This window comes from Kitasatospora aureofaciens (assembly GCF_001188955.3).
GTDB lineage: Bacteria > Actinomycetota > Actinomycetes > Streptomycetales > Streptomycetaceae > Kitasatospora > Kitasatospora aureofaciens.
In genome coordinates this window covers 57,672-288,357 of the sequence record NZ_JPRF03000087.1, presented here as the reverse complement: position 1 = coordinate 288,357, position 230,686 = coordinate 57,672, and the positions used below count along the sequence as shown (strand labels likewise).

Below are 230,686 nucleotides of genomic sequence, written 5' to 3'. Positions count from 1 at the left end.
AAGGCCTGGGCCAGCCAGGCGGCCTGCCGGTGGTACGGATAGCCGTGCAGCAGCACCAGCGGGACGCCGCTCGGCTCGGCGGCGCGGACGAAGTCGGCCAGCAGGGACGGGTCGGCGCGGTGCAGGGTGAGGTCGGGATCGCCGAAGCCGGTGTGGAGCTGGAGCGGCAGGCCCAGCTCGGCACAGACGTCCACGGCCGTCCACAGCAGGTGGTGCAGCAGCACAGGGTCGGCCAGCCGGGCGCGTCCGTCGCGCAGTCGGGCCCCGGCGGCGGCCACCACGGCCGGGCGCGCGGGCCGTTCGGCCGGTACGGCCAGGCCGTACCGGTAGGCGAGCACCGACTTGACCGCGACCGCGCCGGTGGCGGCCGCCGCCAGCGCCTCGCCGACGGCCCGCGGCCAGTCCTCGGCGCCGGACGCCACCGTCTCGGCCACCGACTCCAGCCGGACCACCTCCCGCACCACCGCTCCGGTGGCCCCGGCGAGTTCGGTCAGCGGCAGCAGCTCGCGGCCCGCGGCGGCGGTCAGCCCGGTGTCCACCAGGCAGGTGTCCAGCCGGGCGGCCGCGAGCAGCCGGCGGGTCGCCTCGGCGGCGCCCAACTCGCGCCGCCGGGCCAGGTACTCGGCCGCCGGAGCGTGCGCGGGCAGGCCGAGCACGGGCGGGCACCAGCGCCGCACGGCCAGGCCGAGCGCGCTGTCGAAGGGCGAACAGCCGGGCGCGGGCGGCCGGTCGGACTCGGTGAGCAGCCCGGCCAGGGCGTCGTCGGTGAGTTCGGCGGCCACCACGCTGTGGCAGTGGTGGTCGACCAGCACCCCGACCTCCGGAAGCCGGTTCTCCGGGACCTCCGGGACCTCCGGGACCTCCGACCGGGCCACCGGTCAGTACCTCCAGCGCGTCGCCGCGACCAACTCCTCGGGGCCGGCGTCCGCGTACTGCTCGGCCTCGGCCCGGCGCACCGCCAGCACGGCCTGGTGGAGCGGCTCGCCGAGCGCCCCGCGCAGCACCGCCGAGCGCTCGTACGCGGCGATCGCCTCGGCCGGGCCCTGCGGCAGTCGGGGCACCGTTCCGGGCTCGGCGGCGGCCGGATCACCGGTGAACTCGGGGGGCAGCACGTGGCGTTGCTCCAGCCCGGCGAGGCCGGCGGCGATCACCGCGCCGACCGCCAGGTACGGGTTGGCGCTCGCGTCAAAGCACTTGACCTCGGCGTTCGCGGTGGCGGCCCGCTCCCCGGTGGAGCCGGTGACCAGGCGCAGCGCGGCCTCACGGTTCTCCAGGCCCCAGCACTGGTACGCCCCGGCCCAGTGCGAGGGCACCAGCCGCAGGTACCCGGCGGGGCTGGAGCAGCCCAGCACCAGGAGTTCGGGCAGCGCCTGGAGCACCCCGGCGAGGAAGCCCTCGGCCTCGGCCGTCAGCCCGTGCGGACCGGAGCCGCCGTGGCCGAGGTTGCGGCCGTCCCGCCAGAGGCTGAGGTGCAGGTGCCCGCCGTTGCCGACCCCGTCGGGCTCGACCACGGGGGCGAAGGACGTCCGCAGGCCGTACTTGGCGGAGACGGCGCGGACGGTCTGCCGGACCAGGACGGAGGTGTCGGCGGCGCCGACCGGGCCCTCGGGGGCGACCGAGACCTCGAACTGGCCCGGGGCGTACTCGGGGTGGATCTGCAGCACGCCGAGCCCCTGTTCGCCGAGGGCGCGCACGACGTCCCGCAGGTAGTCGGAGAGGTCGGTGAGCCGGTGCATGCCGTAGGCGGGGCCGTGCGTCGGGTACTGCGGCGGCTCGTTCGGGGGGCCGGCCAGGGCGACCACCCACTCCACCTCGATGCCGGCCTTGAGGCTCAGCCCGCGGGCGGCGGCCGCGGCCTCCATCCGGCGGGCGAACAGCCGTTGGCAGCCGGGGTGCGGGACGCCGTCCTGGGTGTGGCGGTCCCCCGGGGCCCAGGCCCAACCGGGCTGGGCGGCCAGCGGGACGAGCCGGTCGAGGTCGGGGTAGAGCCTGAGGTCCCCGGTGGGGCCGCCGATGACCGGGCTGGTGGTGATGGCGTCGTCGGCGAGGAACACGTCGAAGCAGGGCGCGGTGCCGACGCCCCACTCGGCCGCGTGCACCAGGCCGCTGAGCGGCACGGCCTTGACCCGGGTGATGCCGGCGTTGTCCACCCAGGTGACGGCCACCGCCTCGACGGCGGCGGTGCGCAACCGGTCGACCGCCTCCTGGGCCCGTGCGGCGCGCTCGGCCCGCGGGGACAGCGCGACGGCGGCCGCGAGGGCGGCCTCGGACGCGCCGGGGCCGGACGGCTCGGCGGGGTCGGCGGCCTGGGAGGCGGTGACGGTGCCCATGCCACCATGCTGCCCCGCCGACGGGGTGCCGGTAACTCCCCTATCGAGTGGAACAAACGGACGCCCGTCCGCCCGTTCACTCGTTGGGGGAGCCACTGCTCGGCGCGGCGCGGGCCACCGACTCCCCTGCGGTGATCCGCCCCAGGGCGTTCGGTTTTCCGCCCCGCCCCCTTCCTACCGGCGAGTAGCTTCGCTACAGTGGCCGCACGCACCACCGCCGGGCTTCGGGAGCCGCACCGGCGGGAGGTCGCGGTCGCCGTGTCTGCGGCACCCGCGCGGTGCGTCTTCACCGGCCGGTGCCGCGAACCGCGGCGGGCCGGGTTTCCCTCCTCGTATCAGCGTCGCTTCCTTCACCTTCGAGCGCCTGAGTACCACGGCACACCCCGCAGTTCGGCCGGAGCGGACCGGCCGACGCCGGGTTGCCGGACCCGTCATCTCCCCAAGCCCCCGCGCGTGGACCCTCCTCCGGCGGCGGCCGCCCCCGTTTCGCCGACGGGCGCGGTGGCCCGCCCGTCGGAGCACGCGCGGGCCCTTCATGACTAGGAGTCAGGACATGGAGCGTCCCTTCCCCACCGTGGCCGTCGTCGGCCTCGGCACGATGGGTACCGGCGTCGCGGTCGCGGTCGCCAGGAGCGGCCGCCGGGTGATCGGCATCGAGGCCACCGAGGACTCGGCCGCCCGGGCACTGGCCCGGATCGAGGAGGCGACCGCGCACGCGGTCGACCGGGAGCGGATCACCGCCGCGGAGCGCACCGCGCTGCTGGCCCGGATCACGGTCGGGCACGCGCTGACGGCCGCCGCCGAGGCGGACCTGGTGATCGAGGAGGTCCCCGAGCAGCTGGAGCTGAAGCGGGAGGTCTTCGCCGAGCTGGACCGGATCTGCCCCGAGGGCACGGTGCTGGCCACCGGCACCACCGCCCTGTCGGTGACCCGGATCGCGGCCGCGACCGCCCGTCCGGAGCGGGTGCTCGGCCTGCACTTCTTCAACCCGGTGCACACCATGAAGCTGGTCGAGGTGGTGCGCACCGTGCTGACCTCCCCGCAGACGGCCGAGGACGCCGCCGCCTTCGCCCGGGACCTGGGCAAGGAGCCGGTGGCGGCCGGGGACCGGGCCGGGTTCGTGGTGAACGGCCTGCTGTTCGCGTACCTGAACCAGGCCGCCGCGATGTACGAGTCCAAGTACGCCTCCCGGGAGGACATCGACGCCGCGATGCGGCTCGGCTGCGGGCTGCCGATGGGCCCGCTGGCGCTGCTGGACCTGATCGGCGTCGACACCGCGCGCACCGTGCTGGAGGCGATGTACGAGCAGTCCCGCGACAAGCTGCACGCTCCCGCGCCGATCCTCGGCCAGCTGGTCTCGGCCGGGCTGCTGGGCCGCAAGTCCGGCCGCGGCTTCTACACCTACGAGGCGCCGGGCTCGTCCAGGGCCGTGGACGCGGCGACCGGACCGGCCCGCGCCAAGGTGCCCGGCCGCGCCGTGCACACGGTCGGGGTCTGCGGCTCCGGCACGATGGCCACCGGCATCGCCGAGGTGTTCGCCAAGGCCGGGCACCCGGTGCTGCTGGCCGCCCGCAGCCAGGAGAAGGCCGACCGGGCCAAGGCGCAGCTCGCGAGGTCGCTGGAGCGCTCGGTCACCAAGGGCCGGCTGAGCGGGGACCAGCGGGACGCCGCGCTGGCGCTGGTCACCCCGGTCGGCCAGTACTCCGAACTGGCCGAGGTGGACCTGGTGGTCGAGGCGGTCGCCGAGGACCTGGCGGTCAAGCGGGAGCTGTTCGCCATCCTGGACAAGATCGTCCGGCCGGGCGCGGTGCTCGCCACCACCACCTCCTCGCTGCCGGTGATCAGCTGCGCGACCGCCACCTCGCGGCCGCAGGACGTGATCGGCATGCACTTCTTCAACCCGGCCCCGGCGATGAAGCTGGTCGAGGTGGTCTCCACCGTGCTGACCGCCCCGGACGTCACCGCGACGGTGCTGGAGCTGACCGCGAAGGTGCGCAAGCACCCGGTGGAGTGCGGCGACCGGGCCGGTTTCATCGTCAACGCGCTGCTGTTCCCGTACCTAAACGACGCGGTTCGGATGCTCCAGGAGCACTACGCGACGGTGGACGACATCGACACCGCGATGAAGCTGGGCTGCGGCTACCCGATGGGCCCCTTCGAGCTGCTGGACGTGGTCGGCCTGGACGTCTCGCTGACCATCGAGCAGGTGCTGCACCAGGAGTTCCGCGAGCCGGGCCTGGCCGCCGCGCCGCTGCTGGAGCACCTGGTGGCGGCGGGCTGCCTGGGCCGCAAGACCGGCCGCGGCTTCCGCGACCACGCGCGCCGGTGACCACGGCACGGGCCGGGGGCGGGCAGCTGCCGTACGACCCGGCGGCGGGGCCGGGCGGCGCCCCGGGCAACGGCGGCGCCGCGTACGGCTCCGGGTCCGCCGCGCGCCCCGCCTGGACGCCGGGCGCGGTGTCCGCCCGCTGGCCCAGACCGGCCGTGACCGGTCCGGTCACGCCGGTGCGCCGGGGAAGGGCGGCGGGCGCGCAGCCCGGGCCGTGTAGCGTTCCGGGCATGGATCGGGTTCAGTCAGCCTCCCCGCAGCACTCCGCCGGACCGCGCGGCACCGACCGGACGGCCGGCCCGTCCGGGGGCGCCGCGCCGGAGGCGGGGCCGGGCAGCCGCCGGGCGGCGGCGCAGCGTCAGCAGATGCGCCAGGACCTGGCCGCGGCGGCGATGGAGCTGTTCGCCTCGCAGGGCTACGAGGAGACCACGGTCGACCAGATCGCCGCGGCCGCCGGGGTGGCCCGGCGCACCTTCTTCCGGTACTTCCGGTCGAAGGAGGAGGCGATCTTCCCCGACCACGACGACACCCTCGTCCGGGTGGCCGACCTGCTGGCCAGCGCCGAGCCCGAGGAGCACCCGCTGGACGTGGTCTGCCGCGGCATCAAGGAGGTGCTGCGGATGTACGCCTCCACCCCGGGCGTGTCGGTCGCGCGGTACCAGCTGATCCGTCAGGTCCCGGCGCTGCGCGAGCGGGAGATCGCCGTGGTGGCCCGGTACGAGCGGCTGTTCACCCGTTACCTGCTGGGCCGGTTCGACACCGGCGAGCCCATCCCGTCGGGCTGGCAGCGCGGCGGCGAGGACGACTCGATGCTGGCCGAGGTGTCGGCGGCGGCGGTCGTGGCGGCGCACAACCACGTGCTGCGGCGCTGGCTGCGGGCCGGCGGCCGGGGTGACGTGGAGGCGCAGCTGGAACACTCCTTCGAGGTGATCCGGCGGACCTTCTGGGCCGCCAGCACGCCGGGTGCCAGACGCCGGGGCCCGGTGGTGGCACCGGGTGCCAGTGGGATGCCTGGGGACGGGGTGGCGGAGAGCGCACTGAGTGCCAGCCCCGGAGGTGAGGTGCTCATCACAGTCGCCCGGACGGACGCTCCGCTGGACGTCGTGGTGGACAGCATCCGGGCCGCGCTGAGCGGCACCCGGGACGCCTGAGCCCAATTAAACAGCAGGTCAGCGGCAGAACGAGGGCCCGCGCTGGATCGCCGGCGCGGGCCCTCGGCACACCCGCACCACGCGCGTTCGGCGCCCTTCCGGAGCGTCGGAATTCCTGGCACCCGGTGTCTTTACGAGTGGCACAGGGTGCCACTACCTTGTTACTCACCAGTCGCGGCGCCGCGGCTCCCCACCTCGGCGCGCCGTCGGCCGGCGTTCCCACACCCCGGGAGCTGTGCCAGACCAAGCAGTGCCGGATCCGCCCGAACCACCCCGGGCGCCCGCCTGACCACCAACCACCCACCTCAGCGAAGCCGGTGTCCGCTCCCGGCTCCCCCAGACGCCCTGTGACCCTCACACAGGTACGCCTTCGGAGGCAGCCATGCAGGAAATCCTCGACGCGATCCTCAGCTCCGACGCCACGTCGGCGGACTTCGCGGCGCTCAAGCTCCCCGAGTCCTACCGGGCGGTCACGCTCCACAAGGACGAGGAGCAGATGTTCGCGGGTCTCGACAGCCGCGACAAGGACCCCCGCAAGTCCCTTCACCTCGACGAGGTGGCCCTGCCCGAGCTGGGCCCGGGCGAGGCCCTGGTCGCCGTCATGGCCAGCTCGGTGAACTACAACACCGTGTGGAGCTCGATCTTCGAGCCGGTCTCCACCTTCGGCTTCCTGGAGCGCTACGGCCGCCTCTCCCCGCTGACCAAGCGCCACGACCTGCCGTACCACGTCCTGGGCTCCGACCTCGCGGGCGTGGTGCTGCAGACCGGCGCCGGCGTCAACGCCTGGAAGCCCGGCGACGAGGTCGTCGCCCACTGCCTCTCGGTCGAGCTGGAGTCCCCCGACGGCCACAACGACACGATGATGGACCCGGAGCAGCGCATCTGGGGCTTCGAGACCAACTTCGGCGGCCTGGCCCAGATCGCCCTGGTCAAGACCAACCAGCTGCTGCCCAAGCCGAAGCACCTGACCTGGGAGGAGGCCGCCTCCCCCGGCCTGGTCAACTCCACCGCCTACCGCCAGCTGGTCTCGCAGAACGGCGCCGGCATGAAGCAGGGCGACAACGTCCTGATCTGGGGCGCCAGCGGCGGCCTGGGCTCCTACGCCACCCAGTACGCCCTGGCCGGCGGCGCCACCCCGATCTGCGTGGTCTCCAGCGAGGCCAAGGCCGACATCTGCCGCGCGATGGGCGCCGAGGCGATCATCGACCGCTCCGCCGAGGGCTACAAGTTCTGGAAGGACGAGAACAACCAGGACCCCCGCGAGTGGAAGCGCCTCGGCTCGAAGATCCGCGAGTTCACCGGCGGCGAGGACGTCGACATCGTCTTCGAACACCCCGGCCGCGAGACCTTCGGCGCCTCCGTCTACGTCACCCGCAAGGGCGGCACCATCGTCACCTGCGCCTCCACCTCCGGCTACATGCACCAGTACGACAACCGCTACCTGTGGATGTCCCTCAAGCGCATCGTCGGCTCCCACTTCGCCAACTACCGCGAGGCCTTCGAAGCCAACCGCCTCGTCGCCAAGGGCAAGATCCACCCGACCCTCTCCAAGGTCTACACCCTGGAGGAGACCGGCCAGGCCGCCCTCGACGTCCACCACAACAAGCACCAGGGCAAGGTCGGCGTCCTGTGCCTCGCCCCCGAGGAGGGCCTGGGCGTCCGCGACCACGAACTGCGCGAGAAGCACCTTCCGGCCATCAACCGCTTCAGGAACGTGTGATGACCGAGGCTCAGAAGCGCGACCGCCCCTGGCTGATGCGCACCTACGCCGGCCACTCCACCGCGAGCGACTCCAACGCGCTATACCGGCGGAACCTGGCGAAGGGCCAGACCGGTCTGTCCGTCGCCTTCGACCTGCCGACCCAGACCGGCTACGACTCCGACCACATCCTCGCCCGCGGCGAGGTGGGCCGGGTCGGCGTCCCGGTCGGGCACGTCGGCGACATGCGCACCCTGTTCGACGGCATCCCGCTCGAACGGACCAACACCTCCATGACGATCAACGCCACCGCGATGTGGCTGCTGGCGCTCTACCAGGTGGTCGCCGAGGAGCAGGGCGCCGACATCGCCAAGCTCACCGGCACCACCCAGAACGACATCGTCAAGGAGTACCTGTCGCGCGGGACGCACGTCTTCCCGCCCGGCCCGTCGGTGCGCCTGATCACCGACATGATCGCCTACACGGTCGGCCACATCCCCAAGTGGAACCCGATCAACATCTGCAGCTACCACCTCCAGGAGGCCGGGGCCACGCCCGTCCAGGAGATCGCCTACGCGATGTGCACCGCCATCTCGGTGCTCGACGCCGTCCGCGACTCCGGGCAGGTGCCCGCCGAACGGATGGGCGACGTGGTCGCCCGGATCTCCTTCTTCGTCAACGCCGGCGTGCGCTTCGTCGAGGAGATGTGCAAGATGCGCGCCTTCGCCCAGCTCTGGGAGAAGGTCACGCTGGAGCGGTACGGAGTCACCGACCCGAAGCAGCGCCGGTTCCGCTACGGCGTCCAGGTCAACTCGCTCGGCCTGACCGAGGCCCAGCCGGAGAACAACGTCCAGCGGATCGTCCTGGAGATGCTGGCCGTCACCCTCTCCAAGGACGCCCGCGCCCGTGCCGTCCAGCTGCCCGCCTGGAACGAGGCGCTCGGCCTGCCCCGCCCGTGGGACCAGCAGTGGTCGCTGCGGATCCAGCAGGTGCTGGCGTACGAGTCCGACCTGCTGGAGTACGGCGACCTCTTCAACGGCTCCGAGGTGGTCGAGGCCAAGACCGCCGCGCTGCTGGCGGGGGCCGAGGCGGAGATCGCCAAGGTGCTGGAGATGGGCGGGGTGATCCCGGCCGTCGAGTCCGGCTACCTCAAGTCCAACCTGGTCGCCTCGCACGCCGCCCGCCGGGCCCGGATCGAGTCCGGCGAGGACAAGATCGTCGGCGTCAACTGCTTCGACACCACCGAGCCCAGCCCGCTCACCGCCGACCTGGACACCGCGATCATGGTGGTCGACCCGGCCTCCGAGCAGTCCGTGCTCGCCGCCCTGGAGGCCTGGCGCGGCCAGCGCGACGAGGCCGCCGCCCAGCGGGCGCTGGCCGAGCTCAAGGCCGTCGCCGCCACCGAGGCCAACCTGGTGCCGGCCACCCTCGCCTGCGCCCGGGCCGGCGTCACCACCGGCGAGTGGTCCTTCGCCCTGCGCGAGGTGTTCGGCGAGTACCGCGCCCCCACCGGCGTGGGCGGCGCGCCCGTCGCGGTCGCCGCCGAGCCCGGCGGGGAGCTGGAGCAGGTCCGCGCCGCCGTCGCCGCCACCGCCGAGGAGCTGGGCGCCGGCAAGCTGCGCCTGCTGGTCGGCAAGCCCGGCCTGGACGGGCACTCGAACGGCGCCGAGCAGATCGCCGTCCGTGCTCGCGACGCCGGCTTCGAGGTGGTCTACCAGGGCATCCGGCTCACCCCGGAGCAGATCGTCTCGGCCGCCGTGGCGGAGGACGTGCACTGCGTGGGCCTGTCCATCCTCTCCGGCGCCCACTCCGAGCTGGTGCCGGACGTCCTGAAGCGGTTGCGCCGCGCCGGGGTGGAGGATGTCCCGGTGATCGTGGGTGGCATCATCCCGGCAGCGGACGGCGAGGCCCTCAAGGCCGCCGGCGTCGCCGCCGTGTTCACCCCGAAGGACTTCGGCATCACCACCATCATCGGCCGGATCGTGGACGAGATCCGGCTCGCCAACAAGCTCCAGCCGTGGACGCCCGCACCGACCGCGGCCACGAACTGACCAGCTGACCAGCTGACCACTGGGAAGGAACCGAACCACCCCCATGACGACCGTCAACCGCCTGCGCCCCCGCCGCTCCTGCCTCGCCGTACCGGGCAGCAACCCTCGCTTCCTGGAGAAGGCCCAGGGCCTCCCGGCCGACCAGGTCTTCCTCGACCTGGAGGACGCCTGCGCCCCGCTGGTCAAGGAGAGCGCCCGCCACAACATCGTCGACGCGCTGAACAACGGCGACTGGGGCAACAAGACCCGCGTCGTCCGCGTCAACGACTGGACCACCCACTGGACCTACCGTGACGTGATCACCGTGGTCGAGGGCGCCGGCCCCAACCTCGACTGCATCATGCTGCCGAAGGTCCAGGACGCCGGGCAGGTGAAGGCGCTCGACCTGCTGCTCACCCAGATCGAGAAGACCATGGGCTTCGAGGTCGGCAAGATCGGCATCGAGGCGCAGATCGAGAACGCCAAGGGCCTGATCAACGTCGACGCCATCGCCGAGGCCTCGCCCCGGCTGGAGACCATCATCTTCGGCCCCGCCGACTTCATGGCCTCGATCAACATGAAGTCCCTGGTGGTCGGCGAGCAGCCGCCCGGCTACGGCGCCGACGCCTACCACTACATCCTGATGCGCATCCTGATGGCCGCCCGCGCGAACGACCTCCAGGCGATCGACGGCCCCTACCTGCAGATCCGCAACCAGGAGGGCTACCGCGAGGTCGCCCGCCGCTCCGCCGCCCTCGGCTTCGACGGCAAGTGGGTGCTCCACCCGGACCAGGTCGCCGCCGCGAACGAGATCTACTCGCCCTCGCAGGAGGACTACGACCACGCCGAGCTGATCCTCGACGCCTACGACTACTGCACCTCCGAGGCGGGCGGCGCCAAGGGCTCCGCGATGCTCGGCGACGAGATGATCGACGAGGCCAGCCGCAAGATGGCCCTGGTCGTCGCCGGCAAGGGCCGGGCCGCCGGCATGCAGCGCACCACCAAGTTCGAACTGCCCGACACCGACAAGAAGGCGGAGGGCTGAGCCGTGCAGTTCGGACGCACCTACGAGGAGTTCGAGGTCGGCGCGGTCTACAAGCACTGGCCCGGCAAGACGGTCACCGAGTACGACGACCACCTCTTCTGCCTGCTCACCATGAACCACCACCCGCTCCACATGGACACCAACTATGCGGAGAAGACGACGGACTTCGGCAAGAACGTCGTGGTGGGCAACTACATCTACTCGCTGCTGCTCGGCATGTCCGTCCCGGACGTCTCCGGCAAGGCGATCGCCAACCTGGAGATCGAGTCGCTGCGCCACATCGCGCCGACCTTCCACGGCGACACCATCTACGGCGAGACCACCGTCCTCGACAAGTGGCCGTCCAAGTCCAAGGACGACCGCGGCATCGTCTACGTCGAGACCAAGGGGTACAAGCAGGACGGCACGGTCGTCTGCGTCTTCCGCCGCAAGGTGATGGTGCCGACCGAGACGTACATCAAGGCGCGCGGCGGCGAGCAGCCCGGGCGCCCCGAACCGCTCTCCTGATCCCCACCCCTATATAGAGACCCCGGACGGGGAGGCCGCCGTCATCGGCCGACCCCCACCCGGTCGGGGGCCCTGCTGCCGCAGCCACGCCGGCAGGGCCCCCGGAAATCCCCCCCCGCCCTCTTCAGACATTTCGGAGCCGCACGATGGGACGCCTCGCACAGACCGACGGCCTCACCGAGATCCAGCGGGACATCCTCGCCACCGTGCGGGATTTCGTCGACAAGGAGATCATTCCGGTCGCGACCGAGCTGGAGCACAAGGACGAGTACCCGACCGCCATCGTCGAGGGCATGAAGCAGCTCGGGCTGTTCGGCCTCACCATCCCCGAGGAGTACGGCGGCCTCGGCGAGTCCCTGCTCACCTACGCCCTGGTGGTCGAGGAGATCGCCCGCGGCTGGATGTCGGTCTCCGGCATCGTCAACACCCACTTCATCGTGGCGCACATGATCAACGCCCACGGCACCCAGGAGCAGAAGGACTACTTCCTGCCGAAGATGGCCGCCGGCGAGATCCGCGGCGCCTTCTCGATGTCCGAGCCCGGCCTCGGCTCCGACGTTTCGGCCATCTCCACCAAGGGCGTCAAGGACGGCGAGTTCTACGTCCTCAACGGCCAGAAGATGTGGCTCACCAACGGCGGCACCTCCACCCTGGTCGCGGTCCTGTGCCGGACCGACGAGGGCGGCAACACCCCGTACAAGAACATGACCACCTTCCTGATCGAGAAGACGGCCGGCTTCGGCCCGAACCCGACCGTCCCCGGACTCACCGTGCCCGGGAAGATCGAGAAGATGGGCTACAAGGGCGTCGACACCACCGAGCTGGTGCTGCAGGACGTGCGGATCCCCGCCGACCGCATCCTCGGCGGCATCCCGGGCCGCGGCTTCTACCAGATGATGGACGGCGTCGAGGTCGGCCGCGTCAACGTCGCCGCCCGCGGCTGCGGCGTCGCCCGGCGCGCCTTCGAGCTCGGCATCTCCTACGCCCAGCAGCGCTCCACCTTCGGCAAGAAGATCGCCGAGCACCAGGCGATCCAGTTCAAGCTCGCCGAGATGGCCACCAAGGTCGAGGCCGCCCACCAGATGATGGTCATGGCCGCCCGCAAGAAGGACAGCGGTGAGCGCAACGACCTCGAGGCGGGCATGGCCAAGTACCTGGCCTCGGAGTACTGCAAGGAGGTCGTCGAGGACGCCTTCCGGATCCACGGCGGCTACGGCTTCTCCAAGGAGTACGAGATCGAGCGCCTCTACCGCGAGGCCCCGATGCTGCTCATCGGTGAAGGAACTGCGGAGATCCAGAAGATGATCGTCGGGCGCCGGCTCCTGGAGGAGTACAAGATCGCCGAGTGACGGCCGGCCTCCCGCCCCGGGGCGGGACCGCCGAGTGAGTGCGGGACCGCCCCGATCGACGGGCGGCCCCCTCCGAACCGCCGGTCGACGGGCGTGCGGGCCCGTCCCGGCAGAGTGCCGTGCCCCGTCACGGGCCCGGCCTGGTCCGCCAGGGTCCGGCACGGCCTCCGGAAAGCGGCCGCAGGGCGTACAGCTGCAACGACGCGCCCTGCGGCCGCTTCCTTACACCTTCTTCCGGTCGCTGTCGGCCGTGTCCCCACCGGGTTCCGTGCGCCACCCTGCTGAGACAAGAGTCACCAGCCGTGTCCGGTGCCTTGGGAACCGGACCGGGGCGAGCTACGGTCGTAGAGGCGGGACGCGCACCCACGCTCCCGCCGGACACATGAACGAGCAGGCGGGTTGCCCACCCACCGTGTGCTCCCGATAGCATCCACCGGGACAGCAAGCCGTCCCTCTATTACCGATCCCGCGGTGGCCCCCGTCCAGCGGCCATGATCCCCCGCGACAAAGGTCTTCGATGCCCATCAGCCCGTCCCCTCACACCTCCGTCACGGACCGCGATGCCCTCGCATCCCCGACGGCCGGTCGGCGACCCCGCGTGACCATCGCGCGCGGAGCCACCCCCTGGTTCGTCCCCACCCTCGCCACGGCCGCCGTGACCACCGCCCTCACCCGGCGCAGCGGCAAGTGGGCCCTGGCGGCGGTGCCCGCCTGTGCGCTCAGCGCGGGCATGCTGTGGTTCTTCCGCGACCCCGAGCGTGAGATCGGCACGGGCAGAGTGATCTCCCCCGCCGACGGCGTGGTCCAGAGCATCGACGCCTGGCCGGACGGCCGTACCCGGGTGGCGATCTTCATGAGCCCGCTGAACGTCCACGTCAACCGCGCGCCCCTGCCGGGCACGGTGACGTCGGTCGAGCACGTCGCGGGCGGTTTCGTGCCGGCGTTCAACAAGGACAGCGACCAGAACGAGCGGGTCGTCTGGCACTTCGACACCGAGCTCGGCGACATCGAGATGGTGCAGATCGCGGGGGCCGTGGCCCGCCGCATCGTGCCGTACGTGGCCGCCGGAACCAAGGTCGAGCAGGGCGACCGGATCGGTCTGATCCGGTTCGGCTCCCGGGTCGACACCTACCTGCCGGCCGGCGTCGAGGTCGGCGTCGAGGTCGGCCAGAAGACCACAGCCGGGGTGACGCGCCTTGACCGTGACTGATCCTGAGACAATCGTCGGCCTGGACGACGAGGAGACGGCCCTGCGCCGCCGCCGCTGGGCGCGCGACCGCGAGCTGCGTGCCCCGCGCTCCCCTCAGCACCTGTCCACCGCCGACTTCCTGACCCTGGGGAACGCCGTCTGCGGCTTCCTGGCGATCTACTCGATCACCACCGGGGTCCTGATCCCGCACATCACCAACCCGGACGCCGCTCCGGACCGGCACAGCGCGGCCACCGCCGTCACGCTGCTGCTGATCGGCTCGATGTGCGACCTCTTCGACGGCCTGGTGGCGCGGAAGCTCCGCTCCTCCGCCCTCGGAGCCGAACTCGACAACCTGGCCGACCTGATCAGCTTCGGCATCGCGCCGGCCTACTTCGTCGCGGTCTGGGGCATGGTCTCGCAGGGCTCCAACCGGACGCTCTCCGCGCTGATCGCGCTGACCGTGCTGCTCGCGGTGGTCCTGCGGCTGGCCCGCTTCTCCGCCGTCAAGATGCGGCCCGGGGTGTTCCAGGGCATGCCCTGCCCGATGGGCGCGATGACGGTGATCGCCATCGTGCTGCTCGACCCGCCGTTCCTGCCCGGTCTGCTCGCCATCTTCGGCGCGGCGTACCTGATGGTCAGCCGGATCGAGTACCCGAAGCCGCAGGGGTTGCTGGCCACCGCGACGCTCTGCTGGGTCGTCGTGGCGATCGGCTGCCTGGCAGCCTGGGCGACCGGGCTGCCCGGCGGCGACACGCTGATGCACGTCGGCGCGTTCGCCCAGATCACGCTCGCCGCGATGGCGCCGCTGCTGGTCATCCGGCGCAAGGTCGGGCAGAAGGTCGGCGACGTCCGCGCCCGGCGGGCGGAGTCCCGGCTCGGCTGAGTCCGCCCCGCGATGTGGGAAGGGCCCGGAACCACCAGGTTCCGGGCCCTTCCCGCGTTCCGATGCGCCTCACGCGCCGCCGGTGTGGACGCTGAAGGCGGAGCGGCGGGCCGCCCGGGCCACGCCCGGGTCCGGGTGCACGCCGGAGACCGCCGTCAGCACCGAGGCCGCCCGGGGGTGACCGGACTGCCGGGCGCGGGCGAACAGCCGCACCGGGTCGCCCGCCGAGGCGCCCTCGACGTGTCCCACCAGCAGCTCCGTCTCGCCGTGGTCCAGCACCGCCGCCGCGGTGTCCACCCACAGCCAGGCCGCGTCCTCGGCGCCGAGCACGTCCGCCGGGGAGACCCCCTCGTCGGCGCGCTCGGCCAGCCACAGCAGCGCGTACGGGCGCAGCACCGGCTCGTCCACCGACGCCCGTACCGCCTGCTCGGCCGGACCGCCGGCCACCCGCAGCGCCTCGAAGGCCAGGCCGCGCACCAGCGCGTCGTCGCCCTGGGCTGCGTCCAGCAGCTCGGCCACCGCGCGGTCCGCCGGTCGGGCCGCCACCCAGGCGCGGAACTCCGCCCGGGCCGGCCCGGGCGAGTAGTCCGCGCAGGCGTTCAGCAGCTCGAAGGCGCTCTGCTCGATGTGGCCGGCCGCGGTCTGGGCGACGGTGCAGATCTCCTCCAGCTTCGCCCGCACCGCCCAGTGGCCCAGCGGGGACAGCTCAGCGGCATCGTTCCTGCGCACGACGGCGCCGACCGCCGCCAGGCCGTCCAGCATCCAGTCCAGGACGGCGGCCACGTCGGAGGGCGCGGCCGGGGTGTCGATCTGCGGCGCCCGGCAGGTGCCGCGGACGGCGGACACCGCGGAGGCGGCGTGCGGCACCGGCGACAGGCCCGGGTTGCCGAGGCCGGCGCCGACGCGGCGCTCGTCCAGGCCGCGGCGCAGCAGTTCCAGCAGCTCGCTCTCGGCCACCGGGCCGTCCACCAGGTGCAGGAAGGACAGCAGCTGGGGGGCCTGGTCCACGGCCTGGCCGGCCAGGACGGCGAACACCCCGCGCAGCGCGGCGGGCGGCACCGGGGCGAGCAGCGTCCAGGCGTCGAACAGTCCGGACCAGCCGCGCACCACGGCCTCGTCGTCGTGCTCCCACGCGTGCAGGCGCCAACCGGGGCCCGCGCCGCCGTCCCGGGCCTCCACCAGGCCCACCAGCAGCGCCTGGCCCCACGCCTTGGCGGCGGCGCCGACCGTCATGGCCAGCGCCCGGCCGGCGGCGCGGGCGTCCTCGGGGAGCAGCTCGCCGCGCTTGTCGACCTCTTCCAGTTCCCCGGCCCAGCGGGCGATCCGGACGGCGTCCACCAGCATCCGGCGGGCCAGCGGCGCCAGCTCGGCCGGCGCGGGGAAGCCCTCCGGGACGGGAACCCGACCTCGGCCGGGTGCCGGCGCGGGCCCTCGTCGCCGGGGTACACCGGCCCCGCCCGGCCTGCCACCGGAGGGCCGGTGGGCCGTACCGGGGAGACGGGTCACCGTCGCACCGGTACCGATCGTCGGCGGGAGCGGGGCATCACGGTCGCGCGGGTTCCGAGACGTCACGTCGAGCAGTCTTCCCCTTGCACCGGCCTTCTGTCACATCCGGTTGTCCGTACGACCGCTGGACCGGGTACCGCACCTCCGCAAGATCGGGCAACAGTGGCAAACCGCCTGGCCGGAAACGTATGGCGGGGCCATGCCAGGGAGGCGGCGGGGCGTCGCGCTGCCCGTTCGAACGGTCACGCTCCGTGCCGGATGCGGGTCGGTCGGGATCCGGGGAGCCGGACCCGGAGGGAAGCGGAGGGCCGGAATCCGGCCAGGTGGCATGTGCCCGCTGGGTGAGAGCGGAACGCCGGAAGTCGGCGGGGCCGACTTCCGGTGCGTGGTGGATGCCCCGGCTTCCACGGTTCGGGAGCAAATTTCTTCCTTTACCGCTTCGCCTTGTGCACCCGCCGGATTCAGAGCAGCGGGGTGAGCCAGCGCCGGAGGAGTTCCGTGTAGTGCTCGGGGGCCGAATTCCACAGGGCCGCGTGCTCGGCGCCCGGGAAGCGCTGGAGGTTCACCACGTCGTGCCGGGCGGCGGCCAGGCGCTCCACGGTGTCGAAGGGGGCTATCCGGTCGTCCGGGCTGTGCAGGACCAGGGTGGGCACCCGCAGGTCCGCGCCCTCGGCGAGGCGGGAGGAGTCCGCCAGGTCCACCCCCGTGCGGCCCTGCGCGGCCAGCGTGCCCAGCTCGGCGGAGACACCGGTGAAACCGGCCCGGGCGGCGTCCCGGCGCGCCGCGCTCGCGAGGTCGAGGACCGGCGAGTCGAGGATCAACCCGCTGATCGCGTGGGCCCAGGCGGAGCGGGCGGCGGTGTGCAGGACCATGGTGGCGCCCACCGACCAGCCGTGGAGGATCACCCGGCCCGCGCCGCTGTCGAGCGCCAGCCGCACCGCCGCCTCGACGTCCCGCCACTCGTCCTCGCCGAAGCGGCTGTAGCCGCCCGGCGGGGCCGGGGCGCCCTCGTCACCGCGGTAGGTGACGGCGAGGGCCGTCAGGCCGAGGCGGTGCAGGGTGGGCAGCACCGGGAGCGTCTGCTGGCGGTCGGCCTCGGGGCCGTGCACCAGGATCACCCAGGTGCCGCGCTTGCCGTCGAGCCGCCAGGCGGGCAGGGCCCCGAGTTCGCCGTCGGCGGCGGTCTCGGTGTAAGCCAGGCCGAACGCCTCGGTGGGGTCGCCCAGGTGCACGCGCGGGGTGAAGCGGACCTCGGTGCCCGGCGTCAGGGTGCCCCGGTCCGCCCGGACCAGCCGGCGGGTGACGCCCTGCGCGTCGCGGTACAGGATCTCCTCCACCACCGCGTGCCCGTTGCCGTCCCACTCGACCGCCCAGCGCCCGGGCCGCAGGCTCTCGGGGCGGCGGTTGAAGATGACCCGGTCGACACCGAGGCCGTGCACCACCACCGGCCCGGCCTCCGGCTCGACCGGCCCCGGCACCCCGGGGCGGACCATCCGCTCGGAGGCCCGGCGGCCGACCACCAGGACGACGGCCCCCGCCCCGACGGCGGCGGCGGCGGCCACGACGGCTGCGGTTCCCCAACGCATTTCGTTCCCCGCTCTGTTGCACGGACCGACCGGACGGTGTTCGAGCACCAGTCCACCGCGGCTCCGCCGCCCGGACCACCCGGACTGGTCCGTCCGGGGGACGCGCCGGGGCCCGCCTTCGAACCCGCGTCCGCAGGGCGGACGACGCGATTCCGAGGAGCGGCCCCGGGTCAGACCGGGATGGCGGGGTCCAGGGCGCTGAGGAGGTGCCAGAACCGGGGGACGAGGGGCGGCGTGGCGGTACGGGGCTGGGCGGTGGCGCCCCAGTGGGAGGGGACGTGGTGTTCCTGGTGGAGGACGGGGAGGACGGCGGCGAGGTCGGCCTCCGGGACGGGCACGAGGCGGGCGAGCGGGCGCAGGTGGGGCTGCCAGCGGCCGGCCACGCACTGGCGCAGCAGGCGGTCGAGGGCCTCGCCGCGCCCGGTCGCCTCGACGAGTTCGGTCAGCCGCAGGCCGAGCGCCTGGGCGAGGGCGTGGGTCTGGTCCCGGTCGCCGTCCCAGTGGCCGGTCAGTTCGGCCTGCCGGTAGGCGGGCAACGACACTCCGGTCCGCTCGGCGACCGCCTCCTGGCCGAGCTCCCGGGCGAGGCGGTGGTCGCGCAGGCTCACCGGGCGGCCGTCCATCAGCTGGGCGGCCGGGCACCACAGGGCCCTGGCCAGGGCGATGAACTCGGCCTCGCCGGGGCGCAGCTCGCCGTTCTCCCAGGCGAGCACGTGACCGGGCAGCAGCCGTACGCCGTGCGCGGCCATGCCCTCGGCGACCTGGTCGGGGCTCAGCCCGAGGCCGGCCCGGTGGGCGCGGGCGGCCTCGGGTGAGAACGGGACGGGGGAAGGGGCGGCAGTGGTGGGGGACTTTCTGCGGCGCATGGCACCGAACCGTAGGTGTGGCCCCCGGGCCGTCCCAGTCGCCGAACGCACGAAGCGGAGCTGACGGGCCCTTCCCCGCGCTGGGCGATCGCACAGGTCCGCTACCGGTCCCCCGGTGTGACCGACCCCTCCTTGACCTCGGTTGACTCCCGGTTCGGCCGCGTGATGGGATCCTGGGGCCAAACGGAGGCATGGAGAGGAAGCCGGTGCGAGTCCGGCGCGGTCCCGCCACTGTCACCGGGGAGCACGCTCGGAAGTGCCACGGCGGGCCGTCAGAAGCCGCTGGAAGGCCCGGGGGTGCGTCCGACCCGGAAGCCAGGAGACTCTCGCCCCCGGTACGTCGATCCAGGGCGCGGACCCTGAGTGAGGACACCCACGCGATGCAGGCTGCCCCGCCCCGTCGGATTACTGGCTTTTCGCCGCCGTGCGCCCGCTGACCCGGGCCGCCGCCTTCGCGCTGGGCGCCGTCGCGGGTTACGCCGCCGACGCCCGTTTCGCCGACCCGCGCCGCGGCCACCCGGTCGCCCTGTTCGGCAGCGCCGCGACCCGCCTGGAGCGGCGCGTGTGGCGCGACGACCGGGCCGCCGGAGCCGGGTACACGGCGCTGTGCGTGGGCGCGGTCGCGGCCGGCGCGCTGGCGCTGGACCGTACGGTCGGTCACCGTCCGCTGGGCCGGGCCGCGCTGGCGGCCGCCGCGACCTGGACGGTGCTCGGCGGCACCTCGCTGACCCGGGAGGCCCGCACCATCGGCCGCTCGCTGGCCGCGGGCGATCTGACGGCCGCCCGGGAGCGGCTGCCGCACCTGTGCGGGCGGGATCCGGGCGCGCTGGACGGGCAGCAGATCGCCCGGGCGGTGGTCGAGTCGGTCGCCGAGAACACCGCCGACGCCGTGGTGAACGCCCTGACCTGGGGCACCCTGGCAGGCACCCCGGGGCTGCTGGCTTTCCGCGCCGTGAACACCCTGGACGCCATGGTGGGCCACCGCTCGCCCCGCTACGGCCGCTTCGGCTGGGCCTCGGCCCGGCTGGACGACGTCGCGGGCTGGCCGGGCGCCCGGCTGACCGCGCTGCTGACGGTGGCTGCGGCGCCCGAGCCACGGACCGCCTGGCGGGTCTGGCGCCGGGACGGCTCCGCGCACCCGAGCCCGAACGCGGGCCAGGCCGAGTCGGCCTTCGCGGGCGCGGTGGGCGTACGGCTGGGCGGGACGCTCACGTACGGCAAGCGGGTGGAGCACCGGCCGGTGCTGGGCGGGGAGTTGCGGCCGGTGACGGTGGACGACATCGAGCGGGCCTGCACGCTGTCGCGGCGGGTGGGCGCGCTGGCGCTGGGTACGACGGTCGCGGGGCACGTCCTGCTGCGGGCGCTGTTCGGGAAGAGGAGGGCCCAGGCGTGAGTGAGCGCAGCGAGCTCATCATCGGAAGGTGCGCATTGTGCGAAGCGCCTGCCGAGCGAAGCGAGGTGGGTGCATGAGTGAGCGCAGCGAGCTCATCATCGGAAGGTGCGCATTGTGCGAAGCGCCTGCCGAGCGAAGCGAGGTGGGTGCATGAGTGAGCGCAGCGAGCTCATCATCGGAAGGTGCGCATTGTGCGAAGCGCCTGCCGAGCGAAGCGAGGTGGGTGCATGAGCACGAGCAAGGCGCTGCTGGTCGCCGGGACGACCTCGGACGCGGGCAAGAGCGTGGTGACGGCCGGGATCTGCCGTTGGCTGGCCCGGCAGGGCGTGCGGGTCGCGCCGTTCAAGGCGCAGAACATGTCACTGAACTCCTTCGTCACCGCCGACGGCGCCGAGATCGGCCGTGCCCAGGCGATGCAGGCGCAGGCCGCCCGGGTGGAGCCGGAGGCGGCGATGAACCCGGTGCTGCTGAAGCCCGGCGCGGACGGCCGCAGCCAGGTGGTGCTGCTCGGCCGGCCGGTCGCCGAGGTGGGCGCGCTGGACTACCGCGAGCGCAAGCCCGTCCTGCTGGAGCGCGCCCTGGAGTGCCTGGCGGACCTGCGCCGGCGCTACGACGTGGTGGTGTGCGAGGGCGCCGGTTCGCCCGCCGAGATCAACCTGCGCGACCGGGACATCGCCAACATGGGCCTGGCCACGGCCGCCGCGCTGCCCGTGGTGGTGGTCGGGGACATCGACCGCGGCGGGGTCTTCGCGGCGATGTACGGGACGCTGGCGCTGCTGTCCGCGGAGGACCAGCGGCACGTGGCGGGCTGGTTCGTCAACAAGTTCCGCGGCGACGCCCGACTGCTGGCGCCCGGCCTGGAGATGCTGCACGAGCTGACCGGCCGTCCGGTGCTGGGCACGCTGCCGATGCTGCCGGGGCTGTGGCTGGACGCCGAGGACTCGCTGGACCTGTCCACGGTGGTGGACCGGGCGGACGGGCCCGGTCCGCTCGGGGCCGACGTGCTGCGGGTGGCCGTGGTGCGCTTCCCCCGGCTGTCCAACTTCACCGACGTGGACGCGCTGGCGCAGGAGCCGGGCGTGCTGGTGCGCTGGGCGACCCGGCCGGAGGAGCTGGCCGACGCCGACCTGGTGGTGCTGCCCGGCACCCGGGCCACCGTGGCGGACCTCGCCTGGCTGCGTGAACGCGGCCTGGAACCGGCGCTGAAGGCGCGGGCCGCGGCCGGGCTGCCGATCCTCGGGGTCTGCGGCGGCTACCAGATGCTGGCGCGCTCGATCGAGGACGAGGTGGAGTCCAGGGCGGGGCTCGTCGACGGGCTCGGGCTGCTGCCGACCGACGTCCGCTTCGGCGCCGAGAAGGTGCTGGCGCGCCCGGTCGGCGAGGCGTACGGGCAGCGGGTCGAGGGCTACGAGATCCACCACGGGATCGTGGCGGTCGAGGGCGGGGAGACGTTCCTGGACGGCTGCCGGGTCGGCTCGGTCTGGGGCACGACCTGGCACGGCGCACTGGAGAACGACGGCTTCCGCCGCGAACTCCTGCGCGAGGTAGCGGAGTTGGCCGGACGGGCGTTTGTGCCGGCGCCGGACACCTCCTTCGCCGCGGCGCGCGAGGCCCGGCTGGACCGGCTGGGCGACCTGATCGAGGAGCACGCGGACACCGACGCGCTGTGGAAGCTGATCGAGGGCGGGGTGCCGGCGGCCGGAACGCTGCCGTTCCTCCCGCCCGGGGCACCTGGGAGTGACGCATGAGTGACGTCCGCTATCCGTTCACCGCGATCGTCGGCATGGCCGACCTGCGACTCGGGCTGCTGCTGAACGCGGTCTCGCCCGCCGTGGGCGGCGTGCTGGTGCGCGGCGAGAAGGGCACCGCGAAGTCGACCATGGTGCGCGCGCTGGCCGGGCTGCTGCCCTCCATCGCCGCGGTGGACGGCTGCCGCTTCGCCTGCGACCCGGCCGCGCCGGACCCGCAGTGCCCGGACGGGCCGCACACCTCCTTCGGGAGTCACGAACGCCCCTCCCAGCTGGTCGAGTTGCCGGTAGGCGTGGCCGAGGACCGGATCGTCGGCTCGCTCGACCTGGAGCGCGCACTCGCCGAGGGCGTCAAGGCGTACGAGCCCGGGCTGCTGGCCAAGGCGCACCGCGGCGTGCTCTACATCGACGAGGTGAACCTGCTCCAGGACCACGTGGTGGACCTGCTGCTGGACGCCGCCGCGATGGGCCGCTCGTACGTCGAGCGCGAGGGCGTGTCGGTGCGGCACGCGGCGCGGTTCCTGCTGGTCGGCACGATGAACCCGGAGGAGGGCGAGCTGCGGCCGCAGCTGCTCGACCGCTTCGGCCTGACCGTCGAGATCGCCGCCACCCGGGACCCGGCCGAACGCGCCGAGGTGGTCCGGCGCCGGCTCGCGTACGACGCCGACCCGGCCGGCTTCGCGGCGCGGTTCGCGGCGCAGGAGCGGGAGCTCGCCGAACACATCACCGCCGCCCGCGAGTTGCTCCCCAAGGTCGAACTGACCGATGTGGCCCTCCGTCAGATCACTGCCGTGTGCGCCGCGTTCGAGGTGGACGGGCTGCGCGCGGACATCGTGATGGCCCGCACCGCGGTCGCGCTGGCCGCCTGGGCCGGGCGGGTGGAAGTGCTGGAGGAGGACGTCCGCAAGGCCGCCCAGCTGGCCCTGCCGCACCGGCGCCGACGCAACCCCTTCGACGCTCCGGGGCTGGACGAGGAGCAGTTGGACAGGACGCTGGAGGAGCACTCCCAGCCGGAGGACCCGGAGCCCGAGGGCGACGGGCCCGGTCCGGACGGGGACGGTGACGGCGGTGACGGCGGCCCCGACAGCGGCGGCGGTCCGGAGGGCGGCGGCCCCGACGGCGGCGGCGCCCCCGAGCCGTTCGACGGCGGCACCCCCGAGACGTCCGCCCCGGAGAGCGGCGCCGCCGACCCCGAGCTGCCCGCACAGCAGCCCGTACCCGCCCAACACCCATCCCCCGCACGGGAGTCGGCGCCGGTCGCGGCCGGGGACCCGTACCGGACCCGGTTGTTCACCGTGCAGGGCACCGGCCACGGCGCCCAGGGCCGGCGCTCCCCCGCCGAGACCACCGGCGGGCACACCATCCGGGCCCGTCGGCCGCAGGGCACCCTGAGCCGGCTGCACCTGACCGCGACCCTCCAGGCCGCCGCGCCGCACCAGGTGGCGCGCGGGCGGGCCGGCCGGGCGCTGGTGCTGCACAAGGACGACTTCCGCGAACAGGTCCGCCAGGGACGGGAGTCCAACCTCGTCCTGTTCGTGGTGGACGCCTCCGGCTCGATGGCCGCCCGGCAGCGGATGACCGCCGTCAAGGGCGCGGTGCTGTCGCTGCTGATGGACGCCTACCAGCGCCGGGACAAGATCGGCATGATCACCTTCCGGGGCGCGGACGCCGAGCTGGCACTGCCGCCCACCTCCTCGGTGGAGGTCGGCGCGGCCCGGCTGGAGTCGCTGCCCACCGGCGGGCGCACCCCGCTGGCCGCCGGCCTGCTGCGCGCCCACGAGGTACTGCGGGTGGAGCGGCTGCGCGACCCGAACCGGCGCCCGCTGCTGGTCGTCGTGACCGACGGCCGGGCCACCGGCGGGCGGGACGCGCTCGCCCGCTCGCAGCGCGCGGCCGCGCTGTTCGCCGCCCAGGGCACGGCGAGCGTGGTGCTGGACTGCGAGTCCGGACCGGTCCGCCTGGGCCTGGCCCGTACCCTGGCCGGACTGCTCGGCGGCAGCGCCGTCAGCCTGGACGAGCTGCGCGCGGAGGGCGTGGCCTCGCTCGTCCGCGAGAACCACGCGAACCGCACGAACCGTGCGACCACCACTTCGATCGCTTCGCTGCGAAAGGCGGCCTGACCGACATGCCCAAGGGTGTCCCCGAGAGCGTTCCCGACGACGGCCTGACCACCCGCCAGCGCCGTACCCAGCCGATCACCGCCGTGCACACCGGCCCCGGGAAGGGCAAGTCCACGGCCGCCTTCGGCATGGCGCTGCGGGCCTGGAACCAGGGCTGGTCGGTCGGGGTCTTCCAGTTCGTGAAGTCCGCCAAGTGGAAGGTCGGCGAGGAGAACGCGCTGCGCGTGCTGGGCGCCTCCGGCGAGGGCGGCAGCGTCGACTGGCACAAGATGGGCTCCGGCTGGTCCTGGATCCAGCGCTCCGCCGAGCAGGAGATGACCAGCGAGGAGGCGGCCAAGGAGGGCTGGGAGCAGGTCAAGCGGGACCTCGCGGCCGAGACCTACCGCTTCTACGTGCTGGACGAGTTCACCTACCCGATGCACTGGGGGTGGATCGACCCGGAGGAGGTCGTCTCGGTGCTCAAGGACCGCCCGGGCAGCCAGCACGTCGTCATCACCGGCCGCTACGCGCCCGAGGCACTGACCGGATTCGCCGACCTGGTCACCGAGATGACCAAGGTCAAGCACCCCATGGACGCCGGCCGCAAGGGCCAGCGCGGCATCGAGTGGTGACCACTTGAGCACCGTCCCCCGCCTCGTCGTCGCCGCGCCCTCCTCCGGCGCCGGCAAGACCACCGTCGCCACCGGCCTGATCGCGGCGCTCGCCGCGCGCGGGCTGGCGGTGTCCCCGCACAAGGTCGGCCCGGACTACATCGACCCGGGCTACCACGCGCTCGCCGCCGGGCGCCCGGGCCGCAACCTGGACGCCTTCATGTGCGGGCCGGAGCGGATCGCCCGGCTGTTCCTGCACGGCGCCGCGGGGGCGGACGTCGCCGTGGTCGAGGGGGTCATGGGCCTGTTCGACGGGGCCTCCGGGCGTGGGGAGCTGGCCTCCACCGCGCACGTCGCCAAGCTGCTGCGGGCACCCGTGGTGCTGGTCGTGGACGGCTCCTCGCAGTCCCGCTCGGTGGCCGCGCTGGTGCACGGCTTCGCGTCCTGGGACCCGCAGGTGCGGCTGGCCGGGGTGATCCTCAACCGGGTCGCCTCCGACCGGCACGAGCAACTGCTGCGCGAGGCCCTGGAGGAGGGCTCCGGGGTGCCCGTGCTGGGCGCGCTGCGCCGCTCGGCGGCGGTGGCCACGCCGTCCCGCCACCTCGGGCTGATCCCGGCGGTGGAGCGCTCGGCGGAGGCGCTCAAGGCCGTCGCGGACATGGGCTCCCTCGTCGCTGCCTCGGTCGACCTGGACGCCGTACTGGAACTCGCCCGGACCGCACCGGAGTTGGCCGACGACCCGTGGGACCCGTCGGCGGAGGTCGCGCCGGTCGGCGGACGGCCGCGGATCGCGGTGGCGGGCGGCGCCGCGTTCTCCTTCTCGTACGCCGAGAACGCCGAACTGCTCGGCGCGGCGGGTGCGGAGGTCGTGCCCTTCGACCCGCTGCACGCCTCGGCACTGCCGGAGGGCACCGCCGGACTGGTCGTCGGCGGCGGCTTCCCGGAGCTGTACGTACGGGAGTTGAGCGGGAACGCCGCGCTGCGCTCGGCCATCTCCGCGTTCGCCGCCGCGGGCGGGCCGATCGCCGCCGAGTGCGCCGGACTGCTCTACCTGGGACGGGAGTTGGACGGCCTGCCGATGTGCGGAGTGCTGGACACCACCGCCCGGATGACCGAACGGCTCACCCTCGGCTACCGGGAGGCCGTCGCCCTGCACGACTCCCCGCTCGGCCCGGCGGGCACCCGGGTGCGCGGGCACGAGTTCCACCGGACGGTCTGCGAACCGGGCGCGGGCGACCACCCCGCCTGGGGCTGGCGCCTGCCGACCGGGCCCCGCACGGAGGGCTTCGCGGGGGGCAACGTGCACGCCTCGTACCTGCACCTGCACTGGGCGGGGACGCCCGAGCTGGCCTCGTCGTTCGCGGCGGCCGCAGCGGCCTTCGATGCCGGGACGGGGCCGGGGACCCGCACGTAAGGTGGGCTCATGGATGTGATCGTCCTCAACGGCGGCTCCAGCTCCGGCAAGTCGAGCATCGCCCGGCGCCTCCAGGAGCTGCTGCCGGAGCCCTGGCTGCACCTCGGCGCGGACACCATGGTGAGCGCGCTGCCGCCGTGGCTGCTCGGCGGGGGCGAGGGCATCGGCGGCCTGGACGACGGCGACGGGACGGTGGCGGTCGGGCCGGTCTTCGCCCGGCTGGACGCCGCCTGGACACTCGGCGTGGCGGCGATGGCCCGGGCCGGGGCTCCCGTCGTGGTGGACGAGGTGTTCCTCGGCGGGGCCGCCTCGCAGCAGCGGTGGCGCGCGGCGCTGGAGGGCCTCGACGTGTTCTGGGTGGGGGTGCGCTGCGACCCGGCGGTGGCCGCCGCCCGGGAGGCGGCGCGCGGCGACCGGGTCGCCGGGATGGCCGCCGCGCAGGCCTCGTTGGTGCACGAGGGCGTCACGTACGACCTGGTCGTGGACACCTCGCGGGCCTCGGCGGACGAGTGCGCCGCGGCGATCCGCGCACGGGTCGCCGCGCCGCGTTGAGCCCCGCCCTCCCAGTGCCACCGGCTCTCGTGCCGGTACCGGTGCGCGGTGAACGGGGTCGTGGTGACCTCGTACGTCGACCGGCCGGTGGGCGCCGTGGCGGTGTCGCCGGAGGACGGGCAGTTCACCTCCGTCAGGCGCAGTGGGTCGGGGCGTCGATCACAGCGCGAGTGTCTGCCAGCCGCGGGTGATCTGGTCGTGGACGGCCGACGGGTCCGGCGGCGTCGGCTGGGCCGCCGCCAGCGCCGCCAGCAGGCCCGTACCGTCCGCCGGGCGCTGCTCGGGGTCGATGGCCAGGGCGCGGGTGACGACGGCGGCGAGCGCCGGGTCGAGGGCCCGGACCGCCTCCAGCGCCACCGGCTCGGGCCCGGTCTCGACGATCCGGCGGATCACCGCGCCCGTGTTGGTCGCCGCGAACGGGCTGGCGCCGTGCGCCGCGCACACCACGCAGCAGGCCCAGGCCCACACGTCGGCCGCCGGGCCGACCCGCTCCTCACCGAACTGCTCCGGCGCCATGTAGGTCAGGGTGCCCGGGCCGCCGCCGGTGGCGGTCAGCCGGGTGCCGTCCACGATCGCCGCGATGCCGAAGTCCAGCAGGCGCGGGCCGGCCGTGGTCAGCATGATGTTGGCGGGCTTGAGGTCCCGGTGGACCAGCCCCAGCCGGTGCACGCCGGACAGCGCCACGGCCAGCGCCAGCGCGAGGGCGCGCAGCGCCTCGGCGGAACGGATCGGCCCCTGCTCGCGCAGGTGGGCGTCCAGCGGGCGGCCGTCCAGCAACTCCATGGCCAGGTACGGGCGTCCGGAGTCCACGCCGGTGTCGAGTACCCGGGCGGTGTAGGCGCCGGGGACCATGGCGAGCACCTCGGACTCCCGCTGGAAGCGGCGCAACAGGTCGGCGTCGTTCAGGAGCTCGATGTTGATGGTCTTCAGCGCGACCTGGGTGGCGGAGCCCTGGCGCCGGGCGAGGTAGACCGTGCCCATGCCGCCGGAGCCGATCCGGCCGAGGAGTTGGTAGCCGCCGATCGTGCGGGGCTCGTGGGCGCTGAGGGGGCTGCCGAGGGGCGGGCTCGACGGCACGGGCGGGGCGGGCGGGGGCTGCGGGGCGGGCGGGGTGAACTGCGTGGGGACATAAGGGGATTGCGGGGTGTGCGGGGTCTGCGGCCAATGCGGTGGCGCGGTGGGGCCGTACGGGTTCAGCGGCGCCTGGGCGGCTCGGGCGGCGTCGGCCGCCGGGGTGGCCGCCCCCTCCGTGCCGACCGGCCTGGGACGGCGGCTCACCAGCAGGGCGGTCACCTGGAAGACCAGGGCGGAGAAGAGCAGGCCGACCGGCAGCAGGAACACGCCGATCACCGCGCGGAGCAGCACCTGTCCGATCAGCCGCGCCCGGGTCGAACCCGACGACCAGGCCTCCCGGGGCAGGCCCTTGGTCAGCAGCTTGCGCTGGGTCAGGTACCAGAGCAGCAGCCACAGCAGCAGGAACCCGATGAAGAGGGCGACGTACCAGGTCCGCGCCACGCCCGGGGAGATGCGCCATTCGTGGGCGAGGTACACGGCGTTGTCGAGGTCGAACGGCCGCTCCAGCAGGAAGTAGCTGTGGAGGTCCTCGAGGTACACGGCGAAGTAGGCCCCGACGGCGGCGACCAGTGCGATCGCCAGCTCGCCGAAGGTCGCCCCGAGGCCGCCCGGCGCTCCCCCGGTCGCATCGGCGCCGGTGGCCGCCAACGCCCGCCGGCGGGTGGCGGTCTGGGCGCGCACCAGTACCGGAAGTGTCGCCAGCCGTACCAGCAGCGCCAGTCCGACCGTGATCAGTAGCGCCATGTCGAGCAAGTCCAGCATGTCCCCCCCTGCCTGATCGGGCACACGGAGTATAGGGGGACGCCCGGGGCGGTCGTCCTCCCGTGCCGGCCCCCTGCCGGCCCCTCCGCTACGCCGTCCCTCCGCCCTCCCCCTCTCAGCGCTCCTCTTCCAGCAGCGCGGCGAGGTAGCGGTCGAGGTCGACGCGCAGTTCCTCCGGCATCGGCACCTGCCAGTGCCCGCTACCGGCCGTCGCGTTGAACAGCACCCCGTCGCACCAGCGGATCAGCCGACGGGCGTCCACCTCCGGGTCGGTGGAGCCGGAGGCGGCGAGCAGGTCGGCGGCGAACCGGGTGAAGCGGGCGCCCAGGCGGTCGTAGACGGAGCGCAGTTCGGGCCTGCGGGTGGCCTCCAGGGCGAGTTCCAGGCGGGCCAGGGTGAGCCTGCGGCCGCTGGTGAGCGCCTGGAAGAGCGCCTCGGCGCCGACCTCGACGAGCAGGTCGCGCGGCGGAAGGGTGGTCGCCGACAATCCGCCGCCCTCGGCGAAGGCCGGGTGGTCGGCGGTCTCCCGCTCAAGGATCCGGACGAGCACGAGTTCCAGCAAAGCGGCCCTGGTCCGGGCCAGGTTGGAGGTCGACCCGGCGGGCAGGCCGGACGCGTCGTCCACGGCGCGGTGGGTGAGCCCGCGCAGGCCGGCATCGGCGATCAGGTCGATGGCGGCGTCGGCGATCAAGGTCGGTCGCGGGGGCGTCAGCGGGGCTGTCATGGGTCCGATCATGGCCTTTCCGGCCAGGCTCCCCCAACTCACTACAGCCGTAGTTTACGGCTCACTACATGTGTAGTAGCGTGCCGACGCAGTGGCCACTACACCTGTAGTGCCTCGGATCGTGCGAGAAGAGGAGCCCCTCATGCCTCCCATCGGCCTGCACCGGGCGATCGTCATCGGCGGCGGCATCGGCGGCCTCACCGCCGCGCTCGCCCTCCACCGGCAGGGCATCCCCGTCACTGTGCACGAACGCGCCGCCTCACTGGAACCGGTCGGCGCCGGGCTCGCCCTGGCCCCCAACGCGCTGCGCGCCCTCGACCGGCTCGGCGTCGGCCCCCGGCTGCGCGCCCTGGCCGCCCCGCACCCCGCCATCGGTGTGCGCCACCCTTCCGGTCGGTGGCTCGCCCGCACCAGCACCGCGGCCCTCGAGGCGTACTTCGGCGACCCGGTAGCCGCCGTCGCCCGCGCCGAGGTCATCGCCGCCCTGGTCGACGCCCTCCCGGAGGGCACCGTCCGCACCGGCTCCCCCGCCACCGTCGTCGATCCCGGCGACGACCGGCAGCCCGCCGTCGTCCGCACCACCGACGGGGACCGGCCCGCCGCACTGGTCGTCGCCGCCGACGGCATCCGCTCCGCCACCCGCGGCCTGCTCTTCCCCGAACACCCCGGCCCCCGCTACAGCGGCTTCACCACCTGGCGCGTCATCGTCACCCCGGACCGCCGGCCCGCCACCGCCGGCGAGATCTGGGGCCCCGGCCGGCTCGTCGGAATCGTCCCGCTCGCCGACGGCCGGGTGTACCTCTACGCCGCGACACTCGCCCCGGCTGGCGCCCGGGCGGCCAGCGAACACGCCGAACTCCAGCGCCTCTTCGGCGACTGGTGCTCGCCCGTCCCCCAGCTGTTCGCTCTCGCCGACCCCGACCGGGTGCTCCGCAACGACATCTGGGACCTCTCCGACCCCCTGCCCGCCCACCACCACGGCCGCGTCGCCCTGCTCGGCGACGCCGCCCACGCCATGAGCCCCTTCCTCGGCCAGGGCGCCTGCCAGGCCATCGAGGACGCCGTCGTCCTCGCCTCCCTCCTCACCCCCACGGCCGACCCGGTCGCCGCCCTCCCCGCCTACACCGCCGCCCGTCTCCCCCGCACCACCGCCGTCGTCACCGCCTCCCGCCGCACCGGCGCCCTCATCGCCCTCCACACCCCCGCCGCCACCCTCCTGCGCACCACCGCCCTCACCCTCGCCGGCCTCCTCCCCACCCGCACCCTCCTCCGCCGCTCCGCCCCGATCTACGACTGGCAGCCGCCTGCGCCGGCCGGCCAGGGGTGAAGGAGTCGCCCCCCCGCAGGACGAACCGTGCCCGGGACGAGCACCCTTGCCCCCGCGCCGTGGCCTCACACGGCGATCGGAAAGGCCTTCGCCCCAACTACGCGGCCGGACCGGCAAGGTGACTCGGGTGTCGGTGGGGGTTGGGAGGATGGGCGGCATGGGTGATCCGAGTCGGGCCATTGCTGATTACTGGGACGCTGCCGCGCCGGGGTTCGATGACGAGCCCGATCACGGGCTGCGGGCGGCCGGGACGCGGGAGGCGTGGGGGCGGCGGGTGCGGGGGTGGCTGCCGGCCGGGGCGGTGGACGTGCTCGATGCCGGGTGCGGGACGGGCTCTTTGGCGGAGCTGGTCGCGGCGGACGGACACCGGGTGACCGGGGTGGATCTGGCGCCGCGGATGGTGGCGCGGGCAAGGGCGAAGCTGGCGGCGGCCGGTGCGGCGGGGCGCTTCGTGGTGGGGGACGCGGGCGCGCCCCCGGTGCGGGACGGCAGCTTCGACGTGCTGCTCTGCCGGCATGTGATCTGGACGCTGCCCGCCCCGGAGCGGGCCCTGCGCGCCTGGGTGCGGCTGCTGCGCCCGGGCGGGCGGCTGGTGCTGGTCGAGGGGCGCTGGCGCGAGGCGGGTGCGGGGGCGCAACCGTACGTCGCCGGGGCGGAGCGGCTGCCGTGGAACGGTGGCGTCGGGGCGGAGGAACTCGCCGCGGCGGTAAGGCCGTTGGTCGCGGAACTGCGGATCGAGCCGCTCAGCGGGGACGCCGCCCTGTGGGGCGGTCCGGTGGACGACGAGCGCTACGCGGTGGTCGCGGACCTGTAGCGGACGCGGCCGGGCCGGCCGTCGGCCGCGCGACCACCGCACTGTTGCGGCGGTTCAGTCGAAGAGGGACTCGGTGTCGCCATGGGCGATGAGGAGTTTGCGCAGCAGGGCGTCGAGCTGGGCTCGTTCGTCGGCGTCGAGGGCGGTGAGGATGCGCTCCTCGTTGCGGAGGTGGCCGGGCAGGGTGGCGTCGATGAGCGCCTTGCCGGCCGGGGTGAGGCGGACCAGGACGGCGCGGCGGTCGGTGGGGCAGGGATTGCGTTCGACCAGGCCCTTGGCGCAGAGCTTGTCCACGCGGTTGGTGATGGCGCCGGAGGTGACCATGGCGGACTTGAGCAGTGCGCGGGCGTTGAGTTCGTAGGGCTCGCCGGAGCGGCGCAGGGTGGCGAGGACGTCGAACTCGGAGGAGTCCAGGCCGCAGGCGAGGAAGTACTCGCGGAGGGCGCTGTCGACCCGCACGTTGAGCCGCCGGAGGCGGCCGATCAGAGCCATGGCCTCCAGGTCGAGGCCGGGGTCGACCCTCCGCCACTGCTCGGCGATGTCGTCGACGGTGTCGCGCTGCTGCATGACCGTGTCATCTCCCTCTCGTCGCGGCCGGTGCAGATATCTTAACATTCACATACTTGACGTTCACTGACCTCGGGCGTAGAAATATCTCAACGTTCAGATAATCAACGTTGAGGGGATCGGGATCATCATGGACCGCAAGCGCGCAGGGATCGCCGCCACCGCCGCACTGGCCCCGGCCGCCTGGGGCACCACCTACCTGGTCACCACCCAGCTGCTGCCCGAGGGCCGTCCGCTGCTGCTCGCCGCCCTGCGGGCGCTGCCGGCCGGGCTGCTCCTGCTGATGATCGGCCGCAAACTGCCCAGGGGGCGCTGGTGGGGGCGGGCGGCAGTGCTCGGGATGCTGAACATCGGGCTGTTCTTCCCGCTCACCTTCGTCGGCGCCTACCGCCTTCCCGGCGGTGTCGCGGCCACCATCGGGGCGATCCAGCCGCTGCTGGTCGCCGGGCTCTCGATCGGGGTGCTCCGCGTTCGGCCCGGACGCCGGGCACTGCTCGCCGGGCTGGTCGGGGTCGGCGGGGTGGCACTGCTGGTGCTCAAGAGCGGGGCCGAGCTGGACGGCCTCGGGATCGCGGCGATGGTCACCGCGATCGGCCTGATGGCCATGGGCACCGTCCTCACCCGGCGCTGGGGCCGCCCGGAGGGGGCCACCATGGTCGACCTCACCGCGTGGCAGCTGCTCGCCGGCTCGGTCTTCCTGGTCCCGCTCGCGGCGCTGGTCGAGGGCGCGCCGCCGGCGCTGAGCGCCTCCAACCTGGCGGGCTTCGCCTACCTCGGCCTGTTCAGCACCGCTGTCGGGTACGTCCTGTGGTTCCGCGGCATCGACCGCCTCGGCGCCGGGCCCGCGTCCTTCCTGGGACTGATCAACCCGGTGGTGGCCACCGTCGGCGGCCTGGTCGTGCTCGGCCAGACCCTGACTCCGTGGCAGGTGCTGGGCCTGGTGCTGGCGCTGGGCGCCATGCTCATCGGCCAGGCCCCGGCCCGCCGGGGTGCGGCGGCAAACCCGGCGCCCGCGACTCCGGCACCCGTCGCCCGGACCGAGGCGCTCCGGACGGCGGCCGCCCGCTGACGCTCCCCACCCCTTCTCAGCCCCGCCGGCCACCGCCGGCGGGGCTGAGGCGTCGTAGCGGAGGGCGTGGCGGTGGCGTGGGGGCCGGGACAGGCGACGCGGGGGTGGGGCGGTGGCGTGGGGGCGGCACGCAGGTGTCCTCCGGCGCCGCCTCAGCCCGTGGCGCGGATGTAGATGTCGGCGGCCCCCGGCAGGCCGCCCGGGATGGCGGCGACGTAGATCCGGCGGGCCGTCGGGGCGTGGGTGGGGACGGCGGACGGGGTCGCGGTGGGCGTCCAGGTCGGGGTGGGGCCCGGGGTGGGCGTCCGGGTCGGGGTGGCGCTGGGACTGGGCGCGCCGTCCCCGGGGGCGTCCTCCTCGGGCTCACCGTCCGCAGCCACGCCTCCCGCACCTCCCGCGCCTCCCATGCCTCCCGCGCCGTCCGGGTCGTCCTCGGTCGGCGTGGGTGTGGGCGTGGGTGTGGGTGTTGGCGTCGGCTCCGCCGCGATCGCCAGGGGCACGGCGGACGCCTGCGGGGAGCCCGGGGCCGCCGAGACCGCAGGCCCGCTCGGCCCCGAGGGGGCCGGGGCCGGCTCCTCCGGCAGCTCCGGGGCCTGCGCCGGCTCGTCGCCCCCGAGCGCGGCGGCGAGGTCCGGCGGCAGCGGCGCGGCGGGGCCGGGCTCGGGGAGGTCGTAGGTGCGCAGGAAGTCGTCGAGGCCCGGTTCCTTGCCGCCGCCGAGCCGGTAGTGCAGGTAGGCGATGGGCGCGCCGTCCGAGGTGCGGGTGTAGACGGCGCCGACCGGAACGTAGTAGCGGCCCGCGCCGGGGTGTTGGGAGGGGTGGAGGCCGGCCAGCCGCTCGGCGCGGTCGCGGTCGGTCTCCCGGCCGCCGACCCCGCCGACGGTGAGTGCGTTGACGCCGCGCACCACCAGGGCGGCGGCGACGGAGATGGACAGCACCAGGCTGACGGCGACGGTGCGCCGCAGGACCGGGCGGCCGTGCAGGGCCGGCCAGGAGTCGGTGACCATGCGCTCGGGTGGGATGCCGTCCACGGTGTCTCGCTCCCCGTTTCGATCAGGACGCCCGACCGGACCCTTCGGCCGGGGCGTCACACTCTGCTCGACGTGGGACGGTAGCGGAGAGTTCCTCAGCCCAGGTAGGCGGGGGCGACGGCAGCCTTGGTGACCAGCCGCGCGGCGCCGGAGCCGTCCGCCGGGACGGTCCACAGGTCGGCGCCGTAGTCCCCTGGCAGGGCGTAGAGCAGGGTGCCGTCGTCGGACCAGAGCGCCTGGTCGTCGATGTTGCGCTGCTCGGCGGTGGCGGTCTCCGCCCCGGTCGCGAGGTCGAGCACGTACAGCCGCCAGGGGGCGTCGGGGGACAGGCCGGGGACGCGCTTCTTGTAGGCGATGCGGGTGCCGTCCGGGGAGAGGGAGGGGCATTCGACGTTGTCGTGCAGGGTGGTGAGGGTGCGGGCGGCGAGGTCGCCGCGGACGAGGTGGGTCTGCCCCGAGGTCGCGAGGGTGGCGTAGAAGGTGTTGTCGTCGGCGAAGGTGACGCCCCAGATGTTGACGTCGTGCGCCTGGTACGGGCGACCGTCCTTGATGACGGCGAAGTCCTCCAGGTTCTCCCGCAGGTTCCAGTCGCGCACGTCCACGATCGAGGTGCGGGTGGAGAAGTTGGTGCCCGCGTAGGAGTCGCCGCTGACGAAGACCGTCCAGGCCGCGAGGTGCCCGGACGGGGAGACCCGGGCGCGGGTGGGGATGCCGGCGGCGGGGAAGGAGCGCCGTTGGTGCAGGTGGTCGTCGAGGACGACGGCGCGGTAGGTGTCCTCCAGCGCTCCGTGCTCCGCCTGGAGGCAGATGCCGGTGCCGGCGGCGGCGTGGAAGCGCAGGCACTGGGTGCCGGAGGCGGTGCGCGGGCCGTCGGGGTGGTCGGCGGGGACGGTGGTGATCTCGTCCCGGTGCGGGCCCCAGGCCATGTTGCGGAAGAGCAACTGGCGGCCGGCGGAGGGTGCTTGGAGGGAGACGTTCCCGGGCGTGACGGCCGGACCACCGGACTGGGGCTGGTCCCGGCGGGCGGTGCGGTCGGCCGCGTAGAGGACGGCTCCGGTGCCGACCGCGCCGAGCACCAGAACGGCGACCAGCAGCACGATCACCCTGGTGCGGTTGTTCTGCGGGTTCACGCACGCTCCTCGGCAGCATCGGCGGCAACGGTCGAGTCGGCGGCGACGGTCCCGGGCGAGCGCAGCACCACCGCCGCGCCGGCCACGCACAGCGCCAGCGCCCCCGCCGACCAGGCGAGCGCGGTCGGGCCGCCCAGGGCGCTCCACAGCGCGCCGAACAGCAGCGAGCAGGCGAACCGGGCCAGCGCCTGCCCGGTGCCGACCAGGGCGAGCCCGGCGCCGCGCTGCTCGGCGGGTACGGCGTCGGCCGCGGCGGCGGCGAGCACGCCGTCGGTGGCGGCGTAGAACGAGCCGTGCAGCACCAGCACGCAGAGCACGGCGGGCAGTCCGCGCAGCGGCGAGAGCAGCAGCCCGTACGCGAGCAGCAGGACCCCGTGCCCGAGCAGGAAGAGCCGGCGGCGCCCGACCCGGTCGGCGAGCGAACCGAGCGGGACGGCGAGCAGCAGGAAGGCGGCCGCGGTGCCGAGCGGCAGCAACGGGAACAGGTTGACGGACAGGCCGAGCCGGCGCTGGACCAGCAGGTAGAGGAAGGAGTCGCTGACGGTGGTGAGCCCGAGCAGCACGGCGCACCCGGTGAGCCGGCGCAGTCCGGGCAGGCGCAGCAGGGTGAGGCTGCCGCGCAGGGACGGAGCCGTATTCGACGGGTCGTCGCCTTCCTGCCGGGTGGGCACGAACAGCAGCAGGATCAGCACGCCCAGTGCGGCGACGCAGGCGCTGACCGTGAACACCGCGTCGTAGCCGTGCCGTTCGCCGCCGTCGGCGAGCATCGGCCCGCCGGCCAGGCGCAGCACCAGGAAGGCGGTGAGCGGGCCGAGCAGGGCGCCGGCCGTGTCCATCGCCCGGTGCACGCCGAACGCCCGTCCGCGGTGGGCGGGTTCGGTGGCCAGCGAGATCATCGCGTCCCGGGGCGCGGTGCGCAGGCCCTTGCCGGTGCGGTCGACGGCGATGACGGCACCGATCAGCGGCACGGTGTGGACGAACAGCAGCAGCGGCCGGCACAGCGCGGACAGTCCGTAGCCGACGGCCGCGACGGCCTTGTGGCGGGCGGCCCCGTCGCGGCCGCGGCGGTCGGCGAGGTGGCCGCCGACGAGCCGGACCAGGGCGCTGAAGCCGTTCTGGATGCCGTCGAGCAGGCCGAAGCCGAGCGGGGAGAGGCCGAGTCCGGTGAGCAGGTACAGCGGGAGCACGGCGTTGACCATCTCGGAGGAGACGTCGGTGACCATGCTGACGGTGCCGAGGGCGAGGACCGTCCCCGGCACGGCGCGCAGGGCGGCGCCCCGCCGCACCTGGCCGGCGGCCGGTGCGACGGGGGCCTTGGAGCTGCGGGAGTCCGCGACGTACACGGGCGTCAGTTCCAGATGCCGGTGATGTCGGAGGCGTTGGCGGAGTTGCCGGCGTGGGCGTTGACGCCGGCCAGGTCCTCCAGGGTGTGGAGCACGTCGTAGTGGTTGTAGGTGGTGGCGGTGGAGCTGCCGGGGGCGACGTGGGCGCCGTAGACCAGGGTCGGGATGCGGTTGCCGGCCAGGCGGTTGTCCTCGTCGAAGGTCACCACCAGCAGGCTGTTGTTGCTCCTGGCCCACTGGGCGTACGCGTCGAGGTTGCTCTGCAGCCAGGAGTCGCCGGTGCCCACCGAACAGTCGTGCATGTCGTCGCACAGGTCCGGGATGACGAAGGAGACCTTGGGCAGGGTGGTGAAGTCGGTCGGGAACTCGTCCATGCCGTAGGCACTGGAGGTGGGCACGTTGCCGAAGCCGAACCACGGGTTGTGCTTCTGCGCGTAGTTGCCGCTGCTGCAGTCGGTGGCGCCGACGGCGGGCAGGCCCTCGTTGTAGCTGGCCCAGGTCTGGTTGGCGGCGAGCAGCTCGGAGGCCAGGTTGGGCTGCTGCAGCGCGCCGACGTCCACGCAGCTGTCGTCCGTGACGCCCTGGGCGCTGCCGGAGAACAGCATGTAGTAGTTGGGCTGGCTGGGGTGGGTGAGCGCGTACGACTGGGTCAGCGTCGCGCCGCCGGCGGCCAGGGTGCGGTTGATGTACGGCGCCTTCGAGCTGCCGATGACCTGCGAGTACGCGTGGTTCTCCAGCATGACGACGACGACGTGGTCGGGCGAGGGCAGAGCGGCGGCGGTGTCGGCGGCCGCGCTGCCGCCCGCGGCCCACAGGCCGAGCGAGCCGGCGACCAGGCCGAGGCCGGTGGCGAGGGCGGTGATCGGGCGGAGCCTGCGGCGACGGGCGGGGCGCGGACCGGCGCTAGTGGTGGGGGCGGGGGTGCCGGGGGTGCGGAGTCGTGCGAAGGCCATGGGGTCCTCCGGGTGTCGGGGCTTCCGGGGCGGGAGCGCCGAGAACAGTAGGATCGCGGCGGTGTCGTGTACCGCACAAGACAGGTGAAGAACAGAAGAACAGCTGCGGGGCGGTCCCGGTACGGAGCACCCGGCGTCCGCGTCCGATGTCACACCCGCCGCGATTGACCCGTTTCGACCGCGCGTGGTGGGATCACGGGGGCCCGTCAGCGTAGGGCCGGGGACGGCAAGGAGTGCGGTACGTGATCGGACTGGTCGCCATCTACGGGCCGGGCCGCCCGCTGGCCGACGAACTGCAAGCGCTCTGGCCGGAGAGCAGCCACGCCTACCGGGCCTCGCGCGGCAACTGCTTCCAGGCGCCGGAGGCGATGCAATTCGCCCTCAGCCGACACCGGCAGGTGATCGCCGTCGGCTCGCTCGCCGTCGTCGTCGGGCTGTTGGCCGACGAGCGCGTCGACGTCCCGCGCGGCGCGGAAGTGCTCTGCGTGGACCCGGGGCGGCGCTGGGTGATCCCGCTGACCCACACCGACTCGGCCGAGGAACTGGCCCGCGAGGTGGCGGCCGCCCTCGGGGTCACCCCGGTGTTCACCGGCCCGCCGGCCGCCCCCGCGAACCCGCTGGACGTCCTGACCCCGCACGCCGTGCGCTACTACCGGGCCGGTGCCACCGCGACCGCCGAGGCGGCGGCGGCCGGACGCCCCGTCCGACTGGTCACCGAGGTGCCGTACCCGCTGCCCGCGCTGCCCCCGAACGTCCGGACGGACGCGCCCGAGGACGCCCCCGTCCTGCGGGTCTCCGATCAGGAGGACCCGGACGGCAGCGACCTCCTGGTCGTCCCGCGCACATTGGTCGTCGGCATCGGCGCGGGCAGCGGCACCGAGTCGGCCGAGGCCATGCAGTTGCTGATGGCCGTGCTCAAGGAGACCGGGTACCTGCGCTCGGCCATCGCCAGGGTGGCCACCCTGGCGGGCAAGGCGGACCACCCGGCGGTGCGCTGGGCGGCGCGCTGCCTGAACGTGCCGGTGGACGAGCACCCGGCGGAGGAGCTGGCGCGGTACACGGTGCCCAACCCTTCCGAGGCCGTCGGCACAGCAGTCGGCACCGCGAGCGTGGCCGAGGCGGCGGCGCTGGCCAGCGCGAACGGCGGCCACCTCGTGGTCGCCAAGCGGAAGTCCGCGACGGCCACGGTGGCGATCGCCCGGGCCGCGGTGCGCGGGCGGCTGGCGCTGGTCGGCCTCGGGCCGGGGGCGCACGACCTGCTGGTGCCGCGCGCGCTGGCGGAACTGCGGCGCGCCTCGGTGGTGGTGGGCCGGCCGGAGGCGGTCGAGGCGGTGGCTGAGCTGCTCCGGCCGGGGACCCGGCAGGTCGCGGTGCCGGAGCCCGGGACGGTACTGAACACCCGCGGAGTGCCGCTGGACTGGGCCGGAGTGGCGACGGACGGAACCGGACAGGTCGTCGACCACGTCGGGGCGGCCGTCACCCTGGCCGCGCACGGGCACGCCGTCGCCCTGGTCGCGCTCGGCGACGGCTCGGGGCTCACCGTGCCGCCCGGCGCCTACGAGATCCTGCGGGTTCCCGGGCTGCCCGCTCTGCCTGTTGACGGAGACCCCGCATGACCGCCCACGAGCCCGACCTGCGCCACCACGGCGACGCCGAGGTGCGGGCGGGCGGACGCGGCCTGGTCGACCTCGCCGTCAACGTCCGCACCGGCACGCCGCCGACCTGGCTGCGCGAACGCCTGGCCGCCACCCTCGGCGACCTCGCCGCCTACCCCGACCAGGGCGCCGCCCGCGCCGCGGTGGCCGCCCGGCACGGGCGCCCGGTCGAGGAGGTGCTGCTCACCTCGGGGGCGGCGGAGGCCTTCGTCCTGCTCGCGCGAGTTCTGACTGCACGTCACATCGTCGTGGTGCACCCGCAGTTCACCGAACCGGAGGCCGCGCTGCGGGATGCCGGGCACCGGGTTCACCGGGTGCTGCTCTCCCCCGAGGACGGCTTCCGACTGGGCGCCGTACCCGAGGAGGCGGATTTGGTCGTCCTCGGCAACCCGACCAACCCGACCTCCGTCCTGCACCCCGCCGAGGCCGTCGCCGCGCTCGCCCGGCCCGGACGCACCCTGGTGGTGGACGAGGCGTTCATGGACACCGTGCCGGGCGAACGGGAGTCCCTCGCCCCGCTCCGGGACCTGCCCGGCCGGGTCGTCGTGCTGCGGAGCCTCACCAAGACCTGGGGCCTGGCCGGGCTGCGGATCGGCTACGTGCTCGGACCGGCGCCGCTGATCGCCGCCCTCGGCGCCGCACAGCCGCTCTGGCCGGTCTCCACCCCGGCCCTGGTCGCCGCCGAGGTGTGCAGCGGCCCGCCGGCACTGGCCGAGGCGGAGCAGGCGGCCGCCGAACTGGCCCTTCGGCGAGCGTACTTGGTGAAGTGCCTGGCCGCCTTCCCGGCGCTGCGGGTGTACGGCGAACCGGCCGCCTCCTTCGTCCTGGTCCGGCTGCCGGGCGCGGCCGCCGTCCGCGAGCGACTGCGCGAGCACGGCTTCGCGGTCCGGCGTGGGGACACCTTCCCCGGCCTCGGCGAGGACTGGCTGCGGATCGCCGTACGGGACGAGGAGACCACCGACCGCTTCCTCAACGCCCTGGAAGCGGTGCTCAGTTCAACCTGACCTCGGCACCCGGCTCGACCCTGCCCGGTGCCAGGACCTGCGCGTACACCCCCGCGCAGGGCAGCGCCGGCATCCCCTCCAGCGGGACCAGCCGGTTGCGCTCGGCCGGCACCCGCAGCGCCTCCGCCCGGCGGGGCAGCGACCCGTGCCCCAGGGTGGGGACGGCGCAGCGCGGGGTGGGTGCCACGATGCGCAGCCGCAGCGTCTCCCCCACCGCCAACTCCCGCCCCACCCAGGCGTTCTCGACGAACCCCTCGCCCTCGGTGCGGAGCACCAGGTTCGGCCGGTAACGCTCGGCCTCGACGCCGACGGCGCGCAGCGTGGCCTCGGTGATCAGGTGCACCGGGGCGAAGTCGAAGAAGCCGCCCTCCGGCGCGGCACGACCCAACTCGCTGACCGTCACCGCGACTTCGGCCTCGATTCCGCGCGCCAGCACCTCCTCGGGCACCGCCCGCTCGACCGTCGCGCCGGGCGGCCGTTCGGCGATCAGGGCGAGCTTGCGGCCGAGCGCCTCGGACAGCTCCGCCTCGTCCGCGGCGCGCCCGTCCGGGCCGGTGATCGCCACCCGGCCGTCCGCGGTGGCCGCCGCCGAGTACTTCAGCAGGCCCGCCCACAGCCGGGGGTGCTTCGCGCTGGCCACCCGCCCGGTCGCCAGGTCCAACAGCGCCCGCTCACGGTCCCCGGCCACCCCGCGCCCGGTCACCTCCGCCGCCGAAAGCTCCTCCCCCAGCAGCGACTTCACCGGGTAGCGGCGCAACCGCTCCACCTGACCGATCAGCACGGAGCCTCCTCCGCCCACTCCCGCAGCGCCGCGAAGTGCAGCTCGTGCAGCCCCGCCCGGGGGTCGACCCACAGCGGCAGCGCCTCGCCCGGGTGGTTCGCCGCGATCCACTCGATGTCCTGCGGCCCCAACTCGTCGTCCAGCCACACGAAGGGCCGCCCGTCCGCCCAGGCGACCACGTCCCTGGTCTTCCAGTGCAGCCCGTCCGGATCGCTGCCGAACAGCTCCGTCCAGGCGATGTACGGCAGTTCGGGCAGGCCCAGATTCGGCCCGATCAGCGCGTTCGCCTCCGCCATCCAGGTCGTCGCCCACACCAGCTCGTACGGCAGCGCCAGCAGCTCCACCCCGTGCGCCGGGTTCAGCCACACCCGCAGCGGCTTCGCCTCCCCCTCCGCCCGCCGCGCCTGCCGCTCCGCCCACCACGCGGGCATCAGCTCGTGGCTCCGGTACCCGGCCGGCCGCCGGAGCCTCGGCGCGGCATAGGGATTGAGCGGTCCGTCCACGTCGAGCAGGAGCAGCGGCTGTCTGGTCATGCCGTGAATTGTCCGGTGGCCGAACGGGATTGACCAGCGATTTGCACTCATGACACCAGGCGCTTCGGCTTTGCCGAACAAGGGATCGAACAGGCGAAATCATTCCCTGTACGACGGATGAGCTGGGGGGCGCTGTTGTCGGACTACCGAGTGTCGACAAACCAACTCGTACTGACGTCCAGGGGATACAGCCAACTGCGCCACCGGGTCGAGGAGATCGCCACCGGCCTGATGGGCGATCTGAGCGGGTCGGCAGGCATGGCGGGCAACGACGCGGGCGGCCGCGCGTTTGCGGCCGCCTACGAGGCTGCCGCAGCCGAAACGTTCGACAAGATCGCGTTCGCCGCGTTCGTGATGGCCGAGTCCGCCACGAACCTGATGAAGACCGCCTTCAACTACCTCGCGGCCGAGGACCAGCACTCACCGATCATCTCGCCGAGGTCGAGGCCGAGGAGTGAGCGAACGCCCGCAGGCCCTCCCCCGGTGGGGGAGGGCCTGCGGGCTCACGTACCTCAGGGGCGGATCAGACCTGGCCGGCCTTCTCCAGGGCCTCGCAGCAGGTGTTGATCAGGAGGCGGGTGACGACGTAGGGGTCGACGTTGGCGTTCGGGCGGCGGTCCTCGATGTAGCCCTTCTGCTCCACCTCGACCTGCCACGGGATGCGGACCGAGGCGCCGCGGTTGGAGACGCCGTAGCTGTAGACGTTCCACGGGGCGGTCTCGTGCTTGCCGGTCAGGCGGGACTCGATGTCGGCGCCGTACTGGGTGACGTGCTCCAGCACCTTCTCCTGGGAGGCGCCGAGCGACTCGCAGGCGGTGATGATGGCGTCGTAGCCCTCGCGCATCGCCTTGGTGGAGAAGTTGGTGTGCGCACCCGCGCCGTTCCAGTCGCCACGGGCCGGCTTGGCGTCCAGGGTGGCGTCGATGCCGAACTCCTCGGCGGTGCGGTAGAGCAGGTAGCGGGCGATCCACAGGTCGTCCGAGACGGTCAGCGCGTCGACCGGGCCGATCTGGAACTCCCACTGGCCGGGCATGACCTCGGCGTTGATGCCGCAGATCGCCAGGCCGGCGTCGATGCAGCGGTCGAGGTGCAGCTCGACGATCTCGCGGCCGAAGACCTCCTCGGCGCCGACGCCGCAGTAGTAGCCGCCCTGCGGGGCCGGGAAGCCACCCTCCGGGAAGCCGAGCGGGCGGGAGCCCTTGAAGAAGGTGTACTCCTGCTCGATGCCGAAGATCGACTCCTGAGCGGTGTACTTCTCCTCGACCTCGCGCAGCAGGGCGCGGGTGTTGGACTCGTGCGGGGTACCGTTCGTCTCCAGGACCTCGCAGAGGACCAGGATGTTGTCACCGCCGCGGATCGGGTCCTTGACGACCTTCACCGGCTCCAGCACGCGGTCCGAGGCGTGGCCCTCGGCCTGGTTGGTCGAGGAACCGTCGAAGCCCCAGGTGGGGATCTTGTCGGCGTTCGGCAGGACGCGAGTCTTGGAGCGGAGCTTCGCGGTCGGCTTGGTGCCGTCGATCCAGATGTACTCGGCCTTGATTGCCACGACTGGGTCCCTCGCATTGCTGGGTGGGGGTGGGTGCCCGCGTAGCGTCGCAAGCCGCCGTTTCCCGGTTGTTCCTCTCGTGTAACGCGCATGTGAACCAACCGTCCGCGTTGGCACGGTTACGGTGCGGGAGTGCCGGGCGTGGCACCCCGCACCGCTCCGGGTGGCCGGGAGCGGCCCGCGGGAGCGCTCAGGGCCGACGGGCGTGCGCGGCCCGGCGGCGCCGGGTGGCCCACAGGGCGGCCGCGCCGCCCGCGACCAGGGCGGCGGCCCCGGCGGCCAGCGGGCCGGTAGCGCTGCTGCCGCCGGTGCTGGCGAGCGTCTCGGGCTTCCCGCCCTTCCCGGGCTTCTCCACCGCCGCCTGCGGCACCGCGGCCGGCGAGGTGGTGGTGTCGGCGACCGGCTGGGCGCTGGGCGCCGCGCTCGGGGTGTCCGTGGGCGCGGGGGCGCCGGGCTTCTCGCAGCTCACCGACGCGACGGTGACCGTGCCGGTGACCTTGGCGACGTTCAGGTTCAGCGGGTTCACCTCCACCTGCACCTCCAGGGCCGAGGCGGCGGCGGTGGTCGTGGTGGTGGTCTTCCTGGAGAACTCCACCGACACGCTGCCGACCAGCGGCACGTCCACCTTGGTCGGGCCGTACAGCCCGACGGTGACGGGCTTGCCCAGCACGGTCAGCTTTGCGGGCGCGACCACGTTCGCGGTCGGTTGCCCGTCGACCGGGCAGGTGACCTCGGCGCTCATCGCCTCCAGGCCGAGCAGCGCGGTGGTGGGCAGGCCGGGGGCGTGTACGTCGGCGTTGACCAGCTTGACGGAGGCGGCGGTGCCCTTGGCGTCGGAGCGGGTGACGGACTTGCCGACGTCGGCCTTGACCAGTTCGACCGGGCCGCGCTGGTCGACGCCGTCGACCTTGGCGGTGAGGACGGAACCGTCGCGCTGCGCGGGTGTCTCCACCTTGTTGAGCGCGATGTCCACCGGGACGTCCACGGCGTTGTTCAACAGCTTGACGTCCAGGGCGACTTCGGCGGTGACGGCGCGCGCCTTGCCCGGTGAGGAGGCCCCCGGCGCAGGAGCCGCCTGGACGGGCGCGGCGGTGAGCAGCGTGCACGCCACCGTGGCGGCGGCGGCAGAAACGATTCGACGAGAAGACAAGGCGATACCTCAAGGCAGATGAAACGATGAGCCGCCAGTCTTCTCGAACGATCCGTCACATGAGCACCACAGAACGTCGTTTCACCCGTTGGAGTGAGATTGACGTTCCGCACCGACCCGGATCTGCTACGGGCCGGCGCGGCGCCGCCCGGACGCGTCAACTCCCCTACGGCAGCCGCCAGTCCACCGGCTGCGCGCCCTGTCGCACCAGCAGCTCGTTCGCCCGGCTGAACGGACGCGAGCCGAAGAAGCCGCTACTGGCCGAGTACGGGCTCGGGTGCGCCGACTCGATCGCCGGGACGTCCCCGAGCAGCGGCCGGAGGTTACGGGCGTCGCGGCCCCAGAGGATCGCCACCAGCGGGCCGCCGCGCGCCACCAGCGCCCGGATCGCCTGTTCGGTGACCTCCTCCCAGCCCTTGCCCCGGTGCGCGGCGGGCTTGCGCGGGGCGGTGGTCAGCGCCCGGTTGAGCAGCAGCACGCCCTGGTTCGTCCACGGGGTGAGGTCACCGTTGGAGGGCTGCGGCAGGCCGAGGTCGTTGCCGTACTCCTGGAAGATGTTGATCAGGCTCGCCGGGATCGGTCGCACCTCCGGCCCCACCGAGAAGCTGAGCCCGACGGCGTGGCCGGGGGTCGGGTACGGATCCTGCCCGACGATCAGCACCCGCACGTCGGCCAGGGGCTGCTGGAAGGCCCGCAGCACGTTCGGCCCGGAGGGCAGGTAGGTACGACCGGCGGCGATCTCGGCGCGCAGGAAGTCGCCCATCGCGGCGACCCGGCCGGCGACGGGCTCCAGGGCGGCGGCCCAACCGGGCTCGACGATCTCATTCAGTGGACGCGGTGCCATGGGCGTCACCCTATCGGCCGATACCGACAGGGCGTCACCGCGAACGATCACCGCGCGGGGTCACCCCACCGGCCGCCCCCGCAGCACCACCAGCAGCGGGTCCGCGAGCACCCGCACGTCCGCCCGCGGGTCCTCCGCGTACACCACGAAGTCGGCCGGCGCGCCCTCCTCCAGCCCCGGCCGCCCGAGCCACGCCCGTGCTCCCCAACTCGCCGCCGACAGCGCCTCGGCCGGGCTCAGCCCCGCCTTCACCAGCTCCGCCACCTCGTCCGCGACCAGCCCGTGCGCCAGCGAGCCGCCCGCGTCCGTGCCGACGAACACCGGGATGCCCGCGTCGTGCGCGGCGCCGACGGTGTCGTAGCGGCGCTCGTGCAGCCGCCGCATGTGCGCCGACCAGGCCGGGAACTTGGCCTCCCCGCCGGCCGCCAACGCCGGGAAGGTGGCGATGTTGACCAGCGTCGGGACGATGGCCACCCCGCGCTCGGCGAAGGCCGGGATCAACTCCTCGGTCAGCCCGGTGGCGTGCTCGACGCAGTCGATCCCGGCCGTCAGCAGGTCCGGCAGCGACTCGGCCGCGAAGCAGTGCGCGGTGACCCGCGCCCCCTCCTCGTGCGCCGCCGCGATCGCCTCGGCCAGTGCGTCGCCGGGCCAGCAGGCGGCGAGGTCGCCGCGCTCCCGGTCGATCCAGTCGCCGACCAGCTTCACCCAGCCGTCGCCTCGCCGGGCCTCGGCCCGCACGTACGCGGCGAGGTCGCCGGGCTCGATCTCGTGGGCGTAGTTGCGGATGTAGCGGCGGGTGCGGGCGATGTGCCGCCCGGCCCGGATGATCCGGGGCAGGTCCTCGCGCTCGTCGATCCAGCGAGTGTCGGCGGCCGAACCGGCGTCGCGGATCAGCAGGGTGCCGGCGTCACGGTCGGTGAGCGCCTGCTTCTCGCTGGTCTCCGCGTCCACGGCACCGTGCGCGTCCAGTCCGACGTGGCAGTGCGCGTCCACCAGGCCGGGCAGTACCCAGCCGGTCACCGTCCGGACGTCTTCGACGGTCGGCGGGCGGGTGAAGCTCACCCGGCCGTCCACCACCCAGAGTTCGTCCCGGACCTCCTCCGGACCGACCAGCACCCGACCCCGGACGTGCAGCACCGCGCCATCACTCATGGCCGCACTCTACCGACGGGCGGGTTCCGTGTAAGCAGTCAGAATGCGGCAGACTCGTTGCCGCACCCGTCGTCCCCGCTGCGAAAGGCCGCATGCCGTGAGCCACTTCCTCGACCTCCCCCCGCTCAGCGCCGCCGGGTTCGCGGCGATCGAGGACCAGGTGGCCGCGCTGCTGCACACCGAAGCCGACGTCATCGTCACCCAGGGTGAGGCCCTGCTCCCGCTGGAGGCCGCGATCCGCGGCGCCGCCCACCCCGGCTCCACCGCACTCAACATCGTCACCGGCCCGTACGGGCAGACCTTCGGCAACTGGCTGCGCTCCTGCGGGGCCACGGTCGTCGACCTCGCCGTGCCGTTCGACAGCGCGGTGAGCGCTCAGCAGGTCGCCGAGGCGCTCGAGAGCCACCCCGAGATCGACTTCGTCTCCCTGGTGCACGCCGAGGCCGCCACCGGCAACACCAACCCGGTCGCCGAGATCGCCGCCGCGGTCCGCGAGCACGGCGCCCTGCTGATGCTCGACGCGGTCGCCTCGGTCGCCGCCGAGCCGCTGCTCACCGACGAGTGGGGCATCGACCTGTGCGTGATCGGCGGCCAGAAGGCGATGGGCGGCCCGGCCGGGGTCTCCGCCGTCTCCGTCTCCGGGCGCGCCTGGGAGCGGATCGCCGCCAACCCGGCCGCCCCGCGCCGCTCCTACCTCTCGCTGCTCGACTGGAAGGAGCGCTGGACGGACGCCGGGCGCACCGTACTCCCGCACGCCCCGGCCCAGTTGGAGATGCTCGCGCTCGGCGCCTGCCTGGACCGGATCGCCGCCGACGGCCTGCCGACCGTGATCGCCCGCCACCGCGCCGCCTCCGCCGCCACCCGGGCCGGCGTGCGCGCGCTCGGCACGCTGACCCCGTTCGTCCGCGAGGACGCCCACGCGGCCCCGGTCGCCACCACCGTGCGCACCCCGGCCGGCCTGCACGCCGCCGAACTCGCCGCCACCCTCGACCCCGCGCTGCCGATCCAGCCCGGCGGCGGTGCGCTGGCCGCGGAGATGCTGCGGGTCAACCACTACGGCCAGGCGTCCGGGCTGGACACCGTCCGCGCCTGCCTCACCGCGCTCGCCGACGCCACGGAGGCCGACGGCGCGAAGGCCCTGGCGGCCGCCGAGGCGGCCTGGGACGCGACTGTCTGACACAAGCGAGCGGCCCCCGGTTCGGACGAACCGGGGGCCGCCGCAGACCGGGAAGGTCAGTGTCCGCCCGCGTCCACCACCTCGACGCCGCGGATGTTCCGCTCGATGTCCTCCGCCGGCAGGGCGACGGACAGCGCCCAGTAGTAGACGACCAGCGAGAACACCACCACCACCCCGATGTCCCACCACAGCGGCAGGTTCCCCTGCGCGCCCACGCCGAAGCTGCCCTGCCAGGAGACGATCCCCATCCCGATGAGGTAGACGGGCAGCCACTGCCCCGCCCTGAAGTCCATCCGCGGCGCGTTCGGCACCCCCTTCGAGGCGGCGTACGCGGAGTACCCGCCGAGCAGCAGGTACCCGATCACGATCGCCAGCCCGAGGCGCCACAGGGTGTCCCAGCCCGCCCAGTAGATGACCAGGCTCGCCACCACGAAGGCGATCGGCGAGACGACCGTGCCACCCGGCAGGTTGTACGAGCGCTCCATCCCCGGCAACCGCTTGCGCAGCACCCCGAAGGCCAGCGGCGCGCCCGCGTACATCAGCACGACGGCCGAGGTGATGAAGCCGACCAGCCGCTGCCAGCTCGGGAACGGCAGGAAGCAGATCACCCCGGCGATCCAGGCGATGAGCAGCCCGAGCCAGGGCACCGAGTTGCGGTCGGTGTACTGGAGGGCCCGCGGCGCGTAGCCGTTGCGGCTGAGGCCGTAGGTGACCCGCGAGCTGGAGGTGATGTAGACCAGCCCGGTGCCGGCCGGTGAGACCACCGCGTCGATGAACAGGATCGTGGCCAGCCAGCCCAGGCCGATCAGCGTCGCGAGGCCCGCGAACGGGCCGCTGACGCCGGGGTAGGTGAGCTTGGTCCAGCCGCCCGCGACGGTCTCCGGCGGCAGCGCGCCGATGAACACCACCTGGAGCATCACGTAGATGATCGTGCCGATCACCACCGAGCCGATCACCGCCCGGGGAATGTCCTTGCGGGGGTTGCGACTCTCCCCCGCCCACTGGATGGCCTGCTCGAACCCGAGCAGCGCGAAGATCACCCCGCTGCTGCTGATCGCCGCCAGCACGCCCTTGGCGCCGTCCGGCGCGAACCCGTGCACGGTGAAGTTGGAGCCGTTGAACCCGGTGATCCCGAGCGCGAAGATCGTCAGGACCGGGATCGCGACCTTCCAGACGGTGGCGGCGCTGTTGGTGTGGGCGAGCAGTCGGACACCGAGGAAGTTGATCGCGACGAACACACCCATCAGCACGGCGGCGACCACGAATCCCGTCGCGGTCAGCGTCAGGTCCTTGTTCAGGAAGCCGTCCGCCCAGGACCAGTGCTGGGCGTAGTTGATCATCGCCTGCACCTCGATCGGCGCGATGGTCGCCGCCTGCAGCCAGGTGAACCAGCCGAACGACATCCCGGCGAAGCCACCGAAGGCGTAGTGGGGGTAGCGCGCGGTGCCGCCCGCGACCGGGAACAGCCCGCCCAGCTCCGCGTGGACCAGCGCCAGCAGGACGATCGCCACCGCACCGATGCCCCAGGAGAGCAGGGCGGCGGGCCCGGCCGCCACCGCCGCCTTCTGCGCCCCGAACAGCCAGCCGGACCCGATGATCGCCCCGACCGACGCCCAGAGCAGCCCGGCGAGGCCGACCTCACGCTTCAGCCCGCCGTGCCCCGCGGGGGGCGATGAGGTGGTATCGGATTGGCCCACGGCACAGCCGCCTCTCGCATCGGGGGGAGGGAGTCCACCCCGACAGTGCCGCAGCCCGGGCTGGTCCCTTCACCCCGAAACACCCTCCGAGCTGCGCCCTCACCCGAACGGTGGCAGCGGCTCACGGCATGTGGGCCCGCCCCAGAATGCCCGGAACGGGGCCGCCCGGCGGGGGCGACGTCGGCCGGGACGCCGGTGACGGCGGTCGGTGTCGGCGGTCTGCTCGTGCTCGGCCATCAGGCCCGCACCTCGGCGAGGTGGCGGAACTTGCGGGCGTCGTTAGCCAGGTCGTCCGTGTCGAGCGTGACGTCGTCGCCGTGCTCTCCGTAGACGGCCCACATGCTGCCGTCGGCCCAGACGCAGAAGGCCATGTCCTGGGGCTTCCCCGCCTTCTTCATGCCGCTGGTGTGGCCGCACTTCATGACGCCGCCGCGTTCACCCGGGTCGACGGTGCGCACGCTCTCGACGTGCAAGCCGGTGGTCGACTCGGTGATCACCGTGTCGACCGTGGCCGAGGGCGAGACGATGGGCAGCTCGCGGACGGTGACGGCGACGGTGCGCGACCTGTCCGAGGTCTGGTAACCGGTGACCTTCACGCCCCTGGCGACCGTCGACGCCTTGGGGATCTGCCCTGCGGGGAGGCGCGGCAGCCCCAGGAACTCCTCCGGCGGGTTGTAGCGGTACGCGCCGAGGCTGGCCGTGTCGTGGGCGAAGGCAAGCGCGAGGGCGATGAAGGCGGCGAACCCGAAGGCGCCCAGGGTCAGCCAGAGCCGCTGGCGTGAGCCCGGCGATGGGGCCACGGTCGGGACGGGGGCGACGGGGGTCATGTCCACCAGGACGTCGACGTCCTGGTGTTGATCTTGATCGGGCACTGGCATATCCGAGCAGGTCGAAGCCGTCGGCGCAAGGGATTTGACGGCGGTCCCGACGGACCGTTCCCCGGACGTTCATCCGACCGGCACGCGGAACTCACCGGGGAGCGGCAAGCTCCTCGAGAGGTGAAGTTGGCTGTACAACTCAGCCCAGGAGGAGACCCATGACCCAGCAACCGCCGCCCTACTGGCTGCGCGACAACTGCCCGTGCGGCGAGTGCCGGGACCCGCGCAACGGGCAGAAGCTGTTCCAGATCAGCGATCTGCCGCCGGACCTCGCCATCGCCGCGAGCAAGGAGCTCGACGGCAACCTGGAAGTCCTCTGGTCCGACGGCCACCGCTCCCGCTACCCGCTCACCTGGCTGCACGACACGGACGAGGCGGGCGACGGCCGCACCGAGCAGGGCAAGCGGCTCTGGACGGCCGCCGACTTCGCGCGCGGCATCCCCGGGGCCGACTGGGAGGCGTACCTGACCGACCCCGCCGAGCAGGCCGCCGTCCTCGCCGCCGTACGGCGCAGCGGCTTCGCGCTGCTGCGCGGGGTGCCGACGGTGGAGCGCCAGGTGCTGCGGGTGGCCGAGAGCTTCGGCTACGTCCGGGTCACCAACTACGGCGAGCTGTTCGACGTCCGGATCGAGCCCGACCCGAACAACCTCGCCTTCACGAACAGGGCCATCACCCCGCACACCGACAACCCCTACCGGGACCCGGTCCCCACCCTCCAACTGCTGCACTGCCTGGAGAACTCGGCGACCGGCGGCGACTCCGGCCTGGTGGACGGCTTCAAGGCGGCCGCGGCCCTCCGCGACGAAGCCCCCGAGGACTTCGAGACCCTCACCCGCACTCCCGTCCCCTTCGTCTTCCGGGACCGCCGCACCGAACTGCGCGCCGACCGCCCGCTGATCGACGTGGACCCGCTCGGCCGGATCCGCGAGGTCCGCTTCAACAACCGCTCGCTCGGCACCCTCCGAGCGGACGACGTGGAGGCCTTCTACGCCGCCTACCGCCGCTTCGCCGCGATCACCCTGCGCCCCGAGCTCCGGCTCACCTTCCGCCTGGGCCCCGGCGACTGCCTGGTCTTCGACAACACCCGCCTGCTGCACGCCCGTACCGCCTTCCAGCAGGACGGCCGGCGCCATCTCCAGGGCTGCTACGCCGACCTGGACGCCCTGCACAGCACCCTCGCCGTCCTGCACCGCCGCACCGCCGCCCTGGACGAGCTGGCCGAGCTGTTCACGGGCGAGGGAGCCGGGGAGTACCTGGGCGAGGCGGTCACCATGGCCGAGCACATGCTGCAGGCCGCCGCCGCTGCCGAGGCCGCCGGGGCTCCCGACCACCTCATCGCCGCCGCACTGCTGCACGACGTCGGACACTTCCAAGGGGCCGTGCGCGGGCGCGACTTGATGCAGGGACAGGACAACCATCACAGCGACAGCGGCGCCGACTGGCTGGCCCGCTGGTTCGGCCCGGAGGTCACCGAGCCGGTGCGGCTGCACGTGGCCGCCAAGCGCTACCTGTGCGCCGCCGAGCCCGGCTACCGCGCCGAGCTGTCCGCCGCCTCCAAGTACACCCTCACCGTCCAGGGCGGCCCGATGGACGACCGCGAGGCGGCCGACTTCGCCCGACTCCCGGGCGCCGTCGACGCGATGGCCGTCCGCCGCTGGGACGAGCAGGCCAAGACGGCCGGCGCGAAGACGCCGGACTTCGAGCACTACCGCCCGCTGCTCGCGGCACTGATGAAGTGACCGAACAACGCCCGGGAGCTCAGTCCAGCTCCCGGGCGTGCCGCGAAAGCGCCGAAGTCGCCAGCGAGTTGTGCACGCTGAACGCCACCGTCCCGGGCAGGTAGCGGTCCTGCGACCACTCCACCGGCGTGCCGGTCGGGTCGGTCGTGCGGCGCCGCTCGCGCAGCAGTGGGCCGCCGCGGCGGCAGCCGAGCAGCCGGGCGTCCTCGGCGTTGGCCGCGACGATGTCGATGGTGTGGTCGGCGTCGGTGAACAGGATGCCGTGCTCGCGCAGCACCTCGGTGTGGGAGACGACGTCCGGCGGCAGCTCGGCGACGATCTCGCCGACCCGCGGCGGGTAGATGGTCCGCTCGACCATCACCGGTGTGCCGGACAGGGTCCGCAGCCGGACCGTCACGTACACCTCGGCGCCCGGCTCCAGGCGCAGTTGGTCGCGTTCGGCGGCGTCGGCCGGGCGGCGCACCAGTGAGTCCAGGATGCCGCCGGGCTCCTCGCCCATCGAGTACGCCCAGTGGGTGAAGCTGAGCAGTTCGGAGAAGCTCTGCACCCGGGCGCCGCCGAGCACCACCCTCCGGGTGCCCCGGCGGGAGGTGACCAGCCCGTCGGAGCGCAGCACGGCGAGGGCCTGGCGGACGGTGCCGCGGGAGACCCCGTACTGCTCGGCGAGGGCGCCTTCGGCGGGCAGCCGGCCCGCCTCGCCGTACGCGCCGGTGGTGATGGCCTCGCGCAGGTCGGCGGCGACCTTGCGGTACAGGGCGCCGGTCGCACGCTCGCCGGTCGCACGTTCGACGGGGCGCCCGGACTCTACTGCCACGTCAGTCAATGTCCCTCCTGGGGCGGTGTCCAGCGCAGCCGTGCCGGCGCGGACAGCCCGACCCTATCCCGCTGCGCGGTTCGAGCATCGCATCGAACGGATCACGCTCCGATGGCCGGATTCCACCGTTCCCGCAGCCGACCCCGGTTCTGGGCCGTCCGTTCACCTTCCCGTCACCGGACTTCGGGTTACTTACCCCCGTCAGCGAAGTTGGCTAGTCAACTCGGACGGTTCCGAACTCTCCTCGGACGGCTCCGGACCGCGCCACCCGGCTGATCCCCCGTTCAAGACACCCGCTTGCAGTTCCCCCGTCTCAGGAGACTGACCCGTGTCCCTGCACCGCGCCCGCTCCGCCGCCTTCGCGGCCGTTCTGACCGCCGCCGCGCTGTCCCTCACCGCCTGCGGTTCCGCCGGCTCCTCCTCCGCGAAGGCCGGCAGCAACGACCTCGCGGGCGGCAAGAGCGCCAAGACCGCCACCTCGGTCGCCGACTTCGGCGGCATGGACGCGCTGGTCGCCGCCGCCAAGAAGGAGGGCAAGCTGCACGTCATCACGCTGCCCCGCGACTGGGCGAACTACGGCAAGCTGATGGACGACTTCAAGGCGAAGTACGGCATCGACATCGAGGACGAGAACCCGGACGGCTCCAGCCAGGACGAGATCAACGCGATCACCTCCCGTAAGGGCCAGGACCGCGCCCCCGACGTCGTCGACCTCGGCTCGGCCTTCGCGATCAGCGCCGGCAAGCAGGGCCTGCTCGCCCCGTACAAGGTGACCGACTTCGACAAGATCCCGGCCACCATGAAGGACGCCAACGGCCTGAGCTACAACGACTACGGCGGCTACATGTCGATCGGCTGCGACGCCAAGAAGGTGTCCGCCTGCCCGAAGACCTTCGCCGACCTGCTCAAGCCCGACTACAAGGGCATGGTCGCCCTGAACGGCAACCCGACCAAGGCCGGTGCCGCCTTCGGCGCCGTCTACGCGGCCGCGCTCGCCAACGGCGGCTCGCTGGACAACATCCAGCCCGGCATCGACTTCTTCGGCAAGGTCAAGCAGGCCGGCAACTTCAACCCGGTCGAGGTCACCCCGGCGACCATCGAGAAGGGCGAGACCCCGATCAGCATCGACTGGTCGTACCTGAACGCCGGCTACAGCGACAAGTTCAAGGACAAGGGCATCGACTGGCAGGTGTCCATCCCCTCGGACGGCTCCTACGCCCAGTACTACAACCAGGCGATCAACAAGGACGCCCCGCACCCGGCCGCCGCGCGCCTGTGGGAGGAGTACCTCTACAGCGCCCAGGGGCAGAACGGCTTCCTCGGCGGCTACGCCACCCCCGCCCTGTTCGACGCCATGAAGACCGCCGGCACCCTGGACGCGACCGCCGCCGCCAAGCTGCCGACCGTCGAGAAGCCCTTCACCACCTTCCCGACCCAGGACCAGACGGACGCGGCCAAGAAGGTCGTGACCGAGAACTGGGCCAAGGCGATCGCGGGCTGACCTGAGATGACCACGGCTCCCACCCCGGTGCCGGCCACCGCCTCCGCCGCCCAGAGCGGCGGGGGCGCCCCCGGCCCCGCCTCCTCCCCCACCGCCTCGGCCGTCACGGCTGTGCAGACCGGGGCACCCCGCCCGGCCGGACGCCGGGCCCGCGGCAGCCGCGCCTGGCTCGCCGCCCTCCCGCTGGTGCTCTTCTTCGCGATCGGCTTCGGCCTGCCCGCCGTCGCGATCGCCGTCGGCGCCTTCACCACCTCCTCGGACGCCCCCGACGGCGGCGGCACCTTCACCACCGACAACCTCACCGGCTCCCTCCAGGGCGCGTACTGGACGGCCCTGTGGGGCAGCGTGAAGCTCTCCCTGCTGACCGCGCTGATCGCCACCGTGGTCGGCCTGCCGCTGGCCCAGGCCGTGGCGACCTCCCGGTTCCGGGCCTTCCGCGAGGCCGTGATGTCCGCCTCCGGCGTGCTCGCCAACTTCGGCGGCGTCCCGCTGGCCTTCATGTTCGTCGCCACCCTCGGCAACTCCGGCGAGGTCACCAGGAAGCTCGGCCTGACCGAGCACGGCTGGAACCTCTACACCTTCTCCGGCCTGTCGGTGGTCTACCTCTACTTCCTGGTCCCGCTGATGGTCATCACCATCACCCCGGCCCTGGAGGGCCTGAAGGCCCAGTGGCGCGAGGCCGCGTCCAACAACGGCGCCACCTCCCTGCAGTACTGGCGGCACGTGGCCCTGCCCGTCCTGCTGCCCTCGCTGCTCGGCGGCTTCGTGCTGCTGTTCGGCGCCTCGTTCGCCGCGTACGCCACCGCCGAGGCCATGGTGGGCAGTTCGGTGCCGCTGATCTCGATGCAGATCGGCGACGCGCTGTCCGGCAACGTCCTGGTCGGCCAGGGCAACCTCGCCCTCGCCCTCGGACTCGACATGATCGTGGTCGCCTGCCTGGTGATGGCCCTGTACCTGCCCCTTCAGCGCCGGAGTGCCAAGTGGCTCGCCTGATCAATCGCATCCGTTTCGGCCGCGGCCTGGTCCTGCTGGTCTGCGGGATCTACTTCGCGGTGCCGATGGCCGCCTCGCTGTGGTTCAGCGTCGACGACAACAAGGGCGGCACCACCTTCCGCGCCTACACCGAGCTGCTGAACGCCCCCGGCTTCACCGACAGCCTGGTGCTGAGCCTCGAACTGGCGGCCGTCACCGTGGTGGTGCTGCTGCTCCTGCTCGTCCCGGCGGTGCTCGCCGCCCGGCTCGGCGCGCCGAGGCTGCGCCCGGTGATCGAGATCATGTGCTCGATGCCGCTGGTCGTCCCGGTCGTCGCGCTCACCACCGGCATCATCGGCGTGCTGCGCTGGGGCCCGGACTACCTCCAGGACACCCCGTTCTTCCAGACCGTCGTGGCCATCCAGGACCCGAACTTCCCGGTCGTCCTGGTCATCGCGTACGTGCTGATGGCGCTGCCGTTCGCCTACCGGGCGATCGACGCCGGCCTGCGCGGTGTCGACGTGGTCACCCTGGTCGAGGCCGCCCGAAACTGCGGGGCCGGCTGGCTGCGCGCGGTGTTCACCGTCGTCCTGCCCAACCTGCGCAGCTCGCTGCTGAACGCCGCCGTGCTCACCGTCGCCCTGGTGCTCGGCGAGTTCACCACCGCCTCCATCCTCGGCTTCACCCCCTTCTCGGTGTGGATCAACTCCAACGGCAAGAGCGACGGCCAGATGTCCGTCGCGGTCTCGATGCTCAGCCTGCTGATCGTCTGGCTCGTCCTGCTGCTGATGTCCGCCGTCGGCCGCGGCCGCAAGGCCGCCCGGTCCTGAACCACCCACCGCTTTCCAGGAGTTATCAGCCATGACCACGGCCACCGTCCTCGCCGACGGCGCCCCGCTCGCCCCCGGAACCACCTCGGGCAGCGCCACCGTCGAGTTCCGCTCGCTGCGCCGCGCGTTCGGCGCCACCACCGCCCTCGACGGCCTGGACCTGACCGTCCGGCCCGGTGAACTGCTCGCCCTGCTCGGCCCGTCCGGCTGCGGGAAGACCACCGCCCTGCGCATCCTGGCCGGCTTCGAGCAGCACGACTCCGGCGAGGTGCTGGTCGACGGCCAGGACATCACCGCGATCCCCGCCCACAAGCGCGACGCGGGCATGGTGTTCCAGTCGTACAGCCTCTTCCCGCACCTGACCGCGCTGGACAACGTCGCCTTCGGGCTGCGGATGCGCGGCACCGGCAAGGCCGAGCGCCGCAGGCGCGCCCACGAACTGCTGGAGCTGGTCGGCCTGCCGCACCGCGCCGAGCACTACCCGCACCAGATGTCCGGCGGCCAGCAGCAGCGCATCGCACTCGCCCGCGCGCTCGCCCTCCAGCCGCGCGTGCTGCTGCTGGACGAGCCGCTGTCCGCGCTGGACGCCAAGGTCCGCCTCCAGCTCCGCGAGGAGATCCGCCGCCTCCAGCAGGAGCTGGGCATCACCACCCTGTTCGTCACCCACGACCAGGAGGAGGCGCTGTCGATGGCCGACCGGGTCGCCGTGCTGCGGGCCGGGAAGCTGGAGCAGTGCGCCACCCCGTCCGAGCTGTACGGCCGGCCGGCCACCGCCTTCGTCGCCGAGTTCGTCGGCACCATGAGCCGCATCCCGTGCACCCGCACCTCGGACGGCGTCGAGGTGCTCGGCCGCCGGCACGCGGTCGACGGCGAGGTCCCGGCCGACGGCGAGCTGCAGGTGCTGGTCCGCCCGGAGAACGTCCTGCTCAGCCCGGACGAGGCCGGCCCCGCGCTGGTGGTCACCGCGTCCTTCCTGGGCGCCGTCACCCGGCTCACCGTCCGCCTGGACGACGGCACCGAGGTCAAGGCCGACCTGCCCACCGAGGCCGCCGCCGCCCTGCCGGCCGGCTCACGCGCCGGGCTCACGCTGCCGGAGCGCCCGGTGCTGGTGGACCGCCGCGCCGCCTGAGAACCTCGTCCCCGCACCGACCGAAGAACCACCGAAGGTACCGCCATGCCTGAATCCGTACTGCCCGCCGCCGTCCTCTTCGACATGGACGGCACCCTGGTCGACACCGAGCAACTGTGGTGGCAGGCCGCCGCCGAACTCGCCGAGGAACTGGACCACCCGCTCACCGACCGGGACGCCCCCGAGGTGCTCGGCCAGGCCGTCGAGCACACCGCCGCCCACCTGCACCGGGCCAGCGGCACCACCCGCCCCGAGGCCGAACTCGCCGCCAGGCTGGGCGAGTCCTTCGCCGGAAAGGTCGCCGCCGAGACGGTGCCCCGCCCCGGCGCGCTCGCCCTGCTGGCCGCCCTGCGCGAGGCCCGGGTGCCCACCGCGCTGGTCTCCGCCTCGCCGCGCCAGGTGGTGGACCTCGTCCTCTCCTCCATCGGCCGCGACTGGTTCGCCGTCACCCTGGCCGCCGAGGACACCGCCCGCACCAAGCCCGCGCCGGACCCGTACCTGGCCGCGGCCGAGCGGCTCGGCCTGGACCCGGCCGCCTGCGTCGCCGTCGAGGACACCCCGACCGGGGTCGCCTCCGCCGCCGCGGCCGGCTGCGCGGTGCTCGCCGTGCCGTCCACCGCCGTCCCGATGCCCGACGGCGACCGGATCACCCTGCTGGACAGCCTGGAGCGGGCCGACCTCGCGCTGTTGGGGAAGCTCTGCGCCGCCCCGGCCGTTTGACAGCGACATGCCCTACGTTCTGCTCGCCCTCGCCATCCTGAGCGAGGTCTGCGCCACCAGCTGCCTCAAACTCACCGAGGGGTTCACCCGCCTCTGGCCCAGCCTGGGGGTGGGCGTCGGCTACGCGCTGTCCTTCTTCCTGCTCGGCCGCGCGCTCAAGCACATCCCGGTCTCGGTCGCGTACGCGGTCTGGTCGGGGGCCGGGACGGCGGCCGTCGCCGGGATCGGCGTGGTCGCCTTCGGCGAGTCGCTGGGGAAGCTGCAGATCCTGGGGATCGCGCTGATCATCGTCGGGGTGGTCGTACTCAACCTCAAGGGCAGTCACTGACGACAGTCACCGACGGATCGTCAGTTCAACTGCCTGGGCCGGATCGGGACGTCGGATGCGCCGACGCCCCGGCCCGGCCCGTTCGCTACCGTGTCCCCATGACGAACCCGCGACCGCACCACTACCGCTTCGCGCACCGCGAACTCCCGCGTCATCTGCTGAAGTTCGGCCCCCAGGTGACCAGCCCGGCGCCGAACGGCGGCAGCCTGGTGCCCGCCTTCACCAAGCTCTGGAACAGCTTCGGCGAAACCCTCCCGCCCGAGGACCGGCTGCCCAGCAACGGCCTCGACTGCCGTCACGTCGAGGTCGAGGGCACCCGCCTGCTCCTGGTCACCCTGCCCACCCCGGCCGGCACCACCGAGGCGTACTTCTGCGCCTCCGTCCTGCCCAAGGGCGCCAACGCCGTCCGGTACCTGACCCTGGAACACGCGATCAACCCGTTCGACGGCAGCCCGGGCACCGTCCTCGGCGAGTGGACCACCGAGAGCCACCTCAACCACGGCCCCGGCCCCTCCCCCGTCGCCGACCTCTTCGTCGCCTCGGTGGTGCAGCTCGTCGCCCCGAAGAAGCGCGGCTTCTGGCGCCGTTGACCCACCCCGGCCACTTCCTCCCCCGCAAGTGTGAGTGCCCCCGCAGTACGGATCGCCCACGTACCGAACGGGGTTATGCTCGGCCGGTCCGACAACCGACGCACCGGGGGAGAAAGTGGCCGATTTCACGGTCAGTCCCGAATTCCTCGCCAAGCTCGCCAAGGACCTCAAGGGCTGCGGGGACGAGCTCGACCAAGGGCTGAAGGCGCTCAAGGAGGCCAGCCGCGACGGGCTCGGCTTCGACTTCCTGGAGGACGCCGGCAAGCACTTCCAGGAGAAGTGGGAGTACGGCCTCAAGAAGGTCCGGGAATGCGTCAAGGTCCTCGACGAGGGCCTGGAGAAGGCGCGGCAGTCCTACGCGGGCACCGAGCAGGACATCGCCAAGGCCCTCACCCCCGCGCGGGGGCGGTCATGACCTCCCCCGAGCCCGCGCCCGACTGGTCCGGCCTCGGCTTCAACCCCACCCCGGGCGACCCCGCCGCCGTGGCCGGCCTCAGCAGCAGCCTGCGCCGGGTCTCCCAGCACCTCACCGGCGTCCACACCACGCTGGCCCAGATCTCCGGCGACCAGGGCCAGTGGACCGGCGAGGCCGCCAAGGCCTTCGCCGCCCGGTTCGGCAAGCTCCCCGGCTACCTCCAGGACGCCGCCGACTCGATCACGGCCGCCTACCAGGCCCTCGACGTCTGGTACCAGGCGCTCACCGAACACCAGCCCAGGGCGGCCGAGTTGGCACGCGCCGCAGTCACCGCCCGGCAGGACAGGGCACAGGCCGAACAGGCCCACCGCACCGCGGCCGCCGCCCCCGACCTCGCACTGGCCGGCAAGAGCTTCGCCGACGACACCTCGCTCGCCGCCGCCGAACAGCGCTACAACACCGCCAGGAAGCACCTCGACGCAGCCGCCGAACTCCTCGACAGTGCCACCACCACCCTCACCGGTCTCCGGAGCCAGGCCCACGAACTCGCCGAGGGCCACAGGTCCGACGCCCACAGGACCGCCACCGCCATCCGCAAGGCCGCCGACAGCAAGGCGCCGCCCGAGCCGGGCCGGCTCAGCAAGGTCGGCACCTGGCTGAAGGACCACGGCGCCGACCTGCTCACGGTGGCCGCGGGCGTCTGCGGCGTCGCGGCGATCTTCTTCCCCGCCTTCGCGCTGCCCGCCATCCTGCTGAGCGCCGCGGCCGCGGGCGCGCACGCGCGGCAGTACGGCATCAGCGGGCTGCTGCCCACCAGCATGGCGAACCTGGGCGACGACCTGACCCTGGCCGGCGACCTCCTCGGCGCGATCCCCGGCGGGGCCGTCCTCAAGGGCGGGTTCACCGCGTTCAGGACCGCCCGGGCCGCCGGGACCGGCGTGAGGGCATCGGTAGGCGTCGGCGCCACCGAGGTCCGTGCCACCGCCAGGGCGATCGACCCGGCCGGGCCTGTCTTCATCACGGCGATCGAGAAACCCGCCGTCAGACTCGGGCTCTCGAAGGCCACCGCGATGAACATCTCCGACGGCGCACAGGCCACCGCTACCGTGGCGCTCACCGCGCCCACCGCGTACGGCCTCACCCAGGACGACGCCGGCCCCGGGCTGACCGCGGCGGTGAACTGCGCCACCGGCGGCGCCAACGTGATCAACGGCACCGGAAGCGCCATTGAGGGCAGTGGCAAGAGCCGGATCGTGGCCGGCCTGCTCGGTGCCGGCAGCGCGGTCGCGACCGGCGTGTGGGGTGCGGGCCGTTGACCGTCGACACCGGTGCCCCGTCGTTCTGGCTGTCCCTGCCCGACGGATTCACCGCCGTCGATCTGGCGGAGGACCCGGGCGACCGGATGTGCCGCATCGTGGACGGGCTGGACGCGCTCACCGACGTGAGCCCCGAACAGAAGCTCAGCATCGCCGTCGCCGCCGAGAGCGCCCTTCAGGCGCAACTGCGTGAGGGCGCGGTCCACGTCTCCAACTGCCTGGTACCGACCGACGGGGGCACGATCGCCCAGGGCGTGCTCAGCCTCTTCCTCCGCCAGGAGGCGCTGGAACCCCGCGGCACGTACCCGCAACGCGCCGCCGAACAGCTCACCGCCGCCTGGCCCGACGCGGAGATCGCCGTCCTCGACTTCACTCCTGGCCGCGCCGCTGTGGTCGCCCGCGACCTGACCGTCCCCGTCTCCGGAGCGGTCTACGGCCTGCCGGGCTCGGGCGCCGTCACCGTCCGTCAGCTCGAAGTGCTGATCCCGCACCCGTGGAGCCCCCATGTGCTGGCGGCCGTTTTCACCACCCGGAACCTCGACCACTGGGAGGGCTGGCTGCCGGTGGTCGGCGCCGCGATCGACGGCATCTCCTTCTACCCACCCCGCAGCGATTCCCGGGACGACCTCCCGCCCGACCAGTGGGACACCATCCGAAAGGCCTTCGGATGACGGTCACCCAGCCCGAGGAGCGGGCGCACGTCAGCCGCGGCCCCTCCGTCGCGCGCTCGCTCCCGGTGCCGTCTCCGCCGGCGTGATCGTCGGCATCACGGCCGTGGACGTGTACGTCAGCGGGGTCCTCGCCGTCTGCTCATCGGCCTCCTCGTGCTCCGGTTCGCCCGGCCCCGGTGCAAGCCCAGTGCACCCCGCGTCCGGCCGGGTCCTGACGGGCCTCCGCTCCCGCCGGACATGAGCCACGTCACACCGCGTCCCTGAAACCCTGTCGGCTGATCCGGCCGTCCTGTCCTTCGCGCTTTCTGAGGAACGGACAGCACGGGGGTTGACTCGATGGCAGATGTCGCAGCGAAGGCCGGCGGCCCGGAGTTCAAGATCCGGCCGGGAGAACTGAAGGACGCCGCGCCGACCTTCGAGAACCAGAGCAAGGCACTCAAGGAGGCGCTCGACAAGCTCAGGCACAGCCTCGCCGACGCGGGCAGTCCCTGGGGCAGCGACAAGCAGGGCAACGAGTTCGCGGCGGCCTACAACGGCCCGCACGACCACGTGCTCGCCGGGCTCGACATCCTGGTCCAGGGGCTCAGCAGCATCCACGACGGCCTGGTCGCGCACGCCGACAACCACACCGACGCGGACAACAAGGCCCGGAAGGACCTCACCTGATGACCGGCATTCCCTGCCGGTCGGGGCTGACGCATGGGTGAGTCCGCGGCCGCGAAGGCCGTGCAGAAGGTCACCGGCATGTGGTGGCCGGACGCCGACCCGGACAAGCTGCGCACGGTGGCCGACGCGTGGGAGGCGATGGCCACCGCCATCGACAACGTCACCGCCCCCACCAACCAGGCCGCCGCCGCCATCGTCGCCAACAACCACGGCCCCGCGATCGACGCCTTCGGCAAATTCTGGGCCCGGTACTACGGCGGCAAGGACGCCGCGGGCAAGGGCAAGGGCTGACTGCCCGAAACCGCCGACGCCTGCCGCGCCCTCGCCAAGGCGCTGCGCGACTTCGTCCACGAGGTCGACAAGGCGATCAAGAAGCTGGAGGAGGAGGCCGCGATCGTCGGCGGCACCCTCGTCGTCGGCGCCGCCCTGGCCATCGTCACCTTCAGCATCTCGGCGGCCATCGCCGCCGCCACCGCCGCGGGCATCGTCGCCACCGCCGCATCGGTCGGCGTCGCCGTCTCCGAGGCCATCGCCACCATCGCCGCCACCGTGCTGGTCGGCGCCGCCTTCGGCGCGGTGGAGGCGATCACCGTCGACCTGGCGGTCGCCCAGCCCATCCGCGTCGAGCTGTTCGGCGACGGCGGCTACAGCCTCACCGAGGCCGCCGACTCCGCCAAGACCGGCGAAATCATGGGCGCGGCCGGGGGCGGCCTCGGCGCCGGCGCCCGCGTCGTGACCACCGCCGCCGAGACCACCGAGAACGCCTCCGTCGCCCTCGCGGGCCTCGCCAAGGTCGCCAACGCCGCCGACACCGTCCCCGGCCGCATGATCACCGGCGCCGGCCTCACCTACGGCTACGACACCGCCTTCAAAACCGGCCCCGTCATGCCCCTCGACCTCATCCTCGGCGCCGTCGGCAGCGCCGCGGCACCAGGAGGGGGATCAAGCCGTCGTCCGGGCCGGACACCGGAGAGCCCGGAGTACCTGCCAAGGACCGGAGGGTCGGACTACATCGACCCGCCTCAATCCGAATCGACCCAACGGAATTACGAGAAAATTCGCCAGACCACTGGCGACACGGAACGAATCGCCGCGAATACGGGATACGATTTGGGTGTCCTGAACAGAATCAAGGCTCACATTTTCGAAAACGTCCACACGGGCGTGTCGGTACCACCGGACGGAAGACCGGCAACCGGACGGTTCGCGCCCATGGACCACATCGCCGACATGTGGTTCAAAGCAGAAGCAGGCACACTCACCCCCGCAGAATCCACCAAGTTCTTCCGGTGGGCCTGCCATGAAGGTATCGAGAGTATACTCATGGCACCCCCGCACAATCTTCCGTATCGACAAGGATACTGGGAGGACGGCGTCCACTGGCCAGAACCCGGCAATTGGGGCGCACATGAGGTTTCGCCGCACGAAACCCGTGAGGATGCGTTCTTCGCCTGGGACAGACTGGGCCTCACCAGGCCCGACTTTCCGATAGCCGGTGATCTGAGTAATCTTGACGAAATTGCAGCCTTGATTCTCGCGCAGAGGAACAAACCATGAACGATACGCGCGCCCTGACCGAGCGACTGACGAACGTCGACTGGGAACCCTCGGAGACGGACCCCCGGCTGCGCATCTCGCTCATGAAGGAGTTCCTCCGGCGTTCGGCACTGTGGGCCGAACGGCTGGGTTCGGACGCCTGGCCCTTCTTCGACGTGGCAGCCCTGATCGACTCGTCCGTTCGTGCCGATCCCGAGCTGGTCGAATTGGTCTTGAAGAGCTGCGCGCTACAGAGCGCGGCCGTTCAGCAGAGTTGTGTGGGAGCGCTGCACTTCGCGGCACTCCAGGAGACTGGCAGGGCCACGCCCCAACTGCCGGACCCGTACGAGCCCATCATCTCCCTGTTCGAGAACGGCGGCGGCTTCACTCTCGACGGCACCGGAATGATCGACATCGATGCCGCCGTGAGCATGAGCCGAGGCAGCTTGGCGGACTGGCTGGGCCGCGCGGCATCGAACTCATGACGCAGCCGGCTGACGGCGTTGCGGCCCGACAGTGTCGGAGCGGTTTGACGCGAATGAGTTCCTCGACTCGGCCACCTGGCACCCCGCCCTGAGGGCGTCAGGGTCCCGGCGTACGCTTCCACCCCGTCGTAGCGAGAACCGGGGGAAGCCATGGCTGGGCCGAAGAGCAGACGCGCGACGATCGGGCTGACAGCCGCGCTGGTGACGGCCGTTCCGGCGGGGACGTTCGGGGTGGTGACGGTGAGCACGTACGTGGGGTTCGGCGCCGCGCTGCTGCTCGGGCTGGTGGTCGGGGTCGCCTGGATCGTCGGGTTGGTCCGGTTGCTGGGCCCGGTGGGCTGCTGGGTGGCGATCGTGTCGGTCGCGCTGGGGGGCGGTGCGATCGGGGAGGCGGTCTCGGCCCGGGACGCGGTGATCCTCGACGCCCGTGGGGTGACCGTCACCGCGCGGGTCGCCGCCGTCCACGACCACCCCCAGGACAAGCATCCGAACTCGACGTACGACCTGGTCGGCGAGCTCGGGCTGCCGATCCCCAACGGCACGGTGTACGGGAACCTCCACGCGCACGCGGTCGGCGACCGGGTGCTGGTCCGCTACGACCCGGAGGGTGTCGCGGCCGCGTCGGCCCCGGATGACATCGACTTCTCGCAGGACCTGGCGATCGCCGCCGCCCTGGACGCCGTCCTGATGGCCGCGGTCGCCGGCCTCGGAGCGCTCGTGGTCCGCAACGGCCGCCCGCGCCGGGTGCCGTTCCGGCGGGGCACGGTCATCGGGCAGGGCTAACCTCGCAGCACCCGGGCCCGCAGGTAGTTGCGCCGCCCGAAGTTCGGCTCGTCGACCGCCGTCAGCTCCTCGACCTGGAAGCGGTACAGCGCCGCCGCCCCACTTCCGGTGAGGTACTGCCGACGGGTCTCCTCGTCCTGTGCGAAGGAGGGGTAGCGCCCCTGGTAGGCCGCCAGCGCCGCCTCGGCCTGCCGCCCCCAGGCCTCGCTCGCGCTGCCGGTCAGCTGGAGGCCGCGCAGCTGTTCGCCGAAGGCGGGCGGCGGCAGGAAGACGGTGGCGGCGGCCCGGGCCTCTTCGGCGAGGTGGTGGCTGTGCCGGGTGGAGCGCTCGCTGACGAAGTAGAGGACGAGGTCGTCGTCGTGGGCGAAGAAGGCGAGGTTGGCGTGCGGCCCGTGCTCGTGGCCGGCGGTGGCGAGGGTGAGCACCATGGCTTCGGCGAGCAGGCCGTCGACGCCCTTGTGCAGCAGGTCACCCGGCCAGTCCCCCTGCGTGATGTCGAGTCGGTACGGCATTCGGCACTCCCTCCGGTGGCGCCCGGCGCCGCCGCGACCCGAGCGCGGCCCCGGACGCGCCTGAGCACGACTGAGCCGGGCGGGCGCCCCGGTCAGGGGCCCCACGCCCGGCTCACATGCTCCACCCCCTGTCCGGAACCGGACAAGGGGCGGGGCGCTCACGAAATGGGCACTACCGCGCCCGGTGCGAGGCGTATCCGCGGGTCGCCACCGGCACCGTGCCGGGGCCCAGCAGCGGGCGCAGCACGCCGGAGCGCATCCGGTCCACCAGCGGCCCGCAGCGCCCGGCCAGCGGGGCGAGCACCAGCGCGACCACGATGCCGACGAGCGCACCGACGGCCACGTCGTGCGGGTAGTGCACGCCGACCCAGACCCGGGAGGCGGCCATCAGCACCGCGAAGAGGGTGGCGACGGCGCCGAGCCGGCGGCTGACGAACCAGAGCGAGATCGCGGCGGCGAAGGCGATCACCGAGTGGTTGCTCGGGAAGGACCAGTCACCGCTGGTCGCGCTCGGGCAGGTCTCCAGCGAGACGCTGCCGGGGATCTGCGCACACGGCCGGACCTCCTCGACCATGTTCTTGAGGACGGAGTTGACTCCGTACGCGACGACCACGATCACCGGGGAGGCCAGCACCCTGGCCATCACCGCGGAGTCGGCGCCGCGCGCCCGCCACCAGGCGGAGAGCATGAAGAGCGCGAACAGGCCGAGGCCGATCGCCGACCAGACCTTGATCACGTCGTCCAGCCAGTGCGGGGCCGACTGCGCCCACCCGTTGACCCGGGTGTAGAGGCTGCCGTCGATCCCGCTGCCGTCGTAGACGGCCAGGACCCGAGAGGACATCACACGTCACCTCCGTGACGGCGCGCCTTACGGGCGCGGAACAGTTCGAGAACAATGGGGAGCACGGAGACAACTACTACCAGACCGATGATCGGCAGCAGATACTGGTCGATCCCGGGTATCGAGGAACCGAGCCCGTATCCGGCCAGCACGACGCCGACGGTCCAGACCGCGCCGCCGGCCACCTGCCAGAGGGTGAACGAGCGAACCGGCACTTCGAGCACGCCGCAGAGCGGATTCAACACCGTCCGGACCACCGGGATGAAACGGGCGAGCACGATCGCCTTGCCGTGCCCGTACCTGGCCAGCAGTTCCTCGGCCCGCTCGACGCCCTCCAGCAGGCTCTTGCGCTTGGTGCGGCCCAGCAGCGCCCGCCCGCCGCGGCGGCCGATCAGGTAGCCGACCTGGGCCCCGGCGAGCGCGCCGACCAGGGCGGCGGGCAGCACCTGCCACAGGTGCAGCTGCGGCCCCTTGGTGGCGCCGGGGACGCAGAGCAGGCCCGCGGTGAACAGCAGCGAGTCGCCGGGCAGGAAGAAGCCCACCAGCAGACCGGTCTCGGCGAACAGCACCACGGCGATGCCGAGCGCGCCGAAGGCGGCGAGCAGCGAGGACGCGTCCAGCGGGTTGACCGCGAGGTGGGAGGCCACCGCGAGGTGGGGGCCCACGGCGGGGTGGGCGGCCGGATCGGCGGGGAACTGGAGCAAGGCTGGCGGACCTCCCGTACGTTGGGGGGCGGTCGTCGCGACGCGCGGCGAACCCGCCCGGGACCGTCTACAGTGACGTAGACGGTCTACATGACTGTAGACGAAAGCTGGAGGAAGCGCCGCCATGTCCGACGTACCGTCCGCCCGCCGGCCCGCCGGGGAGCTGGAGGCCGAGGTGCTGGCCGCCCTCTGGTCCGCCCGGCAGCCGATGACGCCGCAGGACGTCCAGACGGCGCTCGGCGGGCACCTCGCCCGCACCACCATCGCGACGATCCTGGCCCGGCTGCACGACAAGGGGACGGTCGAGCGCACCCGCGCCGGCCGCGCCTACGCGTACATCCCGACCGTCCAGGACACCGCGGGCCTCGCCGCCCGCCGGATGCACACCGAGCTGGGCCGCGAGGCCGACCGCTCCACCGTGCTCGCCCGCTTCGTCTCCGACCTCTCCGCCGAGGACGAGCAGCTGCTGCGCGAACTGCTCGGCGACGGCGGCCCGGGATCGGCGGGCGCACCGTGATGCTCGCCGTCTGGGTGCCGCTGCTGCTGCCCTTCCTCGCCGTCCCGCTGGCCCGCCGCCTCGCCGAGGCGCTGCCGCCCCGGGCCGCCGCCTGGCTGCTGGCCGGTACCGCCACCGTCCTGGCCGGGGGCACCCTCTGCTCGCTCGGCCTGCTCGCCACCGCCGGACTGCTCCAGCTGCCCCCGGTCGCCGCCCTCGGCCACCTCTCGCTGCCCTGGCTCACCGCCGCCGCGCCCAGCGCGCCGGTCGCGGCCGCCCTGGCCGGCCCGGTGCTCGCCGTGCTCGCCGCCCTGGCGGTCCGTACCGCCCGCCGACGGCACCGAACTGCGGGCCGCCCGGGCCGCACTACCCGCAGCGCCCGCACGGCCCGCACTGAGCGCGCTGCCCACCCACGGTACGGATCCGGCCGACGAACGCACCGGTCCGCACCCGGCCCACCGCCCCGCCGGTGTCCAGCATGCGGACATGCGCCCCCTGCGCGCCTCCGTGCGCCGCGCACGCGCCACCCGCTGGCTCCGGTCGTCCCTGACCCTGCTGCGGCAGCCCGTCGGGCACCAGCTCGCCGTGCTCGACGACGAACGCGCCGACGCCTTCGCCCTCCCCGGCCGCCTGCGCCGCCACCCTGGAGGCCACCGCCGACCTGCACCGCACCGTCGAGGCGGCCCAGCACGAACCGGGCGCGCCCCGGTAGAAGGGCATCCGCACCGCGCGCCGGTGCACCTCGGAGCGGTTTCGTACCGGGCGGTAGCGGAGTTGGCGGACCCCGTCCCCACACGCCCACCGCACCCGTACGCTTTCGTCAGCGCGTCGACCGGCGCGTCCTCGAACGGCGGCGAGGAGCGACACGAGTGCGGCAGACCGGACGGCAGTCCCGACGACCAGAGCGCCGCACCGCGCCGACCGCGGCGGAGCTGGCCAAGGTCCACGAGCGCACCCTCGCCGACGCCGCCGCCCGCGAGCTCGCCTTCCCCGAGCCCGGCGGAACGGGCGGCCCGGGCAGGTCCGGCGGCTCCGGCGGCTCCGGCGGGCCCAGTGGCCCGAACGGGCCGGGCCTGCTCGAACCGCGCCCCGAGATCGGCGACTCCTGGGCCCGGCTGCGCCGCCTCGGCCTCGACCCCGACGCCGGCGCCGCCGCCGTCCTGCTCGGCCCCGCCGAGCTGGAGCAGCGCCGCCGGTCCAGCGGACTCGACAACGTCATGCCGGTGCTGCGCGAGACCCTGCTCGGGCCGGTCGGCCAGACGCCGCTGATCCTCGCCATCGCCGACGCCGAGGGCCACGTGCTCTGGCAGGAGGGCGAACGCGGCCTGCGCCGCAGCGCCGACCGGATCGGCTTCGTCACCGGCGCCCGCTGGATCGAGGAGAACGTCGGCACCAACGGCATCGCCGTCGCGCTGCGCGCCCAGCGCCCGATGCACGTCCACTCCGCCGAGCACTACCTGCGCAGCCACCACACCTGGACCTGCGTGGCCGCGCCCGTGCACGACCCGGCCACCGGCCGGCTGGTCGGCGCGATCAACCTCAGCGGCCCGGCCCACAACGTCCGCCCGTACCTGCTCCAGCTCACCGCCACCGCCGCCCGGCTCGCCGAGACCGAACTGCGCGCCCACCGGCTGGAGTCGCTCAACCAGCTGCGCACCCTGGCCGCCCCGCTGCTCGCCCGGGTCGGCGGCCCGGCCCTGGTGGTCGACGCGGCCGGCTGGACGGCCGCCTCCGCCGGGCTGCCGCCGCCCAGCCGGCTCCGCATCCCCAGCGAGGGCTGGGTCCCGGCCGCCGTGCACTGGGTGCCCGGGCTGGGCGAGTGCGTGCTGGAGCCGCTCGCGGACGGCTGGCTGGTCCGCCCGGTGTGCCCGCCCGGGACGGACGGCTCCGGCACGGTGAGCGCCGAACAGGCCGAGGGCGCCCGGCTCCTGCTCGACCTGCGCAGGCCGGACCGGCCCGAACTGTCCGTCCGGGGCGCCGCCGACAGCTGGTCGCACCCCGTCAGCCCGCGCCACGCCGAACTGCTGCTGCTGCTCGCCACCACCCGCGAGGGCAGCACCGCGGCGCAGCTCGCCGAGGCGCTGTTCGGTGACGCGGGGCGGACGGTGACGGTCCGGGCCGAGCTGTCCCGGCTGCGCCGCTATCTGGGCGGCCTGCTGGCCCACCGGCCGTACCGCTTCGCCGACTCGGTACTGGTCACCGTGCAGGGGCCGGAGGATCCGTACGACCTGCTGCCCTCCTCCACCGCGCCAGCCGTACGGCGGCTGCGGGCGGAGCTGGCGGCGGACCGGGTCCGGCTGCCGGGCGCCGTGGTGCCGCTTCCCCCTCCGCCGTCCTCGCCGCTGCCCTCACCGCGTTCGAACGGCGGGCCCGGAGATCAGCCGGCCGCGAGCAGCGCGGCCAGCTGGGCGTCGGTGGGGCCGCAGTCGCGTTCCTGCTCGGCCGAGACCAGCGCGTAGGTGCGGTCCAGCCAGGCCCGCACCCGGGGCTTCGAGGCCTCCAGCAGGGCACTGCCGTGCGGGGATTCGAGTGCCAGGTGCAGCGTCGAGCCGTGGCACGGGCAGTACGCCGGCCACAGCTTGACGTCGCCCTGGCCGCTCAGCGTCTGCAGGCCGTCGCGCAGCAGGTCGCGGGAGAACACCCAGTCCGCCTCGTCCGGACGCCCCAGATGGAAGGTCAGCAGGACCTCGTAGGGGCGCGCGACGTCGAAGCGGAACCGGGTGCGCACCTCGCCGACCACTTCGTCGCCCAGCGAGATCCGCAGCGCCAGCACCTCCTCCACCGCCGCCGGAGCGGCGGTGGAGCCGCCCCCATCGCCGCCCGTGGGGGTGGCGGCGAGGGGGGCACTGGAGGCTGCGGACAGCGGGTCGGGCGGCATGACGGTCTCTCCGGGAACGGCGCGGGATGCCATCAGCCTGCGCCACCGCGGCCGGGGCGGGCAAGGGTTGCAAGGGGGTTGCAACAACCCTCCTCCGGTCCGACCGTCCCGCCGTTCGCCGGGTCGGACGGACCGTCAACTTCCGCTCGTCGAACGGATGTCCGGAAAATGGAAGGATCCTGTCCACCCTCCGGCCGCCCGCTGGTACGCTCTCCCCCTCCCGACGCGGGCCCGCAGCGGGACCGGCCCCGGACGGCCGGATCCGGGCCCGTCTCCGGTGCGTGGGAGAATACGGCGACGCGACGGCACTTCGGGGAGGGAGGGGTCCGGTGGCTGTGCGTGGGGAGACCGCGCGGGACGTGCAGCACGAGCCCGCACGGCAGGGTCGGCACGGCCGGCCACGCCCGTTCGGCGGCCGGCTCCGGCTGCCCACCCTTCGCTTCTCCGGCGCCGCGATGGCGATGTCCACCGTCGTCGGCATCAGCATCGCCACCACCCTCCTGCTGAACGAGCAGCAGGGCATCGGCCGTCGGGCCGGCGTCGCCCGGGTCGGCACCACCCCACCGCCCAGCCCCGGCGCCACCGACCAGGCCGAAGCCGCCTCCGACCGGACCACGGACACTCCCGCGCCGCCCTCCGGCCACCCGCACGGCCCGAAGCCCCCGGAGCACTCCTCGGCCCACCCGTCGGGCCCGGCGAACGCCGCGGCCACACCCCCGGGCGGACTGCGCGCGGGGACGGCCGCCCCGGTCACACCGTCGACCGGCGGCCAGGCCTCCGCCGAGCACGACCCCCGGTCCGCGGCCGGCACGCCCGCGAACGGCACCGGTACGGGCGGCCAGCCGGGCACCGGAGCCTCGCCCTCGGCGCAGCCGTCCACGCCGTCCCCGTCGTTCACGCCCTCCACCGGGCAGCCCGGTGCGGGCCACGCCGGCGCGGCACAGGCCGGTGCCGGACAGGCCGACGCCGGGCAGTCCCCGCTGTCGCCCGGGCTCCAGCCGACCACCCCGGCCCGGCCCGGTCCCGCCTTCCCCGCGCCCGGCCGCCCGCTGCCGCCGCCGCCCGTCACCGACGCCCCCGACGGTCACGCCCCTGGCACCGGCACGCCCACCACCGGCGCACCTGCGGCCGACGCACCGACCACCGACGCGCCCGCGGCCGACGGCTCCGCCCCGGAGGCCGACCAGGCCCTGACCGGCGCCGGCCTGACCACCGCGGTCGGTCGCGACGGCCTCCGGCACGCGCTCGACCTCACCGTGGCCGAGCCGGTCACCGCCCTTCAGGCCGAATTCCGGCTCGCCCCCGGCCAGTTGGCGCCCGGCAGCGGCGCCGCGTGGACCGACCTGCCGAGCGCCGTGGTGACCGCCCAGCAGGAACGCGGCACCCTGGTCTACCGCTTCACCACCCCGCCCGGCACCGACGTCGAGCCCGGTCGCTACTCCTTCGTGGTGCGCGGCACCCGGCCGGCCGACCAGGCCGGCCCGGTGCGCAAGCCGGGCCCGCAGGAGACCTGGAACGCCGCCGCCTTCGGCATCGACCACCCCCGGGCGGTCGCCGCCCTCGGCGGTTTCGGCCCGCTGCTCCCGCAGTCCGCCCAGCACCTGGCACACCCTCCGCACTGACCGCCCGTCGGCCGACCGGCCGGCCGGTTGATCCGGCCGGATCAACCGGCCCCGGAGGTCCGTCATATCGTCCGACGATCAGGCAGCTCACCGGGCTCATCCCCGCACCGACGTTCGTTACTGTGTGCAGCACCCGGCCCGGCGCCCCACGGGCGCCGGTCCGGGCCGTCGTTCCGCACCCGAGGAGGAGTCCTTGTCCACCGTCCTGACCCAAGGCGGCAACGCACCGCTGACCGCCGCGCGGGTGACCGTCGAGGTCACCGCGCCCAAGGCGCTGGACGTCTCCGGCCTGCTGCTGACCGACGCCGGCAAGGTCCGCTCGGACGCCGACTTCGTCTTCTTCAACGCCCCGCACGGGCCCGGCGTCAGCCTCCGCCCGGCCTCCGCCGGAGCACCGGACGCGATCACCGTCGACACCCCGGCCGTCCCGGCCGACATCAGCAAGGTCGTGATCACCGCCAGCCCGGCCGACCAGTCCGCCACCTTCGCCGGGATGGAGCCCACCGCGACCCTGCGGGACGCCGACACCGACGAGGTGCTGGTCACCTTCACCCCGCCCCGGCTGGGCCTGGAGACCGCGCTCATCGTGGTCGAGGTCTACCGGCGGAACGGGGTCTGGAAGGTGCGCGCGGTCGGCCAGGGCTACGCCGACGGCCTGGCGGGCATCGCCACCGACTTCGGCGTCACCGTCGACGACTCCCCCGCACCGACGCCTCAGCCGGCTCCGACCGAGGCCCCTGCCCCTGCCTCAGCTTCGCCGAGCGCGCCGACCGTCCAGATCCACTCCACCTCCGAGGTCGCCCCGCCCGCCCCGCCGCTTCCGGCGACCCCGCCGCTGCCGCCCGTCCCCCCGGCGCCGCCGGCTCCCCCGGTCGACCCCCGGATCGCCCTCGCCACCGTCCCGTCGATGCCCACCATGCCCACGATGCCCACCACACCCCCGGCTCCGGCAGCCCCGGCAGCGGCCCCGGAACCCGCCGAGCGCCCCAAGGTCACCCTGGACAAGGGCCGGGTCAGCCTGGTCAAGGGCAGCTCCGTCTCCCTGGTGAAGAACGGCCGGCCCTTCCTCTCCTCGGTCCGGATGGCCCTCGGCTGGGAGTCCGCCGCCCGCGGCCGGGACATCGACCTGGACGCCTCCTGCCTCGCCTTCGACGCCCGTCACCAGCGCCTGGAAACGGCCTGGTTCATGAAGCTGACCGTCTTCAACGGCGCGATCGCCCACTCCGGCGACAACCTGGTCGGCGGTGACGGCGGCGACGACGAGGCGATCACCGTCCACCTGGAGGGCCTGCCGGCCGAGGTCCACGCGTTGGTGTTCGTGGTCAACTCCTTCTCCGGCCAGAAGTTCACCGAGCTGCGCAACGCCTACTGCCGCCTGGTGGACGTCCGCACCGAGGAGGAGCTGGTCCGCTTCGACCTCACCCAGTCCGAGCCGCGCACCGGCGTGGTGATGTGCAAGCTGGTCCGCCGCCCCTCCGGCGAGTGGGAGATGACGGCGCTCGGCGAGTTCGTCGACGGCAAGACCGCCCGGGCGATGATCGAGCCCTCCGCCGCCCTCCTCTGATCCCCGAGGTCCGACCGCGAGGTCCGCACGGGCCGCAAGGTCCGTGGGCCCCACGGGCCCTGCGAATCCCTCGGAACCAACCCAGTCCCACAACGTCAAAGAGAAGCCAGAGAATTCACCCTCCCGAGACATCAAGTCGCCCACACATCGACTCGATTGACTCTCCGGGGGGTGAATCGCACTCTCCTCCGCACACCCGCACCAGTGCACCCGATGAGGAGAGACCGTGCGCCGCTTCCCGTCCCGCCTGGCCGTCGCCGGCGCCGCCGTCGTCCTCACCGCCGGCCTGATCGCCCCCACCGCCGCCCAGGCAGCCGCCAGGCCCGCCACCCGCGCCGGCACGCTGAAGTGGGCCGCCCTCGGCGACTCCTACACGGCGGGCATCATCGAGGCGACCGGCGCCCTGACCGCACCCCAGGACGGCTGTGCCCGTACCACCGGCTCGTACCCCGAGCTCATCCGCCGCGACCTGGGCTCCGGCGCCGACCTGCGCAACGTCAGCTGCAGCGGCGCCGCCACCCCGGACGTCTACGCGAACAAGCAGAGCCCGAACGGCCGCCCGCTCCCGCCGCTCGGCACCGACCCCAACGCCCCCTACCCGCCCGTCCCGCCGCAGGTCGACGCCGTCGACCCGGACACCCAGGTGATCACCGTCGGCATCGGCGGCAACGACCTCGGTTTCGCCGAGATCCTCAAGGACTGCATCGAACTCGGCGCCGCCCGCCTGGGCCTGGGCACGCCCTGCAAGGACAAGTACGACGCCCAGCTGCCCGGTCGGCTCGACCGGCTGCGCACCGGCTACAACGCCATGCTCGGCGCGCTGCAGACGAAGGCCCCGTCCGCGCGGATCTACACCGTCGGCTACCCGCACCTGATCCCCGAGAACGCCCGCCTCTGCCGGTACGGCAGCCTGCTGCAGTTCGCCACCTTCACCGCCGGAGACCTCGCCTGGGCCCGCACCCGCATCCTGGAGCCGCTCAACCTGGTCGTCGAGCAGGCGACCTCGGCCCAGCAGGACACGTACGTGGACCTCTACGCCGACTCCGCCGGGCACAGCGTCTGCGACGGCGACCACTGGCTGGACGGCGTGCTGACCAGCGTCGTCCCGCTCAAGTACGCCGTGGTGCACCCCAACGCCAGAGGCCAGGCCTTCGCCGCCACCCAGGTCGAGAACACCGTCCTCGGCGGCTGACCGGAACCCCCGGCACGCACCGGAAAACCCCTGGCCGGCCGACCGTTCGTCGATCATCCTGGTCCGATGCGCATCCGCGAAGCCACTCCCGAGGACTGGCCGGCCATCTGGCCGTTCTTCCAGACCGTCGTCGCCGCCGGCGAGACCTTCCCCTACCCCCTCGACATGCCGTCCGAGCTGGGCCGGGAGTGGTGGATGCACTCCGCCCCCGACCGCACGGTGGTCGCCGTCGACGAGGACGGTACGGTCCTCGGCACCGCGAACATGAACCGCAACCGCCCCGGCAACGGCGGCCACGTGGCCAGCGCCAGCTACCTGGTCGACCCGGCGCACCACGGCAAGGGCATCGGGCGGGCCCTGGTCGAGTACACCCTCGACTGGGCACGCCGGGCCGGGTTCCGCGCCATGCAGTTCAACGCGGTGGTCGCCAACAACCACCACGCCGTCAAGCTCTACCGGTCACTGGGCTTCGAGATCGTCGGCACCGTCCCCGAGGCCTTCCACCACCCCGTGGACGGCTACGTCGGCCTGCACGTCATGCACCGCCCGCTCTGACCCTCACTCCTCGATCGCCCCGCCGACCGTGCGCAGGTGCTGCCGGAAGCTGTAGCCCGGACGGGCCGCGCGCAGCTCCAGGTACTCGTCGAACCGGGTCTGCCCGCGCAGCGTGTCCCCGGCCGCGATCCGCTCGGCCTGCGCGCGCTCGGTCCGGGCGATCCCGGCGGCGGTCTCCAGCACCTCCTCGGCCCGGTCGGCCGGTACGAACAGCACCCCGTCCGCGTCCGCGAACACCACGTCCCCGGCGGTCACCAGGTGCGGCCCGACCCGCGCCGACACCAGCGCCTCCGGCTCCCTCCCGTCCAGCCGCAGCGGCCCCAGCGGCAGCGCGCCGTAGCTGAACACCGGCAGCCCGATCTCCACCAGCTCCGGCGTGTCCCGGTGCAGCCCCCACACCACGATCCCGGCCACCCCGGCGGCCCGCGCCTCCAGCACCGCGAGGTCCCCGATGCAGGCCTCGTCCGTCCGCCCGCCGTTGTCGATCACCAGCACGTCCCCGTCCCGCGCCGCCCCGTACACCTCCAGGAACACGTCCACGCTCCCGTAGTGCCGCACCGGAAGCACCCGCCCCGCCACCCGCGCCCCGGCGGTCACCGCCGCCACCCCCACCGGCGCCACCCGCACCCCCACCCCGAGCCGCACACACGCGTCCGCCACCAACGGCGTGGACAACCCCTCGAACTGCTTCAACATCCCCAACTCCTCTCACCAAGAACCCAGTTGACCAGCACCGGAATCCTACGCCGGGCTCAAACTCACACCATCGAGTGAAAGCCCACCGTGTACTGCACAACCGACCGAAGGGCGAATAGCGTGACGTCCATCCGAAGGAGGGGCATCATGAGTGCTGTGGCGCATGAGCAACCGATCACGAACTCCCCGTCGCAGGCCGACATCCTGCTGGAGAGCTTCCTGAGCCTGCACTCCCCCGAAGGCTTCCGGGCTGAGCTCATCGAGGGAGAAATCATCGTGGCACCACCGCCGGACGGCGATCACGAGGACTACATCGACCTGCTGATCGACCAGGTGAAGGCAAAGTCCAAGGTCCACATGCAAGTGTCCGGCAGCAAGGGTCTTCGTCTGGTGAGCGGCGGCCTCTGCCCGAAGAACCACGTCATCCCGGACGCCACCTTCGCCCCGAGAAGTCTCCGGCTCTTCCGTGGTGCTCCGTCCTGGATGGAACCCGACGGCATTGCGATGGTCGCCGAGATCACCTCGACCAAGCCTGACCTGGACCGCATCGCCAAGCGCCACTGCTACGCACGGGCCGGAATCCCGCTCTACCTGCTCGTCGACCGCGAGAAGTCCCAGATCAGCCTGTTCGGCAAACCCCACCGGGATGAGTACACCGAAGTGCATCTGGCCGCTTTCGGTGAGCCTCTCGCTCTGCCTGCGCCTTTCGAACTCGAGTTGGACACCAAGGACTTCCTCTGAGGAGCCCTCAACACGCGACGGCCCGCACCCCCCGTCAGGGGTGCGGGCCGTCGCGTTGCCCGGGCGCCCAGGTCAGTTGCGGGTGGCCATGGCGCGCAGGAAGAAGGTGAGGTTGGCGGGGCGCTCGGCGAGGCGGCGCATGAAGTAGCCGTACCACTCCTGACCGTACGGGAGGTAGACCCGCATGGTGTTGCCCTCGCCGGCGAGGCGCAGCTGCTCCTCGGGGCGGATGCCGTACAGCATCTGGTACTCGAAGGAGTCCCGGGTGCGGTTGTTCCACTGGGCCAGCTGGCCGGCGATCTTGATCATGTTGGGGTCGTGCGAGGCGATCATCGGATAGCCCTCGCCCGCCATCAGGACCTTCAGGGCGCGGACGTACGCGAGGTCGACCTCGTGCTTGCCCTGGAAGGCGACCGACTCGGGCTCCTTGTACGCGCCCTTGCACAGGCGCACGCGCGAGCCGGCGCCGGAGAACTCGCGGCAGTCGGCCTCGGTGCGGCGCAGGTAGGCCTGGAGCACGATGCCCAGCCAGGGGAAGTCCGCCCGCAGCTCCCGCGCGATGGCGAGGGTGGAGTCGGTGGTGGTGTGGTCCTCCATGTCGAGGGTCACCGTGGTGCCCGCGTCGGCGGCGGCCTCGCAGATGCGGCGGGCGTTCTCCAGCGCGATCTTCTCGCCGTCCACCGGCAGGAACTGGCCGACGGCCGACAGCTTGACCGACACCTCGGCACCGGCGGCGAGGCCGGTCTCCTTGAGGGCCTTGAGCAGGTGCTCGTACGCCTCGGCGGTGCCGGCGGCCTGGGCGGCGTCCTTGGTGTCCTCGCCCAGGTGGTCGAGGGTGACCTTGCGGCCGGTGGCGACCAGGTCGTCGCAGGCGGTGACGGCGTCGTCGAGGACGGCACCGGCGACGAAGCGCTCGACTATCGCGTGGGTCGGGGGGAACTTCTCGACCACGGTGCGGACCTGGGGGGACCGGGAGGCCGCGAGAAGGGCGGAACGGAGCATCGTGACTCCTGGAGCTGGTGTTTCCAAGGGTGGCAGAAAGAGGCCGGGGCGGCGGTACGGGGGTGAGCCGCCGCCCCGGCGGGGCGGCGCCCGGCTGCGGGACCGGGCGTCGCGGGTGACCGATGGCTTCTACAGCGGATCGATCGGCAGCAGGGCCGGTCAGCCCATGTGCGGGTAGCGGTAGTCCGTCGGCGGGACGAAGGTCTCCTTGATGGAGCGGGTCGAGGTCCAGCGCGCCAGGTTCTGCTTGGCACCGGCCTTGTCGTTGGTGCCGGAGGCCCGGCCGCCGCCGAAGGGCTGCTGGCCGACGACGGCGCCGGTCGGCTTGTCGTTGATGTAGAAGTTGCCGGCCGCGAAGCGCAGCTTGTGCATCGCGTCCTGGGCCGCCGCGCGGTCCTGGGAGATGATCGAACCGGTCAGGCCGTAGGCCGACACGGACTCCATCTGCGCCAGCATCTCCTCGTACTTCTCGTCCTCGTAGACGTACACGGCGAGGATGGGGCCGAAGTACTCGTCGCGGAAGTACTCCGAGGCCGGGTCCTGGCAGACCAGGACGGTCGGGCGGACGAAGTAGCCGACCGAGTCGTCGTAGGTGCCGCCGGCCAGGACCTCGACGGTGTCGTCGGCCTGGGCGCGGTCGATGGCGGCCTTGTTCTTGGCGAAGGCGCGCTCGTCGATGACGGCCGACATGAAGTTGGACAGGTCGGTGACGTCGCCCATGGTGAGGCCCTCGACCTCGGCGGCGAACTCGTCCTTGAGGCCGGCCCACAGCGAGGCGGGGACGTAGGCGCGGGAGAGCGCCGAGCACTTCTGGCCCTGGAACTCGAAGGCGCCGCGGGTCATCGCGGTCTTCAGCACGGCCGGGTCGGCGGAGGGGTGGGCGACCAGGAAGTCCTTGCCACCGGTCTCGCCGACGATCCGCGGGTAGGTGCGGTAGCCGGCGATGTTGTTGCCGACCTCGCGCCACAGGTGCTGGAAGGTGGCGGTGGAGCCGGTGAAGTGGATGCCGGCCAGCGCGGGGTGCTTGAGCGCCACGGCGGAGACGTCCAGGCCGTCGCCGGTCACCATGTTGATGACGCCCTTGGGCAGGCCGGCCTCCTCCAGCAGCTGCATCAGCAGGTGCGCGGAGTACTGCTGGGTCGGGGACGGCTTCCACAGCACCACGTTGCCCATCAGCGCGGGCGCGGTCGGCAGGTTGCCGGCGATCGCGGTGAAGTTGAACGGGGTGATCGCGTAGACGAAGCCCTCCAGCGGGCGGTGGTCGCTGCGGTTCCACACGCCGTCCGAGGAGATCGGCTGCTCGGCCATGATCTGGCGGGCGAAGTGCACGTTGAAGCGCAGGAAGTCGACCAGCTCACAGGGCGTGTCGATCTCGGCCTGCTGGGCGGTCTTGGACTGGCCGAGCATGGTGGCGGCGGCCAGGGTCTCGCGCCAGGGGCCGGCCAGCAGGTCGGCGGCCTTGAGGAAGATGGCGGCGCGGGAGTCGAAGGAGAGCGCCTGCCAGGCCGGGGCAGCGGCCAGGGCAGCGTCGATGGCGTCCTGCGCGTCGGCCTGGGTGGCGTTGCGCAGGGTGCCGAGCCGAGCCGCGTGGTTGTGCGGCTGGACGACGTGGATCTCGGTGCCGCCGCCCATCCGGCGCTCACCGTTGATCGTCATGGTCAGCTGGACCGGCTCCTGGCCGCCCAGCTCCTTCAGCTTGGCCTCCAGACGGGCCCGTTCGGGGCTGCCGGGGGCGTAGCTGTGGACCGGCTCGTTCACCGGCGCGGGGACCTGGGTCACAGCGTCCATAGAGCGCACGCTCTCCTTCGTTCATTGCGGGGGGATTGCCTGCGCGGGTCACACGCAGGCCACAGCACGAACGCTATTCCTGCGCGCCCGGCCACTTGATTGGCCGGGCGGCTAAATTCCCCCGTACGGCGTTGTCCGCCCCGACGAATCCGGTCACGCCGCGGTCACGACCGCCCGTCAGGCGGCGCGTCCGGCGCGCCTCACCGGCGTCACCGGGGCCACCCGCCGCTCCCAGTCGATCCGGTACCCGTGCACCGGGCGGAGCATCTTCTCCGGGCTCATGAAGGTCCGCATCATGATCGGCGCGACCAGCCGGAACACCATCCGCCCGACCGGCCCGGAGGCCTTCTGGTTGTTGGTGCGCTCGGCGTCGGCGGCGATCTTCTCCACCCGGGGCCGGCGCATCGCCTCGTACGCGGCGAAGGCCTCGGTGTGGTCGGGCAGGTCGCGCAGGCAGCGGGCGAGTTCGACGGCGCTCTCGACTGCCAGCGAGACGCCCTGTCCGGAGCTGTTGGACGGCGCGTGCACCGAGTCGCCGACCAGCACCATCCGGCCGCGGTGCCAGTGCGGGACGGACGGCATGATCTCCAGCCGGGGGAAGGTCTCGACCGTCCCGGCGTCCGCGACCCGCAGCACCTCACGGGCGGGCAGGTCGTCGGCGTGCAGCTCGCGGCAGCGGCGCAGCCAGTCCTCCGGGCTCACCGCGCGGACCTGCTCGTAGCTCAGCTGCTCGGGCTGCGGGATGTTGCTGAACCAGGCGGTGCCGCTGCCGTCGGCCAGGCCCCAGTAGCCGAAGAAGGCCCGGGCGCCGTTGGCGAAGTGCACGGTCTCGCCGCGTCCGGCCCGGCCGGGCAGCCGGTACGGGCTGTAGCCGCCGACGCCGAGCAGGCCGGTGTACCGGGCGGCGGGTGCGGCCGGGTCGATCAGGGTCCGGACGGTCGACCCGGTGCCGTCGGTGCCGATCAGCAGGTCGCCGGTGGCGCTGGTGCCGTCGGCGAAGTGCGCGGTGATGCCGTCGGCGGTCTCCTCGGCGCCCACCAGCCGTTTGCCGTGGCGCACTTCGAGGCCGGTCTCGCGCAGCCGGCGCTGCAGCACCTCGTACATCTCGGCGCGGCGCATCAGGCGCCCGCGCGGCAGGTCGGGCAGGCCCGCGAACTCGACCAGCACCCCGCCCTTGCCGTCCTCGATCACCATCGGGCCGACCGGCTGCCCGATCCGGCCGACCTCCGCCTCCAGCCCGACGACGGCGAGGGCGCCGAGCCCGTTGGGGGCGATCATGAAGGTCCCGCCGATGCCCTCGGCGGAGGTCTCGTAGGCCTCGAAGACCTCCGCCTCGATGCCGGCCCTGCGCAGGGCCAGCGCCATCACCGGGCCGGCGATGCCGCCGCCGATGACCAGGGCCTTCTTCCCCGACGTACGCGTGGTGCTCATTCCAGGCTCCTCATGAACTCCTGCAGGGTCCGATTGAAGTCCGGATCCCCGATCTGTCGGATGAGGTTCTCGGTGTAGCGGCGCTCCGCTTCCAGCAACGCGAGGGCGTACTCCTCCTCGACCACGAACATCGGGTGGACGCCCATGTCCTCGGCCTTGCGCAGCATGGCGCGCGAGGTGTCGATCCGCGCGTCCAGCGCCTCCAGCCGACGGCCGAGCAGCTCGGCCGACTCCTCGGTCGGAAGTACCACCAGCAGGCAGAGGGCCACCCCGAAGGCCGGGTACTCCTCCTGCGGTTCGGCGATCCACTCGCGCATCCAGTCCTGGAGCTCCGCCTGCCCCTCGGGCGTGACGGCGTAGACGGTGCGTTCCGGTCGCTGGGTGTCGCGGACGGTCTCCTGCTCGGCGACGAACCCGGCCTTCCGCAGCTGCTCCACGACCATGTAGAGCGAGCTGCGGTTGTACTTGATGTTGCGGTCCTTGCCGTGCTCCTTGAGCCGTCTGCCCATCTCGTACGGGTGCATCGGTTCGGCTCCGAGTTCGGCCAGGACCGCGAGGGCCAGCGGGTTCGAGACCTTGCGTCGCTTCGCCATGAGAACGTTCCTCATCACTTGGTCAGTACTGACTATCCATTCTCGGATAGTCAGAGTCAACTATTCAGGGGTAACCAACACCGGACGGCCCAGAACTCTGTCCACCCGGCTAAAATCAACCACACACCGTTGTCCGAGCGGATGAAGGAGGCCCGGAGTGACCACCCCCGGCCTTCCGCTCCGTGGGCTGCTGATGTCCCTGGGCGAGCCGCTGGTCGAACTCCAGGCCGCCCCACTGGGGTTGGACGTCCCCGTGCGCGACGTCGCGATCCTCGACCCGGAGGACCCGCCCACCGCCGCCGCAGGCGAGCTCGTCCTCGCGATCGGCGCCCGCGGCCGCGCCGCCCTCCCCGCCCTGCGCGCGGCCGGCCGGGCCGGCGCCGCCGCCGTCGCCGTCAAGCTGGACGCCCCCGGCCAGGCCGACGCCCTGCGCGAGGCCGCCACCGAGTCGGGCGTCGCCCTGCTCTCGGTGCGCCGCGAGACCCGCTGGGAGCACCTCGACTCGCTGGCCCGGGCGATCATCGCCGGCCCGGACGCCCCCGACTCCCCCGGCGCCCCCGAGCCCAACGCCGGCGACCTCTTCTCCCTCGCCCAGACCGTCGCCGTGCTCACCAACGGCATCGTCTCGATCGAGGACACCTCCAGCCGGGTGCTCGCCTACTCCCGCTCCTCCGACTCCGACGAGGTCGACGACCTGCGCCGGCTGTCCATCCTCGGCTGGCAGGGCCCGGAGCCGTACCTCTCCAAGCTCCGCGAGTGGGGCATCTTCCAGCACCTGCGCAGCTCGGACGCCCCGATCGCGGTCGAGCCGCACCCCGAACTCGGCCTGCGCCGGCGCCTCGCCGTCGGCATCCGGGCCGGGGCGCAGCCGCTCGGAACCATCTGGGTGCAGGAGGGCGCCCAGCCGCTGGCCCCGCTGGCCGAACAGGCCCTGGTCGGCGCGGCCCGGGTGGCCGCCGCCCAACTGGTGCGCCGCCGACGGGAACTGTCCGCCGACGTCCGGCTCACCCAGACCCTGCTGACCGGCCTGCTGGAGGGCTCCACCGGCCCCCAGTCGCTGGCCACCCACCTCGGCCTGGACCTGCGCCGCCCGGCCACCGTGCTGGCCTACAGCGCGCACACCACCGAGGCGCTGCACCGCTCCGACGTCACCGGCCTGATCTCGGTGCACACCGCCGCCCGGCACCGCACGGCGCTGCTCGCCCCGATCGAGTCCCGGGTCTACGTGCTGCTGCCCGAACTCCCGCCGGGCCTGCCGATGACCACCGTGCGCGGCTGGGCCGACGAGGTGGTCACCGCCGCGCGGGAACACCTCGGCGTGCCGCTGCGCGCCGCGATCGGCTCGACCGTCGAAGGCCTCTCCCAGGTGCCGGACTCCCGCGCCCAGGCCGACCGGATCCTGGACGCGATGGGCCGCGGCGGGGTGGACCTGGACGTCGCGGCGCTGATCGACGTCCAGGCCGAGGTGCTGGTCAGCGAGATGCTGGCGCTCCTCCAGGAGCGCGGCGGCCTGCGCGACCCGCGACTCACCGCGCTCACCGCGTACGACCGCCGGCACGGCACCCGGCTCGCCGAGTCGGTGCTCGCCTGGCTGGACGCGCTCGGCGAGGTCCGGGTCGCCGCCGACGCCCTGCACATCCACCCCAACACCCTGCGCTACCGGGTGCGCCGCGCCGAGCAGTTGACCGGCATCGACCTCGCCCAGCCGCAGCAGCGGCTGCTGGCGATGCTGCAACTGCGGCTGCCCGCGGACGAGTAGGTCCACGGGCAGCCGCCCGTACGCCGGGAAGGATCAAGCGCCGTGGCCCTGGCCCCGGCAAGGCTCAGGCGCGTCCCCGGTGGCGCCGGTCGTCGGTGCGCCCGTCCTTGTGCGCCGCTCAGCCGCGCCCGGCCCGCCACTGCTCCCAGGCCGACAGCCACAGCTGCTCCACCAGCCGCTGCTCCTCCCAGGCCCCTTCCCCGCCGCCGCCCGGCCGCTCCCGCCACAGCTGCTCCCAGGCCCGCTGGGCCGGCAGGCTGGCCACCTCACTGGCGAACACCGTGTACCGGACGACCTCCTCGACCGCCGCCTCCCCCTCCGGCGTGCCGACCAGCCAGTGCGTCTGCTGCGACAGCCGGTTGAGGTGGTTGACCATCGAGGTCACCGCCGCCGCGGCCTCCTCCCGGGTCTCCGTGGCGAGCCGCATCTGCTGGCGCACCGCCGTCTCCCAGCGCTCCGCGCAGACGTCCCCGCGCAGCCCGCGAGGCAGCCTCGGCGTACGCCCGACCCGTACCTGCGCCTCGATCGCGGCGGCCTCCGCGATGCTCTGGGCGATCAGCTCCCGGTGCGCCTCCAGCCCCACGGCGGGCGGCAGTTCGCGTTCCTCGACCGGTACGTACCGGGCCCGTCGGGAGGCGAGGTCGCGCAGCAGCTCGGTGCGCCCGCGCAGGTAGCACTCGAAGTCCCCGATGCCGCCGAGCTCCACGCGGCCAGGGGGCAGCCCGCGCCCGCACACCGTGACGGCCTGCCCGCCGACCCGCAGCCGCCCGGCCCAGACCTGCCCGGCCGACCCGCTGCCGCCCGACGCCACCGGCCGGTCCTCGTGCACCTCGATCGCGCAGTACTCGCCGTCCACGGTGATCCACTCGCGCAGCGCCCGCACCTGGCCCGGCCCGTCGCCCTCGTCGATGCCCAACTGCTCGTAGACCCGGTCGCGTTCGTCCTCGACCACGTCCTCCAGCTCGGGCAGCACCTCGCAGCCGTCGGCCCCCGGCCGGTAGGTGCGCACGGTCACGTACGGTCCGGCCGCGGTGGTCCAGTCACCGACCTGCACCTCGACCCAGCGCAGCTCGCCGCCGCAGGTCTCGAAGGCCGCCAGCGCCTCGCCGCGGCCCGTCGGCCCGGCCACGCCGTACACCGGGAAGTCCACCGCGGCGAGGGTCCGGCGGGAGAACTCCTCCTGGCCGGCGAAACGATCCTGCCCGCCCGGCCCGTCCGGCCCCGACCGCTCGGCGTTCCACTCCCGGGGTTCCTGGGACCTTCCGCCGCTCTCCCGCACCATCCTGTGCCGCACCCCCGAGTCCTCGCGCCCGCACCGCTGACGCCACCTTACGTGGCCGCAGCTGCCGGGTCATCAGCTCGACTGCCGGACGGGGGCGGTGGCCGTGTCAGCGGTGCCGGTTGTCAGCCGCCCTCCCTACGCTGGCGACATGACAGCACAGAACAGCGCAGCCCGGGCCGCCTTCCCCGCCCGGATCAGCATCGTCACCCTCGGTGTCTCCGACCTCGACCGCAGCGCCCGCTTCTACGAGGACCTCGGCTGGAAGCGCTCCTCCGCCTCCAGCCCGGAGATCGTCTGGTTCCGCACCGCCGACTCGGTGCTCGGCCTCTTCCCCAGCGAGGAGCTGGCCGCCGACGCGGGCGTGCCCGCCACCGGCGAACCCTCCTTCCGCGGCGTCACCCTCGCGGTGAACCTGGAGTCCCCCGAGCTGGTGGACGCCGCGCTGCGGACGGCGGTCGAGGCCGGTGCCGTGGTGGTCAAGCCGCCGGTCCCGACCAGCTGGGGCGGCTACTCCGGCTACTTCGAGGACCCGGACGGGCACCTGTGGGAGCTGGCCCACAACCCGTTCTTCCCCTTCACCGAGGACGGCTCCCTGGACCTCCCGTAGGGGCCGAGCCCCTCAGGAACCAGGCGGCTCAGCCCTTGGACCGCGCCTTGAAGGCCGCCTTGCGCGCCTCCTTGGCCACCGCCCGGTCCGTGTGCAGTTCCCCGATCGCCTCCAGGACGTCCGCCGTGTACGGGTGGTCGACCCGCCACAGCTCACCGAACCACGCGGCCGGATCGCCCTTCACCGGCAGGTCGGTGACCAGCTCGCGCAGCAGCGCGGCATCGCCACCGCTGTCCAGCAGCTGGGCGGCGAAGGTGTCGACCACCGTCCACAGCGCCATCGTCCGGTCCGGCACCGGCACGTCCGTCGCGCCCAGCGCGGACAGCCAGGCCCGGGCCGAACCGCCCAGCTCCGGGTCGTCCAGCACCTCCCGCACGGCGGGCTCGGCCTCCGCCCCCAGCAGGTTCAGCGCCGAGACGCACAGCATCCGGCGCAGCGGACCGTACGCGTCGTCGCCGCGCGCCGCGGCCAGCAGCTCGCGCGCCGCCGGCAGCGGCTCCCGGCCCGCGACCCAGACCCGCAGCTCCTCCTCCGGGAGCACGTTGGCCGACTCGCACACCCCGCGCAGCAGCTCGGCGGCGTCCCCCTGGGCCAGGTCCCCGACCAGCGGCGCGTCGTAGCCGTCCTCCAGCAGCCACTGCCGGATGCCGTACTGGCCCAGCGGGGTGAGCCGGACCAGCCCGAAGCGGGCCGACTCCTCCTCGTCCAGCGGCGCCTCGCCGACGACGGGCTCCTCGCCCTCCTCCTCGTCGAACAGCTCCGGGTCGATCGGACGGTAGTCCAGCAGACCCAGCTCGGCGAGGTCGCCCAGCATCGGGTCCAGCGCGACCATCACGTCCGTGATGTCGCCGAGCAGCTCCTCGCTCGGCTCCTCGCCCTCCGGCACCACCAGCAGCGCGGCCAGCACGCCGAGCGGGACGGTCTCGTTGCCGGGGTCGGCGAAGGCGGTGGTCTCGTACAGCACCTGCAGCGCCTCGTCGAGCAGCTCGGCGGCGGCGTCCCGGGCCTCCTCGACCTCGTTCAGGCCGTCCTCGTCCTCCTCGCCGCCCTCCTCGGGGGTGGGCTCCCCGCCCTCCTCCGCTTCCTCCCCGGCTTCCTCCTCCGGCAGCGAGTCCGCCTCCACCGCCAGCTCCCGGACGATCCCGGCCGCGGTCAGCCACAGCTCCAGGACGGTGTCCGGGTCCCCCTGCTCGGCGGGCTCCAGGTCCGGCCCCGGCACCGCGACGTGCTCGCCGTCCTTGGTCGTGCCCAGCTCCACCAGATCCAGGTCACAGGCCAGCGACCAGGCCCGCAGCGCCTCGACCTCGGCCTCCTCCGGCACCTCGCCCTCGGCGGGGGCCAGCCCCAGCAGCCGGGCCGCGGGCCCCCGGTCCTCCTCGACCAGGTCGCCGAACTCGTCCACCGTCCGGTGCGGGGCCGCCCAGCGGGCCAGCGCCAGCGCGTAGCCGAACATCGGGACGGCCTTGGCCTGCTCGGCCAGCTCCTGCTCCGTGGGCAGCTTCACCGGCGGCACCAGGACCGCCGCGTCGTCCAGGTCCTCGTCGTCGAGGCCGTGCGCGGCGAACGCCCCGTAGAGGTCCTGCAGCTCCAGGTCCGCGGGCAGGACCGCCTCGGCCGCGCCCTCCCCCGCCGAAGCCCCACCGTTCTTCCGACGTCGTCCGGCCATCGTTGTGCGCTCTCCCTCAGCCAGCGGTCAGCTCGAACAGCTCCGCGTACCCGATCTACCACCTCAGCGTATAGGCCGGGCACCCCCGATGCCCGGCCGCAAGGGGCGCTCACAGGGGCGCGCGCCGCATCCGTGCGCCCACCCTTTATCCTTCGCAATGGTGTCTGCGCACACCCCGTGCAGTCCCACCGGGCAACGAAGCCCGAATCCTCAGCTCATCCGCTCCACCAGGGAGCCCCGCACCGCGGCCACACCACAGCGCCTCAGGACGGGCGCACCGGCACACCCCGCCGACCCGGTGGTGCCCTGCCACAGGAGACCCCTCACATGGCGGACCTCTCCCCCGCCGGCTCCGGCCTGCGCACCGCGCAGCTCGACGGACGCCGACTGTCGGAGGCCCTGCTCCCCCTGGAGCTCGCGCCGCGCGCCCAGCTCCAGCTCGCCGCGATCAGCCGCTGGAACGCACTGCGCGGAGTCCGCGTCGGCCTGGTCGCCGCCGCCCTGCTGTTCATGCTGATCGGCGCCAACCTGGCGACGCCGATCTATCCGCTCCTCCAGCAGCGCCTCGGACTCGGCCCGCTCGACACCACGATCCTCTTCACGATCTACGTCTTCGCGCTGGTCCCGGTGCTGGCCGTGGTCGGCCACTGGTCCGACCACCTCGGCCGCCGCGCCCTGATCCTGCCCGCCGTCGCGCTGGCCGCCGCGGGCGACGTCGTGTTCGCCACCTCCGGCAGCTTCTGGCAGCTCGCCCTCGGCCGGGCCGTCCAGGGCATCGCCGTCGGCCTGTCCACCGGCGCCGCCGGGGCCGCCCTCGGCGACCTGCTGCCCGGCCATCCGACGCTCGCCGCCAAGCTCACCCTGGCCTGCTCGGCGGGCGGCGTCGCCCTCGGCCCGGTCGTCGGCGCCCTGCTGTCCGGCGGCCAGGACCCGCTGATGACCCCGTTCCTGCTGCACGCCATCGCCCTGCTCGCGCTCTGCGTGCCGCTGGCCCTCGTCCACCCCCGCATGCCCGGCCGCAACCGCCCGCCGGCGTCCCCGCCGCGCATCACCACCCCGGCCCACCTGCGCCCCCAGCGCCTGCGGCTGCCGCGCACCGGCCGCCGCGAGTTCCTGCTGGCCTCCTCGGCCGGCTTCATCTCCTACGCGGTCTTCGGCGTCTACCTCAGCCTGGCCCCGGCCTTCGCCGCCAAGCTGCTGCACACCCCCTCCCACCTCGTCGGCGCCATCGTGGCCGCCCTGCTGCTCGGCTCCTCGGCCGCCGCCCAGCTGATCGTGCCCCCGACCTCCGACCGTCTGGTCATCTCCCTCGGCATGACCGGCCTGGCCGCCGGTCTCGCCCTGGTCGTCGCCGCCGGCTACACCGGCACCCCTGCCCTGCTCTTCATCGGCAGCGTCCTCGGCGGCGCCTGCCAGGGCGTGGCGTTCCGCTCCCTCTTCACCACCGCCGTCGCCGCGATGAACCCGGAACGCCGGGGCTCCGAGATGAGCTCCCTGTGGATCATCGTCTACCTCGGCAGCTCCCTCCCCATCGTCGCCGTGGGCGCCCTGGTCAAGAGCTACGGCCTCCTCCCCGCCGTCAGCGGCTTCGCCACCGTCGCCGCCCTCCTCTGCGCGGCCCTCGCAGTGGCCGTCGCCCGCAAGCCCAAGCAGGCCTGACCCGCGTACGACGAAACGCCGCTGCCCGGGACTTCCGAAAAAGTCCCGGGCAGCGGCGTGCGGTACGGCGAAAGCCCTCAGACGTTGAAGCCCAGCGCCCGCAGCTGCTCGCGCCCGTCGTCGGTGATCTTGTCCGGGCCCCACGGCGGCATCCAGACCCAGTTGATGCGCAGGTCCTGCACCAGGCCGTCGGTGGCGGTCTTGGCCTGGTCCTCGATGACGTCGGTCAGCGGGCAGGCCGCCGAGGTGAGCGTCATGTCGATGGTGGCCACGTCGGACTCGTCGATGTGGATGCCGTAGATCAGGCCCAGGTTGACGACGTCGATGCCCAGTTCGGGGTCGACGACGTCCATCAGGGCCTCGGTCAGGTCCTCGACCGAGACGGTGCCGGCCGTGGTGCCGACGATGCCGCCGTTCGGCTGCTCCTCCACTGCGGAGGGGGTTTCGTCACTCATTGGTTCTGTCCTCCTCTGCAGGTCAGTCGTTCACGGCGGGGTTCTGGGCGAGCGCCTGGGCGGTGGCGTCCTTCCAGGCCATCCAGCTGAGCAGGGCGCACTTGACCCGGGCGGGGTACTTGGAGACGCCGGCGAAAGCGACGGCGTCCTCCAGCACCTCCTCGTCGCCCTCGCCCTGGCCCTTGCTCTGCATGAGCTCCAGGAAGGCTTCCTGGACTGCCTGCGCCTCGCCGACGGTCTTGCCGACCACCAGGTCGTTCAGCACCGAGGCGCTGGCCTGGCTGATCGAACAGCCCTGGGACTCGTACGAGACGTCGGCGACGTTCGCGCCGTCGAGCTTCACCCGGAGGGTGATCTCGTCGCCGCACGTCGGGTTGACGTGGTGCACCTCGGCGTCGCCGTCCCGCAGCCCCTTGCCGTGCGGGTTGCGGTAGTGGTCCAGGATGATGTCCTGGTACATCGAGTCGAGCTTCATGATCGTCCTGCCCTGTCCCCTCAGCCGAAGAAGTTCCGGACGTGGTGCAGGCCGTCGATCAGCGCGTCGACCTCGCCCGGCGTCGAGTACAGGTAGAACGACGCCCGCGTGGTCGCCGGAATTCCGTACCGCAGGCAGACCGGCCGCGCGCAGTGGTGCCCGACGCGCACGGCGATGCCCTGCTCGTCCAGCACCTGGCCCACGTCGTGCGGGTGGATGTCGCCGAGGGTGAAGGAGATCGCGGCGCCGCGGTCCACGGCCGTGCGGGGACCGATAATCCGCAGGTCCGGGACCTCCAGCAGGCGCTCCACCGCGTACTCGGTGATCGCGTGCTCGTGCGCGGCGATCCTGTCCATGCCGATGGCCGACAGGTAGTCGATGGCCGCGCCCAGCCCGACCGCCTGGGCGATCGGCGGGGTGCCGGCCTCGAACTTGTGCGGCGCCGGGGCGTAGGTGGACGAGCCCATGGTGACGGTCTCGATCATCTCGCCGCCGCCGAGGAACGGCGGGAGGTCCTCCAGCAGCTCCTGGCGGCCCCAGAGCACGCCGATACCGGTGGGGCCCAGCATCTTGTGGCCGGTGAAGGCGACGAAGTCGGCCTCCAGCGCCTGCACGTCCAGCACCATGTGCGGCGCGGCCTGCGAGGCGTCGATGACGACCAGCGCGCCGACGGCCTGGGCCCGGCGGACGATCGCCTCGACCGGGTTGATCGTGCCGAGCAGGTTGGAGACCAGGGTGAAGGAGACGACCTTGGTCTTCTCGGTGATCAGCTCGTCGATGTTCGACAGGTCGAGCCGGCCCTCGTCGGTCAGCCCGAACCACTTGAGCTTCGCACCGGTGCGCTGCGACAGCAGCTGCCACGGCACGATGTTGGAGTGGTGCTCCATCTCCGTGATCACGATCTCGGAGTCGGCGTCCACCTTGTACGGCTCATCGGCCCAACCGAGCATGTTGGCCACGAGGTTGAGCGACTCGGAGGCGTTCTTGGTGAAGATCACCTCGTTGCGGCTCGGCGCGTTGACGAAGGCCGCGACCTTGTCGCGGGCGCCCTCGTACATCGCCGTGGCCTCCTCGGCGAGCACGTGCACGCCGCGGTGGACGTTGGCGTTGTGCCGCTCGTAGTAGGCGTTCAGCGCCTCCAGCACCTGTCGCGGCTTCTGCGAGGTGGCCGCGTTGTCCAGGTAGACCAGCGGCTTCTCCTCGTGCACCAGACGCTGCAGGACCGGGAAGTCCTTGCGGATCGCGTCGGTGTCGAGCAGACCGGTAAAGGTATGGGTCACTCGGACGCGCCGCCCTTCACATACGCCTCGTAGCCCTCGTTCTCCAGCTTGTCGGCGAGCTCGGCGCCGCCGGACTCGACGATGCGGCCGCCCGCGAAGACGTGGACGTAGTCGGGCTTGATGTACCGCAGGATGCGGGTGTAGTGAGTGACCAGCAGGGTGCCGACCTCGCCGGTCGAGCGGACCCGGTTGATGCCCTCGGAGACGATCCGCAGCGCGTCGACGTCCAGGCCGGAGTCGGTCTCGTCGAGGATCGCGATCTTCGGCTTGAGCAGCTCGAGTTGGAGGATCTCGTGGCGCTTCTTCTCACCGCCGGAGAAGCCCTCGTTGACGTTGCGCTCGGCGAAGGCCGGGTCCATCTGCAGGGCGGCCATCGCCTCCTTGACCTCCTTGACCCACAGCCGCAGCTTGGGGGCCTCGCCGCGGACGGCGGTGGCGGCGGTGCGCAGGAAGTTGGAGACCGAGACGCCCGGGACCTCGACCGGGTACTGCATGGCCAGGAAGACACCGGCCTTGGCACGCTCGTCGACGGACATCTCCAGGACGTCCTCGCCGTCCAGCAGCACCGAGCCGCCGGTCACGGTGTACTTGGGGTGGCCGGCCAGCGAGTAGGCCAGGGTGGACTTGCCGGAGCCGTTCGGACCCATGATGGCGTGGGTCTCGCCCTGCTTCACGGTCAGGTCGACGCCCTTCAGGATCTCGCGCGGGCCGTTCTCGGCCTCGACGGAGACGTGCAGGTCGCGGATTTCAAGGGTTGCCATGTGTACTCAGGACTCCTGGTTGACGGAGACGAGCACATCGTCCCCTTCGATCTTTACGGGGTAGACAGCGACCGGCTTGGTGGCGGGCAGGCCGGAGGGCTTGCCGGTGCGCAGGTCGAAGCTGGAGCCGTGCAGCCAGCACTCGATCATGCAGTCCTCGACCTCGCCCTCGGAGAGCGAGACGTTCGCGTGCGAGCAGGTGTCGTTGATCGCGAACACCCCCTCGCCGGTGCGGACGATCGAGACCGGCACGCCGTTGAGGTCCACGCGCTTGGGCACGTCCTCCTGGAGGTCGCTCAGCGCGCAGGCACGGAGGAAGCTCATCGGGTTCAGACCGCCGCTTCCAGCTCGGCGTCGATCTTCTCCATGAGCTGCTCCTGGACCTCGGCCACGCCGATCTGCTGCAGCAGCTCGGCGAAGAAGCCGCGGACCACCAGACGGCGGGCCTCGTCGGCCGGGATGCCGCGGGCCATCAGGTAGAACAGCTGCTCGTCGTCGAAGCGGCCGGTCGCCGAGGCGTGGCCGGCGCCGACGATCTCGCCGGTCTCGATCTCCAGGTTGGGGATCGAGTCGACCCGGGCGCCGTCGGTGAGCACCAGGTTCCGGTTGAGCTCGTAGGTGTCGGTGCCGAGCGCGGCGGCGCGGATCAGCACGTCGCCGACCCAGACCGCGTGGGCGTCCTGACCCTGCAGCGCGCCCTTGTACGCCACGTTCGACCGGCAGTGCGGCGTGTCGTGGTCGATGATCAGGCGGTGCTCCAGGTGCTGGCCGGCGTCGGCGAAGTACAGGCCGAACAGCTCGGCCTCGCCGCCGGGGCCGGCGTAGTTGACCCGCGGGTGCAGGCGGACCAGGTCGCCGCCGAAGGTGACGACCACGGACTTGAACGAGGCGTCCCGGCCGACCAGCGCGTTGTGCTGGGCGACGTGGACGGCGTCCCGCTCCCAGTCCTGCACGGAGACGAAGGTGAGCTTGGCGCCGTCGCCGACCAGGAGTTCGACGTTGGCGGCCCGGGTGCCGGTGCCCACGTGGTTGAGCACCACGACGGCCTCGGCGAACGGCTTGACGTCGATCACCACGTGGGCGAAGCGGACCCCGCCCTCGGCGCGCACGTCGATCTTGACCGGCTCGGTCAGCACCGCGTCCTTGGGAACGGTGACCACGAGCGCCTGCTCGAAGGCGCTGAAGGCCTGCGCGGCGACCCGGTCGACCGGCGTGCCGGCCTTGCCCAGGCGCGCGTCGTCCCGGCCGACGGTCTCGGCGGTGACGCCGTCCGGCAGCGCGAACTCGACCTTGTCCTCACCGCGCTCGGCGGCGGCTGCGGTCCCGTCGTGCAGCCCGCCGAGGCGGTGCAGCGGGGTGAACCGCCAGTCCTCCTCGCGGCCGTGCGGCACCGGGAAGTCGTTCACGTCGAAGGACGGCTTGACCGCGACGCGCGCGTCGATCGGCTGCTGGACCGCGGTCCGGCCGGTGCCGGGGCCGGCGAGCTGCGCGCCCGCGCCGGCGGTGCCGACCTCGATCGAACCGGCGGTGGTGGAGCCGGTGGTGTTCTGCTCAGCCATGGCTGTTCGTAGTGCTCTCTTCCTCGGAAATCAGTGGACGGCGGTGGCGGCCGGGGGTCAGCCGACCGCGCCCTCCATCTGCAGCTCGATCAGCCGGTTGAGCTCCAGCGCGTACTCCATCGGCAGCTCGCGCGCGATCGGCTCGACGAAGCCGCGGACGATCATCGCCATCGCCTCGGTCTCGGTCAGGCCGCGGCTCATCAGGTAGAACAGCTGGTCCTCGCTGACCTTGGAGACGGTCGCCTCGTGGCCCATGGACACGTCGTCCTCTCGGACGTCCACGTAGGGGTAGGTGTCCGAACGGGAGATCGTGTCGACCAGCAGCGCGTCGCACAGCACGTTGGACTTGGCGCCGTGCGAGCCCTCGCCGATCTCGATCAGACCGCGGTAGGAGGTCCGGCCGCCGCCGCGCGCCACCGACTTGGAGACGATGTGCGAGGAGGTGTTCGGCGCCATGTGCACCATCTTGGCGCCGGCGTCCTGGTGCTGGCCCTCGCCCGCGAAGGCGATCGACAGGGTCTCGCCCTTGGCGTGCTCGCCCATCAGGTAGACGGCCGGGTACTTCATGGTGACCTTGGAACCGATGTTGCCGTCGACCCACTCCATGGTCGCGCCCTCGTACGCCACGGCGCGCTTGGTGACCAGGTTGTAGACGTTGTTCGACCAGTTCTGGATGGTCGTGTAGCGGCAGCGGCCGCCCTTCTTGACGATGATCTCGACGACCGCCGAGTGCAGCGAGTCGGAGGAGTAGATCGGCGCGGTGCAGCCCTCGACGTAGTGGACGTAGGCGTCCTCGTCGACGATGATCAGCGTCCGCTCGAACTGGCCCATGTTCTCGGTGTTGATCCGGAAGTAGGCCTGGAGCGGGATGTCGACGTGCACGCCCTTCGGCACGTAGATGAAGGAGCCGCCGGACCACACGGCCGTGTTCAGCGCGGCGAACTTGTTGTCGCCGGCCGGGATGACGGTGCCGAAGTACTCCTTGAACAGCTCCGGGTGCTCGCGCAGCGCGGTGTCGGTGTCCAGGAAGATGACGCCCTGCTCCTCCAGGTCCTCACGGATCTGGTGGTAGACGACCTCGGACTCGTACTGGGCGGCGACACCGGCGACCAGGCGCTGCTTCTCCGCCTCCGGGATGCCCAGCTTGTCGTAGGTGGCCTTGATGTCCGCGGGCAGGTCCTCCCAGGACTCGGCCTGCTTCTCGGTGGAGCGGACGAAGTACTTGATGTTGTCGAAGTCGATGCCGGAGAGGTCGGAACCCCAGGTGGGCATGGGCTTCTTGCCGAACAGCTTCAGGCCCTTGAGCCGCAGGTTCAGCATCCACTCGGACTCGTTCTTCTTCGCGGAGATGTCGCGGACGACCTCCTCGCTGAGCCCGCGCTTGGCCGCGGCACCGGCGGTGTCCGGGTCGGCCCAGCCGTACTCGTAATTGCCCAGGCCCTCGAGCTCCGGGTGCGAAACGGTGTCAGTCATGCGAGCTTCCTAACGCGCGGACGCAGAATCTTCGGTGGACGTACCGGCAGTCGGCACTGCATCGGAGCCGTGGCCCGCGGAACGCTGGGAGGGCGACGATGCGGCACCGGGTGCCGGCACATAGGTGGTGCAGACCCCGTCGCCGTGGGCGATGGTGGCCAGCCGTTGCACATGGGTGCCCAGGAGCTGGGAGAAGACCTCGGTCTCCGCCTCGCAGAGCTGCGGGAACTGCTCGGCGATGTGCGCGACCGGGCAGTGGTGCTGGCAGAGCTGGGCGCCCGCCGGGGCCTTGGCCACGGCCGACGGGACACGCCGCACCGTGGCAGCGTACCCGTCCGCACTCAGCGCCTCGGCGAGGGCCTCGGGACGCTCCCCGGCCTCGGCCCGCCGCAGGGTCTCCCGGTACTTCTCGCCCTGCTTGCCGAACCGGGCGCGTGCGAAGGCGGCGACCGCCTCCTCGCCCGCCTTGCCGCCGCCGACCGAGTCCGAGATCCAGCGCAGCGCGTCGGCCGCGAGCTGGTCGTAGGCCTGGTAGAAGGCGTCCCGGCCGCCGTCGGTGAGAGCGAAGACCTTGGCCGGCCGACCACGGCCCCGGCTGCCGTAGACCCGCTGCTCGCGGGACTCGACCAGGCCGGCGGCGGCCAGTCCGTCGAGGTGGCGGCGGACGGCGGCGGCGGTGAGGCCGAGCCGGTTCGCCAGGTCGGCGGCGGAGGAGGGGCCGTGGTCCAGGATCGACCGGGCGACCCGGTCACGGGTGGCGCGGTGGCCCTCCAGCAGCACCTCGGCCGCCGTCACGGGCACGTCGCAGTGGGAGACCGACTCGGCCTCCTGCTGCTGGGCGTGCTCGCGCATGTTTTTCACAACACCAGTGTTGCGTAATTGCTTCCGCCAGGACAAGCCGTGATCCACGCCTCACCGGTGTCATCTGTCACGCAGGTAAGCCTTACCTGATCAGCGGAAACGATCACCAAGGCCGGTGTCCGGTCCGCCCGTTCGGTCCTCTTAGACTCGCCGGTATGAACCCCGTACCCGCGGTAGAGATCGCCGGGCTGGTCAAGCGCTACGGCGACAAAGCCGCGGTGGACGGCCTCGACCTCACCATCGCCCGCGGCGCGATCACCGCCGTCCTCGGCCCCAACGGCGCCGGCAAGACCACCACCATCGAGACCTGCGAGGGCTACCGCCGCCCCGACGCCGGCACCGTCCGCGTCCTCGGACTCGACCCGGCCACCCAGAGCGCCGCGCTGCGGCCCCGGATCGGCGTCATGCTCCAATCGGGTGGCGTCTACGCGGGCGCGCGCGCCGTCGAGATGCTGCGGCACACCGCCAAGCTGCACGCCCACCCGCTGGACGTCGACGCCCTGGTCGAGCGCCTCGGCCTCGGCTCCTGCGGCCGCACCACCTACCGCCGGCTCTCCGGCGGCCAGCAGCAGCGGCTCGCCCTCGCGATGGCCGTGGTCGGCCGCCCCGAGCTGGTCTTCCTGGACGAGCCCACCGCAGGCCTCGACCCGCAGGCCCGCCGCGCCACCTGGGAGCTGGTCCGCGACCTGCGCCGGGACGGCGTCACCGTGGTCGTCACCACCCACCACATGGACGAGGCCGAGCAGCTCGCCGACCACGTCGCCGTCGTCGACCGCGGCAAGGTCATCGCGAACGGCACCACCGAGGAGCTCTGCCGCGGCGGCGCCGAGGACGCCCTGCGCTTCGACGGCCCGCCCGGACTCGACCTCGGACCGCTGCTCAAGGAACTGCCCGCGGGCGCCACCGCCGCCGAGACCGCCCCCGGCCAGTACCGCGTCGCGGCGCCCGTCGACCCCAGCAGGCTGCTGGCCACCGTCACCGGCTGGTGCGCGGCCTCCGGCATCCTGCCCGAACGGCTGTCCGTCCAGCGCCGCAGCCTCGAAGACGTCTTCCTCGACCTGACCGGACGGGAGCTCCGCTCGTGACCACCGTGGACTACTCCCCGAAGCCGGGGGCGGCGCCGGTCGGCCGGATGCTGCTCGCCCAGACCGCGTTCGAGACCCGGATGCTGCTGCGCAACGGCGAGCAGCTGCTGCTCACCGTGGTCATCCCGACCGTACTGCTGGTGCTGTTCTCCGCCGTCGACGTCGTCGCGGTGGAGGGCCCCGGCAAGCGGGTCGACTTCCTGGCGCCCGGCCTGCTCGCGCTGGCCGTGATGTCCACCGCCTTCACCGGCCAGGCCATCGCCACCGGCTTCGAGCGCCGCTACGGCGTGCTCAAGCGGCTCGGCGCCAGCCCGCTGCCGCGCTGGACGCTGCTGACCGCCAAGACCGGCTGCGTGCTGGTCACCGAGGTGTTGCAGGTCGCCCTGCTGTCGGTGATCGCGCTGGCGCTCGGCTGGTCCCCGCACGGCAACCCGCTGGCCGTCGCCGCCCTGCTGGTCCTGGGCACCGCCGCCTTCTCCGGGCTCGGCCTGCTGATGGCCGGCACCCTCAGGGCCGAGGCGACGCTGGCCGCCGCCAACCTGGTGTTCATCCTGCTGCTGCTGGCCGGCGGGGTGATCGTGCCGCTCGGCAAGTTCCCCGGCGCGGTGCGGTCGGTGCTGGAGCTGCTTCCCATCTCGGCGCTCTCGGACGGGCTGCGCTCCGTGCTCCAGCAGGGTGCCGGGGTGCCCTGGTCGGACCTCGGCGTCCTGGGCGCCTGGGCCGTCCTCGGGCTGGCAGCGGCCGCGCGGTTCTTCCGCTGGGAGTGAGTCCCTCCTCGACGCAACGCGCGACGCCCCCGACCTGTTGAGGCCGGGGGCGTCACGCGTTCGGGCGCGGGTCAGCCCTGGCTGCCGCCGCGGCGCTTGCGGGCGAGCAGCACCAGCGCGCCGCCGACCAGCAGCACGCCGCCGCCGGCCGCCGCGATCATCGGGGTGGCGTCGCTGCTACCGGTCTGGGCGAGCGCCGGGGCGCTGGTGGCGGGGGCCGGCGCCGGAGCGGCCGGGGTCTGGCTGGGGGTGGGGGTCGCCGACGGGGTCCTGCTCGGGGTGGGCGTGGCCGACGGGGTCTGGGTCGGCGTCGGGGTGGGGGTGGGGGTGGGAGTGGGCGTCTTGGTGGGGGTCGGGGTGGGCGTCGGCGTCGGGGTGTGGCACGGCGCGATGGTCTTGGTCTCGTCGACGTTCCAGCCCTTCTCGGCCGGGGTCTCGGTGGTCTTCACCACCAGGTGCGCCGTGACCGGGGCGTCGTGGTCCTTCACCGGGAAGGTGCCGTGGAACTCCGCCGGGAACTCCTTGGCGTCCAGGACCTTCTCGTCGCCGACGGTCAGGCTGACGGTGTTCTTCACGTCAGGCTTGGGGCTGTAGTTGATCAGGTCGATCACGACCTTGTCGCAGGTCACCGACCAAGTCGGCACGTGCGCCGAGGCGTTGGTGGCCAGCGCCAGGGGAAGGAGGAATCCGGCCGCCGCCGTGCCGGCGAGTGCCGTCGCACCGATCCGAATGTGCCGCTGCTGTCGCGCCATTACGCTGTTCCCCTCCGAACGGTCTTGCGCAGCAGGCGCGTTGAGTGGTTCGCGGTGGCCCACTACGACATGTCCGGGGGACTCTACCGGCAGTCCCGCACCGAGCCACACCCCGCCGTGCGACCGGATTTCGCCTGTCGGTCCGTTCCCGGATGTGCTTGACCAGCCCATCACGGCTGCGACCTCGCAGAACACGGCTTCGGCGAACTTGAATGAACTTCGTCACTTCGGCCACAGAGCAGCGCCCTCGGCGATCGGACTCGATCACCTAGGGCGCAATGTCGATCACTCGACGAACGGGGCGGAGCGTTCCGACGGCTCAGGCCTTCCGTTCAGGCCGGTTCAGGCTGGTTCAGGCCGGTTCAGGTCTCCGGGCCGAGCCGGTTCCGGCCCTCCTGGTTCAGACCCTGCCAGCCACCTTGCGCCGGGCCACCGCCCCGATCCTGCCACCGGCCGCCAGCACCACGGCACCGCCGATCGCCAGCGGCAGCGAGCCGCCGACCGCGAGCGCGACGGCTGAGGCGGGTATGCGCATGTGCAGGCTCTGCTGGAACGGATGCGGGGGGCGGCGGAGGAACGAGCCGAAAAGGTATGGACCATTCCGCACTCTTTCGGCCTGTCGGGCAATTGGTCAAGACCACTCACCGCCATGTCCGAACAGTCCGGTTTGTGTCACCGGTCACTCCGGCCCCGCCCCGCCCGCGCCCCGGCCCAAGATCGCCTGTAAGGCCGCCTACGATTGGTGCCGTGCGTACCCCCTTCTCCCTGCTCGCCGAGCGCTGGCAGCCCTCCGCCGCGATGGTCCGGCGCGCCGCGTTCGCCGCGCTGGTGATGAGCGTGGTGATCGTCGTCACCGGCGGCGCCGTCCGGCTCACCGCCTCCGGCCTCGGCTGTACGACCTGGCCCCGCTGCACCGGCGACAGCCTCACGCCCACCCCCGAGATGGGCTTCCACGGCGTCGTCGAGTTCACCAACCGGATGCTCACCTACGTGCTGAGCGCGGCCGTCGGCTGGGCCATCCTGGCTGCTCGCTGCCACCGGCCGTGGCGGCACAGCATGACCAGGCTCGGCTGGGCGCAGTTCTGGCTGGTGATGAGCAACGCCGTGCTCGGCGGCATCACGGTGCTGACGGGCCTGAACCCGTACACCGTCGCGGGACACATGATCGCCGCGATGGCCCTGGTCTGGGTCGCGCTGCTGATGTGGGAACGCAGCAAGGAAGGAGACGGCGCGCCCCGGCTTTCGGTGGCCCGCCCCATCCACCAGCTCTCGTACGTGTTGGTCGCGGTCGTCGGCCTGCTGGTCGCGGCAGGCACCCTGGTGACGGGCGCCGGCCACCACCCAGGGACTCCGACGGACAACAAGATCGTCCCCCGCATCCCGATCGACTACGACCGCCTCGCGCAGTTCCATGCCGACTTCGCGTTCATCTCCGTCGGCCTGACCATCGCGATGATCTTCGTCTTCGCGGCGATCAAGGCCCCGCAGGCAGCCAAGTCCCGCACCAAGGAACTCCTCGCGGTGCTGCTGTTGCAGGGCGTCCTCGGCTTCATCCAGTACTTCACGGATGCCCCCGAGCTCATGGTCGGCCTCCACATGCTCGGCGCGACCCTGACGTGGATCGCCGCCCTCCGCATCCCCCTCGCCCTGCGCGTACGCGAGGTTGAGGAGACCCCCATCGACGCGTCGGCCCCACGGACCCCCGAGACCGCCACCGTCTGAGCATCGTCGAAGGCCTCCGTCCCAAGGAGGACGGGGGGCTTCGACGTGTCACAGGAGCTCTCGCCCGTCGTGGGCTCGGATGCTCGGCGCCGTGTCGTCTCGAAGCGCGTCCAGGACGCGTACGGCATAGACCTCGGCCATGCGGTCGGAGACCTCGTCCGGCGTGAGCCAGTCGACTTCGACCGACTCGTCCGAGAGCCGTTCCGCCCCACTCTCCGGTCGACAGCGGAAAACGAGGGCTACGATCCCGCGGGCCACGTTCTTGTAGACCCCGGTCAGCCGCTCCACGCCGACCTTGATCCCGGTCTCTTCACAGACCTCACGGCGCACGCCGTCCTCGATGGCCTCATCCAGCTCCAGCACGCCACCCGGCGGCTCCCAAGCCCCGTTATCGGCCCGCCGGATCGCCAACACCCGACCGTCCTCACGCACTACGACTCCCGCGACGGACACCGAGTGACGCAGCGCAGTCGCCCCCTCACTCATGCACGGAAGACCCGAGATAGACCTTCTGCCACTCCAGCGAGGTCATCGTGAGAGCCGCCTCGGCGAGTTCTCGGGCAGAGTCGGTCTTGAGGTTGCCGAGGCTGCTGTCGATCCAGGGCTGGACGTTCTGGTAACCCTGCTCCCGGTACTCGACCGCCTGGAGGAGGCATTCGAGCTTGTCGGCGTCGTGCGCAACAACCACCTCCAAGCTCTCGCCGTTCTCGTACTCCGCGACGACTGCGTTGATCCCGGTGACGACAGCGGGGTGAGCGGCGCTGACCTGGTCGGCGGTCACCCGCTCGTTGGAGGTCGCGGTCAGGTATCGCCGGCCGATGTGCGGAATGTCGCCGATGCGGGTCTCCTGCGTGTCGTGGAAGAGACACAGCAGGGCGACCTTCGCCGGGTCGGCACCCTCCATCATCGCGAGGACTGCACCCACGACACCGGTGCGGAAGGAGTGTTCAGCGATCGTCTCGGGGTCCTTCACCCCGGCGATCCACCAGCCCGACCGCTTCGCCCGCTTGAGCATCCCCGCCTCGAACAGGTACCCCGCAGTGCCCCTCGCCTGCCCGTTCCCTGCCATGCTCATCCCCTTCTCCTGTGGCAGCTCCATCACCGTGCCTCCCCCATCACGCACAACCTTCACCTTGCTTCTCACGCCGCCGGCTCTGAAAGGCTACTGAGGGTAGGACGAAGCAGATCGAGGACATAGGTCCAGCTGTACTCATCACGTGCTCCGCCGGACCTGGGCTGGTGGGGCACGGAGTCGCCCACCAGGACGCCCATCGAGCGCAGTCGGACCAGGCTCTCCGAATAGGCCGGATGGGCTGCCAGGGCAGAGTTGACGTAGGGCTGGACGACGACGGGGATGCCGAGCCCGTACGCCTCGCAGAGGATGCCCAACGCGAGTGTGTCGGCGATCCCGAGGGCCCACTTATTGATGGTGTTGAAGGTGGCTGAGACGACCGCGATGGCATCGGCCTCAGGCATCGGCCGGGAACCGCCAGGCGTGCGCCAGGCCGAGCGGATCGGATAGCCGGTCTGGGCCTCGATGGCTTCCTGGTCCAGGAAGCCAAGTGCGTTGGGAGTGGCGATCACCCCGACCTTCCACCCCTCAGCGTGGGCGGCGATGATCAGCTCGCCTACGCCATCAGCCACTCCCGACGCACAGACGATCACGTAGAGAAACGGCTCTCGCCGCGAACTCGCTGCTTCTGGCGTCACCATGCCTCCACCCCGTCTCGCAGGTACCGCATACTGCCATCTGAGATCGCCCTGACAGCGGCATTCAACCGGTTCCGCTGGCGGGTCCGCAGTCGGTCGGCGACCTCCGATGCCGGCAGGAAGACGGCCTCGGAGAGTTCGTCGTCGTGTGGGCGAACCGTCTCGACCCGAGCGGGTGGGAGGGTGCCCGCATCGAAGATGAAGGCGATTTGGTCGTCCCACGGGCCGTGCGGCGCAACCCAGTCCACGACCAGCAGACGGCGGATGGTGATCTCCAGGCCCAATTCCTCGCGCAGTTCCCGCACTGCGGCCTCATCCGGTGGCTCGTTCGCCTCTGCCATCCCGCCAGGAAGGTCCCAACCTTCCTTGTAGGTCGGGTTGACGGTCAGGATGCGTCCGGCCAGGTCGTGCAGGATCACGTCCGCCGAGACGCGCTTGCGGGCTTGCCGTGCATTGCCCTCAGCCAGATAGGCGTTCCAGGCTTCGGTGTCGGTAGGTGCAGGCCTCACGTTAAACCTCCCCGAGGCAACGGGATGATGTCAGCGAGCAGGAGCTGCCGGGCACTGCGCGCCTCGTCGAATCGTGCCAGGTATTCACAGACTGGGCCGTAGTCGCGGTGTCTCCCGAGGAGTTCACGGAGTTCATCCATCTGATGAACGACCCGGACAGACCCGAGCGTCGGGCTGGTGTCGAGGAGTTCGGTCCCGACACTGATTGCGGCGTCCAAGTCACCGCAATCGGCATGGATACGGACGAGGGTGATGCGACTGAAGGTGAGGGAACGCGTGCGCCCCTCCTCCCGAAGGACCACAGCCTGCTTCCCATACCGAAGGGCCTCCTCAGCGCGACCGAGATCGGTGAACGCCAACGCTGACTCGCTGGCAAGGGTGGCGTGGTCGAACGGGCTCAGCCACGGATGCTCGTCATCGGCTCCGAGCGCAAGAGCCGCGTGAGCATGATCGAGCGCCTGCGATGCCGGGCCGTAGTGCTGGGAGGCTGCCAACGCTCGGGCCAGCATGGTGTTCAGCCGAGCCAGGAGGCTTGGCAAATGCGGACCCCGGCCGGCCAATTCAATACCGACGGTGGCCCAGTGCACGGCCTTCGCCGGATCGCCAGTCTGAAGGCTCAGATGGCTGGTGCTGGCGGCCACGTGCGCCGTCAGCGGCAGGTCACCGGAGGCACGCGCGAAAAAAAGCGCACGAGCGAAGTGCCGAGCCGCAAGGTCGTCACGGCCGGAGTCGTGGGCCATCCAACCGGCCATCTCGGTGAGCGCGGCAGCGGCAGCGAAGACTCGCGAGCTGCTCGCGATATCAACCAGGCGCGGCGCCACCTGGTCCGAGAGATGGTGAACCACAGCCGAGTAGAGCCGTCCACCCCCCGCCTGCCGATCCGCACGACGGAAGGCCTCTACAGTGGCCAGGTCGCCGCCGCCCTCAGCCTCCGGGGAAGTCAGTGCAGGAGTTGGGATCTCGGAAGCCAGATCTGGTTCCCAGGGTCTGCGGGCAAGACCAAGCAACTCTCCGGGGATGTGGAACGCGTCGGCGATCTGCTCGAACAACGCCAACTTCTCGACCCTGGTTTTGCCATTCATGTAGTCGTACAGCCGTCCTTGGCTGATCTCCACCGCTGCGGCAATGCGTCGGGTACTGACACCACGCGCGTTGAGGAGCCGGAACACGGCGCCCATGTCGCGGGCCTCACATGCTTTCAGTAGACGCTGGTCCTGGAGCAGACCTGCGGCCACCTCATGCAGGCTCGGCTGAACACCCACGGCTTCACTCCCATCACAGTGTGTGTCGATCGTAGGTTCCCGGCACCTTTCCTGACTCCGTTTTGGAGTCACCTACTCGGAGTCTCCCGGGATGTCCAGTTAGACCTTGAATGAGGATCAGCCGCTCTGATCCATCCACGGGAGCCAGTCCGATGCCTCAACCCACCGCAGTGCCAACCCGCGTGATCGACACCGGGGAAGCGTCAGTGCCCGCTGCTGGTCGACTCGCCACAACGACGACCGTCCGCCTGCCGTACCGGTCCGAGTCGGTGGCAGCTGCGCGCCGGTTCGTCGGCGCGCAGCTGCGGGAGTGGGGGCTCGACGACCTGGTGGACGACGCCGCCTTGATCGTCAGCGAGTTGGTCACCAACTCCATCAAGACCGGCTGCCAGACGCGCATGCTCGTCGGCGTCCGCCGTCCGACCGACTACACCGTCCGCATCCTCGTCGGTGACGGTTCCCGGTCTATGCCTGTGATGGTCCAGGCCCGGCCCGACGCCACGTCGGGCCGGGGTCTCGCAATGGTCCACCGGCTCACTCACGGCCGCTGGGGTGTCACACCCCTCCCGTTCGGCAAGGTCGTCCACGCCGACCTCGCGACTCCCGTGCCGGTCCCCCGGTGAACCGGCGACCTCCGCAGGACACTTACGCCCCCGACGACGCACCGCCGCCGTCACCGTCCATCCCCGATCCCACCCGGATCTGGGCCGCCTACGGCGTATCCGCTGCGGCCGGGCTGCATGTCGTCATCGCGGCCCTCGTACTGATCAACCGATCCCGCTGAACTCCCGGCCGCGCCGTCGATCGGGCGGCGCGGCCGGGATGACCATCACTCATCAACACACAAGGAGGAACCATGGGTTGGGGAACCGACAAGTCCAGCGGCGGCAAGCACGGCGGTAAGAAGGACCCCGGCACGAGCAAGCCGTCCCCCGACGGATCCCGGCCGGCGCCCGAGCCGAAGCACAAGAAGGACGAGGGCAACAAGTGACGGACCCCGTGCATCGACCGGAGCAGGCCGCCGTGCGCGGCCTACTCCGGGCCGTCGGCGAAGCGCTCGACGGCCCGGTCCCCCGCGAGTGGCAAGCAGCGATCACAGCAACTCCCCGCCACCGCTTCCTGCCCGAGCGGATCTGGCTGGAGAACGACGAGGGCGGCTACGAGCCGTGCGACCTCTCCACCGACCACGACCGCTGGTTCGAGGCGGCGTACCAGGACACGCCGATCGTCACCCAGATCAACGACGGCCAGGCATCGGCCGCCCCGGCCGATGCCTGGCCCTCCTCCTCCGCCTCCGCCCCCTCGATCGTCGTCCGCATGCTCCGCGACCTCGACGTCCGGCCCGGGATGAACGTCCTGGAGATCGGCACCGGCACCGGCTGGAACGCGGCCCTCCTCGCCCACCGCCTCGGCTCCGGCCACGTCACCTCGATCGAGATCGACTCCGAGGTCTCCGAGCAGGCCTGGGCCGCCCTGAACGCGGCCGGCCTGGACGTGGACCTGATCTGCGGAGACGGATCCCTGGGCTGGCCCCACCGCCACCCTTACGACCGGATCATCTCCACCTGCTCGGTCCGCCACATCCCTTGGGCCTGGATCGAACAGACCCGGCCCGGCGGCATCGTCCTCACCCCCTGGGACAACCCGATGCTCTGCTGGGGCCTGCTCAAGCTCACTGTCGAGCGCGACCGCGCCCAGGGCCGCTTCAGCCCCCACTCCGCGTTCATGCTGATGCGCAACCACCGGCAGGACCTGCGGATCTTCCGCGACGTCGTCCAGGACGATCACGCCCCGGACGAGTCCGAAACGGTGCTCCCGCCATGGGAAGTCACCGGCAAACACTGGGAGGCCCGCTTCGCCCTCGGCCTACGGCTGGGCGACGTGTGGACCGCCTGGGAGGACGACCCGGGCGTCGACGGCGTCGCCGCCCGGCTCTGGGTCGCCACCACCGATGCCCGTTCCTGGGCGGCCGTCGACCACGACGGCCGCCAGAACAAGCGCTTCACCGTCTGGCAGCACGGCCCCCGCCGCCTCTGGGACGAGGTCACGGCTGCCCACCACTGGTGGCAGCACAACAACCACCCGACCCCCGACCGCTTCGGCCTCACCGTCACCGCGAACAGACAGTGGGCCTGGCTCGACCGCCCCGCCCAGCCCGTTCGTCACCCGCTCCCGTAAGGGCCCGGCAACCGAGCCGTCGCCGGAGGGGCCTACTGCGGCCGGCGACGGGCGCGGATCAGCGCGACACCGATCGCGAGGGGGAAGGACAGCAGGAAGAACGTGACCGCGGGCCACAGCGGGTCGCCGTCGACTATCGCGTTCACGAGCGTGCGGATACCGACAACGATGAAGTGCATGCGCGTACCGTAGCGCTACCCCTCGCCGGGCCGTCCGGCGCCCCTGACCAGCGAGAACGGCCCGGCTCCCCCGCCTAGGAGGAGCCGGGCCGTCGGCGTTCGAACCAGGAGCGGTCAGCCGCCGAGCTGGATGCCGGCCATGCGCTTCCACTCGTACGCGCTGGTCTTCACCTTCAGCCCCAGCTCGCCCTCGAAGTTCTCGTGCAGGGTCAGACCCGCCAGCTCCGCGGCCCGGCGGCCGACGGCGTAGGTGGGGGCCACCTGGTCGCCCCAGGCGCCGTCCGCGCCGACCACGACGATGCGGGTGGCCACGGCGCCGACGTACTCGACGACCGCGTCGGCGCTGCCGCCGTGCTGCTGGGCGAAGCTGGTCAGGTGCTTGGCGATGCGCTTGGCGCGGCGCTCGGTACGGGCGTCCGGCGCGGCGGCGGTGGCGGTCTCTGCGCTGCTCATGCCCGCATGCTACCCACCGGTACGCGACCTGGCGACGGGAGCACCCTGTGCACCGGGACACATACTCGAAACATGACGTTCAAAGGCTGGCCGACCGAGGCGCTGGACTTCTACGAGCACCTCGAAGCCGACAACTCGAAGTCCTTCTGGCAGGCTCACAAGGAGCAGTACGACGACGCCGTACGGGCCCCGATGGAGGCGCTGCTCGCCGAGCTGGAGCCGGAGTTCGGGCCGGGAAAGATCTTCCGCCCCAACCGGGACGTCCGGTTCAGCGCCGACAAGTCCCCGTACAAGACGCACATCGGCGCGCACCTGGAGTCCGGCGGCTACATCCAGCTCTCCGCCGACGGCCTGGCCTGCGGCAACGGCATGTACCAGCTCGCTCCCGACCAGCTGGAGCGCTACCGCGCCGCCGTCGCCGAGGACGTCAGCGGCGCCGAGCTGGAGCGGGTGATCACCCGGGTGGAACAGGCCGGCCCGCGGGTCCACGGCCGCGACTCCCTCAAGTCGGCCCCGCGCGGCTACGCCAAGGACCACCCCCGGATCGAGCTGCTGCGGCACAAGGGCCTGGTGGCCTGGCAGGAGTGGGAGCCCGCGAAGTGGCTGGGCACCCGGGCCGCCCACACCCGGATCGTCGACTTCCTGCGCGCCTCCCAGCCGCTGCGGGACTGGCTGGACGGCCACGTCGGCCCGTCAGAACTCCCGTCCCGCTGAAACGCGAAGAGCCCCGGTCCACCAGGACCGGGGCTCTTCCGTCACAGAACGGAGGGCTACTTCACGAACGGGTCGATCGCGCACACCACGAACAGCAGCGACAGGTAGGTGATCGACCAGTGGAACAGCCGCATCTCCTTCAGCTTGGCGCCCACGATCCCGGCCTTGGCCCGCCCGTACAGCGCGTGCGCCTCCCGCAGCCAGAACCCGCCGAGCAGCACCGCGGCGACGGGGTACAGCCAACTCATGTGCCCCAGCGGCCAGACGGCCAGCGAGACCGCCACCATCACCCAGGAGTACGCGACGACCTGCTTGCCGACCGCCACGTTGCCCTTGATGACCGGGAGCATCGGCACGCCGGCCCGCTCGTAGTCGTCGCGCACCTTCATGGACAGCACCCAGGTGTGCGGCGGGGTCCAGAAGAACACCACCAGGAAGAGCGCCACCGCCGCCCAGGACACCGAGTTGGTCACCGAGGACCAGCCGATCAGCACCGGCATGCAGCCGGCGATGCCGCCCCACACGATGTTCTGCGAGGTGCGCCGCTTGAGGCCCAGCGTGTAGACGAAGACGTAGAACAGCAGCGCGCCGAGCGCCAGTCCGGCGGAGAGCCAGTTGACGCCGAAGCCGAGCAGCAGGGTGGAGAGGACGCCCAGCGTGATGCCGAACACCAGCGCCTCGCGCGGCGACACCATCCCGGTGACGATCGGCCGCCGCTCGGTGCGGGACATCAGCGCGTCGATGTCGCGGTCGATGTACATGTTGAGGGCGTTGGCGCCGCCCGCCGAGAGGTAACCGCCGACCACGACCTTCAGCACCAGCAGCATGTTCGGCACGCCCTGCTGGGCCAGGAACATCACCGGCACCGTGCTCATCAGCAGCAGTTCGATGATCCGCGGCTTGGTCAGTGCGACGAACGCGCCGACACGGGCCCCGATGGGCCGGTGGGCAGGAGTCGCCCCGGTGACCCCGGCGGGACGTGTTTCGACGGCGGTCACTAACACCCCAACTGAAGATGAATCTTCGCAGGCGTCCACAGGAACGAAGGGTCCCGAATCGTCCGCTCTGCGCGTACCACGCCACCTTAGACGCTCCATATATCCCATCCGGCTCCGGGGTCCCCCGGCGAGGCGGATGGCACACCCCCGGGTCAACCGCCTGGGTGAACCCACGAAGCGCCTCCCGCGAGCCTGCGCAACCCGTCCCGACCACCCGGGCGGCGCGCCCAGGCAAACCGGGAGAGCCTGGGACAAAAGAAGTCGTACCGCCCTAGTGGGAATCACCATGCGGAAATCCCGGTTGTCCCGGCACGGAGGGTGATGCCCGGCCCGGACGGTAGGCTCGCACGCAGAAGCGGGATCTACCCTCCGTGACCGGCACCATCCACAGTCGGGACCACAGCGCCGTGGCCGACCCGGTCCCCATTCACGGGGTCACTCTTCACAACGGAAGGAGCCCTGAGACAGGGTGAGCACTGCGCCGACGAACGCATTCGAGTGGAGCGACCTGGACGAGCGCACGGTTGACACGGCGCGCGTCCTCGCTATGGACGCTGTCCAGAAGGTCGGTAACGGGCACCCCGGGACGGCCATGTCCCTGGCCCCCGCGGCCTACCTGATCTTCCAGCGCTTCCTGCGCCACGACCCGACCGACCCGGCCTGGGTCGGCCGTGACCGCTTCGTCCTCTCCCCCGGACACACCAGCCTGACGCTCTACACCCAGCTGTACTTCTCGGGTTACGGTCTGGAGCTGGACGACCTCAAGGCCTTCCGGGTGGCCGGCAGCCGCACCCCGGGCCACCCCGAGCACGGCCACACCGCGGGCGTGGAGACCACCACCGGCCCGCTCGGCCAGGGCATCGCCAACGCGGTCGGCATGGCGATGGCCGCCCGCTACGAGCGCGGCCTGTTCGACCCGGAGGCGCCCGCCGGGGAGTCCCCCTTCGACCACACCATCTGGGCGATCGTCTCCGACGGCGACCTGGAGGAGGGCATCTCCGCCGAGGCCTCCTCGCTGGCCGGCCACCAGAAGCTGGGCAACCTGGTCGCGCTCTACGACGACAACCACATCTCGATCGAGGGCGACACCGAGACCGCCTTCTCCGAGGACGTCCTCAAGCGTTACGAGGCGTACGGCTGGCACGTCCAGCGCGTCACCCCGAAGGCCAACGGCGATGTCGACGTCGAGGCCCTCGCCGGTGCGCTGGCCGCCGCCAAGGCCGAGACGTCCCGCCCGTCGATCATCGCGATGCGCACGATCATCGCCTGGCCGGCCCCGGACGCCCAGAACACCGCGAAGGCGCACGGCTCCGCACTCGGCGCCGCCGAGATCGCCGCCACCAAGAAGGTCCTGGGCTTCGACCCGGAGAAGACCTTCGAGGTCAGCGACCAGGTCATCGAGCACGCCCGCCGGGTCATCAAGCGCGGCAAGGCCGCCCGCGACCAGTGGCAGCAGGGCTTCGAGGCCTGGCGCGCCGCCAACCCGCAGCGGGCCGCCGAGTTCGACCGCATCCAGGCCGGCGAACTGCCCGAGGGCTGGAAGAAGGCCGTCCCGACCTTCCCGGCCGGCAAGGACGTCGCCACCCGCAAGGCCTCCGGCGAGACCCTCAAGGCGCTCGGCGCCGTGATCCCGGAGCTGTGGGGCGGCTCGGCCGACCTCGCGGAGTCCAACCTCACCACCATCGACGAGGACAGCTCCTTCCTCCCCGAGGGCAACCCGCTGAAGTCCGCCAGCCCGTTCGGCCGGACGATCCACTTCGGCATCCGCGAGCACGCCATGGGCTCGACCATGAACGGCATCGCCCTGCACGGCAACACCCGCGTGTACGGCGGCACCTTCCTGGTCTTCGCCGACTACATGCGCCCGGCCGTCCGCCTGGCCGCTCTGATGAAGCTGCCGGTCACCTACGTCTGGACGCACGACTCGATCGGCCTCGGCGAGGACGGCCCGACCCACCAGCCGGTCGAGCACATGGCCTCGCTGCGCGCCATCCCGGGCCTGTCCATGGTCCGCCCGGCCGACGCCAACGAGACGGCCGTCGCCTGGCGCACCGTCATCGAGCGCCAGACCACCCACCCCGGCCCGGTCGGCCTGGCGCTCACCCGTCAGAACGTCCCGACCTTCGACCGCGAGGTCTTCGCCTCCGCCGAGGGCACCGCCAAGGGCGCCTACGTGCTGGCCGAGGCCTCCAACGGCGACCCGCAGGTGATCCTGCTGGGCACCGGCTCCGAGGTCCAGCTGGCCGTCCAGGCCCGCGAGGCCCTGGAGGCCGAGGGCATCGCGACCCGGGTGGTCTCTGTCCCGTCCTTCGAGTGGTTCCAGGAGCAGGACCAGGCCTACCGCGACAGCGTGCTGCCGCCGTCGGTCAAGGCCCGTGTCTCGGTCGAGGCCGGCATCGCCCAGGGCTGGCGCGAGCTGGTCGGCGACCACGGACGGATCGTGTCGCTGGAGCACTTCGGTGCCTCCGCCGACTACAAGGTGCTGTTCGAGGAGTTCGGTCTGACCGCCGAGCGCGTGATCGCCGAGGCGCACAACGCCCTGCGCGCCCTCGAAGCCGTCAACCGCTAGTTCCGCTCCGGCCGCGTACCTCGCCCGCACGCGGGTACGCGGCCCCTCTGACTACCCCACGAAGCAGAAGAAGGACTGAAGCACCATGACTGACGCACTGAAGCGCCTCAGCGACGAAGGCGTTGCGATCTGGCTGGACGACCTCAGCCGCAAGCGGCTGAACTCCGGCAACCTGGCCGAGCTGGTGCAGAACAGGCACGTGGTGGGTGTCACCACCAACCCGACCATCTTCCAGAAGGCCATCGCCGGCAGCGGCGACACCTCCTACGACGGCCAGCTGCGCGACCTCGCCGTCCGCAAGGTCACCACCGAGGAGGCGGTCCGCATGATCACCACCTCGGACGTGCGCGACGCCGCCGACGTGCTGCGCCCGGTCTACGACGCCTCCAACGGCCGCGACGGCCGGGTCTCCATCGAGGTCGACCCGCGCCTGGCGCACGAGACCGCCCCGACCGTGGCCGAGGCCAAGCAGCTGTGGTGGCTGGTCGACCGCCCGAACGTGTTCATCAAGATCCCCGCCACCAAGGCCGGCCTGCCCGCCATCAGCGAGGTCATCGGCCTGGGCATCAGCGTCAACGTCACGCTGATCTTCTCCCTGGAGCGCTACAAGGCCGTCATCGACGCCTACCTGACCGGCCTGGAGACCGCCAAGGCCAAGGGCCTGGACCTCTCCCAGATCGAGTCGGTCGCCTCCTTCTTCGTGTCCCGCGTGGACACCGAGATCGACAAGCGCCTGGACAAGGTCGGCGGCGACGCCAAGAACCTGCGCTCCAAGGCCGCCCTGGCCAACGCCCGCCTCGCCTACCAGGCGTACGAGGAGGTCTTCGGCTCGGTCGACGGCAAGACCGCCGGCAACGCCCGCTGGAAGGCCCTGGAGGCCGCCGGCGCCAAGCCGCAGCGCCCGCTGTGGGCCTCGACCGGCGTCAAGGACCCGGCCCTGCCGGACACCCTGTACGTCACCGAGCTGGTCGCCCCGGGCACCGTCAACACCATGCCCGAGGCCACCCTGGACGCCACCGCCGACCACGGCGTGGTCAGCGGCAACACCATCGTCCCCAACTACGCCGACGCCAAGGCCCTTCTGGACGCCGTCGCGGCCGCCGGCGTGGACTACGACGACGTGGTCCAGGTCCTGGAGGACGAGGGCGTGCAGAAGTTCGAGCAGTCCTGGCAGGAGCTGCTCGACACCGTCACCGCCTCGCTGGCCTCCTTCGCCACCGAGAAGTGACCCCCGCTCACACACTCAGCGCACGAAAGCGGAGCACACCAAGTGAGCACTGATTTCCCCGAGTTGACGTCGGAGTCGGACGCGGACGACCTCCCGCCCTCCCCCGTCAACCCGCTTCGTGACCCTTCCGACCGGCGGCTCCCGCGCATCGCGGGGCCGTCCGGCCTGGTCATCTTCGGGGTCACCGGCGACCTGTCGCGCAAGAAGCTGATGCCGGCCATCTACGACCTGGCCAACCGCGGCCTGCTGCCGCCGGGCTTCTCCCTGGTCGGCTTCGCCCGCCGCGAGTGGGACAACGAGGACTTCGCCCAGGAGGTCCACGACGCGGTCAAGGAGCACGCCCGGACCCCGTTCCGGGAGGAGGTCTGGCAGCAGCTCGCCAAGGGCATGCGCTTCGTCCACGGCACCTTCGACGACGACGACGCCTTCGACAAGCTCCGCGCGACCATCGAGGAGCTGGACAAGGCCCAGGGCACCGGCGGCAACTTCGCCTTCTACCTGTCCGTCCCGCCGAAGTTCTTCCCGACCGTCGTCCAGCAGCTCAAGAAGCACGGCCTGGCCGACCCGCCGCAGGGCTCCTGGCGCCGCGCCGTCATCGAGAAGCCCTTCGGCCACGACCTGGAGAGCGCCCAGGAGCTCAACAAGGTCGTCCACGAGGTCTTCCCCCGGGACGAGGTCTTCCGGATCGACCACTACCTGGGCAAGGAGACGGTCCAGAACATCCTGGCGCTGCGCTTCGCCAACCAGATGTTCGAGCCGATCTGGAACCGGTCCTACGTCGACCACGTGCAGATCACCATGGCCGAGGACATCGGCATCGGCGGCCGGGCCGGCTACTACGACGGCATCGGCTCCGCCCGTGACGTCATCCAGAACCACCTGCTCCAGCTGATGGCGCTCACCGCCATCGAGGAGCCGGCGTCCTTCCACCCGAAGGCGCTGGTGGCCGAGAAGCTCAAGGTGCTCAGCGCCGTCAAGCTCCCGGCCGACCTCGGCCGGCACACCGTGCGCGGCCAGTACGCGGCCGGCTGGCAGGGCGGCGAGGAGGTCGTCGGCTACCTGGACGAGGACGGCATCGACCCCGAGTCCAAGACCGACACCTACGCGGCCATCAAGCTGGAGATCAACAACCGCCGCTGGGCGGGCGTCCCGTTCTACCTGCGCACCGGCAAGCGCCTGGGCCGCCGGGTCACCGAGATCGCGGTGGTCTTCCAGCGCGCCCCGTACCTGCCCTTCGACTCCTACGCGACCGAGGAGCTGGGGCAGAACGCCCTGGTCATCCGGGTCCAGCCGGACGAGGGCGTGACGGTGCGGTTCGGCTCCAAGGTGCCGGGCACCTCCTTCGAGGTCCGGGACGTCACGATGGACTTCGCCTACGGCGAGTCCTTCACCGAGTCCAGCCCGGAGGCGTACGAGCGGCTCATCCTCGACGTGCTGCTCGGCGACGCCAACCTGTTCCCGCGGCACCAGGAGGTCGAGCTCTCCTGGCAGATCCTCGACCCGATCGAGCGGTACTGGGACACCCACGGCAAGCCCGCCCAGTACGCGGCGGGCACCTGGGGGCCCGCCGAGGCTGACGAGATGCTCGCACGAGACGGCAGGAGCTGGCGCCGGCCATGAAGATCGACCTCACCAACACGACGTCCAGCAAGATCAATGCCGCGCTGATGGCGGCGCGCCGGGCCAGCGGCTCCACCGCCGCCGGCATGGTGCTCACCCTGGTGATCGTGACCGACGAGGGCAGCGCCTACGACGCCCTCAAGGCCGCCAACGACGCCTCCCGCGAGCACCCGATGCGCACCCTCGCGGTGATCAAGCGCGCCGGCCGCTCGCCCCGGGCCCGCGCCGAGACCCGCCTGGACGCCGAGATCCTGGTCGGCTCGGACGCCGGCTCCGGAGAAACGGTTGTCCTGCGGATGCACGGCGAACTCGCCGCGCACGCCCAGTCGGTCGTCCTGCCGCTGCTGCTGCCGGACGCCCCGACCGTGGTCTGGTGGCCGGAGAACGCGCCGCTGCACCCGGCGCAGGACCCGCTGGGCGCGCTCGCCCAGCGCCGGATCACCGACGCGGTCACCGCCGAGTCCCCGGTCGGCCAGCTCGCCCAGCGGGCCCAGAGCTACAGCCCGGGCGACACCGACCTGGCCTGGACCCGGCTCACCGGCTGGCGCTCGATGCTGGCCGCCGCACTGGACCAGCGGCCGTCCCACATCACCGCCGCGGTGGTCGAGGGCGAGTCCTACAACCCCAGCGTCGAGCTGCTCGGCCTGTGGCTGCTCAACCGGCTGCACGTGCCGGTCGAGCGGATCGTCACCGGCGGCCCCGGCATCACCGCGGTGCGCCTGCGTACCAAGGACGGGGACATCACCCTGGACCGCCCGGACGGCCTGATGGGCATGCTCTCCATGCCCGGCTCCCCGGACCGCCAGGTGGCGCTCAAGCGGCGCGAGACCTCGGAGCTGATCGCCGAGGAACTGCGCCGGCTGGACCCGGACGACATCTACTCGACGGCCGTGCGCACGCCCGTCGAGCGGCTGCGCGAGCACGACGACACCGTCCCGGCGGCCGCCGAGCAGATCGCCCAGGCGGTCGAGGCCTCGGTGGCCGAGACGGACGGCGGGCCGACCGGGCCGGTCGGGGCCGTAGAGGCGGGGAAGAAGCCCGCCGCGAAGAAGGCCGCCGGCAAGCGCGCCGCCACCCGGGACGGCGCGTGACCAGGGCCACTCCGCAGCTGGTGGTCCACCGGGACAAGGAGCTGATGGCCCAGGCGGCCGCGGCCCGGCTGATCACCCGGATCGTGGACGCCCAGGCCGCCCGCGGCACCGCCTCGGTGGTGCTCACCGGCGGCCGCAACGGCAACGCCCTGCTGGCCGCGATCGCCGCGTCCCCGGCGCGCGACGCGGTCGACTGGGGCCGGCTGGACCTCTGGTGGGGCGACGAGCGCTTCGTGCCCGCCGCCGACGGTGACCGCAACGCCGTCCAGGCCCGCGCCGAACTGCTGGACGCCGTCCCGCTCGACCCGGCACGGGTGCACGAGATGCCCGCCTCCGACGGCGTGGACGGCTCCGACGTGGAGGCCGCGGCCGCCCGCTACGCGCAGGAGCTGGCGAGGGCCGCCGGACCGGGCGACCGGCTCCGCGTCCCGGCCTTCGACGTGCTGCTGCTCGGCGTCGGCCCGGACACCCACGTCGCCTCGCTCTTCCCGGAGCACCCGGGCGTACGGGAGACCGAGCTGACCGTGGTCGGCGTGCGCGGGGCCCCCAAGCCCCCGCCGACCCGGATCTCGCTCACCCTCCCGGCGATCCGGGCCGCCCGCGAGGTCTGGCTGCTGGCCGCCGGTGAGGACAAGGCGGGCGCGGTCGCGCTGGCCTTGTCCGGCCCCGGTGAACTGCAGGCGCCCGCCTCCGGCGCGTACGGCCGCAGCCGCACCCTGTGGCTGCTGGACCGCGCCGCCGCCGAGCGGATCCCCGCCCAGCTGTACCCGCCGGCCTCGGCCTAGCGACGAACGCCGAAGGGCGCCGCCGTCCGATGACGGTGGCGCCCTTCGTGCGTGTGTGGGGTGCTCGGCTCGCTCGCGCGGCCCTCGCCCGCAGGTCAGATCTCGCCGCGCAGCTTGGCGAGCGCCTCGGCGAGGATCGCCTCGCCGTCGGCGTCGGTGCGCCGCTCACGGACGTAGGCGAGGTGGGTCTTGTACGGCTCGTTGCGCGAGGGCGCCGGCGGGTTGTGCTCGTCCTGCCCGGCCGGGAAGCCGCAGCGCGGGCAGTCCCAGGTGTCCGGGATGACGGCCTCGGCGGCGAAGCTGGGCCGGGTCTCGTGCTTGTTGGCGCACCAGAAGGAGATCCGGCTGCGCGGAGCGGACTCGCCGCGCTCCGCCTCCCCCATCGGGCCGGCCCCGACCCTGCTGCCACGGATGGCGTTGCCACTTGCCACGGTCTGACTCCCTGCGTGCTGGTGCGCCGACCCGCCGCGGTGCGCGTCGGTGGCGAAAGTCGTCCTAGTGTAAGCAGGACTTAAGCCTCCGCCACCATCGCCTCCGCCCCGACCGTCCAAGGATAGGCGCTCGGGCGACGGGGCGTCAGGGTTGCGTCAGCTCTTGTACTTCAGGACCAGGCCCAGCACCAGGATGCAGGCGAACCACCCGATGCCGACCACGATGGTGATGCGGTCCAGGTTGCGCTCGGCCACCGCCGAACCGCCGCCGGTCGACATCGCGCCGCCGCCGAACATGTCCGACAGGCCGCCGCCCTTCCCCTTGTGCAGCAGCACCAGGAGGATCATCAGCAGGCTGAAGACGATCAGGGCAATCGAGAACCCGAGAACCACGGCGGGACCAACTCTCTCGTATCTTCGGCGAAGGGGCCGGGCCGCGTACGGCGGTCCGGCCCCAAAGCCTACGTTGCTGCGGCGGCGTTAGCCTACTGCCTGCTCACGGTAGCGCACGATCTTGACGAACTCGTCGGCGTCCAGCGAGGCACCGCCGATCAGACCGCCGTCGATGTCGGGCTTGGCCATCAGACCGGCCGCGCTCGACGACTTGACCGAACCGCCGTACAGCACGCGGACCTTGTCGGCCAGCTCGGCGTCGTACAGCTCGGCGATCCGCCGGCGGATGGCGGCGCAGACCTCCTGCGCGTCCTCCGGGGTGGCCACCTCGCCGGTGCCGATCGCCCAGACCGGCTCGTAGGCGACCACGATCGACTCGGCCTGGTCGGCCGTGACGCCCTCCAGGGCGCCGTCCAGCTGGGCCAGGGTGTACTCGACGTGGGTGCCCGCCTTGCGGATCTCCAGCGGCTCGCCGACGCACAGGATCGGGGTGACCCCGGCCCGGTAGGCGGCCTTGACCTTGGCGTTGACGATCTCCTCGTTCTCGCCGTGGTACTGGCGGCGCTCCGAGTGGCCGATCACCGCGTAGGTGCACTGCAGCTTGGCCAGCATCGGGCCGGAGACCTCGCCGGTGTAGGCGCCGCCGTCGTGCTGCGAGATGTCCTGCGAGCCGTACTTGATCTTCAGCTTGTCGCCGAAGACCAGGGTCTGCACCGACCGCAGGTCGGTGAACGGCACCAGGACGGCGACCTCGACGGCCTCGTAGTCCTTGTCGGCCAGCGCGAAGGCCAGCTTCTGGGTGTGCTGGATGGCCTCGAGGTGGTTGAGGTTCATCTTCCAGTTGCCCGCCATCAGCGGGAGACGCTCAGTCATGCCTTCAGCCTTCCAGGGCGGCGAGACCGGGGAGGGTCTTGCCCTCCAGGTACTCGAGGCTCGCGCCACCGCCGGTCGAGATGTGCCCGAACTTCGTCTCGTCGAAGCCCAGGATGCGGACGGCCGCGGCGGAGTCGCCGCCACCGACCACGGTGAACGCGTTGCTGTCGATCAGGGCCTGCGCGACGGCCTTGGTGCCGTTCGCGTAGTCCGGGTGCTCGAAGACGCCCATCGGGCCGTTCCAGAACACCGTGCCGGCGTCGGCCAGCTTCGCCGCGTAGAGCTCGCGGGTCTTCGGGCCGATGTCCAGGCCCTCCTTGTCGGCCGGGATCTCGTCCGACGCGACGGTGTCGGGGTTCGCCGGGGTCTTGCCCTTGAGGTCCGGGAACTCGGCGGAGACCAGGACGTCCACGGGCAGGACGAACTCGACGCCCCGCTCCTCGGCCTCGGCCAGGTAGCCCAGGACGGTCGGGATCTGGTCCTCCTGCAGCAGCGAGATGCCGACCTCGTGGCCCTTGGCCTTGAGGAAGGTGTACGCCATGCCGCCGCCGATCAGGATCCGGTCGGCCTTCTTCAGCAGGTTGTCGATCACACCGAGCTTGTCCGACACCTTGGCGCCGCCGAGCACGACGACGTACGGGCGCTTGACGTCCTCGGTGAGCTTCTTCAGCACACCGACCTCGGTGGCGATCAGGTCGCCGGCGGCGTGCGGCAGCAGGGCCGGCAGGTCGTACACCGAGGCGTGCTTGCGGTGCACGGCGCCGAAGCCGTCGCCGACGTACAGGTCGGCCAGGGCGGCCAGCTGCTCGGCGAAGGCCTTGCGCTCGGCGTCGTCCTTGCTGGTCTCACCGGCGTTGAAGCGCAGGTTCTCCAGCAGCACGACCTCGCCGTCGGCCAGTGCGGCCACGGCGGACCGGGCCGACTCGCCCACGGTGTCGGTGGCGAAGGCGACCGGCCTGCCGAGGATCTCACCGAGGCGCTCGGCCACCGGGGCGAGCGAGAACTGCGGGTCCGGCGCGCCCTTGGGACGGCCGAGGTGGGAGGCGACGACGACCTTGGCGCCGCGCTCGACGAGCTTGGCGATGGTCGGGGCGACGGCACGGATCCGACCGTCGTCGGTGATCCGGCCGTCCGACAGCGGGACGTTCAGGTCGGCGCGTACGAAGACGCGCTTGCCGGCGACGTCCAGGTCTTCGATGGTCTTCACGGGTTCTTCGGTCTCCTGGGGAGATGGTTGATGCGCAGAGGCGGCACGGCGCAGGGGCCGCCTGAGAAGTCCTTGTACGCAGAGCGAGGGCCCGGTCGGCACATTTCGCCGTCCGAGCCCTCGCCCCTACATCACGTCAGCTCCCACCGCGTCAGAGCCGGCCACCGACGAGGGTGACCAGGTCGACGACGCGGTTCGAGTAGCCCCACTCGTTGTCGTACCAGCCGAGCACCTTGACCTGGTTGCCCTGGACCATGGTGAGCTGCGAGTCGAAGATGCAGGAGGCCGGGTCGTTGACGATGTCCGAGGAGACGATCGGGTCCTCGGTGTAGGCCAGGATGCCCTTGAGCGGGCCCTCCTGCGCGGCCTTCTGGAAGGCCGCGTTGACCTCGTCCTTGGTGACCTCGCGCTCCAGGGTGACGACCAGGTCGGTGATCGAGCCGGTCGGGACCGGGACGCGCAGCGAGGTGCCGTCCAGCTTGCCCTTCAGCTCCGGCAGGACCAGGGCGGTCGCCTTGGCGGCACCCGTCGAGGTCGGGATGATGTTCTGGCTCGCCGCACGAGCACGGCGCAGGTCCTTGTGCGGGAAGTCCAGGGTGACCTGGTCGTTGGTGAACGCGTGGACAGTGGTCATCAGACCCTTGACGATGCCGAAGCTCTCGTTCAGGACCTTGGCCATCGGCGCCACGCAGTTGGTGGTGCAGGAGGCGTTGGAGATGACGTGGTGGTTGGCGGCGTCGTACTTGTCGTCGTTGACACCCAGGACGATGGTGACGTCCTCGTCGGTGGCGGGCGCCGAGATGATGACCTTCTTCGCGCCGGCGGCGAGGTGCTTCTTCGCGGCCTCGGCCTTGGTGAAGATGCCGGTGGACTCGACGACGATGTCGGCGCCCAGGGCGGCCCACGGCAGGTTGGCCGGGTCACGCTCGGCCGTCACCTTGAAGGTGTGGCCGTCGACGGTGATGCTGTCCTCGGTGTGCGAGACCTCGCCCGGGAAGGTGCCCAGGGTGGTGTCGTACTTCAGCAGGTGAGCCAGGGTCTTCGTGTCGGTGAGGTCGTTGACACCGACGATCTCGATGTCCGCGCCCTGGGCCTTGACGGCGCGGAAGAAGTTGCGGCCGATGCGGCCGAAGCCGTTGATGCCTACCCGGATCGTCACGAACCGATCTCCTCGTTAGGTACGCCGGCGGTGAGCCGACGGGGATGAGATTTGGGAAGTCCCCGACCGCCTACGACCCTACCTCTCCCGGGCCTGCGAGGGCACATCGCGCCACCTGGCAAGACGTGGCGTGGCGCGGTCCCGGGCCCTCCGTCCGCGCCTCCCCGGGCCGTTGGTCCTGGCCAAGTGGTCTTGACCAATTTCGGTTCGCCGTCCACTCCCGCACGGGCCCGGACACAGCGACGGCCGGTGCCCCGGATTTCGGACACCGGCCGTCATTCGCCCGCTCGCCTCCGCGGCGTCCGGCGCGCGAAGCGCCGTGCGTCAGTTGAGCGCCATCTCGTCGGTCAGGTTGGCCTCGGTGCTCGGCAGGCCGAGCTCGGCGGCGCGCTTGTCGGCCATCGCCAGCAGGCGGCGGATCCGGCCGGCCACCGCGTCCTTGGTCAGCGGCGGGTCGGCGAGCGCGCCCAGCTCCTCCAGCGAGGCCTGCTTGTGCTGCATCCGCAGCTGGCCGGCCGCGGCCAGGTGCTCGGGCACCTCCTCGCCGAGGATCTCCAGCGCGCGGGCCACCCGGGCGCCGGCCGCCACCGCGGCCCGGGCCGAGCGGCGCAGGTTGGCGTCGTCGAAGTTGGCCAGCCGGTTCGCGGTGGCCCGGACCTCGCGCCGCATCCGGCGCTCCTCCCAGGCGAGCACCGACTCGTGCGCCCCCAGCCGGGTCAGCAGCGCGCCGATCGCGTCACCGTCGCGGATGACCACCCGGTCCACCCCGCGCACCTCGCGGGCCTTGGCCGGGATGCCGAGCCGACGGGCCGCGCCGACCAGCGCCAGCGCCGCCTCCGAGCCGGGGCAGGTGATCTCCAGCGAGGAGGAGCGGCCCGGCTCGGTGAGCGATCCGTGTGCGAGGAAGGCCCCGCGCCAGGCCGCCTCGGCGTCGCAGGTGGCCCCGGAGACGACCGCCGGGGGCAGGCCCCGGATCGGACGGCCGCGGCCGTCCACCAGACCGGTCTGGCGGGCGAGCAGCTCGCCGTCCTTGACCACCCGGACGACGAAGCGGCTGCCGCGCCGCAGCCCGCCGGGCGCCATCACCACGAGGTCGGAGGAGTGCCCGAAGATCTCCAGCAGGTCCTTGCGCAGCCTTCGCGCCGCCGCCCCGGTGTCCAGCTCCGCCTCGATCACGATGCGGCCGCTCACGATGTGCAGCCCGCCCGCGAACCGCAGGATCGCCGACACCTCCGCCTTGCGACAGCAGGCCCGGGTGACCGGGAGCCGGCTGATCTCGTCCTTCACCGCTGGAGTCATCGCCATGGCCCGATCCTTCCATGTGTCCGGAAAATCCGGTCGTACGCGGCCGCCAACAGCTCGGGGTCGTGTCGCGGGGTGCCGTCGGCGCGGGCCACCGTGCCGAGCACCAGAGCGGCGCCCATCCGTTCGGCGGCCTTCTCCAGACCCTCCAGGTCGGCCTGGCCGAAGGCGCCGCCCGTGACGGCGCGCTCGTCCACCAGGATCGCATCCACCGCGAGGTCCGGAGCGTGGTCGGCGATGACCTCCAGGTGGCGCTGGGGGGTGAAGCCCTCGGTCTCACCGGGCTGCGGGGCCAGGTTCAGGGTGAGCAGACGGCGGGCGCGGGTCTCCGTCAGCGCCTTGGCCAGCTCGGGCACCAGCAGGTGGGGCAGCACGCTGGTGAACCAGGAACCGGGGCCGAGCACCACCCAGTCCGCCTCGCGGACCGCCGTGACCGCCTCCGGCACGGCCGGAGGCTCGTCCGGAAGCAGCCGGATCGACTGCACGGTGCCCGGGGTGGCCGCCACGCTGGCCTGGCCGCGGACGGCCGAGACCTCGGCCGGGCGGGCCGGGTCGTGGCCGCGCACGGTCGCCTCGATGTCCAGCGGCACCGCCGACATCGGCAGCACCCGGCCCTGGACGTTCAGCAGCCGGCCGACCCAGTCCAGCGCGGCGACCGGGTCGCCGAGCTTCTCCCAGAGGGCGACGATCAGCAGATTGCCCACCGCGTGGCCGCCCAGCTCCCCGTTGCCGGTGAAGCGCTGCTGGATCACCTCGGACCAGGTGCGGCCCCAGTCGTCGTCCCCGCACAGCGCGGCCAGCGCCTTGCGCAGGTCTCCGGGCGGCAGCACCCCCAGCTCCTCGCGCAACCGTCCGCTGGAGCCGCCGTCGTCGGCGACGGTGACCACGGCGGTCAGGTCGCTGGTGAGCCGGCGCAGCGCGGACAGCGAGGCGGACAGGCCCTGGCCGCCGCCGAGCGCGGTGATCCGGGGAGCCGGGTTGGCCCGGGCGGGACTGCTACGCGGACGGCTCGGCGACGGGCTGCCCGCCCGTTCGCCGGTCCTGCTCTGCGGCTGCCGCCCGGGCACGTATCCCGCCACACTCACCTCGCGTTCCTCGACCCCGCCACCGGCTCCGCCGGCGGCCCGGCAGGGAAGGCGGCGGTTACTCCCGTCCCATGTCACGGTGGACGAGCACCGTCTCGACTCCGTCGGCGATGAGACGCTTGGTCAGACGCTCGGACATGGCGACGCTACGGTGCTTGCCACCGGTGCAGCCTACGGCAAGCGTCATGTAGCGCTTCCCCTCCCGGCGGTAGCCCTCGGTAACGATCCGGAGGAGCTCGGCGTAGCCGTCCAGGAACTCGTTGGCGCCCGGCTGCTGGAAGACGTAGTCGGCGACGTCCGCGTCGGTGCCGGTGCGGGCCCGCAGCTCGGGTACCCAGTGCGGGTTCGGCAGGAAGCGGCAGTCCACCACGAGGTCGGCGTCGACCGGCAGGCCGTACTTGAAGCCGAAGGACATCACGGTGGCGCGCAGCTCGGGCTCGTCGTGGTCGGCGAACTGGGCGTCCAGCTTGGCGCGCAGCTGGTGCACGTTGAGGTTGGAGGTGTCGATCACCAGGTCGGCCTCACCGCGCAGGTCGCGCAGCAGGTCGCGCTCCTGGGCGATGCCGTCCACGATCCGGCCGTCGGCCTGCAGCGGGTGGGGGCGGCGGACGCTCTCGAAGCGTCGGACCAGGGCTTCGTCGGAGGAGTCGAGGAAGACCACCCGGAGCCGGACGCCGCGCTTCTCCAGCTCGTCCAGCGAGGTGAGCAGGTCGTCGAAGAACTGACGGCCGCGGACGTCCACGACCACGCCGATCCGGGCGACGTTGCCCTGGGAGCGGGCGCCCAGGTCGACCATGGTGGGGATCAGGGCCGGCGGCAGGTTGTCCACCACGAACCAGCCCAGGTCCTCCAGGCACTTCGCGGCGGTGGAGCGGCCGGCTCCGGACATGCCGGAGATGATCACCAGCTCCGGCGCGTTCTCGGCCACGTCTGACACGGTCACTTCGGTTCCCCGCTCTCGGTCTTTCTGCTGGGGAGAACGCGCACGGCACGGCCGCCCTTCCCCGTCCCGGACAGGCGGGCGGGTTCGGGGCGCGCCGATGGACGGGCGGCGTCGGCCGTCATGGCGTCTCCTGGGATGGTGCGGTCTGGGATGCTGCGGCCACCGGCTCGGCGGCCTGGTCAGGCCTGTCCTCGATGATCTCGCCGGTCGCGGTGTTGACCGCGGGTGCGGCAGGTGTACGGGACGACAACGCCGCCGCAACAGTTTCCGCGGTGCGGCGCCCGATGCCGGGTACCGCGCAGATCTCGTCGACGGTGGCGGCCCGGAGCTTCTTCAGCGAGCCGAAGTGCTTGAGCAGCGCCCGGCGGCGAGTTTCGCCGAGGCCCGGGACGGAGTCCAGCTCCCCGGCGGTGAGTCGCTTGGAACGCTTGTTGCGCTGATAGCTGATAGCGAAGCGGTGGGCCTCGTCGCGCACCCGCTGCAGCAGGTAGAGGCCCTCGCTGGAGCGCGGCAGCACGACCGGGTCGTCCTCGCCGGGCAGCCAGACCTCCTCCAGGCGCTTGGCCAGGCCGCACAGCGCGACGTCGTCGATGCCCAGTTCCTCCAGGGCGCGCTTGGCGGCGGCGACCTGCGGCTGGCCGCCGTCGACCACCAGCAGCTGCGGGGGGTAGGCGAAGCGCTTTGGGCGGCCGTCCTCGTCCCGGGCACCGACGGCGGTGACGGGGTCGGCGGTGACGGCATCGGCGGTGATGGGCTCGGCGGTGACGGGGTCGTCAGCCTCCGGGACAGCCCACTCGCCGGTCTGCTCGCGCTCCTGGAGGTAGCGGCGGAACCGGCGGCTGATCACCTCGTGCATCGAGCGGACGTCGTCCTGGCCCTCGAAGCCCCTGATCTGGAAGCGCCGGTACTCGCTCTTGCGGGCCAGGCCGTCCTCGAAGACGACCATCGAGGCGACCACGTCCTCGCCCTGGAGGTGGGAGATGTCGTAGCACTCGATGCGCAGCGGAACGGAGTCCAGTTCCAGCGCGTCGGCGATCTCCTGGAGGGCGCGGCTGCGGGTGGTGAGGTCGGAGGCGCGCTTGGTCTTGTGCAGGGCGAGCGCCTGTTGGGCGTTGCGCTGCACGGTGGCCATCAGGTCCTTCTTGTCGCCGCGCTGCGGGATGCGCAGGTCGACCTGGCTGCCGCGCAGACCGCTCAGCCACTCCCGGACGGGGGCGAGCGGCTCCGGCAGGGCGGGGACGAGCACCTCCCGCGGGACGGACTCGTTGCGCTCCTCCGCGGCGGCGCCGCCGTAGAGCTGCTGGAGGGCGTGCTCGACGAGTCCGGCGGTGTCGACGTCCTCGACCTTGTCGGTGACCCAGCCGCGCTGGCCGCGCACCCGGCCGCCGCGGACGTGGAAGATCTGGACGGCGGCTTCGAGTTCGTCCTCGGCGACGGCCAGCAGGTCGGCGTCGGTGGCGTCGGCGAGCACGATGGCGTTCTTCTCCATCGCGCGCTTGAGGGCGCCGATGTCGTCGCGAAGCCGGGCCGCCCTCTCGTACTCCATCTCGGCGGCGGCCTCCCGCATCTGGTCCTCCAGCCGGCGCAGGTAGTTGCCGGTGCGCCCGGCCATGAAGTCGCAGAAGTCCTCGGCCAGTTCCCGGTGTTCGTCCGCCGAGACCTTGCCGACACAGGGCGCGGCGCACTTGCCGATGTAGCCGAGCAGACAGGGGCGGCCGACCTGCCGGGCGCGCTTGAACACGCCGTTGGAGCAGGTGCGGACGGGGAAGACGCGCAGCAGCAGGTCGACCGTCTCGCGGATCGCCCAGGCGTGCCCGTACGGACCGAAGTAGCGCACGCCCTTCTTGTGCGCCCCGCGCATCACCTGGACCCTCGGGTACTCCTCGTTGAGGGTGACGGCGAGTTCCGGATAGCTCTTGTCGTCGCGGTACTTGACGTTGAACCGTGGATCGAACTCCTTGATCCAGGAGTACTCCAGTTGGAGCGCCTCGACCTCGGTGGCGACCACGGTCCACTCCACCGAGGCGGCGGTGGTGACCATGGTCGCGGTGCGGGGGTGCAGCCCGGCCACGTCCTGGAAGTAGGACGACAGGCGCGGGCGCAGGCTCTTGGCCTTTCCGACGTAGATGACCCGGCCGTGGGCGTCACGGAACTTGTAGACGCCCGGGGAGGTCGGGATCGCGCCCGGCGCCGGGCGGTAGGTGCTCGGGTCAACCATGGCTCCACCGTACCGATTGCGGTCGCGGCCGGGGGGACGGGATCGAGGGGGAGGCGCTCAACTGCTTCAGCTCGGGGTCACCTTGAGGTTCCCGCCCTCGACCGTGACGGCGTAGGCGGGCAGCGGGCTGGGGGCCGGGCCGTCCTGCACCGCACCGTCGGCGATGCCGAACCGGCTGCCGTGGCAGGGGCACTGGATCTGCTCCTGCTTCACCTGGTCCACGATGCAGCCGGCGTGGGTGCACTTGGCGCTGAAGGCCTTGAACTGGCCGGCGGCGGGCTGGGTCACCACGATCTTCTGCTCGCGGAAGACCTTGCCGCCGCCCTCCGGGATCGCCGAGGCCGGGCCGAGGTCCACCGCGCCCTGGGGGGCGCTGCTCTTCTCCGAGGAACCGGCGGAGGAACTGCAGCCGGTGACGGCCACGGTGCCCCCGGCCGCCAGGACGGCCGCGGCACCGCAGAGCAGGGTGCGCCGGGAGGTGGCGGGGCTGGTCTCGGGGGCCTCGGACATCGGTGCGCTCCTACGGGTTGCTGCTGCGAGGGACCACGGAAGTCTATGCCGCACGCGCCCCGCCGATCCCGAGCTTCCCGGGAGCGGCGGGGCGGGTGAAGGACTACTTCTTGCCGGCGGCGGCCCGCTTGCGCGGGGCCTTCCTGGCCGGTGCCGCGACCGGGGCGTCCGCGAAGTCACCCGGCAGGATGTCCCGCAGGAACTTGCCGGTGTGGCTCTCCGAGACGGCCGCGATCTGCTCCGGGGTGCCCTCGGCGACGACCGTGCCGCCGCCGGAGCCGCCCTCGGGGCCCATGTCGACGATCCAGTCGGCGGTCTTGATCACGTCGAGGTTGTGCTCGATCACGATCACCGTGTTGCCCTTGTCGACCAGCCCGCTGAGCACCTTGATCAGCTTGCTGATGTCCTCGAAGTGCAGACCCGTGGTCGGCTCGTCCAGCACGTAGACCGTCCGCCCGGTGGAGCGCTTCTGCAGCTCGGAGGCCAGCTTGACGCGCTGTGCCTCGCCGCCGGAGAGCGTCGGCGCGGACTGGCCGAGCCGGACGTAGCCGAGGCCGACGTCGTTGAGCGTCCGCAGGTGGCGGGCGATCGCGGGGACGGCCTCGAAGAAGGCCAGCGCCTCCTCGATCGGCATGTCCAGCACCTCGGCGATGGACTTCCCCTTGTAGTGCACCTCCAGCGTCTCCCGGTTGTACCGGGCGCCGTGGCAGACCTCGCACGGCACGTAGACGTCCGGCAGGAAGTTCATCTCGATCTTGATGGTGCCGTCGCCGGTGCAGTTCTCGCAGCGGCCGCCCTTCACGTTGAAGGAGAACCGGCCCGGGAGGTACCCGCGGACCTTCGCCTCCTGGGTCTCCGCGAAGAGCCGGCGGACGTGGTCGAACACCCCGGTGTAGGTGGCCGGGTTGGACCGCGGGGTGCGGCCGATCGGCGACTGGTCGACGTGCACCACCTTGTCCACCAGGTCGGTGCCGGTGATCCGGGTGTGCCGGCCGGGCACGCTGCGGGCGCCGTTCAGCTCCCGGGCGAGGTGGGTGTAGAGGATGTCGTTGACCAGCGTCGACTTGCCGGAGCCGGAGACGCCGGTGATCGCCGTCAGCGTGCCCAGCGGGAAGCCGACCGTGACGTCCTTGAGGTTGTGCTCGCGGGCGCCGTGCACCGTCAGCTGGCGCTTCTTGTCCCGGTCGCGGCGGGCGGCCGGGATCGGAATGGACCGCTTGCCGGAGAGGTACTGGCCGGTCAGCGACTCCTTGTTGGCGAGCAGCTGCTTCAGCGACCCGGAGTGCACCACCTTGCCGCCGTGCTCACCGGCGCCCGGGCCGATGTCGACCACCCAGTCCGCGGTCTTGATGGTGTCCTCGTCGTGCTCGACCACGATCAGGGTGTTGCCGATGTCGCGCAGCCGCACCAGCGTCTCGATCAGCCGGTGGTTGTCCCGCTGGTGCAGGCCGATGGACGGCTCGTCCAGCACGTACAGCACGCCGACCAGGCCGGAGCCGATCTGGGTGGCCAGCCGGATGCGCTGGGCCTCGCCGCCGGACAGGGTGCCGGCCGCGCGGTCCAGGGAGAGGTAGTCCAGGCCCACGTCGACCAGGAAGCGCAGCCGCTCATTGACCTCCTTGAGGACCCGCTCGGCGATCTGCTTGTCCCGGTCGTTGAGCTTCATCGCGCCCAGGAACTCGGCGCAGTCGCTGATCGACATCGAGGAGACGTCGGCGATCGACCTGTCCTCGACCGTGACCGCCAGCACCACCGGCTTGAGCCGGGTGCCCTGGCAGGTCGGGCAGGGCACCTCGCGCATGTAGCCCTCGAAGCGCTCGCGGCTGCTGTCGCTCTCCGCCTCGGTGTGCCGGCGCTGGATGAACGGCACCGCGCCCTCGAAGCCGGTGCTGTACGAGCGCTCGCGGCCGAAGCGGTTGCGGTAGCGCACCTGCACCTGGTGCTTGTGCCCGTACATCAGCGCCTTCCGGGCGCGGGCGGGCAGCCCGGCCCAGGGGATGTCGGTGCGGAAGCCGAGCTCCTCGGCGAGCGCGTCGATCAGGCGCTGGAAGTAGTCCTTGGCGTGCCCGGCCGACCACGGGTGGATCGCGCCCTCGTCCAGCGAGCGCTCCGGGTCCGGCACGACCAGCTCCGGGTCGACCTCCATCCGGTTGCCCAGGCCCGAGCAGTCCGGGCAGGCGCCGAACGGCGAGTTGAAGGAGAACGAGCGCGGCTCCAGCTCCTCGAACGACACGTCGTCGTACGGGCAGTAGAGGTGCTCGGAGTACATCCGCTCGCGCTCCGGGTCACCCTCGGGGAGGTCGACGAAGTCGAGCACGACCATGCCGCCGGACAGCCGCAGGGCCGTCTCCACCGAGTCGGTGAGCCGCCGCTTGGCGCTCTCCTTGACGGTCAGGCGGTCGATGACCACCTCGACGGTGTGCTTCTCCTGCTTCTTCAGCTTCGGCGGCTCGGCGAGCTGGATCGTCTCGCCGTCGACCCGGGCGCGGGAGTAGCCCTTGGACTGGAGGTCGGCGAAGAGGTCGACGAACTCGCCCTTGCGCTCGCGCACCACCGGGCTGAGCACCTGGAAACGGGTGCCCTCGGTGAGTTCCAGCACCTTGTCGACGATCGCCTGCGGCGACTGCTTGGCGATCGGGCGGCCGCAGTGCGGGCAGTGCGGCTTGCCGATCCGGGCGAACAGCAGGCGCAGGTAGTCGTAGACCTCGGTGATCGTGCCGACGGTCGAACGGGGGTTGCGGTTGGTGGACTTCTGGTCGATCGAGACGGCCGGGGAGAGGCCCTCGATGAAGTCCACGTCAGGCTTGTCCATCTGCCCGAGGAACTGACGGGCGTAGGAGGACAGCGACTCGACGTAGCGGCGCTGGCCCTCGGCGAAGATCGTGTCGAAGGCGAGCGAGGACTTGCCGGAGCCGGAGAGGCCCGTGAAGACGATGAGGGAGTCGCGGGGCAGGTCGAGCGAGACGTTCTTGAGGTTGTGCTCGCGAGCACCGCGGACGATGAGGCGGTCGGCCACTGCTTCTGGCGCCTTTCTCCGGGGCGAGAGGGCTTGCGGTGTGAGGTGTTCTTCTTCCAGGATGCGGCAGCCAGCCTACTAGCTCAGACGTTCGAATCACGACCTTGTCCAGCCGGGACCACCCGAACGAGTGAGAGCGCCTCCCGGACCGTCCGTACCCGGACCGAAAAAGGCCCTGCTCAGGACGCGGTTTCGGCGATAGCGTCGGCTGGTCAACGAGCGAAGCCCCGCGCGGGCAACGCGCCGTCTCGTACAGAAGGCAGTTTTCGATGACCGACCCGCAGTCCGCAGCCGCCGTCGCCGCCGAGCGGCTGAGCCTGGTCGAGAGCAGCACCCGGCGCATGCTGGAGACCGTCGCCGAGCTGAAGCCCGACGCCGTCACCGAGCCCTCCGCGCTCCCCGGCTGGACTCGCGGCCACGTGCTCGCCCACCTCGCCCGCAACGCCGACTCCCTGGTCAACCTGCTCACCGGCGCCCGCACCGGCACCGACATCCCGCAGTACGCCAGCGAGGAGGAGCGCGAGCAGGGCATCCAGGACGGCGCCGGCCGCCCGCTGGAGGAGCAGCTCGCCGACCTGCGCGAGTCGCACGAGCGCTTCCTCGCCGCCGTCGCCCTGATGAACGACGAGGACTGGGCCGCCGAGGTGCGGCACCGCTCCGGCGCCGTCTTTCCGGCCTGCGACCTCGTCTGGAAGCGCCTGGGCGAGCTGGAGTACCACCTGGTCGACCTGGACGGCGGCTACTCCCCCGCCAGCTGGCCGGAGCCGTTCGCCGTCGCCGAGTTCCACAGTCTGGCCCTCCGGCTGCACGGCACCGACCTGCCCGCCGTCGAGCTCGTCGCCGAGGACACCGGGGACCGCGGCCTGATCGGCTCGGGCCCGGTCTCGCTGACCGTCCAGGGCCCCGTCCGCGCCCTGCTCGCCTGGCTCTCCGGCCGCTCCGGCGGCGCGGACCTGCGCCGCAACCCCGACACCGCGCTCCCCCAGCTTCCCCCGCTGGGCTGACGGCGCGAGGATGATCCTGAACCCTGCTTTCGGACGAGGAGCGGACGGATGACGTACCACGGAGCGGTCAAGGTCGGCGGACCGCCGGACGTGCGGGAACTGGCCCACCTGATCATCACCAAGGTGGCCGTCGGCCCCTACGACAACAACGCCTACCTGCTGCGCTGCCGGGCCACCGACGAACAGCTGCTGATCGACGCGGCCGCCGACGCCCCGGTGCTGCTGGAGACCGTCGGGGACGACCTCGAAACCGTGGTCACCACCCACCGGCACCAGGACCACTGGGGCGCGCTGGCCGAGGTGGTCGCCACCACCGGCGCCCGCACCGCCGCCGGGGAGCACGACGCCGAGGGCATCGACGTGCCCACCGAGCTGCTGCTCGCGGACGGCGACCGGCTGCGGGTCGGCGAGGTCGAGCTCACCGTCCGGCACCTGGTCGGGCACACCCCGGGCGCGATCGTGCTGATCTACGACGACCCCCAGGGCCACCCCCACGTCTTCACCGGGGACTGCCTCTTCCCAGGCGGCGTCGGCAACACCTGGGGCGACCCGGAGGCCTTCAGGACCCTCTTCCGGGACGTCAACGAGAAGATCTTCGACGCCCTCCCCGACGAGGCGTGGGTCTACCCCGGCCACGGCAACGACACCACCCTCGGCGCCGAGCGCCCCCACCTGGAGGAGTGGCGCGAACGCGGCTGGTGACGGTTCCCTCCCGGCCCGGCCGCGCCGGGGCCCCGCGACGGTCTGCGTCGCGGGGCCCCGGCTGTTCTCGGGCGCTTGGGGTTTCTCAGGTGCGTCAGGCGTCCAGCTTCTGCGGCTCGGGCTCGGCCCCGGCGGCCTTCCTGGAGGCCATCAGGCTGGTCACCGTCGTCACCGCCAGGACCACCACGATGACGCCGAGCGAGAGTGGGATGCCGATCTCCGGGACGTGCGCACCGGCCTCGTGGGCGGCGTGCAGGACCAGCTTCACGCCGATGAAGCCGAGGATCACCGAGAGGCCGTAGCTCAGGTGGACCAGCTTCTTCAGCAGGCCGCCGATCAGGAAGTACAGCTGGCGCAGGCCCATCAGGGCGAAGGCGTTCGCCGTGAAGACGATGTACGGGTCCTGGGTGAGGCCGAAGATGGCCGGGATCGAGTCCAGGGCGAACAGCACGTCCGTCGTACCGATCGCCAGCATGACGATCAGCATCGGGGTGATCAGCCGGCGGCCGTTCTCCACGATGAAGAGCTTGGTGCCGTGGTAGCGATCAGTCGACGGGAAGCGCCGGGTGATCGACTTGAGCAGGCGGTTCTCCTCGAACTCCTCGTCCTCCTCGTCGGCCCGGGCTTCCTTGATCAGCTTCCAGGCCGTCCAGATCAGGAAGGCGCCGAAGAGGAAGAACACCCAGGAGAACTGCGCCACCAGCGCCGCGCCGCCGGCGATGAACGCCGCCCGGAGCACCAGGGCGATGATCACACCGAACATCAGCACGCGCTGCTGGTAGATCCTGGGCACCGCGAACTTGCCCATGATCAGGATGAACACGAAGAGGTTGTCGACGCTGAGCGACTTCTCGGTGATGTAGCCGGCGAAGAACTCGCCCGCCGGCTGCCCGCCGGAGTGCCACCAGAGGAAGCCTCCGAAGAGCGCCGCCAGCGCGATCCAGACGGCCGTCCAGATCCCGGCCTCCTTGACCGAGACCTCGTGGGGCTTGCGCCCCCCGATGAAGAAGTCCGCCACGATCAGTGCGATCAGCACACCGATCGTGGTGGCCCACATGGTTACGGAAACGTCCATGACTGCTCCTCCGGCAGCTAGGCGAGACGGGTCGTCACTGCCGGAGGTCTCTTCCGCCCACGGGCTCGCCCGGGGACCAGCGCCCCGGGGCGCCGCGACGGGCACCCGTGATGACGGGGTCGACTGTTGGGGAATACTCCCCTCCGCTGCCATCGAGAGTAACAGAGAAGGCAAAGAAGGGTAAAGAAGGTAAAGAACCGTCAGAGGAACGGCTCGATCGCCGGCAGCAGGTCCTGGAAGGTCCGCCCCTTCGCGGGGGCGCCGATCGCCTGCATCTCCCAGCCGCCGTTGCCGTCCCGGACCACCTTCGCCATGATCTGCCCAGTGTGCGGCCCGCCGCCCGCCAGCTCGTACCGGGCCAGCTCCACCCCGGTGGTCTCGTCCAGCAGCCGGCAGTGCGCCTGGCGCACCTCGGCGAAGGTCTGCCCCGTGTACGAGCTGACCGTGAACACCACCTGGGTGATGTGCGGCGGCACGTGCAGCAGGTCGACCAGGATCGCCTCGTCGTCCTCCACGCCGGAGCCGCCCTCCAGGTTGTCCCCGGTGTGCCGCACCGAGCCGTCGGTGGACTCCAGGTGCTGGAAGAACACCACGTCGGTCGGGGTCTTCTCGGCGTACAGCAGTGCCGAGGCGTCCAGGTCGATCTTCCTGGTCCGGCTGCCGAACAGGCCCCGCTTGGGGGCGGCCTGCCAGCCGAGCCCCATCCGGACCACGGTCAGGGTGCCGCCCGCCCCCTTCTGGAGGCTGACCCGCTGCCCCTTGGCAAGGTTCACCGACACGACGTTGTCCTCTCTGCCGGCCACGCGGTCGCTGCCGCCCGGCTCCCCGGTGGAACACCCCGTCGCCGTCCCCCGGCTGAGGCCCCCTCTGCTGACGGCCCGCATCCCCGTCCGAGGGCGCGATGCCGCAGGCCAGCCTAGGGCCTGCGGCACCCGCGACTCCTCCGAGTTACCCGGTTTGTGGCAAGGCTGAGACACCGCCGGGCGGTTGCCCCCCGCAGGTGCGGGGGAAGGGCGTGGCCCGGCGCCCCGCACATGTTGTCAGGCCACCCCCGCCTCGCGCATCTGCCGCAGCTCCTTCTTCAGCTCCTTCACCTCGTCGCGCAGCCGGGCCGCGACCTCGAACTGGAGGTCGGCGGCCGCCGTGTGCATCCGGTCGGTCATCTCCTGGATCAGCTCCGCCAGCTCGGCGGCCGGCAGCGACTTGGCCGGCTTGCGGTCCGCGCCCAGCATCGGCACCGGGGCCTTGCCCTTCCCCTGGCCCCGGTAGCCGGTGGAGAGCAGTTCGTCGGTGTCCACGTCCTCGCGGGCGAGGGTGTCCAGGATGTCGCCGATCTTCTTCCGCAGCGGCTGCGGGTCGATCCCGTGCTCCTTGTTGTAGGCCTGCTGCACGGCACGGCGGCGGTTGGTCTCGTCGATCGCCTTCTCCATCGACGGGGTGATCCGGTCCGCGTACATGTGCACCTGGCCGGAGACGTTGCGGGCGGCACGGCCGATCGTCTGGATGAGCGAGGTGCCGGAGCGCAGGAAGCCCTCCTTGTCCGCGTCCAGGATCGCCACCAGCGACACCTCGGGCAGGTCCAGGCCCTCGCGCAGCAGGTTGATGCCGACCAGCACGTCGAACCGGCCGGCCCGCAGCTCGCGCAGCAGCTCAACCCGGCGCAGGGTGTCCACGTCGCTGTGCAGGTACCGGACCCGGATGTCCAGGCCGAGCATGTAGTCGGTGAGGTCCTCGGCCATCTTCTTGGTCAGCGTGGTGACCAGGACGCGCTCGTCCCGCTCGACCCGCTTGCGGACCTCGTGCACCAGGTCGTCGATCTGGCCCTCGGTCGGCTTGACGATCACCTCGGGGTCGATCAGACCGGTCGGACGGATGATCTGCTCGACCTGGCCGTCGCCGCGCGACAGCTCGTACGGGCCCGGCGTCGCCGACAGGTACACCGTCTGACCGATCCGGCCGAGGAACTCCTCCCACTTCAGCGGGCGGTTGTCCATCGCGGAGGGAAGCCGGAAGCCGTGCTCGACCAGGGTGCGCTTGCGCGAGGCGTCGCCCTCGTACATGGCGCCGATCTGCGGGACGGTGACGTGCGACTCGTCGATGACCAGGAGGAAGTCCTCCGGGAAGTAGTCCAGCAGGGTGTTCGGCGGGGAACCGGGCTCGCGGCCGTCGAAGTGCATCGAGTAGTTCTCGACGCCCGAGCAGGTGCCGATCTGGCGCAGCATCTCGATGTCGTAGGTGGTGCGCATGCGCAGCCGCTGGGCCTCCAGCAGCTTGCCCTGCTTCTCCAGCCTGCCGAGCGTCTGCTCCAGCTCCTGCTCGATGCCGGTGATCGCCCGCTCCATGCGCTCGGGGCCGGCCACGTAGTGCGAGGCGGGGAAAACGTAGATCTGCTCGTCCTGGCTGATGATCTCGCCGGTGAGCGGGTGGAGGGTGTAGAGGGACTCGATCTCGTCGCCGAACATCTCGATCCGGACGGCGAGTTCCTCGTAGACCGGGAAGATCTCGATGGTGTCGCCGCGGACCCGGAAGGTGCCGCGGGTGAAGGCCACGTCGTTGCGCGCGTACTGGATGTCGACGAAGCGGCGCAGCAGCACGTCGCGGTCGATCTCCTGGCCGACCTTGAGCGGGACCATCCGGTCCACGTACTCCTGCGGGGTGCCGAGGCCGTAGATGCAGGAGACGGAGGCGACCACGACCACGTCGCGGCGGGTGAGCAGCGAGTTGGTCGCGGAGTGGCGCAGCCGCTCGACCTCCTCGTTGATCGAGGAGTCCTTCTCGATGTAGGTGTCCGTCTGCGGGACGTAGGCCTCGGGCTGGTAGTAGTCGTAGTACGAGACGAAGTACTCGACCGCGTTGTTCGGCAGCAGCTCCCGGAACTCGTTCGCCAGCTGCGCGGCCAGCGTCTTGTTCGGCGCCATCACCAGGGTGGGGCGCTGCAGCTTCTCGATCATCCAGGCCGTGGTGGCCGACTTGCCGGTACCGGTGGCACCGAGCAGCACGACATCCTTCTCCCCTCCCCGGATGCGCCGCTCCAGCTCGGCGATCGCCGCCGGCTGGTCACCGTTCGGCTGGAAGGGACTGACGACCTCGAAGGGCGCCACGGACCGCTCAATACTCGTGATGGGACGCACGCCTCCACCGTACGACCCACCACTGACAAGCGGCGCCGCTTCGGTCAGGCCGCGTGCGCCTCGAACCTGATGGCGGGCTCGCGGGCGGGGTCGATGCGCGCGGCGGCGTCGAAGGCGGCGGCGAGCAGCTCGATCAGCGGCAGGGTCGGGTCGACCCCGCTCTCCTCGATGCTCTCGACGGCCTCCTCGTCGAGCCCCGTGTACACCCGCCGCTCCGCGCTCGGGCCTCGGCCAGCGCCATCCGCCGCCCGGCCGCCCGGTACTCCTCGCTCTCGCGGTGCTCCGGCGGCACGACCCGACGGGTGTGGTAGCCGTCTCCGGTCATCCGACCTCCTTGTTCGGCCGTTGGTCCAACGGCCGAACGGGGAGGGAGGTCACGGATCAGCCCTTCGCGCTGTCGCGGGCGAGGGCGACCAGGCGGGATATCGCACGCAGGTACTTCTTGCGGTAGCCGCCGCGCAGCATGTCCTCGGGGAAGACCTGGTCGAAGGGCAGGCCGGAGGCGGTGATGGGCAGCTCGCGGTCGTACATCCGGTCGGCGAGGACGACCAGGCGCAGCGCGGTGGACTGGTCGTCGACCTGGTGCACGCCGCGCAGGCAGACGGCGGTGACGTCGTCCAGCAGCGCGCCGTAGCGGCTGGGGTGGACAACGGAGAGGTGGGCGAGCAGGGCCTCGAAGTCGTCCAGGGAGGCGCCGGGGGTGCGGGCGGCGACGGCCGCGACGGTGTCGTCGGCGTACGGCGGCGGGGCGTCGGGCAGGCCGCGGTGGCGGTAGTCCTGGCCGTCGATCCGCATCGGGCGGAAGTGCGCGGACAGGCCCTGGATCTCGCGCAGGAAGTCGGCGGCGGCGAAGCGGCCCTCGCCGAGCTTCTCCGGCAGGGTGTTCGAGGTGGCGCACAGCTTGACGCCGTTCTCGACCAGCCGGCCCAGCAGGGTGGAGACCAGCACGGTGTCGCCCGGGTCGTCGAGCTCGAACTCGTCGATGCACAGCAGGGTGTGCCCGGAGAGGGTCCGGACGGCCTGCTGGAAGCCGAGCGCGCCGACCAGGTTGGTCAGCTCGACGAAGGTGCCGAAGGCCTTGGGGCCGGGGGCGGCGTGCCAGAGCGAGGCGAGCAGGTGGGTCTTGCCGACGCCGTAGCCGCCGTCGAGGTAGACCCCGGCCGGACCGGTGGGCGCGGGGGCGGAGCGGCGGAACCAGCTGCGCTTGGGCGCAGAACCGTTTCCTCGCCCGAGGGTGCCGGCGAACTGCTCCAGGACCTGGACCGCCTCGTACTGGCTGGGCTGGGTCCGGTCCGGGATGTACGTCCCGAAGCTCACGTCGGCGAACCGGGGCGGCGGGACCATCTCGGCGACCAGCCGCTCGGCGGGCACGACGGGGCGGCGGTCGGTGAGCGCGATCGGGTTGCCGGCCGGGCTCGCGGCGGCTATCGGGTCGGTCGCGGTGGCGGGGCGGGAGGCTGCGGGCACGGTAGTAGAGGGTACGCCTGGTCCCTGCCGCCCCCGAAACGCCCCCGGAACGCCCCCGGAACGCCCCCGGACCTCCTGTGGGCCGCCCCGAGAGGGGCTCCGGTGGAACACTGAGGACATGCAACAGTTGATCAGCCCGCTGGGCGCTCCGGTCGCCGATCCGTCCGATCTGGAATCGCTCGCCGCCGTCTACGCGTACCCCGACCAGGTGAATCGGGGGCGCCCGTGGCTGCGCGCCAACATGGTGTCCGGGCTGGACGGCGGGGCGCGGCTCGACGGCCTGTCGGAGGGCCTGTCCAGTGACGCGGACAAGCGGATCTTCGGCGTGCTGCGCGCGCTGTCGGACGTGGTGCTGGTGGGCGCGGAGACGGTCCGGGCGGAGGGCTACCGGCCGGCCCGGGCCCGTCGGGAGTTCGCGGCCGCGCGGGCGGCGGCGGGGCAGTCCCCGGCGCCGGCGATCGCGATCGTGAGCCGCTCGCTGGATTTCGACCTGGGCGCGCCGCTGTTCACGGAGCCGCTGGTCAGGACGGTGGTGATCACGGTGGAGGACGCCCCCGAGGAGCGCCGCCGGGAGGTCGCCGAGGTGGCCGACGTGGTGCTCGCCGGGCGCGGCTCGGTGGACCTGCGGGCGGGGGTGGCGGCCCTGGTGGAGCGGGGCTGGACGCGCCTGCTGACCGAGGGCGGGCCGCGGCTGCTGGGGCAGCTGGCGGCGGCGGACCTGCTGGACGAGCTGTGCCTGTCGCTGGCCCCGCTGGTCACGGGGGGCGACGCGCCGCGCATCCTCCACGATGCGGAAATGCCTGACGTGCAACGGATGCGGCTGGTCTCATTGATCGAGCAGAAAGGATTCCTCTTCACCCGCTACCTGCGTCACCCGGGTTCGGAGACCCCGTGACCCCCCGATCGTGATCCCGTTATGCGATGCCGGGGCCCGGGGGCCGGCCACTGGAAGGGACTCACGTGTTCAAGACGGTACTGATGATCGAAAAGGCTCTCTCGGACGCGGACGTGGAGCTCGTCACGACGCTCCACAGCGACGAGAAGGTGTCCTTCGTCGTCCTGATGCAGCCGCGCGGCAAGCAGGACGAACTGCTGCGGGCGCTCGACGACGTCGCCCTCGGCCACCTCGACAAGGTGGTGCGCGAGCACGACGAGTCCGAGAGCGGCCCGACCGTGGCCAGCGAATCGCTGGAGCACAGCCTGCGCCACCTGCGCGCGGCCGGGGCCGAGGCGATCGGCGAACTGGTCGAGGACAGGCCGCTGGAGCGGCTGCGCGTGGCGGTCGAGGAACACCGGGCGGACGAGGTGGTGGTGCTCACCTCACCGCACTTCGTGGAGGAGTTCTTCCACCGCGACTGGGCCTCCCAGGCCCGGCACAAGGTGGGGGTGCCGGTGCTGAGGCTGTTCGCCAGCGACTCCTAGCTCCACGCGCCGGTGGTGCAGAATCGTCCTTGCGGTCCGCCCGTGAGGACGATTCGCACTCCGCGAGGACCCACCTGTGCCCACCCAGCCCCCGCCCGTACGGAGCCACGCCTTGAACGACGCCGCGCACGACCTGCACGCCCCGCACTTCATCGGCATCGGCGGCGCCGGGATGTCCGGCCTGGCGAAGATCCTCGCAGTGCGCGGTGCCGACGTCTCCGGCAGCGACTCCAAGGAGTCCGAGACCGTCCTCGCGCTGCGCGCCCTCGGCGCGACCGTGCACGTCGGCCACGCCGCCGAGCACGTGCCGGACGGCGCCAGCAGCATCGTGGTCTCCAGCGCGATCCGCGCCGACAACCCGGAACTGGTCGCCGCCCGCGAGCGCGGCATCCCGGTGGTGCACCGCTCCGACGCGCTGGCCGCGCTGATGGGCGGCCGCCGGGCCCTCGCGGTGGCCGGCACCCACGGCAAGACCACCACCACCAGCATGCTCGCCGTCGCCCTCGGCGAGCTGGGCCTCGACCCGTCCTACGCGATCGGCGGCGACCTCGACGCCCCCGGCTCCAACGCCCAGCACGGCACCGGCGAGATCTTCGTCGCCGAGGCCGACGAGAGCGACCGCAGCTTCCACAAGTACGCGCCCGAGGTGGCGATCGTGCTCAACGTGGAGCTGGACCACCACGCCAACTACGCCTCGATCGACGAGATCTACGAGTCCTTCGAGACCTTCGTCGGCCGGATCACCCCCGGCGGCACCCTGGTCGTCTCCGCCGACCACGACGGCGCCCGCGAGCTCACCTCCCGGGTGGCCGCCCGCGAGGGCCTCAACGTGGTGACCGTCGGCGCCGCCGAGGACGCCGACCTGCGCGTCCTCTCGGTCGTCGCCCGCGGCATGACCAGCGAGGTCACCGTGCTGCTGGACGGCGCCGAGCTGACCTTCACCGTCTCGGTGCCCGGCCGGCACTACGCCCACAACGCCGTGGCCGCGCTGGCCGCCGGCGTCGCGCTCGGCGTCCCGGCCGCCGACCTGGCCAAGGCGCTCGGCGCCTACACCGGCGTGCGCCGCCGCCTCCAGCTCAAGGGCGAGGCGGCCGGCGTCCAGGTGATCGACTCCTACGCCCACCACCCGACCGAGATGACCGCCGACCTGGAGGCCATCCGCGAGGGCCTGGAGGGCGAGGGCCGCGTCCTGGTGGTCTTCCAGCCGCACCTGTTCAGCCGCACCCAGCAGCTCGCCGAGGAGATGGGCCAGTCCCTGGCACTGGCCGACGCCTCCGTGGTGCTGGACATCTACCCGGCCCGCGAGGACCCGATCCCGGGCGTGACCAGCGAGCTGATCATCGACGCCGCCCGCCGGGCCGGCGCCGACGTCACCGCCGAGCACGACTTCGCCGCCGCCCCCGCCCTGCTGGCCGGCCTGGCCCGCCCGGGCGACCTGCTGCTCACCATGGGCGCGGGCGACGTCACCAACCTGGGGCCCGAAATTCTGGGGCACCTCGCGAACGTTGCTTCCAAGGTCTGACGTTACGCCGAGCGGGAGTCGTGATGAGCTACGAGATCCAGAAGACCGAGGCCGAGTGGCGCGCCCAGCTCAGCCCCGAGGAGTACCACGTGCTCCGCGAGGCGGGCACCGAGCGCCCGTTCGTCGGTGAGTACACCGACACCAAGACGGTCGGCGTCTACAGCTGCCGCGCCTGCGGGGCGGAGCTGTTCAGCTCCGAGACCAAGTTCGACAGCCACTGCGGCTGGCCGTCCTACTACGCGCCGCTGGCCGAGGACCGGGTCGAGTACATCGAGGACACCTCGCTCGGCATGCGCCGGGTCGAGGTGCGCTGCGCCCGCTGCGGCGGGCACCTGGGCCATGTCTTCGAGGGCGAGGGCTACGGCACTCCGACGGACCAGCGCTACTGCATCAACAGCATCTCACTGACGCTGAAGCCGGCCGAGTAGGACGGACGGCGGAGGTCCGGACGGCGGTCGTCGTCCGGGCCTTCCGGCTATCCGGCCAGCGGCGCGAAGCGGACCGGGAGGTGGACCAGGGCGCGGTGGAACGGGCCCGGCCGCCAGAGCAACTCCCCTGCTGGCGTGGCGAGTTCGAGGTCACTGAGGCGGCTGGTGAGCTGTTCGATGGCGGTGATCGCGATCAGCAGGGCCGGGTCCCGGGCGGGGCAGGCGTGCGGGCCGGCCGCCCAGGCCAGGTGGGCGCTCTCACCGCTGCGCAGCTCGCCGCCGTCGGTGGGCGGCGCGGCCTGGGAGTTGGCGGCCGCGTACGAGACCAGCACCAGGGAGCCGGCCTTGATCTCGCGCCCGTGGAAGGTGATGTCGTAACGCGGGTAGTGGGCCGAGAGGTTGGCCATCGGCGGCTCGTGCCAGAGCACCTCATCGATCGCCTGGTGGGCGGTCATCGCGCCGCCGAACAGCGAGCCGGCGTAGCGGGCGTCGGTGAGCAGGCGCAGCAGGGCGTTGCCGATCAGGTTGGTGGTCGGCTCGTGCCCGGCGATCAGAGTCAGGGTGATCTGCCGGATCACCTCGTCGTCGTCCAGCCCGACCGGGTGGGTGACGAACCAGGAGGCGAGGTCGTGCCGGAGGCGCTCGCGGCGCTCGGCGACCATCGCGGTGACCACCGCGACGAGCTTGCCGTACGCGGCGCCGGCCCGGGCGGTGGACTCGATCAGCCCGGTGATCGCGGCCACCACGTCGGCGTGCTGCTCCTCGGGCACGCCGAACCAGGTGGTGAGCACGAAGGCGGGCAGCTGGCGGGCGTACTCGGCGATCAGGTCGGCGTGGCCGACCCCGGCGAAGCGGTCGATCAGCTGGTGGGCGGCCTCGGCGACCTGGCGCTGCAGCCGGTGCGGTTCGAACAGGGCGAGACCGTCGGTGATCACCGCACGGTAGCGGGCGTGCGTGGCACCGTCGCTGAACAGGGCGGTGGGGCGGTAGCCGAGCACCGGCAGCAGCGGGGAGTCCGGCGGGACGGTCGCCTGCCAGGCGCGGGAGTCCTTGGAGAAGGTGTCGGTGTCGCGCAGCAGGTCCAGGGCGGCCTGGTAGTCGGTGACCAGCAGGGCCTCGACGCCGGGGGCGATCTCGACCGGGGCGACCGCGCCGTGGCGGCGCAGCCGCTCGTACACCAGCTGCGGGTCGGCGGCGAAGACCGGGCCGTAGATCGGAGTCGGTCGGGTCTCGACGGTCACGGGCGCTCCCGGGGGTCGGTGGCGGCGGCGGGCAGGGTGTCGAGGACGTGCTCGGCCAGGGCGATCAGCGCGTCGAGGCTGCTCCCGCGCTCGCGCGCGTCGCACAGCAGCAGCGGGGTCGCGGCGTGCAGGTCCAGGTGGGCGCGCAGCACCTCGGGCGGGTGGTCCGGGGAGCCCGGGAAGCGGTTGACGGCGACGGCGTACGGCAGGCCCTGTTCCTCGATCATGTCCATGATCTCGAAGGAGTCGGCCAGCCGGCGGGTGTCGGCGAGCACCAGGGCGCCCAGGGCGCCGCGGGCGATGTCCTGCCAGAGCGGGAAGAAGCGGCGCTGGCCGGGGGTGCCGAACATGTAGAGCACCGTGTTGCCGGGCAGGGTGAGCCGGCCGAAGTCCACCGCGACGGTGGTGGTGGACTTCTCGGGCAGTCCGGCCAGGTCGTCCACCGGCCGTCCGGTCTCGGTCATCGCCTCCTCGGTGTGCAGGGTGGCGATCTCGGAGAGGGTGCGGATGAGGGTGGTCTTGCCGACCCCGAACGGGCCGGCGACCAGCAGTTTCATCAGCGTCTGGTCCCGGTCGGGCAGGTAGCCCACCCGGCTCGGCCGGCCATCCGGCCGGTCGTTCGGGCGGTCATGCGGCCGGTCATCCGGGCTACCGGAGGGCACGGAGTCCAACGAGGAGCCTCTCGACGATGGAGCGGTCGGTCTGCTGGGCGCGCGGGATCGGCGCGCGGGCGTGCAGGCAGCCCGCCTCGACCAGGTCGGCCGCGAGGAAGACGGTGGCGCTGACCGGCAGGCGCAGGTGCGCGGCGGCCTCCACCACGGTCAGTGCGCCGGGGCGCAGCAGTTCCCAAAGCCGACGGTGTTCGGGTTCGAGTTCCGTCGGCGGTTCGGCGCGGTCGGCCCGGTCCGCGAACAGGACGGTCAGCCGCTCGAAGCCTTCGGTGCCGGGGCGGCTGCGGCCGCCGGTGGCGAGGTAGGCGGGCACCATCCGCCTGCGGGGGACGGCGGTCATGACCGGGGGGTGGTGCCCGCCGAACCGGCGCCCGTTGCCCCGGCGCCCGGTGCCCCGGCGACCTGCTGCCGGGAGGGGCTGGCGAGCGCGCGGCCCAGCGCGGCGACCTGGAGCTGCATCTGGTAGGCCACATTGCCCAGTTGGGCGTCCGGCGCGGTGAACACGGCGAGCGAGGTGTTCTCCCCGGCGGGAACGACGATGGCGTAGCCGAGGTCGGACTCCACCACGGTCTGGGCCAGCCGCGGCCGTTCGGTGTCGGTGAACGCGGCGGTGAAGGCGCGGGCCGCGGCGTGCACGGTGGCCGTCATCGCGGCGACCCGCTCGGCGGAGGCCCGGCCGAGGCCGTCGGAGGCGCCCTCGACGAGGCCGTCACCGGTGGCGACCACCGCGTGCAGCACCCCCGGCAGCTCCAGCAGCGGGTTCAGCACCCAGGAGATCTCGTCGGTGGCGGTCGGGCTGGGCGAGCTGCTCACTGCTCGGCTCCTTCTAAGGTCGGTCCGGTGGTGTGGTCACCGGATTCGCGGCCGGCGGTGGTGTCGGCCGTACTGACGCTCTCGCCGGTGCCGGTGGACCGGCCGGTGCCGGTGCTCCGGTCGGGGTCGCTCGGCGCACCGGTCCCACTGGTCGTACGGCTGTCACTGGTCGTCAGGGCCGTCCCGGCGGCGGGGCTCACGGCGCTGCCGCCGGTGGGCGGCGCGCCGACGGACCGCGCCGCGGCGGCCCGGCCGGAGTCGGTGCCCCGTTGCAGCGCCTGCCAGTGGGCGGCGGCCTGCTCGGGGCTGCGGACGTACGGCGCGGGCCGCTCCCCCGGGGCGCTCCCCGGTCCCGCCTCCTTGCCGGCACTCGCACCCGCGCCCGGCTCCTCGGCCGTGAGCGGACGGCGGCGGCGCCGACTGGGCAGGCCGCTGCCGTCCCCGCTCTGGACAGCGCCCCGGTCAGCGCCCTGGCCGGCGCCCGCGTCCGGGTCGGGCACCACGTGGATGGCCGGCGCCGGGTGCGGGCCGGGCTGGTTGTGGCGGTCGGCGAGCCCCGGCCCGTCCTGCTGCTCGTCGGCGTCGCGCATCGGCGGGACGGCCGCGACGGCGGGCGCCTGCGCCGGTCCGCTGCCGGCCCGCAGCGGCAGCGGGGTGAGCACCGACAGCGGCTGCTCGTCGTCCACCACCGTCACCAGCGCGGCCGGGATGCGCAGGATGGTCCGCATGCCGCCGTACGGCGAGGGCTCGATGTGGCAGGCGAAGCCGTACTGGCGGGCCAGCTTGCCGACCACCGCGAAGCCGGTCTTGGGCGGGTTGCCGAGCTCGGTGAGCAGCACGTCCGGCGGGCCGGCCAGCAGTCGGCGGGCCCGGCGCAGCTGGTCCTCGTCCATGCCGATGCCGCTGTCGTCGATGATCACCAGCGCGCCGCGGCCACCCTGCTGGACGGTGACCGGGACGTCCGTCTCCGGGTGGGAGTACGAGGTGGCGTTGGCGAGCAGTTCGGCGATGGCGATGGCGATCGGCTCGGCGGCCCGGGCGGCCACGGCCAGCCGCTGCTCTCGCAGGTGGTTGGCGACCTTGATCCGCTGGTAGCCCGGCACCCGGGAGAGCGCCCCGACGACCACCTCGGCGAGCGGGGAGTCGGTCCGGGCCAGGCCCGGCCAGGCCTCGCAGAGCACGGCGACGGTCTGGATCCGGCGCAGCGCGACCTCGTTGCGGAAGTCGACCTCCAGCAGCCGGGGGTCGTCGTTGTCGTGCTGGAGCTGCTGGATCAGGCTCTGGATCTGGTACAGCAGAGTCTGGATCCGGGAGGTGGCGCCGCGCATCGCGGCCCGGGCGGCGGCGTCGACCCGCTCGCGCTCGTCGGCGAGTGCGGCGGTGGCGGCGTCCAGGACGGACTGCAGCGCCCGGACGGCCTCGGGGCCGACGGCCTGCGCGTCCAGCGGGCCGACCAGGGGGGCGTTGGCGTGGGTCAGCCGGACGGCGGTGGCGGCGACCCGCTCCTGGGCGAGGTGGCCGATCTCCGCGAGCAGCGCGGTGGTGCGCAGCTCGGCGGCGGCGAGCCGGGCCTCGGCCTCCGCCGCACGGGCGTTCGCCTCCACCTCGCGGGCGGTCGCCTCCGCGGCCAGGGCGCGCGCGGCCTCGCCCCGCTGCTCGGCGTCCCCGGTGGCCCGGCGAGCCTCCCGGGTGCGCTCCTCGGCCCGCCGGGCCTGCTCGACGGACTGCCGGGCGGCCTCCCGGGCCTCGGCCGACTCCTCCTCGGCTCGGGCGAGTCGGGCCTCCGCGGCGCGGATCTGCTGCTCGCCGTGGCCGAGGGCGGCCTCGGCGTCCGCCGCCCGGGTGACGGCCCTGGCCCTGCCGCGGGCGAACACGACCGTGGCCGCGGCGGCGACCAGCGCCAGGGCGATCAGCGCGATCTGCGTCATCGGAGTCCTCGGGTGTCCTCGCTGGTTGACCCGGGCCGTCGCCCGGCGTTCGGTTGCTGTCGGCAGTCCGGGCGGAGCACCGGGGTCGGTTGCCGCCGCCGCGGTGCCGGCCGGAGCGCGGGTGTCAGTTCCGGCCGGAGCGCGGGTGCGGGATGCGGGTGGCGTCCTCGGCCAGTTCGCGGGCCACCAGGGCGACCTGGCCCATGGCGTCCAGGACGCCGGGCAGCTCGGAGCCGTCCAGGTGCCGGTACTCGGCCGCGACGGTGAGCACCAGCCGCTCGGGCAGGCCGAGTTCGGGGTGGCGCTGTTCGGCGATCACCCGCCGGGCGGCGTCCAGCGCGGGTATCCCGGCGGCGTGCAGGGCGTGGGCGCGCTCGCGGACGTACGCGAGGTAGCCGATGTGCTCCCGGACTCCGTCGCGGTCGAGCACCGGGCCGTGGCCGGGGACGAAGATCTCCGCGCCGGTGGCCAGGGCCTGTTCGCAGGCGCCGATGATGTTCTCCAGCGGACCGGCCCAGTGCGAGGGGTGGTCGCCGGGCTGCTCGGGGGTGGAGGAGAAGATCACGTCGCCGGTGAACACGGCGCGCTGGTGCGGGAGGTGGACCATGAGGTCCCCGCCGGTGTGGGCGGCGGGCAGGCTGGTGATCTGGACCGGGTAGCGGCCGACCTTCAGCTCCAGCTCGCCGGTGAAGACCGTGTCGGGGTGCACCGGCTCGGTGGTGGACCAGTCGAAGCGGCCGAAGTGCTCGCGGAGGTAGCCGCCGAGTGGGGAGTCCGGGTCGCTGTTGGCGAGCAGCGCGTGCTGCTGCTGGGGGGTGGGCTCCCAGTGGATGTGCTCCAGCGCCTCGCGGGTGGCGATCACCTCGGCGTCCGGGAGCACCCCGGCGCCCCACAGATGGTCGCCGTTGGCGTGGGTGACGACCACCCGGTCGATGTCGACCCCGGTGGGCAGCAGGCGCCGGCTGGCGGCGAGGAACTCCCCGGCCAGCGAGGGGTCGTACGGGGTGTCGATCCAGAGCGCGGTGGTCTCGGAGGCCAGCAGGCCGCAGTTGGCCAGGCCCCAGCCCCGCTTCGGGGGGAGCCACACGTACAGGTCCTCGGCAATCGCGCTCACGTTCGCACGGTTGATCGTCATGCGCGCGATTATGCCCATGTTGTGTCAGGGATGGGGCAAAACCACTGTGGACTGCCGGAGTTCGCGCCCCGGTCTCTCCCGCCCTGTCCCGATTCGTACTATGTGGTCGAGACCAATCGTCTCACCTCTCGGGACGGCTGATGGGCACTTCGCCACGGAACCCGGGCGGAACGTCGGACCGCGGCGCGGGAAGGACCCGGCAGACCTCGACCGTGACGTCCACGGTGTCCAGTCCGATCACCCGCCCCTCCACCGCGACGAATCCTTTCTCTCCCGAGCGGAACAGCGCCGCCAGCGAAGAGTTCCGGTTCGCCGAGGTCAGCGCCTCCACCGCCATCGCGGAACCGAAGGCGAACACCCCGCAGAGCACCACGCAGGGCGCGTGCCGGGGCGTGTGGGTGACGAAGATGAACCCGTGGTCGCGGATCAGCTCCCCCGCCGGGCCGTACAGCGACTCGAAGGTCATCCCGCCCCAGCGGGCGCGGGCCTCGTCCGGGTACTCGATGGTGAAGTCCGGGAACACCGCCTCCAGCACCCCGCCGGAGTACGAGTTGACGCTCGGCCCGCCGATCGAGAAGGTCGGCATCCGCGGATCCTGCGCCCCCGCCACCACCAGCTCGATCGTCGCCTTCCGGTTGATCTTCCGCAGCAGGTCGGTCAGTTCCGCTATCGCCCTGGCCTCGGCCATCGGCACGAACAGCACGTTCTTCGGCCCGCGGCTGGTCAGCTGGCAGCCGTCCTCGGTGAAGGCGAACTCCGCCACCTCCAGGCTCGGAATGACGATCTGCACCCGGCCGTACGGCGCCAGCAGCGCCCGCAGGAAGCCGTAGCGCAGGAGGAGTCTGGTACGGGCGAGGGAACGGGCCGCGAGAAAACCCATCACGGCCGGAACGGATGCGATCAGCACCTGGAGCAGGATCTCCATATGATCCCCCCGGGGAAGACTCGACCACGAACTGTGCGCCCTGGTTAAGTCCCCGCCCGTGGCCGAAAATACCCCCATCCGGCGATTCGGAGCGTAGCGGTCTTCGCACCGAAGGTCACACCAGGCGCTTGATCCCCTTGCGCTCCCCCGCGCAGCGCTCGTACCCGAGCCAGGAGTTGACCGCCAGCATCGGCGCGTTGGTGGTGTCGTTGCTGGTGTACGCGCGCCGGTAACCGGCGGCCGCGGCGAGCCGCAGCGACTCCAGCTTGGCCAGCCTGGCCAGTCCGCGGCCGCGGAACTCCCGGCGGCAGGCGGTGAACGCGGACCAGTAGCGGTCCACCCCGTCGGTCTGCACCATGGTGAACGCGGCCGGCACTCCGTCCACCACGGCCACCGTGATCAGCCCCAGGTCCAGGTCCGGCCGGGCCCAGTCGGCCCTGAGCCACTCCTCGTACTCCAGGGCGTCCATCGCCACCTCGCCGGGCTCGTCCCGGATCGCGTCCGCCTCCACCAGGAACAACGGGCGCGGATCGTCCGCCCAGTCGGTGCCCGGGCGCAGCTCGACACCGGCCGGCCTTACGGGCGCCTGCGGCAACGGCAGCGTCAGGTCCCGCGCGCCGAACTGCGCGGTGCGCCCGAGCCGGTAGCCCCGGGCCGCGGCGAAGGCCAGGGAGGCGGGCTCGTCGTCCAGCCAGGTGTGCATTTCCGTCACCCCGTGGCCGGACAGGTGCCGTTCGGCCGCGGCCAGCAGAGCGGTGGCCGCGCCGCGCCGCCGGAACCCGGGCAGCACGCTGCCGTTGGCGTAACCGACGCCGGTGGTCGACGTCCCGAGCACCAGGCCGCAGCGCACCCCGCCGACCACCCGGCCGTCCAGTTCGGCGACGAAGGTGCGGAAGTGCTGGTCGGAGTCCTGCCGGGCGTTCAGCCAGAGCAGGGCCTCGGCGGTCATCACCAGGTGCTCGCGCCCGGCCCGGTGGGCGGCCGCCACCGCCTCGGCGTCCTGGGGGCGGAAGTCACGGATCGTCAGTGCGGTGGTAGTCATGAATTCCCACGCTATCCGCCGCCGCTCGCCGACCGCCTTCCATTTTCTCCGCCGCCGCCCGGCACCCACCCGGCACCTCATCTGCGAAGACGGTCCGCGGCCGGGGACCGGAGTCACCGGTCACCGGGAAGGCAAGCTCAAATAATGCTCTGAGAAGGCCGGGTGAGGCTTGGCAGCCAGCCCGCCCGGGGACATCCTCAGCAACACGGCCGCGCGGTCCTGGCGACGACGCCCGCACCGCCCGACGGCCCTCCCACCCGGCCCTCCGAAGGGGGCGAAACCGATGACTTCCCCTGCCTCCGCGACCCGGCCCCGGGCCGGGACCAAAACCACGCTCGGCGTCGGCCTCGGCTGGCGCAGCGAGATCGACACCGTGGTCGAGCGCCAACCCGGCCTGGACTGGGTCGAGGTGGTCGCCGAGAACATCTGCGCCGACCACCTGCCCACCTCGCTCACCGTGCTGCGCCGGCGCGGCGTCACCGTCGTCCCGCACGGCGTCGGCCTCGGCCTCGGCGGCGCCGGACTGCCCGACCCCGAGCGGCTCGACAGGCTCGCCGCGACGGCAGTCGCGCTCGACTCCCCGCTGGTCACCGAGCACCTGGCCTTCGTCCGGGCCGGCGGTCTGGAGGCCGGGCACCTGCTGCCCGTCCCCCGCACCCGGGACTCGCTGCGGGTGATCGCCGAGAACGTCCGGATCGCCCAGGACCAGCTGCCCGTACCACTCGCCCTGGAAAACATCGCCGCCCAACTCGCCTGGCCCGACGACGAGTTCACCGAGGGCGAGTTCCTCGCCGAACTGGTCGCGCGGACCGGCGTCCGACTGCTGATCGACGTCGCCAACCTGCACACCAACCGGGTCAACCTCGGCACCGACCCGGCCGCCGAACTCGACCGCCTGCCGCTGGAGGCGCTCGCCTACGTGCACGTCGCCGGCGGCACCCTGGTCGACGGCGTGTGGCACGACACCCACGCCCACCCCGTCACCGAACCGGTGCTGGAGGTCCTGGCCGAACTCTGCGCGCGGGTCGCACCGCCCGGCGTCCTGCTGGAACGGGACGCCGCCTTCCCGCCGCCCTCCGAACTGGCCGGTGAACTGGACGCCATCCGCCGGGTGCTGGAGGGGAGCACCCCGCGATGAACGACCTGACCCGCGCCGAGCGCCCCGACGCCGAGCGCTCGACCGGCATCGCCCGGGAGCGCCTGGCCCGACGGCAGGAGGAACTGCTGGCCGCCCTGGTGGCCGGCGGGCCCGTCCCGCCCGGCTTCGACCCGGGCCAGGTCCGCGCCCAGTCCACCGGCCTCGCCGCCAAGCGGCGAGACACCACCGCGAAGGTCGCGCCCGACCTGCCCCGCCTGCTCGGGGCGCAGTACGGGCCGCTCTTCCTCGGCTACGCCCGCACCCACCCGCAGACCGGCGGCTACCGCGCCGACGCCCGGGCCTTCGCCGCGTGGGTGCTCACCGACGGCGGCCCGGCCGCCACCGGCCACCGCCGGGCGCTGGAGCAGTGGCTCCGGCAGTCGGGCGAGGGAGCCGAGCAGCCACCCGGCCCGCTCGCCCGCATGCGCCGGGCCCTGCGCGGCCGCTGACCCAATCCACACCTCGGGGGAACCGCCCATGTGGCACAACAGCTACTTCGTCGTCCCGACCGTCCTGCTGGTCGCGGCCGTGCTGTACGCGGCCGGCACCCACCAGCGGGTCCGGCACGTCGCGCGCCCGCAGGGCCTTCCCGGCCGCGGACTGCCGCTGCTGGACACCGCCTTCCTGGCCGGCGGCCCCGGCCGGGTCTTCGACACCGCGCTGGTCCGGATGCACCTTTCCGAGCAGGTCGTGATCAGCCGCTCCAACCTGGTCACCCTCACCGGCGCCAAGCCGTACGACGCCGTCGACCAGGCCGTCCACGACGCCGTCGGCGCGACCGGCAGCCGGGAACTCGGCGCGCTGCGCCGCATGGTGATGCGCTCCGCCGCCGTCCAGGAGATCGGCGACCGGCTCGCCGACCGCGGCCTTCTGCGCCGCCCCGAGCGGATGCAACGGGCCCGCACCGCCCGCCGGTTGCTCTGGCTCGCGATGCTCGACGTCGTGCTCTTCGCCGGGCTCGCCCTGCTGCTCGACGACAACGACGCCCTCCACGAGCGCCCCAACCTCCTGATCCCCGGCTTCCTGCTGCTCCTCGGCGCCCTCGGCCTGGCCACCAGCACCCCGGCCAAGGGCCGGATCACCCCGGCCGGGCAACGCCAGCTCAGCCTGATGCAGGGCAGCACCCCGTGGACGCCCAGCTCGGGCGTCTCGCCCCGGCTGGCGGGCGGCGCGGTGCTGGGCGCGCTCGCGCTCGGCGGGCTGGCCGTCGCCGGGCTGGAGAACCAGGAGCTGGAGCAGGCGATGACGGCCGCGGCGGCCCAGGACGAGGCGATGCGGCAGGCCCAGGCGTCCTCGTCCTTCTTCTCCTCTTCCTCCTCGTCCTCTTCCTCGTCGTCCTGGTCGTCCTCGTCGTCCTCGTCCTCGTCCTCGTCGTGCTCGTCGAGCGGCTACTCCTGCAGCGCCACCGACTCCGGCTCCACCCACCACCACTCCTCGTGCGGTTCCTCGCACTCCAGCTGCGGCTCGTCGCACTCCAGCTGCGGGTCCAGCTGCGGCGGCGGTTGCGGCGGCTCGTGACCTCCGGAGGGCGGCACGGCCGACGTCACAGTTCGGTCTCGCGGTCCGGTAAGGCGTTCCCCGCGCCACGGCCCCAGGCATACAACAAGCCCATGTGGTTGCTGTTCCTGATACCGGCCTGTGTCACGGCGGTGCTGTCCTGCCTCCGACTGGTGCGGATGACCGCCACCGCCGACGCCCTCGCCGACCAGGACCGGCTGCGCCCGCCGGAGGCCGTCGGCATCGGGCTCTACGAGACGGCGTACCTGGCCGGCGGCCCTGACCGGGTGGTCGAGCTCGCCCTCGTCCTGATGGCCGGCCGCGGCCGGCTGCACCTCGCGCACACCGGCTGGACCACCGTGGTCGACCCCAAGGGCCGCAGCCGCCTGGAACGCGCCGTCATCGCCACCGTCGGCCCCGACGGCCAGTGCCGAACGGACGAACTGCGCCGGGCGATGGCCGAGCACCCCACGGTGCTGGAGATCGGCGCCCGGCTGGCGCTGGCCGGCCTGGCCACTCCGGCCCTGGTCCAGCGCAACACCGTCGTGGTGGTCCGCCACGTCCGGCACGCGATGCTGCTGACCGTGGTCCTCCTCGCCGCCTCGATCTCCCTCAGCGGTTTCACCGGCGGTGACGCCGTCGCCCCGCTCGCCTGGTTCTCGCTGCCGCTGGTGCTCACCGCCGGCACCCTGCTGATGGCCCGGGTCGACGTCTACCCCTACACCCGCTGGGCGTCCCCGATCGGCCAGCAGGTGCTGCGCGAGGTCCGCCCGGCCCGTCAGCGCGGCCTCGCCGACGACGAGGAACGCGAACTGCTCACCGCCGTCGCCATGAACGGCCCCGCGGTCCTCCCTGACGCCCGCCTGCGCGCCGCCCTCCGCCCCCACCGCAGCTGAGCTGCCCGGAACCACCGGAGGCCGGCTCCCCTGCCCGAACAGCGGGGAACCGGCCTCCGCGCGGCGGGCGGTTGGTGGGGTCAGACCAGACCGTTCAGCAGCTCGCTCACCGGCTTGCGGCGGCCGGTGAAGAACGGCACCTCCTCGCGGACGTGCATCCGGGCCCGGGAGGCGCGCAGTTCGCGCATCAGGTCGACGATGCGGTGCAGCTCGTCCGCCTCGAAGGCGAGCAGCCACTCGTAGTCGCCGAGCGCGAAGGAGGCCACCGTGTTGGCCCGGACGTCCGGGTAGCCGCGGGCCTGCATGCCGTGCTCGGCGAGCATCGCGCGCCGGTCCTCGTCGGGCAGCAGGTACCAGTCGTACGAGCGGACGAACGGGTACACGCAGACGTAGTCGCGCGCGCGCTCGTCGGCGAGGAACGCCGGGATGTGCGACTTGTTGAACTCGGCCGGGCGGTGCAGGGCCATGTTCGACCAGACCGGCTCCAGGTGGCGGCCCAGACCGGTGCGGCGGAAGCGGTTGTACGCCTCCTGCAGGTCGTCCGAGTCCTCGGCGTGCCACCAGATCAGGATGTCGGCGTCCGCGCGCAGCCCGGACACGTCGTAGGTGCCGCGCACCGTCACGTCCTTGGCGGCGAGCTGGGCGAACAGCTCGTCCACCTCGGCGGCGAGGGCGGTGCGGTCCTCGGGCAGGGCGCCCTTGAGCTTGAACACCGACCACATCGTGTAGCGGATGACCTGGTTCAGGTCGCGCGCCTTCTTCTTCTCGGGCTGCTGCTCCGGCTCCCGCTCAACGCTCTCAGTCATGCGCCCATTGTCCTCTCCGTGGAACCTTCCCCGGTCGCCGGGGTCAACAGTTTGTCGATGGCCGCCGCGGCGGCGGCCGCCGACGCGATGCAGGCCGGAATCCCCACCCCGTCGTACGCGGCGCCGCACAGCGCCAGCGCCCCCACCGCCTCCGCGGCCGCCCGCACCCGGGCCACCCGGTCCAGGTGGCCCACCGGGTACTGCGGCAGTCCGGCCGTGAAGCGGGACACGAAGGTGTCGTACGGCCGGGCGGTCAGGCCGACCGCCTCCTCCAGGTCCGCCAGCGAGCGGGCCACCAGCTCCTCGTCCGGCAGCTCCAGCACCTCGTCCTCGCGGTGGCGGCCCAGCGAGGTACGCAGCAGGAACGCGTCCGGGGCGGAACGCTCCAGCCAGCCCCACTTGTTGGAGGAGAAGGTCGAGGCCTTGATCCGGCGGCCGTCCACCGGCGGCACCAGGAAGCCGCTGCCGCTGGGCGGCTCGGCCAGGTCGCCACGTCGGAACGCCAGGGTCACCAGCGCCATTCCCGCGTACTCGACGGTGTCCAGTTCGACGGCCGCCGCCGGGGCGTCCGCGCGCAGCAGCCGGGCCGCGGCCGGCGCCGGGACGGCCAGCACCACGGCGTCCGCGGTCAGCACCTCGCCGCCGGCCACCACCCGCCAGCCCTCGGGGGTGCGGCGCAGCTCCTCCACCGGGGTGTCGGTCCGCAGGTCCACGCCCGCCCTGACGCAGGCCGCGGCGACCGCCTCCGGCAGGGTGCCGAGGCCGCCGCGCAGGCCCTGGAACACCGGGGTGCCGACCACCTGCGGCCGGGAGGCCAGCTCGTGCACCCCCTCGACCAGCGAGCCGCCGCCCCGGGCGATCGGCAGCAGCTGCGGCACGGCCGCGCGCAGCGAGATCTCGTCGGCGCGCCCGGCGTAGACCCCGCCCAGCAGCGGCTCGACCAGCCGGTCCACCACCTCCCGGCCCAGCCGGTCGGCGACGTAGCGGCCGATCGCGACGTCCGCCCCGACCTCGGTGGGCCGCTCGCTGCGGGCCCGTTCCAGCCCCTCGGCGGTGAGCACCCCGGAAGCGGCCAGCGCCTCCAGGTCACCGGGGACGCCCATCACCTGCCCGCCCGGCAGCGGCCGCAGCGCGCCGCGGGTCCAGATCGCCGCCTTCGCGGTGGTCGGCGGCTCCAGCTCCTCCCCGAGCCCGACCGCCCGCGCCAGCTCCACGGCCTCCGGCCGCCGGGCCAGCACCGATTCGGCCCCGAGGTCCACCCGGACCCCGCCGACCTCCCCGCCCCACAACTTCCCGCCGACCCGCCCGGACGCCTCCAGCACCGTCACCCGCGCCCGCGCCGGCCCCCCGGCCGCCCCGCTCAGGAAGGCAGCCGCAGCCAGCCCCGCGATCCCACCACCGACGACGACGACCTGTGCATCCGACATGCTCCGCAGTCTCGCAGGTCTTTATCCGGAACCCTCAATCCGCTGCACGACCGCTGGCGGGCACCAGCCCGTCCAGGTCGATCTCGATCGGGAAAGGCACCCGGCGTTCAAGCTTGCCCCGGAAGATCCCAGCTGGGGCATAGGAAGAGGTCGCGTGCTCCAGCTCGAAGACGTGTGCCACCGGCAGGCCGTCCTCCTCCTCGACGATCCAGTAGTGCGGGATGCCGGCCTCGGCGTACTTGCGAAACTTGACCGTCCGGTCGCGGTGCACTGACTCCGGGGAGACGACCTCGACGACGAGAGCCACCTCGTCGGGAGTGAACTGGGTGCGATCGGGGTCGAAATCGGCCTGGACGACGAGCACGTCCGGCTCAGGGCGGTTCCACTTGTCGAGCTTGATCGACATCTCCCTGCCGACCCGGTGCCCCGTCGGCACCTGGCGGCGAAGCGTGTAGACGAGGTCGTTGACGACGTCGCCGTGCCACCAGCGCTGGGGAGACATCATGAAGACCAAAGCCCCATCGATCAGTTCAGTGTGCCGCGGCGCCTGCGGCAGGTGGTCGAGGTCATCGGCAAACCAGCCCTCGTCCCTGGGCGCGTACATCCAGTCCGGCAGCTCGCTCATGGCCCCCAAGATAGCGAGTTCCGCGGTGCGATGAGCTGCCGCTTAGGGTGTGTGCTATGGAACCGATCGTGGTGAGCGCCTGTCTGGCCGGGGTCCCCTGCAGGTACGACGGGCGGGCGAAGACGGCCGACGGTGCCGTGCGGCTGGTGGCGGAGGGTCGGGCGGTCGTGGTCTGTCCGGAGGGGGCCGGCGGGTTGCCCACGCCGCGGCCGGCGGCGGAGATCGTCGGCGGGGACGGGGCGGACGTGCTGGACGGGCGGGCGCGGGTGGTGGACGCGACCGGGGCCGACTGCACCGCGGAGTTCCTGTCCGGGGCCCGGGCGGCACTGGCGGCGGCGCAGGAGGCGGGGGCGCGGCGGGCGGTGCTGATGGCGCGCAGCCCGTCCTGCGGGTGCGGGCAGGTGTACGACGGGACGTTCTCCGGGGAGCTGCGGCCCGGGGACGGGGTGACGGCGGCACTGCTGCGGCGGTCGGGGATCGAGGTCACCGCCGGATAGGCCGTACCCGTGGCCGTCCCGCCGCCGAGCTGTGATGGACTCGCGATCTCACGGGCTGGTCCGTGCTGCCAGCTCTCGCGTCCAATGGTGAGGACTGCCAATGGACTTGGGGAGGGGCCCGGCAATGGGACGACAGGCGAGCGCCGGAGCGCCGGCGGCGGCGGTGGCCGCGGCGGTGCTGCTGGTCGGGGGCTGCAGCGCGGGCGGCTCGGGGGATCCGGCGAAGAACGACTCGGCCGTGGCACCGGCGAAACAGCCCGGTCAGGCCGGCGGGGCGGCCGCGCCGGCTCCGGCGAACGCCCGGGCCTCCGGCGCCCCGGCGGCGTCCGGGGTGACTCCGGTCGCCGACGCCCGGCTGATCTCGTACACCGCGCAGCTCACCCTGCGCGCCAAGGACGTTTCGCAAGTGCTGGCGAGGGCAAGGGACTTGACCACCGCCTCGGGCGGCTACGTGGGCGGCGAGTCGGTCAGCGGGAGCGGTACGGACGAGTCCGGCCAGCTGACGCTCAGGATCCCGTCGGCCGCCTACCAGCAGACCCTGGACCAGCTGGCCGCCCTGGGCGAGGTGGTGTCCCGCAAGAGCCAGGCGGACGACCTGACCCAGCAGGTCGCGGACGTGGCGAGCCGGGTGCAGACCCAGCAGGCGAGCGTGGACCGGGTGCGGGCGCTGATGGCGGAGGCCCGGACGCTGAGCGACATCACCTCGTTGGAGGGCGAGCTGAGCCGCCGCGAGGCGGACCTGGAGTCGCTGCAGAAACAGCAGAAGGAGCTGGCCGCCCGGACTTCGTACTCCACCGTGACCCTGGACGTCCGCCGAGACGCCGCGATTCCCACGCCGACCGCGACGCCGAAGGAGGAGGAGCAGGGCTTCGGCGAATCGGTCGGGTCCGCGCTCGGCGGCGGCTGGCACGTGCTGCTGACGATCGCGCGGGCACTGGCGGTGGCGCTGGCCGCACTGGCGCCGTTCCTGCTGGTGCTTGGCGTCCCGGCGGCGCTGCTCTACCGGTACTGGCGCCGGACCCGCTCCCACCCCCGCGCGACCGGCTCCCGCGATGACGCCGGGGACGCCGGGGAGGCCGGGGGCACCGAGAAGGCCGCTCCGACCGACGAGGAGTGACGAACGACAGTGGCGGGCCCCCGGCTCCCGGGGGCCCGCCACCGCGAGTCGTCAGCGCGTGGACGTCAGCGCGCGCTGGCCTCGTGCACGAAGGCGACCAGGCGGCTGAGCGCGTCCGGGTCCATGGACGGCATCACGCCGTGCCCGAGGTTGAAGATGTGGCCGCTGGTGCCGAGCGCCTGGGCGGCGTGCAGCACCTCGCGGGCCTTGGTCTCCACGACCTTAGTGGGGGCGAACAGCACCGCCGGGTCGAGGTTGCCCTGCAGGCCCTTGCCGGGGCCGACCCGCTCGGCGGCGACGTTCAGCGGCACCCGCCAGTCGACGCCGACGATGTCCGCGCCGGCCTGGCCCATCAGCCCGAGCAGCTCGCCGGTGCCGACGCCGAAGTGGATCCGCGGCACCCCGTAGGAGGCGACGGCGTCGAAGACCTTGGAGCTGGCCGGCATGACCGAGCGGCGGTAGTCGTCGGGCGCGAGCGAGCCGACCCAGGAGTCGAACAGCTGGACCGCCGAGGCGCCCGCCTCGATCTGCACCTTCAGGAAGGCGGAGGTGATGTCCGCGAGCCGGTCCACCAGGGCGGCCCACAGCTCGGGCTGCCCGTACATCATGGCCTTGGTGTTCTCGTGGTTCTTGGACGGCCCGCCCTCGACCAGGTAGCTGGCCAGCGTGTACGGCGCACCGGCGAAGCCGATCAGCGGGGTCTCGCCGAGCTCGTCCACCAGCAGGCCGACGGCCTCGGTGATGTACGGGACGTCGTCGGGCTCCAGCGGGCGCAGCCGCTGGAGGTCCTCGATGGTGCGGATCGGATCGGCGATGACCGGGCCGATGCCGGCCTTGATGTCCACGTCGATGCCGACGGCCTTGAGCGGCACCACGATGTCGCTGAAGAAGATCGCCGCGTCGACCTTGTGCCGGCGCACCGGCTGCAGGGTGATCTCCTTGACCAGCTCGGGCCGCATGCAGGACTCCAGCATGGGGATGCCCTCGCGGACCTTCAGGTACTCGGGCAGCGAGCGGCCCGCCTGGCGCATGAACCACACCGGGGTGTGCGGCACCGGCTCATGCCGACAGGCGCGCAGGAACGCCGAGTCGTGCGCGGCGCCGCGGCGCGCGGGGGTGGATCGGCCGTCGAGGGTGGCCGCCGTCGGGTCTGCCGTAGTCTCGCTCACGGGTCAAATCTTCGCATGCGCCTGAGCGCCGCCTCCCCGGGCGGTCTCGTCGGTTCCTCCAAGATGTGGCCGGGTTTGCCGTTCCGGCACGCCGCTCGGACGGAAGTTGCGGCGATAACCCGGGTTTTCGACCTAGTCTTCGGGTCATGGCAGCGGTCGGCGGGCACCCCGCACAGGGTGGCGGAACAGGTGGCGGAACGGGTCGGGAGGGCGCGCCGAGCGAGTTCCGGGCCGCCATGGAGGCCCTCGAAGGGGCGCGGCTGCGCCCGGAGGTCCAGCTCTCCCCCGCGCCGGCCCCGCGCCGGCTCGCCCCGTACTCGTTCGCAGTGACCGCCGCCGTGGAGGTGGACGGCGAGGAGCTGGCCGACGGCCGGCTGGTGCTGCTGTACGACCCGGCCGGGCAGGAGGCCTGGAACGGGGAGTTCCGGGTGGTCACCATGACCCGGGCCGAGCTGGAGCCGGAGATGGCCGGTGACCCGATGCTCTCCGAGGTCGGCTGGGCCTGGCTGCTGGACGCGCTGCAGGCGCACGGCGCCGGGTACGCGGAGCCGTCCGGCACGGTGACCCGCTGCGCCTCCCAGTACTTCGGCGGCCTGGCGGACCGCCCGTCCTCGACCGAGATCGAGATCCGGGCCTCCTGGACGCCGGCCGACGGCCGGTTCGAGCGGCACCTGGCGGCCTGGGGGGACCTGCTCTGCATCAGCGCCGGGCTGCCGCCGACCAGCCCCGCCCCGCAGGGCCCGAACGAGGTCACGTCACTCGGTGGGGTGGTCCCGATGCCCGCGCGGCGTCGCCCGCGGTCGCACTGACGAGTGGTGTCCGGGCCGGACGGCACCTCCTGCCCCGATGCCACCCCCAGGGCTGACGGAGTGTGACTTCCGTCCTGCTCTGCGTCAATAAACTGGTCAGAGTCGACCGATCCGTGACGAATCTGATCGATTTTGTGCGATTTCAGGGCATGTCTCATCAGTCATATGCGCGATTTGTCCGTATTGTTACTCACTAGATCGTGATCTTTCGCTAAAGCCGGGCACGGTAGCTGCCGAAGCAGACTGTGACCCTTTCCGAACGCGGAACACTCCGACCGCCCCCTCGGGGTTCCGTCCGCCACTCCCCGCAGGAGGCCTGGTGTCGGTCCTTCTTGAGCACCCCGCAAACGTGGTCGCCTACCGCCCGACCAAGCCCACCGCCATGGTGGTCATCGCCGATCCCCGCGTCCGAAACACCGTCACCCGTCACCTCTGGGCGCTGGGCGTCCGCGACGTGATCGAGGTGTCATCGATCGCCGAGGCCCGTCCCCGGGTCTCCACCCCGCGCGACATCTGCGTCGCCGACGTGCACCTACCGGACGGCTCCGGGCTGACCATCCTCGCCGAGACCCGCGCCGCGGGCTGGCCCAACGGCCTGGCCCTGTCGGCCGCCGACGACATCGGCGCGGTCCGCAGCGCGCTGGCCGGCGGCGTCAAGGGCTACGTGGTCACCGGCACCCGCACCAATGTCGCGATGCCCGGCCGCCCGGGCCTGCCGCTGGGCGCCGCCGGACTGGCCGGCCGGATGCGCCGCCCCGGGATGCCGGGCATGCCGGGGGCCGCCGGTGCTCCGGGCGCGCCCGGAGCACCCGGTGCGCCGGGGCCGCAGCAGGCCGCCTATCGCGAGCTGTCCGGCCGCGAGGTCGAGGTACTGCGGCTGGTCGCCGAGGGCCAGTCGAACAAGGCGATCGGCGTGGCGATGGGCCTGTCGGCGCTCACCGTGAAGAGCCACCTCGCCCGGATCGCCCGCAAGCTCGGCACCGGCGACCGCGCCGGGATGGTCGCGGTCGCGCTGCGCACCGGCATCATTCACTGAGCCCACCAGCCGTACCACTCGCCGGAGCCGCAGCGGCTCAGGAGGAACGTTCCTCCTGAGCCGCCGCGCACGCGCGCGGCCCGGAGGCGAGTGGGCGATCCCCGCCCCGAGCCGAAGGGGCGCCGGTGCCGAAAGGGAGAAGGGCCGAGCCGCCGACGAAGGAGGTGGCGCAGCGCCCGCCGACCGTCGGCACCGGGTCCGAGCGGCCCGGAGGCGAGTGGGCGATCATCAGTCCGCCCAGTCCGACAACACTCCCAGTTCCGAGGACCGTCGTACCCTTGGTGGGTGACCGACGCCGTAGCAGCCATCCCAGAAGAAGCAGCCCCGGTCCCGCTCCTCGAACCGAAGGAGGGGATCCCGCCCGTCGTGGCGGACGAGCAGGCGCTGGCCGCCACGATCGCCGCCTTCGCCGCGGGCACCGGACCGGTTGCCGTCGACGCCGAGCGCGCCTCCGGCTACCGCTACGGGCAGCGGGCGTACCTGATCCAGCTGCGCCGTGCCGGCGCCGGCTCGGCCCTGATCGACCCGATCGCCTGCCCCGACCTCGGCAGGCTGGGCGCCGCCATCGCGGACGCCGAGTGGGTGGTGCACGCCGCGACCCAGGACCTGCCCTGCCTGGCCGAGGTGGGCATGAGACCCACCCGGCTGTTCGACACCGAGCTGGCCGGGCGGATCGCGGGCTTCGCCCGGGTCGGTCTCGGGCCGATGACCGAGAACGTGCTCGGGCTGAGCCTGGCCAAGGAGCACTCGGCGGTGGACTGGTCCACCCGCCCGCTGCCCGAGCCCTGGCTGCGCTACGCGGCTCTGGACGTCGAGGTGCTGGTCGAGCTGCGTGACGCACTCGAACAGGAGCTGGACGCCCAGGGCAAGCTCGACTGGGCGCTGGAGGAGTTCGCCTCGATCGCCGCCGCCCCGCGCCCGGCCCCGCGCACCGACCCGTGGCGCCGCACCTCGCAGCTGCACAAGGTCCGCCGGCGCCGTCAGCTGGCCGTGGTGCGCGAGCTGTGGCTGACCCGTGACCGGATGGCGCAGGAGCGCGACGTCTCCCCCGGCCGGGTGCTCTCGGACGCCGCGATCGTCAACGCCGCGCTGGCCATGCCGCTGAACATCGCGGCCCTGCAGGCCGTGCAGGGCTTCGGCCCGCGCCTGCACCGGCGCCAGCTGGACCAGTGGCTGGCGGCCGTGCAGCGCGGCCGGGAGGTCCCGGAGAACCAGCTGCCGCCGGCCGCCGCACCGCACGACGGTCCGCCGCCGCCGCGGGCCTGGGCGGAGAAGGACCCGGTGGCCGCCGCCCGGTTGTCCGGCGCCCGCGCCGCGGTCAGCGAGCTGGCCGAGCGTCACCATCTGCCGGCCGAGAACCTGATCACTCCGGACCTGGTGCGTCGGGTCTCCTGGGAGCCGCCGGCCGACCCGAGCGCCGAGGGCGTGGCCGCCGCGCTGCGCCGGCTCGGCGCCCGGCAGTGGCAGGTCGACCTGGTGGCACCGGTGATGGCCGCCGCCTTCGCCACCGCCACCGCCGCCACGGCCCAGGGTTGATCCGGTCCGGCGACGCCACCGGCTCCGAAAAGGGGATGCCGTCCGTACGGACCGCATCCCCTTCGGCGTCTCCGGGGAGGCTTCCTGGTCGGACGTGCCGCCGGACGTGTCGCGGGACACATGGTCAGAACCCTCCGAGGGGCCTGGGCAGGTTGGTTACCGACCGGTAGCATGGCCGGGACGCGGCGCCGCCAGGTGTTTCCCGGCGGCAGCCTGCCCACCTCGAAATGTTGGTCCCTGGGAGGAGAGCCCCCGTGCCTCGTACCGCGAGGGACGTCGTCTTCGTCGACGGCGTCCGCACCCCGTTCGGCAAGGCCGGCCCGAAGGGCATCTACCACGAGACGCGCGCCGACGACCTCGTCGTCAAGTGCATCCGGGAGCTCGTGCGCCGTAACCCGAACCTGCCCGTCGAGCGCATCGACGAGGTCGCCGTCGCGGCCACCACGCAGATCGGCGACCAGGGTCTGACCATCGGGCGCACCGCCGCCCTGCTGTCCGGCCTGCCGAAGTCCGTCCCTGGTTACGCGATCGACCGCATGTGCGCCGGCGCCCTGACCGCCGTGACCACCACCGCCGGCGGCATCGCCTTCGGCGCGTACGACGTGGTCGTGGCCGGCGGCGTCGAGCACATGGGCCGCCACCCGATGGGCGAGGGCGTGGACCCGAACCCGCGCTTCGTCTCCGAGAAGCTGGTCGACGAGTCCGCCCTGTTCATGGGCATGACCGCGGAGAACCTGCACGACCGGTTCCCGCACCTGACCAAGGAGCGCTGCGACGCCTACGCCGTGCGCTCCCAGGAGAAGGCCGCCAAGGCGTACGCCAACGGCGACATCCAGCCCGACCTGGTGCCGATCTCGATCCGCAACACCAACCCCGAGGTCGGCGAGACCGGCTGGGGCCTGGCCACCGTGGACGAGCCGCTGCGCCCGGGCACCACGATGGAGTCGCTGGCCAACCTGAAGACCCCGTTCCGCCCGCACGGCAACATCACCGCGGGCAACTCGGCCGGTCTGAACGACGGTGCCACCGCCTCGCTGCTGGCCGCCGAGGACGTCGCCGAGGAGCTCGGCCTCCCGGTCAAGATGCGCCTGGTCTCCTACGCCTTCGCCGGCGTCGAGCCCGAGGTGATGGGCATCGGCCCGGTGCCGGCCACCGAGAAGGCGCTGGCCAAGGCCGGTCTGACCATCGACGACATCCAGGCCTTCGAGATCAACGAGGCCTTCGCCGTCCAGGTGCTGTCCTTCCTGGACCACTACGGCATCGCGGACGACGACGAGCGGGTCAACCCGTACGGCGGTGCGATCGCCTTCGGCCACCCGCTGGCCTCCTCCGGCGTGCGCCTGATGAACCAGCTGGCCCGCCGCTTCGAGCAGCGCCCGGACGTCCGCTACGGCCTGACCACGATGTGCATCGGGTTCGGCATGGGCGGCACCATCATCTGGGAGAACCCGCATTGGAGCGGAGCGGAAAAGTCGTCCGAGCTCGAGGGTGGTAAGTGACCATGAGCAACACCACTGAGCTGCTCCAGCACGGCGCCGAGCTGTTCCCGGGCGAGGTCGTCACGACCGCCCACGTCCGCCACCTGGACCTGCCGCTGCAGGCCGGCAAGCTGGCCCTGATCACCCTGGACAACGGCTTCGACCACACCAAGCCGACCACCTTCGGCCCGGGTTCGCTGCTGAAGCTGTCCGCTGCGCTGGACCAGGTCGAGGCCGAGGCCGCCGAGGGCAAGATCGTCGGCGCCGCGATCACCGGCAAGCCGTTCATCTTCGCCGTGGGCGCCGACCTCAAGGGCGTCGAGCTGCTCCAGCAGCACGCCGACGCGCTGGCCATCGGCAAGGGCGGCCACGAGGTCTTCAAGCGGATCGCCGCACTGCCCGTCCCGACCTTCGCCTTCTACAACGGCGCGGCCATGGGCGGCGGCGTCGAGGTCGGCCTGCACTGCGACTACCGCACGGTGTCCGCGGGTGTTCCGGCCTTCTCGCTGCCCGAGGTCTTCCTCGGCCTCGTCCCCGGCTGGGGCGGCTGCACCATCCTGCCGAACCTGATCGGTGCCGGTAAGGCTGTCAAGGTCATCATCGAGAACTCGATGAACCAGAACAAGCAACTCAAGGGCAAGGACGTGTTCGAGCTGGGGATCGCCGACGCGATCTTCGAGCCGGCCGACTTCCTGGAGCAGTCGCTGCTGTGGGCCGCCAAGGTCCTCAAGGGCGACCTGGCCGTCGAGCGCGAGGCGATCGACCGCGGCAAGGCCTGGGACGACGCCGTCCTCTGGGGCCGCATGGTCGCCGACAGCAAGGTGCACGGCGCCGCTCCGGCCGCCTACAAGGCGCTGGACATCATCGCCGCCGTCAAGGACGCCGACCTCGCCGACAAGGCCAGCCTGCAGGCCGGCTTCGACGCCGAGGACGCGGCCCTGGCCGACCTCATCATGAGCGGCGAGCTGCGCAGCGGCATCTACGCCTTCAACCTGGTGCAGCGCCGGGCCAAGCGCCCGGTCGGTGCCCCGGACAAGTCGCTGGCCCGCCCGGTCTCCAAGGTCGGCGTCGTCGGCGCCGGTCTGATGGCCTCGCAGCTGGCGCTGCTGTTCGCCCGCCGTCTGGAGGTGCCGGTGGTCCTCACCGACATCGACCAGGAGCGCGTCGACAAGGGCGTCGGCTACGTCCACGCCGAGATCGACAAGCTGCTCGGCAAGGGCCGGATCGGCCAGGACAAGGCCAACCGCCTCAAGGGCCTGGTTACCGGCTCGCTGGACAAGGCCGCCGCCTTCGGCGACGCGGACTTCGTCATCGAGGCCGTGTTCGAGGAGATGGGCGTCAAGCAGACCGTCTTCGCGGACCTGGAGAACGTGGTCTCGCCGACCTGTGTGCTGGCGACCAACACCTCCTCGCTGTCGGTCACCGAGATGGCCTCGAAGCTGAAGCACCCCGAGCGGGTCGTCGGCTTCCACTTCTTCAACCCGGTCGCGATCCTGCCGCTGCTGGAGATCGTCCGCGGCGAGCAGACCGACGACGCGTCGCTGGCCACCGCCTTCGCCGTGTCGAAGAAGCTGAAGAAGACCTCGGTGCTCTGCAAGGACGCCCCGGCGTTCGTGGTGAACCGGATCCTGACCCGCTTCATGGGCGAGATCCAGAACATCATCGACGAGGGCACCCCGATCGCCAGCGTCGAGAAGGCCGTCGAGCCGCTCGGCCTGCCGATGTCCCCGATCGTGCTGCTGGAGCTGGTCGGCCCGGCCATCGCCCTGCACGTCTCGGAGACCCTGCACGGCGCCTTCCCGGAGCGGTTCACCGTCTCCGAGAACCTCGGCAAGGTGGTCAAGGCCGGCAAGCGCGGCTTCTACACCTGGGTCGACGGCAAGCAGGTCCTCGACCCCGAGGTGCTGGAGCTGCTGACCTTCGGCGACTCGGTGCTCACCGAGGAGCAGGTCCTCAGCCGCGCCCTGGAGGCCGTGGCGCAGGAGATCGGCCTGATGCTGGCCGAGGGTGTCGTCGCCGAGGCGCAGGACATCGACCTCTGCATGATCACCGGTGCCGGCTGGCCCTTCCACCTGGGCGGGATCACCCCGTACCTGGACCGTGAGGGCATCTCCGAGCGGGTGAACGGCAAGAAGTTCCTCGCCCCCGGCGTGGCCTCGGTGCCCGCCCAGGCGTAGCGCTGCACGAAGGAGCCCCCGGCGACCTGGTCGCCGGGGGCTCCTTCGTACCTGGGGGGCGCTCGGGCCTCAGTGCTTGAGGCGGTAGACGACGGTGTCGCCGATGACGCCGATCATCTCGTAGTGGGTGTCCAGCAGGTTCTCGATCCGGGGGACCATCACCGGCTGGTACGGGGCGATGCCGGAGTCGTCCACGAAGACCTCGGGCAGGCCGTTGGCGAGCTCCTTGTCGAAGGTCTGCCAGGCGTTGTTGACGCTGAACTGCTCGCCCACGTTGGGGCTGCCGTCTTTGCCGCCGCTGTAGTTGGTGAGGAAGCCGGCGGTCAGGTAGCGGCTGGCGGGCTTGCGGTCGGCCAGCCAGTACAGCTCGGGGTGCATGCCCCAGACCAGCACGGTGTCCTTGGGGGTGGTCTGGGCGGCGACCGCGGTGGCGACCTCGGTGTTGCGGCTCATCTGCTCCCCCGGCCAGGCCAGCGCCAGGGTCCAGAACGCGGTGGCGGCAACCGTGGTGTACACCAGGACGGGCTTCCAGCGGATCGCCGAGGTGGCGACCGCCCCGGTGCCCAGCAGCACCAGCGGGGGCATCAGCTGGAGGTAGTAGTGGCCGAAGAAGTGGAAGCCCACGCTGACCGCGACGACCGAGGAGAGCAACCAGACCCACAGGTCGGTGGTCGAGCCGTACTCCTCGCCCGCCACCGGCAGCGGGCGGTGGCGGTACTTGAACCAGAGCCGGCGGCCGACCGGGTACAGGAAGCCGAGGCCCGCCGCGGCCAGGATGCCCAGGTTGCCGAAGGCCCGGCCGAGCATCTGCAGCCAGGCGCCGCCGAAGGAGGCGTAGTCGCCGCTGCCGGTGACCACCCAGAAGAGGAAGCCCTTGGGCTTGGTCAGGATGACCGCCACCAGGGCTATCGGCACCGCGAAGCCGAACCCGATCTTGAACAGCGCGGGCGGCCAGCGCACCCCTCGTCGGCGGGCGTCCTGGAGGAGCATCCAGAGCACCGGCAGCAGGACCGCGCCGCCGGTCTGCTTGGTCAGCGAGCAGAGCGCGACCGCGATGCCCGCGGCCAGCCAGCGGCGGCGTTCGGCGTAGCGGAAGGCGGCCACCATCGCGGGCAGCATGAAGACCTCGAAGGTCGCCGCCTGGGTGTCCTCCGGGGAGAGTCCGATGGAGACCAGCAGGTAGAGCAGTCCGGCGCCGGCCCCGGCCCGGTTTCCCCAGCGGCCGCGGGCGATCGAGGCCAGCAGGATCGCGGTGACCAGGTGGGCCACCACCGCCAGGGTGCGCAGCGGCCACAGCGAGGCGGAGCCGAAGACGGCGAAGCACGCCTGGTAGAGCCAGGGCAGCAGCGGCGGCTTGCGGTCCACGACGGTGTCGTAGAGCACCCCGCCGTCGGCGAGCATCCGGGCCTGGGTGGCCAGGAAGCCCTCGTCCGGGCTCCAGACGGGCCGGGCGAAGGACGGGATGTGGGTGGCCAGCGCGACCAGCGTGAGCAGCGGCACCAGCCTGGTCCAGTACCCCTGACGAAGGTGGGTACGGGCGCGCTCGGGCAGGCGGTCGGCCAGGCCGGCGAGGCGGCGGCGGGTGGGGGTCGGCACGGTTGACAACCTACCGGGCGGAATCGGCGCGGATGGCGCCGGTCCCGCTATTCAGTGCGATTGTCAGCTTGTTTCGTGACGAACTGTTACGGAGTTACGACAATCGGTCGTCGGCGGAACGGGCTACGGCGCCTTCCGGGCGCCGCCGGTCCGTTCCGCCGACCGCCGTCTCAGGCTTTGACCGGCGCCGCGTCCAGCTTGGCGACCAGGGCGGTCACCCGCTGGGCGATGTCGGGGGCGTTCAGGCCGATCTCGGCCAGGATCTCGTTCCGGCTGGCGTGGTCCAGGAACTCCTGCGGAATGCCGAAGTCGCGCACCGGCAGGTCCACGTCCGCGTCCCGCAGCGCCTGCGCGACGGCCGCGCCGACGCCGCCCACCCGGCCGTTGTCCTCGATCGTCACGACCACCCGGTGCTCGGCGGCCAGGCCCGGCAGGGCCGGGTCCACCGGCTTGACCCAGCGCGGGTCCACCACGGTGGCGGTGATCCCCTGGGCGGCCAGCAGGTCGGCGACCTCCAGGCTGGTCGGGGCCATCGCACCGACCGAGACGATCAGGACGTCGGCGCGGTGGGCGCCGGAGGGCTCCTCGGCGGCGCGCAGCACGTCCATGCCGCCGACCCGGCCGACCGCGGGGACGGCCGGGCCGACCGTGCCCTTGGAGTAGCGGACCACCGTCGGGGCGTCCTTGACCAGGACGGCCTCCCGCAGCTGGGCGCGGACCTGGTCGGCGTCGCGCGGGGCGGCCAGCCGCAGGCTCGGGATGACCTGGAGGATCGACATGTCCCACATGCCGTTGTGCGAGGCGCCGTCCGTGCCGGTGACCCCGGCCCGGTCGAGCACGAAGGTGACGCCCAGCTTGTGCAGGGCGACGTCCATCAGGACCTGGTCGAAGGCCCGGTTCAGGAAGGTCGCGTAGACCGCGAACACCGGGTGCAGCCCGTTGGTGGCCAGGCCGGCGGCGCTGGTGACGGCGTGCTGCTCGGCGATGCCGACGTCGAAGATGCGGTCCGGGAACTCCTTGGCGAAGGGGGCCAGGCCGACCGGGTGGAGCATCGCGGCGGTGATCGCGACGATGTCCTCGCGCTCGTGGCCGAGCGCGACCATCTCCTCGCCGAAGACGGAGGTCCAGTCCTTGCCCGAGTTCTTGACCGGCAGGCCGGTGTCCGGGTGGATCACGCCGACGGCGTGGAAGCGGTCCTCGTCGTTGTTCTCGGCGGCGTGGTAGCCGCGGCCCTTCTCGGTGAGGCAGTGCACGATCACCGGGCCGCCGAAGCCGCGCGCCTTGGTCAGCGCGGACTCCAGAGCCGTCAGGTCGTGGCCGTCGATCGGGCCGATGTACTTGAGGCCGAGGTCCTCGAACATGCCCTGCGGGGCGATGAAGTCCTTGAGGCCCTTCTTGGCGCCGTGCAGCGTCTCGAACAGCTGCTGGCCGACCACCGGGGTGCGCTGCAGGGCGTCCTTGCCCCAGGAGAGGAAGCGCTCGTAGCCCTGGGTGGTGCGCAGGGTGGCGAGGTGGTTGGCCAGGCCGCCGATGGTCGGCGAGTAGGAGCGCTCGTTGTCGTTGACGACGATGACGACCGGGAGGTCCTTGGCGTCGGCGATGTTGTTGAGCGCCTCCCAGGCCATGCCGCCGGTGAGCGCGCCGTCACCGATGACGGCGACGACCGGGTCCGCCTTGCCCTGGATCTTGTTGGCCTTGGCCAGGCCGTCGGCGTACGAGAGGACCGTGGAGGCGTGCGAGTTCTCGATCACGTCGTGCTCGGACTCGGCGCGGGAGGGGTAGCCGGACAGGCCGCCGCTCATCTTCAGCCGGGAGAAGTCCTGGCGGCCGGTGAGCAGCTTGTGGACGTAGCTCTGGTGGCCGGTGTCGAAGAGGATGCGGTCGCGCGGCGAGTCGAACACCCGGTGCAGCGCGATGGTGAGCTCCACCACGCCGAGGTTGGGTCCGAGGTGACCGCCCGTCTTGGAGACCTCGGTCACCAGGAAGGTCCGGATCTCCTGGGCCAGTGCGGCCAGCTGTCCGGGCGTGAGCCGGTCGAGATCGCGCGGTCCCCGAATGCGGGTCAGCAGGGCCACCCGTTCCTCCTCGTTCAGTGTTCGCGGACCACGGACGGTCCGACGGGCGTCGCTGCCCGGTCCGGCGGCAGGCCGGTGGTCGCGGCCGGTACCGACCGGTCGAGTCTAATGTCCGCTTGCCGGACACCGAGCGGCGCGCCCGGTGCCAGCGGCCGGTTACCGCCATTCCGGGAGGTCGGCCGGGGGCGTGGGAGTCAATCCGCATTGACGAACGGTTGTTCCGGTCGCGCGGTCGGGGGTGACGGGCGTCAGTGGCGGCCGAGGGCGCCGGACTCGCCCATCTCGCTCATCACCAGGGCCAGCGCGCCGAGCACCTCCGCGCGGCCGCCCAGGGTGCCGGGAACCACCGACAGCTGACGGGCGGCACTGGGGATGGCGTAGCGGGCGACCGAGTCGCGGATCGGGGCGAGCACCAGCTCACCGGCCTCGGCGAGGTCGCCGCCGAGGATCACCCGGCGGGGGTTGAGCAGGTTGCACAGGGTCGCCACGCCCGTACCGATCTGGCGGCCGGCGTCGGCGATCACCCGGCGGCAGCCGAGGTCGCCCTGGTGGGCCAGCTCGACCACCCGGGGCAGCGAGAGGTCCGCGCCGAGGGTGGAGGTGAGCAGTGAGAGCAGGTAGCGGGAGCCGACGAAGGTCTCCAGGCAGCCGCGGTTGCCGCAGCGGCAGACCGGGCCGGCCTCGTCCAGGGTGATGTGCCCGATCTCACCCGCGGTGCCGCCCGGACCGCGGTAGATCTGGCCGTTGACCACCAGGCCGGCGCCCACACCGCTGGCGACCTTGATGTACGCGAGGTCGCTCAGGCCACGGCCCGCGCCCCACACCAGCTCGCCGAGCGCGCCCAGGTTGGCGTCGTTGTCCACGTGCACCGGCATGCCGAGCCGCTCGGCCAGCTCCCGGCCCGGGGCGATGCCCGTCCAGCCCGGCAGGATCGCGGTCGAGCCGAGCGCGCCGGTCTCCACGTCGATCGGGCCCGGCACCCCGAGGCCCACCCCGATCACCTTCTCCGGGCGGAACCCGGCCTGCTCCAGCAGTCGCTCGACCATCGCCTCGGCCCGGTCGAAGCCCTGGGCGGCGGAGACGTCCACGTCGATCGGGGCGCTCTCCTCCGCCAGCACCCGGTGCGCGAGGTTGCCGACGGCGACGCGGAGGTGGGTGTGGCCGAAGTCGATGCCGACCACGATGCCGGCGTCACCGCTGAGCGAGACGCTGCGGGCGCGGCGGCCGCCGGAGGAGGTGTCGGCGACGACCACGGTGCCGCTCTCCTTCAGCTCCCGCACGATGTTGGAGACGGTGGCCGCAGAGAGGCCCGTGCCGCGGGCGATCTCGGCCTGGGTGAGCGAACCGGCCATCCGCACCGCGCGGAGCACCCGTTCCAGGTTCGCCCGGTGCAGGGACGACTGTGAGCCCGGTGTGTCCGTCGACATGATCCACCCTCCCAGGGTGGGGAACCCTCCGCCGGGTGTCCCCTTCAACTCCTGAAGCCTACGGCTCGGGGGCCGTGGGGGGTGGCCGGCGGGTGGGGGCGGGGGCTCTCGGGGGATGAGGGCCGGGGCGGTTCCGGGCGTGGGACGTGCCGGGTGGGGTGGGCCCGCGCGCCCACGGGAACGGGTGCGCGGGGGTGGATGTGCGGGGGTGGGGTGGCCGGGGGGTGAAGGTGTTGCGTGGTCAGGGAGTGTCGGGGTGGGGTGGGTGGTCCTGGGAACGGCCGAAAACCCACCCGCCACTACCATGGTGCCGAATCTCACCCGTCCCACCGGACCGTGGACGGTACCGGCAGGGGGACGCTTCCAGACATGACGGGGAATCAGATGGCAGGGGATCACCACCCTACGCCGGGTGCGGGCGACGCAGCCGGCAGCGGCCCGCAGGAAAACCGCGGCGTTTCGTTCGGGCGCCCGGCAGGCGGCGTGGATCCCGCCGCCGTCGCAGACCAGATGACACAGCTCGACGGCTCGGCGGTCCCGGGTCAGGCCGCGCCCGCCGGCCCGCCGCCGGCCCAGCCGCCCGCGCCGCCCGCCCAGCCGCCGATGGGTGGTGCCGACTACGGGGCGTACGCGCCGACCGCGGCCGGCGGGTTCCCCGCGCAGGCGCCACCGCCCGGGGCGCCGATCGGCCCGTACGACCCGGTGCCCGGGGGCGGTTACGCCACGCCTGACCCGTCCCAGGGGTACGGCTACGACTACCAGCAGCAGGGCGGGTACACCTACCCGGGCGTGCCGGTGCCCGCGGCGCCCAAGCAGCGCAACCCCGTGATGCTGTGGGGCGGGATCATCGGCGGCGTGCTGGCGATCGCCATCGTGATCGGGCTGGTCGTCCTGCTGAAGCCGGACCCCAAGCCCAGCCCTGGCCCCGGCCCGGTGGCCGACTCGGGCAGCTCCAGCACCGTCTCGGGCGGCACCAGCGGGAGCGTCGCTCCGGACGACAACACCAACAGCAAGACCAAGGCCACGTTCAACGTCGCCTGGTCCGCTCCGTCGCCCGCCAACACCGATGCCACCAACCAGATGCTCGGCATCTGGGGCACCGACAAGTACGCGGTGCGCGTCGACAGTGACGGCGTCAAGGCCTACAACCTGACCGACGGCAAGCCCGCGTGGAACATCCCGGTCCCGGCCGGCAGCAAGGAGGTGTGCAGCGCCTCGTACACCTCCAACTCCAAGAACGTCGCGGCCGTCGCCTTCAACACCGGTGACTACGACTGCTCCACCGTCGGCGCCGTCGACCTCTCCTCGGGCAAGCTGCTGTGGACCGTCAAGGCCACTGCCGACCGGCTGTCCCAGCCGACCCTGAGCGTCACCGACAACGTGGTCGTCGTCGGCGGCAACGCCGTCGCCGGGCTGAACGTCTCCAACGGCCAGCCGGCCTGGCAGTACCAGCCGCGCGACAAGGACTGCACGATGCGCGCCCGCGCGGCCGGCAACCAGATCGCGATCAGCGACCGGTGCTACATGACCAGCGGCCCGAAGTCGCAGCTGGTCATCGTGAACGCCGACAGCGGCAAGCCCGCGAGCAGCCCGATCACCCTGACCGGCAGCATCGAGGAGGTCGACTCGGTCATCCAGGACAAGCCGCTGGTCCTGCTGATCACCAACGGCCCGAACGGCGACTACATCCTGCCGTTCGACAAGGACAACAAGCCGGGCAACCAGATGTCCGTCAAGGAGCCCGGCTCGGACAGCCTCCGCCTGTCCGGCCAGGACAACGCCTTCACCCGCAACGTGGTCAGCGGCACCACGCTGTACGTCCAGGTCAACCCGACCAAGCCGGCCATCAACGCCTACGACCTGACCACCGGCAAGCGCCTGTGGGCGAGCAGCGCGGGTTCGGGCAGCGACGGCGACATCCGGCTGGTCGCCGGCACCGACAAGGACGGCAAGGTCCGCGCCATGGTGTCGCAGGGCTACGACAAGCCGTCCCGCCTGGTGACGCTCTCGCCGACCGACGGTTCGATGACCGACATCGGCACCGTGGCGAACCCGAACGGGAAGTTCGACATCAGCATGAGCACGTCGGTGTACTTCGTCTCGGACGACGGCAACGCCGTGTACGCCTTCCGCCGCTACACCAGCACCGACGGTCCGCTGACCAAGTGGAAGAAGTGACGTCGGGACGCTGACGGCTCCGTCGCGGGCGGGGCGGGCACGGACTTCGGTCCGGGCCCGCCCCGCCCTCGGTTTTCCGGTCGGACGGGCTGCCGGGCATGCGAGGATTCCGTCCATCAGCCTGACGAAGGAGTGCAGCGAGTGCCCGGCACCAACCTGACCCGCGAAGAGGCCCGCACCCGGGCCGACCTCATCCGGGTGGACGCGTACGACATCGAGCTCGACCTCGGCTCGGCCCGTGACGGCGGCACCTTCCGGTCCACGACCGTGGTCCGGTTCACCGCCTCGACCCCCGGCGCCGACACCTTCATCGACCTCGTCGCCCCCGGCGTCGAGGAGATCACCCTCAACGGCACGGCGCTCGACCCGGCGAGCTTCGCCGACAGCCGCATCCCGCTGCCCGGCCTGGCCGCCGAGAACGAGCTGCGGGTGGTCGCCAACTGCGCGTACAGCAACACCGGTGAGGGCCTGCACCGGTTCGTCGACCCGGTCGACGGCGAGACCTACCTGTACACCCAGTTCGAGGTGCCGGACGCCCGGCGGGTCTTCGCGAACTTCGAACAGCCGGACCTGAAGGCCACGTTCGCCTTCACCGTGACCGCCCCCACCGGCTGGGTCGTGGTCTCCAACTCGCCCACCCCCGAACCGGTCGGCGAAGGCGCCACCCAGGTCTGGAAGTTCGAGCCGACCGGCCGGATCTCCAGCTACATCACCGCGCTCGTCGCCGGCCCGTACGTCGGGGTCTTCGACACCTACGAGAAGGGCGAGCAGCGGGTGCCGCTGGGCGTCTACTGCCGCCCCTCGATGCGCGAGTACCTGGACGCCGAGGCGATCTTCACGGTCACCAAGCAGGGTTTCGACTACTTCCAGGAGAAGTTCGACTACCCGTACCCGTTCGCCAAGTACGACCAGCTCTTCGTCCCGGAGTTCAACGCCGGCGCGATGGAGAACGCGGGCGCCGTCACCCTGCGCGACCAGTACGTGTTCCGCTCCAAGGTCACCGACGCCGCGTACGAGGCGCGCGCCGCGACGATCCTGCACGAGCTCGCCCACATGTGGTTCGGCGACCTCGTCACCATGGAGTGGTGGAACGACCTCTGGCTCAACGAGTCCTTCGCGACCTTCGCCGAGGCCGTCTGCCAGGCCGAGGCCCCCGGCTCCAAGTGGCCGCACTCCTGGACCACGTTCGCCAACCAGATGAAGACCTGGGCCTACCGGCAGGACCAGCTGCCGTCCACCCACCCGATCATGGCGGACATCAACGACCTGGAGGACGTCCAGGTCAACTTCGACGGCATCACCTACGCCAAGGGCGCCTCGGTGCTCAAGCAGCTGGTGGCGTACGTCGGCCAGGACGCCTTCTTCGAGGGCGTGCGCGCCTACTTCAAGCGCCACGCCTGGGGCAACACCCGGCTCAGCGACCTGCTCGGGGCGCTGGAGGAGGCCAGTGGGCGCGACCTGAAGGCCTGGTCCAAGGCCTGGCTGGAGACGGCCGGGATCAACGTGCTGCGCCCGTCCCTGGTGGTGAACACGGACGGTGACATCGAGTCGTTCGCGGTCCTGCAGGAGGCTCCCGCGCTGCCCGCCGGCGCCAAGGGCGAGGCCGTGCTGCGGCCGCACCGGATCGCCGTCGGCCTGTACGAGCTGGTCGACGGTTCGCTGGTGCGCACGGACCGGATCGAGCTGGACCTCGACGGCGCCCGCACCGAGGTGCCGCAGCTGGTCGGGCGCCACCGGCCGGCCGTCGTGCTGCTGAACGACGACGACCTGTCGTACGCCAAGATCCGCCTCGACGAGGACTCGCTGGCCGTCGTCACCGAGAACCTCGGCGGCTTCACCGAATCGCTGCCGCGTGCCCTGTGCTGGGCCTCCGCCTGGGACATGACCCGCGACGGCGAGCTGGCCGCCCGCGACTACCTGTCGCTGGCGCTGTCCGGCATCGGGCGGGAGACCGACATCGGGGTCGTGCAGTCCGTGCAGCGCCAGGTCAAGCTGGCCCTGGACGCCTACACCGACCCGGACTGGCGCGAGCAGGGCCTCACCCGCTGGGCCGCCGCCGCCGAGGAGCACCTGCGCGCCGCCGAGCCCGGCAGCGACCACCAGCTGGCCTGGGCCCGCACCCTGGCCGCGGTCGCCCGTACGGACGGTCAGCTCGACCTGCTGGCCGGGCTGCTGGACGGCTCGGTGGAGATCAAGGGCCTGGCGGTGGACACCGAGCTGCGCTGGACGCTGCTGTCCCGGCTCTCCGCCACCGGCCGCGCCGACGAGGCGGCGGTCGTCGCCGAGCTGGAGCGGGACAACACCGCGGCCGGCCAGGAGCACGCGGCCACCTGCCGCGCCTCCCGCCCGACCGCGGAGGCGAAGGCGCAGGCCTGGGCCTCGGTGGTGGAGTCCGACAAGCTGACCAACTATGTGCAGGAGGCCGTGATCGCCGGCTTCCAGCAGTCGGACCAGCGGGAGCTGCTGGCGCCGTACGCGGAGAAGTACTTCGCCGTGGTGAAGCACATCTGGGAGACCCGCAGCCACGAGATCTCGCAGCAGATCATCGTCGGACTGTACCCGGCGCTCCAGGTCTCCGAGGCGACGCTGGCCGCCACGGACGCCTGGCTGGCCTCGGCCGAGCCGGCGCCGGCGCTGCGGCGCCAGGTGGTCGAGGCCCGGGCCGGAGTCGAGCGCGCGCTCAGGGCGCAGGCGGTCGACAAGGCGGCCGGGGCCCGCTGAAGCTGAAAGCCCGAGGGGGCGCCGGACGGATCGTCCGGCGCCCCCTCAGGGCTGTGCGGGTCCTCGGTGGACGTCTGGTCCGGTGGACGCGGCGGCTACTTCTTCTTCTTGCCGTACGGCAGGGCCGCCAGGCCCGCGATGATCGCGAACGCGGCGAGCGGGATCAGCACGTACAGGCCGACGGTCTGGCCGACGCTCAGACCGGTACCCGGGTCGTCACCGTCGTCCCTGGTGAGGGCCATGGCGGGCGACGACAGCAGCATCATCAGCGTGACCGTTGCGCAGACCGCGCCGGCTCGCAAAGCGTTCCTCTTGTCCACGTTTCCAACTTACCCGCCGCTTATGGCAGGGCGCGCGTCGGGGTGTGTTCTGCGGTCAGCGGGGCGGCTTCGGGCTGGGCAGGGCCAGGAGGTGGGCGAGGAGTCGGGCGGCGGGGGTGGTGGCGAGGCGGTCCAGGGTGACCGGGTCGCCCGCGCCGTCGGCGACCGGGAGGCGCCAGTTCGGGTACTGGTCCCAGGTGCCGGGCAGGTTCTGCGGGCGCGGGTCGCCGACCAGGTCCGGCAGCCAGACGCCGACCAGCTCCGCCGGAGTGGAGCGGAGGAAGCGGTAGAGCACCGGCATCGACAGCGGCTCGTCCGGGCCGAGCAGGCCTCGGCTCACCAGCTCGGCCCGCCAGTCGGCCAGCTCGGCGGCGGCCTCCTGCTGCTCCTCGGGGAGTGGACGGGCCAGCAGGCCGAGGCGGTGGCGCAGCTCGACGTGCTCGCCGGAGAGGCGGGCGGCGGTGCTCGGCAGGTCGTGGGTGGTGAGGGTGGCCAGGCAGCCGGGGCGCCAGCGGTCGGGGGGCAGGATGCCGCCGTCGGCCTGCCAGTCCCGCTCGAACCAGAGCACGGAGGTGCCGAGGATGCCCCGGGCCGCCAGTTCCTCGCGTACGCCCGGTTCGACGGTGCCCAGGTCCTCGCCGATCACCGCCGTACCGGACCGGTGCGCCTCCAGGGCCAGCACGCCGAGCATCGCCTCGGCGTCGTAGCGGACGTAGGCGCCCTCGGTGGGCGGGTGGCCGATCGGGACCCACCAGAGGCGGAAGAGGCCCATCACGTGGTCGATGCGGAGGGCTCCGGCGTGGCGGGTGGCCGCGCGCAGGAGTTCCGCGTACGGGGCGTAGCCGGCGGCGGCCAGGGCGTCCGGGCGCCAGGGCGGGAGGCCCCAGTCCTGACCGTGGGCGTTGAAGGCGTCCGGCGGGGCGCCCGTCGAGATGCCGCCGGCCAGCACGTCCTGGAGCGCCCAGGCGTCGGCGCCGTCCGGGTGGACGCCGACGGCGAGGTCATGGATCAGGCCGACCGGCATACCGGCCTCGCGGGCGCTGCGCTGGGCGGCGGCGAGCTGCTGGTCGACCTGCCAGGCGAGCCAGCGGTGGAACTCGACCTGTGTTTCGAGTTCCTTGGCCGCCTGCTCGATGTGTGGGCCGTTCGGGTGACGCAGACCCTTCGGCCAGTGGTGCCAGTCGGCGCCGTGCACCTCGGCCAGGGCGTTCCACAGCGCGTTCCGGTGCAGCCACTCGCCCTCGCGCCGCTGGAACTCCTCGTACGCCGCCTGGCGGCCAGGGCCGCGCGAAACCTCGTGGAGGAGCTGGAGCGCCTGGCGCTTGAGCGCCCACACGGCGTCGCGGTCGACCAGGCCGTCGTGGGCGAGGACTTCGTCGCGAAGGCGTGCGGCGCGGCGGGTGAGGTCGCCCGCCTCTGCCCGCTGTTCTCCCGTCAGGTAGGCGTACTCGGGGACGGCCTCGATCCGCAGGTGCACCGGGTCGGCGAAGCGGCGGGAGGACGGGCGGTACGGGGACGGGTCGGAGGGCGTGCCGGGCAGTCCCTGGTGCAGCGGGTTGATCTGCACGAAGCCCGCGCCGAGGCCGGCGCCCGCCCACTGCGCCAGCTCCGAGAGGTCGCCGAGGTCGCCCATGCCCCAGGAGCGGTCGGACAGGACGGAGTACAGCTGGGCGAGGAAGCCCCAGCTACGGCCGGGGAGTTGGGGCAGCCGCTGCGGGGCGACGATCAGCGGCGCCTGCTCCCTCCTGCCGCTGCACTCCGCCTTGAGGACGTGCCGCCCGAGCGGGAGGTCGGCGGGCAGCCAGTGGGAGTGGCCGCGCGGCAGCTCCCAACTGCCGCCGCCCTCCAGTTCCACGTGGAGCCGGGCGTCGGCCGGCACGTCCAGCGCGGTGCGCCGCCCCTGCCGGACCACCACACAGGGCGGCAGCAACTTGCTCTGCTGCTCGGCACGGTGACGCTCCAGCGACTCCCGCACCTCCTCCGGCGTCTCCGCCGCCACCCCCAGCGCGCCCAGCACCGCCACCAGCGTCCGCGCCCCCACCGCCTGCCCACCCGGCCCCGGATACCGGGCATCCACCCCGTACGCCTGCGCCAGTGCCACCAGTTCGGCCGGCGGTGGCGGCGCGTCCTGCGCCGGCACCTTCAGCCCGTCGGCTCCGTCACTGTCGTGGTAAGCGGCCACTCGCGGCTCCTGCGATGTCTCGGCAACGCCCGGTCAGGACTCCCAAGTCCTACCCGCGTGACGACCCGATGACGCTGCGCGACACGTTTGCGCGGGCCGGATCGGCGGGGGCGCCCCGACGGCGATCACCCGACAGGTGACGACTGGTCAGGAAAGTTGGATATTTCGTCGCAAACTAGGCATAGCCGTCGATGACATTGACACCGGGTTGGGTAGCTGGTGGGGTTGCTCGCGTTGTGGTCCAGGCCTGGCGAGGAGGCCCCTGTGCAAGCCCGTGTGTCCGTTGTGGCCGGGCGGCGGCTGCGGCAGCAGTTGGAGCAGACTCCGGCGCTGCGCGAGGTGCTGCACCATCCGGCGGCGCTGGCGGCGCGGCGGGCGACGGCGCGGACGTGCCGTCAGCTGGCGCCGCGGACCGCGGACCGGGTGATCGCCGATCTGAAGGGGACGGAGCCGCTGTTGGCGTCGGTACGGGCGGAGCGTGCGGCCGGGCGGCCGGGGCGGCGGGCGATGCAGATCGCGGCCGGGGTGGTGACCGCGGCGGTGGTCGGCGGGCTGCTGGCCGGACCGCTGCCGTCGACGGCGTACGCGGCGACTCCCGGGCCGGACGTGGTGAGCACCGCGCCTCAGACGCCGCTGGGCAGCGTGACCGATCCGCAGGTGTTCCCGCACCCGCAGGAGCAGACGGTGGCGGGCAAGGCGGTCACCGTGCCGACCGCCGTGACGCTGGTGACCGCGCCCAAGGTGGACCGGGGCGCGGTGGACGCCGTCCGCGAGGTGCTGGCCGTCGCCGGGGCCACCGACGTGTCCCCGCAGGCGGACGGCGGGACGCCGGCGGCCGGCTCGCTGGTGGTGTACGTCGGCGGGCCCGCCGAGGGCGCCGGGGGCGAGATGGACCGGACGCTGCGCCAGCTGAGCGCCGCGGCCGGCGGCAAGGACGGCTCCGCGCCGTCCACCGCGGGCATGCCGCCCGGCGGCTACGTGCTGTCGACCGGTCAGCTGCCCGCCCAGGGCGGGGGGACGTACGGCGCGGTGGTGCTGGCGGGCGCGGACGCGTCCGGCACCTTCTACGCCGCGCAGAGCCTGCGCCAGCTGCTCGCCGCCGTACCGGCCGGGCAGGGCCAGGGGCCGGGCGCGGCCGGGCTCGGCCTGCCCGGGATCACGCTGCGGGACTGGCCGAGCGGCGCGGCGGTGCGCGGCACCGCGGAGGCGTTCTACGGCACCCCGTGGACCGCCCGGCAGCGGCTCGAGCAGGTGGACTTCCTGGGCCGCTCCAAGCAGAACTTCTACCTCTACGCCCCGGGTGACGACCCGTTCCGGCTCAGCCGCTGGCGCGACGCCTACCCCGCCGACCAGCAGTCCGACCTGCGCGAGCTCGGTGACCGGGCCCGGCTGAACCACGTCACCCTGGGCTACGCGATCGACCCGGGGCAGTCCCTCTGCTTCAGCGACGACGACGACGTCGACGCGCTGGTCAAGAAGCTTGACGGGCTGCGCAAGCTCGGCTTCACCGCGTTCCAGCTGCAGTTCCTGGACGTCAGCTACGACGAGTGGCACTGCGGCGACGACCGCGACGAGTACGGCACCGGTCCGGCCGCCGCGGCCAAGGCGCAGGCCGCGCTGGTCAAGAAGGTGCAGGACCGGCTGATCGCGAAGAACCCGGGCCTGGCGCCGCTGTCCGTCGTTCCGACCGAGTACCACAAGCAGGGCTCGACGCCGTACCGCAAGGCGCTGGCCGACGCGCTGCCGGCCGGGGTGCAGGTGGCCTGGAGCGGCGGCGCGGTGATCCCGGAGAAGATCACCGGCGCCCAGACCTCGGACACCGGCACCCTGTACGGGCACCCGCTGGTCACCATGGACAACTACCCCGTCAACGACGCCAGCCCGGACCGGCTCTTCCTCGGCGCCTACACCGGTCGCGACCCGGAGGTGGCGACCCGCTCGGCGGTGCTGCTGACCGGCGCGATGCAGCAGCCGGTGGCCTCCCGGATCGCGCTCGCCACGGCCGGCGACTTCGCCTGGAACCCGACCGGCTACAAGCCCGACGAATCCTGGCAGGCCGCGGTGCGCTCGCTGGCCGGGCCGACCGGCGCCGCCGCCACGCCCGCCGGGTCGGTGCTGTCCGCCGTCACCGCGCTGGCCGGCAACAGCACCTCCTCGCCGCTGGCCAAGCGGGAGTCCGGCTACCTGCAACCGCTGCTGGACCAGTTCTGGGCGAACGCCGAGCCCACCTCCGGCGCGGCTCCCGACCTCAACAAGCTGATAGCGGCGGCGGCCCCGCTGCGGGACGCCTTCACCGCGATGGCGGGCGCCCAGCAGACCCTGGCCGGCAGCCAGGCCACCGCCCAGCTGGCCGCCGAGGCCGGCCCCTGGCTGGGCCCCCTGCACGACTACGGGCTGGCCGGGCAGGCCGCACTGGACATGCTGCTGGCCCAGCACGGCGGCGACGGCACGGCGGCCTGGAAGGCCCGGGTGCAGCTCAACGGACTGCGCGCGCAGCTCGCCCAGGCCCCGGCGACCATCGGCGCGGGCGTGCTCGGCCCGTTCCTGGACCGCGCCGTGCGGGCCGCCGACAACTGGTCCGGCGTGGTCAGCGGAGGGGTCACCCCGACCTCCAGCATGGGCACCGCGCACGACCACCTGCCCGCGCTGATGGTCGACGGCCAGGCCGACACCTTCTACTGGAGCTCGGCTCCCCCGCAGCCCGGCGACTCGGTCGGCGTCGACCTCGGCGCGGGCCGCCCGATCAGCGGCGTCACCGTGCTGATGGGCGGCTGGGGCGACGGCCCGGACGCGCAGAACGCCGTGGACGACTACATCCGCGACGGCGTGCTGGAGTACAGCACCGGCGAGGGCGGCTGGCAGCGGCTCGCCGTGGTGAAGAACCAGAAGACGGTCAGCGCCCAGCTGCCGGCCGGCACCGTGGTACGGGCGGTGCGGCTGCGGGCGACCGCCGCGCAGAAGACCGCCGTGGCGGTGCGCGAGTTCACCGTGACCGCCCCGGACGAGTCCCCGGCCAGCGTCTCCGGCGGGCCGGCCGCGCTGCCCGGCTCCTCGGCCGCGGCCGTCCTGGACGGCAACCCGGACACCGCGTACCGGGCCGCCCAGGCGCCCACCGCGCTGGACGAGCCGCTCGTCGTCGAACTCGGCAGCGCCCGTCCGCTGGACCGGCTCACCGTGCTGACCGACCCGAACGTGCGCGCCACCGCCACGGTCGCGGTGCGCCACGCCGACGGCACCTGGGTGGACATCGGCACCGTGCAGCCCGGCTACAACGAACTGCCGGCCGGCGGGCAGGCCGCCGACGCGTTCCGGCTGACCTGGAAGCCCGGCGGCGACCCGCCGGTGGTCAACCAGGTGATCCCCTGGTACGCGGACGCCCCGGCGGCCCGGCTGAGCCTCGCCGACCCGGCCCTGGACGTGGTCACCGGCGCCGCGGCACCCGCCACGACCCGGGCCACCGTCGAGGCCGGCCGCCCCGAGGGCACCAGCGGCGAGCTGCGCACCGAGGTACCGGCCGCCGCCAAGGGCCTGACCGTGACCCCGTCCGGCGCGGTGACGGTGCCGCGCGGCGGCCGGGTGGGCGTGCCGCTGCTGGTCACCGCCGCGCAGGGGACGCCCTCCGGGACGTACCAGGTGTCGGTGTCGTACGTGGCGGGCGGCACCACCGTGAAGCAGGTGCTGCAGGTGCACGTGGTGCCGCCGACCGGCGGTCCGGACCTGGCGGTCGGCGCGCAGGCCAGCTCCTCGGGCGACGAGACGCCGAACTTCCCGGCCTCGGCGGTGGCCGACGGCGACCCGAAGTCCCGCTGGTCCTCGCCGGCCAAGGACGACGCCTGGGTGCAGCTCGCGCTGCCGCAGGCGGCCCACCTGGGCGCGGCGGTGCTGCACTGGCAGTCCGCGTACGCCTCCTCGTACAAGATCCAGGTCTCGGCGGACGGCAGCAGCTGGACGGACGCGGCGACGGTGGACAACGGCAAGGGCGGCGACGAGACGGTGCGTTTCGACGCGCCGAACGTCCGGTACGTCCGGATGCAGGGCGTGGCGCGGGCCACCAAGTTCGGCTACTCGCTGTACGGCATCGAGCTGTACGCCGTCACGGCTCCGGCCGCCCCGCCGCAGCCGCCGGCCAATCCGCCGGGCCAGCCAGGCCCGTCGGGGGCGCCGGTCGCGCCGCCGGCGACGAAGCCGTAGCGACATCCGGGGCCGTAGCCGACGGGCCGAAGGGGCGCGCCGGTGTCGCAAGGGAGAAGCGGGGGAGCGACGCAGGAGCGGGGGAGCGCCGACCGTCGGCACCGGGCCGGGAGCGCCCCGGAGGCGAGCCGGCTCGAAGAAGGGGGGAATGCGGCGGGCCGCCGGGCTCCCCTTCGCGGGGGGCGCGGCGGCCCATGAGGCGCGTACCGACGTGTGACGGGCGGGCCCTTTGTGTCGCTTCGGTCAGGCGGAGAGCGGTTCGGGCTGCTCGCCGCGGCGGATGGGGGCGGGGTGGGCGGCGTGCGCCCGGCCGATCGGGACGGAGTGGGTCGGCTCGGTATGGTCGTGGTGCTCGTACTCGCCCCACTGCGGGGCGCGCAGCTGGTCACCGCCGCCGTACGGCTCCAGATAGGGCCGCCAGCGCGGGTCCTTGATCCCGGTGCCGATGATCCTCCAGGCGAGGCCGCTGGGCGGTGCGGGTGGTCGTTTCATCCGCCAGCCGAGCTCGGTCAGGTGGCGGTCGGCCTTGGTGTGGTTGCAGCGGCGGCAGGCCGCCACCACGTTGTCCCACCGGTGCTGGCCGCCCCGGCTGCGCGGGATGACGTGGTCGACGCTGGTGGCGGCGGCCCCGCAGTAGACGCAGCGGCCGTGGTCGCGGGCGAACAGCGCCCGGCGGGTGAGCGGGACGGGCCCGCAGAACGGGACCCGGACGAAGCGGGTCAGACGGACGACGGACGGCGCCGGTAGGGCGCTGGTGGCGCTGTGCAGAGTGACTCCCGTGTCCTCCAGGCTGACCGCCTTGTGGTTGAGGACCAGGATGAGTGCGCGGCGCATCGATACGACGCCGAGTGGCTCGTAGGACGCGTTGAGGACCAGGACATGCGGCACGGATGCCTCCTTGGACGCCTGCGGCGCGTGGCTCGCGCCGGGACGAGCGGTTGGATCCCGCAACGAGTGCGCGATCTCCCCCAGTGTCGCCTTACGCCCTCACGTGGCGCCACCACTCCTGTGTAACGGACCTGACGTCAACAGCCCGACGTGATCGGTCGGGCTTGCGGATCACCATGCTTCCGGCGAGTCGCCCCGTCAGTGGCGTCCGCGTCTGACCGGCGCCCTACGCGCTGGTGGGACGGTTGACAGCGCCCCGCGTCCACGCATCAGCCGCACGGTGGCGGATGTTGCGGGAGCCATTGACATCTGCGTGAAGGGTGGTCCCACATGCACGACAGGCAAAGGCGGCCTGATTCACCCGGTTGTGTCGGTGAGTGTGCCAGCAGGCGGAGCATTGCCGGGAGGTATGGGCCGGATTGACACGCACGACGGGCACTCCGGCGCGCTTGGCCTTGTACTCCACGAATGCCCCGAGCTGGGCGAACGCCCAGGAGTGCAGACGGTACCGCTGGTCGTGCTTGGCCTTGACCCTTTCGCGAATGCCCGTGAGGTCTTCCAGGGCGATCCCGCGCGAGGTGCGTTCAGCGGTAGTGACGATGGTCTTGGAGATGCTGTGGTTGGTATCTGTGGCGAAACGCTGCTCACGTCGCCGCAGGGCTTTGAGTCGCCTTTTGGCGCTCTTGGTCTTCTTCATCTGGAGCTTGGCACGCAGGTGAACCATACGCTTCCGGTAACGCTCCAGACGTCTACCGGACAGCACGGTGCCGTCCGAGGTGGTGGCGATGTTGACGATCCCGAGGTCCACACCCAGCCAGTCCGAGGGCAGGTAGGCGGCAGGGGCCGGAACGTCACAGGTGGCGAACAGATACCAACGGCCATCGCGATGAACGAGGTCCGACTCACCTCGTCGGTGTTCGGCCAGCACTTTTGCCGCCCCGTCCGAGCAAGTGAACCGAATGCCCTTCAAGCGGCCTGAAACCGTCCAAATGCTGACGGTGCGCTGGTCCGTGTTCCACGACAGACAGCGGTCGTCGAACGCCTGGGCCGCGTACTCGCGAAATGAGATCGGCTTCGACTCCGCCCTGTTCCGCCGTTTGTCACCGCTTGGGCCGAGCCTCCCGGCCTTGACGGTCGCATTCAGCGTGGCATAGGCGTCGCAAACCTTCTTCACCACGCGACAGGCAGGCTGTGCGGAGAGGTCGAATTCATCCTTGATATGCCGGTACACCTTCGGCTGGAGACCGTTGCGCCGCTTCTCCCCGGAGTCGAACGCGATCCGGGAGACGTGGTTCGCCGCCCGGTTGCACGCACGCAAGGTGGCTGCGAGGGCGTCTGCCTGGTAGGCCGACACCTCCAATCTCACACGCACCACGATCTTCACAGCACGGACGGTAGTTCAAGCATCCGGGGAGTGTGCAAGAGGTGTGGAGGAGGACTACCCGGGCGTGCAGTTCTTCCGATGCGCCGGTCGGCGGGTCCGGGCAGGCGTTCGGCGCCGGATAGGCTAGCCCGCACGGTCCGTGGGCCGCTCGCGCGGCGCGGACCGGCCAGGCCCCCAGCAAGGAAGGTCCCGCACGTGTTCCGCTTCGGCGCCACCGGTCCGATCGACGCGTCCCCGGCGCTCTCCACCCCGACGCCGGTGCCGTCCCCCACCGCGTCCCCCACCGCGCCGGAGCTGCCGCAGCTGCGGATCCCCACCAGCGCGCAGGAGGTCACCGACACCACCAAGCAGGCGGCCAGCTGGTTCGACACCCACTGGCAGAGCTGGCTGGCGGCCGGCCTGCAGATCGTCCTGATCATCGTGCTGGCGCTGGTGCTGCGGGTCGTGGTGAGCAAGCTGATCACCCAGCTGATAACGCGGATGGCGCGCGGCCACGACCACAGCGAGGAGAGCCGGCTCGGCGGGCTGCTGGCCAACCACGGGGTGGTGAACCCGGAGCGGCGTCAGCAGCGCTCGGAGGCGATCGGCTCGGTGCTGCGCAGCGTGGCGTCCTTCACCATCCTGGGCACGGCGGCGCTGATGGTGCTCTCCGCGCTGGGGATGAATCTGGCACCGCTGCTGGCCAGCGCCGGTGTGGCCGGTGTGGCGATCGGTTTCGGCGCCCGCAACCTGGTGACGGACTTCCTCTCCGGGGTCTTCATGATCATGGAGGACCAGTACGGCGTCGGCGACGAGATCGACACCGGGGTGGCCACCGGCACGGTGCTGGAGGTCGGGCTGCGGGTGACCAAGCTGCGCGGGGCCAACGGCGAGATCTGGTACATCCGCAACGGCGAGGTGAAGCGGATCGCCAACATGAGCCAGGGATGGGCGACCGCCACGGTGGACGTGCAGGTCGGGTACAAGGAGGACCTGCAGCGGGTCGAGGACCTGATCCAGGAGACCGCCGAGGGGCTGGCCAAGGAGGCGCCCTACGACGAGCTGGTCTGGGCGCCGGTGTCGGTCCTGGGCGTGGAGTCGGTGGCGGCGGACTCGGTGATGGTGCGGGTCGAGGCCCGGACCGCGCCGGGCAAGGCGGCGGTGGTCTCCCGGGCGCTGCGCCAGCGGCTGAAGACGGCCTTCGACCAGGCAGGGATCAAGGTCAAGGAGGAGGCCACCGCGGTGGCCACCGGCGTCTCGATCACCGCGGCGGAGCCCGCTCCGCCGTCCGCCCTGTCCGACCCCACCTCGCCCCGCTACCGCGCGAGCGAACCGATCCCGCTGCCCAAGGCCCCGACGGACGACCCGACGCTCGGGAAGGCGTAACGGACCCGGTCGCCCGAGAGCCCCGCTCCCACTCCGGTGGGGGCGGGGCTCTTCCCTTTCCGGGTGGCGCTCCGGCCGCCGGTGGCGGTCCGGGCGGCCGGTAACGCTTCGGCATCTGGCGGTCGGGCGGGCATTGACACCCCGGTGAGGTGGACCGTACGGTCCTGTGCCAAGCGACTGGAAAGTTTCCTAACAGTTCACGTCGGTCGGTGGGAAGGGGAGGATTCCGGGCATGACCAAGAGCACCGCCAAGGCTCCCCTCGCCGGCACCCCCAGTCTGTTGCGCGCCATCAACGACCGCGCCGCCCTCGAACTGCTGCTGGAGAACGGGCCGCTGTCCCGTACCCAGATCGGCGCGCTGACCGGGCTGTCCAAGCCCACGGCCTCCCAGCTGCTGTCCCGGCTGGAGGCGGCCGGGCTGGTGGTGCCGGTCGGCACCACCGAGGGTGGTCCGGGCCCCAACGCGCAGCTGTACCAGGTGAACCCGGCCGCCGGGTACGTCGCCGGGCTGGACGTCACCAACAGCGGGATCAGAGTCGCCGTCGCCGACATCACCGGCAGCACGGTGGCCGAGCACAGCGTGTCCACCAGAGGCGTCCCGGCCGCCGGGACCGTGCCGGGGGTGGCCGCCGCCGTCGCCGAGGCGGTGCGGGCCGCCGGGGTGCCGGCGGGAGGCCTGCGGACAGTCGCGATCGGGGTCGGCGGTGCGCCGGACCCGGTCACCGGGAAGCTCCGGTACGCCTCCCACCTGCCCGGCTGGCACTCGCCGCGGCTGGTGGCCGAGCTGACCGAGGCGATCGGCGCGCCGGTGTCGATCGAGAACGACGTGAACCTGGCCGCGGTCGCCGAGCAGGCCTCCGGCGCGGCGGCCGGTTTCGAGGACTTCGTCCTGCTCTGGGCCGAGGCCGGTGTCGGCGCCGCGATCGTGCTCGGCGGGCGGCTGCACCGCGGCTTCACCGGCGGCGCCGGCGAGGTCGGCTACATGCCGGTGCCCGGCTCACCGGTCGAGTGGGACGCCCGCCGCCGCAAGTTCGGCGGCTTCCAGGCCCAGGTCGGCGCACCCGCTGTCCGGACCCTGGCGCGCGAGCACGGGCTCGGCGCGCCCAGCGCGGAGGAGTCGATCGCCAAGGCCCTGGAGACCCCGGGCGCCGGTGACGCGTTCCTCACCGAACTGGCCGGACGGCTCGCCGTCGGGCTGTCCGTGATCGTCGCCGTGGTCGACCCCCAGCTGGTGGTCCTCTCCGGCGCGGTGCCGAGCGCCGGTGGTGAACGCCTGCGCGCGCTCGTCGAGGACGAGCTGGCCCGGATCTGCCTGGCCCGTCCGGAGATCCGCAGCAGTGCCCTGCCCGGCTCGCCCGTCCTGCTCGGCGCCCTGCAACGCGCCCTCACGGACGCCCGCGAGGCGGTCTTCTCCACCCACTGATCCGCCCAACCGCCCAACCGCCCAGCCCCCAGCCCGACCGCCCGGCCCACCGACGCTCCCCCTGTCACCTCGTTCACCTGCACCCACCTCTCCCGATCCCCTACGCGGGCCCCGAGGCGATGACGCCTGCCCGCGCACCCCCAGGAGGACCTCGAAGTGCACGCCACCACCTCCCGCAGAGGCCGCCGCACGGTCGCCGCCGTCGCGGGCAGCGCCGTCCTGGCCCTGTTCGCCTCCGCCTGCACCGGTTCCAGCGAGTCGGGCGGCAACGACGACTCCGCCAGCGGCAAGGACGTCACCATCACCTTCTGGCACGGCTGGAGCCAGGACAACGAGGTGAAGGCGATCAACGACACCATCGCCGCCTTCGAGAAGGCCCACCCCAACATCCACGTCAAGCCGGTGGGCAACGTCGCCGACGACAAGGTCAACCAGGCCCTGCGGGCCGGCGGCGACGACGCACCGGACGTGGTGTCCTCCTTCACCACCAACAACGTCGGCATGTTCTGCTCGACCAAGGCCTTCATCGACCTCAAGCCGCTGCTGCAGAAGAGCGGCATCGACGCGGCCAGGACCTTCCCCGCCGCGATGCTCAACTACACGCAGTTCCAGGGCAACCAGTGCTCGCTGCCGCTGCTCGGCGACGCCTACGGGCTGTACTACAACAAGAAGGCCTTCGCCGCGGCCGGCATCACCGCCCCGCCGAAGACCTTCGGCGAGTTCGCCGACGACGCCAGGAAGCTCACCGTCGCCGACGGCGACTCGTACAAGCAGCTCGGCTTCATGCCGCTCTACCACGGCTACGAGTCCACCACCGAGCACTTCCTCGGCCAGTACGGCGCCACCTACTTCGGCGCCGACGGCAAGTCGAACATCGCCACCGACCCCAAGGTCGCGGCGATGCTCAGCTGGCAGAAGGGCCTGGTCGACCAGCTCGGCGGCTACGCCAAGCTGGACAAGTACCGCGCCACCTTCGGCGAGGAGTTCAGCGCCAAGAACCCCTTCCAGACCGGCCAGGTCGCGATGGCCATCGACGGTGAGTGGCGCACCGCCTCGCTCGCCGACAACAAGCCCGACTTCGACTGGGCCACCGCGCCGTTCCCCGTCCCGGACGACCAGGCCGCCGCCTACGGCCGCGGCTACCAGACCGGCACCATCGTCGGCATCGCCAGTACCAGCAAGAAGCAGGCCGCGGCCTGGGAGTTCGTCAAGTTCCTGACCACCGACACCGACGCGGTGGTCAACTTCGCCAACGCGATCCACAACGTGCCCAGCACCTTCGACGCGCTGAACTCGCCGAAGCTGGTCAGCGACCCGAACTTCAAGACCTTCCTGGACGTCGCCAAGAACCCGAACTCGGGCACCACGCCGGCGAGCGTCAACGGCGGCGGCTACATCGTCTCCCTGCAGAACCTCGGCTACGACGTCGAGTCCGGCAAGCAGCCCGACGTCCAGGCCGGTCTCGCCGCCACGGCCAGGCAGATCGACACCGACATCGCCCAGGCGAAGTAGCGGGAACGGTCCACGGAGCTCCCATGTCACTCGCGTTCGGCACCCGCAAGGGCCCTGGGACCGGGGCGACCGACCCGGCGGCGCCGTCCACGCAGCACCTGCTGCGCCGGAAGCGCCGCCGGGAGGCGGCCCGTACCCTCGCCTTCCTCTCCCCCTGGCTGATCGGGTTCGGCGTCTTCTTCGTCTACCCGCTGGTCTCCACCGCCTACTTCTCCTTCACCCAGTACAACGGCTTCGGCTCCCCGACCTTCAACGGGCTGAAGAACTGGAACTACGTCCTCGACGAGCTGCCGACCTTCTGGCAGGGCCTGCGCAACACCGTGTGGCTGGTCCTGGTCATGGTGACCCTGAGGGTCGCCTTCGGCCTCGGCATCGGGCTGCTCATCACCAGGGTCAAGACCGGCGCCGGCTTCTTCCGCACCGTCTTCTACCTGCCCTACCTGGCCCCGCCGGTGGCCGCCACGGTGGCCTTCGCCTTCCTGCTCAACCCCGGCACCGGCCCGCTCAACCACCTGCTCGGCGAGCTCGGCCTGCCGCAGCCCGGCTGGTTCGCCGACCCGAACTGGTCCAAGCCCGCGCTCACCCTGCTCGCCATGTGGGGCATCGGCGACCTGATGGTCATCTTCATGGCCTCGCTGCTGGACGTCCCCAAGGAGCAGTACGAGGCGGCCGAACTGGACGGCGCCGGCCCGTTCCAGAGGTTCCGGTACGTCACGCTGCCGAACGTCTCGCCGATCATCATGTTCGCGGTGGTCACCGGGGTCATCCAGACCATGCAGTACTACACCCAGGCGATCGTCGCCGGGAAGGTCGCCAGCGGCATCGCGGGCAACTCGGGCCAGCAGTTCGAGCCCGGCTTCCCCCAGGGCTCCACCTGGACCCTGCCGCAGATGGTCTACAACCTCGGCTTCCAGCGCTTCAACTACGGCGCGGCCTGCGTCGTCGCCCTGGTGCTGTTCGCCATCTCGATGGCCGTCACCTCGATCCTGCTCCGCCGCAGGTCCGGCTTCATGTCGAGCGACGACTGAGCGACGACCAGCGGCCCCTGAGGACTCCACCATGACTCTCAGCTCCACTCCCACGCTCACCGAGGCACGACCCGGCGCCTCTCGGACCGGCACCGCCGCCGCCCGGGCCGCCCGGCGCCGGGCGGTGCTCCACTGGGTGGCCGTGCACTCGCTGGCCATCGCCGCCGCACTGTTCTTCCTGCTGCCCTTCGTCTTCGTCTTCCTCACCTCGGTGATGGACGACCAGCAGGCGCTCACCACCGACTACTGGCCCACCTCCTGGAACTGGGGCAACTACGGCAAGGTCTGGGACACCCCCGGCTTCCTCACCTGGTGGCGCAACACCCTGGTGTACGCCGGCGCCGGCACCCTGCTCACCGTCGTCTCCAGCCTGCCCGTCGCCTACGCGCTCGCCAAGTTCCGCTTCCGCGGCCGCAACCTGGCACTGATGGCGGTCATCGCGATGATGATGCTGCCCCCGCAGGTCACCGTCATCCCGATGTACCTGTTCTGGGCCAAGCAGATGGGCCTGGGCGGCTCGCTCTGGCCACTGATCATCCCGATGGCCTTCGGCGACGCGTTCTCGATCTTCCTGCTGCGCCAGTTCCTGATGACCATCCCCAAGGAGTACGTCGAGGCCGCCCGGATCGACGGCTGCGGCGACCTGCGCACCCTGCTGCGGGTCGTCCTGCCGATGGCCAAACCGGCCATCGCCGCCGTCGCCCTGTTCCAGTTCTTCTACTGCTGGAACGACTACTTCGGCCCGCAGATCTACGCCAGCAACAACCACCAGGCCTGGACGCTCAGTTACGGCCTGGAGTCGTTCAAGGCCGCCCACCACACCAACTGGAACCTCACCATGGCCGCCACCCTGCTGGTGATGGCCCCGGTGATCGTCCTCTTCTTCTTCGCTCAGAAGGCCTTCATCGAAGGCGTGACACTGACAGGGGTCAAGGGCTGATGGCCGCCACACTCAAGTCCGGCAGTTCCGCGCTCAAGCTGGCCGTCGTCGGCGGCGGTTCGACGTACACCCCGGAGCTGATCGACGGCTTCGCCCGGCTGCGTGACACCCTGCCGATCGGCGAACTGGTGCTGATCGACCCGGCCGCCGAGCGGCTGGAGCTGATCGGCGGGCTCGCCCGGCGGATCTTCGCCAAGCAGGGGCACCCCGCCGCGGTGTCGGTGACCACCGACCTGACGGCGGGCGTCGCGGACGCCGACGCCGTACTGCTCCAACTGCGGGTCGGTGGGCAGGCCGCGCGCAACCAGGACGAGACCTGGCCGCTGGAGTGCGGCTGCGTCGGCCAGGAGACCACCGGCGCGGGCGGGCTCGCCAAGGCGCTGCGCACCGTACCGGTCGTCCTCGGCATCGCCGAGCAGGTCCGCAGGACCAACCCGGACGCCTGGATCGTCGACTTCACCAACCCGGTCGGCATCGTCACCCGCGCCCTGCAGAGCGCCGGCCACAAGGCCGTCGGGCTGTGCAACGTCGCGATCGGCTTCCAGCGCAAGTTCGCGGCCCATCTGGGGGTGGACCCGGAGCTGGTCCGGCTGGACCACGTCGGGCTCAACCACCTCACCTGGGAGCGCGGGGTGACCCTGCTGGACGCGCCGGGCGCCACGAGCGGCCGGGAGGTGCTGCCCACCCTGCTCGCCGACTTCGGCAAGGAGATCGCCGACGACCTCCACCTGCCGCAGGCCTTCGTGCAACGGCTCGGCGTGGTGCCCTCCTACTACCTGCGGTACTTCTACCAGCACGACGCGGTGGTCGAGGAGCTCCTGGCCCAGGGCTCGCGGGCCGCGCAGGTCGCCGAGATCGAACGGCAGCTGCTGGAGCTGTACGCCGACCCCGCGCTGGACACCAAGCCGGAACTGCTCGGCAAGCGCGGCGGCGCCTTCTACTCGGAGGCGGCCGTCCAGCTGATCTCGGCGCTGCTGGGCACCGCCGGCGGGGCGTCCGTCCAGGTGGTCAACACCCGCAACGACGGGGTGCTGCCCTTCCTGCCCGACGACGCCGTCATCGAGGTCCCGGCCGAGGTGGACGCCGACGGCGTCCGGCCGCTGCCGCAGCGGCCGGTCGAGCCGCTGTTCGCCGGGCTGATCTCCGCCGTCACCTCGTACGAGCACCTCGCGCTCGACGCCGCCCTGCACGGCGGACGCGACCGGGTCTTCGACGCCCTGCTCGCCCACCCGCTGGTCGGCCGGATCGAACTCGCCGACCAGCTCACGGACCGGCTGCTCGCCCACAACCGCGAGCACCTCGCCTGGGCCTGAGCGCCTCCGTGCCCGGCCCGCCGAGACGGCGGGCCGGGCGCCGCGAGGAGACCGACCCCCCGGCCGGGGCTCCACGGCCGGGCCACGTACGAGCCCGGGGACCAGATGACCCACCAGCCCGAACCACTCCTGTCCGGCGTCCTCGCCATCGACGCGGGCAACTCCAAGACCGACGTCGCCCTGATCGGCGCCGACGGCACCGTCCTCGGCTCCGCCCGCGGCGGCGGCTTCGCACCCCAGAAGGTCGGCGGCGCCGCAGCCGTGGCCGGTCTCACCCCCCTGGTCGAGCAGGCCGCCGCGGCGGCCGGCCTGGCCGGTGCCGCGGGCGTGCTCACCAGCCACGTCAGCGCCTGCCTCGCCAACGCCGACCTGCCGATCGAGGAGGAGTCGCTGCGCACCGCCCTCGCATCGCACCCCTGGGGCCTCAGCAACACCGTCGTCAACGACACCTTCGGCCTGCTGCGGGCCGGTACCGACGGCCCGCGCGGGGTCGCGGTGGTCTGCGGCGCCGGGATCAACTGCGTCGGCCTGCGGCCGGACGGGCGCACCGCCCGCTTCCCGGCGCTCGGCGAACTCACCGGCGACTGGGGCGGCGGCTCCGGACTCGCCGTCAGCAGCATGTGGCACGCCGTCCGCGCCGAGGACGGGCGGGGCGGGCCCACCGCACTGGCCCCGGCGATCGCCGAACACTTCGGCCTGCCCAGCGCCGGGGCCGTCGCCGAGGCCGTCCACCTCGGGCACCTGCCGACCTCGCGGCTGCACGAGATCGTCCGGGTGCTGTTCGCGGTCGCGGTCGAGGGGGACGCCGTCGCCATGGAACTGATCGACCGGCAGGCCGACGAGATCGTCCGGCTCGCCGTGGTCGCGCTCGGACGGCTGGAACTGCTGGACTCGCCGACCCCCGTGGTGCTCGGCGGCGGGGTGCTCGCCTCCCGGCACCCGCTGCTGCTCGACAACCTGACGGCCCGCCTGGCGCGGGCCGCGCCGCTGGCCGAGCCGCGGGTGGTCGTCGCGCCGCCGGTGCTGGGCGCGGCACTGCTCGGGCTCGACCACCTGGGCGCGGGCGGGGCGGCGCAGGCGCGGGTGCGCGAGGCGTACGAGGCGCAGCGGACGGTCGCCGCCTGAGGCCGCCGTGCTTCGGCCGAGGCCGCCGTCGCCCTCCGGGGCCGCTGACCTCCGTCCGAGACCTCCCGCCCCCGCCGGATCCGCACATCCCGCGGGGGCGGGAACCGTTCGGCGCGCGCCCGGTGTGTACCCCGGTGCCGAACTCCGCAGCCGTCCGGGGAGACTTGTGCCATGGCCGTGCCCCGCATCCTCCTCGCCGCCGCCGCGCTGACCGCGACCGCCCTGGCCGGCCTCACCGGCTGCACCCCCGCCGACACCCGCCCCACGGTGACCGCCGCCTCCTCCGCAGCGGCGCTCGCCGACGACGGCACGGACGACCTGCTGGACGAGGACGGCTTCGGCGACGACCTGGCCGACGACGGCGACTACGCCGCCGGGCCCGTCGCCGTCCCCGCGGCCCCGGCCGCCCCCGCGCCGGAGTGCACGGCGCCCGAGGTCGACCCCGGCCACCAGGTGGTGGTCGTGGTCGCCGCCGGCCCGGCCGAACTCACCGCCCAGCCCGCCCGCTTCACCTGCACGCCGTCCCGCTACGAGGCCACCGGCACTCCCGTCCACTACGGCTTCGCCGCGGCCGGCGTCACCGCGACCCTGGTCGACCGCCCGCACGAGGAGGCGGCGGAGCCCGTCCAACTGGACGAGCTGGTCACCCACCTCAACGACTGCCTCGCCGAACGCGACCCGGCCGACCCGTACGGCTGCTCCGGCAACGCCTACGACGTCGTCCTGGACCCGCACGGCCGGATCACGCGGATCGCCGAGGTCGAGGTGCCGACACCGTAGGGCACCGGACCGGGAGTGGGAAGGGGGGCGGGGTGGGCGATTCGTGCAGGTCAGGGGGAGGGCAATACGGTGTAGAACGCTCCTTCAACTGTTGAGATTCGCTGTCGCTACGCGCATCAACGCTTCCCCAGCTGCAAGCTTTTGACTTTCCATACCTTTTCCGGGGACCCGCTTGGGGCTGGTCTTACTCTCGGCGTCGTTGACCCGGTTTCGGCGCCGGTGCTTTGCTTCCGGCCGTCGGCGGTGAACCGGTCCCCCATCCCCGCTTCACCGCCCGTTCCTGACGAACGGGCGGTGGCAGCCGGCTTGCCTGCCGTCGCTCCTCCCCATTTGTCCCCCACGGTGTCGCCGCGCCCTACCGGTGTGCGGTCGGCATGAGAGAGGAACCCTCACGATGGGCATGTCCCCCACCTCCCGCCGGGCGCGAGTCCGGGCCCTGACCGGGCTCAGCGCGCTGGCGCTGGCCGCCGCCGGTTTCGCCGCCGCCCCGGCCGCCCAGGCCGACCAGCCGGGCAGCGAGTTCGCCGGGCAGAGCCACCCGTACCGGCACGGCGTCGTCCCCACCAAGGAGAGCGCCGAGCACGCCAACGCCAACTCCGCTGCGGCGACCAGGACTTCCAACCTGCGCTACGGCGGCGGGGTCGACGGCATCGGCGTCACCACCGGCGCACCGAAGGTGTACGTGGTCTTCTGGGGCTCCCAGTGGGGCACCGCGGGCACCGACGCCAACGGCTACACCACGCTGACCGGCGACCCGTCGGGCGAGGCCGTCCGCGCCCAGCAGCTGTACAAGGGCCTCGGCACCAACAACGAGACCTGGTCCGGCGTCATGACCCAGTACTGCCAGGGCGTCGCCACGGGCGCCACCAGCTGCGGGTCCACCGCCGCCCACGTCGGCTACCCGACCGGCGGCGCGCTGGCCGGCGTCTGGGTCGACAACTCCGCCGCCGCCCCCGGCCAGGCCACCGGCAACCAGATCGCCAACGAGGCCATCAAGGCCGCCGGGCACTTCGGCAACACCACCTCGGCCGCCAACCGCAACGTGCAGTACGTGGTGCTCTCGCCGACCGGCACCCACCCGGACGGCTTCAACACCTCGAGCGGCAACTTCTGCGCCTGGCACGACTGGAACGGCGACACCACGCTGACCGGCGGCGCGGCCACCTCGCCGTACGGTGACATCGCGTTCAGCAACGACCCGTACGTGACCGACATGGGCACCTCCTGCGGCCAGAACTACGTCAACAGCGGCAACGCGGGCCTGCTGGACGGCGTGACCATGGTGTTCGGCCACGAGTACGCGGAGACCGTCACCGACCAGAACCCGGCCGGCGGCTGGACCGACTCGACCGGCTACGAGAACGCCGACAAGTGCGCCTGGAAGGGCGTCGGCGGCACCGGCGGCTCGCAGAACGTCGCGTTCGCGACCGGCTCGTTCGCGATGCAGGGCACCTGGTCCAACGCGGTCAGCGGCTGCCAGATCTCGCACGCGATCGTCCCCTGATCAGCGCCCCCGGGCAGCGTGGGGCGGCCCGGGGACGGTGATGGTCCGGCGGATCCGAGCGGCCTGAGGGGTCACGTGCCCTGAGGATCCGATGCCGGGAGAAGCGCCGGGGTGGGCTGTGTGGGCCCGCCCCGGCGCTTCGTGCCGTCCGCGGCCCTCCTCGGCGGGCTACGACGGCGCGACCAGGCCGAACTCGTAGGCGTGGATGACCAGGTGGACCCGGTCGCGGGCGTCCAGCTTGGTGAACAACCGGGCGACGTGCGCCTTGGCGGTGGCCACGCTGATGGTGAGCTCCTGGGCGATCTCCGTGTTGGACAGGCCGCGGCCGACCAGGGTGAGCACCTCGCGTTCGCGCTCGGTGATGCCCGCGGCCGACTTCCGGGGACGGGCGGAGGCGTCCGGCCTGGCGGCGAACTCGCCGATCAGACGGCGGGTGATGCCGGGGGCGAGCAGGGCGTCGCCGGCGGCGACCACCCGGACGCCGTCCAGGATGGTCTCCAGGGCGAGGTCCTTGACCAGGAAGCCGCTCGCCCCGGCGCGCAGCGCGCCGTACACGTAGTCGTCGTCGTCGAAGGTGGTGAGGACGAGCACGTGGGTGGGCAGTTCGGGGTCGGCGAGGATCCGGCGGGTCGCCTCGATGCCGTCCATGCCGGGCATCCGGATGTCCATCACGGCGACGTCCGGGCGCAGCCGGGTGACCAGTTCGACGGCCTCGGCGCCGTTGCCGGCCTCGCCGACCACCTCCAGGTCGGGGGCGTCGGCGATGAGCACGCGCAGCCCGGTGCGGATGAGCGGCTGGTCGTCGACCAGGACGACGCGGATCACGGTCCCACCTCCAGGGCGGCTGCTTCGGGCTTCTCGGGTGCTTCGGTCGGATGGGGGACCGGCAGTCGGGCGGCGACCCGGAAGCCTCCCCCGCGGCGCGGGCCGGCGTCGAACTCGCCGTGCAGCAGGGCGACCCGCTCGCGCATGCCCGCCAGTCCGTAGCCGGTGCCGGCGGGGTGGGCCGACGCGCCCGCGCCCAGGTCGACGACGGTGACGGCGAGTTGCTCCGCGCCGTACTCGACGGTGACGTGGCAGTCGCGGGTGCCGGAGTGCTTGACCACGTTGGTGACCGCCTCCTGGACGATCCGGAAGGCGGCGAGGTCCACCTCGGGCGGCAGGGCCCGGGCCTCGCCGCTGCGGGTGAGCGCGACCCGCACCCCGGCGGCCGCCGTCTTCTCCACCAGCCGGTCCAGCTCGTCCAGCCCCGGGGCCACTTCGAGCGGCACGGACTCCCCCTCGCCCTGCCGCAGCGCGCCCAGCATCCGGCGCAGCCCGGCCAGGGTCTCCCGGCTGGTGGCCTCGATGGCGTCCAGCGCCTTGCGGGTCTCGGCGGGCTGGGTGTCCATGACCCGGCTGCCCATGCCCGCCTGGATCGCGATGATGCCGATGCTGTGGGCCACCATGTCGTGCAACTCGCGGGCGATGCGCAGCCGTTCGGCGGTGACGGCCTGCTCGGCGGCGCGGCCGCGCAGGGCCTCGGCGTGGGTACGGCTCTGGCGGACGGTGTTGCCGATCAGCCAGGCGATCAGGACGGTCGCGGCGAGGCCCGCGTAGGCGTACGGGTTCACCGGGTAGCCGTTGACCGCGCCCCAGCAGAACAGCCCGGTGAGCAGGGCCAGGGGCATCGCCGTCGCGATCGTCGACACCGGGCGGGACCGGGTGACCACGCAGTAGGCGACCACCGCTTCGGCGATCAGGAACTGCACCGGGGCCGTCTCCGGCACCCCCCACATCCCGAGCGCGTAGACGCCGCCGGCCAGCGCCACCGCGACGGCCGCCAGCGGCAGCCGGACCAGCAGGAAGGCCACCAGGGTGGTGACCACGGCCGTGACCACCAGGGGCATGTCCTCCACGTTGCCGTGGTAGTCGAAGAGGAGGCGCGTCTCGTCGGCCCGGGTGAAGAACCGGAACACCACGACGGCCGTCCAGAACGCCCCCACCCACACGCCCGCGGGCAGGCGCCTGAGCAGGGGCGGACGGGGCTCGATGATCATGACGCGATGGTAGCGGCGGGCCGTACGGCGGCACATCGGCCCGCGGGACTAATCCCGGGGGCGGGGGCGGCCGCCCCCGGTTGTGTCCCGCCGCCCGATGCCCGAGTACGGCCCTGACCGGCACCGTTGTCCCCGTGATCGAGATCGAGCGACTGACCAAGCGGTACGGCGCCACCACGGCCGTCGACCAGTTGACCTTCACCGTCCGGCCGGGCACCGTCACCGGCTTCCTCGGCCCCAACGGCGCGGGCAAGTCCACCACGCTGAGGATGATCCTGGGCCTCAACACCCCCACCGAGGGGAGCGTCACCGTCGACGGCGTGCCCTTCGCCGGCCGGCCGCGCGGGCTGCGGCACGTCGGCGCCCTGCTGGACGCGGGCGACGTCCACGGCGGGCGCAGCGCCAAGGCGCACCTGTCGGCGCTCGCCCGCAGCAACCGGATCCCGCTCGGGCGGGTCGACGAGGTGCTGGCCGAGGTCGGGCTCGGCAAGGCCGCCGGGCGGCGGATCGGCGGCTACTCGCTGGGCATGAAGCAGCGCCTCGGCATCGCCGGCGCCCTGCTCGGCGATCCGCCCGTGCTGCTCTTCGACGAGCCGCTGAACGGGCTGGACCCGGAGGGCGTGCTCTGGGTGCGCGGGCTGTTCCGGCGACTCGCGGACGAGGGGCGGACGGTCTTCGTCTCCAGCCACATGATGGCCGAGATGGAGCACACCGCGGACCGGCTGGTGGTGATCGGCCGCGGCCGGCTGATCGCCGACGAGAGCCTCGCCGAGTTCTCGGCCCGCAACGCGCGGTCGAGTGTGGCCGTGCGGGCGCCGGAACTCTCCCTGCTGGTCGACGCCCTGCGCGCCGAGGGAGCCGAAGTCGACCTGATGGAGCCGCAGTTCGCGATCGTCACCGGCATGGCCGCCGAGCGGATCGGTGAACTCGCGCACCGCCACAAGGTGGTGCTGCACGAGCTCGCCTCCCGGACGTCGTCCCTGGAGTCGGCGTTCATGTCCCTGACCGCCGACAGCATCGAGTACCCGGCTGGAGAGGCCCGATGAGCACCATGACCCTGACCCGTACGGAGAGCGCCCGCTCGGTGGACCCGGCGCCCCGGTTCACCGACCTGCTCGCCGCCGAGTGGATCAAACTGCGCTCGCTGCGCTCGACGTACTGGGTGCTGGCACTGGCCTCGCTGGTGGCGATCGGGATCAACCTGAACGCCGTCCACTCCGACCTGACGTACATCGACCACCCGCCGCGGCCGATACCCGGCCTCCCCCCGTACCGCTACGACGCGCTCTACCACAGCCTCAGCAGCATCGCCTGCTACGTGATGGCGATCGCGGCCGGCAGCCTGGGCGCGATCACCGTGTTCGGCGAGTACACCAGCGGCATGATCCGCACCACCTTCGCCGCCGTGCCCGACCGGCGCGGGGTGATCGCCGCCAAGGTGCTGCTGATCGGCGGGATCACCGCGCTGGCCGGGGCGGTGGTGTCCACGGTGTCCTTCTTCGCCTGCAACGCCATGCTGGCCTCCCGGCACGTCGGGCTCTCCATCGCCCAAGGGGTCAGCCTCCAGGCCGTCATCGCCTATGCGGCGATCGTGCCGGTCTGCGCGCTGATCGGGATGGCCCTGGGCGCGCTGCTGCGGCACGCCACCGCCTCGATCGTCTCGCTGGTGATGCTGCTCTTCATCCTGCCGCTGATGTTCGGCGGGGACCGCTACCGGTGGCTGCACGAGATCGGCGCCCATCTGCCGATGGAGACCGTCAACCGGCTCACCTACAACCCCGACTCCTTGACCACGATCAGCAAGTGGGCACCGAGCGTGCTGGACTCCTGGATCACCATGGGGGTGTGGGCGGTCGTCTCGGTGGCGGTGACGGCGATCGTGGTACGGCGGCGGGACGTGTGAACGGGGCCGTCGGGGCCGGGGAGCCGGAAGTCCGCCGCCGTCAGGCTCCCGGCGCCGCGGCCTTGGTGCGGAAGGCGGTGAGGGTGGTGGCCGGGACGCCGCAGGCGGGGAGGAAGGAGGCGGCGCCGCCGTGGCGGGTGCGGACGTGGGTGAGGAAGGCGGACATGGCTTCGGCGGGGGCCTGGAGGAGGGGGGCCGGGATGGTGAGGCGGCGGCCCTCGGAGTCGGTGACGCGGGTGGACCCGTGGCCGTTGAGCGCGGTGCGGTGGCGCTCGGCGAGGTTGGCGAAGATCTGCGGGAGGGCGTCGGCGGTGCGGGCGTAGTCGGAGACGATCCGCTCGGCGGGGACGCCGAGGAGGTCGAGCAGCAGGGCGGTGAGCAGGCCGGTGCGGTCCTTGCCCGCGGCGCAGTGGAGCAGGACGGCGCCGGGGCGGATGGTGGCCTCGACGGCGACGGCGACGGCTTCCGGGGCGGACTCGGCGAGCAGCAGGTAGAACTCGCCGAGGTCGGCGGCGGTGGTCATGGTCGCCATGTGGGCGGTGAGGGCGTCAGTGGCGGGGTTCACCGGGGCGGCGACGACGGCTATCCCGGCCTGCTCGGCGGCGGCCCAGTCGGCGGGCCGGGTCTCGCGGGGGTCGCGCAGGTCGACGACGGTACGGATGTCGCAGGAGCGCAGCTGGGCGACGACGGCCTCGTCGGCGGCCGGGTAGGGCTGGGCGGAGCGGTACAGCACGCCGGGGCGGATCCGCAGTCCCTCGGGGTCGCTGAGGACGGCGGGGTCGCGGAAGTTGACCAGGGGCATGCGAGGGGCCTTTCGGTGGAGCCGCACACGGGAGAGGGCTTCCAGTAGGACATCTAGACGTCTAGATGTCCAATCCCTCACCCAGGATCGGAACACCTTTCCATCCCACCTCTGCCGGGCCGCCACGGCGAGCCGGGGCGGCGGCCGTCGGCTTCGTAGGATCGGGTGCGTGGCGACGAACCTCCCGAGCACTCCCCCGAACACCCCGCTGTACCGCCGGCTGGCCCGCCGGCTCCAGGAGCGGATCGACGCCGGCGGCTACCCGGCGGGCGCCCGGCTGCCCAGCGAGCCGGAACTGAGCGCCGAGTTCGGCGTGAACCGGCTGACCGTACGGCAGGCGGTCGCGGAGCTGGAGCGGGCGGCCGTGGTGGAGATCCGCCGGGGCGTGGGCACCTTCGTCCGGCCGCCCGCCGTCCGCGTCTCGATCGCGGTCGACCCGCGCAGCCAGCGCTTCGACCTGGGCAGCGTGCACGAGGCACTGCCCGAGGGGGAGCAGGGGGACGGCGAGTTCGTGGTCGCCGCCCCGCCGGTGACCGGCTCCGCGGAGGACGAGGAGGCGGCCCGTCAGCTCGGCCGGGCGCCGGACGGGCTGTCCCGGCTGGACTCGGTGATCCGCCTCGGCGGGCGGGCCCGGGCCGCGTGCAGCTACTGGGTGCCGTTCGGGCCGCTGCCCGCCGAGCTGGTGCGCCCCGGCCACGCCGGGAACCTGGTGCGGGACCTGGCCCGGGCGGCCGGGATGGAGCTGGAGTACGACTGGCGGGCCTTCGGCGCCATCGGCGCGGACCTGACGGACGCCGAACTGCTGGGTGTACCGGCGGGCACCCCGCTGCTGGTCCGCGAGGGCGTCAGCTGCACCCCGGACGGCACTCCGTCGCTGTACGTCCGGCGGCGGATCGACGGCAGCAGCGCGCGCTTCGTGCTGCACTTCCGCGAGCGTTAGCGCGCGTCTTCCGGATCACGCCGGGAGGCCGCCACCGTAAGGGCCTTGATAAGGTTCCCCGCCCGGAATCAGGCCGCACGGGGGTTGGCAGAACACGGTGACCGAGACGAACGAGTGCGACATGCCCACCGAGCTGGCCGAGGCGTACCTCACCCTGCTCGCCGACGTCTCCCGCACCGGGCGCCTGCTGCGCCGGGACGAGCTGGAGGGGCTGCGCCGGCTCGGCGAGCAGTGCGCCGAGGCCGGCTACGGGCTGCGCGAGGTGGTCTCGCACTGCCTGGCCGCGGCCCGGCGGGCCTGGCAGACGCTGCCCGGGACGACGGGCGCGACCAGCGTCGGCGAGCTGCGCCGGATGGGCGACGCGGTGCTGGCCGCCACGGACGCCGCGCTGGCCGCGCTCGGCGAGGGGCACGAGCGCTCGCAGCGCCTGGCGGTCCGCCAGGAGGAGGCGGCCAGGCGGGAGTTCATCGACGACCTGCTGCACGGCCGCAGCGACCTCGGCCTGCTCGCCGAGCGCGCGGAGCGGTTCGGGCTTCGGCTGGCGGGCGCGTACACGGTGGCGGTGGCGGTCGGCGACGAGCCGTTCGCGGACGTCCATCCGATGGTGCACCGGGTGGAGCGGGAGCTGGCCGGGCGGTTCGGCGAGCGGGACGTGCTGCTGGCCGGCAAGGACGGCCGGCTGGTGTGCATCGCCCCGGACTCCGAGCGGGCCGTGCTGGACGCCTTCGCGGACCTGACGCTGCGCCCCGGCCCCGGCTACCGGCCGGTGCTGCGGGTGGCGACCGGGCGCCGGCACTCGGGCGCGAGCGGGGTGCTGCGCAGCTACGACGAGGCGCTGGACGCGCTGGACTACGCGCAGCGGCTGGGCCTGCCGGCCTGCCGGCTGAAGGCCGAGGACCTGCTGGTCTTCCCGGTGCTGATGCGGGACCGGGCGGCGATGGCCGATCTGGTGCGCAGCGTGCTCGGCCCGTTGACCGAGGCGCGCGGCGGGGCCCGTCCGCTGCTGGACACCATCGCGGTGCAGGCGGAGGCGGCGTACGTGAACGCGGAGGCGGCGCGCCGGCTGGGGCTGAGCGTGCGCACGCTCGGCTACCGGCTGGAGCGGATCAAGTCGCTCACGGGGTACGACCCGGCGGACGCGCTGCAGCGCTTCACCCTGGAGACGGCGGCCATGGGGGCGCGGCTGCTGAACTGGCCGGAGCAGCCGCTGTAGGGCACCTCCCGGAGGGGCCGGCAAACCCGGATGACCTGCCCGGGGCCGTCCTGTTGCCCGACTGTTGCAGTGTCACGGTGAAAGCACGTACCAGGGTGTCAAAAGGCCGTAAAGATTGCCGGATCCTGGCAATGTGCGGGCGCCTCCCACGCTGCCATGATCTCCCCGGCGCCGATGTGCGGCGCCGTCGGAAGGGCGGGGGAGCGTGGCCGGGACGGGGGACTTCTTCGCGGCCGCGCTGGCCTTTCCGACGGCGCTGTTCAGCTTCGCGCTGGTGGTGGTCGTCGGGTACTGGCTGCTGATGCTGATCGGCGGCCTGGGGTTCGACGGCCTGCACGGGGGGCACGGCGTCGGGCACCACCTGGGCGCCGGGCACGCCGGGCACGTGGGCCCGGTGGGTCACGTCGGGCACGGTGCCGGGGGGCACGGTGCCGGGGGGAGCGTGGCCCACGGGGCGTCCGGCGGGCACGGTGCCGGCGGGGGGAGTGCCCACGCACCCGAGCACGGGAACGGCCACCACGGGGGCGTGCTGGACGCGCTGGGGCTGGGCGGGGTGCCCGCGACGGTGGCGGTTTCGCTGCTGGTCGCGCTCGCCTGGTTCGTCAGCCTGGCCGGCACCGTCCTCACCTCGGGGGCACCGGCGCGCGGCGGCGTGTTCGTCGTCGCGCTGGTCGCCTCCTGGGCGGGCACCCGGGCGCTCGTCCGGCCGCTGCGGCGACTGTTCCCGGAGGACCGGCCGGTCACCCGGGCCGACTTCGTGGGCCGGGTCTGCGTGATCCGCACCGGCCGGGTGACCGCCGACTTCGGGCAGGCCGAGGTGACCGCCGAGGACGGCTCCACCGCGACCGTCCAGGTCCGCACCCCGGACCCCGAACCGGGTCTGACGGCCGGGCGCACCGCGCTGATCTACGACTACGACCCGGACGGCGAGCACTTCCTGGTCGCGCCGTTCGACCCGTCCCCGCCGGGCCCCTGACCGTCTCTGACCGTCCATCGGTTCTGGTAATCCACCAACCACTTCGCACCACCATCTCGTCAAAGGACTCCGTGATGGACACCATCGCCGTGGGTTTCGGCGTACTCGTCGCCGTCGTGCTGCTCATCCTGCTCGCCGTCCTGCTCTTCGTGGGCCGCCTGTTCCAGAAGGTCGAGCAGGGCAAGGCCCTGATCGTCTCGCGGACCAAGAAGGTGGACGTCACCTTCACCGGCGCGATCGTCCTGCCGATCCTGCACAAGGCCGAGCTGATGGACATCACGGCGAAGACGGTGGAGATCCACCGGGCCGGCCGGGACGGCCTGATCTGCCGGGACAACATCCGGGCGGACATCCGGATCTCCTTCTTCGTCCGGGTGAACAAGACCGTCGAGGACGTCGTCAAGGTCGCGCAGTCGATCGGCACCGCCCGGGCCAGTGACCCGCAGGCGATCCAGGACTTCTTCGCGGCCAAGTTCGCCGAGGCGCTCAAGACCGTCGGCAAGCAGCTGGACTTCACCGACCTGTACACCCACCGGCACGAGTTCCGGGACCAGATCATCGCGGTCATCGGCACCGACCTCAACGGCTACACCCTCGAGGACGCGGCCATCGACCACCTCGAACAGACCCCGATGAGCCAGCTGGACGGCGACAACATCCTGGACGCCCAGGGCATCCGCAAGATCACCGAGCTGACCGCGATCGAGCACGTGCGCACCAACGAGTACCAGCGCAACGAGGAGAAGGAGATCACCCGGCAGAACGTGGACGCCCGGGAGACCGTCCTGGAGCTCGAACGCCGCCAGGCCGACGCCGAGATCCGCCAGCGCCGCGAGATCGAGACCCTGCGGGCCAAGGAGGACGCGGTGATCGCCCGGGTGCAGGAGGAGGAGCGGCTCAACGCCCAGACCGCCTTCCTGCGCACCGAGGAACTGCTCGGGGTGCAGCGGGAGAACCAGGCCCGCGAGGTCGCGGTGGCGCAGAAGAACCGCGAGCGGGTGATCGCGGTGGAGAACGAGCGGATCGAGAAGGACCGCCTGCTGGAGGTCGTCGGCCGCGAGCGGGAGACCGAACTCGCCGTGATGGCCAAGACGAAGGAGGTCGAGTCCCGCCGCCGGGAGGTCGCCGACGTGGTCCGCGAGCGGGTCGCGGTCGAGCGCACCGTCGCCGAGCAGGAGGAGGCCGTCAAGACGCTGCGGGCCACCGAGGAGGCCGAGCGGATGCGCAAGGCCGTGGTCATCCAGGCCGAGGCGGAGGCGCAGGAGAAGCTCGTCAAGGACATCAAGGCCGCCGAGGCCGCCGAGCAGGCCGCCTCGCACAAGGCCCGCGAGTCGCTGGTGCTGGCCGAGGCCCGGCAGCAGGCCGCCGAGCTGGACGCGGCCGCGAAGGTCAAGCTCGCCGAGGGCGTCCGGGCGGAGGCCGCCGCCGAGGGCCTGGCCCGGGTGCAGGTGCGCGAGCAGGAGGCCGCGGCGGTGGAGAAGGTCGGCCGCGCCGAGGCCGCCGTGCAGGCCGAGAAGGCCAAGGCGGCCGCGCTGGAGGTCGGCGCCAAGCTGAAGGCGGAGGCCGAGGGCCTGACCGAGAAGGCCGCGGCGATGGCCAAGCTGGACGACGCCTCGCGCGAGCACGAGGAGTACCGGCTGCGGCTGGCCGCCGAGAAGGACGTCCGCCTCGCGGGGCTGGAGGCGCAGCGGCAGATCGCCGAGGCCCAGGCCGCGCTGGTCGCGACCGGGCTGGAGAAGGCGAAGATCGACATCGTCGGCGGGGACTCGGTGTTCTTCGAGAAGCTGGTGCAGTCGGTGACGGCCGGCAAGAGCGTGGACGCCTTCGTCGGCCACTCGCGGACCGCCCAGGCCCTGGCCGGGCCGTGGCTGGACGGACGGGCCAGCTTCACCGAGGACCTCACCCGGGTGCTGTCCTCGGTGTCCACCGCGGACGTGCAGAACCTGACGGTGTCCGCGCTGCTGCTCCAGCTGATCGGCAGCGGCGGTGAGCAGGCCGGGCAGCTGCGGCAACTGCTCGACTCGGCGAAGAAGCTGGGGATCGCGGAGACGCCGATCGGGGCACTGTCCGCCGGCTCCGTGAACGGCTCCAAGTAACGACCCGCCGAGCACCCGAGGAACTGACCGTGGACGCCTCCGACACCCGGCTCGACGCCGGCACCTACGAGGTCCTGCGCGACCGGCTCGGCCGGGCCGCCGCCGAACTCGCCGACCGGGCACAGGCCTTGAACGCCCGCCGGGTCGAGGAGTTCGGCGGCGGGGAACTACTGCTCACCGGCGCCGGGCGGCTCACCACCGCCCGGCCCTGCCTGCCGCAGGACCTCACCGCCGCCGGCGGGCTGCTGCTGCTCGGCACCCGGCCCGCCGAAGTGGTCGACGGCGACGAGGACTTCACGGACGTCCTCAGCCTCCACCGGCCCGACGACCTCTCCCCCGCCGAGGGCGCCCTGCTGGACGACCCGCGACTGCGCCAGGACCTCGCCGACCTGAGCCGCTACTTCCGCGACGCCCGGTTGGAACGGCTGCGGCCGGTCGGCGGCCGGCTGCTCGCCGTCTTCCGCACCGGCCCCGCCGCCGCCGACGTCCGGGTGCTGCGCTGGCGTCTCGACGACGACCGGGTCGACTACCAGGACGGTCGCGGCGAGCGCGACCACGCCCCCGCCGAGGGCCAGCAGCTCGACTGGACGCCGCTCACCCGGGACGACCAGCTGCCCGCCACCCCCGGCACCGCGCCGCGCGCCGACCTCGCCGGGGAACTCCGCCTCGGCGTGGACGGCGGCCGGCTCACCCTCGCCGCCCCCGACGGCCGCGAACTCCACCACGAGCCCCTCGCCGAGGCCCTGCAGACCCTCGCCGACGCCCAGGTCGCCCACGCCCGGCTGGGCACCCTGCTGCTGGTGCGGGTGCGCCCGTACCAGGAGGAGACCGTCCGGCACCTGGTGGTCCACCTGCCCACCGGCAAGGTCACCCGGATCGACGCGCTCGGCCAGGCCTGCCTACGGCTGCCCGCCGACCAGGGCGTGGCCTTCCCCGGCGGCTGCCACCTCGCCGACGGCACCGTGCGCGTCTTCGACCAGCCGGTGGACGGCCTGGTGTACGAGCGCACCCTCCTCTCCCCCAACGGCGAGGACGTGCTGTACGAGTTCCGCTCCGCCGTCGACGGGCACGCGCTGCTCCAGCCGTACAACTCCGTCCGCCAGGAGGCCGCCGCCCCGCTCGCCTGCCAGGGCTACGCGCTGCTCGACGACGGCACCCTGGTCGCTCTGCGCCCGGCCGAGGACGGCCCCACCCGGCTGCACCCCGTCCAGCTGTGGCGGAGCCCGTTCACCAGCGAACGCCACGCCGCCCAACAGCCGTCCGGCAGCGGCCCGTTGGCCCGGATCGGCAACGCCGACCTGGTCCGCGGCCTCGCCGACTGCCTGGCCCTGGCCCGGCTGGCCGCGGCCGGCGCCGACACCCCGGCCGGGCACCGGGCCGTACTCGCCGCCTGCACCCGCACCACCGACCGGCACCACTGGCTCGGCCAGGACGGCCTCGGCGACCTCGCCGCGCCGCTCGCCGAGATCCGCGAGACCGCCCGACAGGTCATCACCGAGTACGAGGCGATCGCCCAGCTCACCGCGCACGCCGCGGCCCGCACCGAAGAGACCGCAGAACACGTCGAGGGCCTGCTGCGCACCGCGCGCGGCGAGACCCTCGCCGACGCCGCCGAATGGGTCGATCGGCTGGCCGCACTGCGCCGCGCCCAGGGCCGGGTCGAGGCGCTGCGCGACCTGCCGCGGGTGGACCGGCAGCGGATCGACGCACTCGCCGAACACCTCGCCGCCGGGCTGGCCGAGGCCGCCGCCCGGGCGGTGGTCCAACTCGCCGAACCCGCCGCCTTCGAGCCGCACCGGCACCGGGCCGCGGAACTGGCCGAGCACTGCTCGGCCATCGCCACCGCCGCCGAGGCCGGGCCACTGGCGGAGCGGCTCAGCGAGCAGAGCGAGGCCCTGCAGACCGTCTCGGAACTGGTCGGCACCCTCGACCTCGCCGACGCCACCACCCGCACCGCGGTCCTGGACCGCCTCGCCGACGTACTCGGGCTGCTCAACCGCGCCCGCACCACCCTGACCGTCCGCCGCCGGGAGCTGCGCACCCGTGAGGCCGCCGCCGAGTTCGCCGCCGAGACCGCGCTGCTCGCCCAGGCCGTCACCGCCGCCCTCGCCGCCGCCGACACCCCCGAAGCCTGCGACGACCGGCTCGGCCGGCTGCTGCTCCGGGTCGAGCAACTGGAGACCCGCTTCGCCGACGCCGACCCGGCGCTCGGCGAACAGCTCGCCGAGCGGCGCACCGGGATCCACGACGCGCTCACCGCCCGCCGCCAGCACCTGCTGGAGGAACGGGCCCGCCGGGCGGACCGACTGGCCGCCTCCGCCGAGCGCGTCCTCGACACCCTGCACCGGCGCCTCGCCGCCCTCGGCACTCCCGAGGAGATCGATACCGCTCTCGCGGCCGACCAGACCGCCGTCAAACTCCGCGACCTGGCGCGGCAGTTGACCGACCTCGGCGACCGGGTCCGGGCCGAGGAGCTGACCGGACGGCTGCGCGCCGCCCGCGGCCGCGCCCACCGCGCCCTGCGCGACCGCGCCGAACTCGCCGGGGACGGCCCCGGCACCCTGCGCCTGGGCCGCCACCTGTTCGCCGTCACCACCCAGCGCCCCGAACTCACCCTGCTGCCCTGGCGCGGCCGACCCGCCTTCACCCTCACCGGCACCGACTACCGCTCCCCCGTCACCGACCCGGCCTTCGCCGCCACCGAGCGGTACTGGGACCGGGCGCTGCCCTCCGAGACGCCCTCGCTCTACCGGGCCGAGTACCTGGCGGCGAGCCTGCTGCTGGCCGCCTCGACGGAGACGTTGACGGCGGGGACGCTGACGGACCCGCTGTCGGCGGAGGCGTTGACGGCTGGGGCGCTGACGGCTGGGCCGCTGACGGACGGGAACGAGCTGCTGGAGTACGTCCGCCGGGCCGCCGAACAGCGCGCGGACGAGGGCTACCAGCGCGGGGTGCACGACCACGACGCCGCCCTGGTGCTCCGCGCCCTGCTCGAACTCGACGCCGAAGCAGGCCTGTTGCGCCACCCGGCGGCCACCCGGGCGGCGGCCCAGCTGTACTGGGCACACGGCACCGACGAACGGCAGCGGCTGGTCTGGCACACCCGGGCCCGCTCGCTCGGCCTCGCCCGCCGGGCGTACGGGCCGGTGCCGGCCCTGGCCGCGCTCGCCGCCGAACTGTCGGCCGCCGTCGCGGAGTTCGCGCCGGACGCGCAGGACGTACACGGCACACACGGCACACACGGCGCCGGGGACTACCTGGTGGCCGAACTCGCCGCCGCCGCACCGGTCTTCGTCCACTCGGCGGGCGCAGCCGTACTGCTGGACAAGTTCCACGCCACCCCCGAGTCCGCCGGACTCACCGAGGCGCTGGCCGCCCTGCCGGAGGAGCCCGAACTGCTCACCGCCCGGCACCAACTGGCCACCGCCTGGCTGGAGTCGGCCGCCCCCGACGCCGACCGGGGCGATCGCGCCGAGGCCGCCGCCGTGCTGCTCTGCCCGTCCCTGCCGCGCCGCCCCGTCGACGGCACCGTCGCCACCCGGCTGACCGGGCTGCTCGGCGACCACCCGCGCATCCGCGGCGGCTCGCTGGACCTGCGGCTGGACGAACTGCTCGCCCGTGTGAGCGAGTTCGAAGCCATCGAGATGCCCGGCCACCGCGCCTACCAGCGACTGCGCGGCGAGCTGCTGGCCGCCGAGCACGCCCGGCTGCGGCTCGACCAGTACCGCCCCGCGCCGCTCAACGGCTTCGTCCGCAACCGGCTGATCGACCAGGTGTACCTGCCGCTGATCGGTGACAACCTCGCCAAGCAGATCGGCACCGTCGGCTCCGGCGGACCGGTCGACCGCAGCGGCCTGCTGCTGCTCGTCTCGCCGCCCGGCTACGGCAAGACCACCCTGGTCGAGTACCTCGCCGAACGGCTCGGCCTGCTGCTGGTCCCGGTCAGCGGCCCGGCGCTCGGCCACCACGTCACCTCGCTGGACCCGGCCGAGGCCCCCGACGCCACCGCCCGCCGCGAGCTGGAGAAGCTCAACTTCGCCCTGCACGCGGGCGACAACGTGCTGCTCCACCTGGACGACGTCCAGCACACCTCGCCCGAGTTCCTGCAGCGCTTCATCCCGCTGTGCGACGCCCAGCGCCGGATCGACGGCGTCTGGGACGGCGAGGCCCGCGAGTGGGACCTGCGCGGCAAGCGCTTCGCCGTGGTGATGGCCGCCAACCCGTACACCGGGTCCGGACGGCTGTTCCGGCTGCCCGACATGCTCGCCAACCGCGCCGACGTCTGGAACCTCGGCGACGCCGTCGCCGGACGCGAGGACCTCTTCGCGCTCAGCTTCGTCGAGAACGCCCTGCCCGCCAACCCCCACCTGGCCCCGCTCGCCACCGCCGAGCGCGCCGACCTGGACACCCTGCTCGCCCGGGCCGCGGGCACCCCCGGCGGCACCCTGGCCGGCGCCTGGCCGGCCGCCGAGGTGGAGCGGATGACCGCCGTCCTCGCCGGGCTGCTCCACCTGCGCGGCACCGTCCTGGCCGTCAACCGGGCCTACCTGGCCTCCGCCGCCCAGGACGACCGCGCCCGCACCGAGCCGCCGTTCCTGCTCCAGGGCTCCTACCGCAACATGGCCAAGCTCGCCCAGCGCCTCGACCCCGCGCTCACCCGGTCCGAACTGGACGCCCTGCTCATCGACCACTACCGGGCCGAGGCCCAGCCGCTCGGCGCCGACGCCGAGGCCCAGCTGCTGAAGCTGGCCGAGCTGCGCGACGACCTGACGCCGGAGCAGGCGCGGCGCTGGGCGGAGCTGAAGCGGGCCTGGCGGGAGGCCTGAGGGGGTGTAGCTGGCTACACCCCCGGAAGTGAACCCCTGCTCATTGAGCCGGCCCGGCCTGGCACGATGGGATGGGGATCATGAACGCCACGGACTTCGCCGTTGAACTCCGCTCCGTCCGCCGCACCTACCGGCGCGGGCCCGAGCCCGTCGTCGGCCTGGACGGCGTGAGTGTCGGGTTCCCCTTCGGCACCTTCACCGCCGTCATGGGCCCCTCCGGGTCCGGCAAGTCGACCCTGCTGCGGTCGGCGGCCGGCCTGGAGGCGATCGACGACGGCGAGGTGCGGGTCGACGGCACCGTCCTGGGCGGGCTCCGCGACAAGGAGCTGACCGTCCTGCGCCGGGAGCGGATCGGCTTCGTCTTCCAGTCCTTCAACCTGCTGCCCGCGCTGACCGCCGCCCAGAACGTGGCGCTCCCGGCCAAGCTGTCGGGCCGCCGCCCGGCGCCCGCCGAGGTGACCGCCGCCCTGGCCGCGGTCGGCCTCGCCGACCGGGCCGGGCACCGGCCGGGCGAGCTCTCCGGCGGCCAGCAGCAGCGGGTCGCCATCGCCCGGGCGCTGATCACCCGCCCCGCGGTGCTGCTCGCCGACGAACCGACCGGCGCGCTGGACACCCGCAGCGGCCGCGAGGTGCTCGCCCTGCTCCGCGGGATGGCCGACGACCCCGGCCGGGCCGTGGTCATGGTCACCCACGATCCGGTCGCCGCCGCCTACGCCGACCGGGTGCTGTTCCTCCGTGACGGCCGACTGGACGGCTCGCTGGAGCGGCCCACCGCCGAGCAGGTCGCCGCCCGGATGACGGCGCTGGAGGCCCACGCGCCGGAGGCTCACCCGTCGAAGGCTCACCCGTCTCAGGCTCACGCGTCGGAGGCCTCGGCATGCTGACCCTCGCCCTCGCCTCCGTCCGGCTCCGCTGGGCCTCCTTCGTCGGCAGCTTCGTCGCGCTGGCCTGCGGCGTCGCCCTGATGGCCACCTCGATCCTGGTCATCGCCGCCACCGCCGAAGTCCCCGACCAGGCCCGCCAGCGCTACTCCCAGGCCCCGGTCCTGGTGATGGCCGACCGGAACGTCGACTTCACCCCCGCGACCGGCGGCGACCCCCAGTCCACCCCGGTCCCCGCCCAGCCGGGCCTGCCCGCCGGGCTGCTCGCCGCCGTCGCCGCGACCGGCCCGACCGTCGCGGACCACACCTTCTACGCCCAGCTGGCGGACGGCCCGCGCGAGCAGGTCGGACGCGCCTGGTCCGCTGCGGCCCTCGGTGGCTACCGGCTCACCGCGGGAACCGCCCCCGCCTCCGACGACCAGATCGTCATCGGCGGCGGCCGCCCGGAGCAGGTCGGCACCCGCGTCCGGTACGTCACCGCCGACGGCCCGCACACGGCAACGGTCTCCGGCGTCACCGAGGCCGAGGCCTTCGAGCACGCCGTCTTCTTCACCGACGCCCAGGCCGCCCGCTACTGCCCCGCCGTCGACGTGCTGGCCGCCTTCGGCCCCGCCGACGCGGTGCGGCGGGCCGTCGACGCGGCCGGCGGCGCGGCCGTCGCCCGGGTGCTCACCGGCACCGAGCGCAGCCAGGCCGACCCGCACCACGCCGAGGTCAGCGCCCGGCTGGACGACGTGCAGACCCCGCTCGGCCTGTCCGCCGCGGTCTCCGGCGGCACCGCCGTGTTCGTGGTGGCCGGCACCTTCGCCCTGTCCATCGCCCAGCGCCGCCGCGAACTCGCCCTGTTGCGCCTGATCGGCGCCACCCGCCGACAGCTGCGCGCCCTGGTCAACCGGGAGGCGCTGGTGGTCGGGGTGCTGGCCTCCGCCGCCGGGTGCGCGCTCGGCGCGGCCGGGGCGGCGCCGGCCGGCCACTGGCTGGTCGACCACGGCATGGTGCCCGCCGACTTCACCGTCCCGGTCACCTGGTGGGGGCTGCTGGTCGCCGCCTCGATCGGGCTGCTGACCGCGATCGGCGGCGTCCTGCTCTCCTCCGTCAGGGCCGGTCTGATCAGCCCCGGCGAAGCCCTCGCCGAGGCGGACGCCGAACGGCGCTCTCGCCTCGCACTGGCCTTCCGCTGGGTCAGTGGCCTGCTGGTGCTCGGCGGCGGCATCGCGGCCCTCGTGGTCACGGCCCGCATCTGGCCCGACGCGGCGGCCAACGCCGCCGACTCGCTCGGCCTGCTGCTGAGCATCGTCGCGGGCTGCGTGCTGCTGGCCGCCGTACTGGCCGGCCCGGCGATCCGGCTGCTGACCGCGCTGCCCGCGCTGACGGCCCGGCTGCGCGGGCGCCCCGCCGAGGACGGCGGCGGCATCATCTGGGCCACCGCCCGGCAGAGCTCGCTGACCGCGTTCCGGCGCACCGCCGCGACCACCACCCCGGTGGTGCTGGTCGTCGCCTTCGCCGGGTGCCTGCTCGGCAGCATCGACACCATCAACCGCTCGCAGGTCAGCGAGGTCCGCCGCCAGCTGTCCGCCGCCGACCTGGTCGTCACCCCGGCCGGCACGCCCGGGCTGAACCGGGCCGTGGTGGACCGCGTCCGCTCCGTGCCCGGGGTACGGGCGCTGGTGATCACCCCGACCTCGCTGATGACCGTCGACCCGACCGGCCAGGCCCTGGTGCCGCTCAGCGCCGCCACCGCGGATCCGGCCGCACTGGCCGAGGTCGACCGCCTGCCCGTCGTCGCAGGCTCGCTCGCCGACCTCGGCCCCGGCTCGGTCGCGCTCAGCCGCACCTGGCCGGGCTCGCCCCGGGTCGGCGGACAGGTGTCCGTCCGACTGGCCGACGGCACCCCCCGTGACCTGCGGGTCGCCGCCCTGCTCGGCACCGGCGCCGAGACCGTCCAAGCCTGGGTGAACGGCGCCGACGCCGTCACCGGCGGCATCGGCGGCCCGGCCCTGGCCACCCGGATCGACCTGCGACTGCTGCCCGGCACCGACCCCCGACAGGCCGCCGCCGCGCTGTACGGCGCCGTGGACGGTCTCGGCGCCCGGCTCACCACGCCCGCGGACATCTGGTCGAACGCCGCCGACAGCACCGAACAGGCCTCCTGGAACGCCCTGTTGATGATCCTCGGGCTGGCGATCGGCTATGCGGCCATCGCGCTGGCCAACTCCCTGGTGATGACGGTCAGCGACCGGCGGCAGGAACTCTCCCTGCTGCGCCTGGCCGGTGCCACCAGGGCCCAGGTACTGCGCACCGTCGCCCTCGAAACGCTGATGTGCGTCGCGGCCGGCACCCTGCTGGGCGTGCTCGGCACGGTGATCAGCGTCGGCGGCTCCTGGGCCGCCCTGACCCACCTGGTCGGCCCGACGCCCGCGGCCGTCCCCTGGACCGTGATGGGTGTGCTCGCCGCCGTCTGCGCGGTCATCGCCCTGACCTCGGCGGTGGTCCCGGCAGCGCTGGCCCTGCGCGGCCGGGACGGGCAGGGCATCCTGCGCGGCGCGGCGGGGGCTGCCTGAGAGCGGCCGAGCCGGGGTGGCCGTGTAGTCGGCGAGGGCGCGGGCGAAGGCGGCCGGGCCGGTGCGGACGGCGACGGTGTCGAGGACGGGGATGCCCTCGACACTGCTGGTCAGCCGGTGCTGCTGGCCGGGCTGGGCACGATGCGGCTGACCACCGAACTGCCGGAGCTGGGCAGCACGCTGCGGGTGTGGGTGCTGCCGACGCCGGTCGCACCCTGGCGGACCCTGGCGCGGTTCGCGGTGGCCGGCACCGTGCCGCTGCGGCTGCTGGTGCCGGGGGTCGGGTCGGCGAGGTCCGTACGGAGCGTCGACCGGGCGGCCTCCTGGCCGGCGCTCCAGGCGGCGATGCGGATCATCAAGCAGGACCGGCCGGTGCCGGCCCGCGAGCGGCACCTGGCGCAGCCGCCGCTGGTGCCCGGGGAGCGCTCGATCGGGCTCTTCCGGCGGTGGGCGGTCAGTTCTACCCCGAGGGGTCGGCGGGGGGTGAGGTCGTCGGGGGCGCTGCCGGTCCCGCGGGCGCTGCGGTTGCCGGGGGTGCTGCGGCTGCCGGAGCAGCGGAGGCGCCCGGGGTGGTCAGCGACTCCCAGACCGGGTCCGGCAGTCCGGGCACCGACCGCCCCTCCGACTGCCACCGGCGGGCCAGTTCGGCATAGATGGGCACCCCCGGGTCGGGTTCCGGAGGGTGCCCCGGCCATTGCAGGATCGTTTCTTCGGCCATCGGCCGACACCACGCGTCCGAGGCCAACCCAAAACTGCTCACATCCACCCAACGCGCCCCGGCGCACCGGGTCACGGCCGCGTCAACCGGGCGGCCCACGCGTCCACCCAGCGCGGGCCGCCCCGGCTGCTCACCCCGGGTCGCCCACCCCGGTCGCCCGGCCCGGGAACGCGCCTCAGCGCCGTCGGCCCGCCGCCAGCAGTTCCGCCACCGTCGCCAGCTTCACCCGCGGCCGCCCCTGCGCCGCGCCCCGCTCGCGCTCCGCCCGGTCCACCGCGCGCAGTTCCTTCAGCCCCACCGCGTCCGGCCGGCGCCGCCGCACCAGACGCTCGAACTCCGCGCGCCCCGAAGGTGGTTCGGGCAGCAGCCGGGCCACCGCGTCGTCCAGCAGCGCGTCCACCGTCTCCCGGGCGCAGGCCCGGTTGGCGCCGATCCCGCCGGACGGGCCGCGCTTGGCCCAGCCCACCACGTACACGCCCGGCAGCGCCCGTCCGGTGGCCGGGTCGACGACCCGTCCGCCGCGCTGCGCGACCGTCCCGCTCCGCTCGTCGAACGGCAGCCCGGGCAGTGGCACGCCCCGGTGCCCGATCGAGCGCACCACCAGCCCGGCCCGCAGGGTTTCCCTCTCCCCCACCACCCGGAGCGGCTCGCCGTCCGCCGTCAGCGTGGTCCGCTCGACGGTCAGCCCCGAGACCCGGCCGTCCTCCCCGGTCAGCTCGACCGGCGCCGACAGGAAACGCAGCACGATCCGCCGCCCCGGCCCCGGCTCCGCGCCCCCGTCGTACCGCACCAGCGGCAGGCCGGCGAGCAGCCCGGCCCTGGAGTCCGGCGCGGCCGCCTCGATCGCCACCCGCACCTCCGGGTGGTCCTCGACCACCAGCTCGACGCCCGGCAGCCGGCCCAGCGCCAGGAACTCCGGCCTGGTCCAGGCCGCCTGCTCGGGCCCGCGCCGGGCCAGCAGCACGACCTCCCGGACCCTGCTGCCGCGCAGCGCGGCCAGGGCGTGGTCGGCGATGTCGGTGGCGGCGAGCCGGTCGGGGTCGGTGAGCAGGACGCGGGCGATGTCCACCGCGACGTTGCCGTTGCCGACCACCACCACCCGCTCGGCGGACAGCTCCACCGTGTCGGCGGGCACCGTCGGGTCGGCGTTGTACCAGCGGACGAAGGAGGTCGCGGGCAGGCTGCCCGGCAGGTCCTCGCCGGGCACGCCGAGCCGCCGGTCGGCGGCCGCGCCCACCGCGTACACCACCGCGTGGTGGTGCGCGGCCAGCTCCTCGTGGGTGACGTCGGTGCCGACGTCCAGGTTGAGGTGCATCCGCAGCCGGGGGTCGTGGAAGACGCTCGCGAAGCTCTCCGCGATCCGCTTGGTGGACTGGTGGTCGGGCGCGACGCCGTGCCGCAGCAGGCCGCCGGTGACCGGCAGCCGGTCGATCATGGTGATCTCCGCGCTGGTGCAGCGCAGCAGCTCCTGCGCGGTGTACCCGGCGGACGGCCCGGTGCCGACCACGGCGATCCGCAGCGTGCCGAGCCCGCCGGGCAGGCTGCGCGGGAAACTGGGCGCGCCCCAGGCGTGGTCGTTGGGGTGGTCGCGGAACCAGTCCCGGTTGAGGTCGCCGAAGACGACGTCCGGGCCGCGCAGCCGGTCGACCGGGAACACCGCGTCCACCGGGCAGGCGTCCGCGCAGGCGCCGCAGTCGATGCACGCCTGCGGGTCGATGTACAGCATGTCGGTGCTGCCGAACTCCGGTTCCTCCGGGGTCGGGTGGATGCAGTTGACCGGGCAGACGGACACGCACGAGGCGTCGTTGCAGCAGTTACGGGTGATCGCGTAGGCCATGGCCGGAGTGGGGTCCTCGCTCTAGCTGGTCGGTCGTCCTGGTCGGTCGTCCTGGTTCGTCGCCCCGTTCGTCGTCAGAGCATGTGAACGCGGCGGTAGACGGCGGCCGAGCGGCTGGTGAGCAGCCCGGCCTCGGCGAGGAACGCCATCAGGTGCCGGGAGCTGTTGCGCATCATCGCCTTGCGGTGCTCGTTCTCCTTCACCTCGGCGAGCGCCCGTGCGACGTCCAGCCCGGCGGCCTTGTACACGCCCGGGTGGACCATGCTGCTGACGATGACGTACGCGCCGATCGCGATGCCGGTGGCCGAGGTGCGGCGGCGGGCCGGGCCCGCGTGGCGCATCCGTTCGCGGATCTCCTGCCGGGCGAACTTCATGTGCCGCGACTCCTCGACCACGTGGATCCGGGAGGTGCCGCGGACGATCTCCAGGACGTTCTCACCGCGCATCCAGTCACGCTGCATGACGTCCAGCACCTCCTCGGCCACCAGGATGCCGCCGTAGGCGAGTTCACCCTTGGCGAGCGCCTTGAAGGCTCGCCCGGCCTGGGCGATCACCTTGTTGGGCCGGTAGGCGGGGACGCCCATCTTCTGGCAGGCGCGGGCGAACATGATCGAGTGGCGGCACTCGTCGGCGATCTCGGTGAGCGCGAACTGGAACTCGGCGTTGGCGGGGTTCTTGAGGTACTGGTCGCGCAGCACCATCTGCTGGAGGATCATCTCGAACCAGATGCCGGTGTTCATGATCGAGCAGACCTCGTGCCGGGTGAGGGTGACCCGCTGCTGCTCGGTCATCCCGTCCCAGAGCCGGGTGCCGTAGAGGGTGCTCCACTCGGGATTGAGGCCGTAGTGCTCCTCGGGGAGGGGGGCGTCCCAGTCGATCTCGGTCATGGGGTCGAAGGAGAGGGTGGCGGCCGACTCCAGCAGCCGCTTCGAGACGTCGTCGTCGGCCACCGTGTGGCCGTGCTCGGTCGCCTGCCGGGTGAGGGCCATGGCTGCCTCCAGGTGCCTGCTCCTGCGGGCTCCCGCTCACCCGCTTATTAGACGGACAGTACAATAAGAGCCGGACGGCGAGAACCCCCCGTGCAGGAGACAACCGGCGGGAGGGTGAGCGCGGCGGGCGCGCGCAGGGGGTGGCGAGGAGGCGGTGGTGGCGGGTGAGGACGGCCCGGCGTCACCGGCGGTCCGCCGCGTCGAAGGCGGCGAGGGAGAGGGTCGCGGGGCGGAGGGCGTGCCGGAGCGCCGTCAGGGTGGAGGGCTCCAGCCCGCCGAGGGCTTCGGAGAGTTCGTCGGCCACGTCGTGGGCGACCTCCGCCGCCACCGCGTCCGTCCCGGCGCGCGGCCCGAGTTTGCTGACGGCGGCTGCGGCGCGGGCGGGGGTGAGGAAGGCCGAGGCCTGGACGAGCAGCCAGGCGGGGACGCCTGCCGCGCCTTCCGGCGGGGGGAGGTAGGGACGGGCGCCGTCGTAGCGGTCGTCCTCGGCGAAGGCCCTCTGCTTGACCTTGACGACAGGCCGGGCGGCGTCCGACTCGTGCCATTCACCGGCCGGTTTGAGCACGTACCCCTCGGCGAGGTTGTCGGGCAGTTCCGGCAGTCCGAGCAGGGCCGGGACCCTACTGGGGAAGGCGACCGGCAGCTCCTGAAGGGTTTTCAGCGCGCCGTGTCCGAGCAGGGGCACGCAGGTGAGGCCGGCGGCGGACGCGGCGGACCGGAGCTCGCGGTCGGCGATCCAGCACCGCCCTGCGGCCGTCTCCACCGTCGCGTCGAAGGGCAGCCAGCGCAGGCCGGGGGCGTACCAGACGCCGGTCTGCACGGGCTCGGCTCCGGGGACGGCGGGCACGCCGGGGTGCGGATAGCGGCCGCCGGCGAGCTCGCCGTAGACGGTGACGACGGCGGATTCGCCCCGGGTCGCCCGCAGGGCCGCCGCGAAGCGCCGGGCCGCGACGAGGAGTTGCGGCCAGATCCGGCTCACGCCGAAGAAGGCGTCGAGTTCCTCGTCGGCCAGCAGGTCGCGCCGTTTGGCGGGCCGGACGGACGGGTCCTGGCAGACGACGGCGAAGTGCGCGCCGTGCACCTTCTCCGCCGCGGTCCATTCGCGGCTCCCGGGTGCGCCGGAGCGGCCCCGGGCGGGGATCTTCGGGTAGGGCTTCAGCTCGGCCACGAACAGATCCTCGCGGCAAGGCCCTCCGGTGACAACGGGATTCGAGCGGCTCTCAGCGGCCGGCGCCCGCCCCCCACACGCCGACGAGGTGCGCGTGCAGCAGTTCCTCCGCCTCGGCCGCCGACCGGTGCCCGATGAGCACGTGCGCGGTGAGCCCGTCGGCGAGCGCGAGGAGGGTACGGGCTTCGCGCCGGGCGTCGACGGCGCCCGACGCTTCGGCGATGAGTCGTGCGAGCAGCCCTTCGAGGTCGGCATAGCTGGTCCGCAGTCCGGTCGCCAGGGCCGGGTTGACGGCGGCCGCGGCGAGGAAGGCGAGCCAGATCCGGGCTTCGGCCCGGTGCTCGTCGCGCAGCAGGGCCACCTCGCCGACGACGTGTCCGACGGTGCTGGCGGCGGACTGGGCGGGGCCGGCGACGACCCGGCCGTGGGCGCGCTCGGTGACGCGCGCGCCGATGTGGCCGAGGGCGAACTGCAGCATCTCCTCCTTGGTGCGGAAGCAGCGCTGGACGGCGCCCATGGAGACGTCCGCCCTGGTGGCGACGTCCCGGAGGGTGACTCCTTCGAGGCCCTGGGCATCGATCAGCGCACACACGGCCTCGGCGATCCGTCGGCGCCGGTCCTCCTGGTCGACCTGTTTCGGCATACCGCTCCCCGCACTTCCCGTCCGCGTTCCGACGCCCGCCGAACGTCCGCGTCCCGACGTCCGCGTCCGCCATTAATTCGATGCAAGCGTATCGGCTCGCCCGCTAAGGTTCCGATGCAAGCGCATCGGAACGAATTCGGGAGCCCTCATGTGGAAACTCTCCGCCACCGCCATCGCCGCCGCCGTCCGCGGCGGCGAGGTGTCCGCCCGCGAGGTGGTGGACGCCCACCTCGCCCGGATCGCCGAGGTCAACCCGCGGGTGAACGCCGTGACCCAGCTCCTCGCCGACCGCGCCCGCGCCGCCGCCAGGGAGACCGACCGGGCCCGGGCGGCCGGGGAGCCGCTCGGCCCGCTCGCCGGGGTGCCGTTCACGGTCAAGGAGTGCACCCGCATCGAGGGCGTCCCGACCACCTTCGGCACGCCGCGCTTCCGCGAGCTGGTCGCCCCCGCCGACGCCGTCCCGGTGGCCCGGCTGCGCGCCGCCGGGGCGATCCCGATCGGGCACAGCAACATGCCGACCCTGATCCTGGCCGGGATGCACACCCGCAGCGAGCTGTACGGCGACACCCGCAACCCCTGGGACGCGGCCCGCACCCCCGGCGGCACCAGCGGCGGGGACGGCGTGGCGGTGGCCACCGGCATGGCCGCACTGGGGCTCGGCAACGACTCCGGCGGCTCGGTCCGCATCCCGGCCACCTTCTGCGGGGTCGCCGCGCTCAAGCCGACGACCGGCCGGTTCGCCGCCGACCAGCGGATGCTGGGCCCGACCGACCCCGGGCCCGCCTCCCAACTACTCGTCACGGACGGCCCGTTGGCCCGTACGGTGGCCGACCTGCGGCTCGCCTACGAGACCCTGGCCGGACCGGATCCACGCGACCCCCGCGCCGTCCCGGCACCGCTGTACGGAGAGCCGCCGCACGGAGGGCCGCTCGACGGCCGGCCGCGGGTCGCCGTGGTCGCCGATCCGGGCGGCCACGGCGTCCACCCCTCCGTCCGCCGCGCCGTCGAGGGCGCCGCCGAGGCCCTGCGCGACGCCGGGTACCAGGTGGACGAGGTCCCCGACGTCCCCCGGCTGGACGAGGCTCTGAAGGCCTACCACCAGCTCACCAGCACCGAGTTCGCCCCCAGCTGGCCCGCCGTGCGGCAACTGCTGGGCGAGGGCGGCGACCGTTTCATCGAGCTGACCATGCGCCACAACCCGCCCGTCGACGCCGCCGGGCTGATCAGGCTCATGGGTACCTGGATGAACATCCGCCGCTCCTGGACGGAGTTCCTGGACGCGTACCCGCTGCTGCTCGGCCCGGTCTTCACCGAGCCGCCGGTGGAACCCGGCCTGGAGTCCCGGGACCAGGCCGGGCGGGACCGGGTCGCCTCGGCGATGCGGCTCTGCTCGGTCACCAGTTTCGTCGGCGTCCCGGCCGTCGCCGTCCCCACCGGGCTGGACGCCGAGGGCCTGCCCACCGGGGTGCAGCTGATCGGGCGCCCGTTCCGCGAGGACCTCTGCCTGGCCGCCGCCCAGCACGTCGAGGACCGGCTCGGCACCCTCACCCCGATCGACCCCTTGATGTGACGAAGGGCCTCACCCGGCCACTCCGGGTGGGGCCCAGTGTCCTCGTGCCCGCCCCGCGGCCGGGCCGGCACCGCCGCCGTCGACCACCGTGGTGACCGGGCGGCCGTCGACGGGACGGGATCCTCCCACCGGTCACAGTCCTCTCCGGGGCCGGCGTGGTGGTGCTGCTCGAAGGGCTCCGGCGGCGCGGCCCGCCCGGGCCGCAGCAGGTCGAGCCCGAAGCCGAGCATCACCAGGCAGCCGCCCGTCAGGACCATGGCGCCCAACGCCGTACCGATCTCGCCGGCCACCGGTTCACTCCTGGGTGCGGGTCGGGGTCACGGTGTCCCGGGCCGACGGGCGCCCCAAGAACCGGGGGGGTCTTGAGGCGCCCTTCGGCCGACGCCGGGGCCGGCGTACGGGGGATGTTCCGGCCCCGGCGGGCTGACGGGTGGGCGGTGAGCGATCCGCTCGGGCCACGCCACCCTGGCTCGTGATCCGTGCTTCCGGAAGGTCAGTACTCCGGAAGGCCGGTACTTCGGAAGGCCGGTACTTCGGAAGGTCAGTACTTCTTCGAGTCGGTGCAGGTCTTCCGCAGGTCCCTGAGCCGGTCGTTCTGTTCGGCCAGGTAGTCGACCACGGTGCGGGCGCCGTGGTCCTTCGGCTGGGCGTCGCGCAGCGACTTCGCGGTGGTCTCGACGGCCTTGCGCAGGTCGTCGTCCGGTGCGATCTTCGCCAGCTCGTCGAGCTTGTCCGCGCGCTCGCGCACGTCCTTGCGGGCCTTGTCGGCGTCGTTCGGGAAGGGATCGAAGAGGGTCAGCCCCAGCACCCGGGAGCACACCTCGACCCGGTCCGCGGTCGTCTGGGTGTCGACCTTGCAGGCGGTCGCTCCGAGGGCGAGCACGGTGACGGCGGCCAGGCAGAGCGCCGCCCGCCGTCCCGGACGTCGACGTGCTCGGGCCGTGTTCCCTCGGGCTGCCAACGTTGCGTCCACAGCGGCTCCTCCACCGGCAGCTCGTCTTCCGGCGGACCCGCCGTACCGGTTCCGCCGCGCTTGTTCGGACGGCTTCATCGTCCCCCGCGCCGGCCCTCCGGCACACGGGTGCGGGTACCCAGTCAGAAGTGCAGTTCGCTGCACCACCGCCCGCCGGGCGGGGCTCAGATCCCCTGGCTCACGTACAGGTCGGACATCGCCACCAGGATGCGGCGGTCGCCGCTGAACGGCTCCCGGGCGTGGGTGGCCAGGAAGTTGTCGACCACCAGGACGTCCCCGCGCTGCCAGGGCACCGACACCGCGGCCTCCTGGTAGAGCTTGCCGATCAACGCCACGGCCTCGTCCTCGATGGGCGTGCCGTCCCCGTAGAACGCGTTGCGCGGCACGCCCTCCGGACCGTACTCGTCCAGGAGGTACTCCGCCACGTCCCCGTCGAGGGTGGAGACGTGCCACATGTGGGCGTGGTTGAACCACACCGTCTCACCGGTGTGCGGGTGCCGGGCGACGGCCTGGCGGACCGAGCGGGTGCGCAGCCCGTCGTCGCCGGTCCAGGTGAACTCCGTGTCCGAGGCGCGGCAGTACGCCTCCACCTCCGCCCGGTCGGTGGTCTGGAAGACGTCCTGCCAGGGGATGTCCAGTCCGGGGCTGTAGTTGCGCACATAGGCGACGCCGTGCCGCTGGAAGCGCTCGCGGATCTCCTGGGGGATCTTCGGGAACACGGCCCGCTCGCTGGCCACCGGGGTGGCTCCGCCCTGCGCGGACGGGCGGTCGCCGTAGAAGTACAGGATGCTCGGCCAGTTGTGGGAGTACGACATCTCGTGGTGGAAGTCGATCCAGCGGTCGGCGGCCAGCTCGGTGGAGGTGAACACCTTGTCGGCGATCTCGGTGCGCGGCGCGGCCCGCTCCAGGTAGTCGAGCAGGTCGGGCGAGTACGCGCGGGCGGCGCTGCCGAACTCCGCCGGGCTGTCGACCGCGAATCCCCGGAACAACAGGGCGCCGTGGCGGTGGAGTTCGTCGACGAGGCGGGCTCGGTTGGCACCGATCCACCGGTCCAGGCGCACGCCCGGTTCGGCGGCCTCGATGCGCAGCAGGAACGGCTCCGGGTCCACCGGGGCGGTCGTCACCCGGCCGCCGGAGAAGGGAGCTGACGGGTCGGCCGCGGTGTTCGGCTGGGTCATGGAAGGGCTCCAGTCAGGAGGAGGATGTGGACGGGCAAGGTCGGGCGGGCCGGTGAGGGGGCTGCGGCCGCCCTCACCGGCCCCACCGGAGGGACGTCAGGCAGCGGCCTCGCGGACCTCCAAGGTGCAGCACTTGACGCTGCCGCCGCCCTTGAGCAGCTCGCTCAGGTCCATCCCGATCGGCTCGAAGCCGCGCTTCCGCAGCTCCCGTGCCAGGCCGGTGGCCGCCTCCGGGAGCACCACGTGCCGCCCGTCGCTGACCGCGTTGAGCCCGAACACCGCCGCGTCCTCCTCGGACGCCAGCACGGCGTCGGGGTACAGCCGTTCCAGCACGGCCCGGCTGCCCGGCGAGAACGCCCGGGGGTTGTACATCACCTCGTCCTCGGACAGCACGGCCAGCGCGGTGTCCAGGTGGTAGTAGCGCTCGTCGACCAGCTCCAGGCTGACGACCGGGCAGCCGAAGAACTCCTGGGCCTCGGCGTGCCCCGGGGGCTCGCTGCGGAAGCCGGTGCCGGCCAGGATCAGGTTCCCGGCCACCAGGAAGTCGCCCTCGCCCTCGTTGATGTGCTCGGGGTCGTGCAGTTCGGTGAAGCCGTTGTCGCGGAACCAGGCCAGGTAGGCGGGCCCCTCGGCGGAGCGCTCGACGTTGCGGAACCGGGCGCCCAGGACCTTGCCGTCCACCACCGTGGCACCGTTGGCGGCGTAGACCATGTCGGGGTAGCCCGGGAGCGGGTCGATCAGCTCCACCTCGTGGCCCAGTTCCAGGTAGAGCGCCCGCAGCTTCTCCCACTGGGCGACGGCCAGGTCGGTGTCCACCGGCTTCGCCGGGTCCATCCACGGGTTGATCCGGTAGGTGACCTCGAAGTGGGTGGGACGGCACATCAGATAACGGCGCCGACGGGCCTCGCGGGCGCGGGCGGCGGACTGCGTTCGGTCGGTCATGGCTCTCCTCGGGAGGTGTGACGGACGTGGCGGCGGCGCGGAGGACGCCGCGCGGGGCGGGGTTCAGGGGGTGGCGCGGACCAGCTCGCGCAGGCCGTCCAGCATCCCCGTCAGCAGTTCGGTGACGGACTCCTCGGTGAAGTGCCCGGCGGGGTAGGTGCAGCTGAACTCCATCCGCCCCTCCTCCACCGCGCCGACCACGTCCAGCGGGTGCGCCCGGTGCTCCGCGGGGTGGTGCTCGGCGCCGCCGTGCGGGAGGGGACGCACCACCAGTCCGTCGCCGGCGGCCGCGGTGTCCCACTGCCCCAGGTAGTTGAAGCCGACCAGGGCCCGCACCCGGGCCGGCCGGGGGTGGCCGGGCCGGTCGGCGGCCAGGTGGCGCAGCGCGCCGTAGCCGATGCCGTGCTGCGGTACCGCCCGCAGCTGCCGCTTGACCGTGCGGACCGCCGCGGACATCGGCGCGTCGGCCGGGACGGCCAACGCCAGCGGGTGGGCTGCGGTGAACCAGCCGACCGTACGGGACAGTTCGACGCCGTCGAGGAAGTCCTCCCGGCCGTGGCCCTCCAGTTCGACCAGGGTGCGGTCCCGGCCGGTCCAGCCGGTCAGGGACCGGCCGAGCGCGGCCAGCAGCACCTCGTTGATGCGCGCCCGGTGCGCCCCGGGGACCCGGCGCAGCAGGGCGTCGGTCTCCTCCGCGGTCAGCCGCCCGTGGACGGTCCGGGCCTGCTCCACCAGCCCCGGGTCGGGGACGGCGGGGGCGTCCGCCGTGGCGGCCCGCCAGTACTCGGCCTGGTCGTCGAAGCCGCCCTCCGCGGTGAACCGCTCCAGGCGCCGCGCCCACTGCCCGAAGGAGGTGCTGAGCGGACCGAGGTCGACGTCCTTGCCGGCCGACAGCTGGCCGTACCCGATCCGCAGGTCGTCCAGCAGGACGCGCCAGGAGACGCCGTCCACGGCGAGGTGGTGCGCGGTCAGGAAGAGCCGGGGCGGCCGGTCGGCCAGGGTGAACAGCGCCGCGCGCAGCAGCGGGCCGTCGGTGACGGACAGGCCGGTCTGGGCCGCGAGGACCGCCGCGTCGATCCGCTCCGACAGCTGCTCCTCCGGGGTGCCGGAGAGGTCGAGGTGGGTGAAGTGCCAGCGGCCGTCGGGGTGTTCGACGACCTCCTGGCGCCACTGGCCGTCGGTGCGGGTGAACCGCAGCCGCAGCGCGTCGTGGCGGGCGACCACGGCGGCCAGTGCGGCGCGTACGGCCGCGGGGTCGGCGTCGGGGGCGAGTTCCAGCAGGACGGACTGGTTGAAGTGGTGCGGATTGGCGGTGTGGGTCTCGAAGAACCAGTGCTGTACGGGGGTCAGCGGCACCGGCCCGGCGTCCGGCTGCCCGCCCTGTTCCGCCCCGGAGGCGTCGGCGGTGCGCACCAGCTCGGCGAGCCGGGCCACCGTCCTGGCCTGGAAGAGCTCCTTGACGGTCAGCTCCAGTCCGGCCTGCCGGGCGCGGGAGACCACCTGGGTGGACAGGATGGAGTCGCCGCCGAGGTCGAAGAAGGCGTCGTGCACGCCGACCCGCTCCACGCCGAGGACGGTGCGGAAGATCTCCGCCAGCACCTCCTCCCGGTCGGTGCGCGGCGCCACGTGCTCGCGCCGCGCCGTCACCGGCCGCTCGGCCAGCGCGCGCCGGTCCACCTTCCCGTGCGCCGTCAGCGGCAGCCGGTCCAGCACGGCGAAGGCCGACGGGACCATGAACTCCGGCAGCAGCGCGGACAGTTCGTCGTGCACCCGGCCGGGGTCGAGCGTCTGCCCGGCGACCGGGACCAGGTAGCCGACCAGCTGCTTGCGCCCGCCGTGGTCCAGCGCCAGGGCGCACGCCTGGTCCACTCCGGCCAGTCGGCCCATCGCGGTCTCGATCTCGCCCAGCTCGATCCGGAAGCCGCGGATCTTCACCTGGTCGTCGGTGCGCCCCCGGAAGTCGAGCTCCCCGCCGGGGAGCCAGGCGCCCAGGTCGCCGGTGCGGTACAGCCGGGCGTCGGGGTCGTCGCTGAACGGGTGGCGCACGAAGCGCTGCCCGGTCAGTTCGGGACGGCCGAGGTAGCCCCGGGCCACGCCGCGTCCGCCGATGAACAGTTCACCGGTCACGCCGACCGGGACCGGCCGCAGCCGCTCGTCCAGGACGTAGACCTCCACGCCGGCGATCGGCCTGCCGATGGGCAGCCGGGCCGCGTCCGCGGGGATCTCGCCCTCGAACAGCGCCGCGCCGACGGTGGCCTCGGTGGGCCCGTAACCGTTGACGAAGCGGTGCCGGCCCGACCAGGAGCGGGCCAGCTCGACCGGACAGCGGTCGCCGACCGCGAGCACGGTCGAGCCGGCGGCGAGGTCGGCGGGGTCCAGGGCCGCGAGGGCCGCGGGCGGCAGGCTCAGCAGCACCGGCTCGCCCTTCGCCAGGCCGACGACCAGTTCGGGTCCGATCGCCTCGACCCCGGCCTCGGGCAGGCACAGGGTGGCGCCGGAGGTGAGCGCGAGGAAGGTCTCCCACACCGCGCCGTCGAAGCTGGGCGAGGACAGTTGGAGCACCCGGCCGCCCACACCGAGCCCGAACCGCCGGGCGGTGGCCGTGACCATGTTGACCAGCCCGCGGTGACGGAGCAGCACGCCCTTGGGGGTGCCGGTGGAGCCGGAGGTGTAGATGACGTACGCCAGCGCCTCCGACCCGACCCGCGGTTCCTCGCCGGTGTCCGCGCCGGCGCCGGCGCCGGGCCACGGCCCGTCCACGGCGACGGCACGGACGGCCGTGTTGGCGAAGTCGCCCAGCAGCGAGCGCTGGGTCAGCACGACCGGCGCCGCGGTCTCCGTGAGCATCAGCTCCCGCCGGGCGGGCGGGAAGGCCGCGTTCAGCGGGAGGAATGCCGAGCCCGTCCGCAGTGCGGCCAGGGTGGCCACCACCAGGTCCGGGCCGCGGTCGAGGCAGATGCCCACCACCGAACCGGGCGCGACTCCCGAGGCGATCAGGTGCCGGGCCAACTCGCCCGACCTGCGGTCCAGTTCGCCGTACGTCAGCCGCTGGTCGCCGCACTCCACGGCGACCGCCCCGGGGTGCTCCGCCGCGTGCCGGGCGATCAGCTCGTGCACGCCGACGTCGTCGAGGTCCGGCGCGGGGGTGCGGGCCCAGTCGACGGTCAGCCGCCGGTGCTCCTCGTCGGTGAGCAGCGCCAGGTCGGTCCAGGGCAGGTCGGGCGCGGCCGCGATCGAGCCGAGCAGTGTCACCAGGTGCCCGCACAGCCGCCGTACGGTCGTGGCGTCGAACAGGTCGCCGCTGTACTCGACGTCGACGCCCAGCGAGCCGTCGGACCGCTCCTCGAAGCCGAGGACGAGGTCGAAGCCCGTACTGGCCTGGGGGAGCCGGTACTGCTCGACGCCCAGACCGCTGAGTTCCAGCTGGGCCTCCGGCGCGTTCTGCAGGACGACCAGGACCTGCGCCAGCGGCATCCGGCCCGCGTCCCGCTCGGGCTGGACCGCGTCCACCACCTGTTCGAAGGGCACCTCCTCGTGCTGGAAGGCCTCCAGCACGGATTCGCGGGTGCCCGCCAGCAGTTCGGTGAACGACCGGTCGGGGTCCAGCCGGGCCCGCAGCACCAGGGTGTTCAGGAAGAAGCCGACGACCTCCTCCAGGCCGGGGTGCCCGCGCCCGGCCACCGGCGTGCCGACGGCGACGTCGCGCTGCCCCGTCCAGCGGGCCAGCAGCACCTGGGCGGCCGCGGTCAGCGTCATGAACAGCGTGGCTCCGCACCGCCGGGACAGCGAGCGCAGCCCGTCGGCCACCCCGGACGGCACGAGGACGGACTCCACGTCCCCGCCCGAGGTGCGCACAGCCGGCCGGGGCCGGTCGGCCGGCAGCTCCAGCGGCGACAGGCCGGCCAGCTGCTCCCTCCAGTAGGCCAGCGACGGCGCCAGCGCCTCCGGTGAGCACTGTTCGCGCTGCCACACCGCGAAGTCGGCGTACTGCAGCGGTACCGGCGCCAGGTCGGCGGCCCGGCCCTCGCGTCCGGCCCGGTACAGCTCGCCGATCTCCCGGGTGACGACGCTCATCGACCACCCGTCGTGGTTGATGTGGTGCAGTGTCAGGACAAGCACGTGCTCCCGCTCCGCCAGGCGGACCAGCAGGGCCCGCAGCAGCGGGCCGGTGCGCAGGTCGAAGGGCCGGGCGAGGTCCCGCGCCACCGCGCGGTCCAGCTCCGCCTGCCGGTCCGCACCGGCGGGTCCGCTCAGGTCGACCTGCTCGAAGGGGACGGTGAACTCCTCGCACGGGGTCTGCACCGGTGTTCCGTCGACCGAGTCGAAGGTGGTGCGCAGCGCCTCGTGCCGCCGCACCACGCCGACGAGGGCCTCCCGCAGCGCCCCGGCGTCGAGCTCACCGGTCAGCCGCAGCCCGAAGCAGGAGTTGTAGCCGACCGACTCGGGGTTTAACTCGTGCAGGAACCACAGGCGTTGCTGGGCGAACGACATCGGCAGCGGCCCGGTGCGCGGCACGGTCGGGATGCCCGGTTCCTCGGCCGGACCGGAGGCTCCGGCCAGGCGGCGCAGCAGTTGTTCTCGCAGGTGCGCCGGCAGCGCGGCGATCCTGTCCTCGCGCGATGTGGACACGTCTCAGGCCTTCCGTTCCGGGCCGGCGGCGCCGTCCGCTGTGGTTCCCTCGGTGGCGGTGCGCTCCAGCTCCCGCAGCAGCGCCTCCTCGATCAGCTCGGCGAAGCCGGCCAGCGTCGGGGTTTCGAGCAGTTCCCGGAAGCTGGGCCGGACGCCGAAGGCCCGCTTGATCTGGGAGAGCGTCTTCAGGCTGAGGATGGAGTGCCCGCCGAGGGTGAAGAAGTTGTCGTGCACGCCGACCCGCTCCACCTCCAGGACGTCGGCCCAGATCTTCGCCAGGGCCTTCTCGGTGTCGGTGCGCGGTTCCACGTACCCGGTGCCGGAGGCCCGGGGCACCCCGGTCTCCAGCAGTGCCTGGCGGTCCACCTTGCCGTTGGCGTTGAGCGGGTACTGCGCCAGCGGCACCAGCACCGGCGGCACCATGTAGTCCGGCAGCCGCTCGGCGAGGTGGGCGCTCACCGCCTCGGCGTCGAAGGCCGCCGGGTCGGCCACCCGGACGTATCCGGCCAGGCGCCTGGCCTCCCCCTCGCCGAGGACGGCGACCACGGCCTCCTCGACGTCCGGGTGGCCGGTCAGCGCGTGCTCGATCTCCCCCGGCTCGATCCGGTAGCCGCGCAGCTTGACCTGGTGGTCCAGGCGGCCCAGGAACTCCAGCGTCCCGTCAGGCAGCCGGCGCACCCGGTCGCCGGTGCGGTAGAGGCGCTCGCCGGCGCCGAACGGGGCCCGGACGAAGGACCGCGCCGTCAGCTCCGGCTGTCCCAGGTACTCCCGGGCCAGGCCGGCCCCCGCCAGGCAGAGCTCGCCGGTGGCGCCGACCGGCAGCACGGTGAGGTCCTCGTCCAGGACGTACGCCCGGGTGTTCTGCACCGGGAGGCCGAGCACCGGGCGCTCGCTGTCGGCCAGCCGGGTGGTCACCGCGTCCACCGTGCACTCGGTCGGGCCGTAGAAGTTGAAGCTCACCAGCTCCGGGCGGGCCCGCAGGCGGTCCCACAGGGCCTGGCCGATCGGCTCGCCGCCCAGGGCCAGGCCGCGCAGCCGCAGGCCGGGCCGCTCCAGGAGGCCGGTGTCGGCCAGCTGCTGGAGGTAGGACGGCGTGGTCTGCAGGAACTCGATGCCGTGCTCGACGAGGTGGTCGGCCAGCGCCTGGGCGTCCCGGCGGGTGGTGTCGTCGACGATGTGCAGCTCGTTGCCGTCGGCCATCCACAGCACCGGGTTCCACGAGGCGTCGAAGGACACCGGGGCCAGGTGCGCCACCCGCACCGGCCGGCCGTCCGCGGTCGCCCGGACCGGGCCGAAGACCGTACGCCGGTGGCTGTCGAACAGGTTGGCCAGGCTCCGGTGCTCGACCACCACGCCCTTGGGGCGCCCGGTCGACCCGGAGGTGTGGATGATGTACGCCGCGTCGTCCGCGGAGACGGCGACCTCGGGCGCGGTGCCGGGGCGCGCCGCGATCCGCTCCCGCTCCTCGTCCAGGCTCACCACCGCGGCCCCGCCCTGCGGCAGCCGCCCGCGCAGGCTGCGCTGGGTGACCACGACGGGCGCCGCGGTGTCCGCCAGCAGCAGCGACAGCCGCTCGGCGGGCGCGGCGGGATCGATCGGGGTGTACGTGCCGCCGGCCTTGAGCACCGCCAGCAGCGCCGTGACCAGGTCCGTGCCGCGCTCCAGCAGCACCGCCACCGGGGACTGGGCGGACACGCCCCGTTCGGCCAGGTGGTGCGCCAACCGGTTGGCGGCGGCGTCGAGTTCGGCGAAGGTGAGCCGGCCGTTCGGGTCGGCCACCGCGACGGCCTGCGGGGTGCGCGCCGCCTGCTCGGCGAACTGGACGTGCACCGGGCGGTCGTCGAAGGTGATCCGCGGCCCCTGGTGCGCGGTGAGCACCTCGCGCCGGTGCTCGTCGCTCAGCTCGCCGAACTGCGCGACGGTGCGCTCGGGGGCCCTGGCGATCTCCTCCAGCAGGGCCCGCAGGTCGGCGAGGACGCGTTCGGCGGTCTCCGGCTCGAACAGCACCGGGTCGTAGGCGAGCCGGAAGCCCATCCGCCCGGCCGGGAACACCGCCAGCACCATCGGGAAGTTGGTGAACTCCAGCGCCTGCGGGTCGCGCAGGCTCACCCCGTACTCGGCGCCCATCTCGCCCTCGTACGGGTAGTTCTCGACCACGATGTAGCTGTCGTAGAGGCTGGTGCCGGCCGGGACCTGGGCCCAGCCGCGGATCTGCGACAGCGACACGAACTCGTGGCTGCGCGCCTCGGACTGCTCCTGCTGCAGGTCGGCCAGCCAGTCCAGCAGCCGCCGTTCGCCGTCGACCCGGGTGCGCACCGGGATGTTGTTGATGAAGATGCCGGCGATCGTCTCGACCCCGGGCAGGTCGGCCGGGCGTCCGGACACCGCGGATCCGAAGCACACGTCGGTGCGCCCCGAGTAGCGGGCCAGCAGCAGCGCCCAGACGCCCTGGGCGAGCGTGTTGACGGTCAGCCGGTGCCGCTTGACCAGCTCGCCGAGCCGGTCCGAGGTCTCCTGCGGGAGCTGGAAGGAGACCCGGGCCCGGGATCCGGTCCACTCGGTGCCCGGCAGGTCGTGGTCGACCGGCAGCGGGGTCGGGGAGGTGTGGCCCTCCAGCACGCCCCGCCAGTGCCGCTCGGCGCTCGCCGGGTCCTGGCGGTCCAGCCAGGCCACGTAGTCGCGGAACGGCCGGCGGGCCGGCAGCGGGCCCTGCTTGAGGCCGCGCACCCGCAGGTAGTGCTCCAGCAGCTCGGCCAGCAGGTCGGCGCTGCTCCAGCCGTCCAGCAGCACGTGGTGCGAGGTCCACACGGTGCGCACGCTGCGCCCGGTCTCGGCGATCAGCGTGACCCGGGACAGCGGCGCGACCGTCAGGTCCATGCTGCGGGCCCGTTCGCCGTCCATCAGCCGCTCGAAGCGCTCGGCGCGCTCGGCCTCGGTGAGACCGGTCCAGTCCAGCACCTCCACCGGCATCCGGACGCCGTGGTGCACGACCTGCAGCGGGTCGTCCACGTCCTCCCAGAGCACCGCGGTGCGCAGGATCGCGTTGCGGTCGGTCAGCAGCTGCCAGGCCTCGGCCAGCGCGGCGAGGTCGTCCACGCCGTCCAGGACGAACGACAGGTGGCCCAGGTAGATGCCCTCCCCGGACTCCTCGGTGAGGCTGTGGAAGAGGAGGCCGCTCTGCATCGGCGTGAGCGGGTAGAGGTCGTCGATCCGGCCGCCGTGTTCGGTGAGCCGGTCCAGCGTCGGCTGGTCGATCCGCGCCAGCGGGAAGTCCGAGGGCGTGGCGCCGCCGGTCGCGGCCCCGGCGCAGTGCGCGACGATGCCGCCGAGCGCGGCGACCAGGCGCTTGCCGAGCCGCTCGACGGTCGCGGGGTCGTGCACGGCCGTGGAGTGGAACAGGGTGATCTCCAGGCGCCCGCCCCGGACCTGGGCGACGATGTCCAGCAGGTACTCCAGCGTCTCCTCGGGCGCCTGCTCGGTGCCGAAGCCCAGCCGGACGCCGCGCACCAGGGCGCCGTCGGCCGACGGATCGTCGGCCTGCCCCAGGTAGTTGAAGCACACCTGGGCCCGCGGGGTCTCGGCGAGGATCTCGGCGGGCGCTCCGGCCGGGCTGAGGTGGCGCAGCGCGCCGTAGCCGACGCCGCGCCGCGGCACCGCGCGCAACTGCTCCTTGACCGCCTTCAACCGCTCGCCCCAGTCCTCGCCGGACGGGGTGAGCGCCACCGGGAAGGCGCTGGTGAACCAGCCGGCGGTGCGGCTGGTGTCGACGTCGTCGAAGAGGTCCTCGCGGCCGTGGCCCTCCAGGTCGAACAGCACGCCCGGCCGGCCGGTCCAGTCGGCCAGTACGGTGCCGAGCGCGGTGAGCAGGACGTCGTTGACCTGGGTGCGGTAGGTCGCCGGCACGTCCTGCAGCAGCGCCCGGGTGTCCTCCGCGCCGACGCACACGCGCACCTCGCCCGCCGAGGCGACGGTCGCCGTGCCCGGTCGGTCGACCGGCAGGTCCGGCTCGGCCCGGCGGCCGGTGGCCACCCAGTGGTCCAGCTCGTCGTCGAAGCCGCCGGCCGCGGTGTGCTCGGACAGCCGCAGCGCCCAGTCGCGGAAGGAGGTGGTCCGCTCCCCGAGGTCCACCTCCGCACCGGCCGCCGCCTGGGCGTAGCCGGTCTCGAGGTCGGTGAGCAGCTGCTGCCAGGAGACCGCGTCGACCACGAGGTGGTGGGCGGTCAGGAACAGCCGGGGGGCCCGTCCGTCGCCCGGGCGGAACAGCGCCCCGCCGACCAGCGGACCGGTGGCGAGGTCGAAGCCCGCCTGGATCCGGGCGGCTTCCCGGTGCATCGCCTCCTCGGGCGCGTCCTGACCGGACAGGTCCACCTCCTCCAGCGGCCAGCCGGTGCCCGCCGGGGCCACCTCCTGCTGCCATCGCCCGTACGCACTGGTGTAGCGGGCCCGCAGTTGGTCGTGGTGGTCCGGCAGGGCGTCGAGGGCGCGGCGCAGCGCGGCGGTGTCCGGCTCCCCGGCGAGGTCGACGAGCACCGACATGGTGGAGTGCTGCGGTGCGGCCCGGTGACGGTCGAAGAAGGTGCGCTGGATCGGGGTCAGCGGCACGCGGCCGGTCACCGGCTCGGAGCGCCGGGTGTCGGCCGTCCGACCGGCCGTCTCGGCGGCGGTCGTCGCGAACGCCAGCTCGGCGACCGTCTGGTGGGCGAACAAGTCCTTGGACGACAAGGTAATCCCCTTCTGCCGTGCTCGGGTCACGACTTGGATGCTCAAGATGGAGTCGCCGCCGAGGTCGAAGAAGTTGTCCTCGACCCCGACCCGGTCGACCCGCAGGACCTGGGCCCAGACCTCGGTGAGGGCCTGCTCCACCCGGTTGCGCGGCGCGACGTGCCCGGTGCCGCGGGCCGTCTCCGGGCCCGGGGCGGGCAGGGCGCGGCGGTCGACCTTGCCGTTGCTGTTCAACGGCAGCGCGGCCAGCTCCACGAAGACCGTCGGCACCATGTACCGGGGCAGCACTTCTTCGAGGTGACCGCGCACCTCGGCGGCGGCGAACGGCCGCCCCGGCACGGGTACGACGTATCCGACCAGGCGGGGCGCGGCCGCGCCGTCCGTCCGCGCGGCGGCCACCGCGTCGGCCACCGCCGGGTGGCGCCGCAGGGCGGCCTCGACCTCGGCCAGTTCGATCCGGAAGCCCCGGATCTTGACCTGGTCGTCGGAGCGCCCGGCGAACTCGATGTCCCCGTCGGCCCGCCGGCGGACCAGGTCCCCGGTGCGGTACAGCCGGCTTCCCGGCTCGGCGGCGAACGGGTCCGGCAGGAAGCGCTCCCCGGTCAGCTCGGGGCGGTTCAGGTAGCCCCGGGCCACCCCGGGGCCGCCGAGGTACAGCTCGCCCACGACGCCGACCGGGACGGGCCGGCGCGCCTCGTCCAGCACGTAGGTCCGCACCCCGGGGATCGCCTGCCCGACCGGCACCCCGGCGCCGTCCGGCAGCCCGGTCGCCCGGACGCGGTAGGCGCAGGACTCGACGGTGGCCTCGGTGACGCCGTACGAGTTGAGCACCTCGGTGCCGTCGGCCGTCCGGGCGAGCAGTCGGCGGCAGTCCTGCGTGCGCCAGTTGTCGGAGCCGACGGCGAGGACCCGCAGCGGCGGCAGTCCGGTCCCCCGCCGCTCGGCCTCCTCGACCAGGGCGTTGGCCAGCGAGGGCACGGTCTCCAGGTGGGTCACCCGGGCCGTGCTCATCAGGTCCAGCAGCAGCCCGGGATCGGTGGTGGCCTCGGTGGGTGCGATGACCAGCGTGCCGCCGTGGCACAGCACGTGCGCCAGGTCGGAGACGAACACGTCGAAGGACATGCTGGCGACGTTGAGCTGGCGGGCGGGCGGCGCCTCCGCCGTCCGGTACACCCGCTTCCAGGACTCGGCGGCGAAGACGACGCTG

Annotated in this window: 195 protein-coding genes, 1 pseudogene and 1 riboswitch (2 of these 197 only partly in view); of the genes and pseudogenes, 97 read left to right on the top strand and 99 right to left on the bottom strand. The window is 72.8% G+C overall.

All coding sequences use genetic code 11. The features are described 5' to 3' along the window. Both HS99_RS38500 and HS99_RS38495 read right to left on the bottom strand, forming a co-directional pair. Positions 1-875, bottom strand: partial view of an amidohydrolase family protein gene (locus tag HS99_RS38500; RefSeq protein WP_232543132.1) — the 5' portion only. It extends 289 nt beyond the left edge of the window; the window shows 875 of its 1,164 coding nt (coding positions 1-875); it begins with the start codon at positions 873-875; its stop codon lies off the left edge, out of view. A gap of 3 nt (positions 876-878) precedes the next feature. After that, positions 879-2,330 carry a type I glutamate--ammonia ligase gene (locus tag HS99_RS38495; protein WP_078938631.1) on the bottom strand — a complete coding sequence of 484 codons (1,452 nt, stop codon included), beginning with the start codon at positions 2,328-2,330 and terminating at the stop codon, positions 879-881. Positions 2,331-2,883: 553 nt separating this feature from the next. Between HS99_RS38495 and HS99_RS38490 the strand changes: the two genes are divergently transcribed. The 9 genes from HS99_RS38490 to HS99_RS38450 all read left to right on the top strand — a co-directional run bounded on the left by HS99_RS38490 (position 2,884) and on the right by HS99_RS38450 (position 14,515). Further along, on the top strand, positions 2,884-4,659 hold the full coding sequence (locus HS99_RS38490; RefSeq protein WP_030285607.1) for a 3-hydroxyacyl-CoA dehydrogenase family protein: 1,776 nt from the start codon (positions 2,884-2,886) through the stop codon (positions 4,657-4,659). 230 nt (positions 4,660-4,889) lie between these two features. Further along, entirely contained in the window at positions 4,890-5,810 is a 921-nt protein-coding gene (locus HS99_RS38485; protein ID WP_030554616.1) for a TetR family transcriptional regulator, read from the top strand. Positions 5,811-6,192: 382 nt separating this feature from the next. Continuing rightward, positions 6,193-7,530, top strand: coding sequence for a crotonyl-CoA carboxylase/reductase (ccrA, locus tag HS99_RS38480; protein WP_030285603.1), 1,338 nt, complete (start codon positions 6,193-6,195; stop codon positions 7,528-7,530). Further along, positions 7,530-9,560, top strand: coding sequence for an ethylmalonyl-CoA mutase (locus HS99_RS38475; RefSeq protein WP_030554618.1), 2,031 nt, complete (start codon positions 7,530-7,532; stop codon positions 9,558-9,560). The genes ccrA and HS99_RS38475 overlap by 1 nt, the downstream gene beginning before the upstream one ends. A 43-nt stretch (positions 9,561-9,603) precedes the next feature. After that, positions 9,604-10,584 (top strand): HpcH/HpaI aldolase/citrate lyase family protein, encoded by a 981-nt coding sequence (locus tag HS99_RS38470; RefSeq protein ID WP_030285599.1) that lies wholly within the window; start codon positions 9,604-9,606, stop codon positions 10,582-10,584. Positions 10,585-10,587: 3 nt separating this feature from the next. Next, complete coding sequence (locus HS99_RS38465; RefSeq protein WP_030554620.1) at positions 10,588-11,091, top strand: MaoC family dehydratase; 504 nt, start codon at positions 10,588-10,590, stop codon at positions 11,089-11,091. 146 nt (positions 11,092-11,237) lie between these two features. Further along, positions 11,238-12,440, top strand: coding sequence for an acyl-CoA dehydrogenase family protein (locus tag HS99_RS38460; protein ID WP_030554622.1), 1,203 nt, complete (start codon positions 11,238-11,240; stop codon positions 12,438-12,440). 517 nt (positions 12,441-12,957) lie between these two features. Next, on the top strand, positions 12,958-13,650 hold the full coding sequence (locus HS99_RS38455; protein ID WP_030285593.1) for a phosphatidylserine decarboxylase: 693 nt from the start codon (positions 12,958-12,960) through the stop codon (positions 13,648-13,650). Beyond that, entirely contained in the window at positions 13,637-14,515 is an 879-nt protein-coding gene (locus tag HS99_RS38450) for a CDP-alcohol phosphatidyltransferase family protein (RefSeq protein WP_030285592.1), read from the top strand. The genes HS99_RS38455 and HS99_RS38450 overlap by 14 nt, the downstream gene beginning before the upstream one ends. Before the next feature lie 69 nt (positions 14,516-14,584). Here HS99_RS38450 and HS99_RS38445 read toward each other — a convergent pair whose 3' ends face one another. The 3 genes from HS99_RS38445 to HS99_RS38435 form a co-directional block, all read right to left on the bottom strand. Beyond that, positions 14,585-15,859, bottom strand: a complete 1,275-nt coding sequence (locus HS99_RS38445) for a hypothetical protein (protein WP_046387263.1) — start codon at positions 15,857-15,859, stop codon at positions 14,585-14,587. Between the two features lie 623 nt (positions 15,860-16,482). Continuing rightward, complete coding sequence (locus HS99_RS38440; RefSeq protein WP_030554624.1) at positions 16,483-17,607, bottom strand: alpha/beta hydrolase family protein; 1,125 nt, start codon at positions 17,605-17,607, stop codon at positions 16,483-16,485. A gap of 170 nt (positions 17,608-17,777) precedes the next feature. Further along, positions 17,778-18,473, bottom strand: coding sequence for a helix-turn-helix domain-containing protein (locus HS99_RS38435; RefSeq protein WP_050366526.1), 696 nt, complete (start codon positions 18,471-18,473; stop codon positions 17,778-17,780). Between the two features lie 197 nt (positions 18,474-18,670). Further along, positions 18,671-18,798, top strand: a riboswitch (cobalamin riboswitch). 99 nt (positions 18,799-18,897) lie between these two features. On the opposite strand from HS99_RS38435, the gene HS99_RS38430 reads away from it, so the two are divergent. The 6 genes from HS99_RS38430 (at position 18,898) to cpt (ending at position 26,290) form a co-directional block, all read left to right on the top strand. Further along, positions 18,898-19,866 carry a cobalamin biosynthesis protein gene (locus HS99_RS38430; RefSeq protein ID WP_030554626.1) on the top strand — a complete coding sequence of 323 codons (969 nt, stop codon included), beginning with the start codon at positions 18,898-18,900 and terminating at the stop codon, positions 19,864-19,866. Between the two features lie 227 nt (positions 19,867-20,093). Beyond that, entirely contained in the window at positions 20,094-21,614 is a 1,521-nt protein-coding gene (locus tag HS99_RS38425) for a cobyric acid synthase (RefSeq protein ID WP_030285586.1), read from the top strand. Further along, on the top strand, positions 21,611-23,734 hold the full coding sequence (locus HS99_RS38420; protein WP_030554627.1) for a putative cobaltochelatase: 2,124 nt from the start codon (positions 21,611-21,613) through the stop codon (positions 23,732-23,734). The genes HS99_RS38425 and HS99_RS38420 overlap by 4 nt, the downstream gene beginning before the upstream one ends. Before the next feature lie 5 nt (positions 23,735-23,739). Then, positions 23,740-24,345, top strand: a complete 606-nt coding sequence (gene cobO, locus HS99_RS38415) for a cob(I)yrinic acid a,c-diamide adenosyltransferase (RefSeq protein WP_030285582.1) — start codon at positions 23,740-23,742, stop codon at positions 24,343-24,345. 4 nt (positions 24,346-24,349) lie between these two features. Further along, positions 24,350-25,738 (top strand): cobyrinic acid a,c-diamide synthase CobB, encoded by a 1,389-nt coding sequence (locus HS99_RS38410; protein ID WP_030285580.1) that lies wholly within the window; start codon positions 24,350-24,352, stop codon positions 25,736-25,738. A gap of 9 nt (positions 25,739-25,747) precedes the next feature. After that, complete coding sequence (gene cpt, locus HS99_RS38405; protein WP_030285578.1) at positions 25,748-26,290, top strand: chloramphenicol phosphotransferase CPT; 543 nt, start codon at positions 25,748-25,750, stop codon at positions 26,288-26,290. Between the two features lie 159 nt (positions 26,291-26,449). Here cpt and HS99_RS38400 read toward each other — a convergent pair whose 3' ends face one another. Next, on the bottom strand, positions 26,450-28,126 hold the full coding sequence (locus HS99_RS38400; RefSeq protein WP_050366527.1) for a serine/threonine-protein kinase: 1,677 nt from the start codon (positions 28,124-28,126) through the stop codon (positions 26,450-26,452). A gap of 115 nt (positions 28,127-28,241) precedes the next feature. After that, entirely contained in the window at positions 28,242-28,850 is a 609-nt protein-coding gene (locus tag HS99_RS38395) for a TetR/AcrR family transcriptional regulator (protein ID WP_030557624.1), read from the bottom strand. 142 nt (positions 28,851-28,992) lie between these two features. Between HS99_RS38395 and HS99_RS38390 the strand changes: the two genes are divergently transcribed. Both HS99_RS38390 and HS99_RS38385 read left to right on the top strand, forming a co-directional pair. Further along, on the top strand, positions 28,993-30,177 hold the full coding sequence (locus HS99_RS38390; RefSeq protein WP_030557625.1) for an FAD-dependent monooxygenase: 1,185 nt from the start codon (positions 28,993-28,995) through the stop codon (positions 30,175-30,177). Between the two features lie 157 nt (positions 30,178-30,334). Next, positions 30,335-30,991: a class I SAM-dependent methyltransferase gene (locus tag HS99_RS38385; protein ID WP_030285571.1), complete on the top strand. Its 657-nt coding sequence runs from the start codon at positions 30,335-30,337 to the stop codon at positions 30,989-30,991. Between the two features lie 54 nt (positions 30,992-31,045). On the opposite strand, the gene HS99_RS38380 is transcribed toward HS99_RS38385, so the two are convergent. Continuing rightward, complete coding sequence (locus HS99_RS38380) at positions 31,046-31,558, bottom strand: MarR family winged helix-turn-helix transcriptional regulator (RefSeq protein ID WP_030285569.1); 513 nt, start codon at positions 31,556-31,558, stop codon at positions 31,046-31,048. A gap of 130 nt (positions 31,559-31,688) precedes the next feature. On the opposite strand from HS99_RS38380, the gene HS99_RS38375 reads away from it, so the two are divergent. Continuing rightward, complete coding sequence (locus HS99_RS38375; protein WP_046387482.1) at positions 31,689-32,627, top strand: EamA family transporter; 939 nt, start codon at positions 31,689-31,691, stop codon at positions 32,625-32,627. Positions 32,628-32,779: 152 nt separating this feature from the next. Here the strand turns inward: HS99_RS38375 and HS99_RS46015 are convergent, their stop codons facing one another. The 4 genes from HS99_RS46015 to HS99_RS38355 form a co-directional block, all read right to left on the bottom strand. Further along, the gene (locus tag HS99_RS46015; RefSeq protein WP_030285565.1) at positions 32,780-33,658 is read right to left on the bottom strand and encodes a hypothetical protein; all 879 of its coding nucleotides are present in this window, start codon (positions 33,656-33,658) and stop codon (positions 32,780-32,782) included. 95 nt (positions 33,659-33,753) lie between these two features. Next, entirely contained in the window at positions 33,754-34,788 is a 1,035-nt protein-coding gene (locus tag HS99_RS38365) for a beta-propeller domain-containing protein (protein WP_030557628.1), read from the bottom strand. Further along, entirely contained in the window at positions 34,785-36,131 is a 1,347-nt protein-coding gene (locus HS99_RS38360) for an MFS transporter (RefSeq protein ID WP_046385426.1), read from the bottom strand. The genes HS99_RS38365 and HS99_RS38360 overlap by 4 nt, the downstream gene beginning before the upstream one ends. A 5-nt stretch (positions 36,132-36,136) precedes the next feature. Then, positions 36,137-37,084 (bottom strand): alkaline phosphatase family protein, encoded by a 948-nt coding sequence (locus tag HS99_RS38355; protein WP_078867401.1) that lies wholly within the window; start codon positions 37,082-37,084, stop codon positions 36,137-36,139. A gap of 242 nt (positions 37,085-37,326) precedes the next feature. On the opposite strand from HS99_RS38355, the gene HS99_RS38350 reads away from it, so the two are divergent. Then, on the top strand, positions 37,327-38,700 hold the full coding sequence (locus HS99_RS38350) for a cobalamin biosynthesis protein (protein WP_050366528.1): 1,374 nt from the start codon (positions 37,327-37,329) through the stop codon (positions 38,698-38,700). Then, the gene (cobC, locus tag HS99_RS38345; RefSeq protein WP_030285553.1) at positions 38,697-39,743 is read left to right on the top strand and encodes an Rv2231c family histidinol phosphate aminotransferase CobC; all 1,047 of its coding nucleotides are present in this window, start codon (positions 38,697-38,699) and stop codon (positions 39,741-39,743) included. The genes HS99_RS38350 and cobC overlap by 4 nt, the downstream gene beginning before the upstream one ends. Here the strand turns inward: cobC and HS99_RS38340 are convergent. The 6 genes from HS99_RS38340 to HS99_RS38315 form a co-directional block, all read right to left on the bottom strand. Next, positions 39,730-40,524 (bottom strand): MOSC domain-containing protein, encoded by a 795-nt coding sequence (locus HS99_RS38340; RefSeq protein WP_232543131.1) that lies wholly within the window; start codon positions 40,522-40,524, stop codon positions 39,730-39,732. The two genes, cobC and HS99_RS38340, sit on opposite strands and share 14 nt — an antisense overlap. Next, a complete protein-coding gene (locus tag HS99_RS38335) occupies positions 40,518-41,057 on the bottom strand; it encodes a hypothetical protein (RefSeq protein WP_030285543.1) in 540 nt (179 codons plus the stop codon). The genes HS99_RS38340 and HS99_RS38335 overlap by 7 nt, the downstream gene beginning before the upstream one ends. Before the next feature lie 523 nt (positions 41,058-41,580). Then, positions 41,581-42,603 carry a glutamine synthetase gene (glnII, locus tag HS99_RS38330; RefSeq protein WP_030285540.1) on the bottom strand — a complete coding sequence of 341 codons (1,023 nt, stop codon included), beginning with the start codon at positions 42,601-42,603 and terminating at the stop codon, positions 41,581-41,583. 190 nt (positions 42,604-42,793) lie between these two features. Further along, positions 42,794-43,753, bottom strand: a complete 960-nt coding sequence (locus HS99_RS38325) for an SCO1860 family LAETG-anchored protein (RefSeq protein ID WP_030598115.1) — start codon at positions 43,751-43,753, stop codon at positions 42,794-42,796. Positions 43,754-43,919: 166 nt separating this feature from the next. Continuing rightward, positions 43,920-44,597 (bottom strand): uracil-DNA glycosylase, encoded by a 678-nt coding sequence (locus HS99_RS38320; protein WP_030285533.1) that lies wholly within the window; start codon positions 44,595-44,597, stop codon positions 43,920-43,922. Positions 44,598-44,657: 60 nt separating this feature from the next. Beyond that, positions 44,658-45,749 (bottom strand): amidohydrolase family protein, encoded by a 1,092-nt coding sequence (locus HS99_RS38315; RefSeq protein ID WP_030285530.1) that lies wholly within the window; start codon positions 45,747-45,749, stop codon positions 44,658-44,660. A 97-nt stretch (positions 45,750-45,846) separates the two neighbouring features. Between HS99_RS38315 and HS99_RS38310 the strand changes: the two genes are divergently transcribed. Continuing rightward, positions 45,847-46,926: a pyridoxal-phosphate-dependent aminotransferase family protein gene (locus HS99_RS38310; protein ID WP_030557634.1), complete on the top strand. Its 1,080-nt coding sequence runs from the start codon at positions 45,847-45,849 to the stop codon at positions 46,924-46,926. Between the two features lie 56 nt (positions 46,927-46,982). Here the strand turns inward: HS99_RS38310 and HS99_RS38305 are convergent, their stop codons facing one another. Together HS99_RS38305 and HS99_RS38300 are read right to left on the bottom strand one after the other, a co-directional pair. Further along, positions 46,983-48,623, bottom strand: coding sequence for an APC family permease (locus HS99_RS38305; protein ID WP_078938865.1), 1,641 nt, complete (start codon positions 48,621-48,623; stop codon positions 46,983-46,985). A gap of 236 nt (positions 48,624-48,859) precedes the next feature. Continuing rightward, a complete protein-coding gene (locus HS99_RS38300) occupies positions 48,860-49,495 on the bottom strand; it encodes a hypothetical protein (protein WP_141763899.1) in 636 nt (211 codons plus the stop codon). Between the two features lie 164 nt (positions 49,496-49,659). Between HS99_RS38300 and tmpA the strand changes: the two genes are divergently transcribed. After that, positions 49,660-51,240: a 2-trimethylaminoethylphosphonate dioxygenase gene (tmpA, locus tag HS99_RS38295; protein ID WP_030598112.1), complete on the top strand. Its 1,581-nt coding sequence runs from the start codon at positions 49,660-49,662 to the stop codon at positions 51,238-51,240. 19 nt (positions 51,241-51,259) lie between these two features. On the opposite strand, the gene HS99_RS38290 is transcribed toward tmpA, so the two are convergent. Then, complete coding sequence (locus tag HS99_RS38290; protein ID WP_078867398.1) at positions 51,260-52,054, bottom strand: GntR family transcriptional regulator; 795 nt, start codon at positions 52,052-52,054, stop codon at positions 51,260-51,262. A 328-nt stretch (positions 52,055-52,382) separates the two neighbouring features. Here HS99_RS38290 and HS99_RS38285 point away from each other — a divergent pair, with 328 nt between their 5' ends. The 12 genes from HS99_RS38285 to HS99_RS38230 all read left to right on the top strand — a co-directional run bounded on the left by HS99_RS38285 (position 52,383) and on the right by HS99_RS38230 (position 61,483). Next, entirely contained in the window at positions 52,383-53,555 is a 1,173-nt protein-coding gene (locus tag HS99_RS38285) for an ABC transporter substrate-binding protein (RefSeq protein ID WP_030285518.1), read from the top strand. A 6-nt stretch (positions 53,556-53,561) separates the two neighbouring features. Beyond that, on the top strand, positions 53,562-54,548 hold the full coding sequence (locus HS99_RS38280; RefSeq protein WP_078958678.1) for an ABC transporter permease: 987 nt from the start codon (positions 53,562-53,564) through the stop codon (positions 54,546-54,548). Continuing rightward, the gene (locus tag HS99_RS38275) at positions 54,548-55,357 is read left to right on the top strand and encodes an ABC transporter permease (protein WP_030557642.1); all 810 of its coding nucleotides are present in this window, start codon (positions 54,548-54,550) and stop codon (positions 55,355-55,357) included. The genes HS99_RS38280 and HS99_RS38275 overlap by 1 nt, the downstream gene beginning before the upstream one ends. Positions 55,358-55,388: 31 nt before the next feature. Continuing rightward, on the top strand, positions 55,389-56,486 hold the full coding sequence (locus HS99_RS38270) for an ABC transporter ATP-binding protein (RefSeq protein WP_030557644.1): 1,098 nt from the start codon (positions 55,389-55,391) through the stop codon (positions 56,484-56,486). A gap of 45 nt (positions 56,487-56,531) precedes the next feature. Then, positions 56,532-57,206 carry an HAD family hydrolase gene (locus tag HS99_RS38265; RefSeq protein WP_030285506.1) on the top strand — a complete coding sequence of 225 codons (675 nt, stop codon included), beginning with the start codon at positions 56,532-56,534 and terminating at the stop codon, positions 57,204-57,206. A gap of 7 nt (positions 57,207-57,213) precedes the next feature. Then, positions 57,214-57,534 carry a DMT family transporter gene (locus HS99_RS38260; protein ID WP_030285503.1) on the top strand — a complete coding sequence of 107 codons (321 nt, stop codon included), beginning with the start codon at positions 57,214-57,216 and terminating at the stop codon, positions 57,532-57,534. Between the two features lie 98 nt (positions 57,535-57,632). Beyond that, on the top strand, positions 57,633-58,124 hold the full coding sequence (locus HS99_RS38255; RefSeq protein ID WP_030285501.1) for a hypothetical protein: 492 nt from the start codon (positions 57,633-57,635) through the stop codon (positions 58,122-58,124). Between the two features lie 115 nt (positions 58,125-58,239). Beyond that, positions 58,240-58,539, top strand: coding sequence for a WXG100 family type VII secretion target (locus HS99_RS38250; protein WP_050366530.1), 300 nt, complete (start codon positions 58,240-58,242; stop codon positions 58,537-58,539). Then, positions 58,536-59,855 (top strand): putative T7SS-secreted protein, encoded by a 1,320-nt coding sequence (locus HS99_RS38245; protein WP_050366531.1) that lies wholly within the window; start codon positions 58,536-58,538, stop codon positions 59,853-59,855. The genes HS99_RS38250 and HS99_RS38245 overlap by 4 nt, the downstream gene beginning before the upstream one ends. After that, positions 59,852-60,526 (top strand): hypothetical protein, encoded by a 675-nt coding sequence (locus tag HS99_RS38240; protein WP_030557647.1) that lies wholly within the window; start codon positions 59,852-59,854, stop codon positions 60,524-60,526. Before HS99_RS38245 ends, HS99_RS38240 begins: the two co-directional genes overlap by 4 nt. 336 nt (positions 60,527-60,862) lie before the next feature. Beyond that, positions 60,863-61,192 carry a WXG100 family type VII secretion target gene (locus HS99_RS38235; RefSeq protein WP_046386628.1) on the top strand — a complete coding sequence of 110 codons (330 nt, stop codon included), beginning with the start codon at positions 60,863-60,865 and terminating at the stop codon, positions 61,190-61,192. Between the two features lie 33 nt (positions 61,193-61,225). Beyond that, complete coding sequence (locus HS99_RS38230; RefSeq protein ID WP_046386627.1) at positions 61,226-61,483, top strand: WXG100-like domain-containing protein; 258 nt, start codon at positions 61,226-61,228, stop codon at positions 61,481-61,483. Here HS99_RS38230 and HS99_RS38225 read toward each other — a convergent pair. Next, complete coding sequence (locus HS99_RS38225) at positions 61,444-61,731, bottom strand: hypothetical protein (protein ID WP_141763898.1); 288 nt, start codon at positions 61,729-61,731, stop codon at positions 61,444-61,446. The two genes, HS99_RS38230 and HS99_RS38225, sit on opposite strands and share 40 nt — an antisense overlap. Positions 61,732-61,741: 10 nt before the next feature. Here HS99_RS38225 and HS99_RS38220 point away from each other — a divergent pair, with 10 nt between their 5' ends. The 3 genes from HS99_RS38220 (at position 61,742) to HS99_RS38210 (ending at position 63,996) form a co-directional block, all read left to right on the top strand. Then, positions 61,742-62,749: a hypothetical protein gene (locus HS99_RS38220; protein WP_050366532.1), complete on the top strand. Its 1,008-nt coding sequence runs from the start codon at positions 61,742-61,744 to the stop codon at positions 62,747-62,749. Next, positions 62,746-63,213 (top strand): hypothetical protein, encoded by a 468-nt coding sequence (locus tag HS99_RS38215; RefSeq protein WP_046386758.1) that lies wholly within the window; start codon positions 62,746-62,748, stop codon positions 63,211-63,213. The genes HS99_RS38220 and HS99_RS38215 overlap by 4 nt, the downstream gene beginning before the upstream one ends. A 150-nt stretch (positions 63,214-63,363) precedes the next feature. Then, the gene (locus tag HS99_RS38210) at positions 63,364-63,996 is read left to right on the top strand and encodes a hypothetical protein (RefSeq protein ID WP_141763897.1); all 633 of its coding nucleotides are present in this window, start codon (positions 63,364-63,366) and stop codon (positions 63,994-63,996) included. Here the strand turns inward: HS99_RS38210 and HS99_RS38205 are convergent. From HS99_RS38205 to HS99_RS38195, 3 genes are all read right to left on the bottom strand, one after another. Next, positions 63,993-64,508, bottom strand: coding sequence for a pyridoxamine 5'-phosphate oxidase family protein (locus tag HS99_RS38205; RefSeq protein WP_050366533.1), 516 nt, complete (start codon positions 64,506-64,508; stop codon positions 63,993-63,995). The two genes, HS99_RS38210 and HS99_RS38205, sit on opposite strands and share 4 nt — an antisense overlap. A gap of 172 nt (positions 64,509-64,680) precedes the next feature. Beyond that, complete coding sequence (locus HS99_RS38200) at positions 64,681-65,349, bottom strand: phosphatase PAP2 family protein (protein ID WP_046386757.1); 669 nt, start codon at positions 65,347-65,349, stop codon at positions 64,681-64,683. Then, complete coding sequence (locus tag HS99_RS38195) at positions 65,349-66,014, bottom strand: DedA family protein (RefSeq protein WP_030290207.1); 666 nt, start codon at positions 66,012-66,014, stop codon at positions 65,349-65,351. Before HS99_RS38195 ends, HS99_RS38200 begins: the two co-directional genes overlap by 1 nt. A gap of 163 nt (positions 66,015-66,177) precedes the next feature. On the opposite strand from HS99_RS38195, the gene HS99_RS38190 reads away from it, so the two are divergent. Together HS99_RS38190 and HS99_RS44390 are read left to right on the top strand one after the other, a co-directional pair. Beyond that, a complete protein-coding gene (locus tag HS99_RS38190) occupies positions 66,178-66,570 on the top strand; it encodes a BlaI/MecI/CopY family transcriptional regulator (RefSeq protein WP_030290208.1) in 393 nt (130 codons plus the stop codon). An 848-nt stretch (positions 66,571-67,418) separates the two neighbouring features. Beyond that, entirely contained in the window at positions 67,419-69,008 is a 1,590-nt protein-coding gene (locus HS99_RS44390) for a GAF domain-containing protein (protein WP_063738015.1), read from the top strand. Here HS99_RS44390 and HS99_RS38175 read toward each other — a convergent pair. Further along, positions 68,927-69,427: an SsgA family sporulation/cell division regulator gene (locus HS99_RS38175; protein WP_050366535.1), complete on the bottom strand. Its 501-nt coding sequence runs from the start codon at positions 69,425-69,427 to the stop codon at positions 68,927-68,929. The genes HS99_RS44390 and HS99_RS38175 overlap by 82 nt on opposite strands. Before the next feature lie 329 nt (positions 69,428-69,756). Between HS99_RS38175 and HS99_RS38170 the strand changes: the two genes are divergently transcribed. The 4 genes from HS99_RS38170 to HS99_RS38155 all read left to right on the top strand — a co-directional run bounded on the left by HS99_RS38170 (position 69,757) and on the right by HS99_RS38155 (position 74,360). Further along, complete coding sequence (locus HS99_RS38170; RefSeq protein ID WP_141763896.1) at positions 69,757-71,049, top strand: hypothetical protein; 1,293 nt, start codon at positions 69,757-69,759, stop codon at positions 71,047-71,049. A 193-nt stretch (positions 71,050-71,242) separates the two neighbouring features. Then, positions 71,243-72,613: a TerD family protein gene (locus tag HS99_RS38165; protein WP_232543130.1), complete on the top strand. Its 1,371-nt coding sequence runs from the start codon at positions 71,243-71,245 to the stop codon at positions 72,611-72,613. A gap of 226 nt (positions 72,614-72,839) precedes the next feature. Then, on the top strand, positions 72,840-73,805 hold the full coding sequence (locus tag HS99_RS38160) for an SGNH/GDSL hydrolase family protein (protein WP_030557658.1): 966 nt from the start codon (positions 72,840-72,842) through the stop codon (positions 73,803-73,805). A 66-nt stretch (positions 73,806-73,871) separates the two neighbouring features. Further along, complete coding sequence (locus tag HS99_RS38155) at positions 73,872-74,360, top strand: GNAT family N-acetyltransferase (protein ID WP_030290217.1); 489 nt, start codon at positions 73,872-73,874, stop codon at positions 74,358-74,360. A 3-nt stretch (positions 74,361-74,363) separates the two neighbouring features. On the opposite strand, the gene HS99_RS38150 is transcribed toward HS99_RS38155, so the two are convergent. Continuing rightward, positions 74,364-75,056: an RraA family protein gene (locus HS99_RS38150; RefSeq protein WP_030557659.1), complete on the bottom strand. Its 693-nt coding sequence runs from the start codon at positions 75,054-75,056 to the stop codon at positions 74,364-74,366. A 147-nt stretch (positions 75,057-75,203) separates the two neighbouring features. On the opposite strand from HS99_RS38150, the gene HS99_RS38145 reads away from it, so the two are divergent. After that, positions 75,204-75,797 (top strand): Uma2 family endonuclease, encoded by a 594-nt coding sequence (locus HS99_RS38145; RefSeq protein ID WP_030557661.1) that lies wholly within the window; start codon positions 75,204-75,206, stop codon positions 75,795-75,797. A gap of 72 nt (positions 75,798-75,869) precedes the next feature. Here the strand turns inward: HS99_RS38145 and HS99_RS38140 are convergent, their stop codons facing one another. From HS99_RS38140 to HS99_RS38125, 4 genes are all read right to left on the bottom strand, one after another. Beyond that, positions 75,870-76,799 carry a proline dehydrogenase family protein gene (locus tag HS99_RS38140; RefSeq protein WP_030290220.1) on the bottom strand — a complete coding sequence of 310 codons (930 nt, stop codon included), beginning with the start codon at positions 76,797-76,799 and terminating at the stop codon, positions 75,870-75,872. A 159-nt stretch (positions 76,800-76,958) separates the two neighbouring features. After that, a complete protein-coding gene (pruA, locus tag HS99_RS38135; RefSeq protein ID WP_030290221.1) occupies positions 76,959-78,587 on the bottom strand; it encodes an L-glutamate gamma-semialdehyde dehydrogenase in 1,629 nt (542 codons plus the stop codon). Between the two features lie 177 nt (positions 78,588-78,764). Next, the gene (locus tag HS99_RS38130; protein WP_030557662.1) at positions 78,765-80,018 is read right to left on the bottom strand and encodes an FAD-dependent oxidoreductase; all 1,254 of its coding nucleotides are present in this window, start codon (positions 80,016-80,018) and stop codon (positions 78,765-78,767) included. After that, entirely contained in the window at positions 80,015-80,611 is a 597-nt protein-coding gene (locus HS99_RS38125; RefSeq protein WP_030290224.1) for a PadR family transcriptional regulator, read from the bottom strand. Before HS99_RS38125 ends, HS99_RS38130 begins: the two co-directional genes overlap by 4 nt. 157 nt (positions 80,612-80,768) lie before the next feature. Between HS99_RS38125 and HS99_RS38120 the strand changes: the two genes are divergently transcribed. Beyond that, the gene (locus HS99_RS38120) at positions 80,769-82,370 is read left to right on the top strand and encodes a PucR family transcriptional regulator (RefSeq protein WP_037831397.1); all 1,602 of its coding nucleotides are present in this window, start codon (positions 80,769-80,771) and stop codon (positions 82,368-82,370) included. Positions 82,371-82,488: 118 nt separating this feature from the next. On the opposite strand, the gene HS99_RS38115 is transcribed toward HS99_RS38120, so the two are convergent. Further along, positions 82,489-83,664, bottom strand: coding sequence for a hypothetical protein (locus HS99_RS38115; RefSeq protein WP_030598934.1), 1,176 nt, complete (start codon positions 83,662-83,664; stop codon positions 82,489-82,491). 136 nt (positions 83,665-83,800) lie between these two features. On the opposite strand from HS99_RS38115, the gene HS99_RS38110 reads away from it, so the two are divergent. Beyond that, entirely contained in the window at positions 83,801-84,259 is a 459-nt protein-coding gene (locus tag HS99_RS38110) for a VOC family protein (protein WP_046387349.1), read from the top strand. A gap of 28 nt (positions 84,260-84,287) precedes the next feature. Here HS99_RS38110 and HS99_RS38105 read toward each other — a convergent pair whose 3' ends face one another. Beyond that, positions 84,288-85,925, bottom strand: a complete 1,638-nt coding sequence (locus HS99_RS38105) for a hypothetical protein (protein WP_094743064.1) — start codon at positions 85,923-85,925, stop codon at positions 84,288-84,290. Between the two features lie 327 nt (positions 85,926-86,252). Here HS99_RS38105 and HS99_RS38100 point away from each other — a divergent pair, with 327 nt between their 5' ends. Then, entirely contained in the window at positions 86,253-87,584 is a 1,332-nt protein-coding gene (locus HS99_RS38100; RefSeq protein ID WP_050366536.1) for an MFS transporter, read from the top strand. Between the two features lie 77 nt (positions 87,585-87,661). Here the strand turns inward: HS99_RS38100 and HS99_RS38095 are convergent, their stop codons facing one another. From HS99_RS38095 to HS99_RS38060, 8 genes are read right to left on the bottom strand one after another with little or no spacing between them, the layout of a single operon-like run. Further along, on the bottom strand, positions 87,662-88,039 hold the full coding sequence (locus HS99_RS38095) for a metal-sulfur cluster assembly factor (protein ID WP_223885951.1): 378 nt from the start codon (positions 88,037-88,039) through the stop codon (positions 87,662-87,664). Between the two features lie 22 nt (positions 88,040-88,061). Further along, the gene (gene sufU, locus HS99_RS38090) at positions 88,062-88,514 is read right to left on the bottom strand and encodes a Fe-S cluster assembly sulfur transfer protein SufU (RefSeq protein ID WP_030290235.1); all 453 of its coding nucleotides are present in this window, start codon (positions 88,512-88,514) and stop codon (positions 88,062-88,064) included. A gap of 20 nt (positions 88,515-88,534) precedes the next feature. Next, positions 88,535-89,794, bottom strand: coding sequence for a cysteine desulfurase (locus HS99_RS38085; RefSeq protein ID WP_030557667.1), 1,260 nt, complete (start codon positions 89,792-89,794; stop codon positions 88,535-88,537). Continuing rightward, on the bottom strand, positions 89,791-90,555 hold the full coding sequence (gene sufC, locus HS99_RS38080; protein WP_030290237.1) for a Fe-S cluster assembly ATPase SufC: 765 nt from the start codon (positions 90,553-90,555) through the stop codon (positions 89,791-89,793). The genes HS99_RS38085 and sufC overlap by 4 nt, the downstream gene beginning before the upstream one ends. Positions 90,556-90,561: 6 nt before the next feature. Further along, entirely contained in the window at positions 90,562-90,879 is a 318-nt protein-coding gene (locus HS99_RS38075) for a bifunctional 3-phenylpropionate/cinnamic acid dioxygenase ferredoxin subunit (protein ID WP_030290238.1), read from the bottom strand. Positions 90,880-90,884: 5 nt separating this feature from the next. Next, on the bottom strand, positions 90,885-92,114 hold the full coding sequence (gene sufD / locus HS99_RS38070) for a Fe-S cluster assembly protein SufD (protein ID WP_030290240.1): 1,230 nt from the start codon (positions 92,112-92,114) through the stop codon (positions 90,885-90,887). A 57-nt stretch (positions 92,115-92,171) separates the two neighbouring features. Beyond that, positions 92,172-93,587 (bottom strand): Fe-S cluster assembly protein SufB, encoded by a 1,416-nt coding sequence (sufB, locus tag HS99_RS38065; RefSeq protein WP_030290241.1) that lies wholly within the window; start codon positions 93,585-93,587, stop codon positions 92,172-92,174. 9 nt (positions 93,588-93,596) lie between these two features. Then, positions 93,597-94,439: a helix-turn-helix transcriptional regulator gene (locus HS99_RS38060; protein WP_078657135.1), complete on the bottom strand. Its 843-nt coding sequence runs from the start codon at positions 94,437-94,439 to the stop codon at positions 93,597-93,599. 164 nt (positions 94,440-94,603) lie between these two features. Between HS99_RS38060 and HS99_RS38055 the strand changes: the two genes are divergently transcribed. Both HS99_RS38055 and HS99_RS38050 read left to right on the top strand, forming a co-directional pair. Continuing rightward, positions 94,604-95,533: an ABC transporter ATP-binding protein gene (locus tag HS99_RS38055; protein WP_030290243.1), complete on the top strand. Its 930-nt coding sequence runs from the start codon at positions 94,604-94,606 to the stop codon at positions 95,531-95,533. A gap of 47 nt (positions 95,534-95,580) precedes the next feature. Next, the gene (locus tag HS99_RS38050) at positions 95,581-96,300 is read left to right on the top strand and encodes an ABC transporter permease (RefSeq protein WP_046387072.1); all 720 of its coding nucleotides are present in this window, start codon (positions 95,581-95,583) and stop codon (positions 96,298-96,300) included. A gap of 71 nt (positions 96,301-96,371) precedes the next feature. On the opposite strand, the gene HS99_RS38045 is transcribed toward HS99_RS38050, so the two are convergent. Both HS99_RS38045 and HS99_RS48060 read right to left on the bottom strand, forming a co-directional pair. Beyond that, positions 96,372-97,052, bottom strand: a complete 681-nt coding sequence (locus HS99_RS38045) for an LAETG motif-containing sortase-dependent surface protein (protein WP_063738014.1) — start codon at positions 97,050-97,052, stop codon at positions 96,372-96,374. A 400-nt stretch (positions 97,053-97,452) separates the two neighbouring features. After that, on the bottom strand, positions 97,453-97,587 hold the full coding sequence (locus tag HS99_RS48060) for a hypothetical protein (protein ID WP_267885565.1): 135 nt from the start codon (positions 97,585-97,587) through the stop codon (positions 97,453-97,455). A 212-nt stretch (positions 97,588-97,799) separates the two neighbouring features. Between HS99_RS48060 and HS99_RS38040 the strand changes: the two genes are divergently transcribed. Beyond that, the gene (locus tag HS99_RS38040; RefSeq protein ID WP_305953137.1) at positions 97,800-98,774 is read left to right on the top strand and encodes a COX15/CtaA family protein; all 975 of its coding nucleotides are present in this window, start codon (positions 97,800-97,802) and stop codon (positions 98,772-98,774) included. 48 nt (positions 98,775-98,822) lie between these two features. Here the strand turns inward: HS99_RS38040 and HS99_RS38035 are convergent, their stop codons facing one another. The 5 genes from HS99_RS38035 to HS99_RS38015 form a co-directional block, all read right to left on the bottom strand. Next, positions 98,823-99,260 carry an NUDIX hydrolase gene (locus HS99_RS38035; RefSeq protein WP_063738013.1) on the bottom strand — a complete coding sequence of 146 codons (438 nt, stop codon included), beginning with the start codon at positions 99,258-99,260 and terminating at the stop codon, positions 98,823-98,825. Next, positions 99,253-99,843: an HD domain-containing protein gene (locus HS99_RS38030; RefSeq protein ID WP_030554943.1), complete on the bottom strand. Its 591-nt coding sequence runs from the start codon at positions 99,841-99,843 to the stop codon at positions 99,253-99,255. Before HS99_RS38030 ends, HS99_RS38035 begins: the two co-directional genes overlap by 8 nt. Before the next feature lie 71 nt (positions 99,844-99,914). After that, positions 99,915-100,487, bottom strand: a complete 573-nt coding sequence (locus tag HS99_RS38025) for a flavoprotein (protein WP_030554941.1) — start codon at positions 100,485-100,487, stop codon at positions 99,915-99,917. Further along, a complete protein-coding gene (locus HS99_RS38020; RefSeq protein ID WP_030554939.1) occupies positions 100,481-100,993 on the bottom strand; it encodes an NUDIX domain-containing protein in 513 nt (170 codons plus the stop codon). The genes HS99_RS38025 and HS99_RS38020 overlap by 7 nt, the downstream gene beginning before the upstream one ends. After that, the gene (locus HS99_RS38015) at positions 100,990-102,255 is read right to left on the bottom strand and encodes a helix-turn-helix domain-containing protein (protein ID WP_232543129.1); all 1,266 of its coding nucleotides are present in this window, start codon (positions 102,253-102,255) and stop codon (positions 100,990-100,992) included. The genes HS99_RS38020 and HS99_RS38015 overlap by 4 nt, the downstream gene beginning before the upstream one ends. Before the next feature lie 110 nt (positions 102,256-102,365). On the opposite strand from HS99_RS38015, the gene HS99_RS38010 reads away from it, so the two are divergent. The 3 genes from HS99_RS38010 (at position 102,366) to HS99_RS38005 (ending at position 104,433) form a co-directional block, all read left to right on the top strand. After that, on the top strand, positions 102,366-102,878 hold the full coding sequence (locus tag HS99_RS38010) for an ATP-binding protein (protein ID WP_107050791.1): 513 nt from the start codon (positions 102,366-102,368) through the stop codon (positions 102,876-102,878). A 233-nt stretch (positions 102,879-103,111) separates the two neighbouring features. After that, a complete protein-coding gene (locus HS99_RS48055) occupies positions 103,112-103,246 on the top strand; it encodes a hypothetical protein (protein ID WP_267883918.1) in 135 nt (44 codons plus the stop codon). After that, the gene (locus tag HS99_RS38005) at positions 103,243-104,433 is read left to right on the top strand and encodes a methyltransferase domain-containing protein (protein ID WP_030554933.1); all 1,191 of its coding nucleotides are present in this window, start codon (positions 103,243-103,245) and stop codon (positions 104,431-104,433) included. Before HS99_RS48055 ends, HS99_RS38005 begins: the two co-directional genes overlap by 4 nt. A 32-nt stretch (positions 104,434-104,465) precedes the next feature. Here HS99_RS38005 and HS99_RS45570 read toward each other — a convergent pair whose 3' ends face one another. Together HS99_RS45570 and HS99_RS38000 are read right to left on the bottom strand one after the other, a co-directional pair. Next, a complete protein-coding gene (locus HS99_RS45570; protein ID WP_157846599.1) occupies positions 104,466-104,612 on the bottom strand; it encodes a hypothetical protein in 147 nt (48 codons plus the stop codon). A 114-nt stretch (positions 104,613-104,726) separates the two neighbouring features. After that, positions 104,727-105,065, bottom strand: coding sequence for a hypothetical protein (locus tag HS99_RS38000; RefSeq protein WP_030288307.1), 339 nt, complete (start codon positions 105,063-105,065; stop codon positions 104,727-104,729). A gap of 72 nt (positions 105,066-105,137) precedes the next feature. Here HS99_RS38000 and HS99_RS37995 point away from each other — a divergent pair, with 72 nt between their 5' ends. Beyond that, the gene (locus HS99_RS37995; RefSeq protein WP_030554931.1) at positions 105,138-105,779 is read left to right on the top strand and encodes a DUF2461 domain-containing protein; all 642 of its coding nucleotides are present in this window, start codon (positions 105,138-105,140) and stop codon (positions 105,777-105,779) included. A gap of 56 nt (positions 105,780-105,835) precedes the next feature. Here HS99_RS37995 and HS99_RS37990 read toward each other — a convergent pair whose 3' ends face one another. After that, entirely contained in the window at positions 105,836-106,783 is a 948-nt protein-coding gene (locus HS99_RS37990; protein WP_030288303.1) for a heme o synthase, read from the bottom strand. Between the two features lie 463 nt (positions 106,784-107,246). On the opposite strand from HS99_RS37990, the gene tkt reads away from it, so the two are divergent. The 5 genes from tkt to pgl all read left to right on the top strand — a co-directional run bounded on the left by tkt (position 107,247) and on the right by pgl (position 114,070). Then, positions 107,247-109,346, top strand: a complete 2,100-nt coding sequence (tkt, locus tag HS99_RS37985) for a transketolase (RefSeq protein WP_030288301.1) — start codon at positions 107,247-107,249, stop codon at positions 109,344-109,346. 85 nt (positions 109,347-109,431) lie between these two features. Beyond that, the gene (tal, locus tag HS99_RS37980; RefSeq protein WP_030288300.1) at positions 109,432-110,574 is read left to right on the top strand and encodes a transaldolase; all 1,143 of its coding nucleotides are present in this window, start codon (positions 109,432-109,434) and stop codon (positions 110,572-110,574) included. 63 nt (positions 110,575-110,637) lie between these two features. Beyond that, positions 110,638-112,194, top strand: coding sequence for a glucose-6-phosphate dehydrogenase (zwf, locus tag HS99_RS37975; RefSeq protein ID WP_030288298.1), 1,557 nt, complete (start codon positions 110,638-110,640; stop codon positions 112,192-112,194). Further along, complete coding sequence (gene opcA, locus HS99_RS37970; RefSeq protein ID WP_030288296.1) at positions 112,191-113,285, top strand: glucose-6-phosphate dehydrogenase assembly protein OpcA; 1,095 nt, start codon at positions 112,191-112,193, stop codon at positions 113,283-113,285. Before zwf ends, opcA begins: the two co-directional genes overlap by 4 nt. After that, positions 113,282-114,070, top strand: coding sequence for a 6-phosphogluconolactonase (gene pgl / locus HS99_RS37965; RefSeq protein WP_030288294.1), 789 nt, complete (start codon positions 113,282-113,284; stop codon positions 114,068-114,070). The genes opcA and pgl overlap by 4 nt, the downstream gene beginning before the upstream one ends. Before the next feature lie 95 nt (positions 114,071-114,165). On the opposite strand, the gene HS99_RS37960 is transcribed toward pgl, so the two are convergent. The 11 genes from HS99_RS37960 to uvrA all read right to left on the bottom strand — a co-directional run bounded on the left by HS99_RS37960 (position 114,166) and on the right by uvrA (position 127,207). Then, positions 114,166-114,453 (bottom strand): RNA polymerase-binding protein RbpA, encoded by a 288-nt coding sequence (locus HS99_RS37960; RefSeq protein WP_030288292.1) that lies wholly within the window; start codon positions 114,451-114,453, stop codon positions 114,166-114,168. Positions 114,454-114,657: 204 nt separating this feature from the next. Further along, positions 114,658-114,894 (bottom strand): preprotein translocase subunit SecG, encoded by a 237-nt coding sequence (gene secG, locus HS99_RS37955; protein WP_030288291.1) that lies wholly within the window; start codon positions 114,892-114,894, stop codon positions 114,658-114,660. Positions 114,895-114,981: 87 nt separating this feature from the next. Beyond that, positions 114,982-115,767, bottom strand: a complete 786-nt coding sequence (gene tpiA / locus HS99_RS37950; protein WP_030288289.1) for a triose-phosphate isomerase — start codon at positions 115,765-115,767, stop codon at positions 114,982-114,984. A 4-nt stretch (positions 115,768-115,771) separates the two neighbouring features. Next, the gene (locus HS99_RS37945; protein WP_030288287.1) at positions 115,772-116,974 is read right to left on the bottom strand and encodes a phosphoglycerate kinase; all 1,203 of its coding nucleotides are present in this window, start codon (positions 116,972-116,974) and stop codon (positions 115,772-115,774) included. Positions 116,975-117,125: 151 nt separating this feature from the next. Next, the gene (gene gap, locus HS99_RS37940; RefSeq protein ID WP_030288285.1) at positions 117,126-118,133 is read right to left on the bottom strand and encodes a type I glyceraldehyde-3-phosphate dehydrogenase; all 1,008 of its coding nucleotides are present in this window, start codon (positions 118,131-118,133) and stop codon (positions 117,126-117,128) included. A 324-nt stretch (positions 118,134-118,457) separates the two neighbouring features. After that, positions 118,458-119,438, bottom strand: coding sequence for a DNA-binding protein WhiA (gene whiA / locus HS99_RS37935; RefSeq protein WP_030288283.1), 981 nt, complete (start codon positions 119,436-119,438; stop codon positions 118,458-118,460). Further along, positions 119,429-120,514, bottom strand: coding sequence for a gluconeogenesis factor YvcK family protein (locus HS99_RS37930; protein WP_030288280.1), 1,086 nt, complete (start codon positions 120,512-120,514; stop codon positions 119,429-119,431). Before HS99_RS37930 ends, whiA begins: the two co-directional genes overlap by 10 nt. Positions 120,515-120,578: 64 nt before the next feature. Then, positions 120,579-121,463: an RNase adapter RapZ gene (gene rapZ, locus HS99_RS37925; protein WP_037830760.1), complete on the bottom strand. Its 885-nt coding sequence runs from the start codon at positions 121,461-121,463 to the stop codon at positions 120,579-120,581. A gap of 118 nt (positions 121,464-121,581) precedes the next feature. Then, on the bottom strand, positions 121,582-123,681 hold the full coding sequence (gene uvrC, locus HS99_RS37920; protein ID WP_030554927.1) for an excinuclease ABC subunit UvrC: 2,100 nt from the start codon (positions 123,679-123,681) through the stop codon (positions 121,582-121,584). Positions 123,682-123,747: 66 nt separating this feature from the next. After that, a complete protein-coding gene (locus HS99_RS37915) occupies positions 123,748-124,191 on the bottom strand; it encodes a Rieske (2Fe-2S) protein (protein WP_030288276.1) in 444 nt (147 codons plus the stop codon). A 103-nt stretch (positions 124,192-124,294) separates the two neighbouring features. Next, positions 124,295-127,207: an excinuclease ABC subunit UvrA gene (gene uvrA / locus HS99_RS37910; RefSeq protein ID WP_030288275.1), complete on the bottom strand. Its 2,913-nt coding sequence runs from the start codon at positions 127,205-127,207 to the stop codon at positions 124,295-124,297. A gap of 269 nt (positions 127,208-127,476) precedes the next feature. Between uvrA and HS99_RS37905 the strand changes: the two genes are divergently transcribed. Further along, entirely contained in the window at positions 127,477-128,211 is a 735-nt protein-coding gene (locus HS99_RS37905) for a maleylpyruvate isomerase family mycothiol-dependent enzyme (RefSeq protein ID WP_046386072.1), read from the top strand. Positions 128,212-128,259: 48 nt separating this feature from the next. Next, complete coding sequence (locus tag HS99_RS37900; protein WP_030554923.1) at positions 128,260-128,913, top strand: MBL fold metallo-hydrolase; 654 nt, start codon at positions 128,260-128,262, stop codon at positions 128,911-128,913. Between the two features lie 94 nt (positions 128,914-129,007). Here the strand turns inward: HS99_RS37900 and HS99_RS37895 are convergent, their stop codons facing one another. The 5 genes from HS99_RS37895 to zapE form a co-directional block, all read right to left on the bottom strand. Continuing rightward, positions 129,008-129,988 carry a TerC family protein gene (locus tag HS99_RS37895; protein WP_030288269.1) on the bottom strand — a complete coding sequence of 327 codons (981 nt, stop codon included), beginning with the start codon at positions 129,986-129,988 and terminating at the stop codon, positions 129,008-129,010. Positions 129,989-130,188: 200 nt separating this feature from the next. Next, complete coding sequence (locus HS99_RS37890; RefSeq protein ID WP_030288268.1) at positions 130,189-130,767, bottom strand: TerD family protein; 579 nt, start codon at positions 130,765-130,767, stop codon at positions 130,189-130,191. A gap of 261 nt (positions 130,768-131,028) precedes the next feature. Then, positions 131,029-133,119 (bottom strand): excinuclease ABC subunit UvrB, encoded by a 2,091-nt coding sequence (gene uvrB, locus HS99_RS37885; RefSeq protein ID WP_030288266.1) that lies wholly within the window; start codon positions 133,117-133,119, stop codon positions 131,029-131,031. Positions 133,120-133,163: 44 nt separating this feature from the next. Continuing rightward, positions 133,164-133,325 (bottom strand): hypothetical protein, encoded by a 162-nt coding sequence (locus HS99_RS45565; RefSeq protein ID WP_157846598.1) that lies wholly within the window; start codon positions 133,323-133,325, stop codon positions 133,164-133,166. A gap of 175 nt (positions 133,326-133,500) precedes the next feature. Continuing rightward, positions 133,501-134,547, bottom strand: a complete 1,047-nt coding sequence (gene zapE / locus HS99_RS37880; protein WP_223886246.1) for a cell division protein ZapE — start codon at positions 134,545-134,547, stop codon at positions 133,501-133,503. Between the two features lie 157 nt (positions 134,548-134,704). On the opposite strand from zapE, the gene HS99_RS37875 reads away from it, so the two are divergent. From HS99_RS37875 to msrB, 4 genes are all read left to right on the top strand, one after another. Further along, positions 134,705-135,481: a pyrimidine reductase family protein gene (locus HS99_RS37875; RefSeq protein ID WP_043388873.1), complete on the top strand. Its 777-nt coding sequence runs from the start codon at positions 134,705-134,707 to the stop codon at positions 135,479-135,481. A gap of 65 nt (positions 135,482-135,546) precedes the next feature. Beyond that, a complete protein-coding gene (locus HS99_RS37870) occupies positions 135,547-136,008 on the top strand; it encodes a hypothetical protein (protein ID WP_030288263.1) in 462 nt (153 codons plus the stop codon). Positions 136,009-136,141: 133 nt separating this feature from the next. Further along, on the top strand, positions 136,142-137,530 hold the full coding sequence (gene murC / locus HS99_RS37865) for a UDP-N-acetylmuramate--L-alanine ligase (protein WP_037830775.1): 1,389 nt from the start codon (positions 136,142-136,144) through the stop codon (positions 137,528-137,530). Positions 137,531-137,553: 23 nt separating this feature from the next. Then, positions 137,554-137,958 (top strand): peptide-methionine (R)-S-oxide reductase MsrB, encoded by a 405-nt coding sequence (gene msrB, locus HS99_RS37860; protein WP_030288260.1) that lies wholly within the window; start codon positions 137,554-137,556, stop codon positions 137,956-137,958. 47 nt (positions 137,959-138,005) lie between these two features. On the opposite strand, the gene HS99_RS37855 is transcribed toward msrB, so the two are convergent. The 8 genes from HS99_RS37855 to HS99_RS48050 all read right to left on the bottom strand — a co-directional run bounded on the left by HS99_RS37855 (position 138,006) and on the right by HS99_RS48050 (position 145,713). After that, positions 138,006-139,199 (bottom strand): cytochrome P450, encoded by a 1,194-nt coding sequence (locus HS99_RS37855; protein WP_030554918.1) that lies wholly within the window; start codon positions 139,197-139,199, stop codon positions 138,006-138,008. Further along, on the bottom strand, positions 139,196-139,756 hold the full coding sequence (locus HS99_RS37850; RefSeq protein WP_078656938.1) for a GTP-binding protein: 561 nt from the start codon (positions 139,754-139,756) through the stop codon (positions 139,196-139,198). Before HS99_RS37850 ends, HS99_RS37855 begins: the two co-directional genes overlap by 4 nt. 91 nt (positions 139,757-139,847) lie before the next feature. Then, on the bottom strand, positions 139,848-140,210 hold the full coding sequence (locus HS99_RS37845; protein WP_030288251.1) for a DUF742 domain-containing protein: 363 nt from the start codon (positions 140,208-140,210) through the stop codon (positions 139,848-139,850). Further along, a complete protein-coding gene (locus tag HS99_RS37840; protein ID WP_046385777.1) occupies positions 140,207-140,683 on the bottom strand; it encodes a roadblock/LC7 domain-containing protein in 477 nt (158 codons plus the stop codon). Before HS99_RS37840 ends, HS99_RS37845 begins: the two co-directional genes overlap by 4 nt. Further along, positions 140,680-142,611: an ATP-binding protein gene (locus tag HS99_RS37835; RefSeq protein ID WP_051835587.1), complete on the bottom strand. Its 1,932-nt coding sequence runs from the start codon at positions 142,609-142,611 to the stop codon at positions 140,680-140,682. The genes HS99_RS37840 and HS99_RS37835 overlap by 4 nt, the downstream gene beginning before the upstream one ends. A 124-nt stretch (positions 142,612-142,735) precedes the next feature. Next, the gene (locus HS99_RS37830; protein WP_030554913.1) at positions 142,736-143,746 is read right to left on the bottom strand and encodes an MBL fold metallo-hydrolase; all 1,011 of its coding nucleotides are present in this window, start codon (positions 143,744-143,746) and stop codon (positions 142,736-142,738) included. A 121-nt stretch (positions 143,747-143,867) separates the two neighbouring features. After that, a complete protein-coding gene (locus HS99_RS37825) occupies positions 143,868-144,671 on the bottom strand; it encodes a hypothetical protein (RefSeq protein WP_030288246.1) in 804 nt (267 codons plus the stop codon). A 115-nt stretch (positions 144,672-144,786) separates the two neighbouring features. After that, positions 144,787-145,713 carry a GNAT family N-acetyltransferase gene (locus HS99_RS48050; protein ID WP_030554910.1) on the bottom strand — a complete coding sequence of 309 codons (927 nt, stop codon included), beginning with the start codon at positions 145,711-145,713 and terminating at the stop codon, positions 144,787-144,789. A 283-nt stretch (positions 145,714-145,996) separates the two neighbouring features. On the opposite strand from HS99_RS48050, the pseudogene HS99_RS37815 reads away from it, so the two are divergent. The 3 genes and pseudogenes from HS99_RS37815 to HS99_RS37800 all read left to right on the top strand — a co-directional run bounded on the left by HS99_RS37815 (position 145,997) and on the right by HS99_RS37800 (position 149,244). Continuing rightward, a pseudogene (locus HS99_RS37815) lies at positions 145,997-147,300 on the top strand (MbnB/TglH/ChrH family RiPP precursor modification enzyme). 28 nt (positions 147,301-147,328) lie between these two features. Then, a complete protein-coding gene (locus tag HS99_RS37805) occupies positions 147,329-148,369 on the top strand; it encodes a TIGR04222 domain-containing membrane protein (RefSeq protein ID WP_030554904.1) in 1,041 nt (346 codons plus the stop codon). Positions 148,370-148,461: 92 nt separating this feature from the next. Then, the gene (locus HS99_RS37800; RefSeq protein ID WP_030554902.1) at positions 148,462-149,244 is read left to right on the top strand and encodes a TIGR04222 domain-containing membrane protein; all 783 of its coding nucleotides are present in this window, start codon (positions 148,462-148,464) and stop codon (positions 149,242-149,244) included. Between the two features lie 80 nt (positions 149,245-149,324). Here HS99_RS37800 and hemQ read toward each other — a convergent pair whose 3' ends face one another. From hemQ to HS99_RS37785, 3 genes are read right to left on the bottom strand one after another with little or no spacing between them, the layout of a single operon-like run. Beyond that, a complete protein-coding gene (gene hemQ / locus HS99_RS37795) occupies positions 149,325-150,050 on the bottom strand; it encodes a hydrogen peroxide-dependent heme synthase (protein ID WP_030288234.1) in 726 nt (241 codons plus the stop codon). Continuing rightward, positions 150,047-151,477, bottom strand: a complete 1,431-nt coding sequence (gene hemG / locus HS99_RS37790; RefSeq protein ID WP_030554901.1) for a protoporphyrinogen oxidase — start codon at positions 151,475-151,477, stop codon at positions 150,047-150,049. Before hemG ends, hemQ begins: the two co-directional genes overlap by 4 nt. Positions 151,478-151,511: 34 nt before the next feature. Then, positions 151,512-152,102: a Uma2 family endonuclease gene (locus HS99_RS37785; protein ID WP_030288231.1), complete on the bottom strand. Its 591-nt coding sequence runs from the start codon at positions 152,100-152,102 to the stop codon at positions 151,512-151,514. A gap of 56 nt (positions 152,103-152,158) precedes the next feature. On the opposite strand from HS99_RS37785, the gene HS99_RS37780 reads away from it, so the two are divergent. Continuing rightward, positions 152,159-152,599, top strand: coding sequence for a 2-thiouracil desulfurase family protein (locus tag HS99_RS37780; protein WP_030288228.1), 441 nt, complete (start codon positions 152,159-152,161; stop codon positions 152,597-152,599). Positions 152,600-152,723: 124 nt separating this feature from the next. Continuing rightward, positions 152,724-153,716 (top strand): DUF4349 domain-containing protein, encoded by a 993-nt coding sequence (locus tag HS99_RS37775; RefSeq protein ID WP_052743449.1) that lies wholly within the window; start codon positions 152,724-152,726, stop codon positions 153,714-153,716. Between the two features lie 65 nt (positions 153,717-153,781). On the opposite strand, the gene hemE is transcribed toward HS99_RS37775, so the two are convergent. Beyond that, complete coding sequence (hemE, locus tag HS99_RS37770; RefSeq protein WP_223886247.1) at positions 153,782-154,795, bottom strand: uroporphyrinogen decarboxylase; 1,014 nt, start codon at positions 154,793-154,795, stop codon at positions 153,782-153,784. A 236-nt stretch (positions 154,796-155,031) separates the two neighbouring features. On the opposite strand from hemE, the gene HS99_RS37765 reads away from it, so the two are divergent. From HS99_RS37765 to HS99_RS37745, 5 genes are all read left to right on the top strand, one after another. Then, positions 155,032-155,694, top strand: coding sequence for a DUF3000 domain-containing protein (locus HS99_RS37765; RefSeq protein WP_030554899.1), 663 nt, complete (start codon positions 155,032-155,034; stop codon positions 155,692-155,694). A 319-nt stretch (positions 155,695-156,013) separates the two neighbouring features. Further along, a complete protein-coding gene (locus tag HS99_RS37760) occupies positions 156,014-156,730 on the top strand; it encodes a response regulator transcription factor (RefSeq protein ID WP_030288221.1) in 717 nt (238 codons plus the stop codon). A gap of 285 nt (positions 156,731-157,015) precedes the next feature. After that, positions 157,016-158,266: a ribonuclease D gene (locus HS99_RS37755; RefSeq protein ID WP_030288219.1), complete on the top strand. Its 1,251-nt coding sequence runs from the start codon at positions 157,016-157,018 to the stop codon at positions 158,264-158,266. Between the two features lie 254 nt (positions 158,267-158,520). Further along, positions 158,521-159,765 carry a thiolase family protein gene (locus HS99_RS37750; RefSeq protein WP_030288216.1) on the top strand — a complete coding sequence of 415 codons (1,245 nt, stop codon included), beginning with the start codon at positions 158,521-158,523 and terminating at the stop codon, positions 159,763-159,765. Positions 159,766-159,767: 2 nt separating this feature from the next. Further along, complete coding sequence (locus tag HS99_RS37745; RefSeq protein WP_030554897.1) at positions 159,768-161,921, top strand: 3-hydroxyacyl-CoA dehydrogenase NAD-binding domain-containing protein; 2,154 nt, start codon at positions 159,768-159,770, stop codon at positions 161,919-161,921. Positions 161,922-161,990: 69 nt separating this feature from the next. Here the strand turns inward: HS99_RS37745 and HS99_RS37740 are convergent, their stop codons facing one another. The 3 genes from HS99_RS37740 to HS99_RS37730 form a co-directional block, all read right to left on the bottom strand. After that, entirely contained in the window at positions 161,991-163,517 is a 1,527-nt protein-coding gene (locus tag HS99_RS37740; RefSeq protein WP_223885952.1) for an ArnT family glycosyltransferase, read from the bottom strand. A 170-nt stretch (positions 163,518-163,687) separates the two neighbouring features. Then, the gene (gene dxs / locus HS99_RS37735) at positions 163,688-165,592 is read right to left on the bottom strand and encodes a 1-deoxy-D-xylulose-5-phosphate synthase (protein WP_030288212.1); all 1,905 of its coding nucleotides are present in this window, start codon (positions 165,590-165,592) and stop codon (positions 163,688-163,690) included. A 248-nt stretch (positions 165,593-165,840) separates the two neighbouring features. Then, positions 165,841-167,019, bottom strand: coding sequence for an ROK family transcriptional regulator (locus tag HS99_RS37730; RefSeq protein WP_030554894.1), 1,179 nt, complete (start codon positions 167,017-167,019; stop codon positions 165,841-165,843). 510 nt (positions 167,020-167,529) lie between these two features. On the opposite strand from HS99_RS37730, the gene HS99_RS37725 reads away from it, so the two are divergent. Next, positions 167,530-169,197 carry an outer membrane protein assembly factor BamB family protein gene (locus tag HS99_RS37725; protein WP_030553399.1) on the top strand — a complete coding sequence of 556 codons (1,668 nt, stop codon included), beginning with the start codon at positions 167,530-167,532 and terminating at the stop codon, positions 169,195-169,197. Between the two features lie 141 nt (positions 169,198-169,338). Then, complete coding sequence (pepN, locus tag HS99_RS37720) at positions 169,339-171,918, top strand: aminopeptidase N (RefSeq protein ID WP_030287840.1); 2,580 nt, start codon at positions 169,339-169,341, stop codon at positions 171,916-171,918. Positions 171,919-172,013: 95 nt separating this feature from the next. Here the strand turns inward: pepN and HS99_RS37715 are convergent, their stop codons facing one another. Beyond that, on the bottom strand, positions 172,014-172,238 hold the full coding sequence (locus HS99_RS37715) for a hypothetical protein (protein WP_030287841.1): 225 nt from the start codon (positions 172,236-172,238) through the stop codon (positions 172,014-172,016). Between the two features lie 55 nt (positions 172,239-172,293). After that, a complete protein-coding gene (malQ, locus tag HS99_RS37710; RefSeq protein WP_030553397.1) occupies positions 172,294-174,378 on the bottom strand; it encodes a 4-alpha-glucanotransferase in 2,085 nt (694 codons plus the stop codon). 306 nt (positions 174,379-174,684) lie between these two features. Here malQ and HS99_RS37705 point away from each other — a divergent pair, with 306 nt between their 5' ends. Next, the gene (locus HS99_RS37705) at positions 174,685-178,611 is read left to right on the top strand and encodes a glycoside hydrolase family 84 protein (protein ID WP_223885953.1); all 3,927 of its coding nucleotides are present in this window, start codon (positions 174,685-174,687) and stop codon (positions 178,609-178,611) included. 243 nt (positions 178,612-178,854) lie between these two features. On the opposite strand, the gene HS99_RS37700 is transcribed toward HS99_RS37705, so the two are convergent. Continuing rightward, complete coding sequence (locus HS99_RS37700; protein ID WP_030553393.1) at positions 178,855-179,499, bottom strand: HNH endonuclease; 645 nt, start codon at positions 179,497-179,499, stop codon at positions 178,855-178,857. Positions 179,500-179,725: 226 nt separating this feature from the next. After that, positions 179,726-180,883, bottom strand: a complete 1,158-nt coding sequence (locus tag HS99_RS37695; protein ID WP_030553391.1) for an RNA-guided endonuclease InsQ/TnpB family protein — start codon at positions 180,881-180,883, stop codon at positions 179,726-179,728. A gap of 195 nt (positions 180,884-181,078) precedes the next feature. Between HS99_RS37695 and HS99_RS37690 the strand changes: the two genes are divergently transcribed. From HS99_RS37690 to HS99_RS37650, 9 genes are all read left to right on the top strand, one after another. Continuing rightward, positions 181,079-182,248, top strand: a complete 1,170-nt coding sequence (locus HS99_RS37690; RefSeq protein ID WP_370863337.1) for a mechanosensitive ion channel family protein — start codon at positions 181,079-181,081, stop codon at positions 182,246-182,248. 232 nt (positions 182,249-182,480) lie between these two features. Beyond that, positions 182,481-183,671 carry an ROK family transcriptional regulator gene (locus HS99_RS37685; protein WP_030553389.1) on the top strand — a complete coding sequence of 397 codons (1,191 nt, stop codon included), beginning with the start codon at positions 182,481-182,483 and terminating at the stop codon, positions 183,669-183,671. Positions 183,672-183,827: 156 nt separating this feature from the next. After that, on the top strand, positions 183,828-185,183 hold the full coding sequence (locus HS99_RS37680; protein ID WP_030287853.1) for an ABC transporter substrate-binding protein: 1,356 nt from the start codon (positions 183,828-183,830) through the stop codon (positions 185,181-185,183). Between the two features lie 23 nt (positions 185,184-185,206). Then, positions 185,207-186,211, top strand: coding sequence for a carbohydrate ABC transporter permease (locus tag HS99_RS37675; RefSeq protein ID WP_078656771.1), 1,005 nt, complete (start codon positions 185,207-185,209; stop codon positions 186,209-186,211). A gap of 31 nt (positions 186,212-186,242) precedes the next feature. Continuing rightward, positions 186,243-187,151, top strand: coding sequence for a carbohydrate ABC transporter permease (locus HS99_RS37670; RefSeq protein WP_030287857.1), 909 nt, complete (start codon positions 186,243-186,245; stop codon positions 187,149-187,151). Beyond that, entirely contained in the window at positions 187,151-188,464 is a 1,314-nt protein-coding gene (locus HS99_RS37665) for a 6-phospho-beta-glucosidase (RefSeq protein ID WP_030287859.1), read from the top strand. Before HS99_RS37670 ends, HS99_RS37665 begins: the two co-directional genes overlap by 1 nt. A 105-nt stretch (positions 188,465-188,569) precedes the next feature. Continuing rightward, complete coding sequence (locus HS99_RS37660; protein ID WP_030287861.1) at positions 188,570-189,589, top strand: N-acetylglucosamine kinase; 1,020 nt, start codon at positions 188,570-188,572, stop codon at positions 189,587-189,589. A 171-nt stretch (positions 189,590-189,760) separates the two neighbouring features. Then, positions 189,761-190,369 (top strand): hypothetical protein, encoded by a 609-nt coding sequence (locus HS99_RS37655; protein WP_030287862.1) that lies wholly within the window; start codon positions 189,761-189,763, stop codon positions 190,367-190,369. 394 nt (positions 190,370-190,763) lie between these two features. Further along, positions 190,764-191,873: a hypothetical protein gene (locus HS99_RS37650; RefSeq protein WP_197697969.1), complete on the top strand. Its 1,110-nt coding sequence runs from the start codon at positions 190,764-190,766 to the stop codon at positions 191,871-191,873. Between the two features lie 168 nt (positions 191,874-192,041). Here HS99_RS37650 and HS99_RS37645 read toward each other — a convergent pair whose 3' ends face one another. After that, positions 192,042-192,698: a response regulator gene (locus HS99_RS37645; protein WP_030287866.1), complete on the bottom strand. Its 657-nt coding sequence runs from the start codon at positions 192,696-192,698 to the stop codon at positions 192,042-192,044. Beyond that, complete coding sequence (locus HS99_RS37640; protein WP_046386372.1) at positions 192,695-193,912, bottom strand: sensor histidine kinase; 1,218 nt, start codon at positions 193,910-193,912, stop codon at positions 192,695-192,697. Before HS99_RS37640 ends, HS99_RS37645 begins: the two co-directional genes overlap by 4 nt. A gap of 134 nt (positions 193,913-194,046) precedes the next feature. Here HS99_RS37640 and HS99_RS37635 point away from each other — a divergent pair, with 134 nt between their 5' ends. Both HS99_RS37635 and HS99_RS37630 read left to right on the top strand, forming a co-directional pair. Next, a complete protein-coding gene (locus tag HS99_RS37635; protein ID WP_030553385.1) occupies positions 194,047-194,958 on the top strand; it encodes an ABC transporter ATP-binding protein in 912 nt (303 codons plus the stop codon). Continuing rightward, positions 194,955-195,815, top strand: coding sequence for an ABC transporter permease subunit (locus HS99_RS37630; RefSeq protein ID WP_050366543.1), 861 nt, complete (start codon positions 194,955-194,957; stop codon positions 195,813-195,815). The genes HS99_RS37635 and HS99_RS37630 overlap by 4 nt, the downstream gene beginning before the upstream one ends. A 40-nt stretch (positions 195,816-195,855) precedes the next feature. Here HS99_RS37630 and HS99_RS37625 read toward each other — a convergent pair whose 3' ends face one another. Then, positions 195,856-196,617 carry a tyrosine-protein phosphatase gene (locus tag HS99_RS37625; protein ID WP_050366544.1) on the bottom strand — a complete coding sequence of 254 codons (762 nt, stop codon included), beginning with the start codon at positions 196,615-196,617 and terminating at the stop codon, positions 195,856-195,858. A 169-nt stretch (positions 196,618-196,786) separates the two neighbouring features. Here HS99_RS37625 and HS99_RS37620 point away from each other — a divergent pair, with 169 nt between their 5' ends. The 7 genes from HS99_RS37620 (at position 196,787) to HS99_RS37590 (ending at position 210,110) form a co-directional block, all read left to right on the top strand. Then, complete coding sequence (locus HS99_RS37620; RefSeq protein ID WP_030553380.1) at positions 196,787-197,557, top strand: GntR family transcriptional regulator; 771 nt, start codon at positions 196,787-196,789, stop codon at positions 197,555-197,557. Positions 197,558-197,678: 121 nt separating this feature from the next. Continuing rightward, positions 197,679-198,770: a PucR family transcriptional regulator gene (locus tag HS99_RS37615; RefSeq protein ID WP_030287875.1), complete on the top strand. Its 1,092-nt coding sequence runs from the start codon at positions 197,679-197,681 to the stop codon at positions 198,768-198,770. 301 nt (positions 198,771-199,071) lie between these two features. Further along, positions 199,072-199,746: an OB-fold-containig protein gene (locus HS99_RS37610; protein ID WP_157846538.1), complete on the top strand. Its 675-nt coding sequence runs from the start codon at positions 199,072-199,074 to the stop codon at positions 199,744-199,746. Between the two features lie 74 nt (positions 199,747-199,820). Beyond that, positions 199,821-201,842 (top strand): hypothetical protein, encoded by a 2,022-nt coding sequence (locus HS99_RS37605; protein ID WP_030287879.1) that lies wholly within the window; start codon positions 199,821-199,823, stop codon positions 201,840-201,842. 29 nt (positions 201,843-201,871) lie between these two features. Continuing rightward, positions 201,872-206,668: a DNA repair ATPase gene (locus HS99_RS48045; RefSeq protein WP_267885548.1), complete on the top strand. Its 4,797-nt coding sequence runs from the start codon at positions 201,872-201,874 to the stop codon at positions 206,666-206,668. 80 nt (positions 206,669-206,748) lie between these two features. Further along, positions 206,749-207,552, top strand: a complete 804-nt coding sequence (locus HS99_RS37595) for an ABC transporter ATP-binding protein (RefSeq protein WP_030553374.1) — start codon at positions 206,749-206,751, stop codon at positions 207,550-207,552. Further along, a complete protein-coding gene (locus tag HS99_RS37590; RefSeq protein WP_046386623.1) occupies positions 207,546-210,110 on the top strand; it encodes an ABC transporter permease in 2,565 nt (854 codons plus the stop codon). The genes HS99_RS37595 and HS99_RS37590 overlap by 7 nt, the downstream gene beginning before the upstream one ends. Positions 210,111-210,220: 110 nt before the next feature. Here HS99_RS37590 and HS99_RS44385 read toward each other — a convergent pair whose 3' ends face one another. From HS99_RS44385 to HS99_RS37565, 5 genes are all read right to left on the bottom strand, one after another. After that, positions 210,221-210,466, bottom strand: coding sequence for a hypothetical protein (locus HS99_RS44385; protein ID WP_072654553.1), 246 nt, complete (start codon positions 210,464-210,466; stop codon positions 210,221-210,223). A 537-nt stretch (positions 210,467-211,003) separates the two neighbouring features. Then, entirely contained in the window at positions 211,004-212,665 is a 1,662-nt protein-coding gene (locus HS99_RS37580; RefSeq protein ID WP_030553371.1) for an FAD-dependent oxidoreductase, read from the bottom strand. A gap of 74 nt (positions 212,666-212,739) precedes the next feature. Next, positions 212,740-213,654, bottom strand: coding sequence for an AurF N-oxygenase family protein (locus HS99_RS37575; RefSeq protein ID WP_030287891.1), 915 nt, complete (start codon positions 213,652-213,654; stop codon positions 212,740-212,742). 181 nt (positions 213,655-213,835) lie between these two features. Next, positions 213,836-214,822 (bottom strand): RNA ligase family protein, encoded by a 987-nt coding sequence (locus tag HS99_RS37570; protein ID WP_050366545.1) that lies wholly within the window; start codon positions 214,820-214,822, stop codon positions 213,836-213,838. Between the two features lie 52 nt (positions 214,823-214,874). Then, positions 214,875-215,465: a TetR/AcrR family transcriptional regulator gene (locus HS99_RS37565; protein ID WP_030287895.1), complete on the bottom strand. Its 591-nt coding sequence runs from the start codon at positions 215,463-215,465 to the stop codon at positions 214,875-214,877. A gap of 148 nt (positions 215,466-215,613) precedes the next feature. Here HS99_RS37565 and HS99_RS37560 point away from each other — a divergent pair, with 148 nt between their 5' ends. Beyond that, positions 215,614-217,035: an amidase gene (locus tag HS99_RS37560; RefSeq protein ID WP_030287897.1), complete on the top strand. Its 1,422-nt coding sequence runs from the start codon at positions 215,614-215,616 to the stop codon at positions 217,033-217,035. Positions 217,036-217,576: 541 nt separating this feature from the next. Here HS99_RS37560 and HS99_RS37555 read toward each other — a convergent pair. From HS99_RS37555 to HS99_RS37535, 5 genes are all read right to left on the bottom strand, one after another. Continuing rightward, a complete protein-coding gene (locus tag HS99_RS37555; protein WP_030287899.1) occupies positions 217,577-218,008 on the bottom strand; it encodes a DUF8711 family protein in 432 nt (143 codons plus the stop codon). A gap of 164 nt (positions 218,009-218,172) precedes the next feature. Beyond that, a complete protein-coding gene (locus HS99_RS37550) occupies positions 218,173-219,186 on the bottom strand; it encodes a TauD/TfdA family dioxygenase (RefSeq protein ID WP_046385744.1) in 1,014 nt (337 codons plus the stop codon). A 96-nt stretch (positions 219,187-219,282) separates the two neighbouring features. Beyond that, positions 219,283-220,128 carry a dimethylargininase gene (ddaH, locus tag HS99_RS37545; protein ID WP_030287902.1) on the bottom strand — a complete coding sequence of 282 codons (846 nt, stop codon included), beginning with the start codon at positions 220,126-220,128 and terminating at the stop codon, positions 219,283-219,285. 63 nt (positions 220,129-220,191) lie between these two features. After that, complete coding sequence (locus tag HS99_RS37540; protein ID WP_050366547.1) at positions 220,192-224,757, bottom strand: non-ribosomal peptide synthetase; 4,566 nt, start codon at positions 224,755-224,757, stop codon at positions 220,192-220,194. A gap of 3 nt (positions 224,758-224,760) precedes the next feature. Further along, on the bottom strand, positions 224,761-230,686 hold the 3' portion of the coding sequence (locus tag HS99_RS37535) for a non-ribosomal peptide synthetase (protein WP_050366548.1). Its footprint extends 6,569 nt past the window's final position; 5,926 of the gene's 12,495 nt are visible here — the last part of the coding sequence; its start codon lies beyond the right edge, outside the window — the gene reads right to left on this strand; its stop codon occupies positions 224,761-224,763.

Bases quoted from the DNA above. Each gene is read 5' to 3' on its own strand.
- HS99_RS38400 (WP_050366527.1), bottom strand. From the start codon at position 28,126: ATGCTGGACTTGCTCGACATGGCGCTACTGATCACGGTCGGACTGGCG.
- HS99_RS38095 (WP_223885951.1), bottom strand. From the start codon at position 88,039: ATGAGTGACGAAACCCCCTCCGCAGTGGAGGAGCAGCCGAACGGCGGC.
- HS99_RS38235 (WP_046386628.1), top strand. From the start codon at position 60,863: ATGGCAGATGTCGCAGCGAAGGCCGGCGGCCCGGAGTTCAAGATCCGG.
- sufD (WP_030290240.1), bottom strand. From the start codon at position 92,114: ATGGCTGAGCAGAACACCACCGGCTCCACCACCGCCGGTTCGATCGAG.
- HS99_RS37850 (WP_078656938.1), bottom strand. From the start codon at position 139,756: ATGAAACTGCTGGTCGCCGGCCCGTTCGGGGTCGGCAAGACCACCCTC.
- HS99_RS38320 (WP_030285533.1), bottom strand. From the start codon at position 44,597: ATGGCACCGCGTCCACTGAATGAGATCGTCGAGCCCGGTTGGGCCGCC.
- HS99_RS38205 (WP_050366533.1), bottom strand. From the start codon at position 64,508: ATGCCGTACCGACTCGACATCACGCAGGGGGACTGGCCGGGTGACCTG.
- HS99_RS38395 (WP_030557624.1), bottom strand. From the start codon at position 28,850: ATGACAGCCCCGCTGACGCCCCCGCGACCGACCTTGATCGCCGACGCC.
- HS99_RS38215 (WP_046386758.1), top strand. From the start codon at position 62,746: ATGAACGATACGCGCGCCCTGACCGAGCGACTGACGAACGTCGACTGG.
- HS99_RS38335 (WP_030285543.1), bottom strand. From the start codon at position 41,057: ATGACCAGACAGCCGCTGCTCCTGCTCGACGTGGACGGACCGCTCAAT.
- HS99_RS37655 (WP_030287862.1), top strand. From the start codon at position 189,761: ATGGCCGTGCCCCGCATCCTCCTCGCCGCCGCCGCGCTGACCGCGACC.
- HS99_RS37625 (WP_050366544.1), bottom strand. From the start codon at position 196,617: ATGCCCCTGGTCAACTTCCGCGACCCCGCCGTCCTCAGCGACCCCGAG.
- HS99_RS38485 (WP_030554616.1), top strand. From the start codon at position 4,890: ATGGATCGGGTTCAGTCAGCCTCCCCGCAGCACTCCGCCGGACCGCGC.
- HS99_RS38435 (WP_050366526.1), bottom strand. From the start codon at position 18,473: ATGCGCCGCAGAAAGTCCCCCACCACTGCCGCCCCTTCCCCCGTCCCG.
- HS99_RS38045 (WP_063738014.1), bottom strand. From the start codon at position 97,052: ATGGCGCGACAGCAGCGGCACATTCGGATCGGTGCGACGGCACTCGCC.
- HS99_RS37605 (WP_030287879.1), top strand. From the start codon at position 199,821: ATGGACACCATCGCCGTGGGTTTCGGCGTACTCGTCGCCGTCGTGCTG.
- HS99_RS37595 (WP_030553374.1), top strand. From the start codon at position 206,749: ATGAACGCCACGGACTTCGCCGTTGAACTCCGCTCCGTCCGCCGCACC.
- HS99_RS37615 (WP_030287875.1), top strand. From the start codon at position 197,679: ATGCCCACCGAGCTGGCCGAGGCGTACCTCACCCTGCTCGCCGACGTC.
- hemG (WP_030554901.1), bottom strand. From the start codon at position 151,477: ATGTCGGATGCACAGGTCGTCGTCGTCGGTGGTGGGATCGCGGGGCTG.
- HS99_RS38140 (WP_030290220.1), bottom strand. From the start codon at position 76,799: ATGCTCCGTTCCGCCCTTCTCGCGGCCTCCCGGTCCCCCCAGGTCCGC.
- HS99_RS38315 (WP_030285530.1), bottom strand. From the start codon at position 45,749: ATGAGTGATGGCGCGGTGCTGCACGTCCGGGGTCGGGTGCTGGTCGGT.
- HS99_RS37575 (WP_030287891.1), bottom strand. From the start codon at position 213,654: ATGGCCCTCACCCGGCAGGCGACCGAGCACGGCCACACGGTGGCCGAC.
- HS99_RS38035 (WP_063738013.1), bottom strand. From the start codon at position 99,260: ATGAGTGAGGGGGCGACTGCGCTGCGTCACTCGGTGTCCGTCGCGGGA.
- HS99_RS38200 (WP_046386757.1), bottom strand. From the start codon at position 65,349: ATGTCCTCTCGGGTCCTGGCCGTCTACGACGGCAGCGGGATCGACGGC.
- HS99_RS37765 (WP_030554899.1), top strand. From the start codon at position 155,032: ATGGCAGCGGTCGGCGGGCACCCCGCACAGGGTGGCGGAACAGGTGGC.
- HS99_RS38025 (WP_030554941.1), bottom strand. From the start codon at position 100,487: ATGGTGACGCCAGAAGCAGCGAGTTCGCGGCGAGAGCCGTTTCTCTAC.
- HS99_RS38460 (WP_030554622.1), top strand. From the start codon at position 11,238: ATGGGACGCCTCGCACAGACCGACGGCCTCACCGAGATCCAGCGGGAC.
- HS99_RS38210 (WP_141763897.1), top strand. From the start codon at position 63,364: ATGGCTGGGCCGAAGAGCAGACGCGCGACGATCGGGCTGACAGCCGCG.
- HS99_RS38455 (WP_030285593.1), top strand. From the start codon at position 12,958: ATGCCCATCAGCCCGTCCCCTCACACCTCCGTCACGGACCGCGATGCC.
- HS99_RS37580 (WP_030553371.1), bottom strand. From the start codon at position 212,665: ATGGCCTACGCGATCACCCGTAACTGCTGCAACGACGCCTCGTGCGTG.
- whiA (WP_030288283.1), bottom strand. From the start codon at position 119,438: ATGGCGATGACTCCAGCGGTGAAGGACGAGATCAGCCGGCTCCCGGTC.
- HS99_RS37565 (WP_030287895.1), bottom strand. From the start codon at position 215,465: ATGCCGAAACAGGTCGACCAGGAGGACCGGCGCCGACGGATCGCCGAG.
- HS99_RS38110 (WP_046387349.1), top strand. From the start codon at position 83,801: ATGACAGCACAGAACAGCGCAGCCCGGGCCGCCTTCCCCGCCCGGATC.
- HS99_RS38225 (WP_141763898.1), bottom strand. From the start codon at position 61,731: ATGGTGGCGATGGCCTCGGAGACGGCGACGCCGACCGATGCGGCGGTG.
- HS99_RS37730 (WP_030554894.1), bottom strand. From the start codon at position 167,019: ATGTCGACGGACACACCGGGCTCACAGTCGTCCCTGCACCGGGCGAAC.
- sufC (WP_030290237.1), bottom strand. From the start codon at position 90,555: ATGGCAACCCTTGAAATCCGCGACCTGCACGTCTCCGTCGAGGCCGAG.
- HS99_RS38280 (WP_078958678.1), top strand. From the start codon at position 53,562: ATGACCACGGCTCCCACCCCGGTGCCGGCCACCGCCTCCGCCGCCCAG.
- pruA (WP_030290221.1), bottom strand. From the start codon at position 78,587: ATGGACGCTGTGACCCAGGTCCCCGCGCCGGTGAACGAGCCGGTCCAC.
- HS99_RS38155 (WP_030290217.1), top strand. From the start codon at position 73,872: ATGCGCATCCGCGAAGCCACTCCCGAGGACTGGCCGGCCATCTGGCCG.
- HS99_RS48050 (WP_030554910.1), bottom strand. From the start codon at position 145,713: ATGACTACCACCGCACTGACGATCCGTGACTTCCGCCCCCAGGACGCC.
- HS99_RS38475 (WP_030554618.1), top strand. From the start codon at position 7,530: ATGACCGAGGCTCAGAAGCGCGACCGCCCCTGGCTGATGCGCACCTAC.
- HS99_RS38440 (WP_030554624.1), bottom strand. From the start codon at position 17,607: ATGCGTTGGGGAACCGCAGCCGTCGTGGCCGCCGCCGCCGCCGTCGGG.
- HS99_RS38100 (WP_050366536.1), top strand. From the start codon at position 86,253: ATGGCGGACCTCTCCCCCGCCGGCTCCGGCCTGCGCACCGCGCAGCTC.
- HS99_RS38060 (WP_078657135.1), bottom strand. From the start codon at position 94,439: ATGCGCGAGCACGCCCAGCAGCAGGAGGCCGAGTCGGTCTCCCACTGC.
- HS99_RS38355 (WP_078867401.1), bottom strand. From the start codon at position 37,084: ATGGCCTTCGCACGACTCCGCACCCCCGGCACCCCCGCCCCCACCACT.
- HS99_RS38245 (WP_050366531.1), top strand. From the start codon at position 58,536: ATGACCTCCCCCGAGCCCGCGCCCGACTGGTCCGGCCTCGGCTTCAAC.
- HS99_RS38470 (WP_030285599.1), top strand. From the start codon at position 9,604: ATGACGACCGTCAACCGCCTGCGCCCCCGCCGCTCCTGCCTCGCCGTA.
- HS99_RS38000 (WP_030288307.1), bottom strand. From the start codon at position 105,065: ATGAGCAGCGCAGAGACCGCCACCGCCGCCGCGCCGGACGCCCGTACC.
- HS99_RS38495 (WP_078938631.1), bottom strand. From the start codon at position 2,330: ATGGGCACCGTCACCGCCTCCCAGGCCGCCGACCCCGCCGAGCCGTCC.
- HS99_RS37845 (WP_030288251.1), bottom strand. From the start codon at position 140,210: ATGACCGCCGTCCCCCGCAGGCGGATGGTGCCCGCCTACCTCGCCACC.
- HS99_RS37650 (WP_197697969.1), top strand. From the start codon at position 190,764: ATGGGCATGTCCCCCACCTCCCGCCGGGCGCGAGTCCGGGCCCTGACC.
- HS99_RS37800 (WP_030554902.1), top strand. From the start codon at position 148,462: ATGTGGTTGCTGTTCCTGATACCGGCCTGTGTCACGGCGGTGCTGTCC.
- HS99_RS37630 (WP_050366543.1), top strand. From the start codon at position 194,955: ATGAGCACCATGACCCTGACCCGTACGGAGAGCGCCCGCTCGGTGGAC.
- HS99_RS37610 (WP_157846538.1), top strand. From the start codon at position 199,072: ATGCTGATCGGCGGCCTGGGGTTCGACGGCCTGCACGGGGGGCACGGC.
- HS99_RS37675 (WP_078656771.1), top strand. From the start codon at position 185,207: ATGTCACTCGCGTTCGGCACCCGCAAGGGCCCTGGGACCGGGGCGACC.
- hemQ (WP_030288234.1), bottom strand. From the start codon at position 150,050: ATGACTGAGAGCGTTGAGCGGGAGCCGGAGCAGCAGCCCGAGAAGAAG.
- HS99_RS37995 (WP_030554931.1), top strand. From the start codon at position 105,138: ATGACGTTCAAAGGCTGGCCGACCGAGGCGCTGGACTTCTACGAGCAC.
- HS99_RS38125 (WP_030290224.1), bottom strand. From the start codon at position 80,611: ATGGCGAAGCGACGCAAGGTCTCGAACCCGCTGGCCCTCGCGGTCCTG.
- sufB (WP_030290241.1), bottom strand. From the start codon at position 93,587: ATGACTGACACCGTTTCGCACCCGGAGCTCGAGGGCCTGGGCAATTAC.
- HS99_RS37640 (WP_046386372.1), bottom strand. From the start codon at position 193,912: ATGATCATCGAGCCCCGTCCGCCCCTGCTCAGGCGCCTGCCCGCGGGC.
- HS99_RS38150 (WP_030557659.1), bottom strand. From the start codon at position 75,056: ATGTTGAAGCAGTTCGAGGGGTTGTCCACGCCGTTGGTGGCGGACGCG.
- HS99_RS38255 (WP_030285501.1), top strand. From the start codon at position 57,633: ATGACGAACCCGCGACCGCACCACTACCGCTTCGCGCACCGCGAACTC.
- HS99_RS38230 (WP_046386627.1), top strand. From the start codon at position 61,226: ATGGGTGAGTCCGCGGCCGCGAAGGCCGTGCAGAAGGTCACCGGCATG.
- HS99_RS38190 (WP_030290208.1), top strand. From the start codon at position 66,178: ATGTCCGACGTACCGTCCGCCCGCCGGCCCGCCGGGGAGCTGGAGGCC.
- HS99_RS38055 (WP_030290243.1), top strand. From the start codon at position 94,604: ATGAACCCCGTACCCGCGGTAGAGATCGCCGGGCTGGTCAAGCGCTAC.
- HS99_RS37560 (WP_030287897.1), top strand. From the start codon at position 215,614: ATGTGGAAACTCTCCGCCACCGCCATCGCCGCCGCCGTCCGCGGCGGC.
- HS99_RS38145 (WP_030557661.1), top strand. From the start codon at position 75,204: ATGAGTGCTGTGGCGCATGAGCAACCGATCACGAACTCCCCGTCGCAG.
- HS99_RS38375 (WP_046387482.1), top strand. From the start codon at position 31,689: ATGGACCGCAAGCGCGCAGGGATCGCCGCCACCGCCGCACTGGCCCCG.
- tal (WP_030288300.1), top strand. From the start codon at position 109,432: ATGACTGACGCACTGAAGCGCCTCAGCGACGAAGGCGTTGCGATCTGG.
- HS99_RS37805 (WP_030554904.1), top strand. From the start codon at position 147,329: ATGTGGCACAACAGCTACTTCGTCGTCCCGACCGTCCTGCTGGTCGCG.
- HS99_RS38445 (WP_046387263.1), bottom strand. From the start codon at position 15,859: ATGCTGGTGGACGCCGTCCGGATCGCCCGCTGGGCCGGGGAACTGGAA.
- HS99_RS44385 (WP_072654553.1), bottom strand. From the start codon at position 210,466: ATGATCCGCATCGCCGCCTGGAGCGCCGGCCAGGAGGCCGCCCGGTCG.
- HS99_RS37665 (WP_030287859.1), top strand. From the start codon at position 187,151: ATGGCCGCCACACTCAAGTCCGGCAGTTCCGCGCTCAAGCTGGCCGTC.
- cobO (WP_030285582.1), top strand. From the start codon at position 23,740: ATGCCCAAGGGTGTCCCCGAGAGCGTTCCCGACGACGGCCTGACCACC.
- HS99_RS38010 (WP_107050791.1), top strand. From the start codon at position 102,366: ATGAGGATCAGCCGCTCTGATCCATCCACGGGAGCCAGTCCGATGCCT.
- HS99_RS37780 (WP_030288228.1), top strand. From the start codon at position 152,159: ATGGAACCGATCGTGGTGAGCGCCTGTCTGGCCGGGGTCCCCTGCAGG.
- HS99_RS37775 (WP_052743449.1), top strand. From the start codon at position 152,724: ATGGGACGACAGGCGAGCGCCGGAGCGCCGGCGGCGGCGGTGGCCGCG.
- tpiA (WP_030288289.1), bottom strand. From the start codon at position 115,767: ATGACTGAGCGTCTCCCGCTGATGGCGGGCAACTGGAAGATGAACCTC.
- HS99_RS38420 (WP_030554627.1), top strand. From the start codon at position 21,611: ATGAGTGACGTCCGCTATCCGTTCACCGCGATCGTCGGCATGGCCGAC.
- tmpA (WP_030598112.1), top strand. From the start codon at position 49,660: ATGACCCAGCAACCGCCGCCCTACTGGCTGCGCGACAACTGCCCGTGC.
- HS99_RS38050 (WP_046387072.1), top strand. From the start codon at position 95,581: ATGCTGCTCGCCCAGACCGCGTTCGAGACCCGGATGCTGCTGCGCAAC.
- HS99_RS38260 (WP_030285503.1), top strand. From the start codon at position 57,214: ATGCCCTACGTTCTGCTCGCCCTCGCCATCCTGAGCGAGGTCTGCGCC.
- HS99_RS38425 (WP_030285586.1), top strand. From the start codon at position 20,094: ATGAGCACGAGCAAGGCGCTGCTGGTCGCCGGGACGACCTCGGACGCG.
- HS99_RS37830 (WP_030554913.1), bottom strand. From the start codon at position 143,746: ATGACGATCAACCGTGCGAACGTGAGCGCGATTGCCGAGGACCTGTAC.
- cpt (WP_030285578.1), top strand. From the start codon at position 25,748: ATGGATGTGATCGTCCTCAACGGCGGCTCCAGCTCCGGCAAGTCGAGC.
- HS99_RS38030 (WP_030554943.1), bottom strand. From the start codon at position 99,843: ATGGCAGGGAACGGGCAGGCGAGGGGCACTGCGGGGTACCTGTTCGAG.
- HS99_RS37590 (WP_046386623.1), top strand. From the start codon at position 207,546: ATGCTGACCCTCGCCCTCGCCTCCGTCCGGCTCCGCTGGGCCTCCTTC.
- HS99_RS37835 (WP_051835587.1), bottom strand. From the start codon at position 142,611: ATGACGCAGATCGCGCTGATCGCCCTGGCGCTGGTCGCCGCCGCGGCC.
- HS99_RS37905 (WP_046386072.1), top strand. From the start codon at position 127,477: ATGACCGACCCGCAGTCCGCAGCCGCCGTCGCCGCCGAGCGGCTGAGC.
- uvrC (WP_030554927.1), bottom strand. From the start codon at position 123,681: ATGGTTGACCCGAGCACCTACCGCCCGGCGCCGGGCGCGATCCCGACC.
- HS99_RS37915 (WP_030288276.1), bottom strand. From the start codon at position 124,191: ATGTCCGAGGCCCCCGAGACCAGCCCCGCCACCTCCCGGCGCACCCTG.
- HS99_RS37900 (WP_030554923.1), top strand. From the start codon at position 128,260: ATGACGTACCACGGAGCGGTCAAGGTCGGCGGACCGCCGGACGTGCGG.
- HS99_RS38385 (WP_030285571.1), top strand. From the start codon at position 30,335: ATGGGTGATCCGAGTCGGGCCATTGCTGATTACTGGGACGCTGCCGCG.
- HS99_RS38380 (WP_030285569.1), bottom strand. From the start codon at position 31,558: ATGCAGCAGCGCGACACCGTCGACGACATCGCCGAGCAGTGGCGGAGG.
- HS99_RS37660 (WP_030287861.1), top strand. From the start codon at position 188,570: ATGACCCACCAGCCCGAACCACTCCTGTCCGGCGTCCTCGCCATCGAC.
- ddaH (WP_030287902.1), bottom strand. From the start codon at position 220,128: ATGACCGACCGAACGCAGTCCGCCGCCCGCGCCCGCGAGGCCCGTCGG.
- HS99_RS38490 (WP_030285607.1), top strand. From the start codon at position 2,884: ATGGAGCGTCCCTTCCCCACCGTGGCCGTCGTCGGCCTCGGCACGATG.
- HS99_RS37745 (WP_030554897.1), top strand. From the start codon at position 159,768: ATGAGCAACACCACTGAGCTGCTCCAGCACGGCGCCGAGCTGTTCCCG.
- HS99_RS37875 (WP_043388873.1), top strand. From the start codon at position 134,705: ATGCAACAGTTGATCAGCCCGCTGGGCGCTCCGGTCGCCGATCCGTCC.
- HS99_RS38130 (WP_030557662.1), bottom strand. From the start codon at position 80,018: ATGAGCACCACGCGTACGTCGGGGAAGAAGGCCCTGGTCATCGGCGGC.
- HS99_RS37550 (WP_046385744.1), bottom strand. From the start codon at position 219,186: ATGACCCAGCCGAACACCGCGGCCGACCCGTCAGCTCCCTTCTCCGGC.
- HS99_RS37825 (WP_030288246.1), bottom strand. From the start codon at position 144,671: ATGGAGATCCTGCTCCAGGTGCTGATCGCATCCGTTCCGGCCGTGATG.
- HS99_RS37670 (WP_030287857.1), top strand. From the start codon at position 186,243: ATGACTCTCAGCTCCACTCCCACGCTCACCGAGGCACGACCCGGCGCC.
- HS99_RS37785 (WP_030288231.1), bottom strand. From the start codon at position 152,102: ATGAGCGAGCTGCCGGACTGGATGTACGCGCCCAGGGACGAGGGCTGG.
- HS99_RS37685 (WP_030553389.1), top strand. From the start codon at position 182,481: ATGACCAAGAGCACCGCCAAGGCTCCCCTCGCCGGCACCCCCAGTCTG.
- HS99_RS37960 (WP_030288292.1), bottom strand. From the start codon at position 114,453: ATGGGGGAGGCGGAGCGCGGCGAGTCCGCTCCGCGCAGCCGGATCTCC.
- HS99_RS37895 (WP_030288269.1), bottom strand. From the start codon at position 129,988: ATGGACGTTTCCGTAACCATGTGGGCCACCACGATCGGTGTGCTGATC.
- HS99_RS38265 (WP_030285506.1), top strand. From the start codon at position 56,532: ATGCCTGAATCCGTACTGCCCGCCGCCGTCCTCTTCGACATGGACGGC.
- HS99_RS38075 (WP_030290238.1), bottom strand. From the start codon at position 90,879: ATGAGCTTCCTCCGTGCCTGCGCGCTGAGCGACCTCCAGGAGGACGTG.
- HS99_RS48055 (WP_267883918.1), top strand. From the start codon at position 103,112: ATGGGTTGGGGAACCGACAAGTCCAGCGGCGGCAAGCACGGCGGTAAG.
- HS99_RS38105 (WP_094743064.1), bottom strand. From the start codon at position 85,925: ATGGCCGGACGACGTCGGAAGAACGGTGGGGCTTCGGCGGGGGAGGGC.
- HS99_RS45570 (WP_157846599.1), bottom strand. From the start codon at position 104,612: ATGCACTTCATCGTTGTCGGTATCCGCACGCTCGTGAACGCGATAGTC.
- HS99_RS38390 (WP_030557625.1), top strand. From the start codon at position 28,993: ATGCCTCCCATCGGCCTGCACCGGGCGATCGTCATCGGCGGCGGCATC.
- ccrA (WP_030285603.1), top strand. From the start codon at position 6,193: ATGCAGGAAATCCTCGACGCGATCCTCAGCTCCGACGCCACGTCGGCG.
- HS99_RS37725 (WP_030553399.1), top strand. From the start codon at position 167,530: ATGACACAGCTCGACGGCTCGGCGGTCCCGGGTCAGGCCGCGCCCGCC.
- opcA (WP_030288296.1), top strand. From the start codon at position 112,191: ATGAAGATCGACCTCACCAACACGACGTCCAGCAAGATCAATGCCGCG.
- HS99_RS38270 (WP_030557644.1), top strand. From the start codon at position 55,389: ATGACCACGGCCACCGTCCTCGCCGACGGCGCCCCGCTCGCCCCCGGA.
- msrB (WP_030288260.1), top strand. From the start codon at position 137,554: ATGAGCTACGAGATCCAGAAGACCGAGGCCGAGTGGCGCGCCCAGCTC.
- HS99_RS38175 (WP_050366535.1), bottom strand. From the start codon at position 69,427: ATGCCGCCCGACCCGCTGTCCGCAGCCTCCAGTGCCCCCCTCGCCGCC.
- cobC (WP_030285553.1), top strand. From the start codon at position 38,697: ATGACCGCCCACGAGCCCGACCTGCGCCACCACGGCGACGCCGAGGTG.
- sufU (WP_030290235.1), bottom strand. From the start codon at position 88,514: ATGAAGCTCGACTCGATGTACCAGGACATCATCCTGGACCACTACCGC.
- HS99_RS48060 (WP_267885565.1), bottom strand. From the start codon at position 97,587: ATGCGCATACCCGCCTCAGCCGTCGCGCTCGCGGTCGGCGGCTCGCTG.